General features: G+C 73.3%; 197 protein-coding genes, 4 tRNA genes and 1 pseudogene (2 of these 202 running past the window's edge). 75 read left to right on the plus strand and 127 right to left on the minus strand.

Annotation, left to right across the window (positions count from 1 at the left end; translation table 11 throughout):
• From rimM to ACTEI_RS31265, 9 genes are all read right to left on the minus strand, one after another.
• Positions 1-514: the 5' portion of a ribosome maturation factor RimM gene (gene rimM / locus ACTEI_RS31225; protein ID WP_122980918.1), read on the minus strand. Its footprint begins 56 nt before the window's first position; 514 of the gene's 570 nt are visible here — the first part of the coding sequence; it begins with the start codon at positions 512-514; its stop codon lies beyond the left edge, outside the window.
• A gap of 3 nt (positions 515-517) precedes the next feature.
• The gene (locus ACTEI_RS31230) at positions 518-775 is read right to left on the minus strand and encodes an RNA-binding protein (RefSeq protein ID WP_014447131.1); all 258 of its coding nucleotides are present in this window, start codon (positions 773-775) and stop codon (positions 518-520) included.
• Complete coding sequence (rpsP, locus tag ACTEI_RS31235) at positions 753-1268, minus strand: 30S ribosomal protein S16 (protein ID WP_122980919.1); 516 nt, start codon at positions 1266-1268, stop codon at positions 753-755. The genes ACTEI_RS31230 and rpsP overlap by 23 nt, the downstream gene beginning before the upstream one ends.
• A gap of 172 nt (positions 1269-1440) precedes the next feature.
• Entirely contained in the window at positions 1441-2088 is a 648-nt protein-coding gene (locus tag ACTEI_RS31240; RefSeq protein WP_122980920.1) for a ribonuclease FAU-1 family protein, read from the minus strand.
• A 1-nt stretch (position 2089) separates the two neighbouring features.
• Complete coding sequence (proS, locus tag ACTEI_RS31245) at positions 2090-3496, minus strand: proline--tRNA ligase (protein WP_122980921.1); 1407 nt, start codon at positions 3494-3496, stop codon at positions 2090-2092.
• Between the two features lie 76 nt (positions 3497-3572).
• A complete protein-coding gene (locus ACTEI_RS31250) occupies positions 3573-4649 on the minus strand; it encodes an amidohydrolase family protein (protein WP_122980922.1) in 1077 nt (358 codons plus the stop codon).
• 17 nt (positions 4650-4666) lie between these two features.
• The gene (locus ACTEI_RS31255; protein WP_239082112.1) at positions 4667-4849 is read right to left on the minus strand and encodes a hypothetical protein; all 183 of its coding nucleotides are present in this window, start codon (positions 4847-4849) and stop codon (positions 4667-4669) included.
• Between the two features lie 66 nt (positions 4850-4915).
• Complete coding sequence (ffh, locus tag ACTEI_RS31260) at positions 4916-6463, minus strand: signal recognition particle protein (RefSeq protein ID WP_122980923.1); 1548 nt, start codon at positions 6461-6463, stop codon at positions 4916-4918.
• 65 nt (positions 6464-6528) lie between these two features.
• Positions 6529-6756 (minus strand): hypothetical protein, encoded by a 228-nt coding sequence (locus ACTEI_RS31265; protein ID WP_122980924.1) that lies wholly within the window; start codon positions 6754-6756, stop codon positions 6529-6531.
• 230 nt (positions 6757-6986) lie between these two features.
• Here ACTEI_RS31265 and ACTEI_RS31270 point away from each other — a divergent pair, with 230 nt between their 5' ends.
• Both ACTEI_RS31270 and ACTEI_RS31275 read left to right on the plus strand, forming a co-directional pair.
• Positions 6987-8753, plus strand: coding sequence for a stealth family protein (locus tag ACTEI_RS31270; RefSeq protein ID WP_122982524.1), 1767 nt, complete (start codon positions 6987-6989; stop codon positions 8751-8753).
• 58 nt (positions 8754-8811) lie between these two features.
• A complete protein-coding gene (locus ACTEI_RS31275; RefSeq protein WP_122980925.1) occupies positions 8812-10074 on the plus strand; it encodes a nucleotide sugar dehydrogenase in 1263 nt (420 codons plus the stop codon).
• Positions 10075-10172: 98 nt separating this feature from the next.
• Here ACTEI_RS31275 and ACTEI_RS31280 read toward each other — a convergent pair whose 3' ends face one another.
• The 3 genes from ACTEI_RS31280 to ACTEI_RS31290 are packed head-to-tail and all read right to left on the minus strand — an operon-like array spanning position 10173 to position 13211.
• Positions 10173-10607 carry a GtrA family protein gene (locus tag ACTEI_RS31280; protein ID WP_122980926.1) on the minus strand — a complete coding sequence of 145 codons (435 nt, stop codon included), beginning with the start codon at positions 10605-10607 and terminating at the stop codon, positions 10173-10175.
• The gene (locus ACTEI_RS31285; RefSeq protein WP_122980927.1) at positions 10591-11592 is read right to left on the minus strand and encodes a glycosyltransferase family 2 protein; all 1002 of its coding nucleotides are present in this window, start codon (positions 11590-11592) and stop codon (positions 10591-10593) included. Before ACTEI_RS31285 ends, ACTEI_RS31280 begins: the two co-directional genes overlap by 17 nt.
• On the minus strand, positions 11592-13211 hold the full coding sequence (locus tag ACTEI_RS31290) for a hypothetical protein (protein ID WP_122980928.1): 1620 nt from the start codon (positions 13209-13211) through the stop codon (positions 11592-11594). Before ACTEI_RS31290 ends, ACTEI_RS31285 begins: the two co-directional genes overlap by 1 nt.
• Before the next feature lie 97 nt (positions 13212-13308).
• Between ACTEI_RS31290 and ACTEI_RS31295 the strand changes: the two genes are divergently transcribed.
• Positions 13309-15309 (plus strand): acyltransferase family protein, encoded by a 2001-nt coding sequence (locus tag ACTEI_RS31295; RefSeq protein ID WP_122980929.1) that lies wholly within the window; start codon positions 13309-13311, stop codon positions 15307-15309.
• Here ACTEI_RS31295 and ACTEI_RS31300 read toward each other — a convergent pair.
• Both ACTEI_RS31300 and ACTEI_RS31305 read right to left on the minus strand, forming a co-directional pair.
• The gene (locus ACTEI_RS31300) at positions 15292-15969 is read right to left on the minus strand and encodes a hypothetical protein (RefSeq protein WP_122980930.1); all 678 of its coding nucleotides are present in this window, start codon (positions 15967-15969) and stop codon (positions 15292-15294) included. The two genes, ACTEI_RS31295 and ACTEI_RS31300, sit on opposite strands and share 18 nt — an antisense overlap.
• Before the next feature lie 2 nt (positions 15970-15971).
• Entirely contained in the window at positions 15972-18170 is a 2199-nt protein-coding gene (locus ACTEI_RS31305) for a glycosyltransferase (protein ID WP_122980931.1), read from the minus strand.
• A gap of 120 nt (positions 18171-18290) precedes the next feature.
• Between ACTEI_RS31305 and ACTEI_RS31310 the strand changes: the two genes are divergently transcribed.
• Together ACTEI_RS31310 and ACTEI_RS31315 are read left to right on the plus strand one after the other, a co-directional pair.
• Positions 18291-20597, plus strand: a complete 2307-nt coding sequence (locus ACTEI_RS31310; protein WP_122980932.1) for a glycosyltransferase family 2 protein — start codon at positions 18291-18293, stop codon at positions 20595-20597.
• Between the two features lie 207 nt (positions 20598-20804).
• Positions 20805-21290, plus strand: coding sequence for a CAP domain-containing protein (locus ACTEI_RS31315; protein ID WP_122980933.1), 486 nt, complete (start codon positions 20805-20807; stop codon positions 21288-21290).
• A gap of 208 nt (positions 21291-21498) precedes the next feature.
• Here the strand turns inward: ACTEI_RS31315 and ACTEI_RS31320 are convergent, their stop codons facing one another.
• From ACTEI_RS31320 to ftsY, 7 genes are all read right to left on the minus strand, one after another.
• The gene (locus ACTEI_RS31320) at positions 21499-22560 is read right to left on the minus strand and encodes an O-methyltransferase (protein ID WP_122982525.1); all 1062 of its coding nucleotides are present in this window, start codon (positions 22558-22560) and stop codon (positions 21499-21501) included.
• A gap of 57 nt (positions 22561-22617) precedes the next feature.
• Positions 22618-24927: a glycosyltransferase family A protein gene (locus ACTEI_RS31325; protein WP_122980934.1), complete on the minus strand. Its 2310-nt coding sequence runs from the start codon at positions 24925-24927 to the stop codon at positions 22618-22620.
• A gap of 32 nt (positions 24928-24959) precedes the next feature.
• On the minus strand, positions 24960-27245 hold the full coding sequence (locus ACTEI_RS31330; protein WP_122980935.1) for a [protein-PII] uridylyltransferase: 2286 nt from the start codon (positions 27243-27245) through the stop codon (positions 24960-24962).
• 4 nt (positions 27246-27249) lie between these two features.
• Positions 27250-27588, minus strand: a complete 339-nt coding sequence (locus ACTEI_RS31335) for a P-II family nitrogen regulator (protein WP_187645849.1) — start codon at positions 27586-27588, stop codon at positions 27250-27252.
• Between the two features lie 35 nt (positions 27589-27623).
• Positions 27624-28934: an ammonium transporter gene (locus tag ACTEI_RS31340; RefSeq protein ID WP_280525902.1), complete on the minus strand. Its 1311-nt coding sequence runs from the start codon at positions 28932-28934 to the stop codon at positions 27624-27626.
• A 282-nt stretch (positions 28935-29216) separates the two neighbouring features.
• Positions 29217-30014 (minus strand): aminoglycoside phosphotransferase family protein, encoded by a 798-nt coding sequence (locus ACTEI_RS31345; protein ID WP_122980938.1) that lies wholly within the window; start codon positions 30012-30014, stop codon positions 29217-29219.
• A gap of 39 nt (positions 30015-30053) precedes the next feature.
• The gene (gene ftsY, locus ACTEI_RS31350; protein ID WP_122980939.1) at positions 30054-31259 is read right to left on the minus strand and encodes a signal recognition particle-docking protein FtsY; all 1206 of its coding nucleotides are present in this window, start codon (positions 31257-31259) and stop codon (positions 30054-30056) included.
• Between the two features lie 143 nt (positions 31260-31402).
• On the opposite strand from ftsY, the gene ACTEI_RS31355 reads away from it, so the two are divergent.
• Positions 31403-33130, plus strand: coding sequence for an alkaline phosphatase D family protein (locus ACTEI_RS31355; protein WP_122980940.1), 1728 nt, complete (start codon positions 31403-31405; stop codon positions 33128-33130).
• On the opposite strand, the gene ACTEI_RS37520 is transcribed toward ACTEI_RS31355, so the two are convergent.
• The 4 genes from ACTEI_RS37520 to ACTEI_RS31380 form a co-directional block, all read right to left on the minus strand.
• Positions 33081-33806, minus strand: a complete 726-nt coding sequence (locus ACTEI_RS37520; RefSeq protein WP_164466199.1) for a hypothetical protein — start codon at positions 33804-33806, stop codon at positions 33081-33083. The two genes, ACTEI_RS31355 and ACTEI_RS37520, sit on opposite strands and share 50 nt — an antisense overlap.
• Before the next feature lie 93 nt (positions 33807-33899).
• Entirely contained in the window at positions 33900-34514 is a 615-nt protein-coding gene (locus ACTEI_RS31370; protein WP_122980942.1) for an HAD family hydrolase, read from the minus strand.
• A 24-nt stretch (positions 34515-34538) separates the two neighbouring features.
• Entirely contained in the window at positions 34539-38135 is a 3597-nt protein-coding gene (gene smc / locus ACTEI_RS31375; protein WP_122980943.1) for a chromosome segregation protein SMC, read from the minus strand.
• A gap of 491 nt (positions 38136-38626) precedes the next feature.
• Positions 38627-38821, minus strand: coding sequence for a hypothetical protein (locus ACTEI_RS31380; protein WP_122980944.1), 195 nt, complete (start codon positions 38819-38821; stop codon positions 38627-38629).
• Between the two features lie 766 nt (positions 38822-39587).
• Here ACTEI_RS31380 and ACTEI_RS31385 point away from each other — a divergent pair.
• From ACTEI_RS31385 to ACTEI_RS31395, 3 genes are all read left to right on the plus strand, one after another.
• Positions 39588-41099, plus strand: a complete 1512-nt coding sequence (locus tag ACTEI_RS31385; RefSeq protein WP_122980945.1) for a DUF3492 domain-containing protein — start codon at positions 39588-39590, stop codon at positions 41097-41099.
• A gap of 1123 nt (positions 41100-42222) precedes the next feature.
• Positions 42223-44835 carry a hypothetical protein gene (locus ACTEI_RS38775; protein WP_239082113.1) on the plus strand — a complete coding sequence of 871 codons (2613 nt, stop codon included), beginning with the start codon at positions 42223-42225 and terminating at the stop codon, positions 44833-44835.
• Positions 44832-45401 (plus strand): spherulation-specific family 4 protein, encoded by a 570-nt coding sequence (locus tag ACTEI_RS31395; RefSeq protein ID WP_122980946.1) that lies wholly within the window; start codon positions 44832-44834, stop codon positions 45399-45401. Before ACTEI_RS38775 ends, ACTEI_RS31395 begins: the two co-directional genes overlap by 4 nt.
• 490 nt (positions 45402-45891) lie before the next feature.
• Here ACTEI_RS31395 and mutM read toward each other — a convergent pair whose 3' ends face one another.
• From mutM to rsmD, 9 genes are all read right to left on the minus strand, one after another.
• Positions 45892-46746, minus strand: coding sequence for a bifunctional DNA-formamidopyrimidine glycosylase/DNA-(apurinic or apyrimidinic site) lyase (gene mutM / locus ACTEI_RS31400; protein ID WP_122980947.1), 855 nt, complete (start codon positions 46744-46746; stop codon positions 45892-45894).
• Positions 46747-46931: 185 nt separating this feature from the next.
• The gene (locus tag ACTEI_RS31405; RefSeq protein ID WP_239082114.1) at positions 46932-48245 is read right to left on the minus strand and encodes a mannosyltransferase family protein; all 1314 of its coding nucleotides are present in this window, start codon (positions 48243-48245) and stop codon (positions 46932-46934) included.
• Entirely contained in the window at positions 48223-48960 is a 738-nt protein-coding gene (gene rnc / locus ACTEI_RS31410) for a ribonuclease III (RefSeq protein WP_122980948.1), read from the minus strand. Before rnc ends, ACTEI_RS31405 begins: the two co-directional genes overlap by 23 nt.
• A complete protein-coding gene (locus tag ACTEI_RS31415) occupies positions 48953-49819 on the minus strand; it encodes a phosphate acyltransferase PlsX (protein WP_239082121.1) in 867 nt (288 codons plus the stop codon). Before ACTEI_RS31415 ends, rnc begins: the two co-directional genes overlap by 8 nt.
• Positions 49820-49930: 111 nt before the next feature.
• Entirely contained in the window at positions 49931-50104 is a 174-nt protein-coding gene (gene rpmF, locus ACTEI_RS31420; RefSeq protein ID WP_067685631.1) for a 50S ribosomal protein L32, read from the minus strand.
• A gap of 5 nt (positions 50105-50109) precedes the next feature.
• The gene (locus ACTEI_RS31425) at positions 50110-50673 is read right to left on the minus strand and encodes a YceD family protein (RefSeq protein WP_122980950.1); all 564 of its coding nucleotides are present in this window, start codon (positions 50671-50673) and stop codon (positions 50110-50112) included.
• Between the two features lie 86 nt (positions 50674-50759).
• Positions 50760-51257 carry an SPFH domain-containing protein gene (locus ACTEI_RS31430; protein ID WP_122980951.1) on the minus strand — a complete coding sequence of 166 codons (498 nt, stop codon included), beginning with the start codon at positions 51255-51257 and terminating at the stop codon, positions 50760-50762.
• A 100-nt stretch (positions 51258-51357) separates the two neighbouring features.
• Positions 51358-51837 carry a pantetheine-phosphate adenylyltransferase gene (coaD, locus tag ACTEI_RS31435; RefSeq protein WP_122980952.1) on the minus strand — a complete coding sequence of 160 codons (480 nt, stop codon included), beginning with the start codon at positions 51835-51837 and terminating at the stop codon, positions 51358-51360.
• Positions 51834-52397, minus strand: a complete 564-nt coding sequence (rsmD, locus tag ACTEI_RS31440) for a 16S rRNA (guanine(966)-N(2))-methyltransferase RsmD (protein ID WP_122980953.1) — start codon at positions 52395-52397, stop codon at positions 51834-51836. Before rsmD ends, coaD begins: the two co-directional genes overlap by 4 nt.
• A 322-nt stretch (positions 52398-52719) precedes the next feature.
• Here rsmD and ACTEI_RS31445 point away from each other — a divergent pair, with 322 nt between their 5' ends.
• A complete protein-coding gene (locus ACTEI_RS31445; RefSeq protein WP_122980954.1) occupies positions 52720-53736 on the plus strand; it encodes an LAETG motif-containing sortase-dependent surface protein in 1017 nt (338 codons plus the stop codon).
• A 79-nt stretch (positions 53737-53815) separates the two neighbouring features.
• Positions 53816-55141 (plus strand): hypothetical protein, encoded by a 1326-nt coding sequence (locus tag ACTEI_RS31450; protein WP_122980955.1) that lies wholly within the window; start codon positions 53816-53818, stop codon positions 55139-55141.
• Between the two features lie 49 nt (positions 55142-55190).
• Here the strand turns inward: ACTEI_RS31450 and ACTEI_RS31455 are convergent, their stop codons facing one another.
• From ACTEI_RS31455 to ACTEI_RS31465, 3 genes are read right to left on the minus strand one after another with little or no spacing between them, the layout of a single operon-like run.
• Positions 55191-55526 carry a DUF952 domain-containing protein gene (locus ACTEI_RS31455; protein ID WP_122980956.1) on the minus strand — a complete coding sequence of 112 codons (336 nt, stop codon included), beginning with the start codon at positions 55524-55526 and terminating at the stop codon, positions 55191-55193.
• The gene (gene recG / locus ACTEI_RS31460) at positions 55523-57712 is read right to left on the minus strand and encodes an ATP-dependent DNA helicase RecG (RefSeq protein WP_122980957.1); all 2190 of its coding nucleotides are present in this window, start codon (positions 57710-57712) and stop codon (positions 55523-55525) included. The genes ACTEI_RS31455 and recG overlap by 4 nt, the downstream gene beginning before the upstream one ends.
• On the minus strand, positions 57709-59286 hold the full coding sequence (locus ACTEI_RS31465; RefSeq protein ID WP_122980958.1) for a DAK2 domain-containing protein: 1578 nt from the start codon (positions 59284-59286) through the stop codon (positions 57709-57711). The genes recG and ACTEI_RS31465 overlap by 4 nt, the downstream gene beginning before the upstream one ends.
• Before the next feature lie 157 nt (positions 59287-59443).
• Here ACTEI_RS31465 and rpmB point away from each other — a divergent pair, with 157 nt between their 5' ends.
• Complete coding sequence (gene rpmB / locus ACTEI_RS31470; RefSeq protein WP_122980959.1) at positions 59444-59635, plus strand: 50S ribosomal protein L28; 192 nt, start codon at positions 59444-59446, stop codon at positions 59633-59635.
• Positions 59636-59693: 58 nt separating this feature from the next.
• On the opposite strand, the gene ACTEI_RS31475 is transcribed toward rpmB, so the two are convergent.
• Together ACTEI_RS31475 and ACTEI_RS31480 are read right to left on the minus strand one after the other, a co-directional pair.
• Positions 59694-60158, minus strand: coding sequence for a GNAT family N-acetyltransferase (locus ACTEI_RS31475; protein WP_122980960.1), 465 nt, complete (start codon positions 60156-60158; stop codon positions 59694-59696).
• Positions 60159-60172: 14 nt separating this feature from the next.
• A complete protein-coding gene (locus ACTEI_RS31480; RefSeq protein WP_122980961.1) occupies positions 60173-61111 on the minus strand; it encodes a thiamine-phosphate kinase in 939 nt (312 codons plus the stop codon).
• Between the two features lie 99 nt (positions 61112-61210).
• Between ACTEI_RS31480 and ACTEI_RS31485 the strand changes: the two genes are divergently transcribed.
• Together ACTEI_RS31485 and ACTEI_RS31490 are read left to right on the plus strand one after the other, a co-directional pair.
• Positions 61211-61444 (plus strand): Lrp/AsnC family transcriptional regulator, encoded by a 234-nt coding sequence (locus ACTEI_RS31485; RefSeq protein ID WP_122982528.1) that lies wholly within the window; start codon positions 61211-61213, stop codon positions 61442-61444.
• Positions 61445-61446: 2 nt separating this feature from the next.
• Positions 61447-62100, plus strand: a complete 654-nt coding sequence (locus ACTEI_RS31490; RefSeq protein WP_122980962.1) for a DUF3515 family protein — start codon at positions 61447-61449, stop codon at positions 62098-62100.
• Positions 62101-62105: 5 nt separating this feature from the next.
• Here the strand turns inward: ACTEI_RS31490 and ACTEI_RS31495 are convergent, their stop codons facing one another.
• Positions 62106-63200, minus strand: a complete 1095-nt coding sequence (locus tag ACTEI_RS31495) for a D-alanine--D-alanine ligase family protein (protein WP_122980963.1) — start codon at positions 63198-63200, stop codon at positions 62106-62108.
• Between the two features lie 110 nt (positions 63201-63310).
• Here ACTEI_RS31495 and ACTEI_RS31500 point away from each other — a divergent pair, with 110 nt between their 5' ends.
• A complete protein-coding gene (locus tag ACTEI_RS31500; RefSeq protein ID WP_122980964.1) occupies positions 63311-63757 on the plus strand; it encodes a hypothetical protein in 447 nt (148 codons plus the stop codon).
• 98 nt (positions 63758-63855) lie between these two features.
• Here the strand turns inward: ACTEI_RS31500 and ACTEI_RS31505 are convergent, their stop codons facing one another.
• Genes ACTEI_RS31505 through ACTEI_RS31520 form a run of 4 tightly spaced genes read right to left on the minus strand, consistent with a single transcriptional unit; the run spans position 63856 to position 67026 of the window.
• Positions 63856-64215, minus strand: a complete 360-nt coding sequence (locus ACTEI_RS31505) for a hypothetical protein (RefSeq protein ID WP_122980965.1) — start codon at positions 64213-64215, stop codon at positions 63856-63858.
• Positions 64212-65315, minus strand: a complete 1104-nt coding sequence (locus ACTEI_RS31510) for a cystathionine gamma-lyase (RefSeq protein WP_122980966.1) — start codon at positions 65313-65315, stop codon at positions 64212-64214. Before ACTEI_RS31510 ends, ACTEI_RS31505 begins: the two co-directional genes overlap by 4 nt.
• Positions 65312-66304, minus strand: coding sequence for an NAD(P)H-dependent glycerol-3-phosphate dehydrogenase (locus ACTEI_RS31515; protein ID WP_122980967.1), 993 nt, complete (start codon positions 66302-66304; stop codon positions 65312-65314). The genes ACTEI_RS31510 and ACTEI_RS31515 overlap by 4 nt, the downstream gene beginning before the upstream one ends.
• Positions 66301-67026, minus strand: coding sequence for a lysophospholipid acyltransferase family protein (locus ACTEI_RS31520; RefSeq protein ID WP_122980968.1), 726 nt, complete (start codon positions 67024-67026; stop codon positions 66301-66303). Before ACTEI_RS31520 ends, ACTEI_RS31515 begins: the two co-directional genes overlap by 4 nt.
• 136 nt (positions 67027-67162) lie before the next feature.
• On the opposite strand from ACTEI_RS31520, the gene cofC reads away from it, so the two are divergent.
• Genes cofC through ACTEI_RS31540 form a run of 4 tightly spaced genes read left to right on the plus strand, consistent with a single transcriptional unit; the run spans position 67163 to position 71213 of the window.
• Positions 67163-67798, plus strand: a complete 636-nt coding sequence (cofC, locus tag ACTEI_RS31525; protein WP_122982529.1) for a 2-phospho-L-lactate guanylyltransferase — start codon at positions 67163-67165, stop codon at positions 67796-67798.
• A 10-nt stretch (positions 67799-67808) separates the two neighbouring features.
• Positions 67809-68006, plus strand: coding sequence for a cold-shock protein (locus ACTEI_RS31530; RefSeq protein ID WP_122980969.1), 198 nt, complete (start codon positions 67809-67811; stop codon positions 68004-68006).
• A 55-nt stretch (positions 68007-68061) separates the two neighbouring features.
• Positions 68062-70335, plus strand: a complete 2274-nt coding sequence (locus ACTEI_RS31535) for an RNA degradosome polyphosphate kinase (protein WP_122980970.1) — start codon at positions 68062-68064, stop codon at positions 70333-70335.
• On the plus strand, positions 70335-71213 hold the full coding sequence (locus ACTEI_RS31540) for an NUDIX hydrolase (RefSeq protein ID WP_122980971.1): 879 nt from the start codon (positions 70335-70337) through the stop codon (positions 71211-71213). The genes ACTEI_RS31535 and ACTEI_RS31540 overlap by 1 nt, the downstream gene beginning before the upstream one ends.
• Here ACTEI_RS31540 and ACTEI_RS31545 read toward each other — a convergent pair.
• The 4 genes from ACTEI_RS31545 to leuC form a co-directional block, all read right to left on the minus strand.
• Complete coding sequence (locus tag ACTEI_RS31545; protein WP_122980972.1) at positions 71170-71589, minus strand: hypothetical protein; 420 nt, start codon at positions 71587-71589, stop codon at positions 71170-71172. The genes ACTEI_RS31540 and ACTEI_RS31545 overlap by 44 nt on opposite strands.
• A gap of 89 nt (positions 71590-71678) precedes the next feature.
• On the minus strand, positions 71679-72449 hold the full coding sequence (locus ACTEI_RS31550; RefSeq protein WP_122980973.1) for an HU family DNA-binding protein: 771 nt from the start codon (positions 72447-72449) through the stop codon (positions 71679-71681).
• A 161-nt stretch (positions 72450-72610) separates the two neighbouring features.
• Positions 72611-73201, minus strand: coding sequence for a 3-isopropylmalate dehydratase small subunit (leuD, locus tag ACTEI_RS31555; protein WP_122980974.1), 591 nt, complete (start codon positions 73199-73201; stop codon positions 72611-72613).
• A gap of 19 nt (positions 73202-73220) precedes the next feature.
• A complete protein-coding gene (gene leuC, locus ACTEI_RS31560) occupies positions 73221-74675 on the minus strand; it encodes a 3-isopropylmalate dehydratase large subunit (RefSeq protein WP_122980975.1) in 1455 nt (484 codons plus the stop codon).
• Between the two features lie 49 nt (positions 74676-74724).
• Between leuC and ACTEI_RS31565 the strand changes: the two genes are divergently transcribed.
• Positions 74725-75411, plus strand: coding sequence for an IclR family transcriptional regulator (locus tag ACTEI_RS31565; RefSeq protein ID WP_071807642.1), 687 nt, complete (start codon positions 74725-74727; stop codon positions 75409-75411).
• Between the two features lie 521 nt (positions 75412-75932).
• Here ACTEI_RS31565 and ACTEI_RS31570 read toward each other — a convergent pair.
• The 5 genes from ACTEI_RS31570 to ACTEI_RS31595 form a co-directional block, all read right to left on the minus strand.
• A complete protein-coding gene (locus ACTEI_RS31570; protein WP_122980976.1) occupies positions 75933-76601 on the minus strand; it encodes an N-acyl homoserine lactonase family protein in 669 nt (222 codons plus the stop codon).
• A gap of 136 nt (positions 76602-76737) precedes the next feature.
• A tRNA-Glu gene (locus tag ACTEI_RS31575) sits at positions 76738-76813 on the minus strand.
• Positions 76814-77680: 867 nt separating this feature from the next.
• Positions 77681-77753: transfer RNA gene (locus ACTEI_RS31580), tRNA-Glu, on the minus strand.
• Between the two features lie 58 nt (positions 77754-77811).
• A tRNA-Gln gene (locus tag ACTEI_RS31585) sits at positions 77812-77883 on the minus strand.
• Between the two features lie 635 nt (positions 77884-78518).
• A complete protein-coding gene (locus ACTEI_RS31595; RefSeq protein WP_122980978.1) occupies positions 78519-79313 on the minus strand; it encodes a fumarylacetoacetate hydrolase family protein in 795 nt (264 codons plus the stop codon).
• A 539-nt stretch (positions 79314-79852) separates the two neighbouring features.
• On the opposite strand from ACTEI_RS31595, the gene ACTEI_RS31605 reads away from it, so the two are divergent.
• The 3 genes from ACTEI_RS31605 to ACTEI_RS31615 all read left to right on the plus strand — a co-directional run bounded on the left by ACTEI_RS31605 (position 79853) and on the right by ACTEI_RS31615 (position 82605).
• Positions 79853-80794 carry a 3-methyladenine DNA glycosylase gene (locus ACTEI_RS31605; protein ID WP_122980980.1) on the plus strand — a complete coding sequence of 314 codons (942 nt, stop codon included), beginning with the start codon at positions 79853-79855 and terminating at the stop codon, positions 80792-80794.
• A 438-nt stretch (positions 80795-81232) separates the two neighbouring features.
• Positions 81233-81589 carry a GntR family transcriptional regulator gene (locus ACTEI_RS31610; protein WP_122980981.1) on the plus strand — a complete coding sequence of 119 codons (357 nt, stop codon included), beginning with the start codon at positions 81233-81235 and terminating at the stop codon, positions 81587-81589.
• Positions 81586-82605 (plus strand): DUF1648 domain-containing protein, encoded by a 1020-nt coding sequence (locus ACTEI_RS31615; protein ID WP_122980982.1) that lies wholly within the window; start codon positions 81586-81588, stop codon positions 82603-82605. Before ACTEI_RS31610 ends, ACTEI_RS31615 begins: the two co-directional genes overlap by 4 nt.
• 63 nt (positions 82606-82668) lie before the next feature.
• On the opposite strand, the gene arfB is transcribed toward ACTEI_RS31615, so the two are convergent.
• Complete coding sequence (gene arfB / locus ACTEI_RS31620; protein ID WP_122980983.1) at positions 82669-83106, minus strand: alternative ribosome rescue aminoacyl-tRNA hydrolase ArfB; 438 nt, start codon at positions 83104-83106, stop codon at positions 82669-82671.
• A 267-nt stretch (positions 83107-83373) separates the two neighbouring features.
• Between arfB and ACTEI_RS31625 the strand changes: the two genes are divergently transcribed.
• From ACTEI_RS31625 to thrS, 5 genes are all read left to right on the plus strand, one after another.
• Complete coding sequence (locus ACTEI_RS31625) at positions 83374-84699, plus strand: M16 family metallopeptidase (RefSeq protein ID WP_122980984.1); 1326 nt, start codon at positions 83374-83376, stop codon at positions 84697-84699.
• Positions 84696-86036 (plus strand): M16 family metallopeptidase, encoded by a 1341-nt coding sequence (locus ACTEI_RS31630; RefSeq protein WP_122980985.1) that lies wholly within the window; start codon positions 84696-84698, stop codon positions 86034-86036. Before ACTEI_RS31625 ends, ACTEI_RS31630 begins: the two co-directional genes overlap by 4 nt.
• Positions 86037-86119: 83 nt before the next feature.
• On the plus strand, positions 86120-87124 hold the full coding sequence (locus tag ACTEI_RS31635) for an endonuclease/exonuclease/phosphatase family protein (protein WP_122980986.1): 1005 nt from the start codon (positions 86120-86122) through the stop codon (positions 87122-87124).
• Complete coding sequence (locus ACTEI_RS31640) at positions 87121-87657, plus strand: GNAT family N-acetyltransferase (RefSeq protein ID WP_122980987.1); 537 nt, start codon at positions 87121-87123, stop codon at positions 87655-87657. Before ACTEI_RS31635 ends, ACTEI_RS31640 begins: the two co-directional genes overlap by 4 nt.
• A gap of 144 nt (positions 87658-87801) precedes the next feature.
• Entirely contained in the window at positions 87802-89043 is a 1242-nt protein-coding gene (gene thrS / locus ACTEI_RS31645) for a threonine--tRNA ligase (RefSeq protein WP_122980988.1), read from the plus strand.
• Here the strand turns inward: thrS and cimA are convergent.
• Positions 89022-90608, minus strand: a complete 1587-nt coding sequence (gene cimA / locus ACTEI_RS31650; RefSeq protein WP_122980989.1) for a citramalate synthase — start codon at positions 90606-90608, stop codon at positions 89022-89024. The genes thrS and cimA overlap by 22 nt on opposite strands.
• A gap of 222 nt (positions 90609-90830) precedes the next feature.
• Between cimA and ACTEI_RS31655 the strand changes: the two genes are divergently transcribed.
• Positions 90831-91082, plus strand: a complete 252-nt coding sequence (locus ACTEI_RS31655; RefSeq protein WP_122980990.1) for a hypothetical protein — start codon at positions 90831-90833, stop codon at positions 91080-91082.
• A 26-nt stretch (positions 91083-91108) separates the two neighbouring features.
• On the plus strand, positions 91109-91852 hold the full coding sequence (locus tag ACTEI_RS31660; RefSeq protein WP_122980991.1) for a tyrosine-protein phosphatase: 744 nt from the start codon (positions 91109-91111) through the stop codon (positions 91850-91852).
• Between the two features lie 402 nt (positions 91853-92254).
• Here ACTEI_RS31660 and ACTEI_RS31665 read toward each other — a convergent pair whose 3' ends face one another.
• Positions 92255-93352: a branched-chain amino acid aminotransferase gene (locus ACTEI_RS31665; protein ID WP_122980992.1), complete on the minus strand. Its 1098-nt coding sequence runs from the start codon at positions 93350-93352 to the stop codon at positions 92255-92257.
• 126 nt (positions 93353-93478) lie between these two features.
• Complete coding sequence (locus ACTEI_RS31670; RefSeq protein WP_187645879.1) at positions 93479-94504, minus strand: 3-isopropylmalate dehydrogenase; 1026 nt, start codon at positions 94502-94504, stop codon at positions 93479-93481.
• A gap of 374 nt (positions 94505-94878) precedes the next feature.
• Here ACTEI_RS31670 and ACTEI_RS31675 point away from each other — a divergent pair, with 374 nt between their 5' ends.
• Entirely contained in the window at positions 94879-95214 is a 336-nt protein-coding gene (locus ACTEI_RS31675; protein WP_372443185.1) for a hypothetical protein, read from the plus strand.
• Here the strand turns inward: ACTEI_RS31675 and serA are convergent, their stop codons facing one another.
• The 5 genes from serA to ACTEI_RS31700 all read right to left on the minus strand — a co-directional run bounded on the left by serA (position 95215) and on the right by ACTEI_RS31700 (position 102957).
• Positions 95215-96789 carry a phosphoglycerate dehydrogenase gene (gene serA / locus ACTEI_RS31680; protein WP_122980995.1) on the minus strand — a complete coding sequence of 525 codons (1575 nt, stop codon included), beginning with the start codon at positions 96787-96789 and terminating at the stop codon, positions 95215-95217.
• Positions 96790-96975: 186 nt separating this feature from the next.
• The gene (ilvC, locus tag ACTEI_RS31685) at positions 96976-97989 is read right to left on the minus strand and encodes a ketol-acid reductoisomerase (RefSeq protein ID WP_122980996.1); all 1014 of its coding nucleotides are present in this window, start codon (positions 97987-97989) and stop codon (positions 96976-96978) included.
• A 40-nt stretch (positions 97990-98029) separates the two neighbouring features.
• Positions 98030-98548, minus strand: a complete 519-nt coding sequence (gene ilvN / locus ACTEI_RS31690; RefSeq protein ID WP_122980997.1) for an acetolactate synthase small subunit — start codon at positions 98546-98548, stop codon at positions 98030-98032.
• A gap of 91 nt (positions 98549-98639) precedes the next feature.
• Complete coding sequence (locus tag ACTEI_RS31695) at positions 98640-100469, minus strand: acetolactate synthase large subunit (RefSeq protein WP_122980998.1); 1830 nt, start codon at positions 100467-100469, stop codon at positions 98640-98642.
• A 142-nt stretch (positions 100470-100611) separates the two neighbouring features.
• Positions 100612-102957 (minus strand): putative bifunctional diguanylate cyclase/phosphodiesterase, encoded by a 2346-nt coding sequence (locus ACTEI_RS31700; RefSeq protein WP_164466316.1) that lies wholly within the window; start codon positions 102955-102957, stop codon positions 100612-100614.
• Positions 102958-103077: 120 nt separating this feature from the next.
• On the opposite strand from ACTEI_RS31700, the gene ilvD reads away from it, so the two are divergent.
• Both ilvD and ACTEI_RS31710 read left to right on the plus strand, forming a co-directional pair.
• Positions 103078-104925 carry a dihydroxy-acid dehydratase gene (gene ilvD / locus ACTEI_RS31705; protein ID WP_122981000.1) on the plus strand — a complete coding sequence of 616 codons (1848 nt, stop codon included), beginning with the start codon at positions 103078-103080 and terminating at the stop codon, positions 104923-104925.
• A 296-nt stretch (positions 104926-105221) separates the two neighbouring features.
• Positions 105222-106238, plus strand: coding sequence for a LacI family DNA-binding transcriptional regulator (locus ACTEI_RS31710; RefSeq protein WP_122981001.1), 1017 nt, complete (start codon positions 105222-105224; stop codon positions 106236-106238).
• Positions 106239-106272: 34 nt separating this feature from the next.
• On the opposite strand, the gene ACTEI_RS38780 is transcribed toward ACTEI_RS31710, so the two are convergent.
• The gene (locus ACTEI_RS38780) at positions 106273-108912 is read right to left on the minus strand and encodes an EAL domain-containing protein (RefSeq protein ID WP_262384553.1); all 2640 of its coding nucleotides are present in this window, start codon (positions 108910-108912) and stop codon (positions 106273-106275) included.
• Between the two features lie 205 nt (positions 108913-109117).
• Between ACTEI_RS38780 and ACTEI_RS31720 the strand changes: the two genes are divergently transcribed.
• The 4 genes from ACTEI_RS31720 (at position 109118) to ACTEI_RS31735 (ending at position 112741) form a co-directional block, all read left to right on the plus strand.
• A complete protein-coding gene (locus tag ACTEI_RS31720; RefSeq protein ID WP_239082115.1) occupies positions 109118-109555 on the plus strand; it encodes a PH domain-containing protein in 438 nt (145 codons plus the stop codon).
• A 70-nt stretch (positions 109556-109625) separates the two neighbouring features.
• Entirely contained in the window at positions 109626-110789 is a 1164-nt protein-coding gene (locus ACTEI_RS31725; RefSeq protein ID WP_239082116.1) for a PQQ-dependent sugar dehydrogenase, read from the plus strand.
• Positions 110790-110838: 49 nt separating this feature from the next.
• Complete coding sequence (locus ACTEI_RS31730; protein ID WP_187645850.1) at positions 110839-112467, plus strand: metallophosphoesterase family protein; 1629 nt, start codon at positions 110839-110841, stop codon at positions 112465-112467.
• Positions 112468-112552: 85 nt separating this feature from the next.
• Complete coding sequence (locus ACTEI_RS31735; RefSeq protein WP_122981004.1) at positions 112553-112741, plus strand: hypothetical protein; 189 nt, start codon at positions 112553-112555, stop codon at positions 112739-112741.
• Positions 112742-112793: 52 nt separating this feature from the next.
• Here the strand turns inward: ACTEI_RS31735 and ACTEI_RS31740 are convergent, their stop codons facing one another.
• From ACTEI_RS31740 to ACTEI_RS31805, 14 genes are all read right to left on the minus strand, one after another.
• A complete protein-coding gene (locus ACTEI_RS31740; protein WP_122981005.1) occupies positions 112794-113396 on the minus strand; it encodes a hypothetical protein in 603 nt (200 codons plus the stop codon).
• Positions 113397-113424: 28 nt separating this feature from the next.
• Positions 113425-114303 carry a WXG100 family type VII secretion target gene (locus tag ACTEI_RS31745; RefSeq protein ID WP_122981006.1) on the minus strand — a complete coding sequence of 293 codons (879 nt, stop codon included), beginning with the start codon at positions 114301-114303 and terminating at the stop codon, positions 113425-113427.
• Positions 114300-114626 carry a type VII secretion target gene (locus tag ACTEI_RS31750; RefSeq protein WP_122981007.1) on the minus strand — a complete coding sequence of 109 codons (327 nt, stop codon included), beginning with the start codon at positions 114624-114626 and terminating at the stop codon, positions 114300-114302. Before ACTEI_RS31750 ends, ACTEI_RS31745 begins: the two co-directional genes overlap by 4 nt.
• Positions 114623-115021: a YbaB/EbfC family nucleoid-associated protein gene (locus ACTEI_RS31755; protein WP_164466201.1), complete on the minus strand. Its 399-nt coding sequence runs from the start codon at positions 115019-115021 to the stop codon at positions 114623-114625. The genes ACTEI_RS31750 and ACTEI_RS31755 overlap by 4 nt, the downstream gene beginning before the upstream one ends.
• Positions 115022-115145: 124 nt before the next feature.
• On the minus strand, positions 115146-116624 hold the full coding sequence (gene gatB, locus ACTEI_RS31760) for an Asp-tRNA(Asn)/Glu-tRNA(Gln) amidotransferase subunit GatB (RefSeq protein WP_122981009.1): 1479 nt from the start codon (positions 116622-116624) through the stop codon (positions 115146-115148).
• A gap of 13 nt (positions 116625-116637) precedes the next feature.
• Complete coding sequence (gene gatA / locus ACTEI_RS31765) at positions 116638-118101, minus strand: Asp-tRNA(Asn)/Glu-tRNA(Gln) amidotransferase subunit GatA (protein WP_122982531.1); 1464 nt, start codon at positions 118099-118101, stop codon at positions 116638-116640.
• A 2-nt stretch (positions 118102-118103) separates the two neighbouring features.
• On the minus strand, positions 118104-118403 hold the full coding sequence (gatC, locus tag ACTEI_RS31770) for an Asp-tRNA(Asn)/Glu-tRNA(Gln) amidotransferase subunit GatC (RefSeq protein WP_122981010.1): 300 nt from the start codon (positions 118401-118403) through the stop codon (positions 118104-118106).
• 44 nt (positions 118404-118447) lie between these two features.
• Positions 118448-120472, minus strand: coding sequence for a putative bifunctional diguanylate cyclase/phosphodiesterase (locus tag ACTEI_RS31775; RefSeq protein WP_122981011.1), 2025 nt, complete (start codon positions 120470-120472; stop codon positions 118448-118450).
• A 266-nt stretch (positions 120473-120738) separates the two neighbouring features.
• Positions 120739-123234 carry an NAD-dependent DNA ligase LigA gene (gene ligA, locus ACTEI_RS31780; RefSeq protein ID WP_122981012.1) on the minus strand — a complete coding sequence of 832 codons (2496 nt, stop codon included), beginning with the start codon at positions 123232-123234 and terminating at the stop codon, positions 120739-120741.
• Positions 123198-124205, minus strand: a complete 1008-nt coding sequence (locus ACTEI_RS31785) for a methionine synthase (RefSeq protein ID WP_122981013.1) — start codon at positions 124203-124205, stop codon at positions 123198-123200. Before ACTEI_RS31785 ends, ligA begins: the two co-directional genes overlap by 37 nt.
• Positions 124198-125286, minus strand: a complete 1089-nt coding sequence (mnmA, locus tag ACTEI_RS31790; protein ID WP_122981014.1) for a tRNA 2-thiouridine(34) synthase MnmA — start codon at positions 125284-125286, stop codon at positions 124198-124200. Before mnmA ends, ACTEI_RS31785 begins: the two co-directional genes overlap by 8 nt.
• A 9-nt stretch (positions 125287-125295) precedes the next feature.
• Positions 125296-126471, minus strand: a complete 1176-nt coding sequence (locus ACTEI_RS31795) for a cysteine desulfurase family protein (protein ID WP_122981015.1) — start codon at positions 126469-126471, stop codon at positions 125296-125298.
• A gap of 957 nt (positions 126472-127428) precedes the next feature.
• Positions 127429-128379 (minus strand): electron transfer flavoprotein subunit alpha/FixB family protein, encoded by a 951-nt coding sequence (locus ACTEI_RS31800; RefSeq protein WP_122981016.1) that lies wholly within the window; start codon positions 128377-128379, stop codon positions 127429-127431.
• Positions 128380-128399: 20 nt separating this feature from the next.
• Complete coding sequence (locus tag ACTEI_RS31805) at positions 128400-129179, minus strand: electron transfer flavoprotein subunit beta/FixA family protein (protein WP_122981017.1); 780 nt, start codon at positions 129177-129179, stop codon at positions 128400-128402.
• A 407-nt stretch (positions 129180-129586) separates the two neighbouring features.
• Here ACTEI_RS31805 and ACTEI_RS31810 point away from each other — a divergent pair, with 407 nt between their 5' ends.
• Genes ACTEI_RS31810 through ACTEI_RS31820 form a run of 3 tightly spaced genes read left to right on the plus strand, consistent with a single transcriptional unit; the run spans position 129587 to position 130637 of the window.
• Complete coding sequence (locus ACTEI_RS31810) at positions 129587-129973, plus strand: YidH family protein (RefSeq protein ID WP_122981018.1); 387 nt, start codon at positions 129587-129589, stop codon at positions 129971-129973.
• A complete protein-coding gene (locus ACTEI_RS31815) occupies positions 129973-130272 on the plus strand; it encodes a DUF202 domain-containing protein (protein ID WP_122981019.1) in 300 nt (99 codons plus the stop codon). Before ACTEI_RS31810 ends, ACTEI_RS31815 begins: the two co-directional genes overlap by 1 nt.
• Positions 130273-130310: 38 nt before the next feature.
• A complete protein-coding gene (locus ACTEI_RS31820; RefSeq protein WP_122981020.1) occupies positions 130311-130637 on the plus strand; it encodes a PLDc N-terminal domain-containing protein in 327 nt (108 codons plus the stop codon).
• Positions 130638-130653: 16 nt separating this feature from the next.
• On the opposite strand, the gene ACTEI_RS38785 is transcribed toward ACTEI_RS31820, so the two are convergent.
• Positions 130654-132918 carry an Hsp70 family protein gene (locus ACTEI_RS38785; RefSeq protein ID WP_239082118.1) on the minus strand — a complete coding sequence of 755 codons (2265 nt, stop codon included), beginning with the start codon at positions 132916-132918 and terminating at the stop codon, positions 130654-130656.
• Positions 132919-132960: 42 nt separating this feature from the next.
• Entirely contained in the window at positions 132961-133734 is a 774-nt protein-coding gene (locus tag ACTEI_RS31830; RefSeq protein ID WP_122981021.1) for an enoyl-CoA hydratase/isomerase family protein, read from the minus strand.
• An 87-nt stretch (positions 133735-133821) separates the two neighbouring features.
• Here ACTEI_RS31830 and ACTEI_RS31835 point away from each other — a divergent pair, with 87 nt between their 5' ends.
• Together ACTEI_RS31835 and ACTEI_RS31840 are read left to right on the plus strand one after the other, a co-directional pair.
• Positions 133822-134283 (plus strand): DUF6232 family protein, encoded by a 462-nt coding sequence (locus ACTEI_RS31835; protein WP_122981022.1) that lies wholly within the window; start codon positions 133822-133824, stop codon positions 134281-134283.
• Positions 134280-134639 (plus strand): DoxX family protein, encoded by a 360-nt coding sequence (locus tag ACTEI_RS31840; RefSeq protein ID WP_122981023.1) that lies wholly within the window; start codon positions 134280-134282, stop codon positions 134637-134639. The genes ACTEI_RS31835 and ACTEI_RS31840 overlap by 4 nt, the downstream gene beginning before the upstream one ends.
• Before the next feature lie 39 nt (positions 134640-134678).
• On the opposite strand, the gene ACTEI_RS31845 is transcribed toward ACTEI_RS31840, so the two are convergent.
• From ACTEI_RS31845 to ACTEI_RS31855, 3 genes are all read right to left on the minus strand, one after another.
• Positions 134679-135533, minus strand: a complete 855-nt coding sequence (locus tag ACTEI_RS31845) for a ribokinase (RefSeq protein WP_425321060.1) — start codon at positions 135531-135533, stop codon at positions 134679-134681.
• A 37-nt stretch (positions 135534-135570) separates the two neighbouring features.
• On the minus strand, positions 135571-136395 hold the full coding sequence (locus ACTEI_RS31850) for an ABC transporter ATP-binding protein (RefSeq protein ID WP_122981025.1): 825 nt from the start codon (positions 136393-136395) through the stop codon (positions 135571-135573).
• 168 nt (positions 136396-136563) lie between these two features.
• Positions 136564-137742, minus strand: a complete 1179-nt coding sequence (locus ACTEI_RS31855; protein ID WP_122981026.1) for an ROK family transcriptional regulator — start codon at positions 137740-137742, stop codon at positions 136564-136566.
• A gap of 171 nt (positions 137743-137913) precedes the next feature.
• Here ACTEI_RS31855 and ACTEI_RS31860 point away from each other — a divergent pair, with 171 nt between their 5' ends.
• A complete protein-coding gene (locus ACTEI_RS31860) occupies positions 137914-139620 on the plus strand; it encodes a glycoside hydrolase family 3 N-terminal domain-containing protein (protein WP_122981027.1) in 1707 nt (568 codons plus the stop codon).
• A 581-nt stretch (positions 139621-140201) separates the two neighbouring features.
• On the plus strand, positions 140202-140813 hold the full coding sequence (locus ACTEI_RS31865) for a type IV toxin-antitoxin system AbiEi family antitoxin domain-containing protein (protein WP_122981028.1): 612 nt from the start codon (positions 140202-140204) through the stop codon (positions 140811-140813).
• 364 nt (positions 140814-141177) lie between these two features.
• Here ACTEI_RS31865 and ACTEI_RS31870 read toward each other — a convergent pair whose 3' ends face one another.
• Complete coding sequence (locus tag ACTEI_RS31870) at positions 141178-146118, minus strand: NAD-glutamate dehydrogenase (RefSeq protein WP_122981029.1); 4941 nt, start codon at positions 146116-146118, stop codon at positions 141178-141180.
• Between the two features lie 233 nt (positions 146119-146351).
• Between ACTEI_RS31870 and ACTEI_RS31875 the strand changes: the two genes are divergently transcribed.
• Together ACTEI_RS31875 and ACTEI_RS31880 are read left to right on the plus strand one after the other, a co-directional pair.
• Entirely contained in the window at positions 146352-148235 is a 1884-nt protein-coding gene (locus tag ACTEI_RS31875; protein WP_239082123.1) for a penicillin-binding transpeptidase domain-containing protein, read from the plus strand.
• A 75-nt stretch (positions 148236-148310) separates the two neighbouring features.
• A complete protein-coding gene (locus ACTEI_RS31880) occupies positions 148311-149105 on the plus strand; it encodes a DUF6585 family protein (protein ID WP_145830755.1) in 795 nt (264 codons plus the stop codon).
• A gap of 1182 nt (positions 149106-150287) precedes the next feature.
• Here the strand turns inward: ACTEI_RS31880 and ACTEI_RS38790 are convergent.
• The 3 genes and pseudogenes from ACTEI_RS38790 to ACTEI_RS31895 all read right to left on the minus strand — a co-directional run.
• Positions 150288-151559 (minus strand): annotated as a pseudogene (locus ACTEI_RS38790) (arginase family protein); the annotation flags it as partial.
• Positions 151560-151592: 33 nt separating this feature from the next.
• Positions 151593-152531, minus strand: a complete 939-nt coding sequence (locus ACTEI_RS31890; protein ID WP_122981033.1) for a tetratricopeptide repeat protein — start codon at positions 152529-152531, stop codon at positions 151593-151595.
• Positions 152532-152595: 64 nt separating this feature from the next.
• On the minus strand, positions 152596-153537 hold the full coding sequence (locus tag ACTEI_RS31895; RefSeq protein WP_122981034.1) for an SDR family NAD(P)-dependent oxidoreductase: 942 nt from the start codon (positions 153535-153537) through the stop codon (positions 152596-152598).
• Positions 153538-153619: 82 nt separating this feature from the next.
• Here ACTEI_RS31895 and ACTEI_RS31900 point away from each other — a divergent pair, with 82 nt between their 5' ends.
• Complete coding sequence (locus ACTEI_RS31900; protein ID WP_203723543.1) at positions 153620-154171, plus strand: TetR/AcrR family transcriptional regulator; 552 nt, start codon at positions 153620-153622, stop codon at positions 154169-154171.
• A 163-nt stretch (positions 154172-154334) separates the two neighbouring features.
• Here ACTEI_RS31900 and icmA read toward each other — a convergent pair whose 3' ends face one another.
• From icmA to ACTEI_RS31915, 3 genes are all read right to left on the minus strand, one after another.
• Positions 154335-156008, minus strand: coding sequence for a coenzyme B12-dependent isobutyryl-CoA mutase large subunit (gene icmA, locus ACTEI_RS31905; RefSeq protein ID WP_122981036.1), 1674 nt, complete (start codon positions 156006-156008; stop codon positions 154335-154337).
• A 280-nt stretch (positions 156009-156288) separates the two neighbouring features.
• Positions 156289-157251 (minus strand): methylmalonyl Co-A mutase-associated GTPase MeaB, encoded by a 963-nt coding sequence (gene meaB / locus ACTEI_RS31910; RefSeq protein ID WP_122981037.1) that lies wholly within the window; start codon positions 157249-157251, stop codon positions 156289-156291.
• Positions 157248-158432 carry an acetyl-CoA C-acetyltransferase gene (locus ACTEI_RS31915; protein ID WP_122981038.1) on the minus strand — a complete coding sequence of 395 codons (1185 nt, stop codon included), beginning with the start codon at positions 158430-158432 and terminating at the stop codon, positions 157248-157250. Before ACTEI_RS31915 ends, meaB begins: the two co-directional genes overlap by 4 nt.
• A 125-nt stretch (positions 158433-158557) precedes the next feature.
• Here ACTEI_RS31915 and mce point away from each other — a divergent pair, with 125 nt between their 5' ends.
• The 4 genes from mce (at position 158558) to ACTEI_RS31935 (ending at position 163579) form a co-directional block, all read left to right on the plus strand.
• Entirely contained in the window at positions 158558-159046 is a 489-nt protein-coding gene (gene mce / locus ACTEI_RS31920) for a methylmalonyl-CoA epimerase (RefSeq protein ID WP_122981039.1), read from the plus strand.
• Between the two features lie 258 nt (positions 159047-159304).
• Positions 159305-160612: a coiled-coil domain-containing protein gene (locus tag ACTEI_RS31925; RefSeq protein WP_122981040.1), complete on the plus strand. Its 1308-nt coding sequence runs from the start codon at positions 159305-159307 to the stop codon at positions 160610-160612.
• 240 nt (positions 160613-160852) lie between these two features.
• Entirely contained in the window at positions 160853-162355 is a 1503-nt protein-coding gene (locus ACTEI_RS31930; RefSeq protein ID WP_122982532.1) for a Laminin subunit beta-1, read from the plus strand.
• A gap of 66 nt (positions 162356-162421) precedes the next feature.
• Complete coding sequence (locus ACTEI_RS31935) at positions 162422-163579, plus strand: AI-2E family transporter (protein ID WP_122981041.1); 1158 nt, start codon at positions 162422-162424, stop codon at positions 163577-163579.
• Between the two features lie 71 nt (positions 163580-163650).
• Here ACTEI_RS31935 and ACTEI_RS31940 read toward each other — a convergent pair whose 3' ends face one another.
• Together ACTEI_RS31940 and ACTEI_RS31945 are read right to left on the minus strand one after the other, a co-directional pair.
• Positions 163651-164451: an alpha/beta hydrolase gene (locus ACTEI_RS31940; RefSeq protein ID WP_122981042.1), complete on the minus strand. Its 801-nt coding sequence runs from the start codon at positions 164449-164451 to the stop codon at positions 163651-163653.
• Between the two features lie 37 nt (positions 164452-164488).
• Positions 164489-164773 (minus strand): hypothetical protein, encoded by a 285-nt coding sequence (locus tag ACTEI_RS31945; protein ID WP_239082127.1) that lies wholly within the window; start codon positions 164771-164773, stop codon positions 164489-164491.
• A 127-nt stretch (positions 164774-164900) separates the two neighbouring features.
• On the opposite strand from ACTEI_RS31945, the gene ACTEI_RS31950 reads away from it, so the two are divergent.
• The 3 genes from ACTEI_RS31950 (at position 164901) to ACTEI_RS31960 (ending at position 168532) form a co-directional block, all read left to right on the plus strand.
• The gene (locus ACTEI_RS31950) at positions 164901-166394 is read left to right on the plus strand and encodes an aldehyde dehydrogenase family protein (protein WP_122981044.1); all 1494 of its coding nucleotides are present in this window, start codon (positions 164901-164903) and stop codon (positions 166392-166394) included.
• Between the two features lie 63 nt (positions 166395-166457).
• Positions 166458-167042 (plus strand): ABC transporter ATP-binding protein, encoded by a 585-nt coding sequence (locus ACTEI_RS31955; RefSeq protein WP_122982533.1) that lies wholly within the window; start codon positions 166458-166460, stop codon positions 167040-167042.
• A complete protein-coding gene (locus ACTEI_RS31960) occupies positions 167039-168532 on the plus strand; it encodes a DUF6297 family protein (protein WP_122981045.1) in 1494 nt (497 codons plus the stop codon). The genes ACTEI_RS31955 and ACTEI_RS31960 overlap by 4 nt, the downstream gene beginning before the upstream one ends.
• Before the next feature lie 12 nt (positions 168533-168544).
• Here ACTEI_RS31960 and nucS read toward each other — a convergent pair whose 3' ends face one another.
• A complete protein-coding gene (gene nucS / locus ACTEI_RS31965; RefSeq protein WP_122981046.1) occupies positions 168545-169204 on the minus strand; it encodes an endonuclease NucS in 660 nt (219 codons plus the stop codon).
• A 62-nt stretch (positions 169205-169266) separates the two neighbouring features.
• On the opposite strand from nucS, the gene ACTEI_RS31970 reads away from it, so the two are divergent.
• From ACTEI_RS31970 to ACTEI_RS31985, 4 genes are read left to right on the plus strand one after another with little or no spacing between them, the layout of a single operon-like run.
• On the plus strand, positions 169267-169887 hold the full coding sequence (locus ACTEI_RS31970; RefSeq protein WP_122981047.1) for a DUF4126 domain-containing protein: 621 nt from the start codon (positions 169267-169269) through the stop codon (positions 169885-169887).
• 8 nt (positions 169888-169895) lie between these two features.
• The gene (locus ACTEI_RS31975; protein WP_244940655.1) at positions 169896-171233 is read left to right on the plus strand and encodes a hypothetical protein; all 1338 of its coding nucleotides are present in this window, start codon (positions 169896-169898) and stop codon (positions 171231-171233) included.
• Between the two features lie 47 nt (positions 171234-171280).
• On the plus strand, positions 171281-173884 hold the full coding sequence (locus ACTEI_RS31980) for an FtsK/SpoIIIE domain-containing protein (protein WP_122981049.1): 2604 nt from the start codon (positions 171281-171283) through the stop codon (positions 173882-173884).
• Complete coding sequence (locus tag ACTEI_RS31985) at positions 173871-174626, plus strand: hypothetical protein (protein ID WP_122981050.1); 756 nt, start codon at positions 173871-173873, stop codon at positions 174624-174626. The genes ACTEI_RS31980 and ACTEI_RS31985 overlap by 14 nt, the downstream gene beginning before the upstream one ends.
• Before the next feature lie 202 nt (positions 174627-174828).
• On the opposite strand, the gene ACTEI_RS31990 is transcribed toward ACTEI_RS31985, so the two are convergent.
• On the minus strand, positions 174829-175677 hold the full coding sequence (locus ACTEI_RS31990) for a 3-hydroxyacyl-CoA dehydrogenase family protein (protein WP_122981051.1): 849 nt from the start codon (positions 175675-175677) through the stop codon (positions 174829-174831).
• Between the two features lie 122 nt (positions 175678-175799).
• On the opposite strand from ACTEI_RS31990, the gene ACTEI_RS31995 reads away from it, so the two are divergent.
• Positions 175800-176171, plus strand: a complete 372-nt coding sequence (locus tag ACTEI_RS31995; protein ID WP_122981052.1) for a hypothetical protein — start codon at positions 175800-175802, stop codon at positions 176169-176171.
• A 184-nt stretch (positions 176172-176355) separates the two neighbouring features.
• On the opposite strand, the gene murA is transcribed toward ACTEI_RS31995, so the two are convergent.
• A complete protein-coding gene (murA, locus tag ACTEI_RS32000; protein ID WP_122981053.1) occupies positions 176356-177645 on the minus strand; it encodes a UDP-N-acetylglucosamine 1-carboxyvinyltransferase in 1290 nt (429 codons plus the stop codon).
• A gap of 41 nt (positions 177646-177686) precedes the next feature.
• Between murA and ACTEI_RS32005 the strand changes: the two genes are divergently transcribed.
• Complete coding sequence (locus tag ACTEI_RS32005) at positions 177687-178259, plus strand: cob(I)yrinic acid a,c-diamide adenosyltransferase (protein ID WP_122981054.1); 573 nt, start codon at positions 177687-177689, stop codon at positions 178257-178259.
• Positions 178260-178307: 48 nt separating this feature from the next.
• Here the strand turns inward: ACTEI_RS32005 and ACTEI_RS32010 are convergent, their stop codons facing one another.
• The 14 genes from ACTEI_RS32010 to ACTEI_RS32075 all read right to left on the minus strand — a co-directional run bounded on the left by ACTEI_RS32010 (position 178308) and on the right by ACTEI_RS32075 (position 190190).
• Positions 178308-179135: a PhzF family phenazine biosynthesis protein gene (locus ACTEI_RS32010; RefSeq protein ID WP_122981055.1), complete on the minus strand. Its 828-nt coding sequence runs from the start codon at positions 179133-179135 to the stop codon at positions 178308-178310.
• 90 nt (positions 179136-179225) lie between these two features.
• Complete coding sequence (locus ACTEI_RS32015; RefSeq protein ID WP_122981056.1) at positions 179226-179696, minus strand: DUF2550 domain-containing protein; 471 nt, start codon at positions 179694-179696, stop codon at positions 179226-179228.
• An 8-nt stretch (positions 179697-179704) separates the two neighbouring features.
• On the minus strand, positions 179705-179986 hold the full coding sequence (locus tag ACTEI_RS32020; RefSeq protein WP_067685802.1) for a F0F1 ATP synthase subunit epsilon: 282 nt from the start codon (positions 179984-179986) through the stop codon (positions 179705-179707).
• 74 nt (positions 179987-180060) lie between these two features.
• The gene (locus ACTEI_RS32025) at positions 180061-181194 is read right to left on the minus strand and encodes an LCP family protein (protein WP_372443186.1); all 1134 of its coding nucleotides are present in this window, start codon (positions 181192-181194) and stop codon (positions 180061-180063) included.
• A gap of 228 nt (positions 181195-181422) precedes the next feature.
• Positions 181423-182865 (minus strand): F0F1 ATP synthase subunit beta, encoded by a 1443-nt coding sequence (atpD, locus tag ACTEI_RS32030; protein ID WP_122981057.1) that lies wholly within the window; start codon positions 182863-182865, stop codon positions 181423-181425.
• Complete coding sequence (locus tag ACTEI_RS32035) at positions 182865-183800, minus strand: F0F1 ATP synthase subunit gamma (protein ID WP_122981058.1); 936 nt, start codon at positions 183798-183800, stop codon at positions 182865-182867. Before ACTEI_RS32035 ends, atpD begins: the two co-directional genes overlap by 1 nt.
• 2 nt (positions 183801-183802) lie before the next feature.
• A complete protein-coding gene (gene atpA / locus ACTEI_RS32040; protein WP_122981059.1) occupies positions 183803-185368 on the minus strand; it encodes a F0F1 ATP synthase subunit alpha in 1566 nt (521 codons plus the stop codon).
• A 78-nt stretch (positions 185369-185446) separates the two neighbouring features.
• Positions 185447-186265, minus strand: a complete 819-nt coding sequence (locus tag ACTEI_RS32045) for a F0F1 ATP synthase subunit delta (RefSeq protein ID WP_122981060.1) — start codon at positions 186263-186265, stop codon at positions 185447-185449.
• A complete protein-coding gene (locus tag ACTEI_RS32050) occupies positions 186265-186825 on the minus strand; it encodes a F0F1 ATP synthase subunit B (RefSeq protein WP_372443187.1) in 561 nt (186 codons plus the stop codon). The genes ACTEI_RS32045 and ACTEI_RS32050 overlap by 1 nt, the downstream gene beginning before the upstream one ends.
• 36 nt (positions 186826-186861) lie before the next feature.
• Positions 186862-187098, minus strand: coding sequence for an ATP synthase F0 subunit C (locus ACTEI_RS32055; protein ID WP_122981061.1), 237 nt, complete (start codon positions 187096-187098; stop codon positions 186862-186864).
• 73 nt (positions 187099-187171) lie between these two features.
• Entirely contained in the window at positions 187172-187960 is a 789-nt protein-coding gene (atpB, locus tag ACTEI_RS32060; protein WP_122982536.1) for a F0F1 ATP synthase subunit A, read from the minus strand.
• 15 nt (positions 187961-187975) lie between these two features.
• The gene (locus ACTEI_RS32065) at positions 187976-188137 is read right to left on the minus strand and encodes an AtpZ/AtpI family protein (RefSeq protein ID WP_122982537.1); all 162 of its coding nucleotides are present in this window, start codon (positions 188135-188137) and stop codon (positions 187976-187978) included.
• A 282-nt stretch (positions 188138-188419) separates the two neighbouring features.
• Positions 188420-188821 (minus strand): hypothetical protein, encoded by a 402-nt coding sequence (locus tag ACTEI_RS32070; protein WP_372443188.1) that lies wholly within the window; start codon positions 188819-188821, stop codon positions 188420-188422.
• A 79-nt stretch (positions 188822-188900) separates the two neighbouring features.
• On the minus strand, positions 188901-190190 hold the full coding sequence (locus ACTEI_RS32075; RefSeq protein ID WP_122981063.1) for a serine hydroxymethyltransferase: 1290 nt from the start codon (positions 190188-190190) through the stop codon (positions 188901-188903).
• An 82-nt stretch (positions 190191-190272) separates the two neighbouring features.
• Between ACTEI_RS32075 and ACTEI_RS32080 the strand changes: the two genes are divergently transcribed.
• Positions 190273-191742 (plus strand): SDR family oxidoreductase, encoded by a 1470-nt coding sequence (locus ACTEI_RS32080; protein WP_122981064.1) that lies wholly within the window; start codon positions 190273-190275, stop codon positions 191740-191742.
• Here ACTEI_RS32080 and ACTEI_RS32085 read toward each other — a convergent pair.
• From ACTEI_RS32085 to prmC, 4 genes are read right to left on the minus strand one after another with little or no spacing between them, the layout of a single operon-like run.
• Positions 191739-192698 carry an L-threonylcarbamoyladenylate synthase gene (locus ACTEI_RS32085; protein ID WP_122981065.1) on the minus strand — a complete coding sequence of 320 codons (960 nt, stop codon included), beginning with the start codon at positions 192696-192698 and terminating at the stop codon, positions 191739-191741. The two genes, ACTEI_RS32080 and ACTEI_RS32085, sit on opposite strands and share 4 nt — an antisense overlap.
• Positions 192695-193285 carry an arsenate reductase/protein-tyrosine-phosphatase family protein gene (locus ACTEI_RS32090; protein WP_122981066.1) on the minus strand — a complete coding sequence of 197 codons (591 nt, stop codon included), beginning with the start codon at positions 193283-193285 and terminating at the stop codon, positions 192695-192697. The genes ACTEI_RS32085 and ACTEI_RS32090 overlap by 4 nt, the downstream gene beginning before the upstream one ends.
• Position 193286: 1 nt before the next feature.
• A complete protein-coding gene (locus tag ACTEI_RS32095) occupies positions 193287-193931 on the minus strand; it encodes an L-threonylcarbamoyladenylate synthase (protein WP_187645881.1) in 645 nt (214 codons plus the stop codon).
• Positions 193932-193968: 37 nt separating this feature from the next.
• Positions 193969-194841 (minus strand): peptide chain release factor N(5)-glutamine methyltransferase, encoded by an 873-nt coding sequence (gene prmC, locus ACTEI_RS32100; protein WP_122982539.1) that lies wholly within the window; start codon positions 194839-194841, stop codon positions 193969-193971.
• Positions 194842-194923: 82 nt separating this feature from the next.
• Here prmC and ACTEI_RS32105 point away from each other — a divergent pair, with 82 nt between their 5' ends.
• Positions 194924-196420 carry a GGDEF domain-containing protein gene (locus ACTEI_RS32105; RefSeq protein ID WP_122981067.1) on the plus strand — a complete coding sequence of 499 codons (1497 nt, stop codon included), beginning with the start codon at positions 194924-194926 and terminating at the stop codon, positions 196418-196420.
• Positions 196421-196459: 39 nt separating this feature from the next.
• Positions 196460-197785 carry an outer membrane protein assembly factor BamB family protein gene (locus ACTEI_RS32110; protein WP_122981068.1) on the plus strand — a complete coding sequence of 442 codons (1326 nt, stop codon included), beginning with the start codon at positions 196460-196462 and terminating at the stop codon, positions 197783-197785.
• Here the strand turns inward: ACTEI_RS32110 and prfA are convergent.
• The gene (prfA, locus tag ACTEI_RS32115) at positions 197769-198860 is read right to left on the minus strand and encodes a peptide chain release factor 1 (RefSeq protein WP_122981069.1); all 1092 of its coding nucleotides are present in this window, start codon (positions 198858-198860) and stop codon (positions 197769-197771) included. The two genes, ACTEI_RS32110 and prfA, sit on opposite strands and share 17 nt — an antisense overlap.
• A gap of 87 nt (positions 198861-198947) precedes the next feature.
• Entirely contained in the window at positions 198948-199172 is a 225-nt protein-coding gene (rpmE, locus tag ACTEI_RS32120; protein WP_122981070.1) for a 50S ribosomal protein L31, read from the minus strand.
• 196 nt (positions 199173-199368) lie between these two features.
• Between rpmE and ACTEI_RS32125 the strand changes: the two genes are divergently transcribed.
• From ACTEI_RS32125 to ACTEI_RS32135, 3 genes are read left to right on the plus strand one after another with little or no spacing between them, the layout of a single operon-like run.
• Positions 199369-200436 (plus strand): RNA ligase, encoded by a 1068-nt coding sequence (locus ACTEI_RS32125; RefSeq protein WP_122981071.1) that lies wholly within the window; start codon positions 199369-199371, stop codon positions 200434-200436.
• Positions 200433-201329, plus strand: coding sequence for a phosphatase domain-containing protein (locus ACTEI_RS32130; protein ID WP_122981072.1), 897 nt, complete (start codon positions 200433-200435; stop codon positions 201327-201329). Before ACTEI_RS32125 ends, ACTEI_RS32130 begins: the two co-directional genes overlap by 4 nt.
• Before the next feature lies 1 nt (position 201330).
• A complete protein-coding gene (locus tag ACTEI_RS32135; protein ID WP_122981073.1) occupies positions 201331-201951 on the plus strand; it encodes an RNA ligase family protein in 621 nt (206 codons plus the stop codon).
• Here the strand turns inward: ACTEI_RS32135 and ACTEI_RS32140 are convergent.
• The 5 genes from ACTEI_RS32140 to ACTEI_RS32160 all read right to left on the minus strand — a co-directional run bounded on the left by ACTEI_RS32140 (position 201948) and on the right by ACTEI_RS32160 (position 211192).
• Positions 201948-203123 (minus strand): nitric oxide synthase oxygenase, encoded by a 1176-nt coding sequence (locus ACTEI_RS32140; protein ID WP_122981074.1) that lies wholly within the window; start codon positions 203121-203123, stop codon positions 201948-201950. The genes ACTEI_RS32135 and ACTEI_RS32140 overlap by 4 nt on opposite strands.
• A 131-nt stretch (positions 203124-203254) precedes the next feature.
• A complete protein-coding gene (gene rho / locus ACTEI_RS32145; protein WP_122981075.1) occupies positions 203255-205363 on the minus strand; it encodes a transcription termination factor Rho in 2109 nt (702 codons plus the stop codon).
• A 297-nt stretch (positions 205364-205660) separates the two neighbouring features.
• On the minus strand, positions 205661-206605 hold the full coding sequence (gene thrB / locus ACTEI_RS32150; RefSeq protein WP_122981076.1) for a homoserine kinase: 945 nt from the start codon (positions 206603-206605) through the stop codon (positions 205661-205663).
• A gap of 53 nt (positions 206606-206658) precedes the next feature.
• Positions 206659-207882: an MFS transporter gene (locus ACTEI_RS32155; RefSeq protein WP_122981077.1), complete on the minus strand. Its 1224-nt coding sequence runs from the start codon at positions 207880-207882 to the stop codon at positions 206659-206661.
• 88 nt (positions 207883-207970) lie between these two features.
• Entirely contained in the window at positions 207971-211192 is a 3222-nt protein-coding gene (locus ACTEI_RS32160) for an efflux RND transporter permease subunit (RefSeq protein ID WP_122981078.1), read from the minus strand.
• A gap of 56 nt (positions 211193-211248) precedes the next feature.
• On the opposite strand from ACTEI_RS32160, the gene ACTEI_RS32165 reads away from it, so the two are divergent.
• Positions 211249-211794, plus strand: coding sequence for a MarR family winged helix-turn-helix transcriptional regulator (locus ACTEI_RS32165; protein ID WP_122981079.1), 546 nt, complete (start codon positions 211249-211251; stop codon positions 211792-211794).
• On the opposite strand, the gene thrC is transcribed toward ACTEI_RS32165, so the two are convergent.
• The 5 genes from thrC to argS form a co-directional block, all read right to left on the minus strand.
• Positions 211780-212829 (minus strand): threonine synthase, encoded by a 1050-nt coding sequence (gene thrC, locus ACTEI_RS32170; protein ID WP_122981080.1) that lies wholly within the window; start codon positions 212827-212829, stop codon positions 211780-211782. The two genes, ACTEI_RS32165 and thrC, sit on opposite strands and share 15 nt — an antisense overlap.
• Positions 212830-212906: 77 nt before the next feature.
• Positions 212907-213275 (minus strand): VOC family protein, encoded by a 369-nt coding sequence (locus ACTEI_RS32175; RefSeq protein WP_122981081.1) that lies wholly within the window; start codon positions 213273-213275, stop codon positions 212907-212909.
• Positions 213275-214606, minus strand: a complete 1332-nt coding sequence (locus ACTEI_RS32180; protein WP_170206145.1) for a homoserine dehydrogenase — start codon at positions 214604-214606, stop codon at positions 213275-213277. The genes ACTEI_RS32175 and ACTEI_RS32180 overlap by 1 nt, the downstream gene beginning before the upstream one ends.
• Positions 214603-215988, minus strand: a complete 1386-nt coding sequence (gene lysA / locus ACTEI_RS32185) for a diaminopimelate decarboxylase (RefSeq protein WP_122981083.1) — start codon at positions 215986-215988, stop codon at positions 214603-214605. Before lysA ends, ACTEI_RS32180 begins: the two co-directional genes overlap by 4 nt.
• Positions 215989-215990: 2 nt before the next feature.
• Positions 215991-217655, minus strand: a complete 1665-nt coding sequence (gene argS / locus ACTEI_RS32190; protein WP_122981084.1) for an arginine--tRNA ligase — start codon at positions 217653-217655, stop codon at positions 215991-215993.
• A gap of 87 nt (positions 217656-217742) precedes the next feature.
• Between argS and ACTEI_RS32195 the strand changes: the two genes are divergently transcribed.
• From ACTEI_RS32195 to ACTEI_RS32205, 3 genes are all read left to right on the plus strand, one after another.
• On the plus strand, positions 217743-218546 hold the full coding sequence (locus ACTEI_RS32195; protein ID WP_122981085.1) for a thioredoxin-like domain-containing protein: 804 nt from the start codon (positions 217743-217745) through the stop codon (positions 218544-218546).
• Positions 218546-219202, plus strand: a complete 657-nt coding sequence (locus ACTEI_RS32200) for a DUF305 domain-containing protein (protein WP_122981086.1) — start codon at positions 218546-218548, stop codon at positions 219200-219202. Before ACTEI_RS32195 ends, ACTEI_RS32200 begins: the two co-directional genes overlap by 1 nt.
• 76 nt (positions 219203-219278) lie before the next feature.
• Positions 219279-219350 (plus strand) — tRNA-Arg (locus ACTEI_RS32205).
• A 239-nt stretch (positions 219351-219589) separates the two neighbouring features.
• Here the strand turns inward: ACTEI_RS32205 and lepB are convergent.
• A complete protein-coding gene (gene lepB / locus ACTEI_RS32210; protein WP_239082125.1) occupies positions 219590-220204 on the minus strand; it encodes a signal peptidase I in 615 nt (204 codons plus the stop codon).
• Positions 220205-220266: 62 nt separating this feature from the next.
• Positions 220267-222798, minus strand: coding sequence for a valine--tRNA ligase (valS, locus tag ACTEI_RS32215; RefSeq protein ID WP_122982541.1), 2532 nt, complete (start codon positions 222796-222798; stop codon positions 220267-220269).
• Between the two features lie 157 nt (positions 222799-222955).
• On the opposite strand from valS, the gene ACTEI_RS32220 reads away from it, so the two are divergent.
• Positions 222956-224710, plus strand: a complete 1755-nt coding sequence (locus ACTEI_RS32220; protein ID WP_122981087.1) for an FAD-binding dehydrogenase — start codon at positions 222956-222958, stop codon at positions 224708-224710.
• Positions 224711-224724: 14 nt separating this feature from the next.
• On the opposite strand, the gene ACTEI_RS32225 is transcribed toward ACTEI_RS32220, so the two are convergent.
• Positions 224725-226293 (minus strand): serine/threonine-protein kinase, encoded by a 1569-nt coding sequence (locus tag ACTEI_RS32225; protein ID WP_122981088.1) that lies wholly within the window; start codon positions 226291-226293, stop codon positions 224725-224727.
• 122 nt (positions 226294-226415) lie between these two features.
• Here ACTEI_RS32225 and ACTEI_RS32230 point away from each other — a divergent pair, with 122 nt between their 5' ends.
• From ACTEI_RS32230 to ACTEI_RS32245, 4 genes are all read left to right on the plus strand, one after another.
• Positions 226416-228068, plus strand: a complete 1653-nt coding sequence (locus tag ACTEI_RS32230) for a CocE/NonD family hydrolase (protein WP_122981089.1) — start codon at positions 226416-226418, stop codon at positions 228066-228068.
• A 71-nt stretch (positions 228069-228139) separates the two neighbouring features.
• Positions 228140-228598, plus strand: a complete 459-nt coding sequence (locus ACTEI_RS32235) for a hypothetical protein (RefSeq protein ID WP_122981090.1) — start codon at positions 228140-228142, stop codon at positions 228596-228598.
• 189 nt (positions 228599-228787) lie between these two features.
• Positions 228788-229483 carry a TetR/AcrR family transcriptional regulator gene (locus ACTEI_RS32240; protein WP_122981091.1) on the plus strand — a complete coding sequence of 232 codons (696 nt, stop codon included), beginning with the start codon at positions 228788-228790 and terminating at the stop codon, positions 229481-229483.
• Positions 229484-229490: 7 nt separating this feature from the next.
• Positions 229491-230686: the 5' portion of an MDR family MFS transporter gene (locus tag ACTEI_RS32245; protein WP_122981092.1), read on the plus strand. 373 nt of this gene lie beyond the right edge of the window; the window shows 1196 of its 1569 coding nt (coding positions 1-1196); its start codon is at positions 229491-229493; its stop codon lies beyond the right edge, outside the window.

Raw genomic sequence — 230686 nt, forward strand, 5'->3', positions numbered from 1 at the left:
CCACGGTCGGGACGATCGCGGCGACGAACGGGATCAGCGCGGTCCCGCCGCCCGCTTTCGCCAGCACGATCAGGTCCGAGGCGGGGGCGTGCTCGATCCGCTGGACGGTGCCGTGCTCGACCCCGTCGAGCGACTCCACCCGCAGGCCGATCAGCTGGTGGTCGTGGAACTCGTCCGGGTCCTCCGGCGGGGCCAGCTCGGCGCTGTCCACCTGCAGGTACACACCGCGCAGCGCCTCGGCGAGGTTACGGTCGTAGATGCCCTCGAAGAGCGCGATGCCGCGGCCCTGATGCCAGCGGATGTGCTCGAGGGTGAGGTGTTGCGGGATCTCGAACTTGACGCCCGGGGCGGACGCGGCCGCCGGGCCGGCGCTCACCCGGCGGTCCCGGGGGACCTCCGTGGTGAACACCGACCCGGTGGTGAAGCGTTCCTCGGGCTCGTCGGTCCGCACGACCACCGAGACCTCGCCCCGGATGCCGTGCGGTTTACCGATCTGGCCGACGACGAGCAACATCGGTCAGTACGCGTCGACGATGTCGACGCGGATGCCGCGCCCACCGATCGACCCGATCACCTGACGCAGCGCCTTGGCCGTACGCCCGCCGCGCCCGATGACCGTTCCCAGGTCCTCGGGGTGCACGCGGACCTCGAGCCGCTTGCCGCGGCGCGAGTCGACCAGACGGACCCGGACGTCGTCCGGGTTGTCGACGATGCCCTTGACGAGGTGCTCCAGCGCCGGCCGGAGCGCCCCGTCAGCTCGCGTCGGCGCCGGCACCGGCCGGGTCCTCTGCCGTCTCGGCCACGGCCTCGCGGTTCGGCTCCGCCGGGTCGGCCGGCTTGGTGTCGGTCGGGCGAGCCTCGGCGACCTCCGGAGCGGCGGCCTTCTTGCCGGACTTGGCGGTGGTCGCCGGCTTGGTGTCGGCGAGACCCGCGGCAGCCTTGGCCTCGGCCTCGTACACCTCGGTCTTGCTCTGCTTGCTCGGCGCGACCAGCAGCGGCGCCGGGGCCGGCAGGCCCTTGAACTTCTGCCAGTCGCCGGTCTTCTCCAGGATGCGCTGCACCGGCTCGCTCGGCTGAGCGCCGACGGACAGCCAGTACTGCACCCGGTCGGACTTGACCTCGATCACCGAGGGGTGTTCCTTCGGCTGGTAGATGCCGATGTACTCGATGGCGCGGCCGTCGCGCTTGGTGCGCGAGTCGGCGACGACGATGCGGTACTGCGGGTTGCGGATCTTGCCCATCCGCAGGAGCCGGATCTTAACGGCCACGGTTTATTCGCTCCTGATGACTGCGTGGGTGAGCCGACCGGAACCCACGTGGGGATGCGGGACCGATGCCTCGTGGACTGGCTGTGTGTGAGGGGTTAGAGGGCGCCTCACGACATGCCGGATACCAACGAGTCATTCTGCCAGACGGCAGGCCGGGAAGCCCAATCGGGTGTCAACGTGCCCCCGGCCGATTCCAGCCGTCCGGCATCGTCACCGGGACCGGCCACGACGGGTCCGGCCGGAAGTCGGTCCAGGTGCCGTCGAACGGGAACTCGCCGGCCTCGATCCGCCGGATCACCCGACGGCCCTCGGCCCACACCGCGTCCGGGTCCGGCACCCAGTAGTGCTGCGGGACGGCGAGCCGCTCGGCGAACTCGTCCTCGTCCTTCCAGCGCCACGTGCGGTCCGGCGCGACCACCACGTCCAGGTCCTGGTCCATCACGTCGACCCCGGCCACCGCGCCGTCGTCCCAGCGGATCGCGTGCTGCTCCAGGTTGACGTACCAGCCGGCGAAACCGCCCTCCGGGGTGCGGAAGAACCAGACCGAGTGGTCGGCCCCGGGCGGGAAGAACTTCAGGATGCCCGGGCCGGACCAGGTGGCCACGATCCGCTTGCGCGGCACCACCGACCACTCGGCGAACGGCATGTCGCGCACCCCCCGGCCGTCCACCGCGACGTCGACCACCACGGCGGAACCGCGGGCCAGCCAGAGCAGCAGCCCGCGGTCGTCGTCCGAGATCACCCGGCAGGGCCGGACGTTGACCAGCCGGTCGGCGGAGAAGTTGCGGTAGAGGACCGACCGGCCTTCGGCGAACCGCACGTCAGTACGAGCGGCCCAGGTAGGCGACCAGGCCCGGCTCCTCGTCCGACTCCGGCATGCTGCCGTCCGCACGGGTCAGGCAGCGGACCGTGACGGCCTTGCCGTTCGCCTCCTTCTCGCCGGCCTCGCCGACCGCCGACCACGGCACCCGCGCCCAGCCGGTCTGCGCCGCCTCGATCGCCTCACCGAGGGTCTTCACCTCGACGGTGCGCTCGTCGCGGAACGCCAGCGCGTCGTCGAAGAGCCGCTGCTGGTCCGCCTTCAGCGCGGCGACCACCGCGTTCGCCACCTCGGCCAGCGCGACCGGCGACTTCGAGCCGTCCACCCGGCGGGCCACCACGGCGTTGCCGTTGGCCAGGTCGCGGGGGCCGACCTCGACACGGATCGGGATGCCCTGCAGCTCGGCGTCCACGGCACGGCGGCCGAACGGGATGTCGGCACGGTCGTCGAGCCGCACCCGTACGCCGGCGCTCTTGAGCTCGTCGCGCAGCCGCGCGGCGGCCTCCGCGACGCCCTCGCCCGCCTTGACCACCATGATCTGCACCTGGACCGGCGCCAGCCGCGGCGGCAGCCGCAGGCCGTTGTCGTCACCGTGCACCATGATCAGACCGCCCAGCATCCGGGTCGAGGTGCCCCACGACGTGGTCCAGGCGTGCTCGACGGTGCGGTCGGCCGACGAGTACGTGATGTCGAACGCCTTGGCGAAGTTCTGCCCGAGCTCGTGCGAGGTGCCCATCTGCAGCGCCTTGCCGTCGCCCATCATGGCCTCGACGGTCATCGTGTTGGTGGCGCCGGCGAACCGCTCGCCCCGGGTCTTGCGGCCGGGGATCACCGGGATCGCCAGCATCTCCTCCATGAACGCCTGGTAGACGTTCTTGTGGATGTCGCGGGCGTGCTCGCGGGCGTCCTGCTCGGTGGCGTGCGCGGTGTGTCCCTCCTGCCAGAGGAACTCGGTGGTCCGCAGGAAGGTCCGCGGGCGCAGCTCCCAGCGCACCACGTTGGCCCACTGGTTGAGCAGCAGCGGCAGGTCACGGTACGAGTCGACCCACTTGGCCATGAACTCGCCGATCACGGTCTCGCTGGTGGGGCGCACCACCAGCGGCTCGGCGAGCTCCTTGCCCCCGGCGTGGGTGACCACGGCCAGCTCCGGCGAGAAGCCCTCCACGTGGTCGGCCTCGCGGCGCAGGTAGTTCTCCGGGATGAAGAGCGGGAAGTACGCGTTCTGAACGCCCTGCTCCTTGATCCGGGCGTCCATGTCGGCCTGCATGCGCTCCCAGATGGCGTAGCCGACCGGCCGGATCACCATCGTGCCGCGCACCGGGCCGTTGTCGGCGAGCTGCGCCTTGGCGATGAGGTCCTGATACCAGCGGGGGAAGTCCTCCGCACGGGGAGTGAGCACGCGAGCCATGAGCACGCATCCTAGTCGCGCTCGGCACCCGACCGGCCGGGTGGGCATCGGTTCTCCCCCGCCGGCGCGGCGGCGGTCACCTGATGACGGCGCCCCGCAGCACGATGCGGCGCGGGGCCCGCACCACGCGCAGGTCGGCGCGCGGGTCGGCGTCGTAGACGACCAGGTCGGCCAGCCCGCCCTCGACCAGGCCGGGGAAGCCCAGCCAGTCGCGCGCCCGCCACGACGCGGCGGCCAGCACGTCGGCCGCCGGGATGCCGGCCTCGTGCAGGTAGAGCATCTCCTCGGCGGCCAGCCCGTGCCGGATGCCGCCGCCCGCGTCGGTGCCCACGTAGATCGGGACGCCGGCCTCCCACGCGGCCACCACCACCTCGGGGAACCTGTCCCGCAGGGCGATCATGTGGTCGGCGTACCCGGCGAACTTCTCCCGGGCCTGATCGGCGATCTTGCCGAACGTCCGGATATTGATCATCGTGGGCACCAGGGCGGTGCCCCGCCGGGCCATCTCGTCGATCAGTTCCAGCGACAGGCCGGTGCCGTGCTCCACCGAGTCCACCCCGGCCCGGACCATGATCTCCACGCCCTCCTCGGAGAACGTGTGCACCGCGGCCCGCGCGCCGGCCGCGTGCGCGGCCTCCACCGCCGCCGCCATGGTCGCCGGGTCCCAGCTCGGCGCGAGGTCGCCGGCCTCCCGGTCGATCCAGTCGCCGACCAGTTTCACCCAGCCGGTGCCGGCCCTGGCCTGCGCGGTCACCGTGGCGGCGACCTCCTCGGCGGCCACCTCGAGGCCGATGTCCCGCAGGTACCGGCGCGGGGCCGCGACGTGACGCCCGGCGCGGACCAGGCGGGGCACGCCCGGCTCGTCGTCGAGTTCCGGGTACGGGTACGGCGAACCGGCGTCCCGCAGCGCCAGCACCCCGGCGTCCCGGTCGATGTGTGCCAGCTCGCGTGCCTGGTCGAGGCTCTCGATCGGCCGCGCGCCGTACGCGATGCCGAGGTGGCAGTGCGCGTCGACCAGCCCCGGCACGATCCAGCCGCCGTCGCTGATCGTCTCGGCATCGGCCACCGGTTCGAAGGTGACCCGGTCGCCGACGAGCCAGATGTCCCGGATCTCGCCGTCCGGCAGGACGGTCCCACGCACATGCAACACCATGGCACAGTCCTACCGGATCAGCGGCTCAGTCGTCCGGCCGGGCCAGACCCAAGGCCGGTCCACTGTGAGACGAGCCTTCCGCCGATCAACTCGTAACGAAGATCCTCGGGAAGATCTGCGATGTCGTCGACGGTCAGGTCGTCTCGGCCGAGCAGATGCTCGATCATGTCGAGCTCGTTCGAGTGCGGCGCAGCTGTCATCGGCTCCTCCTCAGCGGGATCGCCCATCACGGAACCAGCGCCGCGACAACTAGCCTCATGCCGACTTCAGCTGTCCTTGCCCTTCGGCTTGTTCAGCTTGTTGAAGTCCAGCTTGGGCAGCTTGAAGCCGGGCGGCATGCCGCCGCCGGCCAGCGCGTTCGGGTCCAGGCCCGGCGGCAGCTGGGGCATCCCGCCCGGGAAGCCACCGGGCAGCCCGGCCGGCATCCCGCCGCCGCGCGGCCGGTTGTTCTTGCCCTTGCGCTTGTTCTTCGAGCTCTTCGTGGCGCTGCGACGGCCACCCGGCAGGCCCATCATGCCGCTCATCTGCTTCATCATCTTCTGTGCGTCGGCGAAGCGGTTGAGCAGCTGGTTCACCTCCATCACGGTGACCCCGGAGCCGTTGGCGATGCGCAGCCGGCGGGACGCGTTGATGATTTTCGGCTCGGTGCGCTCCTTCGGCGTCATCGAGCGGATGATCGCGGTGACCCGGTCGAAGTGGCTGTCGTCGAGCTCGGCCAGCTGGTCCTTCATCTGGCCCATGCCGGGCATCATGCCGAGGATGTTGGCGATCGGGCCCATCCGGCGGACCGCGATCAGCTGGTCCAGGAAGTCCTCCAGCGTGAACTGCTCGCCACCGAGCAGCTTGCTGGTCATCTTCTCCTTCTGCTCCTCGTCGAAGGCCTGCTCGGCCTGCTCGATGAGGGTCAGCACGTCACCCATGCCGAGGATCCGGCTGGCCATCCGGTCCGGGTGGAAGACGTCGAAGTCCTCCAGTTTCTCGCCGGTGGAGGCGAACAGGATGGGCTGGCCGGTGACGTGCCGGACGGAGAGCGCGGCACCGCCGCGGGCGTCACCGTCGAGCTTGGAGAGCACCACGCCGGTGACGCCGACGCCGTCCCGGAACGCCTCGGCGGTCTGCACCGCGTCCTGACCGACCATGGCGTCGATGACGAAGATGACCTCGTCCGGTTCGACCGCGTCGCGGATGTCCCGGGCCTGCTGCATCATCTCCTCGTCGATGCCGAGACGCCCGGCGGTGTCGACGATGACGATGTCCTTGGCGGTGCGCTTGGCGACCTCGATGGAGTCCTTGGCGACCTTGACCGGGTCACCGACGCCGCTGCCCGGCTCCGGCGCGTAGACCTCCACGCCGGCCCGGCCGCCGACCACCTGCAGCTGGTTGACCGCGTTGGGGCGCTGCAGGTCGGCGGCGACCAGCAGCGGCTGGTGACCCTGGCCCTTGAGCCAGCGGGAGAGCTTGCCGGCGAGCGTGGTCTTACCGGCGCCCTGCAGACCGGCCAGCATGATCACGGTGGGCGGCTGCTTGGCGAAGACCAGCCGCCGCCCCTCGCCACCGAGCGTGTTGATCAGCTCTTCGTGAACGATCTTGATGATCTGCTGGGCCGGGTTCAGCGCCTGGGAGACCTCGGCGCCGCGCGCCCGCTCCTTGAGGCTGGCGATGAACGCCTTGACCACCGGCAGCGCGACGTCCGCCTCCAGCAGCGCGAGGCGGATCTCGCGCGCGGTGGCGTCGATGTCGGCATCGGTGAGCCGGCCCTTGCCGCGGAGCTTGGTGAAGATCCCGGACAGGCGGTCACTCAGGGTGTCAAACACGGTGCGACTTCCCGTTGGTCGTTGGTGGTGGCGTTGCCCGCAAGCCTAACCGGAGCGGCCAGCGGTCACCGGTTGCGCATCCGGTAGGTCCGGGCGGCGGCCTCGATGCGCCGCTGTGTCCGGGTGCCGGGGGCGATCTCCCGCTTGGCCCGGCCGTAGAGCCAGAGCGCGCCGCCGGCCACCAGAGCGCCGACGATCAGGTAGAACAAGGCGCCGAACAGCAGGTCGGCCACCCAGCTCACCACGACCACGCCACCGATCACCGTCAGCAGGAACACCAGAGCCTTGCCCATGACCGATCCTCCAGGTCTCGACTGCCCTCCACCATGCCCCGGACGCGCAACGTCCTGCATCGGCCGACCCCCGGATGCGGCCCCCTAGGGGTGGGTGTCCGCGAACACCCACCGAGGTGGACTAATCCTGCATATCCTCGCTAAGGGGCATAGACCGCAACTTCCGTCTCAGCCGTGACGTTAAGGGTCGCGTGGCCGGTTCGGCGGACGTGCGGCGAAAGGACGGCGGCGTGACCCTGCGGCGGATTCTGCGGCGGACGCCCTGGCCGGTCCGGCGACGGATGTTCCAGACCGCGCAGCGCCGGATCCTGCCCCGGACCGCGCCGGAACGGCGGCTGCGCATCGCCCGGGCGCTGATGCCGCTGGGCCGGGCCCGACGTGACCGGGCCGCGGCGCCCGGCCGGCTGATGCGGGTCCGCACCCGGCACGGCCGGCTCGGCGCGCGCGTGGTCACCACGACCAGCCCGGTCGAGGTACGCCGGGCCAATCTGGACCGGGTCGCCGAGGCGCTCGAGATGGCCGGCGTCGACTGGTTCCGGGTGCCCTCGGCGGATCCCGGACGCACCACCGTGGGCGTACCGGAGAGCGAGCGCGGCCTGATGCTGGGGTTGCTGACCGGCATCGCCCGCCGCGACCACGGGATGCTGCGGGCGGCCGGGCCGCCCGGCCGCCACGACCGGGTCGTCGCCGCCTGCTGGCCGGTCACCGATCCGGGCGGCAACCTGGTGCTGGGCCCGGAGTACGCCTGCGAGGTCGAGTTCTGGCGGCCGGAGGGCCACGCCCTGCTCGCGCCGCGGCCCAACCCGGTGGCCACCACCGTCCCGGCCGCCGAGCCGGTGACCGCCGCCGCGGAGCCGGTGTTCGGCGCGTTCAGCGAACCGGACGACGCCACCGCCTACCGCACCCGGCGGGTCTTCACCGCGCTCGGCCCGGAGCGGATCGACTTCCCCGTCGACGTGGTCTACACCTGGGTGGACGGCGCCGACCCGGCCTGGCAGCGGCGCAGGGCCCGGGCGCTGGCCCAGAACCCGTGGGTCGCCCGGGTCAACCGGCAGGCCGCCAACGACTCGCGCTGGATCAACCGGGACGAGCTGCGCTACTCGATGCGCGCGCTGCACTGCTTCGCCCCCTGGGTACGGCACGTCCATCTGGTCACCGACGACCAGGTGCCGGCCTGGCTCGACCTGAGCCACCCCCGGCTGACCGTGGTCACCCACCGGGAGATCTTCGGCGACGGCGGCCGGCTGCCCACCTTCAACTCCCAGGCCATCGAGTCCCGGCTGCACCGGATCCCCGGGCTGGCCGAACACTTCCTCTACCTCAACGACGACGTGTTCCTGGGCCGCCCGGTCACCCCCGACCTGTTCTTCACCCCCGGCGGGCTGACCCGGTTCTTCCCGTCGTCGTCGCTGGTCGACCCGGCTCCGCGCGGGCCCGGCGACCGGCCGGCCGACGCGGCGGCGAAGAACAACCGGCGGCTGATCCGGGAGACCTTCGGCCGGGTGCTGAGCCGCAAGATGATGCACACGCCGCACCCGGCCCGGCGCAGCGTGCTGCTGGAGATCGAGGAACGCTTCGCCGAGGCGGTCCGCGGCACCGCCGGGCACCAGTTCCGGCACCCCGAGGACGTGTCGATGCTGTCCTCGCTGCAGCAGTACTACGCGTACCTGACCGGCCGGGCCACGCCCGGGCAGATCCGCTACCGGTACACCGAGCTGGCCGACCCGGTCACGCCGCTGCGGCTGGCCCGGCCGCTGCGCACCCGGGGCGTGGACGCGTTCTGCCTCAACGACGTGGACGCCGCCGACGCGGTACGGGCCGAGCAGCAGGCGCTGCTGGCCGACTTCCTGCCGGCGTACCTGCCCTTCGCCTCCCCGTTCGAGCTGCGCCTGCCGCGCGGCGGCACGGTGTCGCCGGCCGCGCTCGCCGCGCTGCCCCGCCGCCCGGGCCCCCGCCGGCCGGCGACCGCCCCGGCGGCCCTGCCCCCGGTGGCCTGACCGCACCGGACGACGCCCCGGCCGCCCGCACCCATCCACACCGGACAAGGAGAGTCCCTTGAGCTACGACGTGGTCATTCTCGGCCTGGGGTATGTCGGCCTGCCACTGGCGCAACAGGCGGTCCGGGCCGGTCTGTCGGTGCTCGGCCTCGACATCGACGAGGCGGTGGTCGCGTCGCTGCGCGCCGGCCGGTCGCACGTCGACGACCTGAGCGACGCCGACGTCGCCGTGATGCTGGCCGGCGGTTTCCGCCCGACCGCCGACGAGAGCGGGATCGCGCGGGCCCGGACCGCGGTGATCTGCGTGCCCACCCCGCTGTCCGAGGGCGACGGCCCGGACCTGCGCGCGGTGACCGGGGCGACCGGCGCGGTCGGCCGCAACCTGCGCCCCGGGACGCTGGTGGTGCTGGAGTCGACCACCTATCCGGGCACCACCGACGACGTGGTCCGGCCGCTGCTCGAACAGCTCTCCGGGCTGACCGCGGGCATCGACTTCCACCTGGCCTTCTCGCCGGAACGGATCGACCCCGGCAACACCGAGTACGGCCCGCACAACACCCCGAAGGTGGTCGGCGGGTACACCCCGGCCTGCACCTCGGCCGCCGCCGCGTTCTACGGCCGGTTCATCGAGACGGTGGTCCGGACCCGCGGCACCCGGGAGGCGGAGACCGCGAAGCTGCTGGAGAACACCTACCGGCACGTCAACATCGCGCTGGTCAACGAGATGGCCCGGTTCTGCCACGAGCTGGACATCGACCTCTGGGACGTGATCAGCGCGGCGGCCACCAAGCCGTTCGGCTTCCAGGCGTTCCACCCCGGACCGGGCGTCGGCGGGCACTGCATCCCGATCGACCCGAACTACCTGAGCCACAACGTGCGCAGCAAGCTCGGCTACCCGTTCCGCTTCGTGGAGCTGGCGCAGGAAATCAACGCGACGATGCCGGCGTACGTGGCCCGGCGCGCGCAGAACCTGCTCAACGCGGACGGTCAGGCGGTCCGCGGGGCGACGGTCCTGCTGCTCGGCATCACCTACAAGGCCGACATCGCCGACCAGCGCGAGTCACCGGCCGCGCCGCTGGCCCGGCAACTGGCCGCGCTCGGCGCCACCGTGGCGTACCACGACCCGCACGTGCGCACCTGGGACGTCGGCGGCGTCCCGGTCTCCCGCACCGAGGACCTGTCCGGCGCGGTCACCTCGGCCGATCTGGTCATCCTGATCCAGAACCACCGCGAATACGACGTCGACCACCTGGCCCGGCTCGCGAAGCGCTTCTTCGACACCCGCGGGGTCACCACGGTCCGGTCCGCTCACCGCCTCTAGATCAACACCTTTTCTCCGGTACGACCTGTCCCGTTCCGCCCGTCGTCGCGCGCCCCGCGCCCACCCGCGCGAGGTGGGCGCCGCTGCCGGCCGCCGGGTCACCGCCCGGCGAAGGTCCAGCGGGCGTTCAGCACGTAGTTGACCAGCGGGATCAGCGCCAGGGCGAACGCCTGCGCCACCGGGTACGGCGCGGCCAGCACCCCGGCGCCGAGCCACAGCACGACCGTGTTCACCACGGCGGCGGCCGCGGTGACGGCCAGAAACCTCGGGCCGGCCACCACGTGCCCGGCCGCGCAGCGAAACACCCAGGCGCGTTGCAGCAGGTAGGACACCACGACGCTGGCCGTGAACCCGGTGGTCGAGGCGGTCACCGGGCCCAGGTGCAGCAGGCGCAGGCCGGCCAGGCCGACACCGACATGGGTCAGTGCGCTGGCCCCGCCGCTCACGGCGTAGCGGACCAGGCGCGCCGGTTCCGCGCCCCGCGGCGCGCCGCCCGCCGGACCCGGACCGACCGGCTCAGCGGTGCTCCGCACGCCCCACCCACTGTTCCGGGACGTCCAGCGGTGGCAGCCGCCGCGCGCCGGTCGTCTCGGCCACCGCCGCGGCGCCGGCCCGCTCCTGGACCAGGTAGCGCGGGCGGCCGCGGACCTCCTCGTGGATGCGGGCCAGGTACTCCCCGATGACGCCGAGCCCGAGCAGGACGAACGTGCCGGTCACCAGCAGCAGCAGGATCACCGTGGGGAACCCGGCCACCGAGTCGCCCCGCATCCACCGGACCAGCGTCTGCACGCCGAGCACCGCCGAGAACGCGGCGAAGGCCAGGCCCACGGCGGTGACCAGGTGCAGCGGCGCGGAGGTGAACGAGGTCAGGCCGTTGACCGCGAGGCGGAACAGCGAGCGCGCCGTCCAGCGCGACGCACCGCCCTCCCGGTGGTCGATGTCCACCTCGACGGTCTCCCGGCGGAAACCGATCCAGCTGCTGGTCCCGCGGAAGAACGACGAGTGCTCGGGCATCCGCAGCAGGGCGTCCAGCGCCGGACGGGCGAGCAGCCGGAAGTCCGTGGCGTCGACCAGGTCGACCCGGGTCAGCCGGGTGAAGGCCCGGTTGAAGACACGGGCGCCGAGGCGGCTGCCCAGCGACTGGCCGGCGCGGTTGCGCTTGACCGCCTCGACCACCTGCGCGCCGGACCGCCACCGCCGGATCATCTCGGCGACCGCCGACGGCGGGTGCTGCAGATCGGCGTCGATCACCACGGTGGCGTCGCCGGTCGCGTGCTCCAGGCCGGCCAGCAGGGCCGCCTCCTTGCCGAAGTTGCGCGACAGCCGTACCCCGAGCACGCGGGGTTCGCGCAGCGCGCAGGCGGCGATCCGGCGCCACGAGTCGTCGCCCGAGCCGTCGTCCACCAGGATCAGCTCGTAGTCGTGGCCGGCCAGCGCCTCGGCCATCCGGCCGACGAAACGGTCCACGCCGGCGCCCTCGTTGTAGACCGGCGCGACCACCGAGATCAGCTCGCCCATCACGGCGCTCCGGCGCAGAACCGGCGGCCGGCGAGCCGGGCCGTGGCGGCGTCCACGGCCCGGTCGAAGCGGCGCAGCTCGACCGGGTCCCCGCCGCGAGCGGCCGGCAGCCCGGCCCGGAACTCGGCACGCAGCGCGCAGCGGCGGGCGTTGCCGGCCGGGGAGCGGTCGAAGTCGGCGATCTCCTGGGCCACCCGGTCGTGCAGGTACGCGGACCGCCCCGACCCGGCCGCCGCGCGGTGGTCCCGGTTCGCGGCGGCGCCGACCGCGGCGCAGACCACGAGCAGCAGCACGCCGGCGAGCATCCCGGCGCGGTGCGACCGGGCGCCGCGGTGGCTGCGCGCCAGCAGGCCGGTCAGCAGCGCCACGGTCAGCATGGCCCCGGCCGGGCCGGTCAGTGCGCTGTCCCGCCAGCCCAGCCCCCACCAGCCGGCCGCGGCGAGCTGCTGCACCTGGGCGTTGAGCGCGCCCATGATGGCGGCCGGGACCAGCGTGGCCAGGCCGGTGGCGGCGAGCGCCCAGCACTGCCGCCGGTCCGGGGCGTCGCAGCCGGGCCGGTCGGCGTGGAACCGGCGGACCAGCAGGAGCAGCGCCAGCAGGGCGAGCAGCAGCGCCGGGCCGAGCGTGCGCCCGTACGGCCCCTCGGCGGCCCGCTGCCACATCAGCGGCGGCACCCACGCGGTCAGCCGGTGGGGCAGCGCGCCGAGCACGCCGGCCACGGCCACGTCGGAGCCGGCGTAGCAGCCGCCGTCCGCGCACCGCTGCGCGATGATCGCCCGGACCGGGACCGCCACCGGCAGGAAACCGGCCCAGAGCAGCCCGGCGAAGCGGGCCCCCGCGCCGCGCACCGTGGCCGACCACGGCAGGCCGAGCACCATCCGGGCCCGGATCAGCACCACGCCGGTGGCCAGCGGCAGCGCCAGATAGGCCATCTCGTTGAACGCGGCGAGCGCCCCACCCAGCGCCACCGCGAGCGCCCCCGGCCGGGCGCCCAGCCGGATCCGGCCGGCGGTGCGCGCGGCGGCCGCGGCGACCAGCAGCACCAGCGCGGCGGTGACGAAGTAGAGGCCGCCGAACAGGACGGTGGTGCTGGCCCGGCCGGCCGCCACGAAGCTCCCGCCGGCCGCGAACGGCAGCACCGCGGCGATCAGCGAGGGCGGCCCGGCGAACGGACGGCCCCGGGTCACCACGCACTCGGCCAGCACCACGCCGGCCAGGGTCAGCAGGATCGCGGCGGCGAACGACACCAGCCGCAGCGCGACGTTCGCGGGCAGCCCGGACAGGTCGGTGACGGCGAACGCGACGGTGTCCAGCGCCCATTCCACGATCCGGCCGAGCGGGCGGAAGTTGCCCAGTTCCAGGTACGGCGGGACGCTGCGGACCGCCTGACCGGCCATCTCCCACGGGTGGGTGAGGTAGCGCGCCCCGTTGGCGTAGACGTTGAACCGGTGGTCGGCGCTGGGCGGCAGGGTCACCAGCGGGGCCAGCACGATCAGCGGGACCAGCACGGACCGCAGGACGATGCCGCGCCACACCGGCCGCCAGGGCGACGGCGCCGGGGGCGGATGCGCCGCGAGCCGCCCGTCGCCGGTGTCCGGCCGGGCCGCGGCACCCGACATCTGCGCTGTCACACCAGGGGCAACGACGGCCCGGTGGCGAGGTTGCGACACGTACGGCAGGCCGACACCTGGGGCCCGGGCCACGCGTTAGAGGGCGATGAGCCTCTCGCCGACGACCCCGGACCGGGCCGGTCACCGTCCCGACATCGAGGGCCTGCGCGCGGTCGCGGTGCTCCTGGTGGTGCTCGGGCACGCCGGGGTGCCGCTGGCCGCCGGCGGCTACGTGGGCGTGGACGTGTTCTTCGTGATCTCCGGCTTCCTGATCACGTCGCTGCTGCGGCGCGAGGCGGCGGCCGGCCGGCTGTCGATCCACCGGTTCTACGCCCGCCGCGCCCTGCGCCTGCTGCCGGCCGCCGCGCTGGTGCTGGTCGCCACGCTGGTCGCGGCCCGGCTCTGGCTGCCGGCGATCCGGCTGGGCGAGCTGGCCCGGGACGCCCTGTCGGCCACCGGCTACGTCGCCAACCTGCGGTTCGCGCTCACCGGTACGGACTATCTCGACGCCGACGCCGCCCCGTCCCCGTTCCAGCACTTCTGGTCGCTGGCCGTGGAGGAGCAGTTCTACCTGGCCTGGCCACTGCTGCTGCTCGTCGCGCGGACCCGGGCCCGGACCGCCGGGGTGCTGGTGGCAGTGGTGGCCGGCTCGTTCACCGCCGGGGTGCTGGAGAGCGCGCGGTCGGCGCCGTGGGCGTACTTCGGGCCGCACACCCGGGCGTGGGAGCTGGGCGCCGGCGCCCTGCTCGCGGTGCTCGCCCCGCGGCTGCGCGGCGCCTGGCCGGGAGCGGCCGGGCTGGCCGCGATCCTGGTGGCGGCGGTGTGGTGCGATGGGCGCACCCCGTACCCGGGTGTCGCCGCCCTGCTGCCGGTGGGCGGCGCGATGGCCGTGCTGGCCGGCGGGTGCCGGCCGCTGGCGGCCCGCCCGTTGCGAGCCGTCGGCCGGCTGTCCTACGGCTGGTACCTGTGGCACTGGCCGGTCCTGCTGATCGGTCCGGCGGCGCTGGGTGTGGACGCGTCACCGCCGCTGGCCCTGCTGCTCGCGGCCGCCGCGCTCGGCCTGTCCTGGGTCACGTACCACCTGGTGGAGAACCCGCTCCGGCGGCACCCGCGGCTGCGCCGGCGGCCGAACCGGGCGCTGGGGCTGGGCGCCGGCCTGTCCGGCGCGGTCGCCGCCACCGCGGTCACCGTCGCGCTGCTGCCGCACCCGGTGCCGGCCGGCGCCGCGATCCGGGACCTGCCGGTGGCGACCGCGCGGGCCGCCGACCCGTACGCGGTCGTCGCCCGCGCGGTGCGCGCCGCCCGCGACACCCGGGAGCTGCCGGCGAACCTGACCCCGTCCCTGGCCCGGGTGAACGCGGACAAGGCACGGGTGTGGGCGGACGGATGCCACGTGGAGGCGCCGGCCACGGCCGCCCCGGCCGGCTGCGTCTACGGCGACCCGGCCGGGTCGACGACCGTGGTGCTCTACGGCGACTCGCACGCCGCCCACTGGTTCCCCGCGTTGCAGCGGGTGGCCGGGCGGCACCGCTGGCGGCTGGTGTCGCTGAGCAAGTCCTCCTGCTCCGCCGCCGACCTGCGGCTGTGGCACGACGGGCTGCGGCGCGAGTACACCGAGTGCGCCCGGTTCCACGCCGGGGCGCTGGCCCGGATCCGGGCGCTGCGCCCCGGCCTGGTGGTCATCGGGTCCAGCTTCAACTACCGGCCGGTGGACACCCGTGCCGACGAGTCCGGCCAGTGGCGGGCGGCCTGGCAGCGCACCGCCGCCGCGCTCCGGGCGACCGGCGCGCGAGTGGCGATCATCGCGGACACGCCGTACCTGGGCGGTGAGCGGGTGCCGGTCTGCCTGGCCCGGCAGGCCCGGCTCAAGCGGATCGACCGCTGCGGGCGGCGCGTGCCGGCCGCCCTGCGCGGGCCGGCGCAGCGGCGCTCGCTCACCGGCCTCACCGGGGTCACCGTGATCGACCCGGTGCCGTGGCTGTGCGCCGGCTTCTGCCCGCCGGTGATCGGCAACGTGCTCGCCTACCGCGACACCAACCACCTGACCACGACGTACGCGCGGACCGTCGCCCCGCTGCTGGACGCGGCGCTACCGGAACCGGAGTAGGTCGGCCAGCGCCGGTGGGCGCAGCCGGTCGACCACCACGGTCCGCTCGGTGACGTGGTCGCGGCACAGCCGGGCGAGCCGCTCGGCGAGCAGGTCGTCCCAGGCCCGGTCCGGCCGGTGCCGCTCCCAGGTGCCCCGGTCCGGCAGGTACTCCAGCAGCACCCCGAGCGTGCGCAGCAGCGAGAACGCCGGGTCGTCGGTCAGCACCACCGGCCGGTGGTCCGGTGTCACCAGCAGCCGCTGGTTGATCGTGACGAGCAGGTCGCGCAGCGTGTCGTGGTCGAGGCCGATCGCGACGTACAGGTGGGCCGGCCGCCGCCGCGCCGACGGCGTACGGGGCACCTGCTCCGGCACGATCGGCGTCCCGGCCGGGCGGGGCCGCAGCCGCCGGGCCAGCCCCCGGACCAGCCGGGGCGAGGTGTGCCACGGGTCCCGGGCGAGCGACACCAGCGCCCGCCCCAGCCGGTACGACCCGCTGCTGCGCAGCCGCCGGCTCTTCTCCCGCTCCCGGTCGCGCTGCTCGGTCAGCCGCTCGCAGCGGGCCCGCCAGGAGTCGCGCTCCAGCTCCACCGAGCGCATCCGCCCGGTCAGCGCGGCGATCTCCCAGCGCAGCCGCTCCAGCTCCGCCCCGGCCGGGGCCACGGTGGGTGAGTCGGACATGTTCACGCTCCGCTTCGTACGTTCTCGGCGGCCAGCCCCGCCAGCCACCGGGCCGCGGCCGCCGCGCCGTTGCCGAATCCCACCTGCGCGCACCGCCGGGTGAGTCCGGCCCGTACCTCCGGGCGCGCCGCCTCGGCCAGCACCCGGTCCAGCTCCGCGCCCTGCGGGTCCTCGACGCACAGCGCCGCGCCGGTCGCCGCCGCGAACCGGGCCCGGGCCACCTGGTCGTCGAGCGCGGTCCGGCGGTTCGGCACGAACACCGCCGGCACCCCGAAGGCGAGCAGTTCGTGGAACGAGTTGTAGCCGGACGCGCTGACCACGAGATCGAGTCCGCGCAGATAGCGGCTGATCGGGTACACCTTGACGACCCGGGCGCCGGGCACCGGCGGCGTCGGCTCGGTGGCGATCATCGACTCGGCGAGCAGCACCTGGAAACCCGCCTCGCGCAGGAGCCGGGCGCCGCGGCGCAGCGGCGACGTGATGTCGTCGATGTTCCCGGCGCCGAGCTGCAGCAGCGCGGCCGGCCGGCCCTCCTGGACGCCGAGCACGGCCCGCGCCTCGTCCGGCCCGGCCAGGTCACCGCGGTCCAGCAGCATGATCGGATCGACCGCGTGGACGCCGCCGCGGTCGGCCACGGTCGGGCCCTCGTCGGCGGCCGCGGCGAACTCGCCGGGCTCCAGGATGCCGTCGAAGGCCGGACCCCGGGCGATCCACTCGGCTCCGGTGTCCCGCCGCCACATCGGCCGGCGCACCCACACCCAGGTGACGTCCGGGCGGGCCGCGGCGGCCGCCACGATGCCGTCGTGCGGGACGCTGTCCACCGCGACGACGGCCGGGCGGTGCAGGTCGACCAGGTGCTCCAGGCGGGCCCGCAGGAAACCGGTCCAGCGTGGCCGGGGCAGGCCGAGCACGGCGCGCGACGGCAGGTACTCGGTGAGGAAGCCCTCCCGGTGGGCGAGCGACGCCCCGTACGACTGGGTCGCGATCACCGCCGGGCAGCTCGCCGGCAGACGGCGGCCGATCGCCATCAGCCGGGACAGGTGCCCCAGTCCGGCGCCGTTGTCGCTGAGCATCAGCACCGGCCGGGGGCGGGATACGGCCCGGTCGCGGCCGATCCGGGCCGGCGCGCGGCGCGCGGCCGGGCGGGTGGGCACGCCGCGCTCGGCGAGCCGGGCCAGGTGCGTGCCGGGACCGTACCGGCGCTGGACGAGGTCCCGGGCCCGGGCGACCACCGCGCGGTACCGGTCCCGGTCCGCCCACAGCTCGCGGACCAGCGGCTCCACCCCGGCCGGGGTGGTGTAGAGCGCGGCGTCGCCGAAGAGCGGCCGGAAGTGCGGGCCGACGATCGCGGGCACCCCGGCGGCCATCGCCTCCAGGATGGTCCGGCCGAACCCCTCGACCAGGTCGGGGTCGTGGAAGTAGACGAAGAAGTCGAGGGTGCGCAGGAAGTCCGCCGGCTGTTCGGCGCCGAACGGCAGCAGCTCCCAGTTCGCCGGGCGCCGGCCCAGCAGCCGGGTCGCGATCTCGCCGCCGCCCAGCACCCGGACCCGCAGGTCGTCCCGCTCCGGGTAGGCCAGCAGCAGCTCCGCGGCGGTGCGTGGCCACTTCACCGGGTCGCAGCGTCCGTGCCGGCCGAGCACCGGCACGCCGGCGACCGGCCGGTCCCGCCCGGTCCACCACCGGGCCACGTCGATGATCTCGTGCCAGTCCGCGCCGGCCAGCGGCGCGTCCGGCGCGGACCGCAGCACCTCGGCGCGGATCCGCGGGCTGATCGGCGCCCACTCGACGACCGGGCCGAAGTACCGCGAGACCCGGTCGCGGATCTCGCCGACGTCGTAGTAGCGGGCCGGGTCCGCGGCGTCGCCGGGCGCCTGGTTGATCACCATGACGGTCCGCTCGGCGTGCACCCGGGGCACCACGGCCAGGTCGGCGGTGAAGATCCGGGGCTGGCGGACCACCAGCAGGCGGGCGTCCGTGGCGGCGTCCGGCACGGCGAGCTCGGCCAGGCCCTCGCGGAGCAGTTCGGCGATCCGCGGGCTGAACGGCAGGCCGTCCCGGTTGTGCGGGGACGGCACGTGCACCAGGGCGGTGCGCAATCCGGCCTCCGCCTGGGCGCGCACCTCGGCCGCGATGGCCGCGGAATTGCCGCCCGGGTACCGGAAGTCCGACAGGATCGCCACGTCATGGACGGTCGCGGTCATGATCGTGTACTCCGTTGCTCGACAACCGGCGGGCACGAACGGGGCCCGGCCTCCCGGTGGACCCAACGACCCGCGGCGCGGTCACGTCACGCCGGCCCCGGCCGCGCCGTTGGGCAGGCCATGCGCACGCACATCACCCCGGGGTCGTACGGATCCGCCCTGCTCGACCGGCATCTGCGGGCGCTGCGCCGGGCCGGTCCGGACGGGCCGGCGGCGGCCGCGCTGGCGGCCCGTTCCGCGGACGCGCGGGCCCTGCTGGCGTACGCCGCGGGCGTCACCGACCTGGACGCCCTGCTGGCCACCGCCCGCGCCGGCCGGCCGCTGCCCGACGGCCTGGACCCGTGGGCGCTCGGCGAGCTGGCCCGGGTGATCGCGTGCCAGGATCTGGAGCCGCAGGACCGGGCGGACGGCCTGGCGCTGTTCGACGCGCTGCTGCGCGCCCACGGCCCGGCCGCGGTCGCTCCCGACCACCAGGGCGTGCACGCGCAGCTGGCGCTGGCCGCGGGCCGCGCCGCCGACCTGCTGGAGCGGTACCCGCGGATCCCGCGCCCGGTCCGCGAGGCGCTCGCCGTCGACCTGGCCGAGCCGGCCACCTGGCTGGCCCGTTTCACCCGGCTGCTGCCCGCGCCCGGTTTCACGCTCGCCGACGGCCCCGGGCCGCGCTTCGACCGGATCGTGCCCGGGACGGCCGCCGCGGTCGGCGGCGGGCCCCGGATCACCACGATCGTCACCACCTACCGGCCCGGCCCGGCGCTGCTGGTCACCATCCGCTCGCTGCTCGCGCAGAGCTGGACCGACCAGGAGATCCTGATCGTCGACGACGGCTCGGAGCAGGCCGCCGTGCTCGACGAGGCCGCCGCCCTGGACCCGCGGATCCGGGTGCTGCGGCTGCCCGGCAACGGCGGCACCTACCGGGCCCGCAACGCCGGCCTGGACGCCGCGACCGGGGAGTTCGTCACCTTCCAGGACTCCGACGACTGGTCGCACCCGCTGCGGCTGCAACGCCAGGTGGCGCCGCTGCTGGCCGACCCGGCGCTGTTCGCCACCACCTCGGCCGGGATGCGGGTCACCGGCGACCTGGTGGTGACCCGGCCGGGGTACGCGCGGCACCGGTCGTACAACCTGTCGTCGCTGATGCTGCGCCGTGCGGTCGCCCTGCGTGAGCTCGGCTACCTGGACACCGTCCGCAAGGGAGCGGACGCGGAATACGTGGAGCGGGCCCGGGCGGTGTTCGGCCGTCCCGCCGTACCGCACCTCAGCGGCGAGACGCTCGCCCTGATCCGGCTCTCCGGCGGCTCGCTGTCCAGCGCGGACATGGCGCCCGGCTGGACGCACCCGGCGCGGCGCGCGTACCTGTCGGCGTTCCAGGCGTGGCACACCCGGGTCGCCGCCGGCCGGGAGACCGCCTACCGGCCGCGGGAGCCGCGGCGGCGGGCGTTCGCCGCGCCGCACCGGCTCGCCGGGACCGGCGGCCCCGAGACGTACGACCTGATCCTGGCCGGGGACTTCAGCACGCCGGAGAGCGCCGGCCCGCTGCGCGCCCTCGCCACCCGGGCGGTCGCGTTCGCGCTGCTGCACCTGCCGGCGCTCGGCGCGGCGGCCGGGAACCTGGACCCGGACGTGCAGCGGATGATCAACGTCGGCACGGTGCGCCAGACGCTGCTGGCCGACCGGGCGTACGCCGGGCTGGTCGTGGTGTGCGGTCCGGCGTCGCTGGCCTTCGCCACCGGGCAGCCCAGCGCCGTCCGCGCCGGCCGGGTGGTGATCGGGGAGGACCCGGCCTGGGCCGCCGCGGCCGGGGCCTGCACGGCGGCGGCGCGCCGGCTGTTCAGGGCCGAGCCGGTGTGGCTGCCGCTGCCGTGCACCGTCGACCCGCGCCGGTGGCGGGCCACGCGCACCGGACCGGCCGCCGACCGCCCCGTGCTGGGCCGGTTCGTCCACGACGGCCGCGAGGAGCTGCGAACGCTGCGGGCTGTGCTGCGGGACACCCCGGATGTCGACGTACGCCTGCTGGACCGCACCGCCGAGACCGCCGCCGCCTTCGGCGCCCGCCCCCCGCTGAGCTGGCTGATCTACCAGGACCGGGACGTCACGCCGCGCGCCTTCCTGCACCAGCTGGACTACTACCTGGGCGGTGGCGACGGACCGGCGCAACTGCTCGCCCCGCTGGCCGCCGGCTGCGTCGTGCTGCTCACCCCGGACCGGGAGGTGGAGTACGGCCCGGCCGCGGTCTACTGCGCTCCCGGCGAGCTGCACCGGACCCTGCGCCGGCTGCACCGCGACCCGTCCGGCTACGCCGCGCAGAGCGCCCGCGGCCGCGACTTCGCCGGCCGTCACCACCCCGGCGTCTACGCCGACGCCGTGCTGGCCCTGCTGCACCCGGGCGGCGGCCTGCCCCGGCCGCGCACCGAGCTCGCCCTCCCCTAGCGCCACCGCCGCCGCCCCGGCCGGGACCGGGTGACCGGCGGCGCCGCACGGCGAACCGGCTCGGCGGGGCCGTCAGGTCGGGCCCGGGGCCGGCAACCGAACAGCGACGCATCGACACCCTTTTGACAGTCGAGCCCTCCGCGGACCGGGCCGAAGAGAACGGTGAACCTGGCAGCAGCCAGGCGCCGAACTCCGAAAGGGCCTCTCATGCGCTCGCTCTTCCGCCGCTTCGCCCTGGTCGCCGCCCTCGCCCCCGCCGCCGCGCTGGGCGCGACGCTGTCCGCGGCCCCCGCCACGGCCGCCCCGGTCTCCGAGTCGACCCTGCAGGCCGACATCGTGCGGCTGACCAACGCGCAGCGCACCGCGCACGGCTGCGCGGCCCTCAAGGTGGACAGCCGGCTGGTCACCGCCGCTCGCGGGCACAGCGCGTACATGGCGCAGAGCGGCTCGTTCAGCCACACCGGCCGGGGCGGGTCGAGCTTCGCCGCCCGGGAGAAGGCCGCGGGCTACCCGAGGCCGTCCGCCGAGAACATCGCCTGGGGTTACCGCACCGGCAAGGACGTGGTGGACGCCTGGATGAAGAGCCCGGGCCACCGCGCCAACATCCTCAGCTGCAAGTCCCGGACGGTCGGCGTCGGCGCGGTCTACAGCGACAACGGCACCCCCTACTACACCCAGGACTTCGGGTACTGAGCCGGCCGGCCTCGCTCCGCTCGGCGGGCATTTCGCCCCTTTGAGTCGATGTCGAGGCCCGGAGGAACGACCACGCCTCGCTTGTCGTTCTTCGGGTCCTCGACATCGACGGGCGAAAGGCGCTTTGCGGCACGGTTGGATCTGCCTCGGACGGCCGCGAGCCGCTGCGGTACTCCTTCGCATGAGGTTCGGGCTCGCTTCGGCGGGCTCAGGTGAGCGCCCCTGCCGGTCCCCCTGCGGCAGGGGCGTTCGCCGTGACCAGGGTCCGGCGGGCGTAGGACAGGATGGCGTGCCGGCCGAGCATCCCCTCCTCGCGGGCGAGGCCGTCCACGGTGGCCAGCCAGGCGGCGATCGCGGCGCGCTCGTCCGCGCGGTTCGCGTCGTCGAGGACGATCGTCGCCCGGTCCGCGAGGCGCGGCTCGACGACCGGCAGCGCGGGGTACCGGCTGTCCGGCCCGACGGCCGCCGGCGGGCCGTCGACCAGCAGGAAGTCGATGCCGTGCAGATCGGCCAGGGCGGCCGGGTCGTACCACGAACAGGTGCGGTCGCCGGCCTCGACCGGGGTGAGCGGGGCGTCGCGCACCTCGGCCACCGCGGTCAGCCCGTGCGCCCGCAACGCCGCCCGGGTACGCCCGGCGTACTCCGGATCGTGGTCGAGCGAGACCAGCCGGCCACCGACCCTCTCCAGCACGTAACCCAGCCAGATCGTGGACGTGCCGCTGCCCAGCTCCAGCACCAGCCCCGGCCGCCGGGACCGGACCAGGAACAGCAGCTCCAGCAGGTCGGTCGGGTTGAGCGCGTAGTCGCCGGAGGACGGCATCGGGGCGCGTGGCGTGAAGCCCTGGAACAGCTGCACGGTCGCCTCCATCTCGCGCGGCACGGCCAGCCGCAGGCCGCGCATCCCCCGGTCGGCGAGCCGCTGCACCCGGGCCACCGCGTCGACCAGTTCGCGGTGCCGGTCCTCGGTGGCCAGCCGCTGGCGTTCCACCGCGGACACCACCCGCCGCTGCGTCTGGTCGAGCACGACCCGCAGGTCGCGGATCTCCCGGCGGTCGGCGCGCAGCGCGACCAGCCGTCGGTTGACCTGCAGCACACCGGCCAGGACCACGGCGAGCAGCACGGCGAGCAGGCAGACGGCCAGGCCGGTGGCGTCGAACGCGGCGGCCGCGGCGATCGCCGCGACGAGCAGCGAGGTGAGCGCGGCGGCGGCGAGGGTCCGTGGTCCGAGCCCGCGGGCCCGGCCGGCCAGCCGGCGAAGTCTGCGCACCATGAACCGCCACCCTCCCGAGGCCGCGGGGGCGGCCACACCCTGCCCTAACGGCGCAACCTACCGGGCGTTACGCTCGCCCACCGCCAGCTCGTGCACCCGTTCGGCGAACAGCCGCGGGGCGTGCTCCTTGCGCAGCGTCAGCCGGTCCAGCCGTCGCTGCTCCGCCGCCAGCACCGGGTCGGTCCGGTAGCGCCGCACCACCTCGGCGACGTCCGCGGCCGCGCAGTGCACGCCGACCGGGCCGGGCTCCGCGGTCAGCGGGATGCAGCCCATCGTGGCCGCGTCCAGCACCGGCCGCTGCGCCGGTGACGGTGCGAAGTGGAGGGAGAAGTCGAGCTGCCCGTAGAACTCCAGCGGCTCCAGATCGGCGGCCTGGTAGACCAGCCGCCCGGCCGGTTGCCGGGGCAGGCGCACCCCGTCGTCGACCCGGATCCGGATGTCGGCGCCGGTGAGCCGGTCCAGCACGGCGAGATCCGCGCGGTCGTGCACCTCGGCGCCGATCACCGGGCGGCACGGGACCGGCCGGGCGCCCGCCGGCCCGGGGCCGCCGCGCCGGACCGCGGCCACGGTGGGCAGATCGAACCCGGTCACCGGGAGGTCTTCGCGCAGCAGCGCGGCCCGGACCTCCGGCCGCTGCGGGCACCACCACGCCGGCACGCCGAACATCCGCTCGGCCGCCGCGGCGCAGGGCGCCGTCGCGCGGTCCGGCGCCCGCTCCACGAGGACCAGCACGGTACGCGGGACCAGACCCACCGGCCCGGCCGGCGGGAACCGCAGCAGCTCCGGTTCCCGCACCAGCAGCAGCCCGCAGCGGGCCGGGTCGGTGCGGGTGATCTGCCCGATCCGGCCGGCGTTGACCTGTTCCTGGACGGCGGGGTGCACCGGCAACCGGGCTCGGGCCGGCCGCCGCCAGTCCTCCAGGTGCAGGATCGCCACCCGCAATCCGCGGGCGAGCAGCGCCTCGATCTCGGCCAGCGCGGACCGCTGGGTCGCCGTCACGGCCCGCCAGTCGGCGGCGACGACCACGTCGTACGCCGCGGCGGCGATCCGGGCGCCGGCCGGCCGCGACAGGTGCGCCGGCGCCGGGAACGGGCGGTTCGCGCCGTCGCGGGGCCGGAAGGCCGGCGCGGCGCCCGCGGCGATCCGCGAGTGCCAGGTGGCGTAGCCGGAGCGGTAGACGGCGCGGGCCGGATGGATCCAGTACGGCCGGACCTCGGCCCGCGACAGCGACCCCGCGGAGAGCCGGATCAGCGCCAGGTGCACCGGCAGGTGCCGCACCGCCCGAGGGCCGCACGCTGCGACGATCCGGTCGATGTACTCCGAGTCGCCGCCCTTGCGGACCACGTCGAAGTAGCCGACCCGGGCCGGCACCACGTCCCGGCGGATCAGCAGCGAGGACGGGTTGAGCTTGCCGCCGCGCCGGCCCAGCCGGGTGAGCGTGAGGTGCTCGGTGACCCGCCGGCCGTCCGAGGTGGACGCGACCAGCTCCGGCTCGTCGAGCAGCGGCGCGACCTGCAGCTCCAGGCGGCGCGGGTGCGACCAGTCGTCGGAGTCCTGGAAGGTCACGAACGCTCCGGTGGCGGCGTCCAGGCCGGCGTTGCGCGCCACGTACGTCCCGGCGTTGCGGGCCTGGCGCAGCAGCCGCACCCGCGGGTCCAGCGCCACCGCCGCCCGCAGGATCGCCTCGTGCTCCGCCGCGGACCCGTCGTCGACCACCAGCACCTCCAGGTTGCGCCAGGACTGCCGGACGATCGAGCGCACCGCGGTCAGCAACCCCTCCCCCGGCCGGTACGCGGTCACCACCACACTGATCCGTTCCGGTCGTACCACCGGAGTGGGCTCGGCGGTGCACAGCCGGTCGAACGGCGGCACGCTGTCCCGGCCGTCCAGCCGGATCGCCGGCTCGGGCAGCCCGGCGCCGAACCGCCGCAGCCACGGCCCCACCGGGCGGCGCGGATCGAGGAACGGGTTGGCCAGGTCGGTGCGGATCTCGTGGCGTACCTGCGGGTGCACCCCCGGCTGCGGGTTCATGGCCAGCTGGGCGTAGACCGCGCGCGAGGCGGCCGGCACCGCGCGGGCGCCCAGGTCGGCGCGGATCAGCTCGTACAGCGCCAGGGCGTCGGCGCGGTCCGCCGGCCGGACCTCCTGCAACGCGATGATCTGCGCCAGCACGGCCAGCAGGTCCGGCCGCACCGCCCGGCCCCGGGCGCGCAGCCAGCCGCGCCGGGCGGCCCGGGCGGCGGCCAGCAGCTCGGCCAGGGTGCCGGCGCCGCCCAGCCCGGCGCGCGCCAGCTCGTCCCGCAGGCCCACCGCGCGAGTGCGTACCGCGGCGGCGACCAGGGTCGCCGGCTCCTCGTCCCCGATCATCGGTCGGTCCAACGCGCCGGGGCGGGCGTCCGTTACACCGCGGCGAGCACCGCCTGCTGCACCCGGTCCCGTTCGGCCTGCTCGGCCCACGCGCCGACCAGATAGAAGGCGTCCACCACGTCACCGCCGAGAGTGGAGATCCGGGCCGCCCGGATCTCCGCGCCGGCCTCGTCGAGCGCGCTGGTCACCCGGTAGAGCAGGCCGGGCGAATCGGCCGCGCGCAGCTCCAGCACCACCGCGCCGGTGGCCACGGCACGCTGCCAGACCACCCGCGGCTGCGCGGTGCCGCCCCGGGCGCTCATCGCGCGGGCGCGGACCCGCTGGGTCACCGAGACGTCGCCGGAGGCGACGCGGCGCAGGTCGGCGGCGAGGGCGACCGGATCGTACGGCGACCCGTAGCGCGGCTGGGTGAAGAACTCGACGATGGCCCGCCCGTCCACCGTCGAGGTGTTGGCGGCCACCACGTCCAGCCGGTGCATGGCCAGGCAGGCGGCCACCCCGGCGAGCAGTCCCCGGCGGTCGGCGGCGGCCACCGACACCTGGTCGCCGTCCAGGTGCACCACCGGCAACGCGCCGCTGAGCAGCTCCGGGTCGGGTTCCGGCGGCTCGGGCAGCGCGCCGGTGTCGAGCGCGGTGCGCACCCGGCGGACCAGCTCGGCCATCAGCCGGCCCTTCCAGTCCGACCAGGCCGCCGGGCCGGTGGCGTGCGAGTCGGCGCGGGCCAGGGCGTGCAGCAGGTCCAGGGTGGCCGGGTCGCCGACCGTCTCGGCGACCGTGGAGATGGTCAACGGGTCGTCCAGGTCGCGGCGGGTGGCCACCTCCGGCAGCAGCAGGTGCAGCCGGACCAGTCGCTCCACGGTGGCCACGTCGGCGCTCGGCAGGCCGATCCGGGTGGCGATGCCGGCGGCGATCGGGGCGCCCACCACGCTGTGGTCGCCGGGCAGGCCCTTGCCGACGTCGTGCAGGAACGCGCCGATCAGCAGCAGGTCGGGGCGATCCACCTCGCGGGCGTACCGGGTGGCCTCGTAGGCGGCCTGCACCAGGTGCCGGTCCAGGGTGAACCGGTGCACCGGGTGGTGCTGCGGGAGGCTGCGCATCCGGGCCCACTCGGGGAGCCAGGCGTCGATCAGGCCGTACCGGTCGGCGGCCTCCCAGGCCGGCAGCAGGCCGGGACCGGCGCCGAGCAGCGAGATCAGGGCGGCCCGGGCGGCCGGTGGCCACGGGGTGGGCAGCGGTGGGCAGAAGGCGGCCAGCCACTCGCAGGTGGCCCGGGCGATCGGGAGTTGCACGGCGGCGGCCGCGGCGACCACCCGCAGGGAGAGGCTGGGGTCCGGGACCGGACCGATCGCGGTGCGGGCCAGGACCAGCTCGCCGTCCTGCTCGACCACGTCGCGGGCGATCGGGCGACGGGCCGGCGCGCCGGCGCGGCGGCGGCCGGCGCGCAGCCGGTCGACGGCCCGCCAGGCGTCGTCGACGGCGTGCGCGACGGTCCGCGCGTCGCCGGAGACCCGCCGCAGCAGCGCGTCCGGATCGTCGAGCTCCAGCAGTCCGGCGACGGCGGCGCGCTCCTGGGCGACCAGGCGGTCCACCCGGCGGCCGACCGCGAGGTGCAGGGCGTCCCGGGTGTCCAGCAGCCGCAGGGTGGCGGCGCGTACCGCGGGGCGCATGGTGTCGGCGATCCCGGCCCGGCCGATGCCGCGCAGCAGGGTGACGTCGCGCAGGCCGCCGGCCGCCTCCTTGAGGTCGCCCTCCAGCAGGAAGGCCAGCTCGCCGTGGCCGGCCCAGCGCTGGTGGGTGAGCTCGCGCAGCTGCGGCATCAGCCGGACGGCGGTGCGCCGCCACTGGTCGCCGGTGGCCGCGACGAGGTCGGCGGAGAGCGCCGCGTCGCCGGCCACGTGCCGGGCGTCGAGCAGGCCGAGGGCCACCTTCACGTCGTCGTGGGCGACCGACAGCGCCTCGGGCAGGGTACGCACCGAGTGGTCCAGCCCGACCCGGGCGTCCCAGATCGGGTACCACAGCGCGGAGGCGATCCGGTCGATCCCGGGGGTCCCGTTGTGCAGCAGCACCAGGTCCAGATCGCTGTACGGGGCGCAGTCGCGCCGCCCCAGCCCGCCCACCGCGAGCAGGCTGACACCGCCCAGGTGGCTCGGGAACAGCTCCCGCAGCCAGGCGTCGTGCGCCGCGGCACGCGCGTCGCGCGCCGCGGCGCCGATGTGGTCACGCGGCTTGTCGAGCGAGCCGCCGGCTTCTCCCGCTTGTCCATCGGGATGTCGCTGCGCGTGGGCAACGGCGGGCGGCTCGCTCAACGGGTCCGTCATGTGCTTACAGGGCGTCCAGGCCGCGCTCGCCGGTGCGGACCCGGATGACGTCGTCGACCGTCGTCACCCAGACCTTGCCGTCACCGATCTTGCCGGTCCGCGAGGCGGCCACCACGGCATCGACGATCTTCTCGACGTCGATCTCGTCCGTGATCACCTCGACCTTGATCTTCGGGAGGAACTCGACGGTGTACTCGGCGCCCCGGTACACCTCGGTGTGTCCCTTCTGCCGGCCGTATCCCTGCACCTCGCTCACGGTGAGCCCGGCGACGCCGAGCGCGTGCAGAGCCTCCTTCACCGCGTCGAGCTGGTACGGCTTGATGACCGCGGTCACCAGCTTCATGCTCAGTCCTTCCATTCCAGCAGCCATGAGAGAGATTAACCGGCGACCTTCTGGCCGGCGTCGGCCTTGCCGTCGGCGTCGACCGCCTTGCCCGGCGCGATGCCCGCCATGGCGAAGGCGCCGCCACCACCGGAACCGGCGGCCGGCGTCAGGTCGTACGCGGTCTCGCCGTGGTCGGCGATGTCGATGCCGCCGATCTCCGCCTCCGGGCTGACACGCAGCAGCTTGACCGCCTTCAGCACCAGGGCGATCACGGCCGCGACGGCCATCGAGTACACGGTGACCACCGCGCTGCCGGCGAACTGACTCCACAGCTGACCCGCGCCGCCGCCGTAGAAGAGGCCCTCCTTGGCGCCGAGCACGTCGGTGATCGCGCCGTTGACGTCGGTCGTGGCGAAGAAGCCGATGAACAGCGAGCCGATCCAGCCACCGACGAAGTGGACGCCGACCACGTCCAGGGAGTCGTCGTAGCCCAGCCGGTACTTCAGCCCGACCGCCAGGGCGCAGGCCACACCGGCGATGAGACCGAGCAGCACGGCCGGCAGCGGGGCGATGAAGCCGCAGGCCGGGGTCACCGCGACCAGGCCGGCGACCGCGCCGGAGGACGCGCCGACCAGGGTCGGTTTGCGGTCCCGGATCCACTCGACGACGCACCAGCCGACCAGGGCGGCGGCGGTGGCGAGCTGGGTGTTGACGAACGCGACACCGGTGGTGCTGTCGACGGTCAGCTCGGAGCCGGCGTTGAAGCCGAACCAGCCGAACCACAGCAGGCCGGCGCCGAGGGCGACGAACGGCACGTTGTGCGGCCGCATGTTCTCCCGCGGCCAGCCGATCCGCTTGCCGAGCACCAGGGCGACACCGAGAGCGGCCGCACCGGCGTTGATGTGGACCGCGGTGCCACCGGCGAAGTCGAGCGCGTGCAGCTTGGCGCCGATCCAGCCACCGCCCCAGACCCAGTGCGCGACCGGGACGTAGACGACGGTGAACCAGCCGATGGCGAAGAGGACCCAGCCGCCGAACTTGAGGCGGTCCGAGAGGGCGCCGCTGATCAGGGCGACGGTGATGACGGCGAACATCATCTGGAACGCCATGAAGACGTAGACCGGGATGCCGGTCGTGCCCCAGATGTCGGCCGCCCAGCCGGTGCCGGTGCCGCCGTACTGGGTGAGGTTGCCGATGAAGTTGTTCAGGGTCGCGTTGCCGCTGGCCCCGAAAGCGAGGCTGAAGCCGTAGAGCGCCCAGAGCACGGAGATGAGTCCGATGCACGAGAAGCTCATCATCATCATGTTGAGGACGCCCTTGGACCGGTTGAGGCCGCCGTAGAACAGCGCCAGGCCCGGGGTCATGAGCAAAACGAGCGCAGACGACAGGAGCAACCAGGCGGTGTTGCCGGTATCGATCTCCACGCTGCCTCCTCTCGGAATTAAGTGTCTTCACACCTGACCGAGGAGGGCTGCATCGCCTGTCGGCCGGCTCGAGGCAGAGCGTTCCGGTCGGCTGTTTCGCGCATGGTCTACGCGCGATTTCCGGGGCGTCACGGGTTGTTTCCGACGTGTGAAGAAACTCTCACAATCGGTTAGTTGATCTCCGGTGAACTGGCAGAATGGCCATTCGCCCAGTGACCATGATCAACGAAGGGCGTACTCCAGCGTGTGCCGCTCGTAATCGAGCAGGCGCAGATCACGCATCGGCCGACGCAGATGCCCCTTGTGCACGATGCGGACGAATGCCGGGTCTCCGGCGGCCGCCATCCGGCGGATGCCCTCGACGTGGTCGACGATCCGCTTCCGGATGGTCCGGACCAGCCGGTGCCGGTCGCGCGGGATCAGCCCGTAGGCGTCGGCGAACAACCGCAGCCGCCGCGGCCGGTTCGGCCGCTTCCACCCGAGCGTGTACGAGTCCCGGTCGCTGAACAGCGGCACCCACGTCCACGCCGCGTACGCCACGTCGTAGATCCGCGAGCCGGGCGAGGCCAGGTCGAAGTCGATCAGGGCGAGGGTGCCGTCCGGCCGCCAGACCACGTTGTGCGGGGCGGCGTCGTGGTGGCAGATCACCTCGGTGTCCGGCGGCGGCGGCCCGAACGAGCGCCAGACGGCGCCGGGCGGGGGCACGAAACCGTACTGCGCGTCGTGGAACATCCGCAGCATGGTGGCGACGGTGACCAGCGCCTCCTCGGTCACCCAGTGCGGGGCCAGCGGATATTCCCCGCACTCGCCGTCGAGGTAGGTGAGGACCTCCCGGCCCTTCTCGTCCATGCCCAGCGCGCTCGGCGAGCCGGTGAACCCGACCCGCTCCAGGTGGTTGAGCAGCGCGTGGACGGCGGGCGTCCACGGCCCGGCGTTACGCCGGACCGTGTCACCGATCCGGGACACCGTGCTGACGTTGCCACCGTGCAGCGGTATCTCGCGCAGCGGCTCCTGCGTCACCCACAGCCTCCCTGGATATACCCGCGAAACAAAGCGAGCCTACGCGGTCTCGCCGAGCAGGGCTTCGACGAAGGCCGCCGGTTCGAACGGCGCGAGGTCGTCCGGGCCCTCGCCCAGACCTACCAGCTTGACCGGAATACCCAGCTTGCGCTGCACCGCGATGACGATGCCGCCCTTCGCGGTGCCGTCGAGTTTGGTGAGCACCACACCCGTGACGTCCACCACCTCGGTGAACACCCGGGCCTGCTCCAGGCCGTTCTGTCCGGTGGTGGCGTCCAGCACCAGCAACGTCTCGTCGACCGGGCCGTGCTTCTCGACCACCCGCTTGACCTTGCCGAGCTCGTCCATCAGGCCGACCTTGTTCTGCAGCCGGCCCGCCGTGTCCACCACCACGGTGTCCACGCCGGTCTCGATGCCCCGCTTGACCGCGTCGAACGCCACGCTGGCCGGGTCGCCGCCCTCCGGGCCGCGGACCGTCTCGGCGCCGACCCGCTCACCCCAGGTGGCCAGCTGCTCGGTGGCCGCCGCCCGGAACGTGTCGGCCGCGCCGAACAGCACGCTGCGGCCGTCGGCGATCAGCACCCGGCCGATCTTCCCGCAGGTGGTGGTCTTGCCGGCGCCGTTGACGCCGACCACCATCAGGACCGCCGGACGGCCGTCGTGCGGGGCGGTCCGCAGACTGCGGTCCAGCTCCGGCTCCAGGGCCGCGGTCAGCTCCTCGGCGAGCTGCTCGCGCACCTCGGCCACGGTGCGGCTGCCGAGGATCCGCACCCGCTCCCGCAGCCGTTCCACGATCACCTGGGTGGCCTCGACCCCGACGTCCGCGGTGATCAGGCTGTCCTCGATCTCCTCCCAGTCGTCCTCCTCCAGGTGGTCCCGGGAGAGCACGGCCAGCAGGCCACGGCCCAGCGCGGTCTGCGAGCGGGCCAGCCGGGCGCGCAGCCGGACCAACCGGCCGGCGGTCGGCTCGGGCGTCTCGACCACCGGCGCCTCGACCACCGGTTCCTCGACCACCGGCGGCTCGACGACCGGCGCCTCGACCACCGGCGCCTCGACCCGCTCGATGAGCGGAGGCAGCTCCTCCTCCGCCGGGACCGGAGGCGCCGTGGGCGGCCGCTCAAGGGTGGTGGTGGAGCCTCCGGACTGCGGCGGGAGCTCCCGGCGGCGCATCTTCGGCACCACCAGCCCGACCGCGCCCACGATCAGGACGACGAGCAGGATCACTGCGGCGACCACGTATTCCATGCCGAAATCCTGACAGATGCGCCGTCCGGCCGTGGCAGAGGCCACGCACTGGCGGTTGCGGGCGCTGATTGGGAAGTATGTGAGCACCCCCCGAGAACCAGCGTGGAAGGCTCTCCCATGCGAAACACCCCCGGCGCCGTACGGTGACCGCTCAACTGCTCATCGGACCGGTGCTGCGCCGGGTCGTCGGCGACCGCGCCACCATCTGGGTGGAGACCAGCGCCCCCGCACGGGTACGGATCGAGGCCGGGGGCGGGGCCGCCGGGTCGGCGGCCACGTTCTGCGCGTACGGCCACCACTACGCCCTGGTCGTGGTCAGCGGCCTGGCCCCGCACGCCGCGCACGCCTACCGGGTGTACCTGGACGAGGAGCAGGTCTGGCCGGCGGCCGGCTCGCCGTACCCGCCCTCGGTGATCCGGACCCGGGCCGCCGACGACGCCGACCAGCCGGTCAGCCTGCTCTTCGGCTCCTGCCGCCGGGGCACCCCGCAGGCCACCGGCCGGCACCTTCCCCCGGACGCGCTGGACGCGTACGCCCGGCGCCTGATGGCCGAGCCGGAGCACCGCCCGGACCTGCTGGTCCTGCTCGGCGACCAGGTCTACGCGGACGAGACCTCGCACAAGGTGCGCCGCTTCCTGCGCCGCAGCCGCCCGGCCGGCCAGGACGGCCCGGCCGACCAGGTGATCACCTTCGAGGAGTACACCAAGCTCTACCTGGAGTCCTGGCGCGACCCGGAGGTGCGCTGGCTGTTCTCCACGGTGCCCAGCGTGATGATCTTCGACGACCACGAGCTGATCGACGACTGGAACACCTCGGCGTCCTGGCGCGCCGACATGGCCCGCCAGGCGTGGTGGTCCGAGCGGATCGCCGGTGGCCTCGGCTCCTACTGGGTCTACCAGCACCTGGGCAACCTGAGCCCGGACGAGCTGGCCGCCGACCCGCTGTTCCGGAAGGTGTCCGAGGCCCGGGACGCCACCGACCTGCTGCGCGAGTTCGGCCGCCGGGTGGACCAGCCGGAGCAGGCGGAGAACACCGACCGGCCGTACCGGTGGAGTTTCGCCCTCGACCTGGGCCGTACCCGCCTGGTCGTGCTGGACAACCGGTGCAACCGGGTGCTCACCCCGGGCGCGCGGGCGATGCTGCCGCCCGCCGAGTGGGAGTGGTTCCTCGACCAGGCCCACGGCGAGTACGACCACCTGGTCGTCGGCTCGTCGCTGCCGTGGCTGATGCCGCCCGCCATCCACCACCTGGAAGCGTGGAACGAGCGGGTCGCCGAGTCGCGCCGGCCCCGGTGGGCGGCGTTCGGCGAGAAGCTGCGGCGCGCCTTCGACCTGGAGCACTGGGCCGCGTTCACCCGCTCGTTCACCGCGCTGGGCGAGCTGTTCCGGCGGCTCGGGGAGGGCGGCGTGGCGGCGCCCGGGCACCGGGTCGGCGCCGGCGGGGCGTACGCCGCGCCGGCCTCGATCAGCGTGCTCTCCGGTGACGTGCACCACTCGTACGTGGCGCGGGCCGACTTCGGGCACGCCATGGCGACCCCGGTGATGCAGCTCACCTGCTCGCCGATCCACAACGAGGTGCCGCTGCCGCTGCGGCCGCTGATGCGGGTCAGCTGGCTGCCGCCGGTGGCCCGGGTGGCCCGCGGACTCGCCAGGTCGGCCGGGGTGGCCAAACCGGCGATCCGGTGGAAGCGGCTGTCCGGTCCGTATTTCGGCAACGCGATCGGCACGCTGACCCTGGACGGGACCACGGCCAGCGCGCGCATCGAGGGCACCACCGGGGACGGGCGCCTGCACGAGGTCGCCGCCGCCGACTACCGCCCGGTCAGTCGCCGAGGCGCGGGATCGTCGACCGCCCCTGATCCCGTACGGTGAAGGCGCTCATCGCGTCGCCCTCCCCGCTCTCCTGGACGACGACCCGGTCGTCGCCGCCCTCGGCGAACGCGTAGAGGCCGCCGACCTCGATCAGCCGTCCCTTGCCGTCCGGCGTCTTCGGGAAGGTGAAGACCTGGTCGGCCTTGCCGGCATCGCACGCGGTGATCTTCAGGTCCAGCGCCGCGCCCCCGCCGGGCGAGTGGACGGACAGGCACCAGGCCTCCCCACCCTTGATCATCTTGGCGGTCTTGAGCAGATACCGGTCGCCGCCGGCCTGGACCGGCGCGGGCACGAAGAGCGCCCGGTCGCTGAGGTGGTCGGTCAGGGTGACCACCCCGGCGGACCCGACCGTCAGCATCTTGCGGCCACCCGACCGGACGGTGGCGAAGACCAGCTGGCGGTCGGCCCGCACGGCCGCGCCCGGGCCGACCGGCGCGATCCCGGCCGGGGCGGTGGTCGCCGCCGGGGCGCCGCCGCTGACCGGCGAGCTGCTCGGCGCCGGGGCGCCGCTCGACGCCGGGGCGCTGCTCGACGCGGGCGCACCGCTCGACGCCGGGGTCGCGCCGGGCGCGGCGCCGGCCGCGGGCCCGGCGTCGTCGGAGGAGGAGCAGGCCGCGACGCTCAGGGCGAGGGCGCAACCGCCGGCGAGCAGGCCGATCTTGGCCACAGCTGACATGACGATCCCTTCGGGGCAGGCGTGCCGCGGTGGCACGTCGCCCATCCTGGACGGCCCCGGCTGGCGAGACCGGTCCCGATCGCCGACCCGGCATCAATCCGGGAGATCGAGCGCCTTCCGCAGGTACGGCACGTGCTGCGGCCCGCTCCACCGGTAGCCGGCCAGCCCGGCGGCCCGGGCCCCGCGGATCGCCCGGTCGTCGTCGTCCACGAACAGCACGTGCTTGGGCAGCTCGCCGATCCCCTGGCAGGCCTGCTCGAAGAACTCCGGCGCCGGCTTGTGCGTCTTCAGGTCCCACGAGTTGAGGATCACGTCCACCTCGCCGGTGAGGCCGAGCGCGTCCAGATCCCCGCGGAGCCGGTCGGTGCCGTTGGTGGCCAGCCCGACCTTGCGCCCGGCGGCGCGCACGCCACGGACGAACGCCAGCGCCTCCGGGTCCACCTCGCCCCGGTACGCCTGCCACTCGGCGACCGCCGCGGCCGCCTCCGCCGCGTCCAGCGGCAGCCGGCCGGCGACCAGGCTCATCCACTCCGCGTCGGAGATCTCCCCGGCCATCGCCGGGCGGTAGATGTCCCAGGACATCGAGGTCTCCAGCAGGGAGGCCGGTTTGAGGCCGTACCTCACCTCGACGGCGATCATCGGGGCCGGGTCCCAGCGGCGGAGCACGCCGTCCAGGTCGATCAACAGGGCCCGGGCGCGGTCGCGCATCTCTACCTAGTCCTCCGCATCAGGTCAGCCTTCGGTCCGCTCGGCGGCGGCATCGGGGTTCAGCCGCTGACTGATCACCTGCGTGACGCCGGCTCGCATGGTGACGCCGTAGAGGGCGTCCGCGACCTCCATCGTCCGCTTCTGGTGGGTGATGATGAGCAGCTGGCTCTTCTCCCGCAGTTGCTGGAAGAGGGTAATCAACCGGCCCAGGTTGACGTCGTCGAGGGCCGCCTCCACCTCGTCCATGATGTAGAAGGGCGACGGGCGGGCCCGGAAGATGGCGCAGAGCATGGCCACCGCGGTCAGCGAGCGCTCGCCGCCGGACAGCAGCGACAGCCGCTTGATCTTCTTGCCCGGCGGGCGGGCCTCCACCTCGACGCCGGTGGTCAGCATGTCCTCCGGGTCGGTGAGCACCAGCCGGCCCTCGCCACCGGGGAAGAGCACCTGGAACACGGTCTCGAACTCGCGGGCGGTGTCCTCGAACGCCGAGGTGAACACCTCCAGGATCCGGTCGTCCACGTCCTTGACCACGGTGAGCAGGTCCTTGCGGGTGGCCTTGAGGTCCTCCAGCTGGTCGGAGAGGAACTTGTAGCGCTCCTCCAGCGCGGCGAACTCCTCCAGGGCCAGCGGGTTGACCTTGCCGAGCAGGGTCAGGTCACGTTCCGCCTTGTTGGCCCGCTTCTCCTGGGTGGGCCGGTGGAACGGAACCGGCTCGGGAGCCGGCTTGCCGTCCTTCTCCGCGGCGGCCACCTCCGCCTGGGTCGGCGGAACCGGCTGCTCCGGGCCGTACTCGCGGATCAGCGTCTCGACGTCGAGCGAGAAGTCCTCGGCCGCCTTGGCCTCCAGCTGCTCGATACGCATCCGTTGCTCGGCGCGGGCCATCTCGTCCCGATGCACCTCACTGGTCAGCCGCTCCAGCTCGGCGCCCAGCCGTTTCGCCGTCGAGCGCACCTCCTGCAGCTCGGCCTCCCGGCTGGTCCGCTGGCTCGCGATCCGGTCGCGCTCCTCGGCGGCGGCGGCCAGCGAGACCGCGACCCGGGCCAGCGCGGTCGCCGCGGCCAGCGCCACCGCCCGGGCGATCTCCGCGCCCCGGGCCCGGGCGGCCCGGCGGGCCGCGGCCCGCTCCCGGGCCTGCCGCTCCGCGTTGGCCTGGCGCAGCAGCGAATCGGCGCGGCCGGCGATCGAGGAGACCCGCTCCTCGGCCGTACGCACGGACAGCCGCACCTCCATCTCGTTCTGCCGGGCCTGCGGCACCAGCGCGGCCAGCCGGTCGCGTTCCTCGGTGGACGGCTCCTCGTCGATCGGGGTGTCCTCGGCCAGCCGGAGCCGCTCCTCCAGCTCGGCCACCCGGATCAGGTCGGCCTCCCGGGCCGCCTCGGCCTTCTGCCGGGACGCGCCGAGCCGCTCGCTCTCCGCCTTCGCCGAGCGGGCGGCCGCCCCCAGCTCCGCCAGCCGCCGCGCGGCCGCGTTGCGCTCCCCCTCGGCGGCCCGCTTCGCCTGGGCGGCCGCGGTCACCGCCTGCTTCAGTTCGGCCACCCGGTCACGCGCCTCGGCCAGCTGCTCCTTGAGCGCGGCGATGCGCTCCTCGGCGGCGACCCGGCCGGCCCGCGCCTCGTCGACCGCCGCCTGCACCTCGATGTAGCTGGTCGCCTTCGCCGAACCACCGGCCGCCGCGTGCGCGCCGAGCACGTCGCCGTCCGGCGTCACGGCGCGCAGCTCGGCGTTGCCCGCGACCAGCGCGACCGCCGCCGCCAGGTCGGGAACCAGCACCACGTCACGCAAGGCGCGGTTGAGCGCCGGGCGGATCTGCTCCGGGCAGTCGATCACGTCGGGCGCCCACAGCGCGCCCTCCGGCAACGCCGGGCGCAGGCTGTCCCGCGGGCCCTGCAGGCCGGGCCCGGCCGGGGCCGCGATGACCAGCGCGGCCCGCCCGGCATCAGCGATCTTGAGGGTACGGACCGCCTCCACCGCCTCGTCCAGCCCGGTCAGCGCGACCGAGTCGGCGAGCGTGTCCAGCGCCGCGGACAGCGCCGCCTCGTGGCCGGGACGCACGGTCAGCATCGACGCCAGGCTGCCGAGCAGGCCCGGCACCTCGCCGGAGCGGGCCAGCAGCGCGCCCGCGCCGTCCTTGCGCTTGAGGCCCAGCGCGAGCGCCTCCTCGCGGGCCTTGAGGCCGGCCGCGTCCCTCTCCGCGGCACGCTCGGCGTCGGAGAGCTCGCGGACCACCGCGGCGGCCCGGTCGTGCGCGGCGACCGCCTCGTCGTGCCGGGCGTCCAGGTCGGCGTTGTCCCGGTCGGCCTCGGAGGACTCCGCGGCGACCAGGTCGACCTCGGCCTGCGCCGCCTCCGCCCGCATCAGCGCGTCCTCGTGCGCCGACGCCAGCCGCTCGATCTCCTCGGCGGCGCTGCTGGTCCGGGCGCGGGCGGCGTTCACGTTGCCGACCAGCTTGGCCAGGCCCTCCCGGCGGTCGGCGATCGCCTTCGCGGCCGCGCGCAGCTCCCCCTCCGCGGCGGCGAGCTGGCGTTCCAGCTCCTGACGGTGCTCGACCGCCTCGGCCAGCCGCATCTGGTCCTCGGTGAGCGCCTCGCGCAGTTCCTCCTCCTGCTCGCGGACCCGCTCGGCCTCCGCCTCCAGCATCTGCGGATCACGGCCGGGGCGCTCGTCGTCCGGGGTGGCGGCCAGGTGCCGCAGCCGCTCGGTGGCCAGCTGCTCGGTGGAGCGGAAGCGCTCCTGCAGGGTGGACAGCTTGTACCAGGTGTCCTGCGCGGCCTGCAGCAGCGGCGCGTCCTCGGCGTGCGCCAGCTCCAGGTCGGCCAGCATCCGCTGCACCTCGCGGTTCTCCGCCTCCACCTCGGCCCGCCGGTCGCGCATCGCGGCCTCGTCGGCGATCTCCCGGTCCAGCGTCGTACGCAGCGTGAACAGGTCGTCGGCGAGCAGCCGGAGCCGGGCGTCGCGCAGGTCGGCCTGGATGCCGGCGGCGCGCCGGGCCACCTCGGCCTGCCGGCCCAGCGGCTTCAGCTGGCGGCGCAGCTCGGCGGTCAGGTCGGTGAGCCGGTTCAGGTTGACCTGCATGGCGTCCAGCTTGCGGATCGCCTTCTCTTTGCGCTTGCGGTGCTTGAGGACCCCGGCCGCCTCCTCGATGAAGGCGCGGCGGTCCTCCGGCTTGGCGTGCAGCATCGCGTCCAGCCGGCCCTGGCCGACGATGATGTGCATCTCCCGGCCGATGCCGGAGTCGCTCAGCAGCTCCTGGATGTCGAGCAGGCGGCACGAATTGCCGTTGATCTCGTACTCACTGGCCCCGTCCCGGAACATCCGCCGGGTGATCGAGACCTCGGTGTAGTCGATCGGCAGCGCGCCGTCGTTGTTGTCGATGGTCAGCGTCACCTCGGCCCGGCCCAGCGGCGCCCGCCCGGCCGTGCCGGCGAAGATGACGTCCTCCATCTTGCCGCCCCGCAGCGCCTTCGCGCCCTGCTCGCCGAGCACCCAGGCGATGGCGTCGACGACGTTGGACTTGCCGGATCCGTTCGGCCCCACCACACAGGTGATGCCCGGCTCCAGCCGCAGCGTGGTCGCGGAGGCGAAGGACTTGAAGCCCTTGACCGTCAGGCTCTTGAGGTGCACGGATCTCCGGGGGTCGGCGGGTGGTCTGCTCCGGTGGCAGGCTACCCGCCGGGGCCGGGCTGGGCAGCGGTACGCCGCGCCCGGCGCATCCGGCCGCTCAGAATATCCGCCGGGTTCGCCGCCGGCCGCCCCTTACCCGGGCCGTTCTCCCAGGCCGGGGCCGGTGTGCACGGGGCGGTCCGGGCGACCGTCGCGGTGCGGAGGCGCGGGCGTCGGGCGGGGCTCGCACGGGGCGCGGCCGCGCCTGCGGACGGGGCCACCGGTTCGTACCCGGAAGGCCTTTTCCGGTGGCCATAGGCCGCAGCCGATGAGCGTTGCGTATTTCACAGCGACCGGAATCCGTGGCCGGGCCGTTCCGTGGCCCGAAGTCGGACAAAAAACTGCGCGCCGCCACGGCAGTGGAGGCGCGCTTTTTCTTTGGTGCAATTGTGGTGCATGGGGGATGAACGCCGGTCGGTCGCCCCGCAGAGACGTTCCGGCGATCCGTGGAGTCAGGTCAGAGCCGGCTCACTGAGCCGCAGAATGTCGTCCGCCTCGGCGGCAGCCGCCGCAAGGCGATCGTTTTCCGCCCGCAGGCGGGTGACCTCGAACTCCAGGGCCTGCACCCGGGAACGCAGTCGGGTGACCTCGTCGAGCAGGCGCCGGTCGGGCGCCGCACCTACGTGGCCGTAGAGGGCCTTCGCCATCGTGACTCCTTGTGACGCGGTGCGTCTCGTATGTGTTTGCTTCGCCGGAAACGGCCGGCCAAATGCGCGCCCAGCGCGAACTGACACACCAAAGCACTCACGGGCACGCGTGAGCACAGACTTCCGCCACTGCTGCGACGAAAACCTTTTAGGTGCGGATGCTCAAGCCACGAAGGGTGCCGAGGCATGAGTCGGCGCGACTGGCGACATCTCCATAGTCCGCCGATACCCATCCTCCGTCAAGCCGAGCGCACGCGGTCGCCCGGCCGACGTCAGTGAATCACGCCACCAGGGGGTCTTGAACTGCAATTATGCGCGTTTCCGGCGGTTCGCCGAGGCCGGTGGGAGACTGCCGGGCCACTCACTCGACGCATTTCGATCAACACCGTACGCGTCGGTCCGCCGCCGGGCCACTCATTTCGATCAACAAGATCGCCGCGTCGCACCACAACCCTTACCGGATCGCAACGTGGTCGCTCCCCGTGACCGGCGACGGCGAGCGCGGCGCCGCCCGGTCCGATCGGTCGCCGCCGCCCCCGCCACTCCGCCCGAGCCACCGGGCCGCCGCCGGGCGCCGCCCGCACCGCCCTCGATCCGCCGTCGGCCCAGCGCTCGATCGGCCCCGCCCACAGCCCCGGCCGAACACCGTGGCCTTTCGGGCAAATTCGGGCAAACGTGGGCGACAAATGGTGACAAACACCGCGTATTTCTGTCGCCTAGCTGACATGCTCCGCTGGCTCGGCCCCCCTCCGTCGTTGCCCCCAGCGTGAATCCGACCCCGTCGCGCGAGCGCATCTGTCTCCTCACCGGCGGCGGGTACCCGTACCGGCGGGACGCACTCGGAGGCTGGTGCCGGACCCTCGTCGAAGGGCTGCACCGGTTCCACTTCGAGTTGCTCACCGTCACGGATCGGGAACTGCCGTCCGCACCCGCGTACCCGCTTCCGGCCAACGTCGGCTCGGCGCGCGCCATCGCGCTCGGCCGCGAACCGGCCCGCTTCGAGCGCCGCCGCGCCCAGTTGCCCGACGGCGCCGTCGACGCGGTCGCCGAGCTGTGCCACGGGCTGCTCGACGACGCCGGCGCCGACCGGTTCGCCGGCGGGCTGCGGTGGATCGCCGACCTGGCCGGCAACCGGCCCAGCCCGCTCAGCCGGCTGCCACTGGCCGACAAGCTGCTGGACGCGTGGCGGGGGCGGCCCGAGGCCGTACCCGGACAGGAGCCGCCCGCGCCGAAGCTCAGCGTGCGCGACGCGCGGACCGCGGCCACCCTGCTGCGGCACGCCCTGCGCGCCCTCGCCGTGCCGGTCCCGGAAGCCGCCCTGGTGCACTGCGTGGGCGGCACCACCGCGCTGCTGGCGGCGCTGTCCGGCCGCTGGCGCAGCGGTACGCCGCTGCTGCTCACCGAGGCCCGCGCCCCGGTGACGAGGCAGCGGCCGGGTGAGGAGCGGCTCTCCCCCGCGGTCCGCCTGATCCTGCGCCGGTTCCGCGCCGCCGTGGCCCACGCCGGCTACGCCGAGGCCCAGCTGATCGCGCCACTGAGCGCCTACCACCACGACCGGGCGCTGGCACGCGGCGCGCAGCCGGCGCGCCTGGTCCCGGTGCCGGCCGGGGTGGACCCGCAGGAGTACCCGGGTGCCGCCGAACCGGACGCGCCGCCGACCGTGGTCTGGGCCGGCAGCGGCGGCCCGGACAGCGGCCTCACCCTCGTGCTGGACGCGTTCACCGAGGTCGCGGCCGCGCTGCCGGGCGCGGTGCTGCACCTCGTCGGGGTCACCGCCAAGCACGAGGAGCACTGCGCCGACCGGATCGAGCTCACCGGACTGGGCCGCGCCGTCCGGCTGCACCCGCTGCCCGCCGACCCGCGGGAGCGGTTCACCGTCGGCCAGGTCGTGGCGCACGTGCCGGGACCGTCCGACCCGCCGTACCGGCTGGCCGAGGCGATGATGTCGGGCCGCCCGGTGGTCGCCGTGGACATCGGCCCGGCCGGCGAGACGCTCGGCGACACCGGCGTGGTGGTCCCCGCGGGCGACCCGTCCGAGCTCGCCGCCGCCATCGTCGGCCTGCTGCGCGAGACGCCCCGGCGGCGCGCGCTGGGCGACGCGGCCCGCCAGCGCGCGCTCGACCACTTCACCGTCAACCGGGTGGTGCGGGTGTACAGCGCCCTCTACACCGACCTGGCCGCGCCACCCCCGGCGCCGGCCTTCGAACTGGCGCTCGCCGTTCCGGCGCCCCGGACCCCCATGCCGGCCACACTGCGCTGGCTCACCAGGGAGGACTGAAATGACGATCACTCCCCCACGCGGGACCAGCGGCACCTCCCGCCACCCCGCCCGCAACCGGCGCCGCCGCCCCCAGACGCCGGGCGAGCCGCGGCACGCCGCCGCCGGTGGGGCGGCGCCGGAGGAGACGCCGGCCCCCCGCCGCTGCTCCGACAAGCCGGGCCGGCATCCGGGTGAGCGACCCGGAGACGCGTCCGAGGACGTACGGACGCCGACCGGCGTACACCCGGAGACCGGCGACGATCCGGCGGCGCCGTTTCCGCTGCGTCCCGCCGTGCCGCAGCCGTCGGGCCGAGCTGTGCCGGTTGTGCGGCCACCGGTTCCCGGGCCGCCGGCTCCGGCGTCGCCGTTCTCCGTGGCGCCGGAGCCGGCCCCGTCGTTCCCGGCGGGGCCGCTCCCGGGGTCACCGCTCCCGCCGGCATCGCCGTCCGGCTCACCGCTGCCGGTGGCAACGCCCCGCACTTCACCGCTTCCGGGCGCAACAGCGATCGACTCGCCGCTGCCACCGGCGGCACCCACCGGCTCACCGCTGCCGGCGGCACTCCGGTCGGCGGCGTCACCTCCGTCACCGGCGATCGCCGAGGCCGGCGGATTGGGGGCGCGGCTCTACGAGGTGCTGTCCGACTCGGAGCGGGAAACCGCGGTCGCCGAGACGTTGCTGTTCGTGAAGCCGGCCTTCGCCACGGCCCTGCCCGGTCGCGGGCCGCGCGGCACGGCTGCGCGCGGCCCGGCGGAGCTGCCGGGGGCAGATGCCGGGCGTGGAGCGGACACCTTCGCCGGGACGGATGTTCGCGCAACGGCAGGTGCCGGGCGCGGAGCGGACCCGCTCCCTCGGACGCGGTGGCCCGGTCCGATCGCCGGGCCGGGGGTGGACCCGGCCGACGGGACCGGTCGGGCTCGCGCGGGGGCCGCCCTGGGAGTCGACGCACTCGGCCGGCCGATCTCGGCGGGCGCCGGGCCCGCTCCCGGGGTGGAGTGGCTCGGCGCGACGGCTTCGCCGGACGTGAGCACGGTGCCCGGGGTGGATGCGGGCTGCCCGGGAGACGAGCCCGAGGTTTCCGCTCCCGCGAGTCCCGCGACGGTTCCGCCGGCCGAGCGACCGGGTCGGCGGGACGTCACCCCGATGACGGAGAGGTTCCTGTTCGGGACGCCGGCCCGCCATGCGCACGAGCCGCGGTCGCCGATCGACGGGACGGCGGAGACGCTGCTGTTCGCGGGACTGGCCCGGGCTCTGGCGACCGCCGAGGGCACCACAGACCCGCGCCGGCCCGGCGATGCGCAGGCCCGGGCGCGGCACCAGCAAGCCGCGACCGGGCCGGCCGACACCCGAGAGCATCGGTCGATCGACAGCACGCCCGCCTGGACCGAAAACGACCGCCCGGGCGCGGCGCATGAGCCGCCCGGCGCCGGAGGTGAGCCGCCGCGGGCCGAGGACGGGGACGAGCCCCCGGCCCGCGGCGGGGCCGCCGGGGCCGGCGAGGGCCCCGCCTGGGGTGGCCCGGTCCCCGCGTGGGCCGGTGGTGCGTCGGCTCTCGCCGGGTACCGCCGGGGTGCGGCGGGATCAGCGACCGCGCCGGCGGAGAGCGCGGCGGGGCTCGGCACCCGGTCCGCGGGAGACGGAGGCGCGGCCTCGGGGCACGACCCGGCGTACCGGGAAATCGACGGCGCCGGCCACCGCGGGCCGGAAGGCCGCCATCGGACCTGGACCGATCCTGATCAGGGTGCGGTGGAGTCGGCCGGGGGGTCGCGTGCCCGCCGACGTGGATGGCGTAAGCGGGACCGGACCGCCGCCCCGGCGGAGGCGGCCACGGCCTCGACCGGGTGGACGGCCTCGGTCGGGTGGACGCCGAACCGCGAGCGGAACCGGCCGGCCGCCGACCGGAACATCCCCGCAGCCGACGATCCGCGAGACGGGACCGCGGCCGACCCGGACGCTCCCACAGCCGGCACGCCACGACAACGGGCCGCCACGGCTGAACCGAACGTCTCCACGGTCGACGACCTGCCGCACCGGGCCGCCGCGGCCGGACCGGCCGGCTCCGCGGCACATGATCTCCGGGACGGCCTCTGCCGGCCGGGGGCCGATGTGCCGGACGGGACCGACGGGTCGGACGTCCGGCTGGGACCGGGGCCCCAGCGACGTGCCGCCCGGCGGCGGGCGCGGGGTCCGGAGCGACCCACCACGGCCGCGGACGCCGCCTGGAAGGCGTTCACCGAGGGCGACCGGGAACCGGGCGCCGAGATCCGCACCGGGCGGCGCGCCAGGCGCCGCCGGACGTCCCCGAACGCCGGGTCGCCCCCGCCCAGCGAGACCTCCCCGACCAGCGAGACGTCCGCCAGCAGCGAGACGTCCCCGACCAGCGAGACCTCCGCGAGCAGCGAGACGCCCGCGAGTATCGGAGTGTCCGCGAACAACGGGACATCGGCGAGTGCCGCGGCGGGCGCGGGTGCCGGGACATCCGGGAACACCGCAGCGGGCACGATCGCCGGGGCGGCCTCGATCGGCGAGCCCGGGTCTGCGCTGAACCCCGGGCCCGAGCCCGCGTGCGAATCCGCGGCCGGGGCAGCGCCGCAGCGGCGGCTGTTCCTCTGGCCGGTCGCCCTGCGCTGCCTGCTGTACCTCGGGCCGCTCAGCGTCGCCGTCGCCGGGATCGGCGCGCTGGAGCGGGTCGCCTGGCCCGTTCCCGCCGCCACGCTGCTGCTCGGCTGGGCCGCGGCGCAGGCGCTGACCAGCGTCGGCGTCACGGTGGCGCGGCGCGCCGGGCGGGCGGCGGCGGCCCGCCTGGTCGGCGCCGGGTTCGCCGCGGTCACCGCCCTGTGGTGCGCGCTGGTGTGGATCGCGCCGGCCACCGTGCTGGGGCCGGACCGGCTGCTCGCCGCGTCGGTCGGCGCGGGCGGGCTGGCCACCCTGGCGACGGTGACCGCGGCGCTGGTCACCCGGTCCGAGGCGGCGGTGATCCGCTGGTACCTGCCGTGCTGGCTGCTGGCCGGCGCGACACTGGCCGCGGTCGGCGGGACCGGTTGGGCGGGGTACGTCCCGGTGGAGACGCTGCTGCCGGCGGCGCTCGTGCTGGCGCTGGTCCGGGCGTTCCGGCCGGTCGTGCTGGGCGGGCCGGGGGGCCGGATCCCGCGCCTGACCGCGGCGGAACGCCGGCGCGGGCTCGCGTACCTGATCATCGGCATCTCGCAGGCGATCTGCGCGGCGCTGCTCTGGCAGGCCGGTCCGGCCGTCACCCCGGCGCCGGCCGCGCTGCCGCTGCTCCTCTCGGTTCCGCTGCTGGAAGCCCTGATCGGCTGGCACACCGCGCGGATCGACGCCGGGCTCGACTGCGCGGAGAGCACCGCCGAGCTGGACCGGCACGTCCGCAACGTCACGGTGATCACGCTGGCCGGGCTGCTCCCGCCGCTGGCCGCCGGCGGGGCGCTGGCGCTGGTGGCGTACCAGCTCCCGTACGGACTGGCCAGCCTCTCCGGCGCCCGGGAGGCGGCGCTCGCGCTGGCCGCCGGGACGCTGCTCGGCGGAGTGTTCGCGGTCACGTTCCTGCTCGCCGCGCGGCGCCGTACCGGCATCGCCGCCACCCTGGCCGCCGGCCCGCCGCTGGCCACCCTCACCCTGCCGCTGTTCCCGCAGGCCGCGGGTCCGCTGCCGCTCGCCGTCGCCGTACTGGCCGCGACGCACGTGGCCGGCCTGCTCATCGTCGCCCTGACCGCCGCCGATCTTCGGAGGACACCGTGAAGACCCTGTTCCCGCCGTACGCCCACCCCGGCCCCGAACTGGAGCTCGACGCCGACACCTGGATCGTGCGCGAGCACCCCGGTGACCGGCGCACCCTGCACCAGTCGCTGGGGCGTATCGACCTGGACTGGGGCAGCCGTTCCCTGGCCGACGTCCTCACCGACGTGGACGCCTGGCGGGCCGACGGCGTGGAAGGCCTGTTCCTGGACCGCGCGCCGGCCTGCTCCGGCGGCGTCGGCCCGGTCGCCCTGACGGTACGGCTGGCGGCCCGCCGTGGCCTGCACCGGGTCGTCCTGAACCCGGGGGTGCCGACGCACCCGCTCTACCGGGATCTGGGGGTGCGGATCTGCACGTTCGACGGGCCGTGGTCGGCGTACCAGACCTGGGACGGCGACGGCACCCGCCCCGGCGACGGCCACCTCGTGCACGGCGTACCGTCTGCCCTGCTCACCGCGGCCCGGCGCCTGATGGGCCGGCGCGGCGCCGGCTTCGGCCTGGCCACCGACGCCACCCCGGAACTGAGCCCGGCGGGCGCGCCGGGCGGCGGCGCCCACAGCGCCGACTGACGCCCTCCGGTACGCCAGCCCCGCCCGCCCGTGGCCCGGCTGGTGCCGGCGGCGGTCGCCCGATCCGGGATGACCACCGCCGGCACCAGCCGACGGCAGGGAGCCGGCACTGAGCGCTGTCATCCGGCCGGGAGGGCAGGCCTTCGGCCATCAGCCGGAAGCCGGCCGGACTCGAAACCCGCGGCTCAACCCGGCCGGAGACCGCTCCCAGCACCAACGGCAACCGGCGCCGGCAACCGCGACCACCAGACCCCGCCGCCTGGCGACCAGGAACCCCAGCCCCAGACCACCACAACCGGCCCCGGCAACCGCGACCACCACAACCGCCGCCTGGCAACCCCAGCCCCAGACCACCACAACCGGCCCCGGCAACCGCGAACCCCCGCCACCGAACCACCACGACCGGCCTCAGACCTCGCATGCCGTCCCCGTAAGGAGAGGCGCGGGAGGGCGGCGCGACGCACGGGGCCGGGTCGTGGACTCGGGCGGCTCAGGTCGTACGCGAGCGGGGTTTCGGCTGGCACCGCGGGCAACTGAACGACGACCGGTTCATGAAGCTCTCCCGTCGCAGGAGCGCGCCGCAGCGACGGCAGGGCTCCCCCTCGCGGCCGTACGCGTTCAGGGACCGGTCGAAGTACCCGCTCTCGCCGTTGACGTTCACGTAGAGCTCGTCGAAGCTCGTCCCGCCGGCCGTGATCGCCTCGCCGAGGACGTCGCGGACGTGCCCGAGCAGGCGCTGGACCGCCGGGTGGGTGAGCTTGTCGGTGGGCCGGGTGCCGTGCAGTCCGGCCCGCCACAGGGCCTCGTCCGCGTAGATGTTGCCGACGCCGGAGATCAGCGTCTGGTCGAGCAGGGCGCGCTTGATCTCGGTGTGCCGCCCGCGGAGGCGGGCCGAGAACGCCGCGTCGTCGAAGAGCGGATCCATCGGGTCGCGGGCGATGTGCGAGATCTCGTCGGGCAGTTCCGCGCCGCCCTCGGAGACCGACAGGCCGCCGAACGTGCGCTGGTCGACGAAACGCAGCTGCGGCCCACCGTCGGTGAAGGTGAAGCGGACCCGCAGGTGCTTCTCGTCCTCGGCGGTGGCCGGCTGCATCAGCAGCTGCCCGCTCATCCCGAGGTGGGCGATGATCGCGTCACCGGAGTCGAGCGGAAGCCACAGGTATTTGCCGCGGCGCGACACGTCCAGGATGGTGCGTCCGGTCAGCATGGCGACGAAGTGCCGGTCGCCGGGCAGGTGGCGGCGGATCGCCCGCGGGTGGCGCACCTCGACCGCCGCGATCGTGCGGCCGGCCACCCACTTGGCCAGGCCCATCCGGACGGTCTCGACCTCGGGAAGCTCGGGCAAAAGGGGTCCTCAGGGATCGTCGTCGTAGGGCGGCGTCAACAGTACGCCGACGCCGAAGCCGGACCTGCCAGGCCGCTCGGCGGCACCGCCGGACTCGCACGCGCCCCGGACCGCTCCGCGGTACCGCCGGACCCGGCTTCACCGGGATACGACACCACCGGAAGGCGGCATCACCGGAGAGACGGCTACATCGTGTACGGCCAGATCGTGATCAGGTAGGCGCCGTACCAGAGGCCGAAGAGCGCCCAGGCCCCGATCGACAGGATCGCGACCCGGGGGCGGGCCCGGGCTGCGGCGGCCACCGCCGGCAGCAGCGTCAGCAGCACCGGGAGCAGCAGCCGGGGCTTGGAGTGGTAGAAGCCGGCCTGGCCGTAGACCAGGACCATGGCGACCACGCCGTAGACGGCGAGCGGCAGCCATGGACGCTGGGCCAGCGCCACGCCGGCCGCGGCGAGCGCGGCCAGCAGGATCAGCCCGACGCTGACCTGCACCCAGCCGTCCGCACCGGTGAACGTGTCGTCCAGGAAGGTCAGCGTGCTGCGGCCGTAGTCGAACGACGTACCCCAGCCGGCGGTTTGGATCTTGAACCAGGCGGTCCAGTCACCGACCCGCCAGCCGACCCAGCCGAGGAAGAGCGGCACCCCGGCGAGGGCGGTCGCGGCGGCGGCCAGCGGCGGCCAGACGCTCTCGGCGCCGTTCACTCCAATGCCGCTCGGTCCAACGCCACCGGCTCCAGCGCCACTCACTCCGGCGCGACTCGCTGCGGCGCCGCTCACTCCGGCGCCACCCGCGGTGGCGGCGCGGCGGGCGCGGATGTCACGGACCGCGAGCAGCGCCGCGACGGCCAGCGCCAACGCGGCCGCCGCGCCGGTCGGGCGGGTCAGGGCGGCGCCCAGGCCGAGCAGCCCGGCCGGCAGCCAGGCCCGCCGGTGGGCGGCGGCCAGCATGCCCGCCACCATGGCCAGGAACAGGCTTTCCGAGTACGCCATGGACAGCACCACCGACACCGGCGCCGAACAGCAGATCGCCACCAGCGCCCAGCCGGCCCGCCGGTCGTGCAGGGTGGTGCCGAGCAGGTGCAGCGCGATCGCGGCGCCGATCGAGGCGAGCCAGGCCACCCCGACCGCCGCCGTGCCGGGCGCGACGCCGAGCAGCGCGACGCCCCGGATCAGCATCGGGTAGAGCGGGAAGAACGCCAGCTCGTTGGCCTGCAGCACGTGGTTCTCGTCGTAGGTGTACCCCTGCGGGTACCCGTCCATCGCGACCCGCAGGAACCAGCCGCCGTCCCAGACCAGCAGCCGCTGCCAGACCCCGGTGTGCGAGGTCGACGCGCCGCCCAGCCACCAGACCATCAGCAGCTGCCCGATCCGGGTCAGCGCGAGCAGCCCGACCGCGACGGCGACCCCGCGGCCGCCGCCGGCGCGCGCCCAGAGCGTCTCCCGGGGCTCCTCGGCGTCCGAGGCCACCGGCGCCGTCTCACTCGGGCTTGTCGTCGCCATCGGCTTCGTTCCGCTCGCTCAGCGTGCGCCAGGCCGCCGCGGCGGCGCGCTGCTCGGCCTGCTTCTTGCTGCGGCCGTCGGATCCGCCGTACCGCACGCCGGCCACCACCACCCAGGCGGTGAACGTCTTGGCGTGGTCCGGCCCGGAGTCCTCGATCACGTAGTCCGGCACGCCCAGTCCGAGCGCCGCGGTCAGCTCCTGCAGGCTGGTCTTCCAGTCCAGGGCGGCGCCCCGGCCGGCCGACTCGGCCATCAGCGGGTCGAACAGCCGGTGGATCACCTGGCCGGCGGTCTCCAGGCCGTGCTCCAGGTAGATCGCGCCGAGCAGCGCCTCCAGGGTGTCGGCCAGGATGCTGGCCTTGTCCCGGCCGCCGGTGGTCTCCTCGCCCTTGCCGAGCAGCAGGTGCGGGCCGAGACCGGCGGGGCCCAGGCCGCGGGCCACGTCGGCGAGCGCGTGCATGTTGACCACGCTGGCGCGAAGCTTGGCGAGCTGCCCCTCGGGCAGGTCCGGATGGTTGTGGAAGAGGGCCGACGTGATCACCACGCCGAGAACCGAGTCGCCGAGGAACTCCAGGCGCTCGTTGGTGGGCAGACCGCCGTTCTCGTAGGCGTACGAGCGGTGGGTCAGCGCGCGTTCCAGCAGCTCTGGCGAGAAGGGCACACCGAAGGCCTCTTCCAGGGGCGCGGTGGGGGGACGGCGGCGCTTGTCAATCATGCGATACCTCGTTGTACGTCAGCGAATCGACGATGGCCGTCAGCGCGGCCCGGCGGTGCAGGCCGGCGGCGAATGCGATGCCGCCCGCGAGATCCGGCCCGGTGGCGGCGCCGTGGCAGACCACGACGGTGCCGGCGACACCGAGCAGCAGCGCGGCGCGCGTCTCGTCCGCCCCGGGCGGACGGGCCCTCAGATAGGCGGCTTCCAGGGCTTTCAGCAGGACGTTACCGGTGAACCCGTCGGTCACCACGACGTCGGCGGCGGCGCCGAGCACGACGTCACCGCCCTCCACCAGACCGGTGTACCGGGCGGCGGCGGGCAGTGGCCGGGCGGCCAGCAGCGGTGGGACGGCGCGGCGCAGGCGGTCGCCCTTGCCGTGCTCGGTGCCGATGGTGAGCAGGCCGACGCGGGGCCGCGGGATGTCGTGGACGGCGGCGGCGTAGGCGGCGCCGAGCCGGGCGTGCCCGGTCAGGGTTTCCTCGTCGGGGTCGACGGTGGAGCCGACGTCGAGCAGGATCACCCGGCCCGCGGCGGTGGGCAGCACGGCGGCGAGAGCGGGCCGGCGGACGCCGGGCCAGCGGCCCAGGGCGCGCGTGGCGGTGACGACGGTGGTGGCGGTGTCGCCGGCGGAGACCGCGGCGTCGGCACACCCGTCGGCGACGGCCTGGACGGCGCTGTGGCCGAGAACGGTGGAGATGCGGTGGCGCTGCGCCGGCCGCAGGGCGGCGAGCGCCGCGTCGGCGGCCTCGGCCGGACCGACGAGGGTCAGGTGCAGGGACGGATCGTCCTGTACGGCACGCAGAGCGCCGTCAACCACGACGGCGGGAGCCTGGTCCCCGCCGAGGAGGTCGACGGCGATCCGCGCGGTGCCCGGCTCCCCGACAGTCGGCTGTCCGGGAGCCGTGGCACCGGTGGAACGCCACTGCTCAGGTACGACCCGCCCGATGATCGGGCGCGTCACTCGGCGACGTCAGACCTCGAGGACCTGACGGCCGTTGTAGGTGCCGCAGACCGAGCAGGCGGCGTGCGGCAGCTTCGGCGACTTGCACTGGGGGCACGCCACGGTCGAGACCGCGGTCGCCTTCCAGTTCGCCCGGCGCGAGCGGGTGTTGCTGCGCGACATCTTGCGCTTGGGGACGGCCACGGTTCCTACTCCTCAGTGTTCGTGAGATTGCGCAAAGCGGCCCAGCGGGGATCGACGTCCTCGTGGCTGTGATCCGCCGGGAGGTCGTCGAGGTGCACCCCGCAGTCGGGGCACAGCCCTGGGCAGTCCGGCCGGCAGAGGGGGTTGTTCGGGAGGGTCAGCACCACCGCGTCCCGCACCGCCGGCTCCAGGTCGATCAGGTCGCCCTGCATCCGGCCCACCTCGTCCTCGTCGGTGGTCTCCTCCGTGGTGCTGTCCTCGTAGGCGTACAGCTCCGCGAGAGAGACCTCGAACGACTCGTTGATCTCGTTGAGGCACCGGCCGCACTCGCCCTGGAGCGAGCCCCGCACGGTGCCGCTGACGTAGACCCCCTCGGACACCGACGTCAAGCTCAGATCGAGCTCGAGGTCGGACCCCTCAGGAACCGAGATCATCTCCAGGCCGAGGTCCGCCGGCGCCGGCGCCACCCGTTTCAGGGCACGCGTCGCACCAGGCTGCCGGGGTAGCTTCGTCGTGTCGACGACCAGCGGCTGCCTGGGGTCCAGGTGACTCTGCGGTGACTTGGGCATCTTGATCCTCAGCCATGGGTAGGCCGACCGAAAACATTACCTGAGCTTGCGGGACTCCGTCGAATCGCCCCCGGCCCGGCAGTGACTCAGAACGGCAGCGGGCGCTCCGCGTCCTCACCCTGGAAGGTACCGATCTCGCGGAGCGCATGCATCTTGTCACGGCCCCGCTCGATCGACGCCAGCGCCCGGGTCAGGAACTGCTCGAAGTTGGCCAGGGCGGTGTCGACGTAGTCGTCGACCTCCTCGCGCAGCCGCTGCGCCTCACCCCGGGCCTCGGCGATGATCCGGGCACCCTCGTGCTCGGCGGAGACGGTGATCTCGTTCACCGACACCAGGCGGGCGTGCTCGGCCTCGCCCTCACTGATGATCCGGTCCGCCTCGCGGCGGCCGGCCTCGATGATCCGGTCCCGCTCGTCCAGGACCGCGGCCGCCTTGCGCAGCTCGGAGGGGAGCTCGGCGCGCAGCTCCTCGAGACGCTCGATCATCTCACCGCGGTCGAACATGAAGTTCGTCCGCGACATCGGTACGGAACGCGCGTCCTGGACGTGCTCGATGAGCTCGTCGATACGGTCGAGCGGATCCACCGGTGCCTCACTCCCGTCGTCGAACCGCCACCCAGCGTGGTGCGATCACGTTACTGTGCCGCCGCCGCGCCGGGTCCCGGCGCGCCCGCGCCGGAGGCTCTCAATTCTGCTTCAGCCGGTTGACCAACCGGGCCAGCACCGGGTCCGGCAGGTACGACGAGGCGTCGCCGCCCCACTTGACCACGTCCTTGACCAGACTGGAGGAGAGGAACGAGTAGAGCGGGTTGGTCGGCATGAACAGGGTCTCCACACCGGAGAGCCCGATGTTCATCTGCGCCATCTGCAATTCGTAGTCGAAGTCGCTGACCGCGCGCAGCCCCTTGATCACCACCGCGGCGCCCTGGGCGCGGCAGAAGTCGACCAGCAGGCCGTGGAACGTCGCCACCCGGACGTTCTCGTACGGGGCGGTCACCTCGGTGAGCATCTCCAGGCGTTCCTCGATGGTGAACAGCCCGGATTTGGATTGGTTGATCAGAACTCCGACGATCACCTCGTCGAACAGCCGGCTGGCCCGTCCGATGATGTCGAGGTGGCCGTTCGTGACCGGATCGAAGGAGCCGGGACACACCGCTCGTCTCATGATCGGCGACCGTACCAAAGAGTGGTCTCGCCGTAACGCCGGGTACGGTCCCCGGCGAGCCCGTCCCTCCAGCTCAGCGGCTCTGTCCGGGTGGAACGCTCGAACACCACCACGGCGTCCGGCGCGAGCCAGCCGTGGGCGAGCAGTTGCTGTTGCACGGTGTCGATCTCCTCGCTACCCAGCGCATACGGCGGGTCGGCGAAGACCACGTCGTACGGTCCCCCGCCCGGGGGCTCGGCGAGCACCTGCGCCACCTTTCCGGCGACCAGGCGTGCCGACGCGCCCACTCGCAGCGCCATGATGTTGTCCCGGATCACGCGCGCCGCCTTGGTGTCCGATTCGACCAGAAGCGCGTGATCCGCCCCGCGGGACAACGCCTCCAGGCCGACCGCACCGGATCCGGCGTACAGGTCGGCGAACCGCGCACCGGACAGTTCGGTCATCGTGTCCAGGGAACTGAAGAAAGCCTCACGTACGCGGTCCGATGTGGGCCTCGTGTGCGCACCGGACGGAGCGGACAACCGCCGCCCGCCGTACGTCCCGGCGATAATCCTCGTCATCGGGTCCGACGCTACTTCACCACCTCGGACAGACCACGGGCAGATAAACAATTCCCTCGTCACGGGCACTGCGCGCGACGGTCCCGTCCCGTTGTGGTGATGGAAGATCACGGATTGATATCAACAGGCTTAGCTGCCGCTGAGACGTTTCTTTGCCGACCCGAAGTGGCTAGGGTCAGGCGGCGTTGCGGGGTGTCCCTCAGGGACTGTCCGCAGGCGACGTGGGGAGGCGTCGTCGCAGCTCTCGCTTGTTTGTCCCGGCGGGAAGCCGCGCGGTCTCCGCACGCTCTTTTCTCCTCGACCCCCGTTCCCAGGAGTAGGCGTGAACCTGTTCAAGACCCCGTTCCGCCGGACCGGCACGGTGATCGCCGGCACGGCCCTCGGCCTGGTCGGTGTGATGTCCTCCGCCATGCCGGCGCTGGCCTGCCACCCGGAAATCGGCAAGACCACCTCCTGCGTCAACAACGACGGCACCTGGGTCGTCAACTGGAGTGTCACGCCCAGCGACAACCAGCTCGGCGAGGGTGTCGTCAGCACCGTCTCCTACGAGCCGGCCGCGCCGCAGACGATCAGCTTCGACGGCATCAAGGAGGGTGACGCCCTCAAGTGGCGCGAGACCCTCACCGCCACCCAGAAGCTCGAGGCCGGCGCGAACGTCGCGACCCTGCACGTCACCGGCACCTGGGGCAAGCACATGGCCGGCCGGGACGTGACGGTCAACAAGCCGACCACGCCGTGCGAGAACCAGCCCGAGCCCAGCGCCTCGGTCTCCAGCCCGGCGCAGCCGGAGCCCAGCGGCTCGGTCTCCACCCCGGCGCAGCCCGAGCCGAGCGCCTCGGTCTCCACCCCGGCGCAGCCCGAGCCCAGCACCTCGACCTCCACCTCGACCGCGCCGTCGGCGAGCACCCCGGCCTCGCCGTCGACCACCGCGTCGACCCCGTCGGAGACCCCGGTCGTCACCGAGCCGCAGTTCGTCTACGACACCACCTGCGACACCCTGACCGTCGGCATCGAGGTCCCGGCCGACTGGAAGGAGTCCCTGACGGTCACCTTCAAGCCGAGCGTCGGCGACTCCAAGACCGTCACCGCCGCCCCGGGCGAGACCAAGACCGTCGACTTCGAGGCCAGCAAGGGCCTGAAGGTCACCGCGACCCCCAAGGGTTACGAGGACGAGGCCGCGACCATCACGTACCGGGCTCCCGAGGGCTGTGAGGACGAGGAGCTGGCCCTGACCGGCTCGAACACCAGCACGATCGCCGGTGGCGCCGCTCTGGTGCTGGTCGTCGGCGCCGGCCTGTTCTACATGGCCCGCCGCCGCAAGATCCGCTTCACCGCCTGATAGCCCGCTTCACATCTGCACCACCCGGGGCGCGTCGACTTCCGTTGGCGCGCCCCGTTCACGTCCCTTAGGAGCACGCATGCGAAACACCCCCCTGCGCAGGGCCGCGGTCCTCGCGGCCGGCGCCCTCCTCGGGCTGGCCGCCCTGGCCACCCCCGCGTACGCCACCAACCCCGGCCAGGACGAGCAGCCCGCCGGCGGCCGGGACTGCACCCCGGTCGGCCAGGCGAAGTACGAGCACAGCTTCAACGGCCCGGCCGGCACCGCCTCCATCCGCCTGCTGAACGGACCGCTCTGCGGCGAGCAGGCGTTCGCGCTGGTCGCCTACACCGCGCCCTCGGCCACGTTCCAGACCCCGCAGTACGTCCTGGACAGCTCGGTGGACAGCTTCAAGCCGGCCAAGGACGGCGTGCTCACCCCGAGCGTCCTGGACTTCAAGGTCGAGGTGCCGGAGTGCTACACCCAGGTCGACTTCGTCTTCGGCGACCAGATCATCAACCCGCTGACCGACAAGAGCGACCGGTACAACGACCGCAAGGTCGGCAGCGCGGGCGGTGAGGGCGCGCGGTCCAAGCCGGCGCCGGGCCAGCCGCGGAACGCCTGGTACAACGGTGGCGCGGGCACCTGCAAGGCCGAGCCGGTGGTCGAGGCGCTGCCCGACTGCGAGGGCAACGTCACGCTGAAGCTGATCAACCGCAGCACCTTCAGCGCCCCGTTCGTGATCACCGCCGACGGCGGCTTCACCAAGACCGAGACCCTGAAGGTCCGGCAGGAGCCGGTGACCGTCACCGTCCCGGCCGCGAACGCCAAGAACATCAAGGTCACCTCGCGTGGCGCCGAGCTCTACAGCGGATCCTGGAGCAAGCCCGAGGACTGCAAGCAGCCCGAGGTCGGCACCCCGGAGGCGAACTACACGAGCACCTGTGACGGGCTCACCTTCACGGTGAAGAACCCGGAGAACGGCCAGGACGTGACCGCGGTCTTCACCCCGAACAAGGGCGCGGCGCAGACCGTCACCGTCAAGCCGGCCGAGACCAAGACGGTCAGCTTCCCGGCCGCCGAGGGCCTGACCGTCACCGTCACCGGTGACCTGGACGTGCTGAACGGCGAGGTCAAGTGGACCAAGCCGGCGGACTGCACGGAGAACCCGAACCCGGGCACCAGCACCTCGGCCTCCGCCTCGGCCTCGGCGTCCCCGTCCGCTTCGGCCACGCCGACCGCGTCGGCCTCCGCCTCGGAGACCCCGGCCGCCGCGACCCCGTCGCCCAGCAAGAGCGAGGACGGCGAGCTGGCCCTGACCGGCGCCGCCGCCGGCTCGATCGCCGGTGGCGCGGCCCTGCTGCTCGTCGTCGGCGCCGGCCTGTTCTTCCTGGCCCGCCGCCGCAAGGTGAACTTCAAGGCCTGATCCAGCCGCTGAACGACAAGCGCGCCCGGTGAGCCACCGGGCGCGCTTGTCATTTCCGGTACGGCGGGAAGGACCCGTCCGGCAGCGGCCGGTAGTCGTGGACGGCCACCACGGCGGCGACCGGCAGCGGACCGTACACATGCGGGAACTGCCGGCCCGAAGGGTCCGGCGGGCTGCCGTCCTCCCAGATCACCGGTACGTCCACCCGGGCCTCGTCGATCTCCAGGAGCACCAGGTCGGTGCGCCCGCGGAACCGCAGCGTCGCCGGGACGTGCACCCAGTCCGGATCGGAGCAGTGGATGAAGCCCTCGGTGGCGAGCGTGTCGCCCGTGTAGTGATCGGAAACCGACGCCCACACGTCACGCGGGCACAGGTGCAGGATCATCCCTTCTCCAGGTACTCGGCGCGGTCCTCGTCGACCAGTGCGGCCACCGAGGCGGCCAGCGCGGGGTGCCGGGACAGGTCGGGATCGTCGCCGACCAGCTCGGCCGCCTCCGCGCGGGCCTCCTTGATCAGTTTCTCGTCACGCAGCAGCGAGAGCAGCCGCAGGTGCGAGTGCTTGCCGGACTGCGAAGCGCCCAGCACGTCACCCTCGCGCCGCTGCTCCAGGTCGATCTCGGAGAGCTTGAAACCGTCGGTCGTGGAGGCCACCGCGTCGAGGCGCTCACGCGCCGCCGAGCCCTCCACCGCCTCGGTGTGCAGCAGGCAGACACCGGGCGCGGAGCCCCGGCCCACCCGGCCACGCAACTGGTGCAACTGGGACACACCGAACCGGTCGGCGTCCATGATGATCATGACGGTGGAGTTCGGCACGTCCACCCCGACCTCGATCACCGTGGTCGCCACCAGCACGTCCAGCTCACCGGCGGCGAACCGGCGCATCACCGCGTCCTTCTCCTCGGGCGGCATCCGGCCGTGCAGCATGTCGATCCGCAGGCCCTTGAGGTGGTGGTCGCGCAGCGCCGGCAGCACCTCGGTCACGGCCAGCGGCGGGCGCCGGGCCGACTCGGTCTCCGGCGGGGGCGCGTCGCCGTCGTCGGCCTCCGGACCGTCACCGATCCGCGGACACACCACGTACGCCTGGTGGCCGGCCTGCACCTCCTCGCGCACCCGTTTCCAGGCCCGGTCCAGATAGGCCGGCTTCTCCAGCGCCGGGACCACGTGCGAGGCGATCGGCGAACGGCCGCGCGGCAGCTGGGAGAGCACGGAGGTCTCCAGGTCGCCGTAGACGGTCATGGCGACCGTGCGCGGGATCGGGGTCGCGGTCATCACCAGCACGTGCGGCGGGCGGGCCGCCTTGGCGCGCAGCGCGTCGCGCTGTTCCACGCCGAACCGGTGCTGCTCGTCCACCACCACCAGGCCCAGATCGGCGAACTCGACCCCCTCGTACAGCAGGGCATGGGTGCCCACCACGATGCCGGCGCTGCCGTCGGCGACCTTGGCCAGCGCGGCGCGCCGGGCCGCCGCCCCGAGCGAGCCGGTGACCAGGGTCAGCTGCGTGCCCAGCGGGTCGCCGTCCAGCTCACCGGCCCGGCCCAGGGCGCCCAGCTGGGCGCTGATCCCGCGGAAGTGCTGGGTGGCCAGCACCTCGGTGGGCGCCAGCAGCGCGGCCTGGCCACCGGCGTCCACCACCTGCAGCATCGCGCGCACCGAGACCAGCGTCTTGCCGGAACCCACCTCGCCCTGCAGCAGCCGGTGCATCGGGTGTGCCCGGGCCAGATCGGCGGCGATCTCCTCACCCACCTGGCGCTGTCCCTCGGTCAGCTCGTAGGGCAGACCGGCGTCGAACCTCGCCAGCAGGCCGTCGTCGCGGCGGGGGCGGGCGGTGCCCGGCGCGGCCGCCGCCCGGGCCCGGCGCTGCGCCAGGGTGAGCTGCACCGCGAACGCCTCGTCCCACTTCAGCCGGTGCTTCGCGGAATACAGCGCGGCGTCCGAACTCGGCCGGTGGATCTCCCGCAGCGCGGTGCCGATGCCGACCAGGTTCCGTTTCGCCCGCACCGGCGCGGGCATCGGGTCCGGGGGCGGCTCGAAGGTGTCCAGCAGGGTCCGCACGCACTTGGCGATCACCCAGGTCGGCACCGCCTGGGCCGCCGGGTAGACCGGGATCAGCGCGCCGGCGAACTCCTCGATCTCCTCGGCCGCCTCGTCCTGCGTCGCGTCCGCCTTGAGCAGCTGGTAGGCCGGGCCGTTGAGCTGCCGTTTGCCGCGGAACTCGGTCACCTTGCCGGCGAACAGCCCCCACCGGCCGCGGGTCAGCTCCCGCTCCCGCCACGCCTGGTTGAAGAACGTGCAGGTCAGCGTGGCGCCGGAGCCGTCCCCGATGGTCACCTCCAGCATGTTGCCCTTGCGCGCCCGCATCGGTTTCACACCGATCCCCTGGACCTGGGCCAGCACGGTGACCTGCTCACCCACCTGCAGCTGCCGCAGGTCGGTGTGCTCGCCACGCTCGTCGTACCGCCGGGGGAAGTGGTAGATCAGGTCGCCGGCGGTGTGCAGATCGAGGTGTTGCGCCAGGGCCTTCGCGGTCTTGGCGCCGAGCACCTTGGTCAGCGGGGTGTCGGTGGTGGTCATTCCACTCCTGCCAGCAGGTGGTAACGGGGCTGGCCGCCGGCGTAGCACTGCAACTCGATGAACGGCCAGGTGCGGTGCACGTGACCGCGCAGGTCGTCCGCCAGATCGGGCGGGGCGTCCGCGCCGAGGACCAGGGTGACCAGCTCGCCGCCACCGCCGAGCATCCGGTCGAGCAGGCGGTGGCTCACCTCGGTCAGGTCGGCGCCGATCACGTGCACCTCGCCGTCGACCAGGCCGAGCAGGTCACCGGCCCGGCACGGGCCGGCGACGGTGAGGGCGTCGCGCTGGGCGGTGCAGACCTCGCCGTACCGGCAGGCGCCGGCGGCCTCGGCCATGGCGATCACGTCGTCGGCGAACGGGCGGCCGTGGTCGCGCACCGCGAGGGCGGCCAGCGCCTGCACCGGGGAACGGGTGGGCACCACGCTGACGTGCAGCCCGGCCGCCTCCGCCTCGCGGGCCGCGGAGACCGCCACGGCGTGCGTGTTCGCGTCGTTGGGCAGCAGCACCACCGCCTCGGCCCCGCAGGCGTGCACCGCGGCCAGCATCTCGGCGGTGGACGGGTTGCGGCCCACCACCACCGCGCCCTCCGCCTCGAACAGCGCGGTGAGCCCGTCACCGGCGGCGACCACCACCGCGCCCCGCGCGCCGGCGCCGGACCGTTTCCCGGTCAGCGGGGTGACCCGGATCCGGTGCGGCCGACCGGCCTCGACACCCGCCTCGACCGCCGGGCCGATCGCCGTGGCGGTGACGTGGACGTGCACGTTCCACGTGGGCGGGTCGCCGACCACGACCAGGGAGTCGCCCAGGCCGGCCAGCACGGCGCGCAGCCGCTCCACCGCCTCCGGCTCGGCCTCCAGCAGATACTGCACCTCGTAGCCCTGGCCGGAGCAGTCGCCGGGCTCGTGCGCCGCGACCGGGGACACCGCCGGCCGCGGGACCGGCGGCCCGGAGGCGGTCTCCTCCACGGCATCGACCAGCGCGTCCAGCAGCAGGCACAGGCCCCGGCCGCCGGCATCGACCACGCCGGCCTGGGCCAGCACCGGCAGCTGCTGCGGCGTCCGGTCGAGCGCCTCGGCCGCGGCCCGCGCCGCGGCCCGGGCGACGGCGACCAGGTTGTCGGACCTGATCCGGCCGGCGCCCTCGGCGGCGGCGGCCACCACGGACAGCACGGTGCCCTCCACCGGGCGGGCGACCGCGGCGTACGCCGCGTCGGTGGCCTCCCGCAGGGCCCGGGCCAGCTCGGCGCCGCGGACCGCGACCGCGCTGGCGAACGAGTCGGCCATGCCGCGCAGGATCTGCGAGACGATCACGCCGGAGTTGCCCCGGGCGCCGAGCAGGGCGCCGCGCGCCATCCGGGCCATCAGCCGGCCGAGCGGGGTGCGTGGCTCCTCGTGCAACGCCGACTCCAGCGCCTCCCGGGCGGCGGAGAGGGTGAGCACCAGGTTGGTGCCGGTGTCGCCGTCCGGGACCGGGTAGACGTTCAGGTCGTCGATCTCGCGCTGGTGGGCCCGGAGCGCCTCCAGCCCGCCGTCGCACCAGCGGTGCACAGCAGCGGCATCGAGGGTCTCCAGCACGCGAAAATCGTACTAACCACCCCCGACAATCGCTGGGTACGCACCGTGACCGGGGGCGATTGGCTGTCCGGCCCGCCGATCGGGTAAGCTCGCCGGGTTGCCTGGGCGAGTCTCCCTGGGCGCCTTCAAGTTCTCGCTTCAAACCCAGGAGTATCCCGTGGCTAGCGTGTGTGACGTCTGTGGCAAGGGACCGGGCTTCGGCCACAACGTGTCCTTCTCGCACCGGCGGACCAACCGCCGCTGGAACCCGAACATCCAGTCGGTGCGGACCCCGGCCGGTGGCGGGACCACCAAGAAGCTGAAGGTCTGCACCTCCTGCATCAAGGCGGGCAAGGTCACGCGCGCCTGAGCTGATCCGGCTTTCCGGGGAGCCGCCGAGTCGTCGACTCGGCGGCTTTTCGCGTCGGTCAGAGCTTCTTGGCGTACGACAGCACGCCGGCATGGCCCCGGTAGTACCCGAAGTCCTCGATCCGCTCGTACCCCGCGGACTCGTAGAGGGCGATCGCCTCGGGCTGCCGGTCGCCGGTCTCCAGGATGACCCGCTCGCACCCGGCCGCCCGGGCCGACTCCTCGATCGCGGCCAGCAGCCGCCGGGCCACCCCCCGCCCGCGCGCCGCGGGCCGGGTGAACATCCGTTTCAGCTCGGCGTCGCCGCCGTGCCGGCGCCACCCGGCGCTGCCCACCGGACGGTCGTCGCCGACCCGTACGGCCACGAAGAACGCGCCGTCCGGCGGGAGGAAGTCGGCCGCGGCGATCGGGGTGTCGTCGCCACTGCCGCCGTACCGCTCGGAGAGGTCGCGCATGTTCTCCGCGACCAGCTCCGCCACCACCGGCTCGTCGAAGCGGGCCGACCTGATCTTGATCTCAACCACGCGCCCAGCGTAGGTCAGCGGAAGTGGTCCCAGCCCAACGGACCGCTCCAGGGCTTGCGGTCGACGGTGACGCCGGAGCCGTCGTGCACCGTCCCGATCTCCCGCCAGCCGTCCGGCAGCCGGGTCCCGGGCGGGAACGTCGCCGCCAGCGGGTGGTCGTCGCCGCCGGCCAGCACCCACTGGTACGGGTCCACCCCGAGCGCCTTGGCCGCGTCCCGCATCTGATCGGGCACCTCGAAGGCGTCCGACCGGACGTCGATCCCGACCAGGCTGGCCGTGGCCAGGTGCCCGACGTCCTGCAGCAGCCCGTCCGAGACGTCGATCATCGAGGTGGCGCCGAGCCGGGCCGCCTCGGGTCCGGCCGCGTACCGCACCTGGGGCCGCCGGTACGCCTCGACCAGCATCTTCGGCGTCCGGAAGCCCCGCGACAGCACGGTGTAGCCGGCCGCGGCGTACCCGATCCGGCCGGCCAGGGCGAGGATGTCGCCCGGATGGGCGCCGTTGCGGCGTACCGGGTCGCGCCCGCCCAGGTCGCCCAGCGCGGTGACCGCGACGGTGAGCGTCGGGCCGCCCGACGTGTCCCCGCCGACCACGCCGGCCCCGCACAGCGCGGCCTCGGCGGTCAGCCCGTCGGCCAGGCCCTCGGCCCAGTCCGCCTCCAGGCCGGCGGGCACGCAGAGCGCGACCAGCAGCGCGGTGGGGGTGGCCCCCATGGCGGCGATGTCGGCCAGGTTGGCGGCGGCGGCGCGGTGCCCGACATCGGCCGGGCCGCACCAGTCCCGCCGGAAGTGCCGGCCCTCGACCAGCACGTCGGTGGAGGCGACCACCCGGCCGTCGGCCGCGCGCACCACGGCGGCGTCGTCGCCCGGCCCCAGCAGGGTGGCCGAACCGGTGTCGAGTCGAGATACGATTCGACCTATCAATCCGAATTCACCGGACTCTGCGATGCTCACGTCCAAGTCCTTCGATGGTGGCGTCCCGCTGCCGGGCCGCTTCGTACGGTAGTTTCACGACCGGGGATCACCGACGCGGTGGCGGATAGGAGTCGGATCGTGGTCCAGGCATACATCCTCATTCAAACGGAGGTCGGGAAGGCCCGTGACGTGGCCGCAGCGATCCAGAAAATACCGGGAGTGGTGCGCGTCGACGCGGTGACCGGGCCGTACGACGTCGTGGTGCTGACCGAGGCACACACCGTGGACGAGCTCGGCAGCCTGATTGTGAGCAAGGTCCAGTACGTGCCGGGCATCACCCGGACGCTCACCTGCTCCGTGGTAAACCTCTGAGCATGGTCGACGTCGACACCCCGAAGAACGCCCCGGAAGAAGGGGACGTCAAGCCGGACGACACCACGCGGATCGCCGCCATCTGGGCTACCGCGGTGGCCGTCCCGGTGGTGATCATCGTGGGTCTCGTCGCGTTCCTGCAGATCGACAAGGTGACGCCGGAGGCCGACCCGGCGCCCACCGCTACCGGCCCGGTCGCCGTGCCCAGCACGGCGGTCGAGGTCGCCGCGCCGAGGCTCACCGAGCGGGCGGCCCAGGTCTGCCTCGCGGTGACCTCGCAGCTGCCCAACCAGATCCGCAATCTGCCGGCCCGCAAGGTCAGCGCCGGCCCGGAGCAGAACGCGGCGTACGGCGAGCCGCCGATCACCGTGTCCTGCGGCGTGCCGCAGCCGCGGATGTGCACGAGCGTGGACGACACGTCCGCCGGCTGCGTGCCGCTGGCCGCCGACCTGCTGCTGATGAACCGGGTCTGCTGGCACTACGCGGACGGCGCCGACCGCACCGTCTTCACCACGATGGATCGCGAGGTCCCGGTGCAGGTGGTGGTGCCGGCGGCGTACGACAAGCGGGCACAGTGGGCCAACGAGTTCTCCGACGTGGTCGTCGAGACCGACAAGTCGATCACCGAGGGCGTGCCCAGCGGCTGCTTCCCCTGACCGCCCTAGTGCAGACCGGTGCCGCGGCGCAGCGCGGTGCGGATCAGCCGGTCCAGCACCTTCGGGTACGCCAGCCCGGTGACCGCCCACATCTGCGGGAACATCGAGGTCGGCGTCATGCCGGGCATGGTGTTGATCTCGTTCAGGTACACCCGGCCGTCCGCGGTGACGAAGAAGTCGACGCGGGCCAGCCCGGCGCAGTCGAGCGTGGTGAAGGTCCGCCGGGCGTACTCCTGGATCCGCCCGGTCAGCTCGGGCGACAGCTCGGCCGGGATGGTGTACCGGGTGCCGATCAGGTATTTCGTCTCGAAGTCGTACCAGTCGGCGTCGTCCATGTGGATCTCGGCGAGCAGCGACGCCTCCGGCGGGCCACCGGCCTCCGACTCCAGCACCCCGCACTCGATCTCCCGCCCCACGATCGCCGTCTCGACCAGCACCTTCGGGTCGATCTGCCGGGCCGTGGCCACCGCCGCCTCCAGGTCGGCCCAGTCGGTGACCTTGGTGATGCCGCTGGACGAGCCGGCCCGCGACGGCTTGACGAAGACCGGCAGCCCGAGCCGCTCCCGGTCCGCCCCGGAGAGCGGGACACCGGCCCGCAGCACCGCGTAGGGCCCGACCGGGATGCCCTCGGCCGTCGCCAGCTTCTTGGTGAACTCCTTGTCCATGGCGGCCGCCGAGGCGAAGACGTTGGCGCCCACGTACGGGATCCCGGCCATCTCCAGCATCCCCTGGATGGTGCCGTCCTCGCCGTAGGCCCCGTGCAGCACCGGGAAGACCACGTCCACCCCGGCGAGCCCGGACACGCCGGCGGCGGCGTCACGCACGGTCAGCTCGGTCGCGGTCGGGTCAGCCGCCAGCACCACCGCGGCGCCCGAGCCGCTGGTGATCTCCGGCAGCTCACGGCCGTTGATGGCGAACCGGGACGGATCACCCGCGGCGAGAACCCAGCGACCCTCCCGGGTGATGCCGACCGGGACCGCTTCGTACCGCTCCGGGTCGAGCGCGGCCAGGATGGACCCCGCGCTCACACAGGAGATGGCATGCTCGGTGCTGCGCCCGCCGAACACGACCGCGACACGGATCCTCCGCAGGGTCGTCACTCTTCTCCGGACCTCTCGCTAGCGGTCATGCCGGCGGTGACCCTACTCTGCGTAAGCCGACTAGGTCATTGTCGCAACCACTACCAGGCCCGGAGGGGGACGAACAGTTCATGGGACCAGCACTCCACGTGATCGCGGGTCCGGGCCCGGGGCAGTTGGCGACCATCGCCCACCCGGGTGACCAGCCGTGGACGCCGCCGGAGATGGCCGCGCTGGCCCGCGCCGGCGTCCAGATCCTGGTCTGCGGCGCGCGGCACCGGCCCAGCACGCCGGAGAGCTCCGGAATCGAGCTGATCACCTACCCGGATCCGGACGACCCGGCGACGAGCCGGGAGGCCACCGAGATGGTCGCCCTGGCCACCCGGCTCGCGCAGGAGGTCCGGTCCGGCCGTTTCGTGGTCACCCAGTCCGCCGCCGAGCTCGGCCGGACGACCCTGCTCGCCACGATGACGCTGACCCTGCTCGGCATCCGTCCGGGTGAGGCGTTGCGCCGGACCGGCGTCACCGTCGGCCGACCGGTCCCGCAGGACTGGCTGCACGACTTCGTCGCCCGCTGAAAGACCGGACCCTTCGGCTACGACCTCGCAGCCCCGTCCGCAGGCCTCCCGGCCCCAGCCCCGTGCCGGCCCCGGCGCGACGCCCCGCCCGATCCGCGTCAGGCGGCGAACGTCTGCGGCAGGACGCCGGCGTCCCAGAGGCCGTCCAGATGGGCCAGGAAGCCGGTCAGGCTGGCCTCCAGCGCCCGGCGCTCGCCGGCACTCAGCGCGGCGAGCGGGTCGGCGAAGACCAGCCCCTCGGGCAGCCGGGCCCGGGTGCCGACGAACTTGTCGCAGCCGGAGCACCAGACATAACTGACCAGGGTGGGGCGGCGGGCGTTCGCCGGTGTGGTGAAGTACGCCCGCAGCCGCCGCGCACCGCACGCCGGGCAGTCCCGCTCCCCGGGCGCGGCGAAGAAGCTCTCACCCTGGGTGAGCGCCGCCACCTCGTCCCCGCTGAAGCTGCTCCACGAGCTCACCTCGAGGCGTCCAGCGCCTGCGTCACGTCCGCGATCAGGTCGGCGGTGTCCTCGATGCCGCAGGAGAACCGCACGAAGCCGGGCGCCGTGTCGTCGCCGAACTGGGCGCGCCGGTCGGCCGTGGTGTGCACGCCGCCGAACGAGGTGGCCGCGAAGACCAGCCGGGCCGCCTGCAGGAACCGGGCCACCCGCTCGGCGCTGCCGAGGTCGAACGCGACGATGCCGGGGATCCGGCGCATCTGCCGGCTGGCCACCGGGTACGACGGGTCGGACGGCAGCCCCGGCCAGCGCACCCCGGTCACGTCGGAGCGCCCGGCCAGCAGTTCGGCGAGCGCCGCCGCGTTCTGGCTCTGCCGGGCCAGCCGCAGGTCCATGGTGGCGATCGAACGGTGCGCCAGCCAGCAGTCGAACGCGCCGGGCACGCCCCCGGTCAGCTTGCGCCAGTCCGCCACCCGGGCCAGCAGCTGCGGGTCGCGCGCCGCCACGTAGCCGAGCAGCAGGTCGGAGTGCCCGGTCAGGGCCTTGGTGCCGGACGCCACGACCAGGTCCGCGCCCAGCGCGAGCGGGGTCTGCCCGAGCGGTGTGGCCGCGGTGTTGTCCACCGCCAGCAGCGCTCCGGCGGCGTGCGCGGCGTCGGCCAGCGCCTGGATGTCGGCGACGTCCAGACCGGGGTTGGCCGGGGTCTCCAGCATCACCAGCCGCAGCCCGGTGAAGTCCGGGTACGGCCCGGCGGTGGGCACCAGCACCGTCGAGACGCCCAGGTCGGCGAGCGCGCCGCGGGCGAACGCACGTACCGGGAAATAGCCGTCGCCGGGCAGCGCGACCCGGTCGCCGGCCTTGACCAGCGCCAGCAGCATCGCCGTGACGGCCGCCTGGCCGCTGGCGAAGGCCAGCGCCGGGCCGCCCTCCAGCTCGCCGATGGCGGCCTCCAGGGCCTCGCGGGTGGGGTGCTCGGTCCGGGCGTAGCCGTTCTCCCCCGGCCCGGTCACCGGGTCCAGGTGGTACGGCGCGGCGAAGACCGGCCCGGGCAGGAACGGCTCGCCGACCACGGGGGCGGGCAGGCCGGCGTGCACCGATCGGGTGCCGTCTGAATAGGTCACTCGGGTTTCATCTCTCGTGTCATCAACAGTTTGACCGCGACCCGGGGGTCCGCGCCCTCGTGGCAGACCTTCTCCACCTGCTCGACGATCGGCATCTCGACGCCGTGCAGGCGAGCCAGGTCGCGGATGGACAGGCAGCTCTTGACGCCCTCGGCGGTCTGCCGGGTGGCCGCCTGCGCCTGTTCCAGGCTCTCGCCACGGCCCAGGTGCTCGCCGAACGTGCGGTTGCGCGACAGCCGGGAGGAGCAGGAGGCGACCAGGTCGCCGAGGCCGGCCAGGCCGGCGAAGGTGAGCGGGTCGGCGCCGAGGGCCACCCCGAGGCGGGAGGTCTCGGCCAGGCCGCGGGTGATCAGCGACGCCTTGGTGTTGTCCCCGAGCCCGATCGCCGAGGCCATCCCGTAGGCCAGCGCGATCACGTTCTTCACCGCGCCGCCGAGCTCGCAGCCGAGCACGTCGTCGCTGGTGTACGGCCGGAAGTACGGCGTGGCCAGGGCGTGCTGCACCTGGCGGGCGCGGTCCTCGTCGGTGCACGCCACCACGGTCGCGGTGGGCTGCTCCGCGGCGATCTCGGGGGCCAGGTTGGGGCCGGAGACCACCACCACCCGCTCCGCCGCGACCCCGGCGGTCTCCACGATCACCTCGCTCATCCGCTTGAGCGTGCCCAGCTCGATGCCCTTCATCAGGGAGATGACCGTGGCGTCCGGCGGGAACGAGCCGGCCCAGTCGGCGAGGTTGCCGCGCAGCGTCTGGGACGGCACCGCGATGGCGATCAGCTCCGCGCCGTCGACCGCCTCGGCCAACTCGGTGGTGGCGGTGACCCGCTTGGACAGCCGTACCCCGGGCAGCGAGCCCTCGTTGCCGTGCTGGTCCCGGATCTCCGCGGCCACCGCCTCCCGCCGGGCCCGTATGGTCACGTCCGAGCCGGCGTCGCCGAGCACCTTGGCGAACGCCGTGCCCCAGGCTCCGGATCCGATGACGGCCACCCTCATGACGCGTCCTCCGAGGTCGAGGCCCGCCGCGCGGGCCGTGCGTAGAGCGCCGGCGGTTCGCCGTCGCGGATCGTGCCGAGCAGGTCCCGGATGTCCAGCATGATCTTCTCGGTCATCTCCTCGAGGACCGCGCGGGACGGCTCCGCCCCGGCCCAGCGGCTCAGGTCGACCGGGTCCCCGGTGGTGACGGTCACGGCCGCCCGGGTGAACTTCAGCTTGTTGGTACGCGGGTCGAACACCCGCTGTGCGCCCCAGTTCGCGATCGGCACCACCGGCGCCCCGGTGAGCAGGGCGAGCCGCGCCGCGCCGGTCTTGCCGCGCATCGGCCACAGGTCGGGGTGCCGGGTCGTGGTGCCCTCCGGGTAGATCACCACGGCGCCGCCCTCCCGCAGCGCGGCGACCAGCGTCTCCAGTGACTTGACCGCTTCCACGCTGCCCCGCTCGACCGGCACCTGTCGGGTGCGGACCAGCAGCGGCCCGATGATCGGCACCCGCCAGAGGCTGGCCTTGCCGAGGAACCGGGGCCAGCGGCCAGCCCGGTAGATGTAGTGCGCGACGACCAGCGGGTCGAAGTGCGAGACGTGGTTCGGGACGAGGATCACACCACCGGACTGCGGAAGCTTCTCCATCCGCAGCCAGGTCCGTCTGGTCCAGACCGTCATGAGGGGCACCACCAGCATCACCGCGAAACGCTGCCAGAACCCGAGCCTGTGCTGCGCCACGGCATCCCCCGTCCCTCGATAGGCGACCTCGTCGCCCGTTCACCTGCGACGAAATCATGCCCCGTCCCAGCCCGCCGTACCAGGCAGGGGTATTGCCGGACACCTCAGGCAGACTGGCTGGGTGGTGCGGAAGTGGATGACGGTGATCCCGGTGAAGCGGCTGGACGCGGCCAAGAGCCGGCTGCGGGGCGCGGTGCCGGTGGAACGGCATCCGGAGCTGGCGCTGGCGATGGTGTGCGACACCGTGGCCGCGGTGCTGGCCGCCACGACGGTCGCCGGGCTGATCGTGGTGACCTCGGACCCGGTGGTGGCCGAGGCCGTACGCGGACTGGGCGCCGAGGTGGCGCCGGATCCCGGCGCCGGGCTCAACGCGGCGCTGCGGTTCGGCGCGGACGAGGTGGCCGGGCCGGCCGCGCACCGCGCGGTGCTGACCGGTGACCTGCCCGCGTTGCGGCCGGAGCAGCTGGACGCGGCGCTTCGCGCCGTGCACGGCCGCGGTTTCGTGCCGGATGCCGCCGGCACCGGCACCGTGCTGCTCGCCGTGCCTCCGGCGCAGCCGCTCGACCCGCGCTTCGGGCCGCACTCGGCGGCCGCGCACCGCGCCTCCGGGGCGACCGCCCTGACCGGGGACTGGCCGGGCCTGCGACAGGACGTGGACACCGCCGCGGACCTGCACGCGGTGCTCGGTCTGGGGGCCGGCGAGCGGACCGGCGCGCTGCTGCGTGATCTCGGACTCAGCCGGGCCTGCGCGCCGGCCGGCTGCGCCGGGTAGCGTCTGCACCATGCAGGGCACCATCGCCACCTTCGACGCGGGCACCCGCAGCGGCACGCTGCTGCTCGACGACGGCTCTGAACTGGCCTTCGGGGCGGAGGCGTTCGCCCGGTCCGGGCTGCGCCTGCTGCGACTGGGGCAACGCGTCTCGATCGAAGCGGAACCGGACGGGCGGGTATGCCGCGTGTTAATTCCTGGCATCGTCTGAGTTGATCATCCGGTAGTTCGTTTCACGTTCCGCGGGAAGCGGCAATGATGGACCCATGAACCCGCCCCGGACCCCCGAGAGCCGTCGGCGTGCCCCGAACGGTCGCTTCCTTGCCCGGCCCGCGCCCGCCGACGCCGTCGATGTGACTGAACCGAATGCCGATCCGGTCCGGACCGATCCGGTGGCGCCCGTGGTGGAGGTGGCGGTGGACAGCACCGAGGTGGCGAAGAGCCCGGCGGAGACCGATCCCGCCCAGGATTACCACCTTCCCGACGACCGTTTCCTGAACCGGGAGCTGTCCTGGCTCGATTTCAACGCGCGGGTGCTGGCCCTGGCCGAGGACCCGGGCACCCCGCTGCTGGAGCGGGCGAAATTCCTGGCCATCTTCGCCAGCAATCTCGACGAGTTCTACATGGTCCGGGTGGCCGGCCTGAAGCGCCGGTTGAGCGCCGGCCTGCCGGTCCGCGGCGGGGACCGCTCCCCGCTGCGACACCAGATCGAGATGATCACCGAGCGTACGGCCGACCTGGTCACCCGGCACGCCGCCTGCTTCGCCGACGAGGTCCGGCCGAAACTGGCCGCCGAGGGCATCGAGCTGGTCAGCTGGAAGGAGCTGGACGCGCCGGAGCAGGGCCGGCTGCGCACGTTCTTCCGGGAGAAGGTGTTCCCGGTGCTCACCCCGCTCGCGGTGGACCCGGCGCACCCGTTCCCGTACATCTCCAGCCGCTCGCTGAACCTCGCGGTGGCGCTGCGCTACCCGGACGGCGACAACCCGGAGCTGTTCGCCCGGATCAAGGTGCCGAACAACGTGTCCCGCTTCGTGACCGTGCAGAACGACAGTCGCGGGGTGCGCTTCCTGCCCATCGAGGAGCTGATCGCCAACCATCTCGACCAGCTCTTCCCGGGTATGCAGATCCTGGAGACGCACGCGTTCCGGGTCACCCGCAACGCCGAGCTGGAGGTCGACGAGGACCGCGACGAGGACCTGTTGCAGGCGCTGGAACGGGAGCTGGCGCAGCGCCGGTTCGGCCCGCCGGTCCGGCTGGAGGTGGCCGCCTCGATCAGCGACCACGTGCTGGACCTGCTGGTCCGTGAGCTCGACATGGACAGTCACGACGTGCTGCGGGTGCCCGGGCTGCTCGACCTCTCCGGGCTGTGGCAGGTCTTCGGCGAGTGCGACCGGGACGATCTGAAGGACCGCCCGTTCGTCCCGGCCACCCATCCGCAGCTGGCCGACGGCGAGGTGCCGCGCAGCGTGTTCAACCGGCTGCGCGAGTCGGACATCCTGGTGCACCACCCGTACCACTCGTTCTCGACGAGCGTGCAGCGGTTCATCGAGCAGGCCGCCGCCGACCCGCACGTGCTGGCGATCAAGCAGACGCTCTACCGCACGTCGGGTGACTCGCCGATCGTGGACGCCCTGGTCGACGCGGCCGCCGCCGGCAAGCAGGTGGTGGTGCTGGTCGAGGTGAAGGCCCGGTTCGACGAGGTGGCCAACATCGCCTGGGCGCGCACCCTGGAGCGGGCCGGCTGCCACGTGGTCTACGGCCTGGTCGGGCTCAAGACGCACTGCAAGACCGCGCTGGTGGTCCGCCAGGAGGGCAACCAGCTGCGGCGGTACTGCCACATCGGCACCGGCAACTACCACCCCAAGACCGCCCGGCTCTACGAGGACTTCGGCATGCTGACCGCCGACCCCGAGGTGGGCGCGGACGTCACCGACCTGTTCAACGTGCTCACCGGGTACAGCCGCCAGACCACGTACCGGCGGCTGCTGGTGGCCCCGCACGGGGTGCGCCGGGGCCTGCTGGAGCGGCTCGAGGAGCAGGCCCGGATCGCTCGGGCCGGCGGCGAGGCGCTGGTGCAGTTCAAGGTGAACTCGCTGGTCGACGAGGAGACCACGGACGCGCTCTACCGCGCCTCGCAGGACGGCGTGAAGATCGACCTGGTGATCCGCGGGATGTGCGCGGTGCGCCCGGGCGTGCCCGGCCTGTCGGAGAACATCCGGGTCCGTTCGATCGTCGGCCGGTTCCTGGAACACTCCCGGATCTTCCGGTTCGGCGCCGGCGACGACGCCGAGTACTGGATGGGCTCGGCCGACCTGATGCACCGCAACCTGGACCGCCGGGTGGAGGCCCTGGTCAAGGTGACCCTGCCGTCGGCGCGCGAGGAGATGCGCAACGTCCTGGAGCTGTCCATGGCCGACGAGACCGAGGGCTGGGACCTCGACGGTGACGGCGTGTGGCACCGCAACGTGGGCAAGCCCGGCAAGCCGCAGGTCCACCTGCAGGAGGCGCTGCTGCGGCGGGTCATCGGCAAGGGGAGCTGATGCCCGAACCGGTACACGCCGCGGGCGGGGTCCTGTACCGCCCCGGCCCGGGCGGTGTGCCCGAGATCTGCCTGGTGCACCGCCCCCGGTACGACGACTGGAGCCTGCCCAAGGGCAAGATCTCCGGCGACGAGCCGGCGCTGGCCGCCGCGGTCCGGGAGGTGACCGAGGAGACCGGTGTCGCGGGTATGCCGGAGTTCGAGCTGCCCGAGGTGGCGTACCGGCTGCCGGACGGGCGGCCGAAGACGGTGCGGTTCTGGCTGATGCGCGCCGCCGGCGCCGGCCCGGTGCACGACACCGCCGAGGTGGACGCGCTGGCCTGGCTGCCGCTGCCGGAGGCCGCCGGGCGGCTGACCTATCCGGACGAGCGGCCGCTGCTGGACGTGGTGGCCGCCCTGCCGCCGATCACGTCGGTGGTGGCGCTGGTCCGGCACGCGCACGCCGGTGAACGCAAGCACTGGTCCGGTCCGGACTCGCTGCGCCCGCTCAGCCCGAAGGGGCGCCGGCAGGCCGAACGGGTCGCGCAGCGACTGGCCACGTTCGGCCCGCGACGGCTGATCGCGGCCACCCCGCTGCGCTGCACGCAGACCCTGCAACCGCTGGCCACGGCGACCCGGATGCCGATCGTGGTGGACAACGCGTTCGCCGAACCGGAGCCGATGTCCGACCTGCCCGCCCGGCTCGCCGCGGCCCGCGCCCGGCTGGCCGAGGTGCGCGACGCGGGCCGGGTGGTGGTGTGCAGCCAGGGCAAGGTGATGCCGCCCCTGCTGGCGCTGCTGAACGGCGACGCGGACCCGGCGCGGTACCACACCCGCAAGGGCGAGGGCTGGCTGCTCACCTGGTCCGGCGAGAGGCTGCTCGGGTCGTCGCACTGGTGACCGCGGCGACCTGGTCGGCCCGCCAGAACCCGACCAGGTCGCCGGTGAGCCAGCGGGCCCGCCACAGCTCGTCCCGGCGCGGCTCCCAGTCCCGGTAGGGCAGCAGGGCGGCGCGCCAGCTCAGCACCCCGGCCAGGTACCAGCCGTAGAGCGGGATCGCGCCGGCCAGCCCGTCCCGGGCACGGTAGGAGGTCCGGGGGGCGTAGCCGGCCACCGCCAGGCCGCACCAGCCGCAGGTGATCAACCAGTCCAGCGCCGGCCGTCCGGTCGCCCGCTCGGCCAGGTCGCCGAGGGTCCACCCGGGCACGACCGCCATCGCGAACAGGGCGGCGGCGATGCTCGCGCGGGCGACCAGGCCTCTCGGTCCGCGTCCCATGCCCGGACGCTAGAACCGCCGGGCGGTCCGCCCGCGCGGAACGAAAAGGCGTCCACCGTACGGGTGGACGCCTCGTCGCTACCTCTTGCTCAGCGCGCCTTGCGGTTCGACGCGGCCCGCGCCGTCGCCGCGCCCTTGGCCCGGGCCGGCGCGGCGGCCGGGGCGGCGTTCTTGCGGGTGCTCTTCTTCGCCGGCGCGGCCTTGGCCGTGGTGCTCTTCTTGTTCGCCGCCGCGGTGGTCTTCGTGGCCGTGCTCTTCTTGGTGGCGGTGGCCGTGGTCTTCTTCGCCGCCGCCGAGGTCGTGGTCGTCTTCTTGGCGGCCGTGTTCTTGGTGGCGGCGGTGGTGTTCTTCGTGGCGGCGGTGGTGTTCTTGGCGGCGGTGGCCTTCGTGGCGGTGTTCTTCGCCGGCGCCGCCTTGGTGGCCGCGGACTTCTTGGTCGCGGTGGTCTTCGCCGGCGCCGCCGCCTTGGAGGTGGCCGCCGCCTTCTTGCCCGCGGTGGCCGTGCTCTTGGCCGCGGTGGCCGCGCTCTTCTTCGCGGCCGCCCCGGTCGTGGCGGTCTTCTTGGCCGTGGCCGCCTTGGCCGGCTTCCCGCTGGCCACGAGTTCCCGGAAGGTGTTGCCGGGCCGGAATGCGGCAACCGACGTCTTCTTGACCTTCACCGGCTCGCCGGTTCGCGGATTCCGCGCCGTGCGCGCATTGCGCGTGCGCTTCTCCCAGGATCCGAAGCCGGTGAGGGAGACCTTGTCACCCTTGGCGACGGCGTTCTGCACCTCACTGATGAACGCGTCCAGCGCAATCGTCGCCGTCTTCTTGTCGCCCAGCTTGACGGCGAGCGCCTCAATGAGCTCGGCCTTGTTCACGGTTTCCTCCCGGACGTGAGAACTGGCCCGTCGCAGGCCATTCTGCGCGCACGGTATGCCCTGTGACCTGGAGACACAAACATTGGTGGCAAAAATCCGTTGTGTCCCAACGAAATTCGCCCCCGTCGGCGACCCGACGGGGGCGAATTCAACGGCGAAGCCTAAGAAACGACGACCGGCTTGAAAGCCGGGCGGCCCTTCTCGTACGCGGTAATGGCGTCCTCGTGGCGCAACGTCAGTCCGATGTCGTCAAGCCCCTCCATGAGGCGCCAACGGCTGAAATCGTCGATGGGGAACGGGTAGGCCGCGTCGTCCACGCGCACCACGCGTTCGGCCAGATCGACGGTTATCCGCTTCTGCGGCTCGCTCTCGGCGAGGTCCCAGAGGCTTTCCACCACCTTCTGGTCCAGCTGCACCGGGAGCAGGCCCTCCTTGAGCGCGTTGCCCCGGAAGATGTCGCCGAACCGGGCCGCGATCACGACCTTGAAGCCCCAGTCGCGCAGCGCCCAGACCGCGTGCTGCCGGGACGAGCCGGTGCCGAAGTTCGGCCCGGCCACCAGAATGGTCGCGCCGGCGTGGGCCGGGTTGTGCAGCACGAAGCCCGGGTCCTCACGCCAGGCGCTGAACAGGCCGTCCTCGAAGCCGGTCCGGGTGACCCGCTTCAGGTAGACCGCCGGGATGATCTGGTCGGTGTCCACATCGGAGCGGCGCAGCGGCATGATCTTGCCGAGGTGGGTGACGAACTTGTCCATGACTACCTTCTCCCCCTGATCAGAGGTCGGCCGGAGCGGCCAGCTTGCCGACCACCGCGGTGGCGGCGGCGACCTGCGGCGAGACCAGGTGGGTACGGCCACCCTTGCCCTGCCGGCCCTCGAAGTTGCGGTTGGAGGTCGACGCCGCGCGCTGCCCGGGGCTGAGCGTGTCCGGGTTCATGCCGAGGCACATCGAGCAGCCGGCGAACCGCCACTCGGCGCCCGCGTCGATGAAAATCTTGTCCAGGCCCTCGGCCTCGGCCTGCTCGCGCACCTGGTACGAGCCCGGGACGATCATCATCCGGACCCCGTCGGCGACCTTGCGGCCGCGGATCACGTCGGCCGCGGCACGCAGGTCCTCCAGCCGGCCATTGGTGCACGAGCCGACGAACACCACGTCCACCGGGACGTCGCGGAACGGCGTGCCCGGGGTCAGCCCCATGTACGCCAGCGCGCGCTCGGCGGCGCCCCGCTCCACCTCGTCCAGGAAGTCCTGCGGGTCCGGCACCACACCGTCGAGCGCGGCGCCCTGGCCCGGGTTGGTGCCCCAGGTGATGAACGGGCTGATCTTCGAGGCGTCCAGGATGATCTCGGTGTCGTACTCGGCGCCCTCGTCGGTGGCGAGGGTCTTCCAGTACGCGACCGCGGCGTCCCAGTCCGCGCCCCGCGGCGCGTGCTTACGGCCGGAGAGGTAGTCGAACGTGGTCTCGTCCGGCGCGATCATGCCGGCCTTGGCGCCCCACTCGATCGACATGTTGCAGATCGTCATCCGGCCCTCCATGGAGAGCTTGCGGATCGCCTCACCGCGGTACTCCACGATGTGGCCGTTGCCGCCGCCGGTGCCGGTCTGCGTGATCAGCGCGAGGATCAGGTCCTTCGCGCTCACGCCCGGCCGCAGCTCGCCGACGACCGTGACGGCCATCGTCTTCGGCTTCGACTGCGGCAGCGTCTGGGTCGCGAGCACGTGCTCGACCTCGCTGGTGCCGATACCGAAGGCCAGCGCGCCGAACGCGCCGTGGGTCGCGGTGTGCGAGTCGCCGCAGACGATCGTCATGCCCGGCTGGGTGAGGCCGAGCTGCGGACCGATCACGTGCACGATGCCCTGGTTCACGTCACCGAGCGGGCGGATCTCCACCCCGAACTCGGCGCAGTTCTTCCGCAGCGTCTCGATCTGGGTGCGGGAGACCGTGTCCGCGATGGTCAGCAGCTCACCGCGGCGGGTGTTGAACGAGGGATCCGCGTACCCGGTCGGGGTGTTGTGGTCCTCCGTCGCGAGCGTGAGGTCGGTCCGGCGCACGCGTCGGCCGGCCATCCGCAGACCGTCGAACGCCTGCGGACTGGTGACCTCGTGCAGCAGGTGCAGGTCGATGAAGAGCAGGTCGGGCTCACCCTCGGCCGTGCGCACCACGTGGTCATCCCAGACCTTCTCGGCCAGGGTCCTGGGTTTCCCGCTCTGGGGAGTGACTCCCACCATCTGGACATCCTAAATTCTGGAATGTATGTTTCGGCTTGTGGGACACAGTATGAGCGGTGTAGGCGTTCTCGACAAGGCGGTTGTCATCCTCGCCGCATGTGTCGACGGCGCCAGCCTGGCCGAGTTAGTCGAGCGCACCAAGCTTCCCCGGGCGACCGCGCATCGCCTGGCCCAGGCCCTGGAGATCCATCGGATGCTGGTCCGGGACACTCAAGGAAGATGGCGCCCCGGACCTCGTCTCGGCGAGCTGGCGAACGCCGCACCGGACGTTCTGCTGACCGCCGCCGAACCCCTGCTTTCCGCATTGCGGGACGCCACCGGGGAGAGCGCCCAGCTCTACCTGCGCCGCGCGGACGAGCGGATCTGCGTCGCCGCGGCGGAGCGGGCCAGCGGCCTGCGGGACACCGTCCCGGTCGGCTCGGTGCTGCCGATGGTGGCCGGCTCGGCCGCCCAGATCCTGCTCGCCTGGGAGCCCCCCGAAGCGGTCATGCCGCTCCTGCCCCGCTGCAAGTTCACCGGCCGCACCCTCGCCGAGGTGCGCCGCCGCGGCTGGGCACAGAGCGTCGCCGAACGCGAGCCGGGTGTGGCCAGCGTCTCCGCCCCGATCCGCGACCGGACCGGACGGGTGATCGCCGCCATCTCGATAAGCGGTCCGATCGAACGCCTCGGCCGCCGCCCCGGCGAGCGCCACGCCATGGCGGTCGTCCGCGCCGGTCAGCGCCTCTCCGGCCTGTAGCGCGCCACCAGGCCGCCCTCCCGGCCCGACCACCCTTCGGGCCCGGCAGCTCTCCAGACCCGACCACCCTTCGGGCCCGGCAGCTCTCCGGGCCTGGCAGGTTTCCAGGCAAGGCCACCCTTCGGGACCGGCAGTTCTCCCCGGTCCGGCAGCTTTCTCGGGGCTCGGCGGCTGTCCGGCCCGGCAGGTCTCCAGGACCGCCGGTCCGGGGTCACCACCCGTGCCAGCCGACGTATGCCTGGCCAGCGATGCCCGGCCAGCGACGTCCCGTCCGCGCTCTTACCGCGCCCGATGGCCGCTCCCGCGCCATCGGGCGCGTCTGATTTTGCGGCATCTGTCTATCCGAGGCTGGCACTGCGCAGCAGCCAAGGGCCCCCCACCTACCGACAGCGGGCGGCGGGGCGCGGCAGCGCGGCAGCGCGTGCCATAGGTACCGCTGACCGCGGCGCGCCCACGGGCGGGGTGGGATTCGGTGACGGGAAGCGCCGCCCGACGGGCGAGTGTCGGGCGCCGCGCCGAGCTCAGGGAGTCCAGACCGCGTTGTCGTGGGCGAACAGGACGCGGCGCGGGTCCAGCGACAGCAGGCGGTCCAACCAGGCCGGGAGCACCCCGACCCCGGCGCGGCGACCGAGGACGTCGCCGGTGAACGCGGTGGCGTGGTCGTGGCTCTGACCGGCCACGACCACGGTGCCGTCGCCGGTGGTGAACACCACGGACTGGTGGCCGGCGGTGTGTCCGGGGGTGGGCACGACCAGCACGCCGGGCAGGATCTCGGTCTCACCGTCGAGTTCCTGCAGGACGGCGCCGGGATGGTCGACCAGGGAGGCGAGGTACTCCTCGGAGGTCCGGGCGAGGGCGAGCTCGGCGCGCTGGGTGAAGACCGGCACACCGGCCAGGTCCGCATTGCCGCCGCAGTGGTCGAAGTGCAGGTGGCAGTTGATGACGTACTGGATATCGTCGATGTTGCTGCCGACGGCCGCGAGCGCCTCGCCCAGCGGGACCCGGTGCGGTTGATAGTGGGCATCGACACCGGGCGCGTGCCCCATGCCGGTGTCGACCAGAATCCGGCCGGCGGGATGACTGATCAGGTAGCCGAGGGCGGGCTCGACGCGGGGCACGCCGGTGCCGGTCTCCTCGGCCGGGCGGACGAAGTACCCGTAGTCGATGCGCTGAACAGCGATATCGGTCATCGCCGCAGTATCCCCACCGGAACCGCGTTTCTCGCCTGAAGTCTGCCCCAAGCAGAGGAAACAGGCGTCGCGCTGCGGAACTGGCCCGGATGAACGACAGTGGCCCGCACCATGCTCGGTGCGGGCCACTGTCTCGTGGTAGTCCCGAAGGGATTCGAACCCTCGCTACCGCCTTGAGAGGGCGGCGTCCTAGGCCGCTAGACGACGGGACCAGAACTTTCCTTGCACCGCTCTTCCCGAGCGGCGCGCTGAACTCTATCAGCCCCTTCGCCGAATCCTCGAATCGGCCGCCCCCTCTCGCCCCATGCCGTGACCGGCCCCACAACACTGACGCAACCTGCCCGGAATCGACGCCCCACGCCGGACGAGAACAGGCCGTGCCGGAGTGACTCAGTGACCGTGAGCACGGTGAGAGAGCGCGCCGGAGCGCCGCGAGGGAGTTCGGTGACTCAGAGCATGGCGAGAAGGCACGCCGACTCAACTGCCGCGACCGGCAGGCGAGGTGTCCGCAGCAAGTGAGCACACCGGTCCTGGGCGGCAGTGGACGAACAGGCCGAACTGGACCGTAGTGCGCGGGCGAGGGCCTTCGTCGCAGCGGACCGGCGAGTCTCCACCTGCGGGAAGGCGCACCCACCGCAAGGCTCGTCCCCGGCGGAGGAAAGGCGGCGGGACAGCGCAGGGAACAGGGCGGAGGAAGGCGGCCCGGCAGCGCACGGAACACGACGGACGAAACACGGCGAGACAGCGCAGGGACCACGGCGGACGAAACACGGCGCGGGGAAGCAGGAATCACGGCAGCAGGGCGCAGGGAAGTGAGCAGAAACGGTCATGGCCCGAGCGAACCGACCAGGTAGCCGCTCCGGCACCAGCACTGCGGAACCCAGCCGGCAGACGGGCCCGCACACGCCCGGAGCCCACCCGAGACGAACGCCGTCCGGCAGGCGCCACCACGAGCCGGATCGAGCAGAGGAAGCACCCAGCATTCGCCGGACGTAACGGGCGACACACCAGCGAGCGGCGATCCGTGCCGGGAACGAGAAACGGCCCGCATCACATGGATGCGGGCCGTTGCCCAAAAGTAGTCCCGAAGGGATTCGAACCCTCGCTACCGCCTTGAGAGGGCGGCGTCCTAGGCCGCTAGACGACGGGACCAGAACTGCTGCTGCGCTGACTTCGCGCTCCAGCGGCACCAACCCGGAGGTTGGTAACGCTGGGGTACCAGGACTCGAACCTAGACTAACTGAACCAGAATCAGTCGGGCTGCCAATTACCCCATACCCCATTTGGCCCGGCTTGCCGAGCCGTTGAGAACTTTACCCGAGCCCTCCCCGCCCGCCAAATCGGGTTACCGAAACTGGCCTGCGTGACGTCGCGCCCACTCGCGGTAACCCCCGGCGGGCGGCCGAGCAGGTCGGCGACCGTCGATGTGGCGAGGCTGCGGTGCGTGGCCAACACGGGAAGTCCGCCCAGGCAACAGCCGTCGCAGGCGCCCGCCGCCTGCTCGAAATGTGTCCCGGTGAGCTCGGCGTAGATGGCGGCCCGGATCCGCGACGCCCAGATCGGCGCGTGCGACATGAACTCCCCGGCTCCAGGTGGGCGTTCGGGAGGTCGGCAGCCGCGACGGCGCGCCAGCGCCCGTTCCACGGGCGGACGCCCGCCCGTGGAACGGGACATGTCCACGATGTGGCGTACGCCGCGATCGGCGGCGAGGCGGCACACCGCCGGCGCCGGGCACCACCGCTCGACGCCAGGGCGTCGGCGACGCCGCCCGGACGGCCGGCACGGCCGCGCGCCACCTCGACCCCGGATGCCAGCGCGGCCCTGGCCGGATCGATGGCCCGGGCCCGCACCGAGCGCGACGGCCGATGGTGCCCGTAGCGCGGGTGACCGGGCTCGTCACGCGTCCCGGCGCGGGGCTCAGTCCAGGGCGACCACGGTGTTGCGCAACTCACCGATGCCCTGCACGCTCACCGACACGGTGTCGCCGGGGACGATCTGGCTCACCCCGGCCGGCGTGCCGGTGAGGATCACGTCGCCGGGAAGCAGCGTCATCACGTGCGAGACGTAGGACACCAGGCCGGGGATGTCGAACACCATGTCCTTGGTACGGCCGATCTGCCGGACCTCCATGGCGTCCGGGGCGCGGCCCACCTCGCAGCGGATCTCCAGGTCGCTCACGTCCAGCTGGGTCTCGATCCACGGGCCGAGCGGGCAGAACGAGTCGAAGCCCTTGGCACGCGTCCACTGCGGGTCCTTGCGCTGCAGGTCACGGGCGGTGACGTCGTTGGCGCAGGTGTAGCCGAAGATCGCCTTCTGGGCGCCGGCCCGGTCCACCCGGCGGGCACCGGTCGCGCCGATCACCACGGCGAGTTCGGCCTCCTCCTCGACCTGCTGCGTGACCGGCGGGATCCGGATCGCGTCGTTCGGGCCGATCACCGAGGTGGACGGCTTGATGAAGATCAGCGGCTCCTTGGGCACCTCGTTGCCGAGCTCGGCGGCGTGCTCGGCGTAGTTGCGGCCGACCCCGATCACCTTGCTGGAGAAGATCGGCGCGAGCAGGCGTACGTCCGGGAGAGCCCACCGCTGCCCGGTGAAACGCACCTCCTCGAACGGCAGGCTGTTGATCTCGGCCACCGTGAGGCCGGAGGCGCCGTCACCCTCGACGACGCCGAACGACACCCCAGCGGCATGAACAAAACGGGCGAAGCGCACGGGTAACCCCATTTTCCACGAGGACGGATTCCCCTGAAATCTACGCCCGGCGCGGCCGCGCACCGAGCCGTGGGAACAGCTTCCGGGCGAACGCCACCTCGAAGTACGCCCGAATCCGCAACGCCGGGAGCGGGCCAGGACGTTCCGGGCACCCGGCCGTCCGCCCGGTGCGGACCGGGACCTTCCGGGCACCCGGCCGACCGGCCGGTGCGGGCCGGGACCTTTCGGGCACCCGGCCGACCGCCCGGTGCACGGCGAGCGCGTCCGCCATCCGGGCACGGCTGCGCGCAGCAGCGCGCCGGGCGCCGTGGCGTCCGCAGTGGAGTTCGGCTCGCGGGCCGCCCGCAGCACCCACCGGACGGCGGGGTCGGCCCCGGCTCGCGGACAACGGCTCGGGGGCCGCCCGATACCGACGGTTCCGACATCTGCGGAGAAGTCGGGACCAACCCGCCGCCCAGCTCGGAAGAACCCGCCGTGGCGGAGCTCATTCGCGCCTAACGGTGATCGTGTTGATCGCTTCGGCTAGATACATTGGTGCGATGGGGATCAAGCAGGTGAGGGCACTCACCACCACGCTGCCCTCGGCCACCTGGATGCCCCTCGCCCGCTCGCACGCCGAGCGCGCCGACCAGATGACCGCGGGCCACCGCGCCCGCCGCGCGGCGGGCGAGAAGCACGCCATCGAGGATTTCCTCTACGACTACTACGGCACCCGCCCGTCGCTGCTGCGCCGCTGGCACCCGGGCGTCGGCGCCGGCCTGGCCCCATCCCCCGACGGCGTCGCCGAGCACGCCGGCTGGAAGTTCTACACCACCAGCGAGGACGGCATCGTCGCGCTCGACGAGGACGCGTTCATGCACGCCCGCGCCGAGAGCGTGCGATACATCCACGGCCTGCTCACCGCCACCGCGTCCCGCCCGGTCTTCTCCGGCTGCTTCGGCCTGCACGAGTGGGCGATGGTCTACCGCGACCCGGAGCACCGCCACCCGCTGCCGCTGCGCCTCGGCCAGTCGGAGACCGACAAGGTGGTCGAGCAGCACAGCATCCGCTGCACCCACTACGACGCGTTCCGGTTCTTCACCCCGGAGGCCGTCGGCCTGAACCGCCTCCAGCCGACCCGCGCCACCCAGGTCGATCTGGACCAGCCGGGCTGCCTGCACGCCGCGATGGACGTGCACAAGTGGGCGCAGAAGCTGGGCCCGGCCGTCCCCGGCGCGCTGGCCCTGGACTGCTTCGCCCTGGCCGGCGAGATCCGCCTGCTGGACATGCAGGCCAGCCCCTACGACCTGTCCTCCTACGGCCATCCCCCGGTCAAGATCGAGACCCCGGAGGGCAAGGCGGAATACGTCGCCCGCCAGCGCGAGCTGGCCCGCCGCGCGGCCGGCCTGCGCAGCCGCCTGATCCGGGTCTGCGAGGCGCTCCTCGGCCCCGAGGGCGCCGCCCGCAACCGCGAGGCGGTCGCCCCCTACAACCACCGCTGACCCGGGCCGCCACGTTCGGCCCGGGGCACGCCCCGGCGCCCCGGCACGGCAGGCTCTTCGCGCGTGGCCACCGGCGCCGCGCGTTTCCCGCGGGACCGCGCGGCGCCGCCCGATCGCGCGCCCGCGCGGCCAGGCACGGCCCCGAGGGCGCGGCGCCACCCGCACCGACCCACGAGGGACGCGGCGCCACCCGAACCCATCGCACGAGACAACGCGGCGCCACCCGCACCCGCTCCACGAGACAACGCGGCGCCACCCCAACCCACCGCCGCAGGCGCGCCGCCGGGTGGTCTCCCGGCGCACCACATCCCTCCGGTACGAACGACGCCGCCCCGCGCGTGGCCACGATCCGAGTCCACACCCACCGATCACCTGCGCCGCCGGGCACACCCGACCCGAACTTGTTCTAGTTGACATATAACAACTATGCTTATCCGCGTGCTCTGGAGAATCGATCCGTCCCGGGACGAGCCGCTGTATGCGCAGCTCGCCGCGCAGGCGCACCTCGCGGTGGCCCGCGGTGATCTCGCCGTCGGCGACCGCCTGCCGGCCGCGCGTGAGCTCGCGGAGTCGCTCGACCTCAACGTCCACACCGTGCTCAAGGCGTATCAGCAGCTGCGGGACGAGGGAGTCATCGAGCTGCGCCGCGGGCGGGGGGCGGTGGTCGCCGCCCGTGCGGCCGCCGACCTGTCCCCCGTGGTGGAAGCGCTGGCCCCGCTGGTCGAGGCGGCGCGTGCGGCGAACATCTCCACCGAGGTCCTGACCGTGCTCGTCAAGGAGGCCATGAACCGATGAGGATCGCGAACACGTCGACGGGCGGTGACCGGTCGTGGCGGTCGCAGGCCCGCACGGTGGTGCTGTGGTCGTGGCTGACGGCGCTGACCATGGTCGTCGTCGCCGCCGCCGTCGTCTGGTCCTGGCGGGACGCGCTGCCCGACCCGCTCGCCTCGCACTGGGGGATGCGACCGGCCGCGCCGGACGGCTTCATGTCGCTGCGGGCGCTGGTGCTCGCCACCGTACTCATGGTGGTCCTGCCGGGGTCGCTGGCCGGCGCGGTCGCCTGGTTCTGGGGGCGCGCCGCGACGACCCGGCGGATGGCCGCGGCCTCGTGCGTCTGGTTCGGCGGGTTCGGCGCCGGCGTCCTGCTGCTCCTGGCCGGCGCTCAGCGAGGGCTGGACGACGCGACCCGGGCGACGCTGCCCGGCTGGACCGTCGCCGCCACTCTCGTGCTGCCGCTGGGACCCGCGGTCGTCGCGGCCCTGCTCGTCGGCGGCGACCGGCACGAGCCGGCGGCCGGCCCGGTGGCGGCGGACGCGGCACGGATCACCCTGGCCGGCGGCGAGCGTGCCGTCTGGATCCGGCGCGCCGCCGGTGGCCCCGGCCGGGTGGTGGGCGCGGCGGCGATGCTCGTCGTCACCCTGCTCGCCGTCGCGTTGCGACAGTGGGCGCTGCTGACCGTGCCGGTCGCGCTGATCGCGGTCTTCGCGATCATGTTCGCCTTCACGGTACGGGTCGACGCGACCGGCCTGACCGTGCGCTCGCTCGCCGGCTGGCCGGCCTATCACGTGCCGGCCGACGAGGTCGAGCGGGCGTCGGTCACCGAGGTGCACCCGATGCGCCAGTTCGGTGGATGGGGCTGGCGCGTCGGGCGCGGCGGCCGGGTCGGGATCGTGCTGCGCTCCGGCGGCGGCCTGCTCGTCCAGCAGAGCGGCGACCGCTCGTTCGTGGTGACCGTCGACGACGCCGCCACCGGCGCGGCCCTGCTCAACACGCTGGCGGACCGTGCCCGGTCCGGACCGGTCCCGCGATAGCCGCACCGCACGGGACCCGGTCCGGCCGGTGCCGCTCGTGCCGGCCGGCCGGCCCCCGGCCGGTCAGTCCATCTCGCCGCGGCGGTTGCGCTTGATCTGGGCCCGGCGCTTCTTCTCGCCGATGCGGCGCTCGACCGAGCCGCGGGACGGTTTGGTCGGCCGGCGCTGGCGTGGTGGCGGCGCGATGGCCTCGGCGACGCGCGCCGCGAGGCGCTCGCCGGCCGCTTCGCGGTTACGCAGCTGAGAGCGGTGCTCGGAGGCGGTGATCGTGAGGACGCCGTCGACCAGCCGGTTGCCGAGCCGCTCGACCGCGCGCTCCTTCAGCGCGGGCGGCAGGAGGCCGGAGGCGAGCAGGTTCCACGACAGCTCCACGCGGGAGTCGGTCGTGTTGACGCCCTGGCCGCCGGGGCCGCTGGAGCGGGAGAACCGCCAGGAGAGCTCCGCCGCCGGGATGGTCAGGCGTTCGTTCACCCGTACGTCCTCAAGCACGCGGCCAAGCATCGCACCCGGACCGATCCGCCGCCACGGGGATTCCGCCGGGCCCGGACCGGCACGGTGGCCGGGATCGGCGCAGCCGCCCGGACCGGCACAGCCGCCCGGACCGGCACGGTGGCCGGGATCGGCGCAGCCGCCCGGACCGGCGCAGCCGCCCGGACCGGCACGGTGGCCGGGATCGGCACAGCCGCCCGGACCGGCACAGCCGCGTGTCGTGGATCGGCACACCGGCCAGGACCGGCGCAGCGGGGCCGAAACAAAACCGGACAGGGCATGATTGTTCGGGTGACGTCCCCAACCGCACCGGTCGCCACGACCGGGTATCCGTGGCCCATCGAAACCACGCGGCTGGCGAACGGCCTGCGCGTCGTCGTCAGCGAGGACCGGACCGCTCCGGTCGTCTGCGTCAATCTCTGGTACGACGTCGGCTCGCGCCACGAACCGCCCGGCCAGACCGGTTTCGCGCACCTCTTCGAGCACCTGATGTTCGAAGGATCGCAGCATGTGCGCAAGACCGAGCACATGAAGCTGGTGCAGGGCAACGGCGGCTCGCTGAACGCCACCACGAACCCGGACCGGACGAACTATTTCGAGAGCATGCCGTCGGAGCACCTGGAGCTGGCGCTCTGGCTGGAGGCCGACCGGATGGGCGGGCTGGTTCCGGCGCTCACCCAGGAGACTCTGGACAACCAGCGCGAGGTGGTGAAGAACGAGCGCCGCCAGCGGTACGACAACGTGCCGTACGGGGACGCCTGGCTGCGCCTGCTGCCGCTGCTGTACCCGCAGGGCCATCCGTACCACCACGCCACGATCGGGTCGATGGAGGATCTGAACGCGGCCGGCCTGGACACCTTCAAGGCGTTCCACCAGCAGTATTACGCGCCGAACAACTGTGTGCTCACGGTCGCCGGGGACGCCTCGCCGGCCGAGGTCTTCGCGCTGGCGGAGAAGTACTTCGGGGCGATCGAGCCGGTGCCGGACATCCCGCCGGCCCCGGACGGGCGGCTGGCCGGGCCGGCCACCGAGCCGGTCCGCGAGACCGTCACCGCGGCGGTCCCCGCACCGCGCATCTACCTGTCGCACCGGACGTACCCGTTCGGCTCGGCCGGTTACGACGCGGTCACGGTGCTCGCCACCGTGCTGGGCAGCGGCCGCGGCAGCCGGCTCTACCAGCGGCTGGCCGACGGCAAGCGGATCGCCCAGCCGGACTACATCGGGTCGTACGGCGTCGACCTGGCGCACGCCCCGGCGCCGCTGATCGTCACCGCCACCGCCAAGGACGGCGTGCCGGTGGAGACGCTGGAGGACGGCCTGTCCGAGGTGATGCAGAGCCTGATCGACGAGCCGGTCACCGACGAGGAGCTGAACCGGGCCAAGGCGATGCTGACCACCAGCTGGTGGCGGCAGGTGTCCACGGTCGGCGGGCGGGCCGACACGCTGGGGCGCTACGCCACCCAGTTCGGCGATCCGGCGAGCGCGGGTCGCCGCCTCCCGGCGTGGCAGGCGGTGTCCGCCGCCGACATCGCCGAGGCGGCCGCGCACACGCTGCAGAAGGAGTCCCGCGTCACCCTGACCTACCTGCCCGGGGAGAACGAATGAGCCTGATCACCACGCGCCCGGAGCCCGGCACGGCCCGGCCGTACGCCTTCCCCGCGCTGCGCCGGGTCACCGCGCACGGCGGCACCGTGGTCGCCGCGCACCTGCCCGGCCAGGTGCTGGCCACCGCGGTGCTGCTGCTGGACGCCAGCGCGGCCCGGGAGGCGCCGGGCCGGGAGGGCACCGCGACGGTGCTGGCCAAGTCCCTGGAGGAGGGCACCCGGAAGCGGGATTCGGCGGCGTACGCGCTGGCCCTGGAGGGGCTGGGCGCCGAGCTGACCCCGTCGGTGGACTGGGACACGTTCCGGGTCGGGGTGTCCGCCCCGGCCCCGCGGCTGGCCGAGGCGCTCCGGCTGGCGGCCGAGGCGGCGCGTACCCCGAAGCTGGACCCGGCGGACGTCGTCCGGGTCCGCGACGACGAGGTGACCGCGCTGCGGATGGACTGGGCGCAGCCGGGCCCGCGGGCCGACGCCGCGCTGCGCGCCGACCTGTTCGCCGCGGACGGGCGGTACGGCAGACCGCTGCACGGCGACCCGGCCTCGGTGGCCGCGGTCACCGTGGACGACGTGCTCGCCTTCCACCAGGAGTGGATGCTGCGGCCGGGGGTGCTGCTGGTCGCCGGCGACCTGGACGGGCTGGACCTGTCCGCGCTGGCCGAGGCGGCGTTCGCGGACACCGCGGGGCAGGCGCTCGCCGTGGACGGGCCGCTGGGCCTGGCCGTACCGGCGACACCGCACGTGGTCCTGGTGGACCGGCCCGGCTCGGTGCAGTCGACGCTGCGGATCGGGCACCGGGCGCCGGAGCGGGCCACGCCCGACTACGTGCCGATGACGCTGGCCGCGACGGTGCTCGGCGGGGCGTTCACCTCCCGGCTCAACCACCTGATCCGGGAGGTGAAGGGGTACACGTACGGCATCCGCGGGTCGTACGCGATGACCCGCCGGGCCGGCCGCTTCGAGGTGGCCGCCGGGGTGCAGACCGCGGTGACCGCCCCGGCGATCCGGGACACGCTCGGCGAGATCCGGCGCACCCAGCGGGACGGGGTCACCGAGGCGGAGCTGGCGGTGGCGCGCTCGTGGCGGGCCGGGCAGCTGTCGGTGGAGATGCAGACCCCGGGCGCGATCGCCGGGGCGATGGCCACCCTGGTCGTGCACGGCCTGCCCGACGACTACTACGAGACGCTGCGCCGGGAGTTCCTGGAGGCCACCGTCGAGCAGGTGTCCGCGGCCGCCGGGCGGTACCTCGCGGCGGACGGCCTGACCCTGGTCGTCGAGGGCGACGGCGCGGCGGTCCGGGAGGAGCTGGCCGAGTTCGGGGAGCTGTCCGAGGCGGTGATCTGAGCCGGGTACGCGGCCCGGTGATTGTTGTGAGCCGGGCCGCGTTCACCGTTCGCGGGTGGAGGCCGCCGGATACCGTCGCCGCCATGACGATCACCGACGCGCCCGCCGAGACACGCCCGGCTCGCCGCCGGCGACGCATCGCCGGCACGGTTCTGCTCTGGCTGCTGCTGCTTCCGGGGCTGTGCTGGGCGGTGGTCCGGGTGGGTGGCTGGGAGCGCGGTCCGCTGATCCAGCTGCTGGCCTTCACGCCGTACGCCGCGGTCTGGGCGTGGATCCCGGCGCTGTCGGCGCTGTTCCGGCGACGCTGGGCGGCGGGCGCGGTGGCGGCCGTGACCGCCGCCGTCCTGGCGGCCTGCGTGCTGCCGCGCGCCCTGCCGGACCTGGACCGGGGACCGGAGCGGGGCGTCGCGCTGCACGTCATGACGTCGAACATGCTGTACGGCGGCGCCGACGCCGGCGAGATCGTCCGTCTGGTCCGCCAGCACGACGTGGCCGTGCTGGCCGTGCAGGAGCTCGCCCCGCAGGCGGAGGCCACGCTGGCCGCGGCCGGGCTCGGGGACCTGCTGCCCTACCACGAGCTGGCGCCCGAGGCGGGAGCCAGCGGCACCGGGCTGTACTCGCGGTACCCGCTCACCGGCCCGGCAGCGAAACGCAACGCGGGCGGCTTCCAGCAGACGTCCGGGACGATCCAGCCGCCCGGGACCGCCGCGGTCTTCGTCGAGTCGGTCCACCCGCTCGCCCCGTCCGCCCCGGACACGTTCGCGGGCTGGCGCACCGACCTGCACGATCAGCCCCGGTCGGACCGCGGCGGCCCGCGCCGGATCCTGCTGGGCGACTTCAACGCGACGCTGGACCACGGGCCGCTGCGGGAGCTGATCTCGCACGGGTACCGGGACGCCGCGGACACCGTCGGCAAGGGCCTGATCGGGACCTGGGGGCCGTACGACGGCGACCCGATCCCCCCGGTCACCATCGATCATGTACTGGTCGACGAGGAGATCGGGGTACGAGACGTGTCGGTGCACGACGTGCGGGACTCCGACCACCGCGCGGTGATCGCCGCGCTGGTCCTGCCGGCGGCGCCATGAGCGTCGCGATCCGCCCGCTGACCCTCGACGACGTGCCCGCGCTGACCGCTGTCCTCCGCGCCAGCCGGGAGCACCTGGCGCCCTGGGAGCCGAGCCGCGAGGAGAGCTACTACACCGAACGGGAGCAGCGGAGGATCGTCGCCGACACGCTGCGCGCCGGTGGCTCGCTGCCGCACGTGATCCTGGACGACGGCGCGCTCGCCGGCCGGGTCAACCTGAACAACATCGTCCGCGGGCCGTTCCAGTCGGCCAGCCTGGGCTACTGGGTGGCCGCCGGGCGCGGTGGCCGCGGGCTGGCCACCGGGGCGGTCGCCGCGGTGCTGCGGATGGCCTTCACCGAGTACGGCCTGCACCGGGTGGAGGCCGCCACCCTGCTGCACAACGTGCGGTCGCAGCGGGTCCTGGCGAAGAACGGCTTCCGGCGGATCGGGACGGCGCCGCGCTACCTGAACATCGCCGGCGCCTGGCAGGACCACCACCTGTTCCAGATCGTCGCGGAAAACTGGGTGGAGGGCCGGGCGGCCGGGCGATAGCCTCGCCGGCATGTGCTGCCACGCGATCACGACCACGCCGGGAAGTCCCGGCGTCGAATCGCGCTGACGAATCGGCCTCGGGCGACCCGCCCGGGGCTTTCTCGTGCCCGGCGCCGGGTCGCCCCCGTACCAGGGAGACCCGTGATGATCGACCACCGCCGGCTCGGCCGCGAGCTGGACCTCTTCGACTCCGACCCGCTGATCGGCGCCGGGCTGCCGTTCTGGCTGCCGGCCGGGGCCGCCGCCCGCCACGAGGTGGAGTCCTACCTGTACGAGCTGGAACGCCGGCACGGCTACCAGCACGTGTACTCGCCGGTGCTGGGCAAACGGCAGATGTACGAGCTGTCCGGCCACTGGGCGAACTTCGCCGGCGACATGTTCCCGCCGATGCCGGTCGGCGACGACGAGCTGGTGCTGCGGCCCAGCCTGTGCCCGCACCACGCGCTGATCTTCAAGGCGCGGCAGCGGTCGTACCGGGACCTGCCGCTGCGGATCGCCGAGCTGGGCCAGATGTACCGGCAGGAACGCTCCGGGGTGCTGGGCGGGCTCTCCCGGGTCCGCTCGATCGCCCTCAACGACTCGCACGTCTTCTGCCCGGTCGAGCAGGCCGGCGCCGAGGTCGTCGGGGTGCTGCGGCTGATGCGTGAGGCGCACGCCGCGCTCGGCCTGCGGCCGGCGTCGTACCAGCTGTCGCTGCGCGGTCCGGGCAAGAGGTACGGCGGCGGCGAGGCGGCGTGGGCGCGATCGGAGGCGTTGCTGCGCGGCGCGCTCGCCGACGCGAACGTCCCGTACGCCGACGCGCCCGGCGAGGCCGCCTTCTACGGCCCGAAGATCGACGTGCAGGTGCTGGACGCGGCCGGCCGGGAGTGGACCATCGCCACCGTCCAGATCGACCACCACCAGCCGGAGCGGTTCGACCTCGGCTTCGTCGACGCGTCCGGCGCCAGGGCCCGGCCGGTGATGGTGCACCGCAGCCTGGTCGGGTCGATGGAGCGGCTGTTCGGGCAGCTGATCGAGGAGCACGGCGGGGCGTTCCCGGTCTGGTACGCGCCGGTGCAGGTGGCCGTGCTGCCGGTGGCCGCGGCGCAGGACGCCGCGGCGGACGCGTTCGCCCGGGAAGCGGCCGGCGCCGGGCTGCGGGTCCAGGTGCGCCGGGACGCGTCGGTCGGGGCGCGGATCCGGGACGCCGCGTCCCGCCGGATCCCGTACGTCGCGGTGGTCGGCGCGCGGGAGGCGGCGGACGGCCGCGTCGCGCTCCGGCTGCGCGACGGCCGGCAGCTGGACCCGCTGCCCGGGGCGGAGGCAATCTCGCTGGTCGCGGCGGTCGCCGCCGCCCGCCTGCCGGGACAGCTGCTGCCCGGCGATCAGGCCGTCGCGCGGGCCTGAGCCAGGCCGTAGGTCAGCGCGTCCACGAGAGCGGTCCAGCTCGCCTCGACGACGTTCTCGTGGACGCCGACCGTGGTCCACTCGCGGTGCTGGTCACCGGTGCCGACCAGCACCCGGGTGATCGCGTTGGTGCCGTGGCTGCCCTCCAGGATCCGCACCTTGAAGTCGGAGAGCTCGAACGTCTTGAGCTGCGGGTAGTGGTTGGCCAGCGCCGTGCGCAGCGCCTCGTCGAGGGCGTTGACCGGGCCGTTGCCCTCGGCGGTCGCGATCACCCGTTCGCCCTGCACCCGCAGCTTGACGGTCGCCTCGCAGAGCACGCTGGCGTCCTCGCGGTGCTCCACCTGCACGCGGTAGGACTCCAGGCTGAACGGGCGGGCGTACTCGGCGCCCGGCAGCTCACTGCGTACCAGCAGCTCGAACGAGGCGTCCGCGGCCTCGAACGACCAGCCGGACGCCTCCAGCTCCTTGACCCTGTGCGTGACCGCGGTAAGCGTGTCCGGATGGCCGGCCAGGTCGATCCCGAGCTCACGGCTCTTGAGCTCGATGCTGGCCCGGCCGGCCATCTCGGTCACCAGGATCCGCATGTCGTTGCCGACAACCGCCGGGTCGACGTGGTTGTACAGCAGCGGATCCACCTTGATCGCGCTCGCGTGCAGCCCGGCCTTGTGAGCGAAGGCGGCGGCCCCGACGTAGGCCTGGTGGGTGTCGGGGGCGATGTTGGCGATCTCGGCGAGCGCGGTGGAGACCCACGTCGCCTTCTCCAGGCAGCCGTCCGGTAGGACCTTCAGCCCGAGCTTGAGTTGCAGGTTGCTGACCGTGGCGAACAGGTCGGCGTTGCCGGGGCGCTCGCCGTAGCCGTTCGCGGTGCACTGGAAGTGCTTCACCCCGGCCTCGACCGCGGCGATGGTGTTGGCGACCGCACAGGCGGTGTCGTTCTGGCAGTGGATGCCGAGCCGGTCGGCGCGCACCCCGGTACGCTCGACCACCTCGGTGATCGCCTTGGTGATCATCGAGGGGAGCATCCCGCCGTTGGTGTCGCACATGACCACGCGCTCGGCGCCCGCGTCGATCGCGGTGCGCACCACGCTCGCGGTGTACTCCGGGTCGACGCGGAAGCCGTCGAAGAAGTGCTCGCAGTCGACGAACGCGCGCCGCCCGTTCGCCACCAGGTGCCGCACGGTGTCCCGGACCATCGCCAGGTTCTCCCCCGGCGTGGTGCGCAGCGCCCGCTCCACGTGCCTGATGTCCGACTTGGCCACCACGCAGACCACCGGGGTGCCGGCGTCCAGCAGGGCCTGCACCTGCGGGTCGGCCGCCACGTCCACACCGGCCTTGCGGGTCGAGCCGAACGCCACCAGGACCGCGTGCTTGAGGTCCAGCTCGGTCCTCGCCCGCGCGAAGAACTCGGTGTCCTTGGGCATCGCGCCCGGCCAGCCGCCCTCGATGAAGCCCACACCGAACTCGTCCAGCAGCCGGGCGACGGCCAGCTTGTCGGCGACCGTGTAGCTGATTCCCTCGCGCTGGCCGCCGTCGCGCAGCGTCGTGTCGAACACCTGGTAGTCCATCGGGGAGGTCCTTTCCTTCCGGTCACCCACACGACAACAAAAAGACCTCCCGGCGGATGCGGGAGGTCTGCGCGTCGGCGATACGTCAGCCGGCGCGCTAGGTGCGAATAATCAGCACGAGGCGGGTCACGGTTGCCAAGCATGCCATGCGGGCGTGCGGATGAGACCCGAAATCCAATACCTGAGACGGTAGGGTGACCCGTCCGGGGGTATGGGGCGGTGATGAGCGACTCACGGGACGACTTCCCGCAGAACGATCCGGACCGGGCCGGCGGTCTGGTCAGCGACGCGCAGGGCGAGTTCGTCAAGCAGCATCCCGGTGGCGCGTTCGACCCGAGAGCGTTCCGGCCCGGCAGCCACCCGGAGGCCGCGCCGGGGACGGGCGGCGCACGCGACGACGAGGCGACGCCGGGTCCCCCGATGGACGGCGAGCGGATGGCCGCGCCGGGGCGGGAGATCGACAAAGCCGGGTAGGCGGCGCCACCGACTAGGTTGGTCGCGTGGTGGCCGAAGCATATTCACGAAACCTGGCATTCTCCTCGACCTACAACTTCCGCGACGTCGGCGGCTACACCGGCCTCGACGGCCGCAAGGTGCGCTGGCGCCGGCTGTTCCGGGCGGATTCGCTGCACCGGATCGGCGAGGCCGACGCGGCGGCGTTCACCGCCCTCGGGATCCGCACCGTGATCGATCTCCGCCGGCCGTTCGAGGTGGAGAAGTTCGGCCGGGTCCACGAGCGGTACGGCCTCGACTATCGCAACCTGGTGCTCAAGCACGTCGACTGGGACGAGGTCGAGCACCCGGAGGGGACGGCACACGAGCGCTGGCTCGCCGACCGCTACCTGAACTTCGCCGAGGACGGCCGGGAGGGCATCCTGGACTCGCTGCGCCTGATCGCCGACCCGGCGGCCGCCCCGGTGGTGGTGCACTGCATGGCCGGGAAGGACCGTACCGGCACGATCTGCGCCCTCACCCTGGCCCTGCTCGGGGTCGGCGATGCCGACATCGCCGCCGACTACGCCCTGACCACCGAGGCGATGGCGCCGCTGACGAGGTACCTGCTGGAGACCAGCCCGGAGACGGTACGCGGCAACGAGCACATGTTCGACTCGCCCCCGGCGGCGATGCGGCTCTTCCTCGACGACCTGCGTGCCCTGCACGGCTCGGTGGAGGGCTACGCGCACGAGATCGGCCTCACCGGCACCGAGCTCGCCGCCCTGCGCCGCCACCTGCTCACCGACTGACCGGTTCGCCGCGCCTCCGACTCCCGCCCGGGATCGCGCCGCGGCCCCGGCAACGCGCCGCGGCCCCGAAAGCCCGCCGCGGACCGGGATCGCGCCGCGGACCGGAAGCCCCGCCACGGCTTGGAAGCCCGCCGCGGACCGGGATCGCGCCGCGGACCGGAAGCCCCGCCACGGCTTGGAAGCGCGCCGCGGGCCGGGAACGGTCCGCGGCGCCGCGCGGGAACGGCACGGGGCGTGGCCGGGAGGCCTGCGGACGGGAGCCGACCCTTCGTACCCGGAAGGATCGGCGCCCGGGCCGCGGCGGAGCGCGGGCGGACCGCCTCCGGCGACCGTCGGCCGACCCGGGCGGTCAGCGGGCCCGGATCCGTCCCGCGGCCCGGACCGGCCACCGGGCACGGATCGTCAGAGGACTCGGTGCACCCAGCCGAATGGGTCCTCGGCTTGGCCGCGCTGGATGTCGACGAGCTCCTTGCGCAGACTCATGGTGATCTCGCCGGGCCCGCCGTCGGCGACGGTGAAGTCGCCGTCGAGGCTGCGGACCGTGCCGATCGGGGTGATCACCGCGGCGGTGCCGCAGGCGAACGCCTCGCGGACCCGGCCGGAGGCGGCGCCCTCGCGCCACTCGGCCAGGCTGATCGGGCGCTCCTCGACCCGGCGACCGGCCCGCTCGGCCAGCCTGATCACCGAATCGCGGGTGATGCCGGGCAGGATCGTGCCGGTCAGCGGCGGGGTGACCAGGGTGCCGTCGTCGAGCACCAGGAAGACGTTCATCCCGCCGAGCTCGTCGATGTACCTACGCTCCACCGCGTCCAGGTAGACGACCTGGTCGCAGCCGTGCTCGATGGCCTCGGCCTGGGCCGAGAGGCCGGCCGCGTAGTTGCCGCCGCACTTGGCCGCGCCGGTGCCGCCGGGCGCCGCGCGGGTGTAGTCCGGGGTGACCCAGACCGACACCGGCTTGACGCCGCCGGAGAAGTACGCCCCGACCGGGGACGCGATCACCAGGTAGAGGTACTCCCGCGCGGGGCGGACGCCGAGGAAGACCTCGCTGGCGTAGGCGAACGGCCGCAGGTAGAGGCTGCCGTCCTCGCCGCCCGGGATCCATGCCCGGTCGATCGAGATGAGCTCGTGCAGCGACTTGAGGAAGATCTCCTCCGGCAGCGACGGCATGGCCATCCGCTGGGCGGAGGCGACGAACCGGGCGGCGTTCGCGTCCGGGCGGAACATCGCGACGCCGCCGTCCGGCAGCGTGTACGCCTTCAGGCCCTCGAAGATCTCCTGGGCGTAGTGCAGCACGGCGCTGGCCGGGTCCATCGGGATCGGGGCGCGGGCCTCCACCCGGGGCTCGTACCAGCCCTTACCGTCGGCGTAGCGCACAGTGACCATGTGGTCGGTGAAGATCCGGCCGAACCCCGGGTTGGCCAGCATCGCGGCACGGTCGGCGTCACCCACGGGCGCCGGGTTGGGACGGATCTCGAATTCGAGGCTGTCACCACCGCTCATCACAACAGGACCTGCTTTCTGCGGAGAACAAGCATGCGAGGGGGCACCCGTAGTGCGCCCATGAATCTACCCCGAACGGTCGTTAAAACAATGACCGCGGGGCTTGGTGGAGGATCGCCGCAGGCGTCAGAGCGCGGCGGCGACCCGGTCGCCGACCTCGGCGGTACGCAGCGGCGCGCCCGGCGTGCGGGACGCGACCTCGGCCGCGACCGCCTCGGTTACTCGCCGTGCCTCGTCGTGGCGGCCCAGGTGCTCCAGCAGCAGGGCGGCGGAGAGGATCGCGGCGGCCGGGTCGGCGATGCCCTGCCCGGCGATGTCCGGCGCGGAGCCGTGCACCGGCTCGAAGGTCGACGGGTACTTGCGCTCGGGGTTGACCGACCCGCTGGCGGCCATGCCGATGCCACCGGTGACCGCGGCGGCGATGTCGGTGAGGATGTCGCCGAACAGGTTGTCGGTGACGATCACGTCGTACCGCTGCGGGTTGCTGACCATGAACATGCTGGCCGCGTCGATGTGCTGGTACTCCGTGGTGACCTCGGGGTACTCCGCGGCGACGGCGGCGAACGAGCGCGACCACAGGCTGCCGGCGTGGGTCAGCACGTTGGTCTTGTGCACCAGGGTCACGTGGTGGCGGTCGCGGCGCTGGGCGCGGTCGAACGCGTCCCGGATCACCCGCTCGACGCCGTGCCGGGTGTTCAGGCTCTCCTCGGTGGCGATCTCGGCGGGGGTGTCCCGGTGCAGGACGCCGCCGGCGCCGACGTAGAGCCCCTCGGTGCCCTCCCGGACCACGACCATGTCGATCTCACCGGGCTTCACGCCGGCCAGCGGGCTGGTGGTGCCCGGCCACAGCTTGGAGGGGCGCAGGTTCACGTACTGGTCGAAGTCGAAGCGGAGCTTCAGCAGCAGGCCGCGCTCCAGCACGCCGGGCGGGACGCTCGGGTCGCCGATCGCGCCCAGCAGGATCGCGTCGTGGCCGGCCAGCTCCTCCTGCACCGACTGGGGCAGCACCTCGCCGGTGCGGTGGTAGAGGCGGGCGCCCAGGTCGTACTCGTGGTAGTCGACGCCGGGGAGGACCGCGTCGATCACCTTGCGGGCCTGCGCGGTCACCTCGGTACCGATGCCGTCGCCGGCCACCACCGCGATCCGCGCCACGCTCACGTCGACTCCCCACACACGTCCGGACAACCAACACACACGGTAGCGCCTGGTCCCGAAACACGGAACGCAGATCCCATTCTATGAACATCCCCGGACGCGAACAGCCCCCGCACCGCGGCAAACGGTCACGGGGGCTGCAGCGACGAGTACGCGTGGCTCGGTCCCGCCAGAATCCAGCCGCCCGCCCCGGGGCGGAGCGCGTCACCCGAAGACGCGCCCACCGCCAGGACGTGCGGCTGGGACCAACGCTAGCGATGCGGACTAATGACGCGCAAGACGCATCCCCGCGTGTCGGCCCACGGTTTCTCAACCTGGGGCTGCGGTGATGGCACCATGCGCCGGTGAGCTTCGACCTAGTGGTGTGGGCGATGGACCCCGCGGCGGCGCCGGACGAGGTGCGCGCCGCCAACGCGCGGTGCGCCGAGGGCGTACACCCACGGCGCCCGGCCGACCCCCGCGTCGTCGCCTTCTACGACGCTCTGACCAGCACCTACCCGGATCGTGGACCGCGCGCGAAAGCGCCCGGCTCGCCGTGGGCCAGCGCGCCGCTGCACGCCGCCGCCGACCACATCCAGATGCGGCTGGACGAGAACTGCCCGGACGTGGTGCTGGAGACGATCGAACGGCTGGCCGCCGAGCTGAACCTCGACCTGCTCGATCTGCAGGACGGCACGGTGTACCGGCCACCGGCCCGGACCCGCTGATCAGTCCGCGCGCAGGTCGACGGTCGCCGCCGCGTCCGAGCCGATCTCCGCGGCGACCGTGGCCAGCAGCGCCGGATCGACGCCGGAGTCGACGGTCAGCGTCATCAGCGCCTCGCCGCCGGCCGCCCGCCGGGCCACCTGCATCGCCGCGATGTTGACGCCGGCCCGGCCCAGCACGGTGCCGATCCGGCCGACCACACCGGGACGGTCCCGGTAGCGGAGGAACAGCAGCACGCCGTCGGCCGGCAGGTCCAGCTCGAAGCCGTCCACCTCGACGAGCTTGCCGGCGGCCCCGGCCACCGCGACGGTGCTGCCGTCCGCCAGCGCGCCGCGCACCACGATCAGGGACGCGTGCTCGCCGGCGTCCTCCGACGTCGCCAGCTCCACCGCGACGCCCCGGTCGGCGGCCATCCGCGGCGCGTTCACATAGGTCACCCGCTCGGCCACCACCGAGGCGAACAGCCCCTTCGTGGTGGCCAGCCGGAGCACCGCGACGTCGTGCGCGGCCACCTCGCCGCGCACCTCGACGGTCACCCGGGCGGCCACGCCGCCGGCCACCGCGGTGAACACCCGGCCCAGCTTCTCGGCCAGCGGCAGCAGCGGGCGCACGTCCTCGTCCACCGCGCCGCCGGCCCGCACGTTCACCGCCTCCGGCACGAACTCGCCGCGCAACGCCAGGCGCACGCTGCGCGCCACCGCCAGCCCGGCCTTGTCCTGCGCCTCGACCGTGGAGGCGCCCAGGTGCGGGGTGACCGTCACGGTGTCGAAGGCGAACAGCGGCGACGAGGTGAGCGGCTCGGTCTCGAAGACGTCCAGCCCGGCCGCGGCCACCCGGCCGGCGGCGATGGCCTCGGCGAGGGCGCGCTCGTCGACCAGACCGCCGCGGGCCGCGTTCACGATCCGCACCCCGGGCTTGGCCACGGCCAGCTCCTTCTCGCCGATCAGGCCGACCGTCTCCGGGGTACGCGGCAGGTGCACCGAGATGAAGTCGCTCTGCCGGATCAGCTCGTCCAGGCTCACCAGCCGCACCCCGAGCTGCGCCGCCCGGGCCGGCTGCACGTACGGGTCGTACGCGATCAGGTTCGTGCCGAAGGCGGCCATCCGCTGAGCCACGAGCACCCCGATGCGGCCGAGCCCGACCACTCCGACGGTCTTGCCGTACACCTCCACCCCGGTGAACGCGGACCGCAGCCAGTGCCCCGCCTTCAGCGCCGCGCTGGCGCTCGCGGTGTGCCGGGCGGTGGCCAGCAGCAGCGCCACCGCCTGCTCCGCAGCCGAGATGATGTTGCTGGTCGGAGCGTTGACCACCAGCACGCCGCGCTCGGTCGCGGCCGGGATGTCGACGTTGTCCAGGCCCACCCCGGCCCGCGCCACGACGCGCAGGCGGGGCGCGGCCCGCAGGGCCTCGGCGTCGATCCGGGTGGCGCTGCGGACGATCACCGCCTCGGCCTCTTCCAGGGCGCTCAGCAGCGCCGGCCGGTCCGTGCCATCCACCTGCCGGACGTCGAAGTCCGTGGTGAGCACGTCAGTCGCGGCGGGCGCCAATTCCTCGGTTACCAGGACGACGGAAGTCATGGCCCTCCATCCGGGTCGTCGGCATTGACGGACTCGAATGGTACGGACGGAACGGCCCAACGGTTCGGTTCACTCACGCGCCGGCGCCGGATCGGCCCGGCTCCCGGCGCCGCCGAAAGCCGCGCCCGGGCACGCGAAAAGCCGGGATGGCGCAGCCATCCCGGCATCGCGTACCGCCGTTACCGCTCAGGCGGTCTCGCTGATCGGACGGTCCACCCAGCTCATCATGCCGCGCAGCTTCTTGCCGGTGACCTCGATCGGGTGCTCGGCGCCCTGCTCGCGGTACTTCTTCAGCTCGGGGCCGCCGGCCTCGTCGTCCGCGATCAGGCGCCTGGTGAACTCACCGGACTGGATCTCGGCGAGGATCTTCTTCATCTCCTCCTTGACCGACGCGTTGATCACGCGCGGGCCGGAGACGTAGTCACCGAACTCGGCGGTGTCCGAGATGCTGTAACGCATCCGGGAGATGCCGCCCTCGTACATCAGGTCGACGATCAGCTTGAGCTCGTGCAGGCACTCGAAGTACGCGATCTCCGGGGCGTAGCCGGCCTCGGTGAGCACCTCGAAACCGGTCTGCACCAGCGCCGCGGTGCCGCCGCAGAGCACCGCCTGCTCACCGAACAGGTCGGTCTCGGTCTCCTCCTTGAACGTCGTCTTGATGACGCCGGCGCGGGTGCCGCCGATCGCCTTCGCGTACGACAGGGCGAGCGCCTGGGCGCCGCCGGTGGCGTCCTGCTCGATCGCGATCAGGGCGGGCACGCCCTTGCCGTCCACATACTGGCGGCGGACCAGGTGCCCCGGGCCCTTCGGGGCGACCATCGCGACGTCCACGTCGGCCGGCGGCTTGATCAGGCCGAACCGGATGTTGAGGCCGTGGCCGAAGAAGAGCGCCTTGCCGGCGCTCAGGTTCGGCGCGATCGACTCGGCGTAGATCTTGCGCTGCGCGGTGTCCGGCGCCAGCACCATGATCACGTCGGCCCACGCGGCGGCCTCGGCCGGGGTCTTCACGGTGAGGCCCTGCTCCTCGGCCTTGGGGCGGCTCTTCGAGCCCTCCTGCAGGCCGACGACGACCTCGACACCCGAGTCACGCAGCGACAGCGAGTGGGCGTGGCCCTGGCTGCCGTAGCCGATGACGGCCACCTTGCGCCCCTGGATGATGGACAGGTCGGCGTCGTCGTCGTAGAACACTTCCGCGGTCATGACTTCCTTCTTCTCTGTGTTGTCGTGCGGCGCTGATTGCTCAGGCAGCGCGTAGGGCCGGACCGGTGGTGATGGAGCGGGACCCGCGACCGATGGCCACGAGGCCGGACTGGACCATCTCCTTGATGCCGTACGGCTCGAGGTCCCGCAGCAACGCATCCAGTTTGTCGGGATTGCCGGTGGCCTCGATCGTCAGGGTGTCCGGAGCGACGTCGATCACTCGCGCCCGGAACAGCTCGACGGTCTCCAGCACCTGGCCACGCTGCGCCCGATCGGCGCGCACCTTGACCAGCAGGAGTTCACGCTGGACCGACTGGGCCGGATCCAGCTCCACGATCTTCAGGACGTTGACCAGCTTGTTGAGCTGCTTGGTGACCTGCTCGAGCGGGGACGACTCGGCGTCCACCACGATCGTGATGCGGCTGACGTCCGGGTTCTCCGTCTCGCCGACCGCCAGGGAGTCGATGTTGAAGCTACGCCGGGAGAACAGGCCGCTGACCCGGGCCAGCACACCGGGCTTGTTCTCGACCAGCACCGACAGCGTGTGTTTGGTGGTCAACTGAGCTCTCCTTCGTCATGTCCTTCTGGGCCTCGCGTGCGAGACCGTCCGTCCGCGGCGGGTGGACGCCGCTCGGTGCGGGCGGCCATGACTAGAGGTCGTCCTCGTCGAACGTGGGGCGCACGTCCCGGGCGAACATGATCTCGTCGTTGCTGGTGCCGGCCGCGACCATCGGCCACACCATGGCGTCCTTGCCGACCGTGAAGTCGATGACCACCGGAGCGTCGTTGATCTCCATGGCCTGCTTGATCACCTTGTCCACGTCCGCCTTCGACTCGCAGCGCAGGCCGATGCAGCCGAGCGCCTCGGCCAGCTTCACGAAGTCCGGGATCCGGTGCTTGTGCGTGCCCAGCTCGGTGTTGGAGTAGCGGCCGTCGTAGAACAGCGTCTGCCACTGCCGGACCATGCCCAGGTTGCCGTTGTTGATCACGGCGACCTTGATCGGGATGCCCTCCAGCGCGCAGGTGGCCAGCTCCTGGTTGGTCATCTGGAAACAGCCGTCGCCGTCGATCGCCCAGACCGCGGTGTCCGGCCGGCCCACCTTGGCGCCCATCGCGGCCGGGACCGCGTAGCCCATCGTGCCGGCGCCGCCCGAGTTGAGCCAGGTGCCCGGCTTCTCGTACTTGATGAACTGCGACGCCCACATCTGGTGCTGCCCGACGCCGGCGCAGTAGACCGCCTCCGGGCCGACCAGCTCGCCGATCCGCTCGATCACGTACTGCGGGGCCAGGGTGCCGTCGGTCGGCTCCTCGTAGCCCAGCGGGTACCGCTCCCGCAGGTCGTTGAGCGTGGTCCACCACGCGGAGTACTGCTCGACGCCGCCGGCGGTGGCCGACACCGCGGCGATCAGCTCGTCGATCACGTGCCGCGCGTCACCGACGATCGGGACGTCGGCGTGCCGGTTCTTGCCGATCTCCGCCGGGTCGATGTCGGCGTGCACGACCTTGGCGTCCGGCGCGAACGAGTCCAGCCTGCCGGTCACCCGGTCGTCGAAGCGGGCACCCAGGGTGACCAGCAGGTCCGCCTTCTGCAGGGCGTACACCGCCGGGACGGTGCCGTGCATGCCGGGCATCCCGAGGTGCTGCGGGTGCGAGTCGGGGAACGCGCCGATCGCCATCAGCGTGGTGACCACCGGCATCCCGGTCAGCTCGGCGAGCTTGCGCAGCCCGTCGGTGGCGCCGGCCTTCAGGACGCCGCCGCCGACGTACAGCACCGGACGCTTGGCCGCCGCGATCAGCCGGGCCGCCTCGCGGATCTGCTTGCCGTGCGGGTGCAGGGTCGGCCGGTACCCGGGCAGGTCCAGCGTCGGCGGCCACTGGAACGTGGTCTGCGCCTGCAGCACGTCCTTCGGGATGTCGACCAGCACCGGGCCGGGCCGGCCGGTGATCGCCAGGTGGAACGCCTCGGCGACGATCCGGGGCAGCTCCTCGGCGGTCTGGACGAGGAAGTTGTGCTTCGTGATCGGCAGGGTGATGCCCTGGATGTCGGCCTCCTGGAAGGCGTCCGTGCCGATCGCCGGACGGGCCACCTGGCCGGTGATCGCGACGATCGGCACCGAGTCCATGTACGCGTCCGCGATCGGCGTGACCAGGTTGGTCGCACCCGGGCCACTGGTCGCGATGCAGACCCCGACCTTGCCGGTGGCCTGCGCGTACCCGGTGGCGGCGTGCCCCGCGCCCTGCTCGTGCCGGACCAGGATGTGCCGGACCTTGGAGTCGAACAGCGGGTCGTACGCCGGCAGGATGGCCCCGCCGGGAATGCCGAAAGCGACCTCCACGCCCAGCGCCTCGAGCGACCGGACGAGCGCGCCGGCGCCCGTCGTCGCTACCGGAGCCGTCGCGGCCGGAGAGGTGTTCGCGGCCGCCGCGACGGTGGCCGGAGTGACTCGATGGGCGAGGGTTTCAGGCGTGGGTCTCGTCATGGCTATTCAGACCTTTTCGGGTTGGACGTCCGGTACTTGAGCAACAAAAAAGGCCCTCGTGCAGAAGCACGGGACCTAGCGCACCCTCCCTGGATCCGGAGAGTGCGCTCAGATAAGTACTCGGGACGCGAAGCACATGCGGCTAACCTTGCCCCATCTCACGGCCTGAGTCAACTGATCCCACATTTTGATCACCGATCGAGGACGCGAACTCCGGATCGGTCGGCAGCAACGCTCTGAGCTGCCGCATTCCCGGACCGAGGCGGACCACCTGACCGCGGGCCGTCGCGTCCTTCGGCGGTCCCGAGCGCGGCGCCGGCAGCGGCCGCGGACCGCTCGGACGCAGGCTCTGCAGACGCGACTCGAAGTGCTCGGCCGGGACGCCCCAGCCGAACAGCGAGCCCTGGCCCAGGCGGCAGCCGGCCTCCTCGACCACCTCCCGCTGCGCCGGGGTGCCGATCCCCTCGGCCAGCACCTCCAACCCGAGCCGGTGACCCAGCCGGACCACCACGTCGACCAGCGGCGCGGCGGTCCCGGTGCGGGACTCCGGCTCGGCCACCAGCGCGTGATCGATCTTCAGGATGTCCACCGGGAGGGTGCGCAGCTGGGTGAGCGAGGAGTACCCGGCGCCGAAGTCGTCCAGCGCGATCCGCACCCCGGTCTCGCGCAGCTCGGCCAGCCGGCGCACCAGCTCCTCCATGTCGGTGGCGACCGCGTGCTCGGTCACCTCCAGCACCAGCCGCTGCGGCGGGACGCCCAGCTCGGACAGGATGTCCGCGACCTGCGCGGCGTAGTCGGCGTTGTGCAGCTCCTTGGGCGACAGGTTCACCGACATCCAGATGTCGTGGCCGGCCGCCAGCCAGTCGGCGAGCTGCCGGCAGGCCTGCTCGAGCACCCACGCGCCGATCCGGTTGATCAGGCCGGACTCCTCGGCCACCGGGATGAACTCGTCGGGACGGACCGGGCCCAGCTCCGGGTGGGTCCAGCGGAGCAGCGCCTCGGCGCCCACCGGCCGCATCGACGGCAGCGCCACCACCGGCTGGAACACCAGGCGCAGCTGGCCGCGGTCGATCGCGTGGCGCAGCTCGCCGGTCAGCGTGCCCCGGCGGCGCAGCAGCTCGTCGTAACCGGCCTGGTACTGCTCGACCCGATTCTTGCCGCGCTGCTTGGCGTAGCGCAGCGCCAGGTCGGCGTCGTGCAGCAGCTCGCCGGTACAGGCCACGCCGACGCTGGCGGAGAGGAAGATCTGGCCGCCGTCCACCTCGTACGGCTCGCCGAGCACGGCGAGCAGCCGGTGCGCGGCCAGCACCGCCTCGTCGGCGTCGCCGTGCATCAGCACCGCGAACTCGTCGCCACCCAGCCGGGCCGCCACGTCACCGGCCAGCAGGTTGCGCCGCAGCCGGGCGCCCACCTCGGCCAGCACCGCGTCGCCCACGTCGTGCCCGCGCAGGTCGTTGACCGTCTTGAAGCCGTCCATGTCGATGCCGATCAGGGCGGCCGGCTGTGCCGCGCCCACCTGACGCAGGGCCAGCTGCAGGCCGCGGCGGTTGGCCAGCCCGGTCAGCGGGTCGGTGTGGGCCAGCTCGCGGAAGTGCTTCTCGCGCTGGCGCAGCTGCACGGTGTAGCGCCGGACGTCGTCCAGCGCCAGGAACTGCCGGGCGACCAGGGCCAGGCCCTCGACGCTGATGCCGAAGTACCCGTACGCGTCCAGCGCGCCGCCCCGGGCCAGGTGGTAGCCGAGCGCGCCGAGCACGGCCAGCATCGGGACCACCGCGTACGCCCCGCCGCGCTCCAGCACGTCGCCGGTGGCCCGGACCGGCCGGTCGGCGGCCCGGACCGCCCAGGCGACGAGGATCAGGCCGGCGCTGAGCAGCAGCACCGAGACCAGCACCAGGCTCTCGCGCCCGCGGCAGATGCCGCCGGACAGCCCGGTCGCGGCGGTCGCGGCCAGGCTCACCCCGGCGCCGACCCGCACGGTGTGCCGCCGGGGTCGGTGCGCGTGCAGCGCCAGCACCCCGGTCAGGCCCAGCGCCAGCACGGCCAGCACGGCCGGGAGGATCACCGCGGTGCAGCGGTACGGCGTGGCGTCGCCGAGGATCCGGGTCGGCCGGGTCAGCAGCACCCAGCCGGCGAACCAGATCGCCGCCGCGATCACCAGACCGTCCAGCACGTGCCGGAGCGCGGCGGCCGGGCCACGCGCCGCGCCGGGCAGCGCCACCGTCCCGGCCAGCAGGGTCAGCGTGCCGATCGCCATGCCGGCCGCCATCGCGGTGGCCAGCGTCCGGCTCCCCGGCGCCAGGTCGTGGCCGTGCCCGGTGAGCAACGCGGTCGCCAGGCCGGCCAGCGCGGCCGCGGTGACCAGCGCCCCGCCGGCGGCGAGCAGCAGATGGGCCCGGCGGGCCGCTCCGGTGTGCCGGCGGCCGGACCGGCCCAGCAGAGCGACCGCCGGTACGGCGGCGAGCAGGCCGGCCAGGCCCGCCAGCTCCATACCGGACGGTGAATGCACGGACACACTCTGCCGGATCTTCATCGATTGCAAAACCCCGGGGTGTCCCGCGCTGTGGACGTCCCGGGCCGTCCCGGCGCTGGCCGGTGGCACTATGGGGGAATGCCTGAGCTGCGCTCCCGGACCTCGACCCACGGTCGCACGATGGCCGGCGCGCGCGCCCTGTGGCGCGCCACCGGCATGACCGACGACGACTTCGGCAAACCGATCGTCGCCATCGCCAACAGCTACACCCAGTTCGTACCGGGGCACGTGCACCTCAAGGACCTCGGCGGCCTGGTCGCCGAGTCGGTGGCCGCGGCCGGCGGCGTCGGCCGGGAGTTCAACACCATCGCGGTCGACGACGGCATCGCGATGGGGCACGGCGGCATGCTCTACTCGCTGCCCAGCCGCGAGCTGATCGCCGACGCGGTGGAGTACATGGTCAACGCGCACTGCGCGGACGCCCTGGTCTGCATCTCGAACTGCGACAAGATCACCCCGGGGATGCTGATCGCCGCGCTGCGGCTGAACATCCCGACGGTCTTCGTCTCGGGCGGCCCGATGGAGGCCGGCAAGACGGTCGCCATCGAGGGCGTCGTGCACGAGAAGCTCGACCTGGTCGACGCGATGAGCGCGGCGGCCAACGACAACGTCACCGAGCAGCAGCTCGACACGATCGAGCGCTCCGCGTGCCCGACCTGCGGCTCCTGCTCCGGCATGTTCACCGCCAACTCGATGAACTGCCTGACCGAGGCGATCGGCCTGTCGCTGCCGGGCAACGGCTCGACGCTGGCCACGCACGCCTCCCGCAAGGCGCTGTTCACCGAGGCCGGCCGGTTGATCGTGGAGATCGCCAAGCAGTACTACGAGAACGACGACGCGTCGGTGCTGCCGCGCTCGATCGCCAACCGGGACGCCTTCGAGAACGCGGTCGCCCTGGACGTGGCGATGGGCGGCTCGACCAACACGGTGCTGCACCTGCTGGCCGCCGCCCGCGAGGCGGAGCTGGACTTCAGCGTGGCCGACATCGACGCCGTCTCGCGCCGGGTGCCCTGCCTGTCGAAGGTCGCTCCGAACAGCCCGAAATACCACATGGAGGACGTGCACCGGGCCGGCGGCATCCCCGCCCTGCTCGGCGAGCTGCACCGGGCCGGCCTGCTGCGCGACCGGGTGCGCGCGGTGCACTCGCCCGACCTGACGTCCTGGCTGGCCAGGTGGGACATCCGCGGCGGGTCCCCGGCGCCGGAGGCGCTGGAGCTGTTCCACGCCGCTCCCGGCGGGGTCCGTACCACCGAGCCGTTCAGCACCACCAACCGCTGGGCGCGGCTCGACACCGACGCGGCCGAGGGCTGCATCCGGTCGGTCGAGCACGCGTACACCGTCGACGGCGGCCTGGCCATCCTCTTCGGCAACCTGGCCCCGGACGGCTGCGTGGTGAAGACCGCCGGCGTCGACGAGTCGATCTGGAAGTTCACCGGCCCGGCCCGGGTCTACGAGTCCCAGGACGACGCGGTCGCCGGCATCCTCGGCAAGGAGGTCGTCGAGGGCGACGTCGTGATCATCCGCTACGAGGGCCCGCGCGGCGGCCCGGGTATGCAGGAGATGCTCTACCCGACGTCGTTCCTGAAGGGCCGCGGCCTGGGCAAGGCGTGCGCGCTGATCACCGACGGCCGCTTCTCCGGCGGCACCAGCGGCCTCTCCATCGGCCACGTCTCCCCCGAGGCGGCGGCCGGCGGCCTGATCGCCCTGGTGGAGACCGGCGACGAGATCACCATCGACATCCCGGGCCGCAGCATCACCCTCAACGTCCACGACGACGTGCTGGCCCAGCGCCGGCACGAGCAGGAGCGGCGACCCAAGCCGTACACCCCGGCCGCCCGGCAGCGCCCGGTCTCGGCCGCGCTGCGCGCCTACGCCTCGATGGCCACCAGCGCCAGCGACGGCGCGTACCGCCGCGTCCCCGAGTAGGCCGCGCTCCAGCGACGCTTCACCGGCCGGCGCCGGGCCCACGGCGGGCCCGGCGCCGGCCTCGCTGCGGGCCCGGATCCGGTACGCCGCCGTCCCGCTCCACGCCGGGCCCGGCCGGTGCGCCGTGACGGTCGAGCCGTCCGGGAAAGCCGTGAACGACCTCGGGATTGATCTCCCGTTAACTTAACCGGTCAAGTACACTATGGACCGAACTGACCGGTTCCGTTCCACCGGACCGTCGCCGGATAAGCTCAGCGGCGAGCCACGCCGCCGGAGGCGCGGACAGAGGAGACTGAGTGAAACGGCCGACGATCGCCGACATCGCCCGCCGCGCGGGCGTGTCCAAGGGCGCGGTGTCCTACGCGCTGAACGGCCAGCCCGGGGTCTCCGACGCCACCCGCAAACGGATCCTCGCCATCGCGCAGGAGATCGGCTTCAACCCCAACAGCGCCGCCCGGGCACTCTCCGGGGCACGGGCCCGCGCGGTCGGCCTGACCCTCTGCCGGCCCGCCCGGATCCTCGGCATCGAGCCCTGGTTCATGGGCCTGATCAGCGGCTTCGAGGCCGAGCTCGGCGCCCACTCGTACGCGTTGACCCTGCAGGTGGTGGCCTCCCCCGAGCAGGAGGTCGAGGTCTACCGCCGCTGGTGGGGCGAGCGCCGGATCGACGGGGTGATCGTCACCGACCTCCGGGAGAACGACCTGCGCATCCCGGTGCTGCAGCAGTTGCAGCTGCCCGCGGTGGTGATCGGCGGCTCCGGCGAGGCCGGGACGGTCGCGCAGATCTGGTCCGACGACGGCGGGGCGATCACCGAGGCGGTGCGCTACCTGGTGGCCCTCGGCCACTCCCGGATCGCCCGGGTCAGCGGTGTGCCCGACCTGCTGCACACGCAGGTGCGGACGAAGGCGTTCGACGCGGTGTGCGCGTCGCTCGGGCTGCACGACGCGATCACCGTGCCCGCCGACTACACCGGCGAGGAGGGCAGCCGGGCGACCCGGCGGCTGCTGATCGGCGGCGACCGGCCCACCGCGATCATCTACGACAACGACGTGATGGCGGTGGCCGGGCTGGCCGTGGCCCAGGAGATGGGGCTGTCCGTGCCGGGCGACCTGTCGATCGTGGCCTGGGACGACTCGCCGCTGTGCAGCCTGGTGCACCCACCGCTGACCGCGCTGAGCCGGGACGTGTCGGGCTACGGCGCGCAGGCCGCGCGGGAGCTGCTGAACGCGATCGACGGCAAGCGGGTCGGCAACGTCCAGGCACAGACCGCACACCTGACGCCGCGCGGCAGCACCGCCCCGCCGCGCGGCTGATCCGACCGGACGCCGGCCACCGCCCGCCGGCCGGTCACGGACCGCGCTGCGCACGGTGGCTGTCCAGGTACGCCTCGGCCCGCTCGGCCGTCGCGGGACGGGCCAGCGCGAACCCCTGCCCGTACCGGCAGCCGGCGGCGGCCGCCCGCGCGAGCCGCGCGGGCGTCTCCAGCCCCTTGGCGACGATGTCCAGCCCGAGCCGGCGAGCCAGGCTGACCACCACCTCGATCACCGCCGGGCCACCCCCGGCGGGCTCCTCCGGGTCCCCGCCGAGCAGCGCCGGGCTCAGCTTCACCATGTCCACCGGCAGCCGCCGCAGATGCGACAGCGAGGTCTGCCCGGAGCCGAAGTCGTCCAGCGCGGCCCGGACGCCGAGCCGGCGCAGCCCGGTCAGCGCCGCCACGATCGCCGGCACGTCCTCGGCGATCCAGGTCTCGGCCACCTCGACCACCAGCCGTTCCGGGGCCAGGCCGTAGCGCCGCAGCGTGCCGGTGACCCGCTCGGGGAACCGGGCGGTGAGCAGCTCCCGGGGCCCGACGTTGACCGACAGCCAGAACGCGCCGTCGCCGCACGACCAGGTGCTCAGGTGCCGGCAGGCGGTGTCCAGCACCCACTCGTCGAGCTCGGCGGTGATGCCCAGCGCCGCGGCGATCGGCAGCGCCTCCCCGGGCAGGATCGTGCCCAGCCGCGGATGCCGCCAGCGCAGCAGCGCCTCGACCCCGGCCGGCCGCCCGTCGCGCAGCCCGGCCACCGGCTGGAACACCACGTCCAGCTCGCCGCGGCCGGCCGCGCCGAGCAGCTGCCGCTCCAGCTCCATCCGGCGGTGCAGGTGGATCTCGACGTCCGGGTCGTACCACTCGACCCGGTCCCGGCCGAGCTGGCAGGCGCGCTGGCGGGCCAGGTCGGCGTGCCGCAGCACCGCGCCCGAATCGGCCGCGCCGGCCAGCTCGGCCAGGCCCACGCTGGTGTGCAGGACGACCTCGGCGCCGGGCAGCCGGTACGCCGCGCCGAGCGCCTGCACGATCCGGGTGGCCAGCGCGTACGCCGGCACCGCCGACTCCCGGGTGAGCACCGCGAACTCGTCCCCGCCCAGCCGCGCCGGCACGTCCTCGCCGCCGACCAGCGCCCGCAGCCGCCGGGCCACCTCGATCAGCACCGCGTCACCGACCTCCCGGCCGCGGGAGTCGTTCACCTCGGCCAGCCCGTGCAGGTCGACCACCAGCAGGGTGCCGTGCTGCCCGGCCCGGCGGCGCAGGGCCAGCAGGTCCCGCATCAGCGCGCGCCGGTTCGCCAGGCCGGTGAGCTGGTCCAGGTACGCCAGCCGGTGCAGGGTGCGCTCCAGGTGCCGCCGCTCGCCGACGTCACGCACGTGCACCACCAGCGCCGCCACCTCGGGCACCGCACGCTGGTCACAGATCGTCGACTCGGTGTCGCGCCAGAGCCGGGCTCCGTCGCGCAGGCGGGTGCCGAGCAGGACCGGCGGGCCGCCCGCGGGCTCTGCGGCGAGCATCGAGCCGAGCACCGCGAGCGCGTCGGCCGCGTCGTCCGGGTGGATCAGCGCGCCGAACGCCCGGCCCACCACCTCCTCGTCGCGCCACCCGAACAGCCGGGCCGCGGCCGGTGACTGCCACCGCACGGTGAGCTGCTCGTCGAGCACCAGGGTCAGGTCGGTGGCACCGGCCACCAACGACCGGAAGTGCGCCTCGGCGACCCGCAGCCGGCCCGCGTAGCGCCGGACGTCGCGGACCACCAGCACCTCCCGCAGGACCAGGACGCTCACCATCACGAGACCGAAGATCACCGCCGCGGTGTCGCACCCGGGACCGGCCACCAGGCGCCACCCCGCGGCGATCACGCCGATCGCGGCCGGCACCGCCAGCAGCGGACAACCGGCGAGGTACTGATCCGGGTCGTGCCGCGCGACCGGCGGGGGCGGCAGATCCCGGCGTGCGCCGCCGGCCACGGTCGCGGCCAGGCCGGCCACCGTACCCAGACCCAGCAACGGTACGGCCGGGCCGGTCACGCCCAGCGCCACCAGCTCGGCCAGCCCCGCCAGCGTGGTCAGCACCAGAGCCGCGCCGGCCCCGCACCAGAGCGCCGGGACCGGGCGGGGCCGCGCCCGCAGCACCAGCACCGTGACGATCGCGACGCCGCCGGCGGCGATCAGCACGGCGGGCAGCGCGGCCGGCCGGGACCGCCCGTCCAGCGGGACCAGGTACGCCGCGAAGCCCAGACCGACGCCGAGGCCGGCGCCGTCGAACCCGCGGCGCAGCCGGACCGCCCAGGTCGGCGCGGTCCCGGGCAGCAGCGCGGCGCCGAGCACATGGCAGCCGGCGGCAACCCCGAGCCCGGCGGTGAGCCACCCGGCCACGCCCGGCGGCGACCACCAGGGCACCAGCGCGGTCAGCGCGGTGGCCAGCGCGCCCATCCCGACCAGCCCGGCGCCCCGGCAGGCCGCGAACACCCCCTCGGCGCGGTGGATGGCCAGCGCCGTCCGCACCAGCACGGCCGCGGCGCACAGACCGGTGACGCCCACGCCCAGCCCCAGCGCGACCGGGCCGGGCAGCCACCCGGCAGCGCCGGCGGACAGCATCGGAACGGCCGCCGCGACGACGGCGAGCAGCGTCACCCGGCCGGTGATCCGGGGCCGGGCCGGCACGGGCGGCACGGCCACGACAGGTCCTCTGCGTTCATGCCGGGGGTCGGCTCCCGACGGGCGGGGCGGGGCAGCAGGTCGTTGCATCCGGACAACGAGCCGTCGATGGATCGGGTTACGGGCCGGTAGGCCCCCGGCCCCGTCCGGATCGTCGGCCATGGACACCGCACCGGCAACTCGGGCCTGTGGAAACGGCGTGGGCGCCGGGTGGGAGGATGGGAACGTGAGGAAACGTCCCCTCGTCCGCGTCCGCAAGTCCGGCGCCGCCCTGGTCGCCGCCGGGATCGCGTTCGTCGGCGCCGTGCCGCTGGCCGGCGCCTCCTGGGCGCTGGCTCCGCTGCTGCTGATCCCGCTCGCCGTGCTGATCTGGGCCTGGCGCGCCGGCACCGACGTCTACGCCGACGAGTTGCGGGTGCGCGCCCTGGTCGGCGGCAGCCGGGTCCCCTGGGACCGGGTCAGCGAGCTGGCCCCGGACCAGCGTGGCCGGGTGTCCGCGCTGCTGGACAACGGCAACGTGATCCGGCTGACCGGCGTCACCCGGGACAACCTGCCGCTGGTGCTGGCTGCTGCCGGCAAGACCCCGGCCGGCGGCGGCTCGCCCGCCGCGTCCGGCGACGACGCGGCCGATGCGGAGGCCGAACCAGCCGCCGTGCAGCCGTGACGGCTTTCCCGGGAACTGTCAGGGGGCGCGGCTACCCTGGTCGGCAGACAAGCTGAGGGGGTGGTTCAGCGTGCGTTCCCGCCGGGGCCGTGCCGCGCTCGCGACGCTCGCCGTCGTGCTGACGCTGACCTCGGGGTGCAGCTTCGGCCCACCCGGGGCGGACGAGGCGGGCACCGCGCCGAACCTGCCCGCCCCCTCGGTCGCCGCCACCGCCAGCGCCGGTTCCGGGGCCGACCGGGAGGTGGCGGTCACCGTGCTGGCCACGGGCCTGGAGGTGCCGTGGGGGATCGCCTTCCTGCCGGACGGGTCGGCCCTGGTCACCGAGCGCGACACGGCCCGCATCCTCAGGGTGGGCCCGGAGTCGGACGCCGACGGCCTGACGGTCGACGAGGTGGCCCGCCTGTCCGAGGTGCGCGCCTCCGGCGACGGCGGACTGCTCGGCATCGCGGTCTCGCCGCGATACGCGTCCGACCGGACGGTGTTCGTCTACTACTCCACCGCCACCGACAACCGGATCGGCAAGCTGGTCCTCGGCAAGCCGGTGCAACCGATCGTCACCGGGATCCCGCGCTCGCCGCAGCAGAACGGCGGCGCGCTGGCCTTCGGGCCGGACGGCTATCTGTACGCGGGCACCGGCGACGGCACGGCCGGCGGCACCCAGGCGCCGAGCCCGAAGAGCCTGGGCGGCAAGATCCTGCGGATGACCACGGCCGGCAAACCGGCCCCGGGCAATCCGGTGAAAGGCTCGCTCGTCTGGTCCTCCGGGCACCGCAACGTGCAGGGCATCGCCTGGGACGCGACCAAGCGGATGTTCGCCACGGAGAACACCCAGCCCCGGTTCTCCGAGCTCAACGTGGTGCAGAAGGGGAAGAACTACGGCTGGCCGCGGGCCGACGGCACGGCGAGCGGCAACCGGTCCGTCGACCCGCTGATCGCCTGGCCGACCGCCCGGTCGTCGTGCGGCGGGGTGGCCGCGATGGAGCACCTGGTGGCCACCGCCTGCCTGCTCGGCAAGCGGCTCTACCTGCTCGACGTCACCGGCAACGGCACCGTGCTGGGCCAGGCCCAGGAGCTGCTCACCGACGAGTACGGCCGGCTGCGCGCGCTGGTCGCCGCGCCGGACGGGTCCCTCTGGGTGAGCACCTCCAACCAGGAGGACGCCGGCGAGCCGGATCCGGAGGACGACCGCCTCATCCGGCTCGTCTTCTCGGACGGCGGCGCCGGCCGGAGTTGAGACGGGCATGACAGTTTCATCCCGTCCCGCGCAGGGCAGGTGAGGCCCGGTGAGTGAGCTGCCCGTCCCGGCCCTGTCCACCTGGCGCCGGCGTCTGCGTTCCGTGACCGACCGGACCGGCCGGGTGTGGCGGCACCGCTGGTTCCGCAACACCCGGGTCGGTGCCGCGGTCGCGCTGGTCAGCGTCGCCGCGAGCATGGCCGGGGTGATGCTGTTCGCGCACGCCGGCATCGACGTCGGGCCGTTCCGGGCGGAGATGTCGATCAGGCCGAGCCTGGTCGGCGGCACCGAGGTGGACATCCCGCCGCTCGGCTCGCTGCACCTGGACAGCCACCGCGGGACGCTGCACCTGAAGGTGGCGCTCGGCTCGCTCGACCAGAGCCGGACCGAGGAGCTCATCGACAACCCGACGGCGATCAGCTCGGCCGGGGACCGCGCGGTCGAGGAGGTCACCACCGGGGTGTCCCGCCTCGCCCTGCGTACGGTCGGGCTGGCGGTGCTGAGCGCGGTCCTCGCCGCCGCGCTGATCTTCCGCAGCGTCCGCCGCGCCGCGGCCGCCGGGCTGACCGCGCTGGTCGCCAGCGCCGGCAGCATCGGGCTGGCCGCCGCCACCCTGCGCCCGGACGCGATCAGCGAGCCGCGCTACGAGGGCCTGCTGGTGAACGCGCCGGCGGTGGTCGGTGACGCGCGACGGATCGCGGACAACTACGGGCGGTACGCGGAGCAGCTGCAACAGATCGTCAGCAACGTGAGCCGGCTGTACACGACCGTGTCGTCGCTGCCGGTCTATGAGCCCGCCGGCAACACGACGCGCCTGCTGCACGTCTCCGACCTGCACCTCAACCCGTCGGCGTGGGGCCTGATCCGCACCGTGGTGGAGACGTTCGACATCGACGCGGTGATCGACACCGGCGACATGGTCGACTGGGGCAGCAGCGCGGAAACCTCGTTCGTCTCCTCGATCCCGTCGATCAAGGTGCCGTACCTCTACGTCCGCGGCAACCACGACTCGGTGGCCGTGCAGTCCGCGGTCGCCCGCCAGCGCAACGCCATCGTCCTCGACAACGACCTCACCACCGTCGACGGCCTGACCATCGCCGGCATCGGCGACCCGCAGTTCACCCCGGACAAGAGCGAGGCCAACACGACCGGCGACAAATCCGGCGACGAGCTGCTGACCAGCACCGGCGAGCGCCTCGCCGGCACCATCCGGGAGGCCGGCAAACGGGTCGACATCGCCCTGGTGCACGACCCGGCGATGGCCCCGCCGCTCTCCGGCGTCGTCCCGCTGGTGCTGTCCGGCCACCGGCACCAGCGCTCGGTCAGCATGCTGCCGGAACCCACGCCACCCAGCCCGGACCCGTCCGCGTCGGCCTCGCCCTCCCCCGCCCCCTCCCCGTCGGCAGCCGTCCAGGCCCCGATGCCGACCCGCCTGATGGTGGAGGGCTCGACGGGCGGCGCCGGCCTGCGCGGCCTGGAGAAGGAGGATCCGACACCGCTGTCGCTCTCGGTCCTCTACTTCGACGAGAACCACGAGCTCAAGGCCTACGACGACATCCAGCTCGGCGGCACCGGCCAGTCCAACGTCGAGATGCAGCGCAACGTCATCGGGCTCGACGAGGAGCCGGCCACCACGCCCAGCCCGTCCGACCGGCCGCTCAACCAGCCGAGCCGCTGACCGTCCCGGCACCGGTCCGGGCCGCCCGGCCCCGGCAGCGGCCGGGAAGGAGTCGCCCGGCGGTGCGGTGGGTATTCGACCGGTCATGAGCGACGTCGATCCTGAACAGCGCACCGCGGCGGCGACCGCGGACGGAGCCGTCTCCGCCGACGACGCGTGGGCGGCCGACGAGGAGCGTCCGGAGGAGGCGCACGGCGGCAGCATGGCCCCCGGCCTGGTCACCGACACCGGGGAACCGGTCGGCGACCCCGATCCCGGACAGCCACCGAGCTGAGCGGCCCTCCGGGTCCGGCGGACCGGCCGGGTTCGCCGGACCCGGCCGGTCGTCAGGACGTCAGCGCGGCGATGAACGAGCCGGCCAGCGCGTGCGGGGTGATCACGGCGAGGCGCGAGCCGTCGGCGAAGGCGAGGTGCAGCCGTCGCTCGGCCAGACCGGCCGCGACCGGCCGGCGCCCCTGCCACTGCGCGAGCAACGGTCGCAGCGGCCCGGCGGCCGGGCGGAACTGGGCGTCGTCGGCCGCCTCCCGGGCCCGCCGGAGCAGCCAGCCGGGAATGCTCAGCAGGGACTCCGGCCGAGGCTCCGGGACTTTGGCGAACATGATCAGCCGCTGGTCGGTCAGGGCCAGGAGCCGGGCACCGCGGTCCGCCGGGAGCCGGGCGTCCAGCTCAGCGGCCTGGCTGCCGGGCGGGCCGTCGATGACGCCCGCCCGGTTGCCCGAAGAGCCGTCCGGACCGGTGTGCGCGTTGTCGATGCCGGCCGCCTCCAGGGCGATGCTCTCCGCGAGCCGCTTCGGGTTCAGCTCCTGGCGGGCGATCTCCCCGCCGGTCGGCGCCACGTGCACCCGCGTCACCCAGATCGCCGCCTGAAACGTCTCGCCGGGATGCAGGTGCTCGGCGACCCGGGCGTGGACATCGTCCTGGGCGGTCACGGCCGTCCCTCCTCGTTCTCCGGGCCGGTCACGGCACGCGGTCCGCGACCGGGTCGACGTAGTCGCTGACCGTCGTACGCCAGCCGGAGTCGCCGTCGATCCCGCTGCGCCGGTCGTCGTACTCGTCGGCGGCGGCGTCCATGACGACGTCGCCCGCGCCCTGCACACCCTGACCGACGATGGCGCCGTCGATGCCGGAGAGCGCCTTGATGCCCTCCTTGATCCAGTGCTTGGGGCCGTACATCTTGTTCAGCGTCCAGGCGGCGAGCTTGCCGACCGTGCCGAGCGATCTGAGCCCGTCCATCCACGCCTTGTACATGGTGAGCCAGCGGTCCAGCCGGTACATGAACGCGGTGATCCGGCTCGCGGCCAGCACCGCCTCGCCCTCGGAGGCGACCAGCGCGGCGGCCTCGGAGGCGCCGGCGGTGATGGCGGCGAGGGCCTGTGCCGCCAGCCACGTGATGATCAACCATTCGACCAGCTCGCGGATGACGTCCCTGATCGCCTCCTCGATGTTGCGCAGGTCCATCGCGCTGTCGCCGAGGTTGTCCGCGGTACGCAGCATCTCGTCGGCGGCCGTCTCCAGCCCCTGGATCAGCTGGTTGATCCGGGCGGCGTAGGAGTCGGCGGCCGTGCCCTTCCACTGGGCGGTCAGCCCCTCCAGCTCCGCGCGCTGTGCCTGGGCCAGCTCCCTCATCGCCTGCGCGGTGGTCTTCCAGGTGGTGGCGTGCTGGTCGAGCTGGTCCGGGTCGCCCATCGCGTATTCGAGCAGTTCGAGCAGCGGCCACACGAACGGCTGGAGGATGAAGTCCATGCCCTCGTTGAAGGCGTTGCTCATGAAGCTGGTCACGTTCTGGACGTTGTCCCGGGCCTCCTGGAACCCGTCGGCGACATCCCGGGCGCTCATCCGAGCTTTCCCCGCGCGCTCGTCATCCAGTCGGCGGTGTGGTTCTCCACGCCGTCGTACTGCTCGGCGCTGTGCTCCAGCCCCTCGGCCAGGTCGTTGCACATCCGGGTCAGCTCGTCCAGCGCGGCGCCCTCGGAGGCCACCCAGTCCAGGTAGGACGCCTCCATGCCGTTCGACTTGCCGATCCTGCCGAACGCGTCGCCGACCGTCGCCGCGCCGCGCACCCGGCAGGCCAACTCCGAGCTCCGCAGCGCCTGCTGCCTCTGGAACTGCGCGGCGGCCCGGAGCCGGTCGGTGTCGACGTGCAGCTGCTCGCCGCTCATCGGCCGCTGCCCTCCAGGTTCTCCGCGGCCTTGCGCAGGCCGGCCTGGTCGAGTCGCTGCTCGACGAGCGCGGCGACGTCGACCTTCGCGCCGGCCGCGTCACCCACCGCGTCCTGCACGGCGGCCGCGTAGCTCACGTTGGCCTGCCGCACCGCCGCCCGCTGCGCCCGCAGGATGGTGGCGGCCAGCTCGTCCGGACCCAGTTGCAGGGCATGCCGGGTCAGCTTCAGATCGACCAGGTTGCCGCCCGGGGCCACCACGACGGTCACGCCGCCCTCCTCCGCCCGGCCCTGGAAGCGCTCCGGGTCCTCCTGCAGGGAGCTCAGCGCGCCGAGCCGTTGCTGGGTGTCCTTCACCAGGCCGCGGAACCACGCCTGTGTCTCGTCACTGACCACGATCGTCTCCTGTGTTGAGGTCGGGGCAAGTATCCGCGTGCAGGTGGGAAGCGGTCCATCCGGCTCCGGGAAAGATCACCGCCCGGTCCCCGTGGACGGGGCCGGGCGGCGAATCGTACGAGGATCAGGCGCCGAGGCGGGACAGGATCAGGTCGCGGACGGTCTTCGCGTCCGCCTGGCCGCGCGTGGTCTTCATGACCGCGCCCACCAGCGCGCCGGCCGCGGCGACCTTCCCGTCGCGGATCTTCGCGGCGATGTCCGGGTTGGCCGCGATGGCCTCGTCGACCGCGGTCTGCAGCGCGCCGGTGTCCGAGACCACCTCGAGACCCCGCGCCGCCATCACCTCGACCGGCTCGCCCTCGCCGGCCACCACGCCCTCCAGGACCTGACGGGCCAGCTTGTCGTTCAGCTTGCCGTCGTCGACCAGCCGCTGCAGGGCCGCGACCTGTGCCGGCGTCGCGCCCACCGCGGACAGCTCGATACCGAGCTCGTTGGCGCGCCGGGCCAGCTCGCCCAGCCACCACTTGCGGGCGCCCGCCGGGGACGCGCCGGCCGCGATGGTCTCCTCGATCAGCTCGATCGCGCCGGCGTTGACCGCCGACTGCATCTCGACCTCGGAGATGCCCCACTCCTCGCGCAGCCGGGCCCGCTTCACGCTCGGCCGCTCGGGCAGCCCCGCCTTGAGCTCGGCCACCCACGCCGGGTCCGGCGCGATCGGGACGAGGTCCGGCTCCGGGAAGTAGCGGTAGTCGGTCGCGGTCTCCTTGGACCGGCCCGGGCTGGTGTCGCCGCGGTCCTCGTGGAAGTGCCGCGTCTCCTGGACGATCTTGCCGCCCTCGTCCAGGATCCCCGCCTGGCGGACGATCTCGGAACGGACCGCGCGCTCGACCGAGCGGAGCGAGTTGACGTTCTTCGTCTCGGTACGGGTGCCCCACTCCTCACCCGGCCGGTTCAGCGAGGTGTTGACGTCGCAGCGCAGCGAGCCCTGCTCCATCCGGACGTCGGAGACGCCCAGCGAGCGGATGATGTCCCGCAGCTCGGCGACGTACGCCTTGGCCACCTCGGGGGCGAGCTCGCCCAGCCCGGGGACCGGCTTGGTGACGATCTCGACCAGCGGGATGCCGGCCCGGTTGTAGTCGACGAGCGACTCGGTGGCGCCGTGGATGCGACCGGTGGCGCCGCCGACGTGCAGCGTCTTGCCGGTGTCCTCCTCGATGTGCACCCGCTCGATGCCGATGCGGTACTCCTTGCCGTCGACGGTCACGTCGACGTGGCCGTCGACGCAGAGCGGCTCGTCGTACTGCGAGGTCTGGAAGTTCTTCGGCATGTCCGGGTAGAAGTAGTTCTTCCGGGCCATCCGGCACCACTGCGCGATGTCGCAGTTCAGCGCGAGGCCGATCCGGATGGTCGCCTCGATCGCGGCGCCGTTCATCACCGGCAGCGCGCCCGGCAGGGCCAGACAGACCGGGCAGACCTGGGTGTTCGGCTCGGCGCCGAAATCGGTCTTGCACCCGCAGAACATCTTCGTCGCGGTGCCCAGCTCGACGTGCGTCTCCAGGCCGATGACCGGCTCGTACCGGGTGAGGATCTCTTCGTAGCTCATCTCGGGGTCTCCCTCACAGCGCCGGCGGGGTCAGCGTGCCGACGGCGGACTCCAGCGCGCCGGCCACCCGGTACATGCGGTCGTCGGCCAGGGTCGGGGCCATGATCTGGAAGCCGACCGGCAGTCCCTCGGAGAGGCCGCACGGGACCGAGATCGCCGGGCCGCCGTACAGGTTCGTCGGGATGGTGAACAGGTCGGCCAGGTACATCTGGTACGGGTCGGAGGTGCGCGACCCGAACGGGAACGCCACGAACGGGGTGGTCGGCGAGACCAGCACGTCCACCTTCTCGAAGGCGGCCTGGAAGTCCCGGGTGATCAGGGTACGGACCTTCTGCGCCTGCCCGTAGTACGCGTCGTAGTACCCGCTGGACAGCGCGTACGTACCGAGGATGATCCGGCGCTTGACCTCGGGACCGAAGCCGGCCTCCCGGGTCAGCGACATGACCTCTTCGAGGGAGTTGCGGCCGTCGTCGCCGGCGCGCAGGCCGTACCGGACGCCGTCGAAGCGGGCCAGGTTCGACGAGCACTCGCTCGGCGCGATCAGGTAGTAGGCCGGCAGGGCGTACTGGAAGTGCGGGCAGGACACCTCGACGATCTCGGCGCCCAGCTTGACCAGCGCCTCCAGCGACTCCTTGAAGGCGGCCGCGACACCGGGCTCGGAGCCGTCCCCGGCGAACTCCTTGACCAGGCCCAGCTTGACCCCGGTCAGGTCGCCCTGCAGGCCGCGACGGGCGGCGGCGACCACGTCCGGCACCGGCTGCGGGATCGAGGTGGAGTCCCGCGGGTCGTGGCCGGCCATCACCGCGTGCAGCAGCGCGGTGTCCTCGACGGTGCGGGCGCACGGGCCGGGGGTGTCCAGCGACGAGGAGAACGCGATCAGGCCGTACCGCGAGGTGCCGCCGTAGGTCGGCTTCGCGCCGACCGTGCCGGTGACCGCGCCCGGCTGGCGGATCGAGCCGCCGGTGTCGGTCCCGATCGCCAGGGGGGCCTCGTAGGCGGCCAGCGCGGCGGACGAGCCACCGCCCGAGCCGCCCGGGATCCGGCCCAGGTCCCACGGGTTGTTGGTGGGGCCGTACGCGCTGTACTCCGTGGAGGAGCCCATCGCGAACTCGTCCATGTTGGTCTTGCCGAGGATCGGCATACCGGCGGCCTTGAGGCGCTCGACGATGGTCGCGTCGTACGGCGGCTTCCAGCCTTCGAGGATCTTGGACGCGGCGGTGGTCGGGATGCCCTTGGTGGCCACCACGTCCTTGACCGCGATCGGCACCCCGGCCAGCGGCCCGGTGATCTCACCGTCGTCGACCCGCTTCGCCGCGGCGAGCGCGCCCTCCCGGTCGACGTGCAGGAACGCGTGGACACGGTCCTCGACGGCGTCGATCCGGTCCAGGTGGGCGGTGGCCACCTCGACGGCGGACACCTCCCGGGTGGTGATCAGCTTGTTCAGCTCGACCGCCGACAGCCGGGTCAGGTCGCTCACGATCATTCCTCCTCGTCCAGGATGCGCGGCACCCGGAACCGGCCCTCGTACGCATCCGGCGCGCCGGACAGCGCGGCCTCCTGCGCCAGGCTCGGCTGGGGAACGTCCTCGCGGTACACGTTGGTCAGCGGCACCGAGTGCGAGGTCGGCGGGATGTCCTCCGCGGCCACCTCACCGACCCGGGCCACCGACTGCAGGATCACGTCGAGCTGCCCCGCGAATCGATCGAGCTCCTCCTCGGTCACGGCGAGCCGCGACAGGCGCGCCAGATGCGCTACCTCTTCGCGGGAGATGGCGGCCATCCTGCCCCCTCAACACTTGGTGGGAATCCTTGTCCGCGCCGAGTCTATTTCGCCGGGATCCACGGCCCGCGCCGAACCCCGGGGCGGACCGGCCGGTACCGGCTCAGCCACTCGGCCAGTTCGGCGGCCGGCATCGGCCGGGCGTGGAACCAGCCCTGCGCGGCATGGCAGCCGGCCGCCGCGAGCAGCCGCCAGGTCACCTCGTCCTCCACCCCCTCGGCGACCGCGCGCAGGCCCAGCGCGTCGGCCAGGCCGATCACCGACCGGACGATCGCCGCGTCCCCGCGGTCGCCCGCCATGCCCAGTACGAACGACCGGTCGATCTTCACCTCGGACAGCGGCAGCCGGCGCAGGTGCTGCAACGACGAGTAACCGGTGCCGAAGTCGTCCAGGGAGATCGCCACGCCCATCCGGTCCAGCCGGGTGACGGTGTCCAGCACCCGGTGCGGGTCGGCCATCAGCGCGCTCTCGGTGATCTCCAGTTGCAGCAGGTCGGACGGCAGCTCGTAGTCACGCAGCAGCCGGCCGACCCGGTCGGCGACGTCCCCGGCGTGCAGGTCCCGGGCGCTCACGTTGACCGCGGCGCGCAGCGGCCGGCCGATCGCGCGCCACCCGGCCAGCTGCGCCACCACCTCGTCCAGCACCCGGCCGGTGAGCAGCCGCATCACCGGGGTGGGCTCGGCCACCCGGAGCAGTTCCTGAGGCCCGACCAGGCCGCGCCGCGGGTGCCGCCAGCGCAGCAGCGCCTCCACGCCGACCACCTCGCCGGTCGCGATGGCGATCTGCGGCTGATAATAGAGCACTATCCCGTCGTCGGGCGGGTCGTGGCGCAGCGCGGCGCGCAGGTCGGCGAGCAGCGCCAGCCGGTCCGGGGAGGCGTGCGTGGCGTCCGGGCCGTGCACCGCGACGTGATCGCCACGCTGCTTCGCCTCGTACATCGCGGTCTCCGCCTCGCGCAACAGGGTGCCGCCGTCGCGGCGGCCGGACTGCAGCGCGATCCCGATCGAGGCGGTCAGCTCGACCGGGGTGCCGTCCATCGGGAACGGGCGGCTCAGCGCCTCGGCCAGGTGCGCGGCGATCCGCCGCGCCGACGCCGGCCCCTCGACCCGGGTGGCCAGCACCGCGAACTCGTCCCCGCCGAGCCGGACCACCAGGTCGTGCCGGGGCACCGCGTCGGCCAGCCGGTCGGCGACCCGGGCCAGCAGCCGGTCCCCGGCCCCGTGCCCGAGCGCGTCGTTGACCGTGCGGAACCGGTCCAGGTCCAGCAGCAGCAGGGCGCGCTGCCGGTCCGGGTTGCGCTCGGACATGCTCGACTGCAGGGCCCGCCGGTTCGGCAGGCCGGTGAGCGCGTCGACCCGGGCGGCCCGCTCCGACTCGCCCGCCCAGCGGACCATCCGGTGCACGGCGTGCAGGGCCACCAGCGACATCGGCAACAGGGCCGGGCTCACCCGGGCGACCACCAGCAGGACCGGGGCGAGCAGCAGCAGCGCGGCGGTGGCGAGCAGATCGGCGCGCTCACGCCGGCGATGCCGGGTACGCCGCTGCGACCTGCACCGCAGGACCACGGCCGCCACCGCGTAGCGGGCGGCGATCCAGGCGGCGGCCGCGGCACAGGTCAGCGCGGCGTCGCCGAGATCCGGGCGCGGGCCGAATCGCCAGGACGCCAGTCCGGCCACGATCGACGCGGCCCCGAGCCCGGCGGTGTGCTGCACCGCCAGGTGGACGGTCCGGGGCACGGTGTGCCGCATCCGTACCCCGGCGACCGTCACGGCGATCGTCTGGACCACCAGGGCCGGGACGAAACCCCAGGCCAGCGCGATGGCGAAGGTGAAGCAGAGGGACGGCAGGATCACCCGGCTGGCCCGCCGGCCGGGCAGCGGGTGTGGCCGGACATCGGCCACGACCGCCAGGGCCGCCATGACCCAGTACGCCGGGGGCAGCGTGGCGAAATCGCTCCGGGTGGCCGCCCAGAGGGGTAGATCGACGCCGGCCGCCAGGCTCGCGGTCACGATCAGCGCGCGGCGCCGCCGGGGGCCGGACGCGGCCGTACGCGGGCGAACGGCATCCATGCGACCTCCACGATGGCTTGATCACCGATCGCCTACACCATAGATCCACATGGTGCGTTCGCCGCAAAAGTTCTTACCCGTTATCAAATCGGCATAGGCCATCAAACACACAATTCACCCACCGGCGTGACGACGTGCCCGTAACCAGGCCCCGCCGCCGGCCGGCCGTCGGACGACCCGGACCCGGCTCGGCTCCCGAGCGGTCCGCGGGTAATGGTCCAGCCGGGCGCGGCGAAGCGGCCGGGGCCGCTTCGCCGCGGAACCGGTCAGTCCTCCGCGGCGACCTCCGCCACCGCGCGGGCCGCGTCCGGCCCGTCGCTGAGCAGAACACCGAAGCCGGTCTCGTCGAGCACCGGCACCTTGAGCCCGAGCGCCTTGTCGTACTTGCTGCCCGGGTTGTCGCCGACCACCACGAACCCGGTCTTCTTCGACACCGAGCCGCTGACCTTGCCACCCCGCGAGGTGACCGCCTCGGCCGCCTGGTCCCGGGTGAAACCGGCCAGCGTGCCGGTCACCACCACGGTCACACCCTCCAGCGGGCGCGGCCCGCTCTCCACCCGCTCGTCGGCCATCCTGACGCCGGCGGCACGCCACTTGCCGATGATCTCGCGGTGCCAGGGCACGGTGAACCACTCGCGGAGGCTGTCCGCGATGATCGGCCCGACCCCGTCGACGGCGGCGAGCGGATCGACCGCCTTGGCCTTCCGCCTGGCCCGCTCCGCCACGGCGGCGGCGTCCGGGGATGCCGCGTCCCCGGCGGCGGCATCCGCGGCGGCGGCATCCGGGGAGGCGACGTCCGGGGAGGCGACGTCCGGGGAGGCGACGTCCGGGGACGCGGCATCCGGGGACTCAGCGTCCGGGGACGCGGCCGCCTGCGGGTCGCCGTCCGCCGGCGCTGCCGCTCCGGCGGCCTCCGCCGCGGCCTCGGCCGCCTCGGCGCTGGCGGCCACCGCCTCCGGGTCGGCCGCCGTCCGGGCGAGCACCTCCTCCAGCGCGGCCATCGAGCCGTACTCCCGGGCGAGGGCGGCCGCCGCGGTCGGGCCGACGTGCCGGATCGAGAGCGCGACCAGCACCCGCGCGAACGGGCGGGATTTCGCCTCCGCCAGGCTGCGCAGCATCTTCCCCGCGTTGCTGCCGAGCTTGCCGTTCTGGTTGACGAAGAACGGGACGCGGAGCAGATCCTCCTCGGTGAGCGAGAAGAGGTCGCCCTCGTTGTGCAGCACGCCCGAGTCGAGCAGCGCCCGCGCCGCCTTGTCGCCGAGCACCTCGATGTCGAGCACGTCGCGGCTGGCCAGCGTGGCGAGCCGCTCGCGCAGCTGGCCGGGGCAGGACTCGGCGTTCGGGCAGCGGATGTCGACGTCGCTCTCCTTGGCCGGGGCCAGGGGCGTGCCGCAGGCCGGGCACTCGGTGGGCATGACGAACGGCCGGGCGTCGGCCGGGCGCAGGTCGACGACCGGGCCGAGCACCTCCGGGATCACGTCACCGGCCTTGCGCAGCACCACGGTGTCCCCGATCAGCACGCCCTTGCGAGCAACCTCCCGGGCGTTGTGCAGGGTGGCCTGGGCGACCGTGGAGCCGGCCACCTGCACCGGTTCGAGCACCGCGTACGGCGTGACCCGGCCGGTGCGTCCCACGTTCACGGCGATGTCGAGCAGCTTGGTGGTGACCTCCTCCGGCGGGTACTTGAAGGCGATGGCCCAGCGGGGCGCGCGGCTGGTCGAGCCGAGCCGGCCCTGGATCGCCACCGCGTCGACCTTGACCACCACGCCGTCGATCTCGTGCTCGACGTCGTGCCGGTGCGCGCCGTAGTACTCGATGAACTTCCGGACGCCGGCCATGTCCTCGACCAGCCGCCACCGCGAGCTGGTGGGCAGCCCCCAGGCCTTCAGCGCGTCGTACGCCTCCGACTGCGACGCCGGGTTGAAACCCTCCCGCGCGCCGATGCCGTGCACCACCATCCGCAGGCCGCGGGACGCGGTGACCCGCGGGTCCTTCTGCCGGAGGCTGCCGGCGGCGGCGTTGCGCGGGTTGGCGAACGGCGCCCTGCCCTGCTCCACCAGCGACGCGTTGAGGTCGGCGAACGCCTCGGCCGGAAAGTAGATCTCGCCGCGCACCTCGAGCAGCCCGGGCACGTCCTCGCCGGCCAGCCGCTCCGGGATCTCCCGGATGGTCCGCACGTTGGGCGTCACGTCGTCACCGGTGCGCCCGTCGCCCCGGGTGACGCCACGGACCAGCTTGCCGTTCTCGTACGTCAGATTGATCGCCAGGCCGTCGACCTTGAGCTCGCAGAGGAACGCGACCGGGCCGCCGGCGTCGCGCACCGTACGCTCGGCCCAGGCGTCCAGGTCGTCGAAGGTGAAGACGTTGTCCAGCGACATCATTCGCTCGATGTGCTGCACCGGGGCGAAGTCGCTGGAGAACGTGCCGCCGACCGTCTGCGTCGGGGAGTCCGGGGTACGCAGCGCCGGGAACTCGGTCTCCAGCGCCTCCAGCTCGCGCAGCAGCGCGTCGAACTGCCCGTCGGAGATGATCGGGGCGTCGAGCACGTAGTAGCGGTACTGATGGTCACGGATCTCATCGGCGAGCTCGGCGTGCCGCGCGGCGGCCTCCGCGCCGGGTTCCGCGCTAGGCTCCGCGCCGGGCTCTGCGCTGGGTGAAGTCACCGCAACCTCCGTGTCTGTTGACCTACGAGGCACGGTAGTCGCACCCCCCGACAAAACGGGGATCACACCTCGGCGACCCGGCGGCCCGCTTCCTGACATGCCTTCAGCAGGGCACGCACATACCCCGGAGCGGCGCCGGCCAGTCCACAGGCCGGGGTGAGCACCACCTGCCGCGGCAGCCGGGCCGCCGGGAAGCCGAGCCGCTGCCACAACTTCCGTACCCGTTCCGCGATCTGCTTGGCATCCGGCCGCTGCCCGGCGGCCGGCCGGGTCGGCGCCGCGCCGACGAACAGGCCCAGCCCGGCCTCGACCGCCTCGCCCACCGGGTCCAGCTCCGCCAGCAGCGACAGGTCGAAGGCGACCGCGGACGCGGACGCGTCCCGGATCACCTGCAACGGCACGTCCGGCGCGCAGCAGTGCACCACCACCGGGGTGTCCACCGCCTCCACCACGGCGCGCAGCCGGGACGCGGCGTCCGGAGCGGGCACCGCCCGGTACGCGCTCAGCCCGCTCTCCGTCGGCACCTGCCCGGCCAGCACGGACGGCAGCGACGGCTCGTCGAGCTGCAGCAGCACGGTCGCGCCCGGCACCCGTTTGCGCACGTCCGCGACGTGCCGCCGGAGCCCCTCGGCGAGCGAGTCGGCGAGATCGCGGACCGCGCCCGGGTCACGAAGCATCCGGCCGCCGACCGGCAGCTCGAGGTTGGCAGCCAGGGTCCACGGGCCGGCCGCCTGGACCTTCAGCGTGCCGGTGAACCCGTCGGCCTGCTCGGTCAGCTGGTCCAGGTCGCGCTCCAGCAGATCGGCCGTACGCCGCAGATCCCTGCCGGGCCGGCCGGCGATCTGCCAGCGGCCGGCGTACAGCTGCACCGGCAGATCGACCAGGAACCCGGCGCCGCGGCCGATCAGGTCCGCGCCCGGGCCGCGCTCCGGCAGCTCGGGCAGGTGCGGCAGGTCGGGCAGCTCGCCCAGCACGATCCGCTGCGCCTCGGCGATGTCGGTGCCGGGCAGCGAGCCGATGCCGGTGGCGGCGCCGGCCGGCCAGACGAACTCCGGGGTGCTCTCAGGCATGGGCGGCCGCCCGGGTGCCGGCGGTGATGGTGGCCGAGCCGAGCACGATGTCGCCACCGGCGTCCGGCCGGTACGCGACGACGGCCTGCCCGGCGGCGACCCCGCGGGCCGGGGTCTTCAGCCGGGCCACCAGCGAGTCCCCGGTGACCGTGACCGCGGCCGGGACCACCTCGCCGTGTGCCCTCAGCTGCACCTCGCAGTCGAGCTCGGCGGACGCGTCGTGCCAGATCGGGCGGGTCGCGGTGACCACGTCCACCTCGAGGTCCTCGCGCGGGCCGACGGTCACCGTGTTGGACACCGGAGTGATCGACAGCACGTAGCGCGGACGGCCGTCCGGCGCCGGAACCCGCAGGTTGAGGCCCTTGCGCTGGCCGATCGTGAACCCGTAGGCGCCGTTGTGGGTGCCGAGTTTCTCCCCGGTGCGCCCGTCCACGATGTCGCCGGGCGCCGCACCCAGCCGGCTCTGGAGAAAGCCGCGGGTGTCGCCGTCGGCGATGAAGCAGATGTCGTGCGAGTCCGGCTTGTCGGCGACGGCCAGCCCGCGCGCCGCCGCCTCCGCGCGGACCTGCTCCTTGGTCGAGTCGCCGAGCGGGAACACCGCCCGGGCCAGCTGCTCGCCGGTCAGCACGGCCAGCACGTACGACTGGTCCTTGGCCAGGTCGACGCTGCGGCGCAGCAGAGCGTCGGCCCCGAGCCGGGCGTGGTGCCCGGTCACCACCGCGTCGAAGCCCAGCGCCACCGCCCGGTCCAGCACCGCCGCGAACTTGATCTTCTCGTTGCAGCGCAGGCACGGGTTCGGCGTACGACCCGCGGCGTACTCCTCGACGAAGTCGTCGACCACCCCGGCGTGGAACTCGTCGGCCATGTCCCACACGTAGAACGGGATGCCGATCACGTCGGCGGCCCGCCGCGCGTCCCGCGAATCCTCCAGCGTGCAGCAGCCGCGCGCGCCGGTCCGGTACGTCTGGGGGTTACGCGCCAGCGCCAGGTGCACCCCGGTGACGTCGTGCCCGGCGTCCTTGGCGCGGGCCGCGGCGACCGCGGAGTCGACGCCGCCGGACATGGCCGCAAGAACTCGCATGGCTCCAGCCTATCTGGGGCTCTTCCACGCCCCGGCCCGGCGGGCGCGCTCCACCGCGCCGGGCAGCGCGGCCAGCAACGCGTCCAGGTCCGCCTCGGTGCTGTCGTGCCCGAGCGAGAACCGCAGCGACGAGCGGGCCCGGGCGTCGTCCGCGCCCATCGCCAGCAGCACGTGGCTGGGCTGCGCCACCCCGGCCGAGCACGCCGAGCCGGTCGAGCAGTAGATCCCCTGCGCGTCCAGGAGCAGCAGCAGCGCGTCACCCTCGCAGCCGGGGAAGGAGAAGTGCGCGTTGCCGGGCAGCCGGCGCTCGGCGTCACCGTTGTAGATCGCGTCCGGGACCGCGGCCAGCACCCGCCGGACCAGCTCGTCACGCAGGGCGGCGACCCGGTCCGCGTACTCCAGCCGGGCCCGCACGGTCGCCTCCACGGCCACCGCGAACGCCACCACGCCCGGGGTGTCCAGCGTGCCGGAGCGTACGTCCCGCTCCTGCCCGCCGCCGTGCAGCAGCGGCGTGCAGCTCACGTCACGGCCCAGCACCAGCGCGCCGGCACCGACCGGCCCGCCCAGCTTGTGCCCGGTCAGGGTGAGCGCGGCCACCCCGCTGGCGGCGAAGTCCACCGGCACCTGCCCGACCGCCTGGACCGCGTCGGTGTGGAACGGGATGCCCGCGGTGGCCGCGACCGCCGCCAGCTCGGGCACCGGCTGGACCGTGCCGACCTCGTTGTTGGCCCACTGCACGCTCACCACCGCGATCTCGTCGCCGTGCGAGCGCACCAGCTCGGCGAACACGTCCGGGTCCACCCGGCCGTCGCCGTCCACCGGCAGCAGGGTCACCTCGGCGCCCTCGTGCGTGCCGAGCCAGTCCACCGCGTCCAGCACCGCGTGGTGCTCGACCGCCGAGGCCACCACCCGCCGCCGCCCCGGCTCGGCATCCCGCCGCGCCCAGAAGACACCCTTGGTGGCCAGGTTGTCCGCCTCGGTCCCGCCGCCCGTGAAGATCACCTCGGAGGGCCGGGCCCCGATCACCGCCGCGATCCGCTCCCGGGACTCCTCGACCATCCGCCGGGCGCCACGTCCGGCCGCGTGCAGGGAGGACGGATTGCCGATCTCCCGCGCCGCGGCCACGTAGGCGTCCAGCGCGGCGGGGAGCATCGGCGTGGTCGCCGCATGATCGAGGTAGGCCATTTTTCCCACTCTAGAACCTGCTCCCGGGAAACTTGCCGGGCCAGTCGCCGGTCGATGGCTCGAACCGCCACCTACCACCCCACACCCGTCATCCCTGGCCCGCCGCTCCTCGGCCCTCGGCCGTCGCCCCTCGCCGCTCGCCCGTCCAAGATCACAGGTCGAGACCACATCCAAGATCAAAAGCTTGATGTCGTAGGTCCGCGGGGGTACAGACCGCCGCTCCCGCCGAGGGCCCCTGCGGGCTCCGCTGGCCGCCGGGGCGTCCAGAACGCGAAGCCCTCCGGGGCTACGCCCGTGGGTGGTCCCGGCCACCCCAAACATCCCCGCACCAGCCCGACATGCGCCCCGCCGCCTCCGCAACCCCGCCCACCGGGCCCCGCCAGGCAGCAATCCGACCCACGGGCCCGCCACCCCGCCGATCCCACCCACGGGCCCTCGCCACCCCGGGTAGCACCACCGCCGTGGGCCCGCATGGCCATCCGGCGCCCATGACCACCATCAGCACCAGCCGGAAACGGCCGGCTGGGGCTCAGTGCAGCCATCCCGACGCAAAATCGCCACCAACACCAGCCCGTGCAGCCAGCCGGGGCTCAGCGTGGGTATCGCGCGCCGATGACCGCCGTCGGCCCCAGCCGGGTGCGCCGGCTGGGGCTGGGGGTGGTTATCCGCGCTGACGGGGCCGCGGCCGGGGGTGGTGGGGGTCAGTCCGGCGAGACGGCCACGTTCAGCGCCGGTCGCGTGAGTTGCGGTGAGCCTGCTGGGGTGGGCCGCGGGCGGGGCACGCAACCGGCGTGGGGCGCGCAACCGGCGTGGGGCGCGCAACCGGCCCGGGGCGGGAACCGTGTCGTGCGGGAATGCACGGGGCTCGGCGGGAAGCCTGCGGGCGGGGCCCCACCGGTCGTACCGGGAAAAGGGGACGGCCCGGCGGTCCCCCGCCGGGCCGTGACCGCGCAGGGGTTACTTGCGCTTGCGGATCTCGTCCGCCGCCTGCGGGACGATCTTGAAGAGGTCGCCGACGACACCGAAGTCGGCGAGCTCGAAGATCGGCGCCTCGGCGTCCTTGTTCACCGCGACGATGGTCTTCGAGGTCTGCATGCCGGCCCGGTGCTGGATCGCGCCGGAGATGCCCAGCGCGACGTAGAGCTGCGGGGAGACGGTCTTGCCGGTCTGTCCGACCTGGAACTGGTGCGGGTAGTAACCGGAGTCGACCGCGGCACGGGAGGCGCCGACCGCGCCGCCGAGCAGGTCGGCGAGCTCCTCGACCAGCTTGAAGTTGTCGGCGTTGCCGACGCCGCGGCCGCCGGAGACGACGATCGAGGCCTCGGTGAGCTCGGGGCGGGAGCCCTTCTGCTCGGCGACCCGCTCGACGACCTTGGCCAGCTTGTCCTTCTCGGACACCGCGACGGTCAGCTGCTCGACCGACGGCGACGCGGGTGCGGGCGCCGGGGTGGTCGAGTTCGGCCGGATGGTGACGATCGGCAGGCCCTTGGTGACCTTGGACTTGACGATCGTGGAACCGGCGAAGACGACCTGGGTGGCGGTGCCGTCGGCGGCCACCTCGACCGCGTCGGTCAGCAGGCCGTTGTCCAGCTTGACCGCCAGGCGGCCGGCGATCTCCTTGCCCTCCTGGGTGGAGCCGAGCAGCACGGCGGCCGGCTGCACCCGCTGGACCAGCTCGGCCACGACGGTGGCCTTCGGCGCGACCAGGTAGCCCTCGACGTCGTCACCGGACGCCGCGTAGATCTTCTCGGCGCCGAATTCGGCCAGCTTGTCGGTGAACTGCGCGGCATCGCCGAACACCACCGCGGACGGCGAGCCCAGGGTGCGGGCGATGGTCAGCATCTCCAGCGTGACCTTCTTGACGCCGGCGGCCTGCGAGGCCTCGACGACGACCAGTACCTCAGCCATGTCCCTCATCCTCTCCGGGCTCAGACGAACTTCTCGGTGGCGAGGTACGCGACGAGCTGCTCGCCACCGTTGCCCTCGTCGACGACCTTGGCGCCGCCGGTGCGCGGCGGGCGCTTCGACCACTCCAGCACGCTGCTGGTGGCCCCGGCGAAGCCGACCTCGTCGCCGGCGACACCGAGGTCGCTCAGGGAGAGGCTCTGCAGCGGCTTCTTCTTGGCGGCCATGATGCCCTTGAAGGACGGGTACCGCGGCTCGTTGATGGTGTCCCAGACGCTGACGACGGCCGGCGTGGCGGCGGTGACCACCTCGTAGCCCTCGTCGGTCTGCCGCTCGATGGTCAGCTGGGAGCCGTCCACGGTGAGCTTGCGCGCGCCGGTCAGCGCGGCCACGCCCAGCCGCTCGGCCAGCATGTGCGGGATGACCTGGACCCGGCCGTCGGTCGACTCGGCGCCGCACAGGATCAGGTCGGCGTTCAGCTGGGCGAGGGCGGCGGCGAGCACCTTGGAGGTGGCCACCGCGCAGGAGCCGTGCAGCGCGTCGTCCTGCACGTGGACGGCCTTGTCCGGACCCATGGAGAGCGCCTTGCGGATCGACTCGGTCGCGCCGGCCGGGCCCACCGTCAGCACGGTCACCTCGCCACCGTGCGCTTCCTTGATCTTCAACGCCTCCTCGATGGCGTACTCGTCCATCTCGTTGATGACGTTGCTCGCCGAGCCCCGCTCGACGGTGTTGTCGCTTGCGCTCAGGGTGCGCTCGGCACCGGAGTCGGGCACCTGCTTCACCAGTACGACGATGTTCATCGCGCTCCTACGACCCTCCTGTATTGAACGCACCGTTGCGATCGGCCATCCGTGCCGGCCGGAAGACCCCCGGGCGGCGGGACATGCGGCAAGGTTACCCGCCAGTAGCTTTGCTGGTGCCGGCACCCAGAGTGACACACCTCACCCACGAGACGATCTCGATCGCTAGCATGGCCAAGAGGAGGTGTCTGACATGTCCGGCCAAAACGCAGCACTGTTGGACGGTACGAACCTGCCCGCCCTTCATCCTCTCGCAGAGCGCGGGAGCACCGCTCCGCAGCCCCACGGCCGCTCCGGCCCCGACTCGCCGTGGTGCCGCTGCGGCCGCCCGCGCGAGGCCTGCGTGAGTGACGAAGTACGCAATCTCTGGCTCCACCTTCTTGACCCGATCGGTCAATAATCAGCGGGTGTTCGGCGGCCTGCTCCAGTGGTTCGACCCGGAAAGCGCCCATACCGAGGGCACCACTCCGGACTACCGGTTCTCCCTGGCGAACGAACGGACCTTCCTGGCCTGGATCCGCACCGGACTCGCGCTGATCGCCGGCGGCCTGGCCTGCGCCCAGTTCCTGCCACCACTGCCGATCGCCCGGCTCCGCGAGATCATCGCCATCGCGCTGCTGGTGCTCGGCGGGCTCGTCGCGCTCCGGGCCGTCGATCACTGGGCGCGCGCCGAGCGGGCCATGCGGCTCGGCGTCGACCTGCCCCGCTCCCGCTTCCCGGCGGTGCTGGCCATCACCGTGGCGATCGGCGCGGTGGTGCTGGTCGGCACCGTGCTCCACCGGGTCCTCGCCTGATGCGCGACCCGGGCGCCGCCCCCGAGCGCACCCGGCTGGCCTGGCGGCGCACCGGCATGTCGGCGGCCGCGGTCGCCCTGCTGGCCGGTCGCCCCGCCGTCCATCCCGGCGCGGGCCCGGCCGAGTGGCTGATCGCCGGCGCCGCGATGGGCGGCTGGGCCGCGCTGACCGCCGTCGCCCTGCACCGCGCCCCAGGCCTGCGGGCCCGCACTCCCCGACCGGCGGGCCGGGCGATCCGGGCCTACGCGTTGATCACCGTGGCCTTCGCGATCATCGGCGGTCTGGTTGTCATGCTCTGATCGTCGCCGGGATCGCGCGGGAGGAGCATCATTGCCCCATGGTCCGGTTGTTCATCTTCTCGGCCGCGGTCGCAGTCGTCCTGCTGACCCTGGCTCTCATCGCCTGCCTGTCGGCGGAGCGGGTGCGCGCCATGCCGCGGTTGCTCTGGGTCCTGGTCGTGGTCCTCGTCCCGCTGGCCGGGCCGATCGCGTATTTCGTCTGGGGCCGCCCGGTCAGCCCGGCGGCCCGACGAGCGCCCGCGCGGCCGTCCGCGCCCGACGACGACCCGGATTTCCTGCGCTCCATGGACACCGAGCAGTCCCGCCGCGACCGTGAGCTGCTCGCCCAGTGGGAGCGGGAGCTGCACCAGGACGACGAGTCCTGACCGCCCGCTCCGGCGCCTAGAGGTTCAGCAGCGCCGCGATGTCCTCGAACACCTTGACGGCGTCCTCCTGCCACGGGTCGGAGTTGCCGTAGCCGTACGCCACGATCAGCGCGACCACCGGCACGCAGAGCATCGTGAGCAGGCTCAGCAGCAGCTGGAAGAAGCGCAGCAGCCGGCTCTTGCGCTTCGGCCTCGGCGGCGCGACCTGCTTGGGCGTCTTCTGCCGCGCCTTCGGCCGCTTCGCCGGCGGGCGCGGCGCGGCCACCACGGCCCGGCCGGCGGCCGTTCCGGGCGGCTGCGGGCGGCCCGGCGACGGTGAGATCGGGCGCGCCTGCGCCGCGACCGGGGAGACCGGCCGGGCATGCGCCACCACCGGCTCGGCGGCCCGCTTCCCGGCCGGCTTCCCGGCCTGCCTCGCGCGTACGGCGGTGGGCTGCGGCGGCAGCGGGGTGCGCACCTCGTGCTGCGGTGGGCTGGTGGCGACCGTCGCCTCCGGATCGGGACGCCAGTGCGGCGGGTCGGCGTCCGGCCAGGGATCGACCGGCGGGCGCAGGTGCGGCGGGACGACCAGCTCCGGACGGATCTCGGTCTCCCGGTTGTCCACGTCCGGCTCCGGCTCGCCGGAGCCGGTGGCGTGCGGCGCCTGCTCGGCCGCGCCGGCCCGGCGGGTCGGCAGGCCGGCGGCCGTGCCGGGGACCCGCGCCGGCAGGCCGGCGGCCACGCCCGGCGTCCGGGCCGGCAGGCCGGCGGCCACGCCCGGCGTCCGGGCCGGCAGCGGGCTCACGACGGCGTCACCGGCCGGCGGTTCCGGGTCGCGCGCGCCGGGGCCGAGGTCGGGGCGAGCGCCGCCGGCGCGATCACCGGCCGCGTCCGGGACCGGCGGGGTCGCCCCCTCGCCGGCCGCCTCCGGAACCGGCGGGGCCGCTCCCTCGCCGGCCGCGTCCGGAACCGGGGCCCCCTCGCCGGCCGCGTCCGGAACCGGCAGGGTCGCCCCCTCGCCGGCCGCCTCCGGAATCGACCGGGCCGCCACCGGCTGGGTCGCCGCCGGCATCGACCGGACGCCCACCGGCTGGGTCGCGGCCGGCATCGGGTCCGCGGCCACCGGCGCGTCCGGTGTGGACGCCGCTCGGGCGGGCGCCGCGAACTCCGGCAGGTCCCGGGAGGGCAGGCGCAGCTCCGAGGTGGGGCCGGGCGCGGCCGGCTCGGAGGCCAGCAGCGCCGCCCCGGCCAGGATGCTGCCCTCGGCGACCACCAGTTCCGGCTGCTCGATCACCACCGGTGGCTCGCCCAGCTCGCGGTGCAGCAGGGTGGCCATCAACGGGATCCGGCTCGCCCCGCCGACCAGGAACACCCCGGCCAGCCGGCCGGCCGGCAGCTCCGCGAAGGTCAGCAGGTTCCGGGTGATCCGGACGGTCTGCTCCAGCACCGGGCGGGCGACCTGCTCCAGCTCCTCCCGGGTCAGGTGCACCTCGGTGTCCAGCAGCGGCACCACGAAGTCGGCCGACTGGGCCCGGGACAGCCGCTCCTTGGCGATCCGCACGTCGTCCCACAGCTGGCGGCGAGCCCGGCGTTCCTCGACCGTGGAGGGTTCCAGCAGCCGCTGCCACGCGTCGGTCCGCAGGTACTCGACCAGCGCGGCGTCCACGTCCAGGCCGCCCAGATCGTCGCGCCCGTCGACGGCGAGCACCTCGAACCCGGTGGTGGTGCGGGACACCAGGCTGGTGTCGAACGTGCCGGCCCCGAAATCGTGCACCATCAGCACCGAGCCGATCGGCACGTCGCGGCCCAGCACCTCGGCGAAGTAGGTGGCCGCGGCGACCGGCTCGGCGACCAGCCGGGCGCCGGACAGCCCGGCTCGGGCGGCCGCCTCGGCGAGCAGCGTGCGGCGGGTGGCGCCCCAGGTCGCCGGGCAGGTCAGGGTGGCCTCCGGACGGTACGGCCCGACCGCACGGTGCCACTCCTCGACGACCCGGGCCAGCACCGCGGTGATCAGGTCGACGACGGCGAACTCCTGCTCGCCGAGCAGCACCAGGCCGTCGTCGACGCGGCGTTTCGGGTTCGGCTCGAAGCGGGCCGGGTCGAGCCGGGCACTGTGCACGGCGTCCCGCCCGACCAGCAGGTTCGCCCCGGCGTCGGCGAACACGGCGGAGGGCAGCAGGGGGGAGCCGTCGACCAGGATCGGCCGCGCGCGCCCGTCCGGCCACCGCGCGACGGCGACGGTGTTGGAGGTGCCGAAGTCGATGCCGAGGGCGTACTTCGCACCACCCTGGTCGGTGGACATGACCGCAGTCTAGGCGGTGCCTGTGAGGGGTATGGGAAACCGCTACCGTCCGGTGAACTTCGGCTTGCGCTTCTCCACGAACGCGGTCGTGCCCTCCACCCGGTCGTCGGTCGCGAAAAGCCCGGCGAACAGGTGGGACTCCAGCGCCAGGCCGGCCGCCAGGTCCATGCTGAGGCCGGCGTCGATGGCCTGCTTGGCGGCACGCAGCGCGAGCGCCGGCCCGGTGACGTACGGCCGGAGAAGGTCCAGGGCGGTCGCGTGGACCCGGTCGGCGGGCACCACCCGGTCGGCCAGACCGATCCGCAGCGCCTCTTCCGCGTCCACCATCCGGCCGGAGAAGATCAGCTCCTTGGCCCGGGCCGGGCCGATCAGCCGGGCCAGCCGCTGGGTGCCGCCCGCGCCCGGGATGATGCCGAGTTTGATCTCCGGCTGGCCGAGCTTGGCGTCCTCGGCCACCACCCGCCAGTCACAGGCCAGCGCCAGTTCGCAGCCGCCGCCGAGGGCGAGACCGGTGATCGCGGCGACCACCGGTTTGGGGATCCGGGCGACCGTGTCGAACGCTCCGGACAGCGCCGCCGCCCGGGCCACCATGTGCTGGTAGCTGACCGTGGTGAACTCGGTGATGTCGGCGCCGGCCGCGAACACCCGCTCGCCGCCCCACACCACCACCGCGCGGACCGCGTCGTCGCCGGCCGCCGCCGTGGCGGCCGCCCACAGCTCCTCCTGGACCTGGGTGTTGAGCGCGTTCATCGGGGGTCGTTCGAGCCGGATCGTGCCGATCCCGTCCGCGATCTCCAGTCGTACGAACTCGCCCACGCCCGCCTCCAACACCTCGCCGATGAGTGCCGTTTCGCCGCCAGCCTACGACGGGTAAACAGGAAAGGGGGACCGGCAGGAGGAGAGATGACCACGTACTACCGGGATCCGGACGTGCTGATCACCTCGTCCGGGGTCCACATGAACGGCCGCCAGTTCCGCCTGTCCGAGCTGCTCCGGGTCTGGCACACCCGCGGCGCCCGGTCCTGGTCGGTGATCGCCAAGCGGGGCGCGCTGGGCCTTTCCATCCTGCTGCCGCTGCTGGTCGGCGCGCTCGCCATCGGGGTGGCCGCGCTCGCCGGGGCCGGCACCGCGCACACCGTCGCGCTGGTGGTCGGCGGGGTGCTGGTCGGCCTGGCCGTGGTCCCGGTCGCCGACCTGCTGCTGGAACGCCTCGACCGGTCGTACGACCGGGGCAGCCGCACCATGGAGATCTGGGGCCGGGTGCACACCGGCGACGTGCTGCTGCTGCGCACCGCCGACGCGCAGCGCTTCGGCCGGATCTACCGCGCCCTGCAACGCGCGATGGAGCCGGCGGTGCGCCGGTGAGGCGGGACGCGGCCGGACTCGCCGTCCTGCTCGCCACCAGCGGAACGCTGCACTTCGCCGCGCCCCGGCCGTTCGACCGGATCGTGCCGCGGGCGCTGCCCGGGTCGGCGCGGACCTGGACGTACCTCAGTGGGGTCGCGGAGTTGGCGGTGGCCGCCGCGATCGCCCACCCCCGCACCCGCCGGGCCGGCGGCCTGGCCGCCGCCGCGTTGTTCGCGGCGGTCTTCCCGGCCAACGTCAAGATGGCCCGGGACTGGCGGCACACGTCGCCCGTCCGGCGGGCCGTCGCCTACGGCCGGCTGCCGCTGCAGGCGCCGCTCATCGCCTGGGGCCTGCGGGTCGGCCGCACCGGCTGACCGGCCCGCGCCCCACGAGGCCGCACGCGCAGGGCGCGGTCAGCGGGCGAAGATGGCGTCGATCTCCGAGCGGTCCGGCAGGGCGTTGCTGGCGCCGACCTTGCGTACGCACGCCGCGCCGGCCGCGTTCGCCCAGCGCACCGCGTCGAGCAGGTCGCGCCCCTCGGCCCAGGCGACGGCCAGCGCGCCGGTGAACGCGTCACCGGCGGCCGTGGTGTCGGCGACCTCCACGGCGAAGGCGGGCACGTGCACGTCGCGGCCCTCGCGGTCGGCGTAGCGGGACCCGGCGCCACTGAGCGTCAGCACCACCCGGGGCACGAGCGCGAGCAGCGCGGACAGGTCGGACGCGTCGCCGCCGGTGATCGCCCGGGCCTCGGTCTCGTTCACCACCAGCAGATCGACCTGGTCGAGCAGGCCGGGCGGCAACTCCCGGGCGGGCGCCGCGTTCAGGATGGTGCGTGTCCCGGCGGCCCGGGCCGCGGTCAGCGCGGCGGCCACCGTGGCCATCGGGATCTCCTGCTGGCAGAGCAGCACGTCGGCCGCGGCGATGCGGTCGCGCTCGCTCTCGGTCAGGTCGGTGAACGTACGGTTCGCGCCCGGACTGACCAGGATGGAGTTCTCCCCGGAGCGGTCCACCATGATCACCGCGACGCCGGAGGAGCCGTAACTGGTGCGCACGTGGGCGGTGTCCACGCCGGTGGCGGCGAGCCGCGCGCCCAGGGTGACACCGAACGAGTCCGAGCCGATCGCGCCCAGGAACGTGGTCTCGCCACCGGCCCGGGCGGCGGCGATCGCCTGATTGGCGCCCTTGCCGCCCGGGACCATGACGAAGTCGTCGCCGAGCACGGTCTCCCCCGGCCGGGGCAACCGTGGGGCCAGCCCGACCAGGTCCATGTTGGCGCTGCCGACCACCACCACCCGCGGCGGCACGTCAGCCGGCCCGCGCCGTGTAGCGGTCGCCGAGCCGGTCCACGACCAGCGGCAGCCCGAACGCCTTCGTCAGGTTCTCCGCGGTCATCACCTCACCGAGCAGGCCGGCCGCGACCACCGCGCCCTCGCGCAGCAGCAGGGCGTGGGTGAAGCCCGGCGGGATCTCCTCGACATGGTGGGTGACCAGCACCATGGCCGGCGCGTCCGGATCCATGGCCAGCTCGGACAGGTGCCCGATGAGCACCTCGCGACCACCCAGGTCCAGCCCGGCGGCCGGCTCGTCGAGCAGCATCAGCTCGGGGTCGGTCATCAGCGCGCGGGCGATCTGGGTGCGCTTGCGCTCGCCCTCGGAGAGGGTGCCGAACTCGCGGTCCAGGAAGCCGGTCATGCCCAGCTGGGCGAGCAGCTGGCGGGCACGGGCCTCGTCCTGCGGGTCGTACGCCTCCCGCCAGCGGCCGACCACCGACCACGCGGCGGTGACCACGACGTCGAGCACCTTCTCGTCCGGCGGGATCCGGTCGGCGAGCCGGCCGGTGGTGATCCCGACCCGGGTGCGCAGCTCGTTGACGTCGGTCCGGCCCAGCCGCTCGCCCAGCACCCACGCCTGGCCGCGGGTCGGGTGCAGCCGGCCGGACGCGATGTTGAGCAGGGTGGTCTTGCCGGCCCCGTTCGGGCCGAGCACCACCCATCGCTCATCCAGCTCGACCTGCCAGGACAGGCTGTTGATCAGGTGATTCCCACCGCGGACCACGCTGACGCGGTTGAACGCGATGACGGTGTCCTCGTCGGGCGGAACGGTTACGGCAGCCTCCAGCACGCCGTCCATCCAACCATGTACGCGCGGCGGATTCCGACGGCGTGCCGGTCGTTACACCCCGCCGGTTCCCGGTCACCCCGTCCGGCCGGCGGTTCCCTGCCGCCAGCCCGCCCGCCGGTTCCCGGTCGCCTGTCCGCCCGCTCCTGGTCACCCACCCCGGGCCGGCCGGTCGGCGTCTCAGCCGGTGGTCGATCCGAAGACCTCGTCGCGCACCGAGTCCAGGGCCGTGCGCAGGGCCCCGTGCAGCACCGGGTCGGCGGCCACACCGGTGACCACCACCTTGGGCGAGACCAGCGTGATCGCGGCGACCTCGCGCTCCACCCGGTCGGCCAGCGCCGGCCCACCGGCCCGGCCCACCTCGCCGGCGAGCACCACCAGCGGCGGGTCCAGCACCAGGCAGGTGGCGGCGACCCCGAGGGCGAGGCGGCGGGCCAGCTCGTCGAGCACCGGCTCACCGGCCGGCCCGGCGGCGACCGCGGCGCGGACCACGTCGGCGGCCTCGGCGCCGCGGAAGCCGTGCTGGCGGCCGACCGCCTTGACCGCCTCGGCGGCGGCCAGCGTCTGGAAGGCGCCCTTCACCCCGCGCCGGGAGGCGTTGTGCGGCACGTCGGCGCCGCCCACCGGCAGGTAGCCGATCTCCCCCGCGGCGCCGGTCGCGCCCTGGTGCAGCCGGCCGCCGATGACGCTGGCCAGACCGATGCCACGGCCGATCCAGACCAGCGCGAAGTCGGCCACCCCGGCGGCCGCGCCGGTGCTCGACTCGGCGATCGCGGCCAGGTTCACGTCGTTGCCGAAGACGACCGGGGTGCTCAGGTCCCGGCGCAGGTCGGCGAGCAGGCCGCGGTGCCAGCGGGGCAGGTCCCAGGCGAACGAGATCTCCCCGGACTGCGGGTCGACCAGACCCGGGGTGCCCAGCACGACGCGGCGTACCGAGCTGACGTCCGTGCCGGCGGCGGTCGCCGCCTGGACCACCGCCTGGTGCACCACGCCGACCGGGTCGTCGGTGTCCCGGGTGCTCAGCTCGGCCCGCCCGATCACCGCGCCGGTGATGTCCGCGCAGGCGGCGACCACGGTCTCCGGGCCGACGTCCACCCCGATGACGTGCGCGCTGCCCGGGGTGACCGCGTAGAGCTGGGCGTTCGGCCCGCGGCCACCGGCCTGCTCACCGACCCGGCGGACCAGGCCGCGCTCCTCCAGCCGCTCGACCAGCTGAGAGGCGGTGACCTTGCTGAGGCCGGTCAGCTCGCCCAGCTGGGCCCGGGTCAGCGGACCACGGCTGAGCAGCAGGTCCAGCGCCGCGCGGTCGTTGAGTGCGCGCAGCAACCGGGGCGTGCCCGGGAGGCGGGTGGCGGCCATGACTCGTACCCCTAATACTAAAGATTCTTTCCTGTTACAGTGTCGGCGCTCGACGTGCAGCCGCAGCGTAACGGTCGGCAATGGCGCCCGTCCGTACGGTGGCTATCGACTCCGAGCGATCATGGCAGCTCGCCGCCCCTGGTGGCCAGAGCATCGTCACGGAAGGACACCATGGCCATCGACCCCGGGCTCCGCCGCCTCGCCCTGCGCACCCTGCTCGCCGCCTTCCCCGGACCGTCCGCACCGGACTGGGCGCTCGACCTGCTCGCCGACGGCCTGGCCGGACACACCCTGTTCGGCACCAATGTCGAGGATCCCGAGCAGCTCGCCGGGCTGACCGCCAAGCTGCGCGCCGCCCGTTCCGACGCGCTGATCGCCATCGACGAGGAGGGCGGCGACGTCACCCGGCTGGGGCATCGCAGCGGCAGCGCGTACCCCGGAAATTCCGCCCTGGGCGCGGCGGACGACCCGGATCTCACCCGCCTGGTGTACGCGGCCATCGGCCACGATCTCGCCACCGCCGGGGTGAACCTGGACCTGGCGCCCACCGTCGACGTCAACACCGCCGCCGAGAACCCGATCATCGGTACGCGGTCGTTCGGCGCGGACCCGGCGCTGGTGGCCCGGCACACCGGCGCGGCGGTCGAGGGCCTGCAGTCGGCCGGAGTGGCCGCGTGCGCCAAGCACTTCCCCGGCCACGGCGCCACCGTCACCGACTCGCACCTGGAACTGCCCACGGTCGACGCCCCGCTCGGCGTGCTGCGCAGCCGCGACCTGCCACCGTTCGCCGCCGCGGTGGCGGCCGGGGCGCGCGCCGTCATGAGCGCGCACATCCGGGTGCCGGAACTGACCGGCGACGGACCGGCCACCTTCAGCCGCGCGGCGCTGCAGGGATTGCTGCGTTCCGAGTACGGGTTCGGCGGCGTGATCGTCACCGACGCGCTGGAGATGCGCGGGGCGGCCGGAGCCGCCGGCGGCATCCCACGGGCCGCCGTGGCGGCCCTGTCCGCCGGGGCGGATCTGCTGTGCATCGGGGCGCTGGTCGATCGTGAGCTGGTCCTCGCGGTGGCCGACGAGGTGGCCGCGGCGGTGAAGGACGGGCGGCTGACGCCGGGCCGGGTGGAGGAGGCCGCGGAGCGGAACGCGCAGCTGGCCTCCTGGGTGGCGTTGAACCGGATCACCCGTCCGGGTGGCCCGCGGGACACGATCGTGGTCGGGGCCACGGCGGCCGGGGAGCGTGTCGCCGCGCCCGGGAACGGCCCGACCTGGGCGTCCGGGGCCGGGATCGACCCGGCCGGTGCGCTCAGGGCCGGGAACGACCAGGCCGCGCCGTCCGGATCCGGGAACGACCCGGCCGGTGCGCTCGGGGCCGCGTCGGGCTCGCGGCCCGGTGGATCCGCGGCGCCCTCCCTCGCCGCCCTCACCCCCAAGGAGCTGGGGATCCTCGCGGCGCGGCGGGCGCTCGCCGTCGAGGGTGACCCGGCGGCGCTGGCCGGACCGCTGGTGGTCCAGCTGATCAGCGGGTATTCGATCGCGGAGGGGAAGGTGCCGTGGGGACTGCGGCCGTTCCTCGACGGGGCGGAACAGGTGGATGTCGTGGCCGCCGAGGCCACCGCGGACCAGCTGATCGAGCGGGCGGCCGGGCGACCGGTCGTGCTGGTCGGCCGGCGCCTGCATCAGGCGGCGGCCAGCCGTGACCTCGCGGAGAAGCTGTCCGCGACCTGGCCGACCGGCGTGGTGGAGATGGGCTGGCCGTCCCCCTGGCGCCCGGACGGCGTACGCGCCTTCCTGGTCACCCACGGCGCGAGCCGGGCCAGCGCGCGGGTGGCCGCGGAGGCCCTGGGCCTTATCACGGAACGTTACGTCGATGCGCGGTGACACCGTGTAGTGGATATCCGAAAAAGCGGATAACAGGCGGATAAGTCGTCTCATACAAACGGCCAGAGCGTGCGCTCAGCACTTCCTTGTCCCGACACGAGTCACGTAGCGTCATGTTCGCAGGTGGATCTGGGGAGGTCGCGGGATTCGCCTCGGGACCGGTGCGGCCCGCGACGCGACAGATGAGCCGGGCACGACGGACTTCGGGAGCAGTCCGCCGTGCCCGGCTCATCGGCTCTCGTCCGTCGCTTCCCGCCGCCGCACCGCCGCCCGGCAACGCCGCCGCACGCCCCCGCCAGTCACCGCGCGCCGTCCGGCAACACCGCCGCCCGTCGCTTCCCGCCGCCGCACCGCCGCCGCACGCCCCCGCCAGTCACCGCGCGCCGTCCGGCAACACCGCCGCCCGTCGCTTCCCGCCGCCGCACCGCCGCCGCACGCCCCCGCCAGTCACCGCGCGTCCTTCGGCAACACCGCCGCGCCCTCCCGGGACCGCACGAATCTTCCGCACGAAGTTATCCACACCGCGCGGTCGTCCACAGCCACCGGGGCAGGCGCCGGCCGTCGGCGGCAGAGTTCCGGGCATGGCACAACTCGACGAGATCAGCCGGCGCCAACGCGGGGTGGTGACCCGCCAGCAGGCGCTCCGGGCCGGCATCACTCCCGACGTCCTGCGCCGCCGGGTGACCAGCGGGCGATGGCAGCGGCTCCTGCCCGGGACCTATGCGACCTTCGCCGGCCGCCCGCCACCGGACGTGCTCCGCTGGGCCGCCGTGCTGCACGCGGGCGCCGGGGCGATGCTGTGCCTGCGGTCGGCGGCGGAGGAGGCCGGACTGGCCGAGCCCCGCCCCGGCGCTGTGCACGTGCTCATCCCGGAGGAACGACGGGTCCGCCAGGTGCCCGGCCTCGTGGTGCACCGGTCCCGGCACGCCTCGGCGCGCCGGCATCCGCACCGGCGCCCACCGCAGACCCGGATGGAGGAGACCGTGCTGGATCTGGTCGTGACGGCGCCGGACGCGGCCGAGGCGATGCACTGGATCACGACAGCCTGCGCCCGCCGGCTCACCACTCCGGACCGGATCGCGCAGGCCCTGGCCCGGCGTTCCCGCCTGGCTCGTCGCTACGCCGTCAGCGCCCTGCTCGCCGTCGCCGCCACCGGCCACACCACGCCCCTGCCGCACTGGCCGGCGGCATGACCCCCCCTCGGCCGGCCGCACGGGCAGTCACCGGAAAGGAGTGAGAAAGACCGTCGGCGGCAACCGGCAGGCCCGGCCTTCCGTGCGCCGGGCGGCCCGAGGGAGCGGAAACCTCGGGCGGCCGTCCCGGGCATGTGCCCCGGACGGCCGCCCGAGGCGCCGCACGCCTCCGCGCGGACCGTCCCGGAATCGACCGCCCGCGGACCCGCATGGGATCACCGAGCCCGCCGCACCACGGACGAACACACCACCCCACCGCACAGCCGGCGAACCGGGCGCGGCACCGACCGCCACAACCCCCGCGAACCAGGCGGCCGGCCGGACCGGGCGCGGTTCGGCCGGCCGCCGGGTTCGCGGTCCCGGCTCAGGCGGCGGAGGTCTTCACCAGCGTGCGGATCTGCCGGAGCAGCACCGACAACGCCGCCAGGTCGGCCGGGGATTCGTCCACGTCGCCCATGGCGTTGGAGGCGCGGGCGATCGATGCCGCGTTGACCTGTTCCCATTGGGCGACGCGGTCCTCGGGGGCCGCCGACGCCGGGGTGGACTGCAGCACCTCGGCGGTCAGCGCGGCCAGGGCGGCGTACAGGTCGTAGCGCAGCGCCATGCGGGCCAGGGTCTGCCAGCGGTCGCCGCGCGGGAGGCGGGAGATGTGGGACAGCAACGCGTCCACGCCGAACCGCTCGGAGAGCACGAAGTACACCTGGGCCACCTCGGTGACGTCCCGCTCGATGGCGGTCGCGGTCTCCAGGATGTCCAGCAGGCCGAAGCCGTAGAACACCCGGCTGACCGTGTCGGCGAGGTCGGCCGGAACGCCCTTGTCCTCCAGGGTCGCCACGCGCTCCTCGAACGAGCGGCGCTCGGCGCCGACGATCACATGCGGCAGCTGGGGCAGCAGGGTGGTGACCCCGGGGCGGAGCTTGGCGATCTCGGCGGCCACGTCGATCGGCGAGCGGCGGGTGCTGACCAGCCAGCGGACGGCGCGGTCGAGCAGGCGCCGGGTCTCCAGGAAGACCAGCGTCTGCGCGGACGTCGGCACCTGGTTGTCCAGCGCCTCGGCGGCGGCCCAGATGTCGCTGAGGCCGTACACGTCGCGGACCACGACGTACGCACGGATGACGTCCGCGGCGGACGCTCCGCTCTCCTCCATGGCGCGGAAGACGAACGACGTGCCGCCCCGGTTGACCACCTCGTTGACCAGCGACGTCGAGATGATCTCGCGGCGCAGCCGGTGGCCGGCCATCCGGGCGGCGTACCGGTCGCGCAGCGGGGTCGGGAAGTAGTCGGCCAGCACCTGGTTGGTCCAGTCCTCGTCGACCAGTTCGTCGGCGAGCACCTCGCGCTCCAGACTGATCTTGACGTACGCGAGCAGCACCGCGAACTCCGGCGCGCTCAACCCCTCCCCGGCCTCGTAGCGGGCGGCCAGCTCCTTGTCCGTGGGCAGCGCCTCGAGCTCCCGGTTCAACTCGCCGCGCTGCTCCAGCGAGGTCAGCATCCGCCGGTGCACCGGCAGCAGCGAATGCGCCTGCGCCCGCGCGTTGCCCAGCGCCATCGCCTGCTCGTAGTTGTCCCGCAGCACCAGCGCGGCGACCTCGTCGGTCATCGCGGCCAGCAGCTCGTCGCGTTCCGGCAGGGTCAGCTCGCCGTCGGCGACCGCCCCGCCCAGCAGAATCTTGATGTTGACCTCGTGGTCGGAGCAGTCCACCCCGGCCGAGTTGTCGATGAAGTCGGTGAACACCCGGCCGCCGGCGCGGGCGAACTCGATCCGGCCGCGCTGGGTCAGTCCGAGGTTGCCGCCCTCGCCGACCACCTTGACCCGCAGTTCGGACCCGTTGACCCGGATCGCGTCGTTGCCCTTGTCGCCGACGTCGGCGTGCGACTCGGCGCCCGCCTTCACGTACGTGCCGATGCCGCCGTTGAACAGCAGGTCGACCGGCGCCTTGAGGATCGCCCGCATCATCTCGCCGGGGCTGACCGCCGCGGCCTCGCCGGGCAGCCCGAGCGCCGCGCGCACCTGCGGGCTGACCGGGATCGACTTGGCGCTGCGCGGGTACACCCCGCCACCGGCGCTGATCAGCGACCGGTCGTAGTCGGCCCACGAGGAGCGCGGCAGGTCGAACAGGCGCCGCCGTTCGGCGTACGAGGTCTTCGGGTCCGGGTCCGGGTCGAGGAAGATGTGCCGGTGGTCGAAGGCGGCCACCAGCCGGATGTGCGGCGACAGCAGCATGCCGTTGCCGAAGACGTCGCCGGACATGTCGCCGACGCCGACCACCGTGAAGTCCTCGCTCTGGGTGTCCTTGCCCAGGTCGCGGAAGTGCTTCCTGACCGACTCCCAGGCGCCCCGGGCGGTGATCCCCATCTTCTTGTGGTCGTAGCCGGCGGAGCCGCCGCTGGCGAACGCGTCGCCGAGCCAGAACTGATTGCCGACCGAGATCTCGTTGGCGATGTCGCTGAACGTCGCGGTGCCCTTGTCCGCGGCCACCACCAGGTACGGATCGTCCCCGTCGTGCCGCACCACGTCCTGCGGCGGCACGATCTTGCCGCCCAGGATGTTGTCGGTGACGTCCATCAGCGCGGTGACGAACTGCTTGTAGCACTCCACCGCCTCGTCCCGGTCGCCCGGCTTCTGCTTGAGCACGAAGCCGCCCTTGGCGCCCACCGGCACGATCACCGAGTTCTTCACCATCTGCGCCTTGACCAGGCCGAGCACCTCGGTACGGAAGTCCTCGCGCCGGTCGGACCAGCGCAGGCCACCGCGGGCGACGGCGCCGAAGCGCAGGTGCACGCCCTCGAAGCGGGGCGAGTAGACGAAGATCTCGTACTTCGGGCGGGGCTGCGGCAGGTCCGGGAGGGCCTCCGGGTTCAGTTTGAACGCCACGTACGACTTGGGCCGCCCGTCCGCCCCGCGCTGGAAGAAGCTGGTCCGCAGGGTGGCCTCGATCAGGGTGAGGTAGGAGCGCAGGATCCGGTCCTGGTCCAGGCTCTCCACCTGGTCGAGCAGCTCGGTGACCCGGCCGGCGATGGCCCCGGCCCGGCGGGCACGCTCGGACTCGCCGAGCTGCAGCGCGGGCGCGAAGCGGGTGTCGAAGAGCTCCAGCAGCAGCCGGGCGATCTCCGGGTACGCGATGAACGTCGACTCGACGTAGCGCTGCGAGAAGACGTGGCCGGCCTGGCGCAGGTACTTCGCGTACGCCCGCAGCACCACCACCTGCCGCCAGGTGAGCCCGGCCCGCAACACCAGCTCGTTGAACCCGTCCACCTCGGCCTCACCGCGCCAGGTGGCCGCGAACGCGTTCTCCACCTGCGGCCGCACCTCGGCCAGCTCACGGTGCACCCGGGGTGGTCGCAGCCCGAAGTCGTACAGGTAGATCAGGCCGTCGTCGCGACGGATCTCGTACGGCCGCTCGTCGCTGACCTGCACGCCGAGCGAGTGCAGCACGGGCAGCACGGCGGAGAGCATCATCGGCTCGCCGAACCGGTACACCTTGAACCGGATGTCGTGCTCGTCCGGGCGCGGCGCGCCGTCCGGGCCCAGCTTGCGCCGCCGGTACAGGTGCAGTTCCAGCTGGCCGGGCTCCTCCAGCAGCTCCAGCTTGGCCAGGTCCTGCATCCCCTCGTACGGGGTGTGGCCGTTCTTGTAGCTCTCCGGGTAGGCGTGCGCGTACCGGTTGAACAGCTCCTTGGCCGGCTCGTCGCCCAGCTTGCGCTCCAGCACCAGGGAGAAGTCGTCGTCCCACATCCGGGTGGCGTCGGCGAGCAGCTCGGCCAGCGCGTTCGGGTCGAGATTGCCGGGCGGCGCCGCCGGATCGGTGCGCACGATGAAGTGCACCCGGGCCAGCATCCGTTCGGTCACCCGGGTGGTGTAGTCCACCCCGACGCCGTTCAGCTCGCGCAGCAGGATCTCCTGCATCCGCAGCCGGTTGCTGGTGGTGAACCGGTCCCGGGGCAGGTAGATCAGGCAGGAGATGAACCGGCCGTACCCGTCCCGGCGCAGGAACAGGCGCAGCTGCCGGCGGCCGGCCATCCGCAGCACGCCGATGACCGCCTCGTACAGGTCATCGGTCTTGATCTGGAAGAGCTCGTCGCGCGGGTACGTCTCCAGGATCTGCAGCAGGTCCTTGCCCGAGTGGCCGCGCGGCGACAGGCCGGAGCGGTCCATCACCTCGGTGACCTTGCGCTTGACCACGGGCAGTTCGCGGACGCTGGTGCGGTACGCGGAGCTGGAGAACAGGCCGAGGAACCGTTTCTCGCCGGCCACCTCGCCGGTGCTGTCGAAGACCTTGACGCTGATGTAGTCCAGGTAGGCGGAGCGGTGCACGGTGGCCCGCGAGTTCGCCTTGGTGATCACCAGCAGCCGTTTCTCCAGCGCCCGCTTGTAGGCCTCCGGCGCCATCGTGTCCAGCCGCCGCGGCTTGCTCGCGCCGCGCAGGATGCCCAGCCCGGTGCCGGGCACCGCGGTCAGCACCCCGTCCTTGAGCCGGTACTCGCGGTAGCCGAGGAAGGTGAAGTGGTCGTTGGCGAGCCACTTGAGCAGTTCGATGGAGTCGGTGACGTCCTTCTCCGGCACCGGCAGCTTGCGTTCCGATCCGCGCGCGGCGGCCAGCTCGTCGGAGATGACCAGGGCCCGCTGGCGCATCCGGGGCCAGTCCTCGACCGCCTCGCGCACGTCGGTGAGCACCCGGCGTACCTCGTTGAGCAGCTGGTCACGGGCCTCGGCGCGGCGGACCGGGTCGATCTCGATCCGGATCCAGCTCTCCACCGTGTCGCCCTCGATGGCGTCGTCCGGCTCGACCTCGCTCTCCACCTCGCGCAGCGCGCCGAGGGGCTCCCGGCGCACCACGATCAGCGGGTGCACCATCAGGTAGACCTGCAGGTTGTGCGCGGTGAGCAGGGCGATCACCGAGTCGACGAGGAACGGCATGTCGTCGGTGACGATCTGCAGGACGGTGTGCCCCTGCGGGCCGACCGGCTCGGTCAGGGCCAGTTTCAGCTCGCCCGGCAGCCGGTTGCGGGCCAGCTCGCGGTGCTCGATCGCGGCCCGGTACATCTCCTCCGGGGTGTTCCCGACCATCTCCTCGTCGGGCGCGAACCGCCAGAAGCGGGCAACCAGCGACGCGGTGGCGTGGTCGTCGCCGGCCCGCTCCACCGCCTGAGCGACCAGTCGCTCGGCGTTCGGCAGCGGCTCGTCGAGCTCTCCGCCATCGACGGACGCGCCGAGCCGCCCGGTCAGGGCGAGCCCGGGGCGGGGCCCCGGTGAATCGGGCGCATTCTGATCAGAATCGGTCACTGCCTCGTCGGCGACAGCCATGGTCCGGCGCTCCCCTCACCCACGGCACTGTGGGCTCGAACGTGTCGGGCACAGCGTAGAACGCCCGGGCGCGAGAGCTTCACACCCAGGGTGTGCCAGCCCGACAGCTACGGCGATATGCGAACTTTCCGCCGGTGCGGGGCGGCGCGAACGAGCCGCCGGACGTTACCGTGCGATCAGCCCAGCAAGACGTACCCACAGGGGGAAACCTCATGCGCCGCGCCACCATCGGATTGACGACTCTGCTTGTGCTGGTCAGCGGCGCGTTGGCCGGGTGCTCCGACGACGAGCCGCGGGACACCGTCGGGGCGTTCCTCGACGGCTGGAAGAGCGGCGACCTGAGCCGGGTGGGCTTCGTCACCGCCGACGGCGGCAAGATCGCGGCGAGCGAGGTGCTCACCGAGATCCGGGCGTTCTACGGCGACCTCAAGGACCAGCCGCTCGCGGTCTCGGTGGCCGGCGAGCCGAAGGTCACCGGCGACGACTCGACCACCCCGATCGACGTCAGGTGGACCCTTTCGGGGAACGTGACGTGGGCGTACCGTTCCGCCGTCCGGATGACCAAGCGCAGCGGGGACGGCTGGCAGGTGATCTGGGAGCCCGCCGTGCTGCAGCCCGACCTGGAATCGGGTGAGAAGTTCCGGCTGCGCCGGGTGCCCGCGCAGCGCGGCACGATCCTGGACGCGAACGGCAAGCCGCTGGTCGGGCCGCACGAGGTGGTGGTGATCGGGGTCAGCCCGGAGAAGATCACCAACCTGTCGTCGCTCACCGGATCGCTGACCAAGGCGTTCCGGAAGATCGACGTGGACGTCGACCTCGCCGACCTCGCCGACCGGGTCGGCAAGGCCGACGACGGGGCGTTCCTCGAACTGATCACTTTGCGCCGGGCCGACTACAACCGGATCCGAGATGACGTACGCCCGCTGCCCGGCACCGTCTTCCGCACGGAGACCCGGCAGCTGGCGCCCACCCGCGCGTTCGCCCGCGCGCTGCTGGGCACCGTCGACGCCGCCACCCGCGACGACCTCGACGCCCGTCCCGCCGAGCTGACCACCGGCGACCTGGTCGGGCACGGCGGCCTGCAGGCCAGGTACGACAAGCAGCTGCGCGGCACCCCCGGCCTGTCCGTGGTGATCTCCGCCGAGGCGGCCGACGAGACGGTCCAGGACCAGCCGGTCTTCACCGTCGAGCCGGTGAACGGCAAGTCGATCAAGGTCACCCTGGACACCGCCACCCAGAACGCCGCCGACCGGGCGCTCGCCGGACAGAAGCAGCCGAGCTCGCTGGTCGCGCTGCGGATCAGCGACGGCGCGGTGCTGGCGGTGGCGAACGGGCCGGACCCGGGCGGGGTGAACACCGCGCTGACCGGGCAGGTGCCGCCCGGCTCGACGTACAAGATGATCTCCACGTACGGGCTGCTGCAGAAGGGGGCGGTGCGGGCGGACACGCCGGTGGACTGCCCCCGGACCCGGACGGTGGACGGCCGTACCTTCAAGAACTCGGACGACGAGGAGCTCGGCACGGTGCCGTTCCACGTGGACTTCGCCAAGTCCTGCAACACCGCGTTCGTCGCTCTGGCGCCGAAGCTGGGCGCGGACGGCTTGGCCGCCGCGTCGCGCGCGCTCGGCATCGGCGGGGACTGGAACATCGGGATCGACGCGTACACCGGGAAGGTGTCCGACGGGGGCAGCCCCACCGAACTCGCCGCCGCCAGCTTCGGCCAGGGCAGCACCGCGGTCAGCCCGATCGCGATGGCGGTCGCCACCGCGGCGGTGGCCAAGGGCGGATTCCAGCCGCCCAGGCTGGTCCTCGACCCGGCGCCGGCCGCGACCGGCACGCCGGGCGCCCTGGACGCGAACGCGCTGACCGGGCTGCGGTCGATGATGCGCGAGGTGGTCACCGGCGGGACCGGAACGGCGCTGCGCGGCGTCGCGGGCGAGCCGGTGTACGGCAAGACCGGCACCGCGGAGTTCCAGAACGGCTCCGAGGACACCCACTCCTGGTTCGTCGGGTACCAGGGTGACGTGGCGTTCGCGGTGATGGTGCAGAAGGGTGGCGCGGGCAGCGAGGCGGCGGTCCCGATCGCCAAGCGGTTCCTCACCACGCTGGCCGGGTGACGACGCCGGAGGCCGTCGGCGGTCCGACCGCGGAGCGTCATTGACCGAACACAATGGAGCATGCACGATCGCGGTATGCGAATGGAGAACGATCCTCGCGGGCTCGACGAGGTCGTCGCCGAGGCCGGCCTGGGCGACCTCTTCGGGCGCTACCGCTCCAGCCTGGGCCTCGACGTCTCCACCGCCGTGGCCTGCGCCGTCCTCGGCGTCGTCCTGCTCACCGCCGGGGCCGGCGCGCCCGCGGTGATGGCGCTCGGCGTGGTCTTCCTGGCGCTCGGCGCGCTGTGCGGATGGCTGGCCCGGCGCAAGTTCACCACCTGCCGGTACGTCTATGCCAACGGCACGCTGACCACCGACCACCGGGGCGCCGTCACCTCGGTGGTCATCTGGACCGACGTCGCCCACCTGCGCATCTGGGTCCGGGTGGTCAACCTGATCACCGCGTACGCGGAGGTCCTGCAATGCCGACTGGTGCTGACCGGCGGCGAGGTCATCGACCTGGCCAAGCCCCGCTACAAGGACAAACCGGAACTGGTCGCGTTCGTGGAGGAGCACGTGAGCGCGGCGCTGTACCCGCGCAAGGTGGACGAGGTGGTCCGGACCGGCGCGGCCACCTTCGGCCCCCTGACCCTGACCGACGCCGGCGTCGGTCACGGCGAGGTGCTCGCCGCCTGGTCCGCCATCACGAAGGCGGAGGTCGGCAAGACCAGGCTGAGGATCTGGACGGACGGCCGACGGCCGCTCGTCTCGGTGCACCTGCGCGACGTCCCGGACCTGGCCATCCTGCGGCACATGCTGCAGCACTGGCCGGTCGCGCCGGCGGACGGCACGTCCCCGGCGACCGAACCGGATCCGCAGATCCGGGACTGACCCGGCGGCCGCGCGGCGAACGAGCCGCAGGCCGCCGCGCAATCCGGGAACAGCCAGCGGCGGCCGGACGAGCCGGAAACGGCCAACGTCCGCCGCGCGATCGTGCCCGGCGCGCCACGTGACCGACAGCGAGCGTCGGCCAGGGCGAAGCGTGCCCGGCGCGGCACGTGACCGACAGCGAGCGTCGGCCAGGGCGAAGCGTGCCCGGCGCGGCACGTGACCGACAGCGAGCGTCGGCCAGGGCGAAGCGTGCCCGGCGCGGCACGTGACCGACAGCGAGCGTCGGCCAGGGCGAAGCGTGCCCGGCGCGGCACGTGACCGACAGCGAGCGTCGGCCAGGGCGAAGCGTGCCCGGCGCGGCACGTGACCGACAGCGAGCGTCGGCCAGGGCGAAGCGTGCCCGGCCCGGCACGTGACCGACAGCGAGCGTCGGCCAGGGCGAAGCGTGCCCGGCCCGGCACGTGACCGACAGCGAGCGTCAGCCAGGGCGAGCGGAGCGACGGGCCCCCGGCCCGGCCCTCAGGCCGCGCCGGGTGGGAGCCCCGGGTCGAAGCGGGGCGCGCGCACGGCGAGCGCGCCGGTCATCGGCGGGTCCGCGGGCGGGCGCGGGCGCAGCATCCCGGGCCGGGTGGCCGGCAGCGGCTCCGAGTCGAGCAGTGGAGCGGAGCCGAGCGGGCGGGACAGCAGCCGCACCCCGGGGCGTTCCGGCTCGGACGCCGGCACCGCCGTGAGCACCGCCGCGCCGTCGCCGGAAGCGCCGGTGTCGGCCGCCTCCCGCTCCACGGCCTCGGCGGGCTCCACGGCCTCGGCAGGCTCCACGGCCTCGGCGGACTGCACCGCGGCCGGGTTCTCGTCCGGCTCCGGGTCCGGCTCCGGGTCCGGCTCCGGGTCCGGGTCCGGGTCGGCCGCCTCCTGGGCGACAGGGGCCACGGCCTCGGCAACCGCCGCACCCTCCGGCTCCCGCGCCGGCGTCCCGGTGGGCGCACCGGGAGGCATCCCGGCTACCGGCTCCCGCGCGGGCGTCCCGGTGGCCGGACCGGCCGGCATCCCGGCTACCGGCTCCCTCGCCGGCGCGGAGTCGCCGGACGGCTCATCCGACGTCCCGGGCGCATCCGCGCCGCCCGGGTGCGTGACAGCCCGCTCCGTGTCCGGCTCGACGGGCCACCCCTCCGACGGCCGGGTGAGCGACCCCGGGTCAGCCTCCAGCTCGCCGCGGTCCGCAACCGGCGCCGGCTCCGGAACCACACCCACCGATCCGGAGCCGTCCGCGGCCCCCGCCGGACCCGGCACGGCCGGCGATCCGAGGTGGCCCGCGGCCCCCTCCGGCCCCGGGAGCACACCCACCGGCCCGGAGCCGTCCGCGGCCCCCTCCCGCGCCGGCACAGCGGCCGCGATCCCGGCATCCCCCGCAGGCTCCGGCACCGGGACGACGGCGGCCGGCGGCACGGATCCTCCGGCGGCGGCCGGCGCGTCCCCGGAAGCCCGGGCCTCGCCCTGGTTCGCCAGGTCGCGGCGCGCGGCGATCAGGTCCGGCCGGGGCGTCACCGTCCGGACCGGCGCCAACCCGCTGACCAGCGCCGACGTGATCTCCCCGGCGTAGCGGCCGTCCGGGTCGTAGTCCGGGTCGAAGACGGTGATCTCCACGCCGAGGCAGTGCGGCGACTCGACCAGGCCGGTGAGCAGCAGTTCCAGCTCGGGAAAGGCGATCCCGCCGGGGTCCGGCGCGTCCACCGCCGGCATCACCGCCGGGTCGAGCACGTCGACGTCCACATGCACCCAGTACCCGGCGCAGTCGACGAGCTGGTCGCGCGCCCACTGTGCGCTGCGGGCGGCGCCCTCGGCGCGCAGCATCGGCACCGGGCGGGTCACTATCCCGGCGGCCTGCAGGTCCAGGCGGTACTCGTCCTGCGCCCGGATGCCCAGCACCACCACGTCGATGTCCCGGAAGTACGGCCGGCGGCTCTCGATCGCCGCCAGGTTGGCCTGCCCGCGGCCGGTGACCAGGGCCAGGTCCTCGCCGGCCGCCGCGCCGACATAGGACGCGTTGCCGGGATGCCGGAAGTCGGAGTGGCCGTCCACGAAGACCAGCCCGATCCGGCCGCCGACCGCCTCGCCCAGCCGGTGCATGGCCAGGCCGGACCCGATCAGGATCGAGCAGTCACCGCCGAGCACCACCGGGAACTCGCCGCCGTCGATGATCGCGCCGATCCGGTCGGCCAGCGCCCGGGAGTACGCCGCGATCTCCGCGGCGTGCGCGACGCCGTCGCCGGGGCGCCAGTCACCCGGGTCGTACCGGGGCGGGGTGAGGCAGCCGGCGTCCCGGGCGCCGAGCCGGGGCAGCAGACCGTGGTCGCGGAGGGCGCCGGGCGCCTTGGCGCAGCCCGGCACCGACGTCGCGGTCGGCGGGCGCAGGCCGAGATTGGACGGCGCGTCCAGAACGGCGATGCGTCGCACGACGCCCTCCCGCTTGTCTCGTAGCTGTCGGGTCTAGAAGAGCGCGCTGGCCAGTGCGCGCCGCGCGCCGGCCACCGCCGGGTCGTCCGGTCCGGCCACGGTGAACAGCGACAGCAGGTGCTTGCGCACGACCTCACGGTCGTCCCCGCTGGTCCGCTTGACCAGCGCGACCAACCGGGCGTACGCATCCGCGGCCTGGCCGTTGAGCACCTCGATGTCGGCGGCGAGCCGCTGGGCCTCCAGGTCGTCGGGGTCGGCCGCGGCGCGGGCCAGCACCGACGCCGGGTCCTGGCCGCTGATCCGGCGGTACAGCTCCACCTGGGCCAGCCCGGACTCGGCGGCCGCGTCGGTCGGCGACTCGGCCAGGATCTTCCGGTACGCCGCCTCGGCCGCGTCCAGGTCACCGACCATCAGCGCGTCGTCGGCGGCGTCGAGTCGCGGGTCCTCCGGGGCGGGCGCGCCACCGCTGACCCCGGCGGCCTTGAGCACCGCGTCGATGTACTGCTTGACCTGGCTCTCCGGCAGCACCCCGGTGAAGCCCTCGACCGGCTGCCCGCCGATCACCGCGAGCACCATCGGGATGCCCTGCACCCGGAAGACCTGGGCGAGCCGCGGGTTGGCGTCCACATCGACCCGGCCGAGCACCCATGCGCCCTGCCCGGCCACGGCCAGCTTCTCCAGCACCGGGGAGAGCTGCTTGCACGGCCCGCACCAGTCGGCCCAGAAGTCGAGGATCACCGGAGTGGTGAGCGACCGCTCCAGCACGGTGCTCTGGAAATTGGCCTCGGTGACATCGATGATCGTTTCCGGGGCCAGGCCCGGCAGGGTGCCCGGCACCGTGCCGGCCGGGTCGCCGTCGGAAGCGGCGGGACGGCTCGGCGCGGCCGGTGCGGCCGGCGCCGGGGTACGCAGCGCGCTGAGATCGACCGCGCCGCGGGTGAAGATCGACGGAGTGGTCCGTGGGTCGCTCATGGTTACCTAGTCTTGCATGATGTCCGGCCTGTTCGTGTCGCCGCCGGGCGGCCGATATCGGACGTCACAGAGCCGTGTCGCGGTCGCCGGCCCGGACCGGACCGCTCAGGTAGCGCACGCCGGTGGCGTCCTCGGAGACACGCCACAGCCGTTCGGCCAGCGCGGGATCGTCGGCGGGCGCCACCACCGGGTCGAAGTGCACCCGTAGGTCCGTTTTCCGGGCGTGCGGGCCGAGGACGACGCCGGTCCGCGCGTCCGGGCTGGTGGCCGCGAACGCCAGCGGCAGGGTGCCCTGTTCGGCGGTGCGCGCCAGCGGCACCGTGGCGACCGCCAGGAAGGCGCGCTGCACGAAGCCCCGCGCGGTGTCGTGCATCGGCGTGGTGGCCATGCCGGGGTGGGCGACGAAGCTGCGCACCGGGCTGCCGGCCTGGCGCAGGCGCCGGTCCAGCTCGGCTCCGAAGAGCACGTTGGCCAGCTTGCTCTCGGTGTAGGCCCGGTTGGCCGACCACGAGCCGGCGGCGGTGAGATCGCGGAACGGGTGCGGGACCCGGAACCGCTTGTAGAAGTTGGACGCCACCGCCACCACGCGCGGGTCGCGGCCGGGCCGGAACAGGTCCAGCAGCAGCCCGGTCAGCGCGAAGGCGCCGAGGTGGTTGGTGGCGAAGACCCGCTCGTACCCCTGCGGGGTGAGCGACCGCTGCTGCGCCCCGATGCCGGCGTTGTTGACCAGCACGTCCACGGTCCGGCCGTCGGCGCGCAGCCGGTCGGCGAAGCGCCGCACCGACGTCAGGTCGCCGAGGTCGATCTCGCGCACCTCGAGGTCTCCGGCCAGACCGGCGCGGACGCGGTCGGCCTTGGCCACGTCACGCACCGCCATGACGACCGACGCGCCGCGCCGGGCGAGCTCGCGGGTCAGCACCAGGCCGAGCCCGCTGCTGGCGCCGGTGACCACCACGGTCCGGCCGGTCTGATCCGGCATGTCGTCGAAATTCCAGGTGATGGCCATGATCGCCCTCCAGGACAGAACGGATAGATTATCCGCTGAGGTCCCGACCGTACCACGGAAGCGGATGAACTATCCTCTGAGAGTGACTCTCCGCGCAGATTCGGCTCGGGTACGCACCCGGATGCTCGCCGCCGCCCGCGCCCGCGTCGACGCCGGCGACCTGGAACTGCCGATGAACGCCATCGCCAAGGACGCCGGCGTGGGGGTCGGCACGATGTACCGGCACTTCGCCACCCGGCGGGCGCTGCTGGAGGCGCTCGCCACGGAGAGTCTCCGGGAGCTCGCGTACGAGGCCGGCGCCGCCGCGACGAGCCCGGACATCGGCGCCGGCCTGGCCGCCCTGATCAAGGCGACGCTGCGCCGGCAGCTGAGCGACCCGGCGCTGGCCGGCGTGCTCGCCTCCGGCGACGTGGAGTGTGCGGACACGCGTGGGCTCCTCGCGGAGCTGATGGCGGCGGCGCAGCGCGTGCTGGCCCGGGCCCGCGCCGAGGGGGCGATCCGCGCCGATGTCACCCCGGACGACCTGCGCCGGCTCACCTGCGGCATCCGGTACGCGGTGACCAGCGGCGACGACGAGGACGGCACCGCCCTCGACCGCTACCTGGAGATCCTGATGCGCGGCCTGCACCCGTAGCGAGGACACAGCCCGGACACGACCGGGACCCGACGCGCGGCCTGCACCCCCAGCGAGGACACGACCCGGACACGACCGGGACCCGACGCGCGGCCTGCACCCCCAGCGAAAACACGGCCCGGACACGACCGGAAACGGATCCGGCCGCGGCGGGCGGCAGCCGCTAGAACCGGGCCGGCTCCCGGTAGACGCCCCACTCCGCCTTCAGCATCCCGCAGATCTCGCCCAGGGTCGCCTCGGCGCGGGCCGCCTCCAGCATCGCCGGGATCATGTTCGCCCCGGTACGCGCGACGGCGACCAGGTCCTCCAGGGCGGTCTTGACGCGCGTCTCGTCGCGCCCGGCCCGCCGCTCCTCCAGCAGGCGGCGCTGCTCCACCTCGACCTCGTGCGACACCCGCAGGATCTCCAGCTCCTTGGCGACCGTGCCGGTGTGCGCGTTGACCCCGACGATCCGCTTCTCGCCCTTCTCCAGGGCCTGCTGGTAGGCGAACGCCGCCTCGGCGATGTGCGAGGTGAACCAGCCGTCCTCGATGCCGCGCAGGATGCCCGAGGTGAGGGTGCCGTCGTGGCCCAGCTCGCGGATCCGCTCGAAGATCGCCTCGGCCTCGGCCTCGATCCGGTCGGTGAGCGCCTCCACATACCACGAACCGCCGAGCGGATCGGCCACATTGACCACCCCGGTCTCCTCCATCAGCACCTGCTGGGTGCGCAGGGCGATCTCGGCGGACTCGTCGGTGGGCAGCGCGAGCGTCTCGTCCAGGGCGTTGGTGTGCAGCGAGTTGGTGCCGCCGAGGACCGCGGCGAGCGCCTCCACCGCGGTGCGCACCACGTTGTTCACCGGCTGCTGGGCGGTGAGCGAGACCCCGGCGGTCTGCGTGTGGAACCGCAGCCAGAGCGCCTTCTCACTGGTCGCGCCGTAGTCCTCGCGCAGGTGCCGGGCCCAGATCCGGCGGGCCGCCCGGAACTTGGCGATCTCCTCGAAGAAGTCGATGTGCGCGTCGAAGAAGAAGCTCAGGCCGGGCGCGAACCGGTTGACGTCCAGCCCCCGGGACAGGCCGAGCTCGACGTACCCGAAGCCGTCGGCCAGTGTGTACGCCAGCTCCTGCGCCGCGGTCGCCCCGGCCTCGCGGATGTGGTAGCCGCTCACCGACAGCGGCTTGTACCGCGGGATCTCGCGGGCGCAGTACTCCATCAGGTCGCCGATCAGGCGCAGGTGCGGCTCGGGGGCGAACAGCCACTCCTTCTGCGCGATGTACTCCTTGAAGATGTCGGTCTGCAGGGTCCCGTCCAGCCGGCTCAGGTCGGCGCCCTGCCGCTCGGCGGCCACCAGGTACATGCAGAAGACCGGCACGGCCGGGCCGGAGATGGTCATGCTGGTCGTGACGTCCTGCAGCGGGATGTCGCGGAACAGCACATCCATGTCGGCGGCCGAGTCGATCGCCACCCCGCAGTGCCCGACCTCGCCGAGCGAGAACGGATCGTCGGAGTCCCGGCCCATCAGCGTCGGCATGTCGAACGCCACGCTGAGTCCGCCGCCGCCGGCCGCCAGGATCATCTTGTACCGCTCGTTGGTCTGCCGCGCGTTGCCGAACCCGGCGAACTGCCGGATGGTCCAGGTGCGGCCGCGGTAGCCGGTCGGGTGCAGACCTCGGGTGAACGGGAACTCGCCGGGCCAGCCGATCCGCTCGAAACCCGGGTACGCCACGCCGGGCGGCGGCCCGTAGACCGGCTCCACCGGATTGCCGGAGAGCGTGGTGAAGTCGGCGTCCCGCTTGCGTGCGGCGTCGTAGCGGCGCTGCCAGCGCTCGCGCCCGGCCTCGATGTCGGCTGCGTCCATGCGCCCATACTAATGGCAGAACTGAACGATTACTAAGGTCGCGACGCGCGGCAGGACAAGGGTTTTCCCTACTACCGCGGAGTAACCGGACCGGGGAGAGTCGGCTTCGGGATCCATCCATCCCACCGGGCCCCGGCAGCGCCCGCCACGCTGCCGGGGCTGCCCCACCCGCCGGCAGCGCCCGCCACGCTGTCGGGGCTGCCCCACCGCCGGCAGCGCCCGCCACGCTGCCGGGGCTGCCCCACCCGATCGTGCAGATCCCGGACCGGCGCCCCCGGGCTCAGGCCACTTCCAGACCGGCCAGCAGCTCGTCGGCCGCGGCGTACGGGTCGAGCGTGCCGTCGACGACCCGGGCGGCGAGGCCGGGCAGGGCGGTGCCCTCGTGCAGGTCGCCGATCCGGGCGCGCAGCGCGCCCACCGCGAGCGCGGAGATCTCCGCGGCGGCGCGCCGTTCCCGGCGGGCCCGCAGCTCGCCGCTGCCGGCCATCCACGCGCGGTGCTTCTCGATCGCGGCGACCACGTCCTCCACGCCCTCGCCCTTGACCGCGGCCGCGCGCACCACCTGCGGACGCCACTGGTCGGCGGAGCGCTCGCCGAGCGCCAGCATGCCCTGGATGTCGCGGTAGGTGTTGTCCGCGCCCGGCCGGTCCGCCTTGTTGATCACGAAGACGTCGGCGATCTCCAGCACCCCGGCCTTGACCGCCTGGATCGCGTCGCCCATGCCCGGAGCCAGCAGCACCAGCGTGGTGTCGGCCAGCGAGGCGATCTCCACCTCGGCCTGGCCCACCCCGACGGTCTCCACCAGCACCACGTCGCAGCCGGCGCCCTCCAGCACCCGGACGGCCTGCGGGGTGGCCGCGGAGAGCCCGCCCAGCTGACCGCGACTGGACATCGAGCGGATGTACACCCCGCGGTCCGCGGTGTGCTCCTGCATCCGCACCCGGTCGCCGAGGATCGCGCCGCCGGTGAACGGGCTGGACGGGTCCACGGCCAGCACCCCGACCCGGCGCCCGGCCAGCCGCAGCGCGCGGACCAGCTCGTTCGTGGTGGTCGACTTGCCCACGCCGGGCGCGCCGGTGAGACCGACCACCTGGGCCCGGCCGGCGTAGGGCGCCATCGCGGCGGCGACCTCGGGCAGCGCCGGGTCGCCGTTCTCCACCAGGCTGATCAGCCGGGCCACCGACCGCGGGTCTCCGTCCCGGGCCTTGGCGACCAGGGACGGCACGTCGCGGAGTCGGCTCATGCCGGCACTGTGATGATCAGGGCATCGCCCTGGCCGCCGCCGCCGCACAGGCCCGCCGCGCCGGTGCCCCCGCCGCGCCGCTTGAGCTCCAGCGCCAGGGTGAGCACCAGCCGAGCACCGGACATCCCGATCGGGTGTCCGAGAGCAATCGCCCCGCCGTTCACGTTCACCTTCTCCTCGCCGACCTTCAACTCGCGCATCGACTGGATGACCACCTGGGCGAAGGCCTCGTTGATCTCGATCAGGTCCAGGTCGTCCACGGTCATCCGGGCCTTCTCCAGCGCGTGCCGGATGGCGTTGGACGGCTGGGACTGCAGCGAGCTGTCCGGGCCGGCCACGTTGCCGTGCGCGACGATCTCGGCGATCCAGCTCAGGCCGAGCTCCTCGGCCTTGGCCCGGCTCATCACCACGACCGCGGCGGCGCCGTCGGAGATCGGCGAGGAGCTGGCCGCGGTGATCGTCCCGTCCGGCGCGAACGCCGGGCGCAGCTTCGCCAGCGTCTCGGCGGTGGTGCCGGGCCGTACCCCCTCGTCGGTGTCGATGAGGCCCTCGGCCTTGCGGTCGCCGGACGGCAGCGGGGCGATCTCCTCGGCGAACCGGCCCTCGCGCTGCGCGGCGGCGGCCCGCCGGTGGCTGAGCGCGGCGAACTCGTCCTGCTCGGCGCGGCTGATGTCCAGCCGCGCGCCGCTGGTCTCGGTGGACTCGCCCATCGAGATGCCGGCCCACGGGTCGGTCAGCCCGTCCAGCGCCATGTGGTCGCGCAGGGCCACGTCACCGAACTTGGTGCCCTGTCGCTGATTGATCAGATGCGGGGCGTTGGTCATCGACTCCATGCCGCCGGCCACCACGATCTCGTACTCGCCGGCGCGGATCAGCTGGTCGGCCAGCGCGATCGCGTCCAGTCCGGAGAGGCACACCTTGTTGACGGTGAGCGCCGGGACGGTCATCGGGATGCCGGCCGCGACGGCGGCCTGGCGGGCCGGGATCTGCCCGCACCCGGCCTGCAGCACCTGGCCCATGATGACGTACTGCACCTGGTCGGGGGCGACGCCGCCACGGGTCAGGGCGGCGGCGATCGCGTGCCCGCCGAGGGCGGTGGCGGGCAGGTGCCTGAGGTTGCCGAGCAGACGCCCCATCGGGGTACGGGCGCCGCTCACGATCACGGAGCTGGTCACGGTCATGTCCGATCTGCGACGGTTGGGTGCGCGATACCGGCTGGCGACTCGGCGCCGGCTGGCGGGTCGGCACCGGCTGGACACCCGCACCCGGGCGGCCTTAACGATCCTTCAGGTCAGAGACTAGCGGCATGACGGACCACACATCGAGTGCCACCCATCGCGAGAATGTCACATTCTCCGGCGTCGAATTGCTCCGGATCGACCATGTGGGCATCGCTGTAGCGGATTTGGACGAGGCTATCCGGTTCTACGAGGAAAATCTCGGCTTGCGCTGTGTGCATCAAGAGACCAACGACGAACAGGGGGTACGGGAGGCGATGCTCGCGGTCGGCGACGGCGCCGGACCGCGGATCCAGCTGCTCGCCCCGGCCCGGCCGGACTCGGCGATCGCCAGGTTCCTCGACCGCAGCGGCCCGGGCCTGCAGCAGCTGGCCTACACGGTGGCCGACGTCGAGGCCGCCGCCGACGCGATGCGGGCCCGCGGCATGCGGCTGCTCTACGACGCCCCGCGGCGCGGCACGGCCGGCTCCCGGATCAACTTCGTCCACCCCAAGGACGCCGGCGGGGTGCTGGTCGAGCTGGTCGAGCCGGGCCCGGAGGGTACGCCGGCCGGGTGAATCACCCTGACGCGAGCGCGGCCGGCTGGCAGGATCGGTCCCATTGAGCGAGCCGCCGGCCCACCGGCCGGACGGCGATCACGCGAAGCGGGCGAGTCAGCAGGTAGCGCCGGGACGGAAGCGGAACGTCCGAGGAGTGACGGGCGTCCCCCGAACGGCCTGCCACCCGGCTGCGGTCCAGGTCAAAGCTGATCTACATTGGGTTTCCACAGTCGTACCGCCCTTGCATGTCCGCTCCCTTCTCGCCAGGATGGCGCAATGCCCCAGCAGCAGGATCAGAACCTGGCCTTCTTCGAGACCGCGAATACGCAGCACGATTTCACCGTCGTCCTGCGTGGTTACGACCGTCACCAGGTCGACGGACACATCGGCCGGTTGCTCGCCGCGCTGAACCAGTCCGAGCAGGCCCGCGGTGAGGCCGAGCAGCGCATGAACGACGCCCAGCGGCGGCTCCGCCAGGCGGAGCAGCGGCTGAACGTGCTGGAGCAGAAACTCGCCGACAGCAACAAACTGCTGGAGGAGAACAACCGTCCGACGCTCTCCGGGCTGGGCACCCGGGTGGAGCAGATCCTGCGGCTCGCCGAGGAACAGGCGAACGACCACCGGAGCGAGGCGAAGCGGGAGAGCGAGGGCATCCTCTCCGCGGCCCGGCTGGAGGCCCGCGAGATCACCGACAAGGCGCGGGCCGAGGCCGCCGCGATGAAGGCGACCGCCGAGCGTGAGGCCGGCCAGGTCCGCACGCACGCCGAGCGCGAGGCCGCGGAGACCCGGGTGCAGGCCCGGCGCGAGGCCGACACGCTGCGCTCGGACGCCGACCGCGAGACCAAGCAGTTGCGTACGGTGACCGCGCACGAGGTCGCCGAACTGAAGTCGACCGTCGAGCGGGAGGTCGCCTCGCTGCGCGCCACCGCCGAGCGGGAGATCACCCAGGCCCGCGCGAAGGCGGCCCGGGAGGCCGAGGAGAAGCGCGCCGAGGCCACCAAGATGCTCACCGACGCCCGCGACAAGCGCGACAAGGATTTGCAGGCCCTGGCGCTGGAGATCGCGGAGCGCCGGGAGAAGGCCGAGGCCGAGGAGTCCCAGCGGCACGCCGCCCAGGTCGCCGCCACGCAGAAGATGGTGAGCGAGGCCGAGGAGCGGGCCCGGGCCGCCGAGGACCGCGCCAAGGAGATCGAGCAGCGCGCCGAGACCCGCCGGATCGAGTCCGAGCGCAGCGCCGCCGAGGCGGTGGAGAAGGCCCGCGCGCTCGCCGACAAGACCGTCGCCGAGGCCCGCTCCGAGGCGAACCGGCTGCTCAGCGAGGCGCGTACGGAGGCCGAGCTGACCACCCAGGCAGCCCGCCGCGAGGTGGAGGACCTCACCCGCCAGAAGGACGCGGTCACCGCCCAGCTGGGTCAGATGCTGTCCGGCCTGTCCGGCCTGGTGCCCGGGGTCGGCGGCGCGCCGGCCGCGGCGAAACCGGCCGAGCCGGTCGCGCAGCCCGCGGCGGCCGAGCCGGCGGAGCCCGCCGAGCCCCAGGATGCCGCGGCCGGCGACGAGCCGGTCACCGCTCAGCCCAAGTCCTGACCGGCGTCCCGGTCGCTCCGGTTGCGGACCCTTCCGGGGTACGCGACGGTGGACCGGGCCGGTGGCTTCTTGTGATTCAGGCCGTACCGGAGTTTCTCCGGCACGGCCTGAATCGTTTTGGCGCGTAGCCTGGGTTCCATACGGTGCCCGGTCGGACATATCGCAACTACCCGCATGGTCCTGCCTAGCCCGGTGTGTATCGTCGCGCCGCTGGACCACGCGTATGTGAGGATGGAGAGCATGTCGCACGGCGGTGAAATCTTCGGCCTTGGCGGAGACTCGGCGACCGAGCCCAGCTTCGAAACCGCGCTGCGTGGTTATGAGCGCAAGCAGGTCGAGCGGTACGTCGCCCGCGCCGAGAACGAGATCGCCGCGCTGGCTGCCGAGCGGGAACAGGCGTATTCGCAGATACAGGCGATGGCCGCGCAGATCGAGCGGTTGCAGCAGGAGATCACTCAGGCCCGGCGCAACACCGGTATCGCCGGCGAGGTCTCGTTCCGGCACCTCGGCCCCCGGGTCGAGCAGATCCTGGCCCTCGCCGAGGAGCAGGCCGAGGCGATCAAGGCGTCGGCCACCGACGACATCGCCGGGCGGCTCGCCGAGGCGGAACGCATCCGGGCGGAGGCCGAGGCGCACGCCCACGACGGCATCCGGGACTTCGAGATCGCCCTGGCCGCCCGCCGGGCCGAGGAGGAGAAGGCGGACGCCGCCCGGCGGGCCGCCGCGGACAAGGCGGTCGCCGACGCCCGGCGGACCGCCGAGCAGATCCGCGCCGACAGCGAGGCGCTGCTGGCCCGGGCCCGGGCCGAGGCGCAGCACATCGCGGACAAGGCGGCCCAGGAGGCGCAGCGCGCCCGCGCCGAGGTGGACGGCTACGTCAAGGCCACCCGGACGCAGGCCGAGCAGGAGCTCACGGCGCTGCGGGAGAAGACCGAGCAGGAGATCGCCACCCGCCGGGCCGAGGCGGACCGGGAGCACGCCGACCGCGCCGCCGCGGTGGAGCAGGAGCTGTCGCTGCGCCGGCACGCGGTCACCGAGGAGCTCGGCCAGATGCGCGCGGGCGTCGAGAAGCAGTGCGCCGACCTGCGCAGCGAGGCCGACAAGTACGCCGAGGAGGTGCTCCGCCGCTCGGACGAGCAGGCCACCGCGACCCGCAAGGAGCTCGCCGCCCAGCAGGAGAAGATCGTCCAGGCGGGCCGGGACCTGGAGGCCGCACAGGCCAAGGTGACCGAGGCGGAACAGCGCCTGGCCACCGCCCAGGAGCAGGCGCTGGCGGCGGAGAAGGAGGCCGAGCGGGTCGAGCGCCGGCTGGCCGAGGCCACCGAGCGGCTGGCGGCGGAGCTGGAGCGGGTCAGCGAGGCGAAGCGGGCCGGCGAGGCCGCCGAGCGGCACGCCGCCGACGTCCGCCGCCAGGTGCAGCAGGAGGCGAAGCGGGTGGCCGAGCTGGCCGCCGCCGCGGTGCTGGCGGCCGCCGCCTCCCCCGAGGAGCCGGAGCCGGAGCCGGACGACCGCGACGGGGGCCCCGCCACGACGGAGAAGGCGGCCACGCACGCCGCGGAGAATCCCGACGGGCACGCCGCGGAGAAATCCACCGCCCAGGCCGGCACGCACCCGGCGGAGAAGAAGACCGGCGCCCCGGTCGGCGCGCACGCCGCGGACAAACCCGCCCAGCCCGCCAAGGTGACCGCCTCCGCCAAGGTGACCGTTCCGCAGGCGAGCCGGGTGTCCGCCGACGCGGAGTAACCGGCTGGCGGCTGTTGCGCGGCGGCGATAGCCTCCGGACGCTCCCGTCCGCTGTGGAGGTCACGCATGTCAACCGAGCCGCCGGCTTCACCGCACGCCGAACCGGCCGTGCCCGGGCAACGGGTGGAGCCGGCCGACGCCTCCGGGCCGGACGACGGCCCGGAGGCCGGCAAGGGCCGGTTCGGCGCGCCGGGGCGGCCGCTGAACCGGCGCAGCCCGTTCCTGTTCGGCTTCCTGTCCGGGCTGGGCGTGATCGCGGCGTACGCGCTCTTCCTCGGCGTCCGCAATGCCGCCTCCATCCTCGTGCTGATCTCCATCGCGCTGTTCCTGGCGATCGGGCTCAACCCGGCGGTGGTCCGCCTGCGCCGCTGGGGCCTGCCCCGCGGCCCGGCGGTGGCGATCGTCTCGCTGACCGTGGTGGCGTTGCTGGCCGGCGGCATCGTCGCGCTGATCCCGCCGCTGGTGACACAGACCACCGAGCTGATCAACAACGCGCCCGGGACGATCGAGAACCTGCGCCGCAGCGAGACGGTCAACGAGCTGGTGCAGCGCTACGACATCGTGAACAAGGTGCAGAGCGCGGTCAACGCGGGCACCATCGGCAACGCGCTCGGCGGCGTGGTCGGCGGCGCCAAGCTGATCTTCGGGACGATCTTCAACGTCCTGACCGTGCTGGTGCTGACCATCTACTTCATGGCGTCCTTCGACCGGATCAAGGAGGCCGGGTACTCCCTGGTGCCGGCCTCCCGCCGGGACCGGGTGCGGCTGCTGGCCGACGAGATCCTGACCAAGGTGGGCGCCTACATGGTGGGCGCGCTGGCGATCGCCATCCTGGCCGGGCTGAGCACCTTCGTGCTGGCCCTGCTGCTGGACCTGCCGTACCCGTTCGCGCTGGCCGTGGTGGTCGCGGTCTGCGACCTGATCCCGCAGATCGGCGCCACCATCGGCGCCGTGATCGTCAGCCTGGTGGGGCTGGCGTCCTCGGTCACCGACGGTGTCGTCTGCATCGTCTTCTTCATCGTCTACCAGCAGGTGGAGAACTACCTGATCTATCCGAACGTGATGCGCCGCTCGGTGAAGGTCAGCGACGTCGCCGCGGTGGTGGCCGCGCTGCTCGGCGTGGCGCTGTTCGGCGTGGTGGGCGCGCTGGTCGCCATCCCGATGGTCGCCGCCGTCCAGCTGATCACGCGGGAGGTGCTGGTGCCCAGCATGGACCAGCGCTGACCGTTCCCGATCAGCACTCCCCGGGTACGGCCCACCGACCGGGCGGCCGGGTGGCGTACCCGGGGAAGGGTCTAGCCCTGCGGCCCCGGCACCTGGACGTCGGCGAACGCGGCGACGGTGCGGTCGGCGTAGGCGTTCATGTCGCCCATCTCCATCGGGCCGTCCCAGGTGCGCGGCAGCGGCGTGGCGACGCCCGGCGCGACCCGCCGCACCACCTCGTCCAGCACCGTCTCCGCGTCGCCCACCCACAGGTGCTTGGCGCCGGCCACCGGCACCACCTCGGCCTGCGGGATCGCGGCGAACCGCTGGGCCGCCTCGGCCGGGCGCAGGTAGTCGTCGAACTCCGGGATCAGCGCGGTCACCGGTTTGCCGTCGGCGGCCCAGGCGGCCAGGTGCTCGGGGCGGGAGAAGCGCAGCGGCGGGGAGAGCAGGACCGCCCCGCGGACCGCCGGGTCCAGGCCGTACATCAGGGTGAGGTCGGTGCCGAACGACCAGCCGAGCAGCCAGATCTCCGGCAGGTCGGCGAACTCCGCGTACTCGATGGCGGCGGCCACGTCGTAGCGCTCGTCGACGCCACCGGAGAAGGCGCCCCCGCTCGTGCCGCGCACGCTGGCCGTCCCGCGGGTGTTGAAGCGCAGCACGGCGAGACCGGCCAGGGCCGGCAGCCGCCAGGCCGCCTTGCGGTAGACGTGGCTGTCCATCATCCCGCCGTGCGTGGGCAGCGGGTGCAGGCAGACCAGGGTGGCCACCGGCTCACGGTCCAGCGGCCGGGCCAGCTCGCCGACCAGGGTGACGCCGTCCGCGGTGTGCAGCTCGATGTCCTCCCGGTGGGCGGGCAGGATCGCGTTGGCACGGATCTGGTTGCTCGTCATGAAACCTTCGATTCCTTGTCGGGGGCGTACCGGCGGTTCACCCATAGCGTGGCGCGTTGCGTGACCGCTCGACGCCCGGGCCGCGCCGGTCACGGGCCTTCCAGCAGCCGGTGTGCCAGTGCCGGCGGTCGCTCTCGTCGCCCCGGCCGTCGATCGGCCAGGCCACCACGTGCGCCACACCGGGCCGGATCTCCTGCACGCAGCCCGGGCACCGGTACGTCTTCACCGCCGCCCCGCCGAAGATCGAGCGGACCATCCACTCGCCGTCCGTCCACTGCTGGACGCCCTCGATGCCGCGGCGCACCCCCTCACCGGCGAGCAGGGGGCGATCCGGTTGACCGGAGGTGCGGCGGCGGGGGTGATTGCGGCGGGGACTCACCGGTCAAGCGTACGGATTCACGTCCGTCGCACTCGTGACCGCCCGGTAACTTCGGGCCTAGACTCCGCACATGACGGCGACTCACGTTCCCGGCCTGCCCGTGATCGAGGACGGCCAGCTGATCTCCACGAATCCGGCCACCGGCGCGGAGGCGGGCCGGGTGCCCGCCGCCGACGAGAAAGCGGTCGCGGCCGCCGTCGAGCGGGCCGGGACCGCCGCCGCCTGGTGGCAGAGCATCGGCTGGGAGGGCCGCCGGACCCGGCTGCTGCGCTGGCGCACCCTGCTGGTGGAGCGGGTCCAGGAGCTGGCCGAGCTCACCCGGCGGGAGAGCGGCAAGCCGGTCGACGACGGGATCGTCGAGATCACCGCCGCCGTCGAGCACCTGGACTGGGCGGCGAGCAACGCCAAGCGCGTGCTCGGCCCGCGCCGGGTCCGCACCCGGCTGCTGCTCGCCGAACACTCCGGCCACCTGGAGTACCAGCCGTTCGGCGTGGTCGGCGTGATCGGCCCGTGGAACTACCCGATCGTCACGCCGATCGGCTCGATCTCCGGCGCGCTGGCCGCCGGCAACGCGGTCGTCTTCAAACCGAGCGAGTACACCCCGGTGGTCGGTCAGTGGCTGGCCGACTCGTTCGCCGAGATCGTCCCGGAGCACCCGGTGCTGCAGGCGGTGCACGGACTGGGCGACGTCGGCGCCGCGCTGTGCCGGGCCGGGGTGGACAAGGTCGCCTTCACCGGCTCGACCGCCACCGGCAAGAAGGTGATGGCCGCCTGCGCGGAGAACCTCGTGCCGGTGGTGATCGAGGCGGGCGGCAAGGACGCGCTGATCGTGGACGAGGACGCGGACGTGCGTGCGGCGGCCGAGGCCGCGGTCTGGGGCGCGATGACCAACGCCGGGCAGACCTGCATCGGCATCGAGCGGGTGTACGCGGTCGCCCCGGTCTACGACCGGTTCGTCGAGGCGGTCGTGGAGAAGGCCGGGAAGTTGCGCACCGGCACGGAGATCGGCCCGATCACCATGCCGAGGCAGCTCGACGTCATCCGCGACCACATCGACGACGCGCTGGCCCGGGGCGGCCGGGCGGTGCTCGGCGGGGCCGGGGCGGTGCAGGCGCCGTACGTCGCGCCGACCGTGCTGGTCGACGTGCCGGAGGACTCGTCGGAGATGCGCGAGGAGACGTTCGGGCCGACGCTGACCGTCACCCGGGTGCGAGACGCCGACGAGGCGGTGCGCAGGGCCAACGACTCCCGGTACGGCCTGGGCGGCTCGGTGTTCGGCCGGAAGAACGCCATCCGGATCGCCCGCCGGCTGCGCTCCGGCATGGTCGCGGTGAACGGCACGCTGACCTTCGTCGGGATGGGCAACCTGCCGTTCGGCGGGGTCGGCGACTCCGGTTTCGGCCGCATCCACGGCGAGGACGGGCTGCGCGAGTTCGCCCGGCCCAAGGCGATCACCGTACGCCGCGCCCGGTCGCTGCTGCCGGCGATGACCTTCGAGCGCACCCCGGCCCAGGTCCAGCAGATCGTCAAGGCCCTGCGCCTGCTCTACGGCCGCAAACCGTAGGCTGTCCGGGTGGCCGACCACCCCGCGGTTGAGGTAAGCGATCTCACGGTGAGCTACGGCTCGATGCCGGTGCTGGCCGGGGTGGCGCTCACCGTGCCGGCCGGCACGGGCGTCTGCGTGACCGGCGAGAACGGCATCGGCAAGTCCACCCTGCTGCGCTGCGTCAGCGGGCTGCAGCGCCCGGACGGCGGCCGGATCCGGGTCCTCGGGGCCGCCCCCGGGGGCAGCCCCGGCTTCTGGGCCGCCGTGGCCACCACCGTGGAGCCGCCCACCTGGTACCCGGGCCTGACCACCCGGGAGCACGCCGAGCTGGTCTGCCGGGCGCACGGGCAGGACCCGGACGACGCCGGCGTCGACGAGGCGCTGGAGCGGTTCGGGCTCAGCGGGCACGCCGACGCCATCCCGCCGTCGCTCTCCTCCGGGCAGAAGCAGCGGCTCACCCTGGCCCTGGTCCTGCTGCGGCCGAGCACGCTGCTGATCCTCGACGAGCCGGAGCAGCGGCTGGACTCCGACGGCCGGGCCGCGGTCGCCGGGATGCTCGCCGAGTACCTGGCGACCGGCGGTTCGCTGCTGATGGCCAGCCACGACGAGCGCTTCGCGGAGGCCTCCGGCGCGGCGCTGACCACGATGGCGTCCCTGGTCCGGTGACCGCCCCCGTCGCGCTGCGGCCGGTCCGCCGCTGGATCCACCACCGCCAGTCGGCGCACCGCGAGCGCGGCGCCACCCTCGGCAACCTGTACTTCGCCGCGCTGCTGCTGGCCGTGCTCGGCGCGATGACGCACGAGCGGCTCGCCGCGATCTTCTGGCCGGCCGCCGTCGACCTGGGCCGCCGGCCGGCGCTCGGGCTGGCCCTGCTCGGCGCCGGTCTGCTGCTGCGGGCCATGCGCGCGACCGGGCCGGTCACGCTCGGGCGGCCCGCCGCGTACTTCCTGCTCACCGCGCCGGTCAGCCGGCGCCGCCTGCTGCTGCCGTCGCTGCGCCTGGCCGCGGTCGTGGCGGCCGGGACCGCCGCGCTGCTCAGCACCGCCCTGGCCGGGCACGCCGCCGGGCACCGGCCGGCCGCACCGCTGATCGCCGGTGGCGCGCTGCTCGGCGTGGGCCTGCTGCTGGTCGCCGTGGTGGCCCAGCGGGTCGCCTCCTGGGCCACGGCCACCGATCGGGCGGCCACGTTGCTGATCGTGGCCGGGCTCGCGCTGCTGGTCGCCGACACGGCCGGGGCCGCCGACCGGCCCGCCGCGGCGGGCTGGCCGCCGCGGCCGGTGCTGGTCACCGTCGCCGTCTGCCTCGCGGTCGCCGTCGCGGCCGGGTTCGCCCTGGCCGTACGCCGTCTGGCCGGCACCCCGGACGACCGCGTCGTGGCCGCCGCGAAGGTCACCGGAACCCTCTTCGACAGCGCGTTCGGCGTCGAGCCGTCGTTCCTCACCGACATGGTGGCGCGCCACTACTGGTCGCGCCGCCGGCTGTCCTCGGCCCGCCCACCGGCCCGCCTGCCGGTGCTCACCGGCCAGGATCTGCTCCTGGCCCGCCGCCGCCTGCCCCGGCTGCTCTGGCTGCTCGCCGCCACCCCGGTCCCGCTGCTGCTCACTGGCGCCCCACCGGCCGTCAGCGCGGTGGCCCTGCTGCTCGGCGCGATGATCGCCGGCGGCACCACGACCGCCACGGTGAACACCGACGCCGGCAACCCGGTCCTGCTGCGCCTGCTCGGTCTCAACTCCCGGCAGGCCGTGCTGCAGCGCCTCTGGGTGCCCACCGCCCTGGCCACCGGCTGGTCGCTGATCGCGTGGCTGCTGATGCAGCTCGGCGGGCGCCTCCCGGCCGGGCCGTGGTGGCTGCTCGGCGTCCCGGCCGGGATCGTCGGCGGGGTGGCGGCCGTCCGCCGGGCCCGTTCCGGGTTCGTCCGCAACGACCTGCTGCCGCTGGACACCCCGATGGGCACCGTCTCCACCGGGCCGCTGGTGTACGCCACCGCCGGGCCGGACGCGCTGATCCTGGGCGTGCCCACGGTGCTGGCGATGGCCCAGGGCACGCCGCTGACCTGGACGCTGGTGGTGTTCCAGCTCGCGCTGGCGGTGCTGGGCGCCCGGGCCTACCTGGCCGGCACGACCGACCCGGGCCGGGTGGAGCTGTCGTCGCGCTGACCCGGCGGGCGGTCAGAACAGGGTGAGCTCGTCGCGCTCCATGCCGCGCAGCTTGTCGTAGTCCACCACGACGCAGCGGATCCCCCGGTCGGTGGCCAGGACCCGGGCCTGCGGCTTGATCTCCTGGGCCGCGAAGATGCCCTGGACCGGGGCGAGCAGCGGGTCCCGGTTCATCAGCTCCAGGTACCGGGTCAGCTGCTCCACCCCGTCGATCTCACCGCGGCGCTTGACCTCGACGGCGACGGAGCCGCCCGTGGCGTCCTTGCAGAGCAGGTCGACCGGGCCGATCGCGGTCATGAACTCGCGGCGGACCAGGGTGAACCCCGCGCCGAACGTCTCCGGGTGCTCGGCGAGCAGTTCCTGCAGGTGCGCCTCGACCCCGTCCTTAACCAGGCCCGGGTCCACGCCCAGGTCGTACGAATGGTCCTGGAAGATCTCCTCCAGGGTGATCCGCAGCTCCTCGCCGGCCTTGTTCACCACCTTCCAGACGCCGTCCGCCTCCTTGAGCTTGCAGGGCGGGCTCATCCAGTTCAGCGGCTTGTAGGCACGGTCGTCGGCGTGGATCGACACCGATCCGTCGGCCTTGACCATGAGCAGCCGCGTCGCTGACGGGAGGTGGGCGGAGAGCCGCCCGACGTAATCCACGGAACACTTCGCGATGACCAGACGCACCGGACGACACTATCGCCACGGTCCGGGAAGCGACACTCGCGTGCCGGTGCCATGCTGGCACCGTGTTCGAAGCATTGACCGGCACCGGTCTGGCCGCATCCGCCGGCCTGAATGCCTACATCCCCCTGCTGACCATGGCTCTGCTGGGCCGGTACACCGATGCCATCGACCTGCCGGGCGGCTGGTCCTGGCTGACCAACGGCTGGACGATCCTGATCCTGGCGATCCTGCTCGGCATCGAGGTCGTCGCCGACAAGGTGCCGGTGGTCGACCACGTCAACGACGTGGTGCAGACCGTGGTGCGCCCCACCGCCGGCGGGCTGGCGTTCGGCGCCGGCTCCTCCGCCGAGACGGTGACCGTCTCGGACCCGGGCGCGTTCTTCGGCTCGCACCAGTGGGTGCCGATCGCCGCGGGCGTGCTGATCGCGCTCTGCGTGCACGGGGTGAAGGCCGCCTCCCGCCCGGTGGTCAACGTCACCACGGCCGGTGTCGGCGCCCCGGTGGCCAGCACCGCCGAGGACATCGGCAGCGTGCTGCTGTCGGTGCTGGCGATCGTGCTGCCCGTGCTGGTCCTGATCGGACTGGGGCTGCTGGTGTGGGGGACGGTCTGGGTGTTCCAGCGGCGCCGGCGCCGCCGCGCGGAACGGCTCGCCGGCGCCGGGACCGGTCGCCTGTTTGATTGACTCTGCGGGTGCCCCTGATCGCCGTACCCGCCTTCGCCCTCAGCTGGTGGCTCGCCGGCTATCTGGTCGGCCGTGATCCCGCGCGGCCGGCGCTGCGCTGGGCGGGTGCGGCGCTCACGTCGTACGGCGCCGGTCTGGTCGCCTGGACCGTCGCGCCGGGTGGGCGGACCGCCCAGGTGCTGATCTGCCTGCCGGCCCTGGCCTGGGCCGGCAGCCTGGTCGCGCTGCTGCCGCTGGCGCCGCCGGAACGGCGGCCGATCGACGTGGGCGCGCTGGTGCTCGGCGTGATGTTCCAGGTGATGGTGATCGCGCTGCCCGGCGCCGGGAAACTGGTCGGGCTGACTCCGCTGGCCGGCGCGCTGATCCTGCTGTGGCGCCAGCGGGACCAGGTGCTGCCCCGGCTACCGGCCGCGCTGACCGTGATGGCTGCCCTGTACGCGGCGAGTCTGACCGTGCTGCTCGTCCCGCTGGACGCCGGCGGCCCCGGTCCGGCGCTCGCCGCGGCCGGCCTGGACCTGCTGGTCTTCGGCTACCTGATGGCGGTGGCGCACGCGGTGGCCGACGGCGAGCGGCTCCGCCCGGACCTGCGGCGCTCGCTGGCGGCCGCGGTCCTGGCGCTGGTCCTGATCGACCTCCCGGCGATGCTGACCATGTACGCCGTGCCCGGCGACGAGCTGGTCACCGTCCTGCAGTTCGTGCCGGTGGCGGCGGCCTCGGTGGTGGCCGGGCTGGCCGGGCGGCTGAGCCGGCTGCTGGACCGGGTCGCGCTGGGCGGCGACGTCCGGCTGCGCCAGGAGCGGGCGACGCTGTTCAGCAACGCCGACGCCCTGCTGCGCCGGCGGGAGCAGCGGCGGCTCAGCGACCTCGGCGAGCCGGAGTTCCTGCGGTTGACCCGCCGGGCGCTGGCCGACTTCAACGACCTGAACCGCCTGGCGCGCAGCCCGCTGACCGATCTGCCGATGGTCGCCCGGCGGATCGCCGGACGGGGCGACGACCAGCCCCGGGCCCGCGCCCGGGAGCTGCGGGCGGTGCTGCGCGAGCAGGTGTCGGGACTGCGGCCGCCGGGTCCGTTCAGCACCGCCGACGACTGGCGGTACTACAACACGCTGCAGTTCTGCGGGGTGCTCGGGCTGAACCCGTACTCGCGGCGGCAGCGGCTGGACGGGCTGAGCCGGGAGGCGCGGATGGCCGTCGACTGGTTCCGCCGGAACGTGCCGCGCGACACCATGCGGCAGTGGCACCGGGAGGCGGCGATGCTGGTCGCCGGCGGGCTCTGGGAGGCGCTCGCCCAGGACAGCTCCCTTTCCAGCGATAGATCACGACACGCAATGACTAATCCGTCGTAGTGGTGGAAAATCGCTAAAATCCCCCCACATGGATTCCGGGGGTACGCGTGGGTAGTCACCGCAACGCGCTGGTCGCCGCGGTCCGGCAGGAGCTGGCCGAGGCCCGCGGGTCCGCCCGTGCGGTGCTGGCCGCCGCGGAGTCGGCACGGGGCGAGGCGCAGCACCGGCGGCGGCTGGTCCGCGACGCGTACGCCACCTGCCTGACCCAGCTCGCCGCCGCCCGCGAAGCCGCCCGCGACGACATCCAGCGGCGCTACCGCGGCGAGACCACCCGGCTCGCCGGGCACCTGCGCGGACTGGCCACCTCCAGCGCCACCGGCGCGGCGGGCGCGCCGTGGCGGCTGTGGTCGCCCAGTGAACCGGAGCGGGGCAGCCGGCCCGGCCTGCTGCGGATCGGCGCGATCACGTTCGAGGACACCACCGCGCTGCCCGCCCTGATCCCGCTGCTCGACGCGGCGCACCTGCACGTGTCCGGTCCGTCCCCGGCGGTCGACGACCTGATCGCCGGGGTGCTGCTGCGCGCGCTGGGCAGCACCCGGCCCGGCGACGTGCAGCTGACCGTGTACGACCCGGAGAACCTGGGCGGCACACTCGCCCCGTTCGCGCCGCTCAACCCCACCTTCGTCGGGCCGGGCGGGCTCGGATCGCTGCTCGACGAGCTGGCCGAGCACATCCTGCGGGTGCACGAGTCGCTCGGCGGGCAGTACCCGACGCTGGCCGACCTGGTCGCCGCCCGGCCCGGCCCGCGACCGGAGCCGTGGCGTCTCGTGGTGCTGCTCGCCGACCGGGCCACCACGGTCGAGATGACCGCGTCGCAGCGGGCGCAACTGGGCCGGATCGTCCGTACCGGGGTGGCCTGCGGGGTACACCTGGTGGTCCGCGGCCTGGAGCTGGACGACGACCCGACGGTGGAACGGATCGTGGTGCGCGACCAGACCGCCACCTGCGACTCGCTCGGTCGCCTGGAGATCCGGCTGGACCCGCCGCCACCGCCGGAACGGATCGCGGCGTTCGGCCGCAGCACCGCGGAACGGATGCGGTCCGGCGCGGGCCCCGCCCGGCTGGCCGACCTGGAGCCGGCCAAGTACTGGACCGAGTCCTCGCTGCACGGCCTGCTCGCCCCGATCGGTGACAGCACCGACGGCACGCTGGTCGAGGTGCCGCTCGGCGACGACCCACCGCACGCGCTGATCGGCGGCCCGTCCGGCTCCGGCAAGACCAACCTGATCCACACCTGGCTGGGTTCGCTGGCCACCCGGTACGGCCCCGAGGAGCTGGCCCTCTACCTGCTCGACTTCAAGGAGGGGGTGTCGTTCGCCCGGTACGCCGCCGGCCCCCGCGACCCGAGCTGGCTTCCCCAGGTACGGCTGGCCGGGATCAACGTCAACGGCGACCGTGAGTTCGGCCTGGCCATGCTCCGGCACCTGGGCGAGGAGCTGCGCACCCGCGCGCAGGCGGCGAAACGCTGCGATGCCGGCAGGCTGGCCGAGCTGCGCGCCGAGGACCCGACCGGGCACTGGCCCCGGATCGTCGCGGTCATCGACGAGTTCCCGGTGCTGCTGTCCGGCCGGGACGCGGTCGCCGACGAGGCGGCCGACCTGGTCGAGGACCTCGCCCGGCGGGGCCGGTCCCAGGGCATCCACCTGGTGCTCGCCTCCGAGGACGCGGCCGGGATCCAGGCCCTGTGCGGACGTCCCGGGCTGATCGCCCCGTTCACCCTGCGGATCGCGCTGCCCAAGGCACGCCGGGTCCTGGCCGACGACAACCTGGCGGCCGCGGTCATCCCGCGCTATCACGCGGTGGTCAACACCGAGTCCGGGATGTCCGGGGCGAACCGGATCGTCCGGCTGCCGGACGCCGGCGACCGGACCGGGTGGCGCGCGTTGCAGCGCCGGCTGTGGCGGATGCGGCCGACCGGCTGCGAGGAACCGAGGCTGTTCGACGGCGACGCGGTGCCCCGGCTGCCGGCCGCGCTACGGCCCGCCGGGCGGGTGCCCGATGCGAACACCCCGGTCGGCTCGTCACCCGGAGCCGTGCTCGGCGAGCGCATCGACGTGGCCGCCCAGCCGGCCCGGTTCCGGCTCGGGCGGATGCCCGGGCGCAACCTGGCGGTGCTCGGCACCCGTACCGAAGAGGCGTGTGACGTGCTGGCCGCCGCCGCGCTCAGCCTGGCCGCCCAGGGCCCGGCCCACTTCAGCGTGATCTGCCTGGAGCCGGGCGCGTCGCACTCCGCCGCGCGGCTGTTCGCCGAGCTGCCCTCGGCCGACTGGTACGACGCCACCGACGTCCACTTCGACCTGCCGGCCCGCGACATTCCGCACTACGTGCTCGGGTACGCCCTGGACGCCGCCGCGCGGCCGGGTCTGCGAACCCTGCTCGCCGACGGCCCGGAACAGCGCGTGCACGTGCTCGGCTGGTGGCGTTCGGTGCCCCGGCTGCGGGACACCCTGGGCGGGATCGGCGCCCGCTTCGACTCGATCGGCGCCTGGGTGGCGCTCGACGTGCCCGGGGCCGATCTGACCCCGCTGCACCCGCAACCCGGCGGCCCGGTGTGGTACCCGCGGACCCGCCGGGCGCTGTTCTTCGACCGCTCGGTGCACCGCACCCCGGAAGTGATCATCCCGTACGAGGTGAACAGTGACCACACGTGACCGGCAGCCGCCCAGCCGCGACTACCAGCTGATGGTGAGCGCCCTCGCCGAGGTGAACCGGCGGCGCGACGCCGAACTCGACGAGGCGGAACAGGCGTACCAGGACAGCGCGGCCCGGGCCGCCGGCGAACTGGCCCGTGCCGAGAACGACGCGCTCGCCGCGGACCGCTGGGCGGGCGCCGCCGCGGCCCAGGTGCTGGACGTCGACCGGGAGGCGGCCCGGCTGTGGGACCAGCTGCGCCGGGCCGGCGGCCTGCGGGTCCGGGCGCTCGGCGAGGTGCCCGAACCCGCCCCGGTGGAAGCCCTCCCCCGGGTCGCCCTGCAGCGGCGGCCCTCCGACGACCTCGACAGCCCCGGGCACGGCCGCCAGTCACCGCGCGTGCTGCTGGCCCGCGCCGCCGACCGCATCGACGAGCGCTACCGGCCCGGCGCCCGGCGTCCGCTGCCGCGCTGGTTGCTGCCCCTGCTCCCGCTGATCGGCGCGGCCATCTCGGCGCTGGCCGGCCTGGTCGCCGCCGGCCTGGTCACTTTCGGCCATCAGGCGCTCTGGGGCGGCGCGGTGATCCGCGGCCTGGGCTGGCTCGCCTTCGTGCTCGCCCCGTCGGCGGGCGTCCCGGTCGCGGCGGTGCTGGCGCACCGCCGGCTCCACGCCCGCCTGGACATCGGCGGCATCGGGCTGACGCTGCTCGGCGGCATGGTGGCGGCGACGCTGCTCTCGCTCTCCTTCGCCGGCACGCGCTGACCGGGCGCCGCGCGGCCCCGCCGCCCGGCGCGGCGGGTGCCGGCGCGGAGCCGTCCCCACCCGAAACAGCCACCAGCACCAGCCGACGCCGCTGAGCTGGTGCCCAGGATGGTTATTCCGCCACCGAAACAACCCCAGCACCGGTTATGGGGCTTTTCCGGGCGTACCGGATCGGCGGCTTTTCGTCCGGGGTCGAGGGGGCTCAGTAGCTGTAGAAGCCCTTGCCGGTCTTGCGGCCCAGGTCGCCCGCGGTGACCATGCGCTGGAGGAGCTCCGGCGGGAAGAACTTCTCGTCCTGGGTGTCGCGGTAAATGTTGCCGGCCGCGTTCAGCATCACGTCCAGGCCGGTCAGGTCGACGGTGGCGAGCGGCCCCATGGCGTGACCGAAGCCGAGCTTCATGACCGTGTCCAGGTCGGCGGCGGAGACGACGCCCGACTCGACCAGCTTGATGGCCTCGACCAGCAGCGCGGAGAACAGGCGGTTGGAGACGAAACCGGCCACGTCGCGCTTGACCTCGACGCAGGTCTTGCCGACACCCTCGGCGAAGTCGCGGGCGGCGGACATGGTCCGGTCGGCGGTCTGGTAGCCGCGGACCAGCTCGACGAGCTTCATCATCGGGACCGGGGAGAAGAAGTGGATGCCGACCACCGACTCCGGCCGGGAGGTGACAGCGGCGATCTGGGTGATCGGGATGGCCGAGGTGTTCGTGCCCAGCACCGCGCCGGCCTTGCAGATCTTGTCCAGCTGCCGGAAGACGTCGTGCTTGGCCTCGACCTTCTCGAAGATCGCCTCGACCACGATGTCGGCCTCGGCGACCGCGTCCATGTCGGTGGTCGGGGTGATCCGGCCGAGGGTGGCCTCGACCTCCTCCTCGGCGATCTTGCCCTTGGCCGCGAAGCGGGACAGCGAGTCACTGATCGCGCCGAGGCCGCGCTTGAGCGAGGCGTCGTCGACGTCCCGCATGGTGACCTGCCAGCCTGCCTGCGCCGAGACCTGGGCGATGCCGGAACCCATCAATCCGGAACCGATGACCGCGAGACGACCCGCCATGCTCCACTCCTTCGCTAGAGGCATCTGGGAGTCTAGCGGGGTTACTTAACGGAAACTAAGGACGCCTGCCCGATCGGGTCGAATCGCCGGCAATCAGCGATCCGCGGTGTCAGACTGTGCCCATGGCCACGAGCGACGGCTGGTACCTCATCGGACCGCTGATCGCCGTCGGTCTGGTCGGCTTTCTCGGCGCCGTGTTCTGGCGCATGGGCCTGCAACCCACCGGCCCCCTGGACTCCGAGCCGCCGCGGGACGGCTACGCGGACGGTTTGGCGATCTTCGGAGAGCGCGCGGAGCAGGATGACTACGGCCTGCTCCGGCCGGCCGCGGTCACCGGCGGGCCCGAGGTCGCCGACGAGATCCGGCGGCTGCTGTCCGAGGCGGGCATCCGCGCCACCCGGGCGATCCGGCGCGACGGCCGGGTGTCCGTCCTGGTCTTCGCCGAGCAGGTGGAGCAGGCGCGGCGCCTGGTCGGCGACTCACCGTTCCGCTGACCGGCCCGCCCGGAACGCAGGCCGACCGGCCCGGCCAGAAGGCACGCCGACCGACCCGCCCGGAAAGCGGGCCGACCGACCCGCCCGGAAGGCGGCCAGCCGCAGCACCCCGACCTGGCCAGAAGCAGGCAGTCGCGGCACCCCGGCCCGCCGAGGGACCTGGCAGGCGCGGCACCCGGCCTGCTCAGAAGTCGAAGGTCGGCTCCGGCACGTCGGTGCGCTCCACCTCGACACCGAGCCGGGACAGGTCGGCGACGAAGTCCGGGTAGCCGCGGTCGATGTGGTGCACCTCGCCCACCTCGGTCACCCCGTCCGCACACAGCCCGGCGATGACCAGGCCCGCACCGGCCCGGATGTCGGTGGCCCGCACCGGCGCGCCGGAGAGCCGCTCCCGGCCGTTGACCACCGCGTGGTGCCCGTCGGTACGGATGTCCGCTCCCAGCCGTACCATCTCGTTCACGAACATGAAGCGCCCGTCGAAGATGTTCTCGGTGATCAGCGACGAGCCCTCGGCCACCGACGCCAGCCCGATCGCCATCGGCAGCAGGTCGGTGGCGAAACCCGGGTACGGCAGCGTGACGATGTCGACGTGCCGGGGCCGCTCGGTCATCCGTACCCGGAACCGGTTGTCCCCGGGCTCGACGGTCGCTCCGGCCGCCACCAGCTTGTCCAGCGCGATGTCCAGGAACTCCGGCCGCACCCCGTGCACGGTCACGTCACCACGGGTCATCGCCGCGCCGTACGCCCAGGTCCCGCCGACGATCCGGTCACCGATCGTGGTGTGCCGCACCGGTTGGAGCGGCCCGTCCACGCCCTCGATGACCAGCGTCGACGTGCCCGCCCCGGTGATCCGGGCGCCCATCGCGACGAGCATCTCGCAGATGTCCACGATCTCCGGTTCCCGGGCGGCGTTGTCGATCTCCGTGACGCCCTTCGCCAGCACCGCCGCCATCAGCAGGTTCTCGGTCGCGCCCACGCTCGGGAAGTCCAGCCAGATCTTGGTGCCGCGCAGCCCGGCCGGAGCCGAGGCGATCACGAACCCGTGCTCGTTGGAGATCTCCGCGCCCATCCGGGCCAGGCCGGACACGTGCATGTCCAGGCCGCGGGAACCGATCATGTCGCCGCCCGGCAGGGCCACCCGGACGTAGCCGCGGCGGGCCAGCAGCGGGCCCAGCACGCAGATCGACGCGCGCAGCCGGCGCACCAGGTCGTAGTCGGCCTCCGCGCCCGGCTCCAGCGGCACGTCGATCGCCGCCTCGGTGCCGCTCAGCGTCACGTCGCAGCCGAGCCGGCGGAGCACCTCCGCCATGATCGCGATGTCGGTGATCCGGGGCACGTTGGAGACCACGCTGCGCCCCTCGCCGAGCAGGGCGACCGCCATCAGCTTGAGCGCCGAGTTCTTCGCGCCACCGACCGTGACGTCACCGGTGAGCGGTGCGCCGCCCTTCACCCTGATCACATCCACGCGGGCCATCGTATGGTCCGTGACCCAGCCGAACTCCGTAGGGTGGGCGCATGACTGTGCATCTCACCCGCATCTACACCCGTACCGGCGACGCCGGTCAGACCCGGCTGGTCAACAACGAGGTGGCGGCGAAGACCGATCCGCGGATCGCGGCCTACGCCGACGCGGACGAGTGCAACGCGGCGCTGGGCGTCGCGCTCGCGCTCGGCGCGCTTCCCGACGACGTACGTGAGGTGCTGAGCCGGGTGCAGAACGACCTCTTCGACCTGGGGGCGGACCTCGGCAACCCGCTGGCGGAGGACCCGCCGTACCCGCCGCTGCGGATCACCGAGGAGTACGTGACGCGGCTGGAGGGCTGGTGCGACGAGTTCAACGAGCGTCTCGCCGCCCTGGACAGCTTCATCCTGCCGGGTGGCACCCCCGGGGCGGCGCTGCTGCACGTGGCCCGGACCGTGGCGCGGCGGGCGGAACGTTCGGCGTGGGCGCTGATCGAGGCCGACCCCGAGCGTACGCCGGTGCTCCCGGCCAAGTACCTCAACCGGCTCTCCGACCTGCTGTTCATCCTGTCCCGGGTGGCGAACCCGGACGGCGACGTGAAGTGGGTCCCCGGCGGCTCCCGCTGACCGGAACAACCCTCGCCCCGGCGCCGCCGCCCGGCCCCGCGCCCGCGGTCACGAGGCCGGAAGCGCCACCCGCAACTCGCCGTCGATGGTGGTCACCGCGTGCCCGGAGAGGTCGACCCGGTCGCCGCGCAGGGTGAGAAGGACCAGGCCGCCCCGGGACGAGGCCTGATAGCCGGTGAGCGTGGTGCGGCCCAGGCGCTCGCTCCAGTACGGCGTGAGCGCGGTGTGCGCGCTGCCGGTGACCGGGTCCTCGTTCACCCCTACGGCCGGGCCGAAGAAGCGGGAGACGAAGTCGTATCCGGACGCCGGGTCCTCGGCGAGGGCGGTCACGATGACGCCGCGCCGGGTGAGGCGGGCCAGGGCGCCGAGGTCCGGTGTCAGCGCGCGTACGGTCTTCTCGTCGGCCACCTCGGCCAGCACGTCGTCGGTGTTCGGCCCGGTCCAGCGGCAGCTCAGCAGCTCGGCGCCGAGCGCGGTGGCGAGGGCCGGGTCGACGTCGATCGGGCTGAGTGGGGCGACCGGGAAGTCCAGCGTGATCAGGCCGTCCGCGGCGACCGTGGCGGTCAGGATGCCGCTGGTGGTGGTGAACCGGACCGGCCCGTCGATCAGGCCGGCCTGGCGCAGCACGTGCGTGGTGGCGAGGGTGGCGTGCCCGCAGAGCGCGACCTCGGCGGCCGGGGTGAACCAGCGCAGCGCCCAGTCGGCGCCGGCCTCGGGCGAGCGGTGCAGGAACGCGGTCTCGGAGAGGTTGACCTCGGCGGCCACCCGCTGCATCCAGTCGTCGGCGGGGAAGGCGTCGCCGTCGAGGAGGAGCACGCCGGCCGGGTTGCCGGCGAAGGGTCGGTCGGTGAAGGCGTCGACGATTCGGATCCGCATGGCTGCGACGCTAGGGCCGCCCGGGGCCGGCCGCCACGGCCAATCGGGAACCGGTGGTGCGGCGGCCCGCGTCCGGGCCGGCCACCGGGTTCAGCTCTCGAGCGGGTGCGGCCCGCCGAAGATGGATCGGCCGGGCACACTGCCCGGGTCGCGAGGCGGCCCGGCCTCCAGCCAGGACAGGAATCCGGTGACCGTGGTCTCGGCCATGGCGATCTCGACCTCGGTGCCGCCCATGGCACAGCGCAGCACCACCCAGTGACCGGGCATGGTGAGCCGCTCGGGGCCGGTCGGCAGGCGGCGCTCGGCGATCGTCAGGACCCGCCGGTCGAGCACCCGTTTGGGGCGGAAGGCCAGGCTGAACATCTTGTGGAAGCGGAGCTCGTCGCCGACGAACTGGCCGAGCCCGGGTGACCAGCCGCGGCCCGGCACCATCGTGTTGGTGCGGACCTGCAGCCGGATGGTGCCGCCGCCGAGCATGAGCAGGCGGCGGCGGAAGAAGATGGCGAAGAGAAGCGCGAGCAGCGCGACGAGGCAGATTCCGATGATTTCCAGAACCCGCATCGCCGGTGTCAGTGCTGCTCGGGCGTCGCGGGGGTCGCGCTCTCGGCGAGCACGGTGACGCCGTTCGCGTCGATGGAGAGGAAGCCCCCGGCGACGTCATAGGTCAGCTGCTCACCGCCGGCGAGCTTGACCCGGACCTGGGACGGCTCCTTGAGCAGGCCGAGGAGCGGCGAGTGGCCGGGCAGCACACCGATCTCACCCTCGGTGGTTCGCGCGACGAGCATCTCGGCCTCACCGGCCCAGATCTTCTGCTCGACGGCGACGACCTCGACGTGAAGCTGGTTGGCCACGCTGTCTCCCTTTGACGCTGCGAACCGATCGGGTGAAAGTCTAATCGCCGCCCCCGGCCGACGGCCGACCGGGGCTAGCTGTTCTTGTTGATGAACTCCGGGTGGGCCAGCAGAAACTCCTGGATCTTGTCGTCCCTCACCGCCTGGAAGAACGCCTGCGACCCGTCGGCGAGCTTTTCCCCGTAGTACCTGTTGGTGGCCGGGTCGAAGACGCCGCCACCGTCCAGCTTGATGGACACCATGTTGTCGGTGTTCAGATCCTTCAACGCCAGACCCCAGTCCAGGACGCTGGTGCCGTTGGCGGCACCGAAGGTCAGCGCGTCGCCGGCCGCGTCCAGGATCTTCAGCATCTTGGACGGGTTGGTCACCACGCCCTTGCTCATCGCCTGCTTGGCCATCGCCTTGATGAACTGCTGCTGGTGCCGCTGCCGGTCGTAGTCGCTGTTCGGCAGGCCGTACCGCTGGCGGACGTAGTCCAGCGCCTCCCAGGCCTTGAGGTGGTAGGTCCCCGGCTTGTAGACCTTCTGCTCACCGATGTACGGATGGTCGCACTTGTTGTCGGCACACTCCGGGCGACGGTCCCGGGGCTTGCCGTTCGGCTTGAGGTGCTCCGACTTGACCGTCATGTCGATCTTCATGGTCACGCCGCCCATCGCCTCGACGATCTTCTTGAAACCGCCGAAGTTGATGATCGCGCCGGCGTCGAACGAATCGATCCCGGTGAGCTGGCTGACCGTCTTGGTGAGCAGCTGGAAGCCCTGCCGCACGTCGTGCTTGCCGTTGCCGACGGAGCTGCCGTACGACATCGCCGAGTTGATCTTCGCCTTGCCGCCGCCGAACCCGGTCGCCTTGAACGCCGGGATGTCGACGTACAGGTCCCGCGGGATGGAGAACATGTAGACCTGGTCCATGCTCGCCGGGATGTGCGCCACGATGATCGAGTCGGACAGCGGCGGGGTCTTCTCGTCGCGCGGGTCGATACCGGCCATCAGGATGTTGAGCGGGCCCTTGATCTCGGCGCTGCCCTTGGTGGCCCCCTCGGCGGGGTCGCCGACCAGCGTGCTGCCGGCGTCCAGGCCGCTGGTGTACTTCGAGATGAGGGCCTGGCCGGTCACCAGGACGCCACCGCTGGTCACCATCAGCACGCCGCCGAAAATGGCGGTCAGCCGCGCCCACAGCGGTGTGCGGCGCTTCGCAGACTTAGCCACCCGATCCCCAACTCTGCCGGTTCGTCACGCCCCGTGTGAACACGGGACCGCCTCTGAGGCGCGTGCAAGCATACCGAAGACGACCGGCGAGTTCCCTACCGCAGAGTCCCGGACCTGCGGGAGCCGGATCCGCGCGATTCACCCGGACGGAGCCTCCGGACGCGGAAAGCCGTGCCGGTGGGCACCGGCACGGCTTTCCGTTCGTCACCAGCTGCGACGAGGCTGAGGTCAGCCCTTCATCAGCTCGTGCGCGTTCTTCTCCAGGTCCTCGAGACCGCCGCACATGAAGAACGCCTGCTCCGGGTAGTTGTCGTACTCACCCTCGGCGATCTTCTTGAACGCCTCGATGGTCTCCTTCAGCGGGACCGTCGAGCCGGGAACGCCGGTGAACTGCTCCGCCGCGTAGGTGTTCTGCGACAGGAACCGCTCGATGCGGCGGGCCCGGGCGACCGTGACCTTGTCCTCCTCGGAGAGCTCGTCCATACCGAGGATGGCGATGATGTCCTGCAGGTCCTTGTACTTCTGCAGGATCCGCTGGACCTCACGGGCGACCGCGTAGTGCTCGGCGCCGACGAACTCCGGGGCCAGGATCCGCGAGCTGGAGGCCAGCGGGTCCACGGCCGGGTAGATGCCCTTGTCCGAGATCGACCGCTCCAGGTTGGTGGTCGCGTCCAGGTGGGCGAAGGTGGTGGCCGGCGCCGGGTCGGTGTAGTCGTCGGCGGGCACGTAGATCGCCTGCAGCGAGGTGATCGCCTTGCCCCGGACCGAGGTGATCCGCTCCTGCAGCTCGCCCATCTCGTCGGCCAGGGTGGGCTGGTAACCCACGGCGGACGGCATACGGCCGAGCAGGGTCGACACCTCGGAACCGGCCTGGGTGAACCGGAAGATGTTGTCGATGAAGAGCAGCACCTCCTGGTTCTGGACGTCCCGGAAGTACTCGGCCATGGTGAGCGCGGTCAGCGCCACCCGCAGACGGGTGCCCGGCGGCTCGTCCATCTGGCCGAAGACCAGGGCGGTCTTGTCCAGAACGCCACCCTCGTCCATCTCCAGGATGAGGTCGTTGCCCTCACGGGTGCGCTCGCCGACGCCGGCGAACACCGAGGTGCCACCGAAGTTCCGGGCGACCCGGATGATCATCTCCTGGATGAGCACGGTCTTGCCCACGCCCGCGCCACCGAACAGGCCGATCTTGCCACCACGCACGTACGGCGCGAGCAGGTCGAGCACCTTGATGCCGGTCTCCAGCATCTCGGTCTTCGGCTCCAGGTCGGCGAACGCCGGGGGCTTGCGGTGGATCGCCCAGCGCTCCTGGATGTCCAGCGTCGACGGGTCGACGTTGAGCACCTCACCGAGGGCGTTGAACACGTGGCCCTTGGTCACGTCACCGACGGGCACCGAGATCGGCGCGCCGGTGTCGTTGACCTCGGCGCCCCGGACCAGGCCGTCGGTCGGCTGCATCGAGATCGCGCGGAGCAGGTTGTCACCCAGGTGCTGGGCGACCTCCAGCGTCAGCTTCTTCTTGCCCTCGGAGAGGGTGACCTCGACGTGCAGCGCGTTGAAGATCGCGGGCATGGCGTCGCGGGGAAACTCGACGTCGACGACCGGGCCGATGACCCGGACGACACGGCCGACAGCGGTCTCCGCCTTGGTGGGCTCAGCTACAGCAGTCATCACACATCACTTCCCGCCGCCGCCAGCGCGTTGGCGCCGCCGACGATCTCACTGATTTCCTGGGTGATCGCAGCCTGCCGCGCGGAGTTCATCTCGCGCGTGTACCGCTTGAGGAGGTCGTCGGCGTTGTCCGACGCGCTCTTCATCGCCCGCCGCCGGGATGCCGACTCGCTCGCCGCCGAGTCCAGCAACGCCGCGTAGATCCGCGTGTTGAGGTACTTCGGCAGCAACGCGTCGAGCAGCTCGTCGGCGTCCGGCTCGAATTCGTACGCGGCGCGCAGCCCGGACTCGGGCTGCTCCTCCGCCTGGTCCTCGATCTGCACCGGCGCGAGTGGCTTCGCGTTCGCGGTCTGGGTCATCAGGGACTTGAACTCGGTGCTGACGATGTGCAGCTCGTCCACGCCCACGATGCCCTCGGGCCCGAAGGTCCCGTCCGTCTCCGAACCCGCGGTGAACGCCTCGATCAGCGCGTCGCCGATGTTCCTGGCGTCGGTGAACGACGGGCGCTCGGAGAAGCCGGTCCAGCTGGCGGCGACCGGCCGGTTGCGGAACCGGTAGTAACCGGCGCCCTTGCGGCCCACCACGTACAGCGCCACGTCCTTGCCCTCCGAGCGCAGCTGAGCGATCAGCTGCTCGCAGGCGCGGATGGCGTTGGCGTTGTAGGCGCCGGCCAGGCCCCGGTCACTGGTGATCAGCAGGACACCCGCCCGCTGGACGCGCTCACGCGCGACCAGCAGCGGGTTGTCGACCGAAGCGTTCGACGCCAGCGCCGCCAGCACCTTGGTGATCGCCACCGAGTACGGCCGCGAGGCGTTCACCCGCTCCTGCGCCTTGGCGATGCGGCTGGTGGCCACCAGCTCCTGCGCCTTGGCGATCTTCTTGGTCGACTTGACGGTGCGGATGCGCCGCCGCAGCGCCTGTACCTGACCGGCCATGACTAGCTACCGCTCTCGCCGGTCGCGCTGCTCTGGAAGACCTTCTTGAACTCGACGACACCGGCCTTGAGGCTCTCGACGTTGTCGTCGCTCAGCAGGTTCGTCGACTCGATCGCGGTGTAGACGTCGCTGTTGTGCTGCTTGAACCACTGCAGGAATTCCTGCTCGAAGCGACGCACGTCGCCGACCGGGATGTCGTCGAGCTGGCCGGTGGTGCCCGCCCAGATCGAGATGACCTGGTCGACCGTCGAGTACGGCGAGTACTGCGGCTGCTTGAGCAGCTCGACCAGGCGGATGCCCTTCTCCAGCTGCGCACGCGAGGCGCGGTCCAGGTCGGAGGCGAAGGCCGAGAAGGCCTCCAGCTCACGGAACTGGGCCAGGTCGAGACGCAGACGACCGGAGACCGAGCGCATGGCCTTCACCTGCGCCGAGCCACCCACTCGGGACACCGAGGTGCCGACGTTGATCGCCGGGCGGACACCCGAGGCGAACAGGTCGGACTCCAGGAAGATCTGGCCGTCGGTGATCGAGATGACGTTGGTCGGGATGTAGGCCGAGATGTCGTTGGCCTTGGTCTCGATGATCGGCAGACCGGTCATCGAGCCGCCACCCAGCTCGTTGGAGAGCTTGGCGCAGCGCTCCAGCAGCCGGGAGTGCAGGTAGAAGACGTCACCCGGGTACGCCTCACGGCCCGGCGGGCGGCGCAGCAGCAGCGAGACCGCGCGGTACGCCTCGGCCTGCTTGGTCAGGTCGTCGAAGACGATCAGGACGTGCTTGCCGTTGTACATCCAGTGCTGACCGATGGAGGAACCGGTGTACGGCGCGATGTACTTGAAGCCGGCCGGGTCGGACGCCGGAGCCGCGACGATCGTCGTGTACTGCAGCGCGCCCTGCGCCTCGAGAACGCCGCGGATGCTGGCGATCGTCGAGGCCTTCTGGCCGATGGCGACGTAGATGCAGCGGACCTGCTTCTCCGGGTCGCCGGACTCCCAGTTGGCCTTCTGGTTGATGATCGTGTCGAGCGCGACCGTGGTCTTGCCGGTCTTGCGGTCGCCGATGATCAGCTGGCGCTGGCCGCGGCCGATCGGCGTCATGGCGTCGATCGCCTTGATGCCGGTCTGCAGCGGCTGCTTCACCGGCTGCCGCGCCATCACGTTCGGCGCCTGGAGCTCGAGCTCGCGGAAGCCTTCGTTGGCGATCTCGCCGCGGTCGTCGATCGGGTTGCCCAGGGCGTCCACAACGCGACCCAGGAAGGCGTCGCCGACCGGCACCGAGAGGACGCGGCCGGTCCGCTTGACCTGCTGCCCCTCCTCGATGTTCGCGTAGTCACCCAGGATCACGGCGCCGATCTCACGGACGTCGAGGTTCAGGGCGACGCCCAGCGTGCCGTCGGCGAACTCCAGGAGCTCGTTCGCCATGGTCGAGGGCAGGCCCTCGACGTGCGCGATACCGTCGCCCGCATCGGAGACGATGCCGACCTCCTCACGGGAGACCTCGGGCGAATAGGACGAGACGTAGCGCTCTAGCGCCCCCCGGATCTCGTCCGAGGAGATGGTCAGCTCGGCCATCCTCTGCCTTCTCTGTCTAGCTCGGGACGTCGCCGCCACCGAGGGGCTTCTCGATAAGGAATCGAGGGGAAAGGACTGTTAAGCGAACGCCTGCTTGGCGGCGTTCAGCCGACGCAGGATCGTGCCGTCGTAGAGGTCGGAGCCGACCCGGACGCTGACCCCGCCGATGATCGCCGGGTTGACGTCCACCTTCAACGAGACCTCACGGCCGTAGATGGTGGACAGCTTGGCGGCCAGCGCGGTCTCCTCGGCGTCGCTGAGCGGCTTGGCCACCGTCACGTACGCCACCTCGCGGTCCCGCTTGCCGGCGGTCAGCTCGACCAGCCGGTTCAGCGAGGCCTCGAAGCCGCGGCCACCGAACCCCTCGAGCGCGACCTGGACGAGTCGCACCGTGGTCGGCTGGGCCTTGCCGGTCAGCAGGTCCCCGACCAGCTTAGCCCGGGGCTCGACCGGCGCGCCGACGTCGCTGAGCGTGGCCGCGAGCTCCGGCGTACCGGCGACGATCTGTCCGAAGCGGAACAGCTCGTCCTCGATCTCCGCCAGCTTCCCGTCCTTCTGCGCCGCGGCCAGCAGGGTGTCCACACCCAGCCGCTCGGTCGCGTCCAGCAGGTCGCCGGGCTGGGAGAACCGGCCGGCCACCAGGGTGGACAGCGCGGTGACGGTCACCTCGGCCGCCTTGCCGGCGAGCAGCGAGCGGAACAGCCCGGCCCGGTCGGCGCCCGGCCGCGACGGATCGGTCAGCGCCCGGCGCAGCCGGGGCTGCTCCCGCAGCAGGCCGGCCACCGACAGGAACTCGTCGGCGACCGTGGCCAGCTGCGTGCCGGTGAACGTGGCGGTGTCGGCGTGCAGCCGCTCCACCGCGTCCGCGTAGGCCTGGTTGGTGACGCCCGACGCCATCAGCGCCGCCCGCCCGCCGAGCCGGCGGCGTCGAGGTCCGCGATGAAGCGCTCGACAGTGCCGCGGGTACGGGCCTCGTCGGCCAGCGCCTCTCCAACGATCTTGCCGGCCAGGTCCACGGCCAGCGTGCCGACCTCGGAGCGGAGCTCCCGCACGATCGACTCACGCTGCGCGGCGAGCTGCTCGGAACCGGCCGCGATGATGCGGTCGGACTCCTCGCGCGCCTTGGCCAGAACGTCCTGACGGATGCCCTCGGCGTCCGCCCGGGCCTCGTCGCGGATCCGAGCAGCCTCGGTCCGCGCCTCGGCGAGCTGCGCGCGGTACTGCTCGAGCAGCTCGTTCGCCTCGGCCTGAGCGGCCTCGGCACGCTTGATGCCACCCTCGATGGCGTCCACGCGGGCCTTGAACGTCTTCTCCATCTGCGGGAAGACGAACTTGATCAGAACGAAGCACAGCACCGCGAAGGCGACCGAGCCCACCACGATCTCTTCCCAGGCGGGAATGATCGGGTTGTGCGCGGTCTCCTCGGCGGCGGCCTCGGCCAGAACAAACGTGTTGATCACGAGAACCTCCTGTCGAGGTCAGCTATGTCTAGGTCAGCCGTTGACGTCGCCGGCCCAGATGAAGCCGAAGGCGATACCCAGCAGTGCGAGCGCCTCGACGACGGCGAAGCCGATCCAGACGTACGGCAGGGTCAGCCGCGACGACTCCGGCTGACGGGCGGTCGACTGGATGTAGGCAGAGAAGACCAGACCGACACCGATACCCGGGCCGATGGCAGCAAGGCCGTAACCGATGGCGGCGGTGCTACCAACAACTTCGGCGAGTGGCATTTCAGTTCCTCCTGGAATCTCGCGTGACTGTCACGCGGGACGACAAACGGGGTGTTGCTCGTGCGGGTTGATCTCAGTGCTCGTCGGCGAGCGCGCCCTGGACGTAGCTCGCGGTCAGCACCGTGAAGACGTAGGCCTGGAGACAGATCACCAGGAACTCGAGGAAGGTCAGCGCGATGGTGAGCACCCAGGAGAGAACCGAGACGGGCGCCAGCGCCGCGTTGGCGCTGATCATCGCGAAGCCGCCGAGCGTGAACACCAGCAGCAGCATGTGGCCGGCGAACATGTTGGCGAACAGACGGACGGCCAGCGAGAACGGCCGGACCACGAAGTTCGAGAAGAGCTCGATCGGGATCAGCAGCGGCAGGATGAACCACGGCGCCGGCGGGATCAGGGCGTGCTTGAAGTACTTCAAGGGGCCGTGATGCCGCATGCCGACATAGATGAACATCACATAGCTGATGACCGCGAGGATCGCCGGGAAGGCGATGTGCGAGTTCGGCGAGATCTGCACGAACGGCAGGATGCCGAAGAAGTTGTTCAGCAGGATGAACATGAACAGCGTCGTCAGGTACGGCGCGAAGGCCACACCTCGCGGGCCGATCATGTCGACCGCGATGTTGTTCCGCACGAAGCCGTAGATGCTCTCCGCGAGCCACTGCTTCTTGGTCGGGACCAGCTGCGGCTTCCGGTACGACACCAGGAAGTACACGATGATCGCCGCCACGGCCACCCAGATCAGCACCGTGATCTTGGTGAACCAGTAGTTCTCCTCCGCGCCCCACGGCAGGATGCTGGGCAGGTAGAAGTCCTCGACGCTGGGCGGGAACTCCGCCGCGAGGACCGTCGACTGACCGATCACCATGGCCCTTTCCTGTCAGGCGCCGAGTCGGCGCACGATGAGATACACACCCCCGCCGATGCCGAGGACGGCGCCGATGCCGGCGAAGATGCCCTCGGTTCCGACGTAGTGGTCGACCAGCCAGCCGATCCCGCCCCACACCAACATGCCCGCGATGAGGTAGGTGACTGCCGTCATGCCCGCACCGGAGTCCGGTGGGGTCGGGCCGTCGTCACCGCGTTCGTCGTGGGGGGGTTCTTGGCCGGTCATGACGGCCCGAACGATATCAGCAGGAAACACGAAGCTAAGCGGGACCCCCCGCACAACCTCGGTTGTCCAGGCGTCAGGGGTCTCGCAACTGGAAGGACACGGTACTCCTGTCCCGCCAAAACCGAACAAGGCGCGGGCGGACACATCACCGGATCGTGGCGCCTAACCGGACTTCCCCGCGCTGACCAGGGAGGATGCCAGTGCCATGAATCACTTTCGGAGTGTCCGGCGTGTCACCCACCAGGCCTGGACGCCGGTCCACACCACCACGCCCGCGACCACTCCCAGCCCCAGAGCGGTCTTTCCCGGCCATTCGGACGAGACCCCGACCGCCAGGATAATTCCCAGCAAAGAATATTTGGCGACATAGGTGAACATTCCCAGCGGCATGACGAGCGCGGGGCGCACGGTGTCTGCCCAGGCGACCACCAGAGTGGTCAGAGTGTGACTGACCGTCACGATCAGCACTCCGCCGGCCGCGCCGAGCGCGGCGTCGGCCCCGCCGGCCAGGAAACCCGACGAGGCGGCGCACATCAGCAACGCGAACGAGACCGTCGTCAGGAACCCCAGGTGCTCGACCTTCCAGCGAGGGTCCTTCGGCAGCGGCGGCAGATCCGGCAGGGGCAGGTCGTCCTTCTCCGGGGCCGCCGGCGAGACGCCGCTCAAGATCGTGCCTCCATCTGCATGCCGCTCACGCGAGCACCTCCTGCTGCGAGTAGAACGGGAAGCGCCGGACCAGTCCGACCACCTCCTCACCGACGCCGGTCAGCCGGGACAGCCCGGCGGCCGACTCGGGATCGCAGCGCACCGCCACCCCGATCAGCTCCGCGATCCGGCGCATCTCGGCGTCCCCCATGCCCTGCGAGGTGACGCCCGGGGTGCCGACCCGGATCCCGGACGCCACGGCGGGCCGCTCCGGATCGTACGGAAGGGGGTTCTTGTTGAGCGCGATCCCCGCGGCGGCGCAGCGCGCCTCCGCCTCCCGGCCGCTGACGCCCAGCTCGCGCAGGTCGAGCACGGCGAGATGGGTGTCGGTGCCGCCGGTGACCGGGCGCATCCCCTCGGCGGCCAGCCCGGAGGTCAGCGCCTGCGCGTTACGCACGGTCTGCTGAGCGTACCCCCGGAAGGCCGGGGTGCCCGCCTCGCGCAGGGCCACCGCCTTGGCCGCCACCGCGTGCATCAGCGGGCCGCCCTGGGTGAACGGGAAGACCGCCTTGTCCACCCGCTGCGCCAGCTCCGCACGGCACAGGATCATGCCGCCCCGCGGCCCGCGCAGCGCCTTGTGGGTGGTGCAGGTGACCACGTCGGCCCAGGGCACCGGGGACGGGACCGCCTGCCCGGCGACCAGGCCGATGAAGTGCGCCGCGTCGACCATCAGATAGGCGCCCACCTCGTCGGCGATCTCCCGGAACCGGGCGAAGTCGATCAGGCGGGGGTACGACGCCGAGCCGCAGATGATCAGCTTGGGCCGGTGCGCCAGGGCCAGGTCACGCACCTCGTCGTAGTCGATGGTCTCGGTGTCCGGGGTGACCCGGTAGGCGATCGGGTGGAACCACTTGCCGGAGAAGTTCGCCCGGCTGCCGTGGGTCAGGTGCCCGCCGTACGGCAGCCCCAGGGCCAGCACCGGATCGCCCGGCTCGGCCAGCGCGGCGTACGCGGCCAGGTTCGCCGACGACCCGGAGTGCGGTTGTACGTTCGCGTGGTCGGCGCCGAACAGTTCCCGCGCCCGCTGCACGGCCAGCTGCTCGGCCCGGTCGGCCGGCCCGCACCCGCCGTAGTAGCGCTGCCCGGGATAGCCCTCGGCGTACTTGTTCACCAGCGTGGACCCCAGCACGGCCAGCACCGCCGGCGAGGTGAAGCTCTCGCTGGCGATCAACTGCAGGGTGTCGCGCTGGCGGACCAGCTCGTCGAGAAGCACATCGGCGATCTCCGGATCCTCGCGCTCGAGCGCGGCGAAATCCGGACCCCAGAAGGTGCTCACCTGGGCCTCCCCCGAGCTCGGTGACGCGGCCTTCGTCGAGTTTATGGCTGAACCGCCGGAAAACGGGGCACAGTCTGAAGTTATGCGCTGTCTCGTCACCGGGGCCACCGGCTACATCGGCGGCCGGCTCGCCCCCCGTCTCGTCGAGGCCGGCCACGACGTCCGCTGCCTGTCCCGCAGCGCGGCACGGCTGCGCGACGTCCCCTGGGCCGATCAGGTCGAGATCGTCGAGGCCGACCTGGCCGACCCGGCCGGCCTGCCCGCGGCCTTCGCCGGCATCGACGTCGCGTACTTCCTGATGCACTCGCTGGGGCACACCGACTTCGAGCGCCGCGACCGCGCGGCGGCGGCGAACTTCGCCGCCGCGGCCCGCGCCGCCGGGGTACGCCGGATCGTCTACCTGGGCGGCCCCGAGCCCCCGCCCGGCGACCGACCGTCGGCGCACCTGCGCTCCCGTGCCGAGGTCGCCCGGATCCTGCTGGCCAGCGGCGTGCCCACCGCGGTGCTGCGGGCGCCGGTCATCATCGGGTCCGGCTCGGCCTCCTTCGAGATGCTGCGCTACCTGACCGAACGGCTGCCGGTCATGGTCACCCCACGCTGGGTGACCAACCGGATCCAGCCGATCGCGGTCCGCGACGTGCTGCGCTACCTGATCGGCGCGGCCACCCTCCCGCCGGACGTGCACCGCGGCTTCGACATCGGCGGCGCCGACGTGCTCAGCTACGCCGACATGATGCGCCGCTACGCCCGGGTCGCCGGGCTGCGCCGCCGGATCCTGCTGCCCACCCGGGTGCTCAGCCCGTGGCTGTCCGCGCACTGGGTCGGGCTGGTCACCCCGGTGCCCAACGCCATCGCCCGCCCGCTGGTCGCCAGCCTGGTGCACGAGGCGGTGGCCCGGGAGAACGACCTGGCCCGGCTGCTGCCCGGGCCCGAGCCGCTCGGCTTCGACGAGGCGGTCCGGCTGGCCCTGAGCCGGATCCGGGACGCCGACGTGGAGACCCGCTGGACCGGCGCGTCCGGCCGGGACGCCGCCGCCGAGCCGCTGCCCAGCGACCCGAAGTGGTCCGGCGGGAGCGTCTACACCGACGAGCGGTCCCGCCCGGTGCACGCCCCGGCCGACCGGCTGTGGCGGGTGATCGAGGGGGTCGGCGGGGAGAACGGCTGGTACTCGTTCCCGCTCGCCTGGTCGGTGCGCGGCTGGCTGGACCGGCTGGTCGGCGGGGTCGGGCTGCGTCGCGGCCGGCGCGACCGGCACCGGCTGCGGGTCGGCGAGGCGCTGGACTGGTGGCGGGTCGAGGAGATCGTGCCGGGCGAGCTGCTGCGGCTGCGCGCCGAGATGCGGGTGCCCGGGCGCGCCTGGCTGGAGATGCGCGCCGAGCCGGACGGCGCGGGCGGCAGCGTCTACCGGCAGCGGGCGGTGTTCCTGCCCCGCGGCCTGGCCGGCCACCTGTACTGGGCTTCGGTGCTGCCGTTCCACGGCATCGTCTTCAGCGGCATGGCGCGCAACATCGCCCGCGGCGCCGAGGGCCGGGTCCGGCCGGTCGAGCCCTAGGCCGCGGCGCGGGAGAGCCGGTCGCGCACGGCGAGCCAGTCCTCCGTCGCCGGCGGCTCCTGCACCAGGATGGCGCCGGCGCCGGCGTCGTCGAGCCGGTGCAGCGCGGCGTACAGGTCGGCGGCGTACTCCCGCGGGTCGGCGGACAGGATCTCCGCTTTCCCGTACGCCGGGGCCGCCGCCCCCTCGTACGTCAGGGCGGCGACCGGCTCCGGCAACCCGGACCGGTCCGCCTCCCGCACGTCCCGGACCAGCACGACCTTGGCGCGCGGCGCGTAGTGGCGGCGGCTCATGCCCGGGGCGGGCCGGGCCGCGCCGTCCGCGGTCTCGGTGTCGCGCAGCGCGATCGCGCCGGTGACGTCCCGCAGCACGCGCAGGCTGAGCGCGCCCGGGCGCAGCAGGGTGGGCACCGGCGTGGTCAGGTCCAGCACGGTCGACTCGATGCCCCACGAGCACGGGCCGCCGTCCAGCACCAGCGGCACGTCCGGCAGGCTGCGCACCACGTGCTCGGCGGTGGTCGGCGAGATCGACTCGGAACGGTTGGCGCTGGGCGCGGCGAGCGGCAGCCCGGACGCCTCCAGCAGGCGCAGCGCCACCGGGTGCGCCGGGATCCGCACGGCGACGGTGTCGTTGGCGGCGCCCACCCCGGCCAGGTGCGCCGCCCGGCGCAGGACCAGGGTCAGCGGCCCCGGCCAGAAGCGCGCGGCCAGCTCGTCGGCGGCGGCCGGCCACTCGGCGGCCAGCTCGCGGGCCGCGTCGACCGAGGCGACGTGCACGATCAGCGGGTTCCAGCTGGGCCGGTTCTTCAGCCGGTAGACCTCGCCGATCGCCCGCCGGGAGAACGCGTTGGCGCCGAGGCCGTAGACCGTCTCGGTGGGGAACGCGACGACCGACTCGGCGCGCAGGATCTCCACCGCCCGGCGCAGTCCCTCGGCGTCCGGCTCGACCACCCTCATGGCAGCAACAGCGCGGCGAGCGGGACCGTGGTGTCCTCGATCTCGTCGCCGACCCGCTGGAAGGTCTGGTCGCCGCGGCCCCACGGGTCGTCCAGGTCGTCACCGGCCAGCGGCGCCTCGCCGGCACGCAGCCGGTGCACCGCCGCGACGATGGCCACCCCGCGCTCGTGCACCGCCTCCGGTTTCGCCTCGGCCGGCGGCAGCGCACTCGCGTCCACCGCGCCGAGCAGCCGGCCGAACTCGCCGAGCACGAAGGTGCGGTCGGCGGCGTCCGGGCGCAGCGCGACCACGTAGTCGTACTGGTCGGCGGTGGCGGTCAGGATCAGGTCGGCCTCGTCGATGAAGTCACCGCGCAGCTTGCGGGCCAGGAAACCGTCGGTGGAGCCGCGCCGGGCCCGGACCAGGCGGGCCGCCGGCGGGTTCATCTCCTCGCCCTCGTGCCAGCCGCCGGTGCCGGCGCTGACGCTGCGCACCAGCGGCTCGTCGGAGGTGGCCCGGTCCCGGACCGCCCGGTCGAACAGGCGCTCGGCCATCGGCGACCGGCAGATGTTGCCCATGCAGACGTGCAGGACGGTGAACGGCGCCACCTCAGACCTGCCCCTCGACCAGATCCGGCACCACGTCGCGCAGTTTCTCCACCGGGATCGACCCGGTGCGCAGCACCCGCGGCACGTCGCCGGTCACGTCGACCACCGTGCTCGGCCAGGGGTCGGCGGCCGGTCCGGCCTCCAGGTAGACACGCACCGAGTACTCCAGCTGCTCGCGTGCTTCCTCGGCGGTCAGCGGCGACGGCGAGCCGAGCCTGTTGGCGGTGGTGACCGCCATCGGGCCGACCTCCCGCAGCACCTCCAGGGCCACCGGGTGCAGCGGCATCCGCACCGCGATCACCCCACCGGTGTCGCCGAGGTCCCACTGCAGGCTCGGCGAGTGCTCCACGATGATGGTCAGCGCGCCCGGCCAGAACGCGTCGGCCAGCTCGCGGGCGGCCCGTGGCAGCGAGTAGACCAGCCCGTCCAGGGTGTGCCGGGACCCGACCAGCACCGGCGGCGGCACCCGGCGGTCGGACCCGCGGGCGTGGTGCAGCTGGGTGATCGCGTGCGGGGTGAACGCGTCCGCGCCGACCCCGTACACCGTGTCGGTGGGCATCACCACGAGCTCACCGCTCTTGGCCGCCTCGACGGCCGCGGCGATGCCGCGATCACGATCGGCGACGGCAGCGCAGTCGTAGAGCATCACGAGGTGCAGTCTGCCATGCGGCCCCGGCGCGGCCCTACCGGCGGCGGGCGGTCGCGAAGCGCGGCCGGCCGGTGAGATCGTCATGGGCGGCCACCTCGGTGAACCGGCCGTCGGCGCGCAGCAGCGCGGGCACCGCCGCGCCGTGCACGTCGTCGTGCTCGATGCCGACCGATCCGCCCGGCCTGAGCAGAGCGGCGGCGAGCGCGATCACCGGCCGGATCACGGAGAGCCCGTCGGCGCCGCCGAAGACCGCCTCGGCCGGATCGTGATCGGACACCTCCGGCGGGACGGGCGTGCCGTCCGGGACGTACGGCGGGTTACACAGCAGCACGTCCACCCGGCCGTGCAGTTCGGACAGCAGATCCGGATCGGTCACATCGGCGTCGACGACCTCGACCGCAGGGAACCGCGCGGCGTTACGTCGCAGCCAGGGCAGCGCGGCCGGCGAGCGCTCCACCGCGATCACCCGGGCGGCCGGCGACTCGTCGGCGACCGACAGCGCGATCGCCCCGCTGCCGCTGCAGAGGTCCACCACGGTCGCGCCCGGGGCGGTCCGCTCGATGCCCCAGCCGGCCAGCAGCTCGGTCTCCGGGCGGGGCACGAAGACGCCGTCGCCGACCGCGAGTTCCAGATGGCGGAACGCGGCTGTGCCGACCAGGTGCTGCAACGGCACCCGGGCGGCGCGGCGCGCGACGAGTTCCCGGAACCGCTCCAGCTCGCCGGCGCGGACGGTGTCGATCAGCAGGAGACGGCCTCGTGGCACGTCCAGGACGTGCGCGGCGAGCAGCTCGGCGTCGACGCGCGGCGAGGACACACCGGACGCCGCGAGTTCGGCGGCCGCCGATGCCAGCTCGGGCGCCAGGCGGGTCCGATCCGGGCGGTCTCGGGGGTGTTCGGCAGGCGGCATCACGGCATAATCATGAGACGTCGCGCACGCTGTGGATCGGCCGGGTCGCCCAGCGCCGCGCCGAAGCCGTGGGAGGCGCCTGGTGGGTTGGTTGGACCAGCTCGCGGAGCACGTCGAGGATCTGCGCCGGGCCGGGCGACTGCAGCAGAACGGCTGCTCCGCACAGGCCCTGCCGATCCTGGACGCCGTCCTGGCCACCGCCACCGACCGGATGACCCTGGCGTACGCGCTGGTCCAGCGCTTCGGCGCGCTGATCAACCTGGGCCGGGTCGCGGAGCTGGCCGCCGCGATGGCCGCCGCCGCCGAGGCGGTCCGCGAGGTGCCCGATCCGTACCTGCGCGGGCAGATGCACGCCTTCGCCGCGCTCGGCGCCCACCTGCAGAGCCACCTGGACCGCGGGGTGACCCACCTGGTGCAGGCCTCCCGGGCGCTGGCCGCGGTGCCGGACCGGGATGCCGAGACCGCCTGGGGCTGGCACGACCTGGCCATGGCGTACTCCTACCTCGGCTTCCACGGTCAGGCGCTGACCGCCATCGAGCAGGCCCGCGAGGTGGGCGCGAGCGCCGGGCTGGCCCCGGAGGTGTTCGCCGCCCCGGGCATCCGGCTGCGCAACGCGGTCTCCCTCGACCACTGGGGCGACACCGACGGCTGCCTGCGGGTGCTCCGGGACATCGACGCCGAGCTGTACCGCTACCTCGCCACCGACCAGCTGCGCCCGGGCAGCCGCGCCGTCTACGGCTACGCGCTGGCCCGCCGCGCCGCGCTGGGCGAGCCCACCGAGGCCGACGCGACCCGGTGGCTGACCGGCGGCGGCGACAGCGTGCGCACCCGTGACCTGCGGCATCTGGGCGCGGTCTGCCTGACCATCGCGGCCGGCAAGCCGGAGCGGGCGCTGAGCATGCTGGAGGCGGTCCCGGTCTCGGCCGAGGTGCTCGGCGCCCCGGAGCCGGCCCGGCTGCGCAGCATCTGTCACGCCCGCGCCGGCGACCACGCCGCCGCGCACACCGCCGACCGGTACGCGTTCCGCCTCGCCGCCCAGCGCATCGACCAGCTGCGCGACGGCTACCTGGACGGGGTGGCGGCCCGCCTGGACGCCCAGGAGACCCAGCGGGACCCGCACCGCTACGGCGACGAGACGCTGACCGACCCGCTCACCGGCCTGCCCAACCGCCGGGCGCTGGAGCACTATGTGGACGCCCTGCTGGCCCGCGGCGGGCGCGCCGCGGTCGGGGTGTGCGACATCGTCGGCTTCACCACGGTCAACATGCGGCACGGCCGGCACTGCGGCGACCTGGTGCTGCAACGGATCGCCGGGGTGCTGGCCCGGGTGATGCGCCGCGGCGACTTCGTGGCCCGCTTCGCCGGTGACGAGTTCGTGCTGATCCTGCCGGGCGCCGGCCCGCACCACGCGGCCGAGGTGTCCCGCCGGATCAGCGCCGCCGCGGCGGCGGAGAACTGGCAGATCCTGGTCCCTGGCACCCCGATCGGGCTGGCCTGCGGCTGGAGCGAGGTGGGCGCCAACGGCCGCGGGCTCAGCGCCGCCCTGGCGGCCGCCGCGGGGAGCCGGAAACCGACCTGAGTTGACCGCGCGGGTCCATCCCCCGGGTACCGTCGCGGCATGACCGTCATCGATCTGGGTGACGTGAGCGCGCCACCGGCGGACTCCCGGCCGCCCGCGCCGGCCCGGCGGTCCCGGCGCGTCGCCGCCGGTGTCGCGCTGCTCTGCGCCGTCACCCTGGGCGCCGCGGCGCCCGCGCCGGAGCCGCCGGTGCGCGAACTGTGGTCCACCGACGCCGCTCGGGGCGGCGGGACCGCGCTCACCGCGGACACCCTCTACCTCACCCGCCGCACCGGCGGCCAGCCCGTGCTGACCGCGTTCGAGCTGGCCACCGGGGCGGTCCGGTGGGCCCGGCCCCTCCCCGACGGATTCGGCGACGGCGACCCCGCGCCGATCCGCGTGGCGGACGGCATGGTGCGGCTTCCCGGCTCACCGCGCGTGGTCGAGTTCCCCGCCGGGGAGGAACCGCAGGGCTGGTTCACCTACCCCGGCGAACTGGCCGTGCTGGACGCGGCCACGGGCGCGCAGCGCTGGCGGATGTCCGGCGAGATCCAGGCGTCCACCCGGGAGTCGGCGCTGCTGGCCGACCGGGACGCGCGCGGCGAGCTGCGGGCGATGCGGCTGGTCGACGCGCACACCGGCGACATCCTCTGGGACCGGGCGCTGGCGCACGTGCGCGAGGTCCTCATCCAGTACGCCGGGGACCGGCCCGCCCGGATCGTCACCGTCGGCGGCACCGGCGAGATCACCGTCCACCGCTACGCCGACGGCGCACCGGTCGCGCACCGCCCGGCGCCGGGGCACGGCACCGGGCAGGACACCGTCGCCACCATCGCCGGCGAGCAGCTCGTCGTGACCTCGACCGACCGGCTGGGCGCGACGATCACGGCGTACCGGCTGGACGATCCGGCGACCCGGCTGTGGAGCATCCGCACGGTCCGCGCCACGCTGGTCACCGACTGCCGCCCGGTGCTGTGCCTGGCCCGCGGCGCCGAGGTGGCGGGGCTCGACCCGGCCACCGGCGCGTCCCGGTGGCTGCTGCCCGGCAAGGCCGGCGTCGACCCGGTCGCACCGGGCCGGTTGCTCGCCTACAGCGACGCGGACCCGCCCCGCGAGGTGCTGGTCGACGCGGCCACCGGCCGGATGATCGGGGACGGTGGTACCGGCTGGCCGATGCCCTCCGACGACTCGGCCGGATCGCGGGTGCTGCTGCGGGCCTCCCGTACCGATCCGGCACGGACCGTGATCAGCCGGTTGGACCTGGACACCGGCCGGGTCACCGACGCCGGAACGGTGGAGTCGACCGAGGGGCTGGACTGCGACAGCACCGGCCGGTTCCTGGTCTGTCAGCGCCCCGGCCGCACCGTGGTCACCGCGATCGGCTGAGCTCGGTGTCCCCGGCCAGCCGGGCCGCCCGGTCCGCCTCGGCCAGCGCGTCGAGCACCCCGTCCAGCTCGCCGCCGAGGACCAGGTCCAGGTTGTACGCGGTGTAGCCGATCCGGTGGTCGGTGATCCGGTTCTGCGGGAAGTTGTACGTGCGCACCCGCTCCGAGCGGTCCACCGTACGCACCTGGGCCTTGCGCGAGTCGGACGCCGCCGCGTCCGCCGCCTCCTGGGCCGCCGCCAGCAGCCGGGAGCGCAGGATCCGCATCGCCGACTCCTTGTTCTGCAGCTGGCTCTTCTCGTTCTGGCAGCTCACCACGGTGCCGGTGGGAATGTGGGTGATCCGCACCGCGGAGTCGGTGGTGTTGACCGACTGGCCGCCCGGCCCGGACGAGCGGTACACGTCGATCCGCAGGTCGCCCGGCTCGATCTGCACGTCGACCTCCTCCGCCTCGGGCAGTACCAGCACGCCGGCCGCCGAGGTGTGGATCCGGCCCTGCGACTCGGTGACCGGGACCCGCTGCACCCGGTGCACGCCGCCCTCCCACTTCATCCGGGACCAGACACCGTGGCCGCCCTCCGGCACGCCCTTGGTCTTCACCGCGATCGAGATGTCCTTGACGCCACCGAGGTCCGACTCCTGCGAGTCGATCACCTCCACCACCCAGCCGCGGCGCTCCGCGTACCGGGTGTACATGCGCAGCAGGTCACCGGCGAACAGCGCGGACTCCTGGCCGCCCTCCCCGGCCTTGATCTCGATGATCACGTCTTTGGCGTCGCTCGGGTCGCGCGGGATGAGCATCTCGCCGAGCTTCTCCTCCAGCGCCGGGAGGGTGGCGGCGACCACCTCGACCTCGCCGGCGAACCCGGGGTCCTCGGCGGCCAGCTCCCTGGCGGCGGCCAGGTCGGCGCGCGCGGCCTCCAGCTCGGCGTGCGCGGCGTAGATCGGCGCCAGCTCGGCGAAGCGCCGGCCGACCCGGCGGACCAGCGCCTGGTCGGCGTGGATGGACGGGTCCTCCATGCGCTTCTCCAGGTCCGCGTACTCGGCGAGAAGCGTGCTCAGACGGTCGTTGCTCATCGAACTCTCCCACGAACCAGGCGGTGGATCCACGCACATGCGAACGGCGCCCGCCCCGGTTTCCCGGGACGGGCGCCGTTGAAGCAGTTACTTCTTCTTCGCGGCGTTCACCTTGGCGTACTTCGCCTGGAACTTCGCGACCCGGCCCGCGGTGTCGAGGACGCGCTGCTTGCCGGTGTAGAACGGGTGGCAGGCGCTGCAGGTCTCGACGCGGATCTCGCCGCTCTTGGCGGTGCTGCGGGTGGTGAAGGTGCTGCCGCAGGAGCAGATGACCTCGGTGGTCGTGTACTCCGGGTGGATGCCGCTCTTCATGTTCTTCTCGGTCCCTTTCGATGGACGGGCCGCCGGGTCGTCTCCGGGTCGGAAGACGTGAACCGGAACCCCTACTGGCCGATGTACCAGTGTGCCATGCCCCCCGTACCGGCCGGAAATCAGGAGGTGCAACTGGTTTCGCCGGGGATAACGTGAGCGCCCCTCCGGGAATTCCCGCGCACGAAAGGCACCCCCCATGACGCTGCTGCACGACGTTCTCGATCCGGTCAAGGTGACCGAGGCGGTCGAAACCGGACTTGTCCGGGCGCAGCGTCACCCCAGCCGGCCGTTCACGATCTACAACTACACCGAGGCCTGCCAGTACGCCGGCGCGTGGAGCCCGGTCACGCTGACCTGCCGGGGCCTGATCGTGGACGCGGACGGGCGGATCGTCGCGCGGCCCTACCCGAAGTTCTTCAATCACCAGGAGAGCCAGGCGCCCGCGCTCGACGCGGCCGCGCCGGTCCGGGTGACCGACAAGGCGGACGGCAGCCTCGGGATCGTCTACCACGACGGCTCCGGCTACGCCGTCGCCACGCGCGGATCGTTCGCGTCCGACCAGGCACGGCACGCGACGGCGATCCTGCGTACGCGGTACGCCTCGTTCGTCCCGCCCGAGGGCCGGACCGTCCTGGTCGAGATCATCTACCCGGGCAACCGGATCGTGGTGGACTACCAGGGTCTCGACGATCTCGTGCTGCTCGGCGCGGTGGACATCGCCACCGGCCGCTCGTACGGCCCGGAGGCGGCGCCGGACTGGCCGGGTCCGGTGGTCGAGACGTTCGGGTACGCGACGCTGGCCGAGGCGCTGGCCGCCCCGCCGCGCGACGGGCGGGAGGGGCTGGTCGTGCACTTCACCGAGACCGACGAGCGGGTGAAGATCAAGTACGCGGACTACGTACGGCTGCACCGGCTGGTGACCGGACTCACCCCGCGCACCGTGTGGGAGCTGCTGGCCCACGGCGGTGACCTGGACGCCCTGCTCGAACCGCTGCCGGACGAGTTCCACGCCTGGGCCCGGGGCGTCGCCGCCGACCTGACCGCCCAGGTGCGGGCGCGCGCCGCGGCGGTGGAGGCCGCCTACGCCGGGATCGTCGCCGGCCTGCCGGACGGCTGGGGGCGCAAGGAGTTCGCGCTGGCCGCGGTGCGCAGCCCGTACCGGGGGGAGTTGTTCCAGCGTCTGGACGGTCATGATTACCGTCCTGGCCTGTGGCAGCGGGTCCGGCCGTCGGGGGACCGGGCCGGTGGAGGAGCCGAGGAATGACACGACTGTTGATCACGCGGGGTCTGCCCGCGTCCGGGAAGACCACGTTCGCCCGCAAGCTGCAGCCGGGCGTGGTCCGGGTCAACCGCGACGACCTGCGGCGGATGCTGCACGGGCAGCGGCTGTTCACGCAGTGGGCCGAGGCGCAGGTCACGCACGCGCAGCGGGCCGCGGTCGAGGCGCTGCTGCGCGCCCGGGCGAACGTGATCGTCGACGACACGAATCTGCGCGCCAAGGCCGTCCGGGAGTGGGCCGAGCTGGCGGCCCGCTTCGGCGCGTCGTTCGAGGTGCACGACTTCACCGACGTCCCGCTGGCGGAGTGCCTGCGGCGGGACGCCGACCGGCCGGAGGACGACCGGGTCGGCGAGGACGCCATCCGCCGGATGCACGAGCGGTACCTGGCCGGGCGGAACCTGCCGCTGCCGGTGCCGTTCGTCGACCCGGGCGGGCCCGGCGTGGTCTACCGGGCCGACCCGGCGCTGCCGGAGGCGGTGCTGGTCGACATCGACGGGACCGTGGCGCTGATGCGCGGGCGCAGCCCGTACGACTGGTCGCGGGTCGGCGAGGACGCGCCGAACCCGGCGGTTATCGCGGCGGTCCGGGCGATGCACGCGGCCGGGCACGCCGTGGTGTTCTGCTCGGGGCGCGACGAGGTGTGCCGGCCGGAGACCGAGGCGTGGCTGGAGCTGTTCGTCGAGGTGCCGTACGAGGCGCTGTTCATGCGCCCGGCCGGGGACAGCCGCAAGGACGCGACCGTCAAGCGGGAGATCTTCGACCGGGAGATCCGCGACCGGTGGCGGGTCGTGGGCGTGTTCGACGACCGCCAGCAGGTGGTACGTATGTGGCGTGCGCTCGGTCTGACCGTGTTCCAGGTGGCGGAGGGGGACTTCTAGGGTGAGGAAGTATCCGCGTACGTTCCATCTGCCCGACTCCCCGGGCGCCTGCGCCGACGACCGGATCCAGCCGGATCTGTCGTGGCTGGACGGCGAGCTCGTGGTGACCGAGAAGATGGACGGCGGAAACCTCACCTTCACCCGGGACGCGATGTACGCCCGCTCCCCCGACTCCGGCACCCATCCGTGGGACCGGCCGGCCAAGGCGCTGTGGGCGATGACGGCGTACAAGATCCCTGACGAGTGGCGGGTCTGCGGCGAGTCCATGTGGGCCCGCCGCAGCGTCGCCTACACCGACCTGCCCGGCGTCTTCCTGGTGTTCGGCATCTGGGACGAGACCGACACCCTGCTGGGCTGGGACGACACCGTGGACTGGGCGCGCCGGCTGGAGTTGCCGACGGTGCCGGTCCTCTATCGTGGCGGCAGTCTCTCCGAGGCCCGCGCCGCCTGGCCGGCACAGCGCAGCGCGCAGACCTCCGAGGGGTTCGTGGTGCGCGCCGCCGGCCGGGTCCCGGCCGCCGAGTTCCCGCTCAAGGTGCTGAAGTGGGTGCGCGCCGGGCACGTCCGCACCGACGCCGCCTGGCGGCACCGCGACGACTTCCCGGTCAACGAGTTCGCCTAGCGGCCCGGGTGTCCGGCGCAGCGGCGGGCGCCCTCCCGGGCCAGTGTGGCCGCCTCGTCGTCCAGGTAGAACGCCGGCCGCAGGTCCAGCTCGTCGTAGTAGCGGTGGAAGACCGGGGTGATCCCGCCGGACATCGGCGGCACGATCCAGGTCCAGTCGGCCGGCACCGGGCGGCCGGCCCTCTCCTCGTTGCCGAGGTGCTTGAGGAACCGCCGGGACTCGGTGTGGTGGTCGCTCATCCGCACCCCGGCCTGCTCGAAGCTGTGCAGCACCGCCCGGTTCAGCTCGACCAGCGCCCGGTCGCGCCACAACGTGGACTCCCGGCTGGTGTCCAGGTCCATCCGGGCGGCGAGCACCGGCAGCATGTCGTACCGGTCGGTGTCGGCCAGGTTCCGCGCGCCGATCTCGGTGCCCAGGTACCAGCCGTTGAACGGGGCCAGCGGGTAGTGCACCCCGCCGATGGTGAGGCGCATGTTGGCGATCGCCGGCACGGCGTGCCAGCGCAACCCCAGCTCGGCGAACCAGGCGTACTCGGGGTGGCTCAGCGGCACCTCGCGGATGGCCCGTTCGGGCAGCTCGTAGAGCCGGATACCGTCGGCCGGGGTCTCGATCACCAGGGGCAGCACGTCGAACGCCTCACCCTTGCCCTGCCAGCCGAAGGCCCGCACCGCGGCGGTGAACTCCCGCAGCCTGGGGTCGCCGACCGACCGGCCGTCCTCGGTGCGGTAACCGGCGTACCGGATCAGCTGCTCGTTCCACACCCGGGCGTACGGGCGGCCCGGCTCAGCCGGCGCGAAGACGCTGATCACCGGGCGGATCTGGCCGTCCCCGGCGGTCCGCAGATGCCGCACCAGCAGCGCGTAGATCTCGTCGGCGGTCCGCGCCCGGCGCCGGTCCAGCACTAGCAGGCTGCGCCAGTACAGCCGGCCGATGCACCGGCTCGCGTTGCGCCAGGCCATCCGCGCGCCGTGGGTCAGCTCGTCCGGGGTGTGCACGTAGGTGCCGGTGGCGGCGATCTGCGCGCGAACGATGGCCAGCCGCGGCTCGACCGGGCCCAGCCGGGGGTTCTCGGTGTAGCACCGGCGCAGGAAGTCCTCCGCCTCCCCCGGGTCGACGGGCGCGTCGCGGTCCCACGGCTCGGTGGGATGGTCCCGGTAGCCGGGCACGATCATCGACGCCTCCGGATTGTCGAGCGATGGGATACCGGAGGTTCGCACGGCCGGGTACGGGGCGAATCAGACAACCTGTGCGACAAATGCCACGAGGCCCACCCGATCGGGTGGGCCTCGTGGCATTCGTGCGTTTACTCGCCTGGCGTGGACTTGGCGATCTGCATCAGGAACTCGATGTTGGTCCGGGTCTGCTTGAGCCGGTCCAGCAGGAGGTCCAGAGCCGCGCCGGACTCCAGCGAGCTGAGCACCTTGCGGAGCTTGTGGATGATCGCCAGCTCCTCCTTGCCCATCAGGATCTCTTCCTTACGGGTACCGGAGGCGGAGACGTCCACGGCCGGGAAGGTGCGCTTGTCGGCGATCTTCCGGTCCAGCTTGAGCTCGGCGTTACCCGTGCCCTTGAACTCCTCGAAGATCACCGTGTCCATCATCGACCCGGTCTCGACCAGCGCGGTCGCGAGGATGGTGAGCGAGCCACCGTTCTCGATGTTGCGCGCCGCGCCGAGGAACCGCTTGGGCGGGTAGAGCGCGGTCGAATCGATACCACCCGACATGATCCGGCCGGAGGCCGGCGCCGCCAGGTTGTACGACCGGCCGAGCCGGGTCACCGAGTCGAGCAGCACGACCACGTCGTGGCCCAGCTCGACCAGCCGCTTGGCCCGCTCGATGGCGAGCTCGGCGACCGTGGTGTGGTCCTGCGGCGGACGGTCGAACGTGGCCGCGATGACCTCGCCCTTCACCGACCGCTGCATGTCGGTGACCTCTTCCGGCCGCTCGTCCACCAGCACCACCATCAGGTGGCACTCCGGGTTGTTCCGGGTGATGGCGTTCGCCAGGGCCTGCAGCACCATCGTCTTACCGGCCTTCGGCGGGGAGACGATCAGCGCGCGCTGGCCCTTGCCGATCGGCATGACCAGGTCGATGACCCGGGTGGTGAGGATGTGCGGCTCGGTCTCCAGCCGCAGGCGCTCCTGCGGGTAGAGCGGGGTGAGCTTGTAGAACTCGGGCCGCCGGCGCGCCTCGTCGGGCTCCATCCCGTTGATGGTGTCCAGGCGGACCAGCGGGTTGTACTTGTCCCGGCGCTGCTCGCCGTCACGCGGGGCGGAGCGCACCGCGCCGGTGACCGCGTCACCGCGGCGCAGGCCGTACTTCTTGACCTGCGACATCGAGACGTAGACGTCGTTCGGGCCGGAGAGGTACCCGGTGGTCCGGACGAACGCGTAGTTGTCCAGCACGTCGAGGATGCCGGCCACCGGGACGAGCACCTCGTCCTCGGCGACGTGCGGCTCCCGGCCCTCGCGGCGGCTGTCCTCACGCTGGTCGCCGTCGCGGTCCCGGCCGCGGCGGCGGTCCCGGAAGCGGCTGCGCCGGCTCCGGCGGCCGCCCTCGCCGTCGTTGTCCTCGTCGTCGTGTCCCTGGTCGGCCCGGGGGCCCCGGTCGCCGCGGTCCCGGTCGCCGCGCTCGGCACGCTCACCGCGCTCGGCACGCTCACCGCGCTCGGCACGCTCACCGCGCTCGGCACGCTCACCGCGCTCGGCACGCTCACCGCGCTCGGCACGCTCACCGCGCTCGGCACGCTCACCGCGCTCGGCACGCTCACCGCGCTCGGCACGCTCACCGCGCTCGGCACGCTCACCGCGCTCGGCACGCTCGCCGTCACGGTTGCGCTGCCGGTCGCGGGTGCGCTCGCCCCGCTCGGGACGGTCGCCCCGCTCGGCACGCTCGGTGCTGTCGGCGGGCGCGGTCTCGGTCCCGGCGGCGGGCGCGGCCTCGACCGGCGCGGCCTCGCGGGCGGCCGGCTCACGGGGAGCCGACTCGCGGGTGGCCCGCTCGCGGCTGCGCCGGGATGGGCGCTCCGCGGCCGGAGCGGCCTCGGCGGCCGGCTGCGCGGCCGGGGTGGTCTCGGCCGGGGCGGCTGCGGTTTGCGGCGTCTCGGCCGGAGCCGGAGCGGCCTGCGCCGGGGCCGGCTGCGCCGGGGCGACAGCCGCGGCCCGCGGCCGCGGGGCCGGCTCGGTGGCGGCCGCGCCGCCGCTCTGCCGCTCGGTGATCGCGGTGATCAGCTCACCCTTGCGCATCCGGGCGGTGCCGGAGATGCCGAGGGAGGCGGCGAGGCTCTGCAACTCGGGCAGCAGCATCGCGGACAGCCCGGTGCCGCCGCGGCGGCGCTTCGTGGCGGTCGCGGTGGTGCCGGCGCCGTCAGCGACGTCAGAAACACCCGACGTCACGTCGGTGGTGTCGCTCAATGGATTCCTTCCGTCGGAAAAACCCGAGTCCGCCCGGAACTGCAGCCTGGGCCGGGTGGCCTCGGAACCCGCTTCGCAGCAGCGGCGCGGGAGATTCGTGCAGCACGGCAGCTCGACGGTTTCCCTGCCCGTCATACCTTGACGGGTAGGTCTCGGCGAGTGCAGCGACCTATGGACTGCTGCCCGGCGTATGCCTTGATGAGAATTGAGACGGACCAGGAGTGGCCCAGAAATCTCGGGGGTGCGCCGAACCGCAGAGATCGCTTGCTTCGCGGCTGTGCTAGGTCTAGAGCGTAATCAACTCTTGCGACCTGCGGCAACAGGACCCCGCTCGGCGTGTTCCACCATACCCCCTTTCACAACCGCACCGGCGCCGTCCACGCCCAGCACTTCGCTGTGCCAGTGCGCGCCCGGGTGGAAATCGCCCGGGACCTCGGTCAATGCCAACACGGTCGGCCCCGCGCCGCTCACCACGGCGGCCACGCCCACCGACCGCAGGGCCGCCACCAGCGACGCCGTGCCCGGCATCCCGGCGGCCCGGTAACCCTGGTGCAGCCGGTCCTCGGTGGCCGCGAACAGCAGGGCCGGATCGCTGGTCAGCGCATGGCTGAGCAGCGCGGCCCGGCCGGCGTTGAACGCGGCGTCGGCGTGCGGGACCTCGGACGGCAGCGCGGCGCGCGCGGTCGCCGTATACCCGCGCTCGGCCGGGATGAAAACCGTCGGGCGCACCCCCTCGGCCGGCGCCAGCCGTACCGCCCGCGCGCCGGAGCCCTCGGTCCACGCCACGGTGAACCCGCCGAGCAGGCACGGTGCGACGTTGTCCGGATGCCCCTCGATATCCGCCGCGATGCGCAGCGCGGCCGCGTCGTCGATCAGCTCCCGGCCGCCCTCGACCAGGCCGCGCGCCAGCTGCACGCCGCCGACGATGGCGGCCGAGGAGCTGCCCAGGCCGCGCGCCTGCGGGATCCGGTTGACGCAGCGCACGGCCAGGCCGGGCGGGCGCTCACCGAGCTCGTCGAAGGTGGCCAGCATGGCCCGCACCACCAGGTGCTCGGCGTCGGTGGGCAGCTCACCGGCGCCCTGGCCGCTGATCTCGACGGTGCAGCCGGTGGCGGTCACCCGGGCGGTCAGGTCGTCGTACAGGGTCAGCGCGAGGCCCAGCGCGTCGAAGCCCGGGCCCAGGTTCGCGCTGGTCGCCGGGGTGCTGACGGATACCGGATCGGTGACGAAGGTCAGGCCCATCGCCACATGCTAGGGCTTGATCATCTCAGGGTGACCGCCGCGCCCCGGGAATCTCATCCCCGCTGTGGCGCGGCGCCGGCCAGCCGCCGGGTGGCCAGCCGCCAGCCGACCGCGTAGACCACCGTGATCAGGCCGCAGACGGCCAGCACGGTGCGCTGGTCCACGTGGTCGACGACCGCGCTGGCGCCGAGCTGGCTGATCGCGATGGCCAGCGTGGCCAGCATCATGTCGGTGGCGAAGACCCGCCCGCGCAGCCGGTCCGGCACCTCGGCCTGCAGGGCGAAGTTGGAGAGCACCCAGTTGCTGCCGCCGGCGAAGTGCGCGACGAAGACCAGCAGCAGCACCAGCGGGAACCACGGGGTGAAGGCGACGCCCAGGTAGCCGAGGCCGTACAGGCTCATCGACAGGGCCAGGCCGGTGAACAGCCAGGACGGGCGGGCCAGCACCGGCCGCATGACGAACGGGCCGACCAGGGCGCCCGCCCCGCGCACCGCGAACAGCAGGCCCGCGCCCAGCTCGCCGACCCCGTGCGTGGCCGCGATCAGCGGGAACACGGTCAGCACCCCGTTGCCCAGCCCGACCGCCGACTTGACCGTGACCAGCGCCCGGAGCCGGGGCCGGGCGGCGATGTGGCGCAGCGCCTCCAGCAGGGCGTGCCCGGGTCGCGCCCGCTCAGCACCGGCGGCCCGGCCGGCCTGCAACGGGCGGCGCACCAGGGCGGTGAGCAGGCTGGCCAGCGCGAGGCAGGCGGCGGTCACCGAGAAACTGACGTACGGCCCGAACACGCTGCTCACCACCCCGCCGAGCGACGCCCCGAGGACGGTCATGGTGCCCCACGCCGAGCCGGCGATCGCGTTCGCGGCGGGCAGGTCGGCCGGGTCCACCACGTTCGGCAGCGCGGCCGTGCTGGCCGGCTGGTAGAACGCCTTCGCCACGGCCATCGCCCCGATCGCCACCAGGGCCAGCGGCGCGGTGGCCGCCGAGCGGACCGCGAACAGCAGCAGCACCGCGACCAGTGACGCCAGGTTCGCCGCGATCAGGATCCGCCGCCGGTCCAGGCGGTCGGCGACGGTTCCGGTGTACGGCAGCAGCAGCGCGTTGATCCCGGTGTCCACGGCCAGCACCAGGCCACCCCAGAAGCCGTGCCCGGTGAGCTCGGGCAGCAGCACCAGCAACGGCACCATGACGAACCAGTCCGCCCCGAAGACCACGAGCTCAGCGGCGAACAGGCGGCGGAAGTCACGATTACGGGTAAGGACCGAGAGCGTTGGTGGCACGTACCGGAATGTAGCCGTACCGGGAGAAACGCCGATGCCCGGCCGGGAGGGCCGGGCATCGGGTTCGGTGTTGCTCGCGGGTCGGCGCCTACTTCTCCGGCTCAGCCGGCCGGTTCGGCATCTTGAACACCTCGAACTGGTCGGTGTAGCCGCGCAGCGCGCCGCTGGCGGCCGGCTGCGCGCCGTCGGGCGTGGCGCCCGATTCGGCGTCGGCCGGCTGCCGGGCGGCCGGAGCGCCGCCCTTGCGGATCCGCTTGGCCTCGCGCTTGGCGCGCCGCCTCTCCTTCCGGTTCTCGACCATGGTGTAGAGCGCGGGCACCAGCACCAGGGTCAGCAGCGTGGAGCTGACCAGACCGCCGATCACCACGATGGCCAACGGCTGGGAGATGAAGCCCCCCTCGCCGGTCAGGCCCAGCGCCATCGGGATGAGCGCGAAGATGGTCGCGATGGCGGTCATCAGGATCGGCCGCAGCCGGTGCCGGCCGCCCTCGATCACCGCCTCCTGCACGCCCATGCCGGCCGCCCGGTAGTGGTTGATCAGGTCCATCAGCACGATCGCGTTGGTGACCACGATGCCGACCAGCATCAGCACACCGATCAGGGCCGGCACGCCGAGCGGGGTGGAGGTGGCCAGCAGCAGGCCGATCGCGCCGGTCGCCGCGAACGGGATGGACACCAGCAGGATGATCGGCTGCACGATGCTGCGGAACGTCGCCACCATGATGACGAAGACGATCGCGATGGCCGCCAGCACGGCCAGGCCGAGCTGCTGGAACGCCTCCTGCTGGTCGGCGCTGACGCCGCCGATCGAGTACGAGGCGCCGGCCGGCAACGCCAGCGCGTCCAGCTTCTTCGTCAGGTCCTGGTTCACCTTGGTGAGGTTGGACCCGGTCACCGTGCCGGTGACCGTGGCGGTGCGGTTGCCGTCCACCCGGGTCACCTGCTCCGGGCCGCTGACCTGCTTGACCTCGGCGACCCGGCTCAGCGGCACGGGGCCCCGGGCGGTGGTCAGCGGCACGTTGCGCAGCGCGGCCGGGTCGGCCGGCGCGGCGCCGAACGAGATGACCACGTCCTGCCCGGCCCCGTCGACGGTGATCTGCCCGGCCGGCGCGGAACGGAACAGGCCGGCCACGGTCTGCCCGATCTGCGCCTCGGTGAGCCCGGCCGCGGCGGCGGCCTTGCGGTTCACCACCACGTCCAGTCGCGGCACGTTGGCGGCCAGCGTGGTGTCCACGTCGGCGACCCCGCCGATCCCGGCCATCGCGGCCCGGACCTGATCGGTCGCGGCGGTCAGCACCTCGGGGTCGGCCGCGGTCACCTCGACGGAGAGCTGGCTGCCACCGAGTCCGGAGCTCTCCTGACCGATCTTGATCTCACCGGCGTCGGTCAGCTTGCCGAACTCGTCGCGCAGCTGGTCGGACACCCGCTCGGCGTCGGCGTCGCCGTCCAGCGCCACGTTGAAGGTCGCGGTGCCGGCGCCGCCGCCCCCGGCGAACGGGTTCGACGCGTTGCCGCCGACGGTCACCTGGTAGGTCGTCACGTCGTCGCGACCGGCGATGATCGCCTCGACCTTCTTGGCCGCGGCGTCGGTGGCCGCCAGGCTGGTGCCGACCGGCAGCTCCTGGGTGACGGTGATGCTGTCCTGGCCGGACTCGTCCAGGAAGTTCGTCTCCAGGCGGGTGGAGAGGGCGAACGTGCCGATCAGCACCACGATGCCGATCAGCACGGTGGTCCAGCGGCGGGTGGTGGCGAACCGGATGACCGGCAGGTATCCGCGCTGCAGCGGGCTGCGCAGCTCCTTCTCCTCGGCGGCCTTGCGGATCGCCACGGTGTCGGCGTCGGCGGCCGGCGGCTTGAGGAACCAGTACGCCAGCACCGGCACCACGGTCAGCGCCACGAACAGCGACGCCAGCAGGGCCACCGTCACGGTGATCGCAAACGACGAGAAGATCTGCCCGACCAGGCCGCCGACCAGCGCGATCGGGGCGAAGACGGCGACCGTGGTGAGCGTGGAGGCGGTGACCGCGCCGGACACCTCGCGGACCGCGGCGAGGATCGCGTGCACCTTCTCCTCGCCGTACTCCAGGTGCCGTTTGATGTTCTCCAGCACCACGATCGAGTCGTCCACCACCCGGCCCACCGCGATCGTCAGCGCGCCCAGGGTGAGCAGGTTCAGCGTGTAGTCGCCGATCCAGAGGGCGATCAGCGCGATCAGCACGGACAGCGGGATGGAGACCGCGGTGACCAGCGTCGAGCGGACGCTGAGCAGGAAGACCAGGATGACCACGACGGCCATGGCCAGGCCGAGCAGGCCCTCGGTGGTCAGGCTCTTGATCGAGCGCTCCACGTACGGCGCCTGGTCGGTGATCACGGTGAGCTGGGCGCCGGAGTCCTTCTCCAGGTCGGCGAGCATGTCGCGGACCTGGTGCGAGATCTCGACCGGGTTGCCGTCCGGCCGGGCGGTGACCATGATGCCGAGGCTGTCCACGCCGTCGGTGCGGGTGTACGCCTCCGCGGCCGGCAGCCGGCTCTCCACCTTGGCGACGTCACCGAGGCGCACCGGCCCGCGCGAGCCGGTCAGGTAGACGTCGCGCAGCTGCTCGACCGTGGTGATCGGGGTGCCCACCTGCACGGTCAGCGCCCTGGTCCCGTCGGTGACCGCGCCGGCCGGGATGGCGACGCCGTTGGCCTGCAGCAGGGTGGTCAGCGAGGCGGGGCTGATCCCGGCCGCGCCGAGCTTGGCCAGGTCCGGCGTGATCACGACCTGCCGGTCGCGGGCGCCGGTGACCTGGGTGTCGCGGACTCCGGTGATGCCGTTCAGCTCCGGGACCACGGTCTGGTTCAGCTTGTTGAGCAGGTCGCTCTCGTCCGTCCCGCCGGAGGCGGCCAGCACGATCGCCGGGATGTCGTCGGTGCCGCCGGCGAAGACCTGCGGGTCGACGTCGTCCGGCAGCTGCGACTGGATCCGGTTGACCGAGGTGGTGACCTGGTTGACCGCGGCCTCGATGTCGGTGCCGTACTCGAACATGACCACCACGCTCGCCACGTTCTCGCGCGAGGTCGAGGTGACCGTGTCGATGCCGTCGACGCCCTTGACGGCGTCCTCGATCGGCTTGGTGACCTGCTCCTCGACCGTCTCCGGCGAGGCGCCGGGCAGCACCGCGCTGACGAACGCGGCGGGCAGCTCGATCGATGGGAACAACTGCTGTTTCAACGACGGGATCGCAAAGAGGCCGAAGCCGCTGATCACGATGGCGATCAAGGCGACCAGACCTCGGTTGGCAAGGCTGAGCCGTGTCAGAGCTGACATGGGCGCTCCCCCGAGATAATTTCGTCCGACACTGATAGTTTGCCTTACGCGAACAAATGGTTTTCGATGGGGCCCCGCTGGTAGCGTCCGTCATCAGATGGATCGGGCACGGCCATCAGTACGGCACGAAGGAGCAGGCGCTGAGCGAGAAGGAACAGCTCATCGCAGAGATCATGGGCGCACAGATCCGGTTGCAGCACCTGTTCGCCGACGACCGGTCGGATCCGCTCTTCTCCTCGCACCTGACGATGTCGCAGCTGAAGATCCTGCTGCTGCTGGCCCGTCACGGGACCCTGGCCGGCGGCGAGCTGGCCCGGATGGTGGGCGTCGGCGCCGCCACGCTGAGCGGCATGATCGACCGGTTGGTGGTGCAGGAGCTCGTCACGCGCACGGAGGATCTGCACGACCGGCGGGTCCGCCGGATCGGCCTCACGAAAGCGGGCACGGAGCTCATCGAGGGCATCATCACCGCGGGCGTGGCGAAACAGCGTGAGCTCCTCAGCCGACTCTCAGCCGAGGAGCTCACGGTGGTGTCTCAGGCGACGGCCATCCTGCTGCGCGAGGCCGCCACGATCGTGGACGAGGCGTCAGGCCAGGTCTAGCGCCTTCGCCGCGATCAGGGCGTCGTTGGCGACCACGGTCGGCGACGGCGCGGTGGAGATGGCCCACTCCGGGTCCTTCAGGCCGTGCCCGGTGACCGTGCAGACCACCGTCGAGCCGGCCGGGATCCGGCCGGCCGCCGCCTGCTGCAGCAGACCGGCCACGCTGGCCGCGCTGCCCAGCTCGACGAAGACGCCGACCTCCCGGGCCAGCAGGCGGTACGCGTTCAGGATGTCCCGGTCGGTGACCGCCGAGATCAGCCCGCCCGAGGAGTCCCGCGCGTCCAGCGCCTTGGTCCAGCTCGCCGGGTTGCCGATCCGGATCGCGGTGGCGATGGTGGACGGCTGCTCGACCACCTTGCCGTCGACGATCGGGGCGGCGCCGGCGGCCTGGAAGCCGTACATCTTCGGCAGCCGGGTGCTGTTGCCGGCCGCGTGATCCTCCTGGTACCCCATCCAGTACGCGGAGATGTTGCCGGCGTTGCCGACCGGCAGGCAGTGGATGTCCGGGGCGTCGCCGAGGGCCTCGACGATCTCGAACGAGGCGGTCTTCTGCCCGTGCAGGCGGAAGATGTTCACCGAGTTCACCAGGGCGACCGGGTAGTCCTGGGACAGCTTCGAGGCCAGCGAGAGGCAGTCGTCGAAGTTACCGTCCACCTGCAGCAGCCGGGCCCCGTGCACCAGGGCCTGGGCCAGCTTGCCCAGCGCGATCTTGCCCTGCGGCACGAGCACCGCGCAGGTGATCCCGGCCCGGGCGGCGTAGGCCGCGGCGGACGCCGAGGTGTTGCCGGTGGACGCGCAGATGATCGCCTTCGCGCCCTCCTCGACCGCCTTGGAGACGGCCATGGTCATGCCCCGGTCCTTGAACGAGCCGGTCGGGTTGGCGCCCTCCACCTTGAGGTAGACGTCCGCCCCGACCCGCTGGGACAGCACCGGGGCCGGCACCAGCGGCGTGTTGCCCTCGTGCAACGTGACCACCGGGGTGGCCTCGGTCACCGGAAGCCGGTCCCGGTACGCCTCGATCAAACCCCGCCACATGGCCGTCACTCCTCACTCAAGCCGGGCAACCGCGCACAGCGTGCCCCAGGCATCCGATTTTTGGGACTGGATGCCCATTATCCAGGACGATGGCAGACGGCCTCGACGTTGTTGCCGTCCGGATCGCGCACGAACGCGCCGTAATAGTGCTCGTGATACTCCGGGTGCAGGCGGGGCTCGTGCAGCACCTCGGCCCCGGCGTCCACCGCGGCCCGGAAGAACGCGTCGACCGCGGCCCGGTCGGACGCCGCGAACGCGATGTGCGACTCGCGGAAGCCGTCGCCCTCGTTCAGCTCACCGATCCAGAAGTCCGGGCGGTCGGCGCCGTACCCCATGGCGACCTGGAAATCCATCACCCGGCGGACACCCAGCGGGGCCAGCACCGCGTCGTAGAAGGCGGCGCTGGCGCCCAGGTCGGCGCATTGGAATCCGACGTGGTCCAGCACTACCCGGCTCCCCCCTCGACCCGCAGCACGCTGGCGATCGAGCGGACGATGTCCAGCCGGGCCAGCGACTCGACGGTGGCCGCCAGCGCGGCGTCCGGGGCGCTGTGGGTGACGATGACCAGCTTGGCGTCGTCCGCCCGGCCGGACTGCCGCACCGTGGCGATGGAGACCTCGTGCTGGGCGAAGACGCCGGCCACGGTGGCCAGCACGCCCGGGCGCTCGGCCACGTCCAGACTGATGTGGTACCGGGTCATCGACTCACCGATCGGGCGGACCCGCAGCTGGGCGTAGTTGCTCTCGCTCGGCGCCCGGGTCCCGGTGAGCTTGTTGCGGGCCGCCGCGACGATGTCGCCGAGCACCGCGCTGGCGGTCGGGCGGCCGCCGGCGCCCCGGCCGTAGAACATCAGCGGGCCGGCCGCCTCGGCCTCGACGAACACCGCGTTGAACGCGTCGCCGACGCCGGCCAGCGGGTGGGTCAGCGGGATCATCGCCGGGTGGACGCGGACCGAGACGGTCTCCGAGCCGTCCGGGCCGGAGCCGCGCTGCGCGATGCACAGCAGCTTGATCGTGCAGCCCATCTCCCGGGCGCTGGCCATGTCCCCGGCGGTCACCCCGGTCATCCCCTCGCGGAACACGTCCGCGGCGGTGACCCGGGTGTGGAACGCCAGCGAGGCGAGGATGGCGGCCTTCGCCGCGGCGTCGAACCCCTCCACGTCGGCGGTCGGGTCGGCCTCGGCGTACCCCAGCTCGGTGGCCTCCTCCAGAGCCTCGTTGAAGCCGGCGCCGGTGGCCGCCATCGAGGACAGGATGAAGTTGGTGGTGCCGTTCACGATGCCGGTCACCGCGGTGACCCGGTCGCCGTGCAGCGACTCGCGCAGCGGGCGCAGCAGCGGGATCGCGCCGGCCACCGCGGCCTCGTAGTACAGGTCCGCCCCGCCCTCGGCCGCCGCGTCGTGCAGGGCGCCGCCGTCCTCGGCCAGCAGCGCCTTGTTCGCGGTGACCACGCTCTTGCCGGCCCGCAGCGCCTCGACCAGCCAGCCCCGGGCCGGCTCGATCCCGCCGACCACCTCGATCACCACGTCCACGTCGTCCCGCTTGATCAGGCTCAGCGCGTCCGAGGTGAACAGGGCCGGATCGACCGGCAGGTCGCCGCGCTCGCGGCCGAGCCGGCGCACCGCGATGCCGGCCAGCTCCAGCGGGGCGCCGATCCGGGCGGTCAGGTCGTCGGCCTGCTCGTGGAGCAACCGGACCACTTCGGCGCCGACGGTGCCGCAGCCCAGCAGGGCGAGGCGGACCGACGGTTTCACAGACAGCGCAGCTGCTGGGCTCATCCAACATCCAATGCAAGCAGGTCGTCCTCGGTCTCGCGCCGCACGACGACGCGGGCCGCGCCGTCGCGCACCGCCACCACGGGCGGCCGAGGAACGTGGTTGTAGTTGCTGGCCATGCTCCGGCAATACGCGCCGGTGCCCGGCACGGCGACAAGATCTCCGGGCTGCACGTCGGCGGGCAGGAATTCATCCTTCACGACGATGTCCCCGGACTCACAATGTTTTCCCACAACGCGGGCGAGCATCGGCTCCGCCTCCGAGCGCCGGTTCGCCAGTGTGGCGGAGTACGACGCGTCGTAGAGGGCGGTCCGGATGTTGTCGCTCATCCCGCCGTCGACGCTCACGTACGTCCGGATCCCGTCGACGTCCTTGACCGTGCCGACCTCGTAGAGGGTGAAGACGGCCGGGCCGACGATCGCCCGGCCCGGCTCGATGGACAGCTGCGGCACCCGCAGCGAGGCCAGCTCGCACTCCGACTCGACGATCTTGTTGATCCGCTTCGCCAGGTCCGCGGGCACGGCCGGGTCGTCCTGGGTGGTGTACGCGATACCGAACCCGCCGCCCAGGTCCAGCTCCGGCAGCTCCACCCCGCGCGCGTCCCGGACCTGCGCCTGCAGCTGCAGGATCCGCCGGGCGGCCACCTCGAACCCGCTGGTGTCGAAGATCTGCGAGCCGATGTGCGAGTGCAGCCCGCGCAGGTCGAGCACGTCCTCGTCGAGGATCTGCGCGCAGGCGGTGAACGCCGCGCCGCCGGACAGCGAGAAGCCGAACTTCTGGTCCTCGTGCGCGGTGGCGATGAACTCGTGGGTGTGCGCCTCGACGCCGACCGTCACCCGGACCAGCACCCCGGGCCGCGTGCCCAGCTCGCGGGCCAGCTCGGTGAGCCGGGCGATCTCGTGGAACGAGTCGACGATGATCCGGCCCACCCCGGCCTCCAGGGCGCGGCGCAGCTCGGAGCGCGACTTGTTGTTGCCGTGGAAGCCGATCCGCTCCGCCGGGAACCCGGCCGCCAGCGCCACCGCCAGCTCGCCGCCGGAGCACACGTCGAGGAAGAGGCCCTCCTCCTCGACCACCCGGACGACCGCCTTGCACAGGAACGACTTGCCCGCGTAGTACACGTGGGCCCCGGCGAACGCGGCCGCGAAGTCCCGGCAGCGCGACCGCAGGTCCTCCTCGTCGAGGAAGTACGCCGGGGTGCCGAACTCGGCCGCCAGGTCGGCGACGCTGACGCCGCCGACCTGCAGGGTGCCGTCACCGGTGCGACGCACGGTCCGCGGCCAGAGCTGCGGCATGAGGGCGTTGACGTCCTCCGGGGTACGCAACCAGGCCGGCCCGCGGTTGCCGAGGTCGCCGTGCAGCGCCCCGGCCTCGTGTGCGCGCATGTCTACATCCTCTCCGGCGCGGACACGCCGAGCATGTCCAAACCGTTGGCGATCACCGTACGGGTGGCCTCGGCGAGCCACAGCCGGGCGTGGGTCAGGTCGGTCGCGGGCTCGCCGGCGCCCTTCGGCAGCACCTGGCAGGCGTCGTAGAACCGGTGGTAGTCGGTGGCCACCCGCTCCTCCAGGTAGACCGCGATCCGGTGCGGCTCGCGCAGCTCGGCCGCGGTGGCCACCACGGCCGGGAACTCGCCGAGCGTCTTGAGCAGGTTCTTCTCCCGCTCATGGGCGAGCAGCGCGGGGTCGTAGTCGTCGGCCCGGGTGATCCCCTTCTCGGCCGCGTTGCGCAGCAGCGACGCGATCCGGGCGTGCGCGTACTGCACGTAGAAGACCGGGTTGTCACTGGAGTGCCGGGTGATCTCCTCGATGTCCAGGGTCAGCGCCGAGTCGGTCGAGGAGCGGGCCAGCGAGTACCGCGCGGCGTCCGCGCCGACCGCGTCGACCAGCTCGTCCAGCGTGATGATGTTGCCCGCCCGCTTGGACAGCCGCACCGGCTGCCCGCCCCGGACCAGGTTCACCAGCTGGCCGATCAGGATCTCGATGTGCGACTTCGGGTCGTCGCCGGCACACGCCGCGATCGCCTTGAGCCGGCCGATGTAGCCGTGGTGGTCCGCGCCGAGCAGGTAGACGCACCGGTCGAAGCCGCGCTCCCGCTTGTTGATGTAGTACGCCGCGTCGGCCGCGAAGTACGTCTTCTCCCCGTTCGACCGGATCAGCACCCGGTCCTTGTCGTCACCGAAGTCGGTGGTGCGCAGCCAGACCGCGCCGTCCTGCTCGAAGATGTGGCCCTGCTTGCGCAGCGTCTCGATGGCGTGCTCGACCGCCCCGCCGTCGTGCAGCGCCTTCTCCGAGAACCACACGTCGAAGTGCACGCCGAAGCGCTCCAGGCTGCCCCGGATCTCGGCCAGCATCAGCTCGTAGCCGCGAGCCGAGAAGACCGGCAGCGCGGTCTGCGCCGGCTGCCCGACCAGGCCGGGCTCGGCGGCGACGATCTGCTGGGCGATCTCGCCGATGTAGTCGCCGGCGTACCCGTCCTCCGGGGTCGGCTCCCCGTTCGCGGCGGCGAACAGCGACCGGGCGAACCGGTCGACCTGCGCGCCGGCGTCGTTGATGTAGTACTCGCTGGCCACCTCGGCGCCGGCGGCGGCCAGCACCCGGCGCAGCGAGTCGCCGACCGCGGCCCACCGGGTGTGCCCCAGATGGATCGGGCCGGTCGGGTTCGCCGAGACGAACTCCAGGTTGATCCGCTGCCCGGCGAGCTGGCTGTTGCGGCCGTACGCGGCGCCGGCGGTCACCACCGCGCGGGCGATGGCCCCGGTGACCGCGGCGTCGAGCCGGATGTTGAGAAAGCCCGGCCCGGCGATCTCCACCGACGTGATCCCGTCCCGGCGGCCCAGCTCCTGAGCGAGGGCGGTGGCCAGCTCGCGCGGCGCCACGCCCACCTTCTTGCTCAGTTGCAGGGCTAGCGTCGAGGCGTAGTCGCCGTGCTCGGGGTTGCGGGGTCGCTCCACCGCCGTGGTCGCCGGCAGCGCGGCCACGTCGAGGCCACGTGTCTCGAATACGGCACGAGCAGCTGATAGAACGGTGTCAGCAAGGTTGGCGGGAGTCACCCGGCCATGCTATCGGGGGTAGACTTCAGCGTTCGGCGGCCACCCGAGCCCCGCCATTCCCCCTTCCTGACGAATCGACGAGGCGCGATGAGTATGAGCACGCCGGGGCCCGAACGGGTCCCGTCCACCGTGAAGGTCGGCAAGACCACCGGCCAGGGCAAGCCGCCGGCGGGCAAGCCCGCGGGCAACCGGCCGGCCGGTAACCGGCCGACCGGCAAGGGCGGCAAAGGCCGCAAGCCGGTCACTCCGGTCAAGGTGAGCGGTGGACGCAACTGGGGCCCCATCGCCGTGGCCGGTCTGGTCGTCCTGATCGCCGCCGGCATCATCGGGTACGGCGTCTACGCCTCCGTGCAGGGCTCCCGCGACTGGACCGAGAAGGTCGCCGACATCCAGGGGATCGTCAACTACCGCGCGCAGAAGAACGCGCAGATCGACGACCGCACCCACAAGAACGGCGCGCTCACCTACGTGACCAGCCCGCCGGTCGGTGGCGCGCACAACCAGACCTGGCAGAACTGCATGGGTGACGTGTACTCCGAGCCGATCGCCAACGAGTACGCGGTGCACAGCCTGGAGCACGGCGCCGTCTGGGTGGCGTACAAGCAGGGCCTCGCCGCCGACCAGGTCGACGCGCTGAAGAAGAAGGTCGAGGGCAAGGACTACATGTTCATGTCCCCGTACGCCGGTCTCGACAAGAACGTCTCCGTCCAGGTCTGGGGCTACCAGCTCAAGACCGACGACGTGAACGACAAGCGGATCGACGACTTCATCAAGGCCGCCCGGGTCAAGGCGTCGATGGAGCCGGGCGCGGCCTGCTCCAGCGGCAACACCAACACCGGTCCGGTCACCGGCGGCACCAGCAACGGCGCCAGCATGGACTCCCCGAGCTGATGACCTCGGACGTCACCTCCCCGGACGCCGGCTCGGCGTCCGGGGAGGCCGCTGCGCGGCAACACCGCTTCGGGTACGCCGCGGTCGCGCTGCTGCTCGCCGGCATCGTGCTCGGCGCGGCGATCGGCCTGGTCGTCCCGCGGCTGCGGACACCCGGCGACGACTCCGTGGAGGCCGGCTTCCTCCGGGACATGTCCAGCCACCACGCCCAGGCCGTCGAGATGGCGATGGTGGCGCACGCCGCCTCGGACACGCCCGGCGTGGTCACCCTGGCCGCGGACGTCGCCACCACGCAGCAGGCCCAGATCGGCTACATGCAGGCCTGGCTGCGTGACTGGGATCTCAGTCCGACCGGCAGCGAGGAGCCGATGGCCTGGATGCCGGACTCGGCCGGCGCGGTCGTCAACGGCCTGATGCCCGGCATGGCCACCCCCGAGCAGCTCGCCGAGCTGCGCAAGGCCACCGGCAAGGACCTGGACACCCGGTTCCTCACCCTGATGCGGGCGCACCACCTGGGCGGCATCCACATGGCCCAGGAGGCCGAGCGGCTCTCCGGCAACGAGAAGGTCGACTGGATCGCGGACAGCATGATCGCCGCCCAGCAGGGCGAGATCCAGCTGATCGACGACCTGCTCAAGCAGGCCCAGGCCGGCTGACACCCCGGCCGCTCGCCGAACGGCGACACCGATTGGCGGTGGGTCTGCGGGGCCTGCTAGGCTTCTGAACCACTGGGCCCCCGTAGCTCAGGGGATAGAGCGTCGCCCTCCGGAGGCGAAAGCGCAGGTTCGAATCCTGCCGGGGGCACGATGGATCGGGCACCGGTTATCCGCGGAGATCGCGGACCGGTGCCCATCGTGCTTTTCTGACCTGAGGCCCGAGCCCCGGACCCCACGCGCCGGGGGCCGCCCCCGGACCCTCGCGGTGAACCGATTCTCGGCATCCTCCCGGCCCCGGGTTTCCCGGCCGACGGCCTCCACCGGACCGGCGGCCCCGGCCGGCCGCGGACCCACCGGGCCGGCGGCGCGGGTGACGCCGGCCGGTGGCTACTTCTGGTCGGGGATCCTGCTGAACGTGTCCGGGACCGGCAGGGAGGCCCAGCGCGACATCGGCCAGTAGATGGCGAACGCGCGCCCGGCGACCCGGTCCACCGGCACGGTGCCCTGGTCGCTGTCCAGGTGGACACGGGAGTCCGCGGAGTCGGAGCGGTGGTCGCCCATCACGAACAACCGGCCCGCCGGGACGGTCACGTCGAACTCCTCCTCGGACGGGGCGTCGCCGGGGTAGAGGTAGTTCTCGTCGAGCGGCTGCCCGTTCACGGTGATCCGCTTCTGGCTGTCGCAGCAGACCACGTGGTCGCCGCCGACCCCGATCACCCGTTTGATGTACTCCTGCTCGCTGGGCCCGCGGCCCCAGCCGACCGGCGGCTCGAAGACCACGATCTCCCCGCGGCGCGGATCACGGAACCGGTAGATCGCCTTGTTCACCAGCACCTTGTCGTCGAGGAGCAGGGTCTCCTCCATCGACCCGGACGGGATGTAGAAGGTCTGCACCAGGAACGTGCGCACACCGGCGGCCACCACCACCGCCACGATGAGCAGCACCAGGAACTCGAACGGCTTCGACCGCGGGAAGCGGCGACCGTTGATCTTGTCGGGCACGGCCGGAGCGTACCGCAGCCGAGCATGCCGGGGCGGGACACGAAGCCCTTCCCCGGCTGATTTCAGGCAAGCCGGACGTCGGCGCGCAGCGGGCCACCGGCCGGATCGGTGCTCACCTCACGCACCACGCCGGCCGCCCGCACATCCGCGCTGACCAGCTCGAACGCCCGCACCTCGGCCTCCGTGCCGCAGATCGTCAGCCGGGCCACCGCGGTCCGCATCGACTGCTTGGCCGCGGATTTCGACCTTCGTATCTCGCCCAGCACGGTGCCGGCCAGCGCCAGCAGCGTGGCCGGCGCGGCCGGGTCGAGCGCGGCGGCGAACTCGTCCGGGGCCGGCCACGGCGCGCGGTGCACCGAGCCGTCCTGCCACCACGCCCAGGCCTCCTCGGTCACGAACGGCAGCATCGGCGCGAACAGCCGCAGCAGCGCCCGCAGGGCGAGCGCCAGCGCGGCGTGCGCCGACCGCGCCCCACAGGTGTCCGCCCCGGCGTACGCCCGCTCCTTGACCAGCTCCAGGTAGTCGTCGCAGAACGTCCAGAAGAACTGCTCGGTGCGCTCCAGGGCGCGGGCGTAGTCGTACGCCTCGAAGTGCATGGTGGCGTCGGCGACCACCGCGGCGAGCTGCGCCAGCATGGCCCGATCGAGCGGCTCGGTGACGTCGGCGGCGCCCAGATCCGCCCCCGAGCCGACGCCGAAGCGCAGCACGAACCGGCTGGCGTTGAGGATCTTGAGGGCGAGCCGGCGGCCGACCCTCATCTGCCCGGTGTCGAACGCGGTGTCGGTGCCCGGCCGGCCGCTGACCGCCCAGTACCGGACCGCGTCCGAGCCGTACTCCTCCAGCAGCGCCATCGGGGTGACGGTGTTGCCCTTGGATTTCGACATCTTCTTGCGGTCCGGGTCGAGGATCCAGCCGGAGAGCAGCGCGGTGTGCCACGGCAGGCCACCGAACTCCTGGTGCGCGCGCAGCACGGTGGCGAACAGCCAGGTCCGGATGATCTCGTGGGCCTGCGGGCGCAGATCCATCGGGAAGACCCGGGCGAACAGGTCGTCGTCCAGGCCCCACCGGCCGGCGATCTCCGGGGTCAGCGAGGAGGTCGCCCAGGTGTCCATGACGTCCGGGTCGCCGGTGAAGCCGCCCGGACGGTCCCGCTGCTCGGGCCGGTATCCGGGTGGGGTGTCGCTGCTCGGGTCGACCGGCAGCGCGGCCTCGTCCGGGGTGATCGGGGACGTGTGGTCCGGCCGGCCGGCCGCGTCCAGCGGGTACCACACCGGGAACGGCACGCCGAAGAAGCGCTGCCGGCTGATGATCCAGTCGCCGGCCAGGCCCGCCACCCAGTTCTCGTACCGGCTCCGCATGAAGCCCGGCGACCAGGTCATCTCCCGGCCCCGCTCAAGCAGGGCGGAACGCAGCGCGGCGTCCCGGCCACCGTTGCGGATGTACCACTGCCGGGTCGTGACGATCTCCAGCGGCCGGTCACCCTTCTCGTAGAACTTGACCTGCTGCACGGTCGGGCGCGGCTCGCCGTCCAGGGCGCCGGCCGCCCGCAGCAGCTCGACCATCCGCTCCCGGGCCGCGAAGGCGGTCCGGCCGGCCAGCTCGGCGTAGGCGGACTCGGGGACCCCGGCCGGGGGCCGCGCCAGCAGCCGGCCGTCGCGGCCCATCACCGGACGGGTCGGCAGGTCCAGCTCACGCCACCAGATCACGTCGGTGAGGTCGCCGAAGGTGCAGATCATCGCGATGCCGGAGCCCTTGTCCGGCTGCGCGAGCGGGTGCGCCCGGATCGGCACCTGGACCCCGAAGACCGGGGTGACCGCGACCGTGCCGACCAGGTGCCGGTAGCGCTCGTCGTCCGGGTGGGCGACCAGCGCCACGCAGGCCGGCAGCAGCTCCGGCCGGGTCGTCTCGATGTGCACCGCGCCGCCGCCGGCCAGACCGAACGCCAGCCGGTGGTACGCGCCCTGCCGTTCCCGGTCCTCCAGCTCGGCCTGGGCGACCGCGGTGCGGAACGACACGTCCCACAGCGTCGGCGCGTCGGCCAGGTACGCCTCGCCGCGCGCCAGGTTGCGCAGGAAAGCCCGCTGCGAGATGGTCCGGCTGGCGTCGTCGATCGTGCTGTACCGCAGCGACCAGTCGACGGAGAGCCCCAGCTGGCGCCACAGGTCCTCGTACGCCTGCTCGTCGATCGCGGTCAGCCGCTGGCAGAGCTCGACGAAGTTGCGCCGGGAGACGTGCAGCGGCCGGCTCGGCGGGGTCGGCGGCGGGGTGAAGTCCGGGTCGTACGGCAGCGACGGGTCGCACTGCACCCCGTAGTGGTTCTGCACCCGGCGCTCGGTGGGCAGGCCGTTGTCGTCCCACCCCATCGGGTAGAACACCGCCCGGCCGGTCATCCGCCGGTAACGTGCCACCGCGTCCGTGTGGGTGTACGAGAACACGTGCCCCACGTGCAGTGACCCGCTCACCGTGGGCGGCGGGGTGTCGATGGAGAACACCCGTGACCGTGGCGCCGACCGGTCGAACGCGTAGGTCTCCCGCCGCGCCCATACCCCGCGCCACTTCCGCTCGATCCCGTCGAGGGTCGGCCTGTCGGGCACGGGGGTCCGCGGCAGCGCGGATGCGGCGTCGGTCATCCAGCGACCCTAGCCCGTCGTCCGGCGTCCACAACGAGCACCGCGGGCTTTGGACCCGAACGACTATCGCCGCAGCTGAACGCCTTGTTTTCATCGAAGCCCGGGAAAGCGAGGAGGACTCATGAACGGGATCAGCCGGCGAACCGTACTGGCAACCACGGCCGGGGCGGCCATCGCCCGGGCCACCCCGGCATTCGGGGCCGCGGCGGCCGACGACGCGGACGCGATCGTGGTCGGGCACGGCCTGGCCGGGCTGGTCGCCACGTCCGAGCTGGTCGCGGCCGGGCGGCGGGTGCTGCTGCTGGACCAGGAGCCGGAGTCCAATCTCGGCGGGCAGGCGTACTGGTCGTTCGGTGGGCTGTTCTTCGTCAACTCCGAGGAGCAGCGGCTGATGGGTGTCAAGGACTCGTACGACCTGGCCTGGCAGGACTGGCTGGGCACGGCCGGGTTCGACCGTGGCGTCGACGACCCGGCCGGGCAGGACCACTGGGCGTACAGGTGGGCGCAGGCCTACGTGCGGTTCGCCGCCGGTGAGAAACGCTCCTGGCTGGCCGGGCTGGGTCTGCAGTGGTTCCCCGCGGTGGGCTGGGCGGAGCGTGGCGGCGGGCTGGCCGACGGGCACGGCAACTCGGTGCCCCGGTTCCACGTCACCTGGGGCACCGGCCCGGCCATCGTCGAGCCGTTCGAGAAGAAGGTCCGTGCCGGGGTGGCCGCCGGCAAGGTGGTTCTGAAGTTCCGGCACCGGGTGGACGAGGTGGTGGTCACCGGCGGGGCGGTCACCGGCGTACGCGGAGCCGTCCTGGAGCCCAGCTCGGCCCCGCGCGGAGCGCCCTCCTCGCGCACCGTGACCGGCGACTTCGAGCTCCGGGCGCCGATCGTGATCGTCACCTCCGGCGGGATCGGCGCGAACCACGACCTGATCCGGCAGAACTGGCCGGCCCGCCTCGGCACGCCACCACGGTTCATGGTCACCGGCGTCCCGGCCTACGTGGACGGCCGGATGCTGGCGATCACCGCGCGGACCGGGGCGCGCATCGTCAACCCGGACCGGATGTGGCACTACACCGAGGGCCTGCGCAACTACGCGCCGATCTGGCCCGGCCACGGCATCCGCATCCTGCCCGGCCCGTCGTCGATGTGGCTGGACGCCCGGGGCCGGCGGTTCGGCGCCCCGGACATGCCCGGCTACGACACCCTGCACACGCTCGGCTCGATCACCGCGTCCGGTTATGACTACTCCTGGTTCGTCACCACCCAGAAGATCGTCGACAAGGAGTTCGCGCTCTCCGGCTCGGAGCAGAATCCCGATCTGACCGGGAAGAACCTCTGGCTGCTGCTGTCGCGGATCTGGCAGACCCCGCAACCGATCCAGCGGTTCCAGAAGTACGGCGCGGACTTCGTGCAGGCCGCGACGCTGCCCGAGCTGGTCGCCGGGATGAACCGGCTGGCCGGCAACAACCTGATCGATCCGGCCGCGCTGAAGCGGCAGATCGACGCCCGCGACCGTGAGGTGGACAACGCGTACAGCAAGGACGCCCAGGTGATGGGGATCCGCAACGCGCTGGACTACCTGGGCGACCAGATCAGCCGGACCGCCTCGATCCACAGGCTGCTGGATTCCGACGCCGGCCCCCTGGTCGCGGTCCGGCTCAACATCCTGACCCGCAAGACCCTCGGCGGCCTGCAGACCGACCTGCAGGGCCGGGTGCTGAACGCGGCCGGCACGCCGGTCCCGGGCCTGTACGCGGCCGGCGAGGTGGCCGGGTTCGGCGGCGGCGGGGTGCACGGCTACCGGTCCCTGGAGGGCACCTTCCTGGGTGGCTGTCTCTTCTCCGGCCGCCAGGCGGGCCGGGCCGCCGCGGCGGCCGCCGCCTGAGACCCGGCGCGCGGTCAGAGCGGCAGGACCACCGCGGACGGCCGGCCGCCGGCCAGGCAGGTGATCGACATCCGGTACCGGCTGAATCCCCGGACGAACACCACCGACGCGGTGAGCCCGGGGCCCGGATCGACGTGCTCCACCTCGTACCCCTCGGCCGGCTCCCAGTCGATCACCCGGGCGTTCCCCGACTCGCAGACCACGTGGACCGCGCCGCCGCGCGACTGCAGGCGGGTCCCCTCCGGAGCGGCCGAGCTCGGCGGCACCGCGGCGCTGGAGACCGGCGCCGACGAGGGGGCCGCCGGCGACGGCGACGCCGGGACGTCCACACTGGCCGGGACGGAGCTGATCAGCACGGTCGGATGCCGGGGGTTGCGGGTGGCGGTGGGGGTCGGCGACGCGGCGGCCGGCCGGCTCGCCGGGCCGGTCGAGCCCCGGACCGGTGGGCTGCTCGCCGGGGCGGCCCGCGGCGGCGGCGCGGGCGCGGATTCACCCTCGCGGGTGAACAGGGACGCGACCAGGACGAGCACCGCGGCCGCCAGCGCGCCACCGGCGAGCAGCCGCCCGCGGCCGCTTCCCGGTACGCGGCGCGCCACCCCGGCCGGCGGCGTCCCCGGCCCGGCCGCGGGCAGCACCCGGGTCTCCTCGTCGAACCGGGTCGGCCGCAGTGGACCGGCGCTGTCCACCGTCGCCGGCACGGACGGTGGCGCGGGCGCGGGGCCCGGTGGTGGCCCGGGCAGCGGCGCGCGGACCGGGGCGCGGACCGCCGCGGCCTCCGCGGCGTCGCCGAGCACCGCCGACACCTCGGCGGCGTCCGGCCGGTCCGCCGGGTCCTTGGCCAGGCAGCGGCCGACCAGGTCGGCGACGGCCGGGGGCACGCCGGGCAGCGCGGGCATCGGGGCCGGCTCGACGTACATGTGCGCGCTGAGCATCTGCGTGGTGGTCTCCACCGTCCACGGCGACTCGTCGGCGAGCAGGCGGTAGAGCAGCACACCGAGCGCGTACACGTCGGAGGCCGGCTCGATCGCGCCACCGGTCAGGCGCTCCGGCGCCAGATAGGCGGGGGTGCCGAGCAGGCCCTCCTCCGGCTCGGCCGGACCGGCCGCCGCGGCGATGCCGAAGTCCACCACCTTGGCGCCGGCCGCGGTGACCATCACGTTGGCCAGCTTGATGTCCCGGTGCACCAGGCCGTCCCCGTGCGCGGCGGCCAGCGCGGCGGCCACCTCGCCACCGATCCGGAATACCCGCCGCGGTGGAATCGGCCCGTGCGACACCCGCTGTTGCAGGGTCGGCCCGTTGATCAATTCCATGACGACGTACGGAACCCGGGTCCCGTCCTCGTCGGATTCCCCGAAGTCGTAGATCTGCGCGATGTTCGGATGCGAGAGGATGGCCGCGGCACGTGCCTCGTGGAGAATCCGCGCGCGGAAGCGTTCGTCACCGGCGTACCGTCCGGCCAGCACCTTCACCGCCACCGGGCGGTCCAGCACCTCGTCGGCGGCACGCCAGACCACGGCCATCCCGCCGCGGCCGAGCTCGTGCAGCAGGCGGTACCGGCCTCCGAGTTTGCGTCCCTCGTCCACGCGAGGCAGTTTGCCGAAATGCGCGCCGATTCGCACATCCGAAGTCCCGCGAATGCCATTCACCTTTCACATTCGACGCCGGGCGCGGATATCGTCGTGGTTTCCCGGGAAAAGGGGGGCCCATGGCGATCTCGAAAAGGCAGCGACTGGCCGACGCGGCGCTGAGCCGGTTCCTCGGCCGGGCGCCCGCGCTGCACCGGTACTCGGTACGGCCGGTGCGGACCCCGATGCGCGACGGCGTCCGGCTGCTCGGCGACCACTTCGTCCCGGACACCGACCGGCCGCGGGGCACCGTGCTGATCCGCACCCCGTACGGCCGCGGGCTGCCCACCTCGGCGCTGAACGGCCGGTTGTTCGCCGCCCGCGGCTACCACGTGCTGTTGCAGAGCGTGCGCGGCACGTTCGGCTCGGAGGGCACGTTCCGGCCGATGACCCAGGAGACCGAGGACGGCCAGGACACCGTCGCCTGGCTGCGCGAGCAACCCTGGTTCGACGGCCGGCTGGCCACGCTCGGGGCGTCCTACCTGGGCTGGACCCAGTGGACACTGCTGCAGGACCCGCCACCCGAGCTGCGTACCGCGGTCGTCCACGTCGCCCCGCACGACTTCCGCGAGGCGGTGTGGGGGACCGGCTCGTTCACCCTCGGTGACTTCCTCGGCTGGAGTGACCAGATCGTCCACCAGGAGGGCGGCGGCCTGCGCCGGGTGATCGACATGGCCACCGCCCCGCGCCGGCTGCGGCCCGCGCTCGGCGGGTTGCCGCTGGCCGCGGCCGCCGAGCCGGTGCTGCGCGGGCGGGCGCCGTGGTACCCCGAGTGGGTCGGGCACCCGGACGGCGACGACCCGTGGTGGGCGCCGTACCGGGCGGGCGCCGCGCTGACCAACGCGACCGTCCCGATCCTGCTGATCGGCGGCTGGCAGGACCTGTTCCTGGACCAGACCCTGCAGCAGTACGAGACGCTGCACGCCCGCGGCGTCGACGTGGCGCTGACCGTCGGCCCGTGGACACACCTGCAGGTCGGGCTGCACGCGGCCGGCCTGGTCGCCCGGGAGAGCCTGGCCTGGCTCGACCAGCACCTGGCGGGCGGGCCGGCGGCGCGCAGGTCACCCGTACGGGTGCACCGGACCGGCGAGCGCGCCTGGCACGACCTGCCCGGGTGGCCGCCCCCGTCCGAGCCGGCCACCTTCCACCTGCGGGCCGGGCGCCGGCTGACCACCACCGCGCCGGACGCCGCGGAGGGCGTCGCCGAGTTCCGCTACGACCCGGCGGACCCGACACCGTCGCTGGGCGGCCGCACCCTGACCGGCTCGGCGGGGGTGAGGGACAACCGGCCGCTGGAGGCGCGTCCGGACGTGCTCACGTTCACCACCGATCCGCTGCCCACCGCGGTGGACGTGATCGGCGCGCCGGTGCTCGACCTCACCCTCGCGGTGGACAACCCGTACGCCGACGTGTTCGTCCGGCTCTGCGACGTCGACCCGCGCGGCCGGTCGTACAACTTCTCCGACCAGCACCGGCGTCTCGACCCGGGCGTCCCGGCGGGCCAGCCGCAGCGGCTCACGCTCACCCTGGACCCGTGCTTCCACCGGCTGCTCGCCGGGCACCGGCTGCGGCTGCAGATCTCCGGTGGCGCGTTCCCGCGCTTCGCCCGCAATCCGGGCACCGGCGGCGCGGGCCTGGCCGCCGCCCGGCACACCGTCCACGTCGCCCGGTCCCGGCTCACCCTGCCGGTCGCCGCGCCGGCCCCGCTGCCGGACGCCGCCGTCATCGGATGAGCCGGCGGGCCGGGGCGCCGGCGCACGGTCGCCGGCCGGGGACGGGCGCCGAGGCCCGCTAAGGTCGCGGGATGACAGAAAGCTGGCGGCACCTGCCGCCCCCGGCCCGCCCGGTCGCGGCGGCCGCCACGGCAGCCGTCGCCGCGGTCCGGGACGGCTCCCCGGACCGGCTCGACCGGGCCGTGGACGACCTCGCCGCGCTGGAGCCGGCGCACACCGGCCTGATCCTCGGCACCACCGTGCGGTTGCTGCTGGAGGACCGGAACCCGGACGGGCTGACCGCCGACGACGTCCGCGAGGCGCTGGCCCGCTGCGTCCGGGCGCACCCGGCGGCCGACCCGCAGGTGGTGCTCTGGCTGCTGGCCGGAGCCCTCGGTGTGCTCGACGAGGACGGCGCCGCACCGCCGGAACCGGACGCCCTGGCCCGCAACGCCGCGCTGCTGATCACCGATCTGCTGGCCGGCCGGGAGATCCGCGCCTGGCTGACCGCCGCGCTGACCGAGATCCAGCACACCCAGCTCGACGACTGACCGGCCGAGCCACCGGCCGGCCGTGTTCACGGGCCCACGCGGGGACCGCCGCGAGGGCCCGCGCCGCGTCCGGCCCCCCGCGGCCAGCTCGTGGCCCCCACGGGCACGTCAGCCGGGCGGTGCACGCGGCCGCCGGCTTCCCGCCAATAACTTTGCAGTGTCTGCAAGTTTTGGCGTAGCCTCGCCGTCGTGAACCGGGACGACAAGCGCCGCCAGACCCGCCTGGCCCTGATCGGCGCCGCGCTCCGGCTCGCCGACGAGCGCGGCGCCGATCGTGTCACGGTGGACGAGATCAGCGCCGCGGCCGCGGTCTCCCCCCGGACCTTCTTCAACTACTTCGCCACCAAGGAGGACGCCCTCGTCGGCGATCCCCTGGAGGGCTGCACCGACACCCGGCGGCTGCTGCTCGCCGCCCCGCCCGGCCCCGCGCTGGCCGCGGTCCAGGCCGCGCTCACCCCGGCGGTCCGGCAGATCCAGGACGACCGGGAGCTGTGGCTGCTCCGGCTGCGGGTGATCATGAACAATCCGCAGCTGCTCCCCCGGCTGGCCGCCGCCGCGGCGACCGCCGAGCACGAGATGACCGCGGCCATCGCGGAACGCCTGCGGCTGCCGGCCGATCACGCGTACCCGCCGGTGCTGGCCGCCGCCACCGGCGCCGCTCTGCGCGTCGCGATGATGCGCTGGGCCGCGGCCGCGCAGCCGCCCGCGGCCGTACCGGAAAGCGCCGCCGCCGCGACCGCGACCGACCCGGAACGCGGCGCGGCCGACCCCGAACGCGGCGCGACCGACCCCGAACGCGGCGCGACCGCGCGCACCCTTGCCGAGCACGTGCACGAGGCCTTCGGCATGATCGCCGCCGGCCTGGCCGATCCCGTCACACCCTGAGGAACAGATGACCGCCACCCCCACCCCCGCCGAGACCGCCGAGGCCGGCGGCCGGATGAACCATCGCGAGGTCGTCCAGGCCCTGTCCGGCCTGATGCTGGGCATGTTCGTCAGCGTCCTGGCCTCCACCGTGGTCGCCAACGCGCTGCCGACGATCATCGCCGAGCTGGGCGGCAGCCAGTCCGTCTACACCTGGATCGTCACCACCGAGCTGCTGGCGATGACCGCCACCGTCCCGCTCTGGGGCAAGATGGCCGACCTGTACAGCAAGAAGCTGCTGATCCAGCTCTCGCTCGCGCTGTTCGTGCTCGGCTCACTGATCGCCGGGCTCGCCCCGAACGTGGAGATCCTGCTGGTCAGCCGGATCGCCCAGGGCGTCGGCGCGGGCGGCATGTCGGCCCTCGCGATGATCGTGATGGCCGCCATGATCCCGCCGCGGGAACTGGGCCGGTACTCCGGCATGTTCGGCGCGGTCTTCGGGGTCGCCACCATCGCCGGCCCGCTGATCGGCGGCGTCCTGGTGGACACCTCGTGGCTGGGCTGGCGCTGGTGCTTCCTGATCGGCGTGCCGTTCTCGCTCGCCGCGATCGCGCTGCTGCAGAGGACCCTGCACCTGCCGGTGACCCGGCGCGAGGTACGGATCGACTGGCTGGGCGCGCTGCTGATCACCGCGGGGGTGAGCACCCTGCTGATCTGGTCCACGCTCGCCGGGCAGCACTTCGCCTGGGCGTCCGCGCAGACCGCGGGTTTCGTGGCCGGCGGCGTGCTGCTGCTGGCCCTCGCCGTCTGGGTGGAGTCACGGGCGGCCGAGCCGATCGTCCCGCTGGGGATCTTCCGGCACCGCACGGTCACCCTGTCGATCATCGCGAGCGTGCTGGTCGGCGTGGCGATGTTCGGCGGGACGGTGTTCCTGTCGCAGTACTTCCAGATCTCGCTGGGCAAGTCGCCGACGGTGGCCGGTCTGATGAGCCTGCCGATGATCCTCGGCCTGCTGGTCTCCTCCACGGTCGCCGGCCAGCTGATCACCAAGTACGGCCGGTGGAAGATGTACCTGGTGGCCGGCGCGGTGGTGATGACCGGCGGGATGCTGCTGCTGAGCACGATCGGCGCGGACACCTCGGTGCCGCTGATCTCGGTCTACATGGCCGTGCTGGGCGTCGGCGTCGGCATGCTGATGCAGAACCTGGTGCTGGCCGCGCAGAA

This window comes from Actinoplanes teichomyceticus ATCC 31121, assembly GCF_003711105.1.
Lineage (GTDB): Bacteria > Actinomycetota > Actinomycetes > Mycobacteriales > Micromonosporaceae > Actinoplanes > Actinoplanes teichomyceticus.

Excerpts from the sequence above, each read along its gene's own strand:
- proS (WP_122980921.1), bottom strand. The coding sequence starts at position 3,496 with ATGGCTCGCGTGCTCACTCCCCGTGCGGAGGACTTCCCCCGCTGGTAT.
- ACTEI_RS31250 (WP_122980922.1), bottom strand. The coding sequence starts at position 4,649 with ATGGTGTTGCATGTGCGTGGGACCGTCCTGCCGGACGGCGAGATCCGG.
- ACTEI_RS31255 (WP_239082112.1), bottom strand. The coding sequence starts at position 4,849 with ATGACAGCTGCGCCGCACTCGAACGAGCTCGACATGATCGAGCATCTG.
- ACTEI_RS31265 (WP_122980924.1), bottom strand. The coding sequence starts at position 6,756 with ATGGGCAAGGCTCTGGTGTTCCTGCTGACGGTGATCGGTGGCGTGGTC.
- ACTEI_RS31285 (WP_122980927.1), bottom strand. The coding sequence starts at position 11,592 with ATGGGCGAGCTGATCTCGGTGGTCGCGCCGGTCTACAACGAGGGCGCC.
- ACTEI_RS31290 (WP_122980928.1), bottom strand. The coding sequence starts at position 13,211 with ATGTCGGGTGCCGCGGCCCGGCCGGACACCGGCGACGGGCGGCTCGCG.
- ACTEI_RS31295 (WP_122980929.1), top strand. The coding sequence starts at position 13,309 with ATGAGCCTCTCGCCGACGACCCCGGACCGGGCCGGTCACCGTCCCGAC.
- ACTEI_RS31300 (WP_122980930.1), bottom strand. The coding sequence starts at position 15,969 with ATGTCCGACTCACCCACCGTGGCCCCGGCCGGGGCGGAGCTGGAGCGG.
- ACTEI_RS31305 (WP_122980931.1), bottom strand. The coding sequence starts at position 18,170 with ATGACCGCGACCGTCCATGACGTGGCGATCCTGTCGGACTTCCGGTAC.
- ACTEI_RS31310 (WP_122980932.1), top strand. The coding sequence starts at position 18,291 with ATGCGCACGCACATCACCCCGGGGTCGTACGGATCCGCCCTGCTCGAC.
- ACTEI_RS31315 (WP_122980933.1), top strand. The coding sequence starts at position 20,805 with ATGCGCTCGCTCTTCCGCCGCTTCGCCCTGGTCGCCGCCCTCGCCCCC.
- ACTEI_RS31320 (WP_122982525.1), bottom strand. The coding sequence starts at position 22,560 with ATGGTGCGCAGACTTCGCCGGCTGGCCGGCCGGGCCCGCGGGCTCGGA.
- ACTEI_RS31325 (WP_122980934.1), bottom strand. The coding sequence starts at position 24,927 with ATGATCGGGGACGAGGAGCCGGCGACCCTGGTCGCCGCCGCGGTACGC.
- ACTEI_RS31330 (WP_122980935.1), bottom strand. The coding sequence starts at position 27,245 with ATGACGGACCCGTTGAGCGAGCCGCCCGCCGTTGCCCACGCGCAGCGA.
- ACTEI_RS31335 (WP_187645849.1), bottom strand. The coding sequence starts at position 27,588 with ATGAAGCTGGTGACCGCGGTCATCAAGCCGTACCAGCTCGACGCGGTG.
- ACTEI_RS31340 (WP_280525902.1), bottom strand. The coding sequence starts at position 28,934 with ATGACCCCGGGCCTGGCGCTGTTCTACGGCGGCCTCAACCGGTCCAAG.
- ftsY (WP_122980939.1), bottom strand. The coding sequence starts at position 31,259 with ATGGAATACGTGGTCGCCGCAGTGATCCTGCTCGTCGTCCTGATCGTG.
- ACTEI_RS37520 (WP_164466199.1), bottom strand. The coding sequence starts at position 33,806 with ATGTCAGCTGTGGCCAAGATCGGCCTGCTCGCCGGCGGTTGCGCCCTC.
- ACTEI_RS31370 (WP_122980942.1), bottom strand. The coding sequence starts at position 34,514 with ATGCGCGACCGCGCCCGGGCCCTGTTGATCGACCTGGACGGCGTGCTC.
- ACTEI_RS31380 (WP_122980944.1), bottom strand. The coding sequence starts at position 38,821 with ATGGCGAAGGCCCTCTACGGCCACGTAGGTGCGGCGCCCGACCGGCGC.
- ACTEI_RS38775 (WP_239082113.1), top strand. The coding sequence starts at position 42,223 with ATGACGGAGAGGTTCCTGTTCGGGACGCCGGCCCGCCATGCGCACGAG.
- ACTEI_RS31405 (WP_239082114.1), bottom strand. The coding sequence starts at position 48,245 with ATGGCGACGACAAGCCCGAGTGAGACGGCGCCGGTGGCCTCGGACGCC.
- rnc (WP_122980948.1), bottom strand. The coding sequence starts at position 48,960 with ATGATTGACAAGCGCCGCCGTCCCCCCACCGCGCCCCTGGAAGAGGCC.
- ACTEI_RS31425 (WP_122980950.1), bottom strand. The coding sequence starts at position 50,673 with ATGCCCAAGTCACCGCAGAGTCACCTGGACCCCAGGCAGCCGCTGGTC.
- coaD (WP_122980952.1), bottom strand. The coding sequence starts at position 51,837 with ATGAGACGAGCGGTGTGTCCCGGCTCCTTCGATCCGGTCACGAACGGC.
- rsmD (WP_122980953.1), bottom strand. The coding sequence starts at position 52,397 with ATGACGAGGATTATCGCCGGGACGTACGGCGGGCGGCGGTTGTCCGCT.
- ACTEI_RS31450 (WP_122980955.1), top strand. The coding sequence starts at position 53,816 with ATGCGAAACACCCCCCTGCGCAGGGCCGCGGTCCTCGCGGCCGGCGCC.
- ACTEI_RS31455 (WP_122980956.1), bottom strand. The coding sequence starts at position 55,526 with ATGATCCTGCACCTGTGCCCGCGTGACGTGTGGGCGTCGGTTTCCGAT.
- recG (WP_122980957.1), bottom strand. The coding sequence starts at position 57,712 with ATGACCACCACCGACACCCCGCTGACCAAGGTGCTCGGCGCCAAGACC.
- ACTEI_RS31490 (WP_122980962.1), top strand. The coding sequence starts at position 61,447 with ATGGTCGACGTCGACACCCCGAAGAACGCCCCGGAAGAAGGGGACGTC.
- ACTEI_RS31500 (WP_122980964.1), top strand. The coding sequence starts at position 63,311 with ATGGGACCAGCACTCCACGTGATCGCGGGTCCGGGCCCGGGGCAGTTG.
- ACTEI_RS31515 (WP_122980967.1), bottom strand. The coding sequence starts at position 66,304 with ATGAGGGTGGCCGTCATCGGATCCGGAGCCTGGGGCACGGCGTTCGCC.
- cofC (WP_122982529.1), top strand. The coding sequence starts at position 67,163 with ATGACGGTGATCCCGGTGAAGCGGCTGGACGCGGCCAAGAGCCGGCTG.
- ACTEI_RS31530 (WP_122980969.1), top strand. The coding sequence starts at position 67,809 with ATGCAGGGCACCATCGCCACCTTCGACGCGGGCACCCGCAGCGGCACG.
- ACTEI_RS31535 (WP_122980970.1), top strand. The coding sequence starts at position 68,062 with ATGAACCCGCCCCGGACCCCCGAGAGCCGTCGGCGTGCCCCGAACGGT.
- ACTEI_RS31540 (WP_122980971.1), top strand. The coding sequence starts at position 70,335 with ATGCCCGAACCGGTACACGCCGCGGGCGGGGTCCTGTACCGCCCCGGC.
- ACTEI_RS31545 (WP_122980972.1), bottom strand. The coding sequence starts at position 71,589 with ATGGGACGCGGACCGAGAGGCCTGGTCGCCCGCGCGAGCATCGCCGCC.
- leuD (WP_122980974.1), bottom strand. The coding sequence starts at position 73,201 with ATGGACAAGTTCGTCACCCACCTCGGCAAGATCATGCCGCTGCGCCGC.
- leuC (WP_122980975.1), bottom strand. The coding sequence starts at position 74,675 with ATGGTGGGAGTCACTCCCCAGAGCGGGAAACCCAGGACCCTGGCCGAG.
- ACTEI_RS31565 (WP_071807642.1), top strand. The coding sequence starts at position 74,725 with ATGAGCGGTGTAGGCGTTCTCGACAAGGCGGTTGTCATCCTCGCCGCA.
- ACTEI_RS31570 (WP_122980976.1), bottom strand. The coding sequence starts at position 76,601 with ATGACCGATATCGCTGTTCAGCGCATCGACTACGGGTACTTCGTCCGC.
- ACTEI_RS31605 (WP_122980980.1), top strand. The coding sequence starts at position 79,853 with ATGGGGATCAAGCAGGTGAGGGCACTCACCACCACGCTGCCCTCGGCC.
- ACTEI_RS31615 (WP_122980982.1), top strand. The coding sequence starts at position 81,586 with ATGAGGATCGCGAACACGTCGACGGGCGGTGACCGGTCGTGGCGGTCG.
- arfB (WP_122980983.1), bottom strand. The coding sequence starts at position 83,106 with ATGCTTGGCCGCGTGCTTGAGGACGTACGGGTGAACGAACGCCTGACC.
- ACTEI_RS31625 (WP_122980984.1), top strand. The coding sequence starts at position 83,374 with ATGATTGTTCGGGTGACGTCCCCAACCGCACCGGTCGCCACGACCGGG.
- ACTEI_RS31630 (WP_122980985.1), top strand. The coding sequence starts at position 84,696 with ATGAGCCTGATCACCACGCGCCCGGAGCCCGGCACGGCCCGGCCGTAC.
- ACTEI_RS31635 (WP_122980986.1), top strand. The coding sequence starts at position 86,120 with ATGACGATCACCGACGCGCCCGCCGAGACACGCCCGGCTCGCCGCCGG.
- ACTEI_RS31640 (WP_122980987.1), top strand. The coding sequence starts at position 87,121 with ATGAGCGTCGCGATCCGCCCGCTGACCCTCGACGACGTGCCCGCGCTG.
- thrS (WP_122980988.1), top strand. The coding sequence starts at position 87,802 with ATGATCGACCACCGCCGGCTCGGCCGCGAGCTGGACCTCTTCGACTCC.
- cimA (WP_122980989.1), bottom strand. The coding sequence starts at position 90,608 with ATGGACTACCAGGTGTTCGACACGACGCTGCGCGACGGCGGCCAGCGC.
- ACTEI_RS31655 (WP_122980990.1), top strand. The coding sequence starts at position 90,831 with ATGAGCGACTCACGGGACGACTTCCCGCAGAACGATCCGGACCGGGCC.
- ACTEI_RS31665 (WP_122980992.1), bottom strand. The coding sequence starts at position 93,352 with ATGAGCGGTGGTGACAGCCTCGAATTCGAGATCCGTCCCAACCCGGCG.
- ACTEI_RS31675 (WP_372443185.1), top strand. The coding sequence starts at position 94,879 with ATGGACCCCGCGGCGGCGCCGGACGAGGTGCGCGCCGCCAACGCGCGG.
- serA (WP_122980995.1), bottom strand. The coding sequence starts at position 96,789 with ATGACTTCCGTCGTCCTGGTAACCGAGGAATTGGCGCCCGCCGCGACT.
- ilvC (WP_122980996.1), bottom strand. The coding sequence starts at position 97,989 with ATGACCGCGGAAGTGTTCTACGACGACGACGCCGACCTGTCCATCATC.
- ACTEI_RS31695 (WP_122980998.1), bottom strand. The coding sequence starts at position 100,469 with ATGACGAGACCCACGCCTGAAACCCTCGCCCATCGAGTCACTCCGGCC.
- ACTEI_RS31700 (WP_164466316.1), bottom strand. The coding sequence starts at position 102,957 with ATGGAGCTGGCGGGCCTGGCCGGCCTGCTCGCCGCCGTACCGGCGGTC.
- ilvD (WP_122981000.1), top strand. The coding sequence starts at position 103,078 with ATGCCTGAGCTGCGCTCCCGGACCTCGACCCACGGTCGCACGATGGCC.
- ACTEI_RS31735 (WP_122981004.1), top strand. The coding sequence starts at position 112,553 with ATGAGCGACGTCGATCCTGAACAGCGCACCGCGGCGGCGACCGCGGAC.
- ACTEI_RS31745 (WP_122981006.1), bottom strand. The coding sequence starts at position 114,303 with ATGAGCGCCCGGGATGTCGCCGACGGGTTCCAGGAGGCCCGGGACAAC.
- ACTEI_RS31750 (WP_122981007.1), bottom strand. The coding sequence starts at position 114,626 with ATGAGCGGCGAGCAGCTGCACGTCGACACCGACCGGCTCCGGGCCGCC.
- gatB (WP_122981009.1), bottom strand. The coding sequence starts at position 116,624 with ATGAGCTACGAAGAGATCCTCACCCGGTACGAGCCGGTCATCGGCCTG.
- gatC (WP_122981010.1), bottom strand. The coding sequence starts at position 118,403 with ATGGCCGCCATCTCCCGCGAAGAGGTAGCGCATCTGGCGCGCCTGTCG.
- ACTEI_RS31775 (WP_122981011.1), bottom strand. The coding sequence starts at position 120,472 with ATGGATGCCGTTCGCCCGCGTACGGCCGCGTCCGGCCCCCGGCGGCGC.
- ligA (WP_122981012.1), bottom strand. The coding sequence starts at position 123,234 with ATGTCAGGAAGCGGGCCGCCGGGTCGCCGAGGTGTGATCCCCGTTTTG.
- ACTEI_RS31785 (WP_122981013.1), bottom strand. The coding sequence starts at position 124,205 with ATGCCTGAGAGCACCCCGGAGTTCGTCTGGCCGGCCGGCGCCGCCACC.
- mnmA (WP_122981014.1), bottom strand. The coding sequence starts at position 125,286 with ATGCGAGTTCTTGCGGCCATGTCCGGCGGCGTCGACTCCGCGGTCGCC.
- ACTEI_RS31795 (WP_122981015.1), bottom strand. The coding sequence starts at position 126,471 with ATGGCCTACCTCGATCATGCGGCGACCACGCCGATGCTCCCCGCCGCG.
- ACTEI_RS31800 (WP_122981016.1), bottom strand. The coding sequence starts at position 128,379 with ATGGCTGAGGTACTGGTCGTCGTCGAGGCCTCGCAGGCCGCCGGCGTC.
- ACTEI_RS31805 (WP_122981017.1), bottom strand. The coding sequence starts at position 129,179 with ATGAACATCGTCGTACTGGTGAAGCAGGTGCCCGACTCCGGTGCCGAG.
- ACTEI_RS31815 (WP_122981019.1), top strand. The coding sequence starts at position 129,973 with ATGCGCGACCCGGGCGCCGCCCCCGAGCGCACCCGGCTGGCCTGGCGG.
- ACTEI_RS31820 (WP_122981020.1), top strand. The coding sequence starts at position 130,311 with ATGGTCCGGTTGTTCATCTTCTCGGCCGCGGTCGCAGTCGTCCTGCTG.
- ACTEI_RS38785 (WP_239082118.1), bottom strand. The coding sequence starts at position 132,918 with ATGTCCACCGACCAGGGTGGTGCGAAGTACGCCCTCGGCATCGACTTC.
- ACTEI_RS31835 (WP_122981022.1), top strand. The coding sequence starts at position 133,822 with ATGACCACGTACTACCGGGATCCGGACGTGCTGATCACCTCGTCCGGG.
- ACTEI_RS31845 (WP_425321060.1), bottom strand. The coding sequence starts at position 135,533 with ATGGACCTGGTCGGGCTGGCCCCACGGTTGCCCCGGCCGGGGGAGACC.
- ACTEI_RS31850 (WP_122981025.1), bottom strand. The coding sequence starts at position 136,395 with ATGGACGGCGTGCTGGAGGCTGCCGTAACCGTTCCGCCCGACGAGGAC.
- ACTEI_RS31855 (WP_122981026.1), bottom strand. The coding sequence starts at position 137,742 with ATGGCCGCCACCCGCCTCCCGGGCACGCCCCGGTTGCTGCGCGCACTC.
- ACTEI_RS31860 (WP_122981027.1), top strand. The coding sequence starts at position 137,914 with ATGGCCATCGACCCCGGGCTCCGCCGCCTCGCCCTGCGCACCCTGCTC.
- ACTEI_RS31865 (WP_122981028.1), top strand. The coding sequence starts at position 140,202 with ATGGCACAACTCGACGAGATCAGCCGGCGCCAACGCGGGGTGGTGACC.
- ACTEI_RS31870 (WP_122981029.1), bottom strand. The coding sequence starts at position 146,118 with ATGGCTGTCGCCGACGAGGCAGTGACCGATTCTGATCAGAATGCGCCC.
- ACTEI_RS31880 (WP_145830755.1), top strand. The coding sequence starts at position 148,311 with ATGCGAATGGAGAACGATCCTCGCGGGCTCGACGAGGTCGTCGCCGAG.
- ACTEI_RS31890 (WP_122981033.1), bottom strand. The coding sequence starts at position 152,531 with ATGAGCGACCCACGGACCACTCCGTCGATCTTCACCCGCGGCGCGGTC.
- ACTEI_RS31895 (WP_122981034.1), bottom strand. The coding sequence starts at position 153,537 with ATGGCCATCACCTGGAATTTCGACGACATGCCGGATCAGACCGGCCGG.
- icmA (WP_122981036.1), bottom strand. The coding sequence starts at position 156,008 with ATGGACGCAGCCGACATCGAGGCCGGGCGCGAGCGCTGGCAGCGCCGC.
- meaB (WP_122981037.1), bottom strand. The coding sequence starts at position 157,251 with ATGAGCCGACTCCGCGACGTGCCGTCCCTGGTCGCCAAGGCCCGGGAC.
- ACTEI_RS31915 (WP_122981038.1), bottom strand. The coding sequence starts at position 158,432 with ATGACCGTGACCAGCTCCGTGATCGTGAGCGGCGCCCGTACCCCGATG.
- mce (WP_122981039.1), top strand. The coding sequence starts at position 158,558 with ATGACGGACCACACATCGAGTGCCACCCATCGCGAGAATGTCACATTC.
- ACTEI_RS31925 (WP_122981040.1), top strand. The coding sequence starts at position 159,305 with ATGCCCCAGCAGCAGGATCAGAACCTGGCCTTCTTCGAGACCGCGAAT.
- ACTEI_RS31930 (WP_122982532.1), top strand. The coding sequence starts at position 160,853 with ATGTCGCACGGCGGTGAAATCTTCGGCCTTGGCGGAGACTCGGCGACC.
- ACTEI_RS31935 (WP_122981041.1), top strand. The coding sequence starts at position 162,422 with ATGTCAACCGAGCCGCCGGCTTCACCGCACGCCGAACCGGCCGTGCCC.
- ACTEI_RS31940 (WP_122981042.1), bottom strand. The coding sequence starts at position 164,451 with ATGACGAGCAACCAGATCCGTGCCAACGCGATCCTGCCCGCCCACCGG.
- ACTEI_RS31950 (WP_122981044.1), top strand. The coding sequence starts at position 164,901 with ATGACGGCGACTCACGTTCCCGGCCTGCCCGTGATCGAGGACGGCCAG.
- ACTEI_RS31955 (WP_122982533.1), top strand. The coding sequence starts at position 166,458 with ATGCCGGTGCTGGCCGGGGTGGCGCTCACCGTGCCGGCCGGCACGGGC.
- ACTEI_RS31990 (WP_122981051.1), bottom strand. The coding sequence starts at position 175,677 with ATGGCGGGTCGTCTCGCGGTCATCGGTTCCGGATTGATGGGTTCCGGC.
- ACTEI_RS31995 (WP_122981052.1), top strand. The coding sequence starts at position 175,800 with ATGGCCACGAGCGACGGCTGGTACCTCATCGGACCGCTGATCGCCGTC.
- murA (WP_122981053.1), bottom strand. The coding sequence starts at position 177,645 with ATGGCCCGCGTGGATGTGATCAGGGTGAAGGGCGGCGCACCGCTCACC.
- ACTEI_RS32005 (WP_122981054.1), top strand. The coding sequence starts at position 177,687 with ATGACTGTGCATCTCACCCGCATCTACACCCGTACCGGCGACGCCGGT.
- ACTEI_RS32010 (WP_122981055.1), bottom strand. The coding sequence starts at position 179,135 with ATGCGGATCCGAATCGTCGACGCCTTCACCGACCGACCCTTCGCCGGC.
- ACTEI_RS32015 (WP_122981056.1), bottom strand. The coding sequence starts at position 179,696 with ATGCGGGTTCTGGAAATCATCGGAATCTGCCTCGTCGCGCTGCTCGCG.
- atpD (WP_122981057.1), bottom strand. The coding sequence starts at position 182,865 with ATGACTGCTGTAGCTGAGCCCACCAAGGCGGAGACCGCTGTCGGCCGT.
- ACTEI_RS32035 (WP_122981058.1), bottom strand. The coding sequence starts at position 183,800 with ATGGCCGGTCAGGTACAGGCGCTGCGGCGGCGCATCCGCACCGTCAAG.
- atpA (WP_122981059.1), bottom strand. The coding sequence starts at position 185,368 with ATGGCCGAGCTGACCATCTCCTCGGACGAGATCCGGGGGGCGCTAGAG.
- ACTEI_RS32045 (WP_122981060.1), bottom strand. The coding sequence starts at position 186,265 with ATGGCGTCGGGCGTCACCAACCAGGCCTACGCGGACGCGGTGGAGCGG.
- ACTEI_RS32055 (WP_122981061.1), bottom strand. The coding sequence starts at position 187,098 with ATGCCACTCGCCGAAGTTGTTGGTAGCACCGCCGCCATCGGTTACGGC.
- ACTEI_RS32065 (WP_122982537.1), bottom strand. The coding sequence starts at position 188,137 with ATGACGGCAGTCACCTACCTCATCGCGGGCATGTTGGTGTGGGGCGGG.
- ACTEI_RS32080 (WP_122981064.1), top strand. The coding sequence starts at position 190,273 with ATGCGCTGTCTCGTCACCGGGGCCACCGGCTACATCGGCGGCCGGCTC.
- ACTEI_RS32085 (WP_122981065.1), bottom strand. The coding sequence starts at position 192,698 with ATGAGGGTGGTCGAGCCGGACGCCGAGGGACTGCGCCGGGCGGTGGAG.
- ACTEI_RS32095 (WP_187645881.1), bottom strand. The coding sequence starts at position 193,931 with ATGCTCTACGACTGCGCTGCCGTCGCCGATCGTGATCGCGGCATCGCC.
- prmC (WP_122982539.1), bottom strand. The coding sequence starts at position 194,841 with ATGCCGCCTGCCGAACACCCCCGAGACCGCCCGGATCGGACCCGCCTG.
- ACTEI_RS32110 (WP_122981068.1), top strand. The coding sequence starts at position 196,460 with ATGACCGTCATCGATCTGGGTGACGTGAGCGCGCCACCGGCGGACTCC.
- prfA (WP_122981069.1), bottom strand. The coding sequence starts at position 198,860 with ATGAGCAACGACCGTCTGAGCACGCTTCTCGCCGAGTACGCGGACCTG.
- rpmE (WP_122981070.1), bottom strand. The coding sequence starts at position 199,172 with ATGAAGAGCGGCATCCACCCGGAGTACACGACCACCGAGGTCATCTGC.
- ACTEI_RS32125 (WP_122981071.1), top strand. The coding sequence starts at position 199,369 with ATGACGCTGCTGCACGACGTTCTCGATCCGGTCAAGGTGACCGAGGCG.
- ACTEI_RS32130 (WP_122981072.1), top strand. The coding sequence starts at position 200,433 with ATGACACGACTGTTGATCACGCGGGGTCTGCCCGCGTCCGGGAAGACC.
- ACTEI_RS32140 (WP_122981074.1), bottom strand. The coding sequence starts at position 203,123 with ATGATCGTGCCCGGCTACCGGGACCATCCCACCGAGCCGTGGGACCGC.
- thrB (WP_122981076.1), bottom strand. The coding sequence starts at position 206,605 with ATGGGCCTGACCTTCGTCACCGATCCGGTATCCGTCAGCACCCCGGCG.
- ACTEI_RS32160 (WP_122981078.1), bottom strand. The coding sequence starts at position 211,192 with ATGTCAGCTCTGACACGGCTCAGCCTTGCCAACCGAGGTCTGGTCGCC.
- ACTEI_RS32165 (WP_122981079.1), top strand. The coding sequence starts at position 211,249 with ATGGTTTTCGATGGGGCCCCGCTGGTAGCGTCCGTCATCAGATGGATC.
- thrC (WP_122981080.1), bottom strand. The coding sequence starts at position 212,829 with ATGTGGCGGGGTTTGATCGAGGCGTACCGGGACCGGCTTCCGGTGACC.
- ACTEI_RS32180 (WP_170206145.1), bottom strand. The coding sequence starts at position 214,606 with ATGAGCCCAGCAGCTGCGCTGTCTGTGAAACCGTCGGTCCGCCTCGCC.
- lysA (WP_122981083.1), bottom strand. The coding sequence starts at position 215,988 with ATGCGCGCACACGAGGCCGGGGCGCTGCACGGCGACCTCGGCAACCGC.
- ACTEI_RS32195 (WP_122981085.1), top strand. The coding sequence starts at position 217,743 with ATGAGTATGAGCACGCCGGGGCCCGAACGGGTCCCGTCCACCGTGAAG.
- ACTEI_RS32200 (WP_122981086.1), top strand. The coding sequence starts at position 218,546 with ATGACCTCGGACGTCACCTCCCCGGACGCCGGCTCGGCGTCCGGGGAG.
- ACTEI_RS32220 (WP_122981087.1), top strand. The coding sequence starts at position 222,956 with ATGAACGGGATCAGCCGGCGAACCGTACTGGCAACCACGGCCGGGGCG.
- ACTEI_RS32230 (WP_122981089.1), top strand. The coding sequence starts at position 226,416 with ATGGCGATCTCGAAAAGGCAGCGACTGGCCGACGCGGCGCTGAGCCGG.
- ACTEI_RS32235 (WP_122981090.1), top strand. The coding sequence starts at position 228,140 with ATGACAGAAAGCTGGCGGCACCTGCCGCCCCCGGCCCGCCCGGTCGCG.